Below are 228053 nucleotides of genomic sequence, written 5' to 3'. Positions count from 1 at the left end.
AGAGCGCCGCGCCCTTGCCATGCCGCTGGCGCGCCTGGGCGAGCAGCATCTGGCGCACGTCCATGAGGCTCGGTGGTGCGCCGCCCGGACCGTTGGGCTGGCGCTGCAGCGCGCCGAGGGCGCTCATGACTTCGCCGGTGTCGAGCGTCGCCTTGCCGCCGGCCGGGCGCGCGGAACGCAGCTTGCCGATCAGCGCCCTGCGCCCGGCGAGCAGCTGTTGCAGCGCGACGTAGGACGCCTCCTCGTCGCTGCCCGACAGGGCGGTCGTGGTTTCCGCCATCCAGGCGGTGTGCGGTCGACCAGCGCCTGCCGGCCCACCGGCGGGCGAACGGGCATCGCCGGCCTGGCCGCGGCCCGCGCCCTGGGTCGAGCCCTGACCGGCCACGCCTGGGCCCGCGCCGCCCTGCGCAGCGCCACCGCCGGCGACGTGGCCACCGCCCGCGCCTTCGGCCGGACGATCCCCGCGTGCCGTCGCCGCCTCCCGCGGGCGGGCCGAGGCCTGGCCCGGCGCCGAGCCCTCGGCGGCGTCCAGCGCCTCCTGGCGCGACGAGGCGCGCAGGCGGACCGGCACATAGGTCAGGCCCTTGAGGATCCCGGCCTGGTCGAGCGTCGCGTCGAGCTTTTCCAGCACCGGCGCGTAGTGCGCCATGACCACGCGGTCGAACAATCGGTAGAGGAGTTCGCGCGCCTCGGAGCCGACCTGCAGCGACCGGCAGGCCTTGCGCAGCGCGCGGCAGACGGCCTGCGGACCCAGCGGCAGGCGCTCGGCGTCCATCGCCGGGGTTCCGGCCAGCACGCCGAAGCGCTGGCCGAGCAGATGCATCGGCAGGCTGGCGCGGCCCTCCTGGCGGGTGGCGATCTCGCGCAGCAGCGTGTCCTCGTCGATCATCGAGTCGTCGACGAGGCTCAGCACCCGGCCCGCCACCGGCTTGGCGACGGCGGGCGCGGGAACCGGCATGTCCGCGGAGCGGATGTCCGCGAGGCCGGCCTCGAGCTCGAGCATGAACTGCGGCACCAGGTCCGAACGTCCGGCGCGGAAGGTGCGCAGCGCCTGGACGTAGGCCGATTCGCTGCCCGGATGGCGCGCGCGTTCGGCGAGCCGGAACAGCTCCTGCTCGTACTCGTCCAGCAGCGCCGACAGGTACGGGTCGAGTTCGGCGGACACCAGCCGGAGCGCCGCGTCCAGCGCCTTGCGGACGCGACGCGGAAGGTCGGCCGCGGCAAGGTTGCGCCGGGCGTGGCCGTCGTTTGGATGTGTCGTCAGTGACATGTTCGCGTGGCCAATTCCCCTGCCCGCTTCATATCACGCGCAGGATGTGACGGCCAGCACGGAGTCCCTGCCCCAGGCCGGCAATCCATGGCCGGCGAAGGCGTTCACGGCAGGAACAGCGAGACGACGTCGTTGCCCAGGCGTCGCCCGAGGGCGGTCGGCACCACGCGTTCGCCGTCGGTGGTGAGCCAGCCGCGACCGATCGCCTCGGCGAGTTCGCCGGCGATCGCCGCGCGCGGCAGGCCGGTGCAGGCTTCGAAGTCGGCCAGGCGGAAGCCCTCGTGGAGGCGCAGGACGTTGAGCATGTACTCGAAAGGCAGGCGGGACGGCTCGACGTCCTCGTCCCCGCCCATGGCCGCCGCGGTCCCGGCCACGCCCATCCAGGCGGTGGGGTGCTTGAGCTTCCAGCGCCGGCGGACGCTCTGCGCGGCACCCAGGCTGATCTTGCCGTGGGCGCCGGCACCGATGCCGAGGTAGTCGCCGAAGCGCCAGTAGTTGAGGTTGTGCGCGCACTGGCGCCCGGGGCGTGCGTAGGCGCTGACCTCGTAGTGGTCGAAGCCGGCCGCGGCCAGCATCGCCTGGCAGTGTTCCTGCATGTCCCAGGCCAGGTCCTCGTCCGGGATCGCCTCGGGAGGCCGCGCGGCGAACAGCGTGTTGGGCTCCAGCGTGAGCTGGTAGTGCGAGACGTGCGCCGGCTGCAGGGCGAAGGCGCGCTCCAGGTCGCGCGCGGCACCGGCCAGGTCCTGGCCGGGCAGCGCGTACATCAGGTCGATGTTGATGTTGTCGTAGCCGGCGTCCTGGGCCAGCTTCACCGCGGCATCGGCCTCGCGGCTGTCGTGGATCCGGCCCAGGCGCTGCAGGCAGCCGTCGTCGAAGCTCTGGATGCCGAAGCTGAGCCGGTTGACGCCGGCCGCCAGGTAGCCCTCGAAGCGGCCGTGCTCGGCGGTGCCGGGGTTGGTCTCCAGCGTGATCTCGCAGCCGGGCGCGAAGCGCAGGCGCGCGCTGGCCTGCTGCAGGAAGTCGTCGATCGCGTCCGCCGGGAACAGCGACGGCGTGCCGCCGCCGAAGAACACGCTGTGCACGGTGCGGCCCCAGGCCAGCGGCAGGTCGTGTTCGAGGTCGGCGACGAGCGCCTGCACATAGCCGGCGAAGGGCAGGGCGCCGCGCTGCTCGTGCGAGTTGAAGTCGCAGTACGGACACTTGCGCACGCACCAGGGCAGGTGCACGTACAGCGACAGCGGCGGCGGCACCAGCATGTCAGGCCAGTTCGTGCAGGCGCGCGCGCAGGGCGGCGAGGGCGCGGCCGCGGTGGCTGATGGCGTTCTTGCGCGCGGCCGGCAACTCGGCGGCGGTCAGGCCGCTGTCGGCGTCCAGGAACACCGGGTCGTAGCCGAAGCCGCCGTCGCCGCGCGGCGCATGCAGGATGCGTCCGCGCCAGTCGCCTTCGACCACCAGCGGCTTCGGGTCGGCGGCGTGGCGCAGGAGCACGATGCAGCAGTGGAAGCTGGCGTCGCGCGCGTCGTCGGCAACGCCGTCGAGCTCGCGCAGCAGGCGCTCGATGTTGCGGCCGGCATCGCCGCCCGGCCCGGCGTAGCGCGCGGAATACAGCCCCGGCGCACCGCCCAGTGCATCCACGCACAGGCCGGAGTCGTCGGCCAGCGCCGGCAGGCCGGTCTCCCGTGCCGCGTGGCGCGCCTTGAGCAGGGCGTTCTCGACGAAGGTGAGGCCGGTCTCCTCGACGTCTTCGACGCCGAACCCGGACTGCGCGCGCAGTGCGAAACCGTCGCCGGCCAGCAGCTCGCGCAGCTCGGCCAGCTTGCCGGCGTTGCCGCTGGCCAGCACCAGGTCCATGGCTCAGCCCGCCAGCGCGGCCTGCTGCGCGGCGAACAGTTCGCGGCAGCCCTTTTCCGCCAGGGCCAGCATCGCGTCCAGTTCGTCGCGGCGGAAGGCGTGGCCTTCGGCCGTGCCCTGGAGTTCGATGAAGCCGCCACCGTCGTTCATCACCACGTTCATGTCGGTGTCGCAGGCGCTGTCCTCGACATAGTCGAGGTCGAGCACGGGCACGCCGGAATGGATGCCGGCCGAGACCGCGGCGATGGCGCCATGGATCGGATCGCGCTTCACGTCGCCGCGCTTCTGCAGCCAGCGCACGGCGTCCACCAGCGCCACGTAGGCGCCGGTGATCGCCGCGGTGCGGGTGCCGCCGTCGGCCTGCAGCACGTCGCAGTCCAGGGTGATGGTGCGCTCGCCCAGGGCATCGCGATCCACGCAGGCGCGCAGCGAGCGGCCGATCAGGCGCTGGATCTCCAGCGTGCGCCCACCCTGCTTGCCGCGGGAGGCCTCGCGGTCGGTGCGGGTGTTGGTGGCGCGCGGCAGCATCCCGTATTCCGCCGTGACCCAGCCGCTGCCCTTGCCGCGGAGGAAGCCCGGGACCCGGTTCTCGACGCTGGCGGTGCACAGCACCCGGGTCTCGCCGAACGCCACCAGCACCGAGCCCTCGGCGTGGCGCGTGAAGCCACGCTCGATGCGGACCTCGCGCATCTGGTCCGGCGCGCGGCCGCTGGGGCGAGGGGTCTGGGACATGTCGATTACCGCTGGAATGGCGTGCGAGTTTACCATCGGCACCCCGAACCACCGGATGCCGGCATGATCCGCAGCATGACCGCCTACGCCTCCGGCGAGCGCGCCACCCCGTGGGGGACGCTCGCCTGCGAGCTCCGCGCGGTCAACCACCGCTTCCTCGAGATCGGCTTCCGCGCGCCGGATGAACTGCGCGCGCTGGAGCCGCAGCTGCGCGAGCGGATTTCGGCGCGCGTCTCCCGAGGCAAGGTCGACCTGTCGCTGCGCCTGCGGCCGGTCGAGGGCGTCGCCACCCTGCACGTGGATCAGGCGCTGCTGTCGCAGCTGTCGGATCTCGCCGTGGACGCGGCGGCGCGATTCCCCGGCCTGCACACCCAGTTCGTCGACCTGCTGCAGTTTCCAGGGGTGATGCGTTCCGCCGCGCCGGAGCCGTCGGCCCTGCAGGCCGAGGTGCTGGGCCTGCTGGAAGAGGTGCTGGAAGCCTTCGTGGCCGCGCGCGAGCGCGAGGGCTCCAAGCTGGTCGCGGCGATGCTGGAGCGGGTGGACGGCATTGAACGCGTGGCCGCCGACGTGCGCGGCCTGGTGCCCGCCATCCGCGAAGGGCAGCGGCTGAAGCTGGAGGCGCGCCTGGCCGACCTGGCGCAGGCCGCCGACCCGGGGCGCATCGAGCAGGAACTGGTGCTCTCGCTGCAGAAGCTCGACGTCGACGAGGAGCTCGACCGGCTCGGCAGCCACGTCGACGAGATCCGGCATGTCTTCGACCAGCCGGAGCCCGTTGGCCGCCGGCTGGACTTCCTGCTGCAGGAGTTCAACCGCGAGGCCAACACCCTGGGCTCGAAGTCGGTCGACCGGCGGACCACCCAGGCGGCGGTCGAGCTGAAGGTGCTGATCGACCAGATCCGCGAACAGGTGCAGAACATTGAATAGCGGCGAAGCCCCGATGCGCGGGACCCTCTTCATCGTCGCGGCGCCCTCGGGGGCCGGGAAGTCCAGCATCGTCAACGCCTGCCTGGCGCGCGACCGCAACATCAGCCTGTCCGTCTCGTTCACGTCGCGTCCGCCGCGCCCCGGCGAGCGCCATGCCGAGCACTACCACTTCGTCGACGCCGCCGGCTTCCAGCGGATGATCGATGCCGGCGACTTCTTCGAGCATGCCCGCGTGCATGGCGACTGGAAGGGCACCGCGCGGCAGTCGGTGGAGCCGCAGCTGGTCGCCGGCCGCGACGTGCTGCTCGAGATCGACTGGCAGGGTGCGCGCCAGGTGCGGACAGCGGTGCCGGACGCGGTCGGGATCTTCATCCTGCCGCCGTCGCGCGCCGCGCTCGACCAGCGCATGCGCAAGCGCGGCCAGGACAGCGAGGAGGTCATGGCGAGGCGCCTGGCCGCCGCGCGCGAGGAGATGTCGCACTACGACGAGTTCGAGTACGTCATCGTCAACGAGCAGTTCGAGACCGCGGTGGACGAGATGTGCGCCGTCTTCACCGCCAGCCGGCTGCGGCGCGAGGCCCAGGCCCGGCGCCACGCGTCGCTGATCGCCGCGCTCCTGGACGGGGAATCCACCCCGGGTTGAGTGCAAGTGGTTGATTTCCGTGCCTTTGCTTGCGGCGCGGTCGGGCTTGCCCTATCATTTCCGGTCCCTCTTACCGTATCGACGGCCTGCCGGCCGCCAGGAGATTTATGGCCCGCATCACCGTTGAGGATTGCCTCCAGGTCATCGACAACCGCTTCGAGCTGGTCATGATGGCCGCCAGGCGCGCCCGCCAGCTTGCCAACGGCGTCGAGCCGCAGCTCGACAACAGCGAGAACGACGACAAGCCGACCGTGCTTGCGCTGCGCGAGATCGCCGCGCGCCGCATCGATGCCGACTACGTCGACGCCGTCGAGAAGTCCGAGCGCGAGCGCCGCGAGCGCGAGGCGCTGGAGTGGGCCGCGGCCGAAGTGGTGGCCGACGACGACCTGTCGAAGGGCGACGACTGACTCCGCCGGCGCCTGCGCGCCGCTGCGACGGCCCCGCTCCGGCGGGGCCGTTTTCGTTGTGGGCCCTGCATGCCCACGCGACCGCGTTGCCGGCCTGCGGGCGCACGCGTAGGCTCAGCGCATGAATGCAGCCGAGCTCGCGCTGGTGAAGGTGACCGTGCCCGGGGATGCGGATGTTCCCGCGTACATGCGCGCCCTCGAGGCCTCCGCGGCCTACCTGCCCGCGGACCAGCTGCGCCTGCTGCGGCGCGCCTGGGCCGTCGGCGCCGCGGCCCACGAAGGCCAGGCGCGCAAGTCGGGCGAACCGTACATCACCCACCCGGTGGCGGTGGCGGGCGTGCTCGCCGAGCAGAAGGTCGATATCGAGACGCTGGTCGCGGCGGTCCTGCACGACACCATCGAGGACACCCCGCTGACCCGCGACGCGCTCGCGGCGGAGTTCGGCGAGCCGGTGGCCGAGCTGGTGGAGGGTGTCACCAAGCTCGACAAGCTCCAGTTCGCCAGCCGCCGCGAGGCCGACGCCGAAAGCTTCCGCAAGATGATGCTCGCGATGGCGCGCGACCTGCGCGTGATCCTGATCAAGCTCGCCGACCGCCTGCACAACATGCGCACCCTGGGCGCGCAGTCGGTCGAGGCGCGCGAGCGCATCGCGCGCGAGACGCTGGAAGTCTATGCGCCGATCGCGCAGCGGCTGGGCATGAACCTGATCAAGGCCGAGCTGCAGGACCTCGGCTTCCGTGCGCTGTATCCGATGCGCCACCGCATCCTGGAAAAGCACATCCGCGCCCAGCCGATGCTGCGCCGCGAGGCGATGGCGCGCATCGAGGCGCAATTCGCCCAGCGCATGGCCAAGGAGGGCCTCGAGTACCGCCTGGTCAGCCGGGTGAAGTCGCCCTGGAGCATCTACAACAAGATGCGCGCCGAGGCCAAGACCTTCGCCCAGGTGATCGACGTCTTCGGCTTCCGCATCATCGTCGGCACGGTGGCTGGCTGCTACCACGCACTGGGCGTCGCGCACTCGGTGTACAAGCCGGTCGACGGCCGCTTCCGCGACTTCATCGCGATCCCCAAGGCCAACGGCTACCAGTCGCTGCACACGGTGCTGTTCGGCCCCTACGGCTCGCCGATCGAGGTGCAGATCCGCACCGAGGAGATGGACCTGATCGCCGAGCGCGGCATCGCCGCGCACTGGGCCTACAAGCACGGCGGCGGCGGGCCCAACAGCGCGCAGCAGCGCGCGCACAGCTGGATCTCCGGCCTGCTCGAGTCGCAGAGCGATACCGGCTCGTCGCTGGAGTTCCTGGAGAACGTCAAGGTCGACCTGTTCCCGGACGAGGTTTATCTGTTCACGCCCAAGGGCGAGATCATGTCGCTGCCGCGCAACGCGACCGCGGTCGATTTCGCCTACGCGGTGCACACCGACATCGGCAACCGCGCGGTGGCGGCGCGCGTGGACAAGCGCCTGGTGCCGCTGCGCACCCGGCTGGCCAGCGGACAGACGGTCGAGATCGTCACGGCGAAATCCTCGCAGCCGAGGCCGCAGTGGCTGGAGTTCGTGGTCACCGGCAAGGCGCGGACCGCGATCCGCCAGCAGCTCAAGCAGCTCGAGCACGAGGACGCGGTCCAGCTGGGCCACCGCATGCTCGACAGCGCGCTGGAAGACCTCGACAGCTCGCTCGAGCGCCTGCCGGCCGCGCAGCTCGATGCCTTCCTCGCCGAATACCGCTATCCGCGGCTGGAAGCCCTGCTGTCCGACGTCGCGCTCGGCAACCGCATGCCGGCGCAGGTGGCCCAGGCGCTCACCCACAAGGCACCGCCGCCGGGTGCGCCGCGCAGCCACCGCGACGACCGCATCCTGATCACCGGTGCCGAGCGCGGCGTGCTGACCTTCGCCAACTGCTGCATGCCGATCCCCGGCGACGACATCATGGGTTACCACACCGCCGGCCGTGGCGTGATGGTGCACCGGATCGAATGCCCGAACGTGGCCGAGTACCGCAAGTCGCCCGACCGCTGGGTCGACATCGGCTGGGACCGCGAGGTCACCGGCGACTACAACGTGGCGCTGCGCTTCCAGGTCGAGAACCGGCCCGGCGTGCTGGCCCAGGTGGCGGCGGCGGTGGCCAAGGCCGAGTCGAACATCGATGCCGTCGAATACCTGGAGCGCGACACCAACGTCGCGGTGATCCAGTTCGCCATCGAGGTCCGTGACCGCTCGCACCTTGCCGACGTCATCCGCAAGGTGCGGCGGCTTGGCGTGGTGCATGGCGTGCAGCGGCTCTGAAGCAAGGCGTGGGGCGCGCTGCGGCCGCGCACGATGGCCGCGGCCACGGGGCGCGGTCATAATCCCCGGCCACGCACCACGAGGATTCCACGCATGTCCAGGCAACCCGTCCGCACCGCCGATGCCCCCGCCGCGATCGGCCCCTATTCGCAGGCCACGCGCTGCGGGAACATGGTGTTCCTGTCGGGCCAGCTGCCGATGGACGCCGCCACCGGCGAACTCGTCGACGGCGACATCGCCGCCCAGGCGCGGCGCGCGTTCGACAACCTGCGCGCGATCTGCCAGGCGGCCGGTGGCTCGCTGGACGACGTGGCGCGCGTCGGCCTGTACCTCACCGACCTCTCGCAGTTCGCGGTGGTCAATGCGGTGATGGCGGAGTATTTCAGCGAACCGTACCCCGCGCGTTCGACCATCGAGGTGTCGGCGCTGCCCAAGGCCGCGCAGTTCGAAGTCGACGCGGTGATGGTCCTCGACTGAGGCAGTGGCAGCGGCGCGACGCAGCGCGGCCACGCCTGCACCCGGACTGGCGCCGGGCGGCAAGGCCGCGCTTTCCACCCTGCCCGGCGTCGGCGCGAGGATCGCGGAGAAGCTCGCCGCGCGCGGGCTCGAATCGCTGCAGGACCTGTGGATGCAGCTGCCGCGCGGCTACGAGGACCGCACGGCGCTGGTCCCGATCCGGCTGTTGCAGCCGGGCGTCGCGGCCCAGGTGGAGGGGCGGGTCGAAGCCGTCGAGCGCGGTTTCCGCTACCGGCCGATGCTGCGCGTCGCGCTCGGCGACGACTCGCGGGCCACCCTCGTGCTGCGCTTTTTCCATTTCCGCGGCCCGCAGGCGGCGCAGTTCCAGCCCGGCGTGCGCATCCGCGCCTACGGCACGCCGCGTCCCGGCCAGCGCGGCCTGGAGATCGTGCATCCGAGCTATACCGTGCTCGACGATGACGCCGATGACGGACTCGGCGATCGCCTCGATCCGGTCTATCCGGCCGTGGAGGGCGTCGGGCCGGCGACGCTGAAGCGGCTGATCGGCCACGCGCTGGACCGCCTGCCGGGCGACGACGTGCTCGAACTGCTGCCGGCCGGCCTGCTCGACGGCCTTGGCCTGCCCGGCTTGCGCGAGGCGCTGCTCACCGTGCACCGGCCGCCGCGCGACGCGGAGGTGGCCGCCCTGCTTGCCGGGACCCATCCCGCGCAGCGCCGACTGGCGCTGGAAGAGCTGCTCGCGCACCACCTGAGCATGCGGCGACAGCGCATCGCACGCCAGGCGCACGCCGCCGCCCGGCTGGGCGTGGATGTGCTGGCGCAACAACTGCGCCAGCGCCTGCCGTTCGCGCTGACGGCCGCGCAGGAACGGGTCTTCGCCGAAGTACGCGCCGATCTCGCGCGCCCGGTTCCGATGCTGCGCCTGGTGCAGGGCGACGTCGGCTCGGGCAAGACGGTGGTGGCGGCGATGGCCGCGCTGATGGCGGTGGCGGACCGGCGCCAGGCCGCGCTGATGGCGCCGACGGAACTGCTGGCCGAGCAGCACCTGGCCAACCTGCGCGGCTGGCTCGAGCCGATGGGCATCGAAGTGGCCTGGCTGGCGGGCAAGGTCACCGGCCGCGCCCGCAGCCGTGCGTTGGCCGATGTCGCCGAGGGGCGTGCGCAGGTCGTGGTCGGCACGCACGCGCTGATGCAGCAGGGCGTCGCCTTCCACGACCTCGCGCTGGCGATCGTCGACGAACAGCACCGCTTCGGCGTGCACCAGCGCTTGGCCCTGCGCGACAAGGGTGGCGAGGGCGGACGCGTGCCGCACCAGCTGGTGATGACGGCGACCCCGATCCCGCGAACGCTGGCCATGGCCGCCTATGCCGACCTCGACGTGTCCGCGATCGACGAGCTGCCGCCCGGGCGCACGCCGGTGCAGACCGTGGTCATGGCGGAGGGCCGGCGCCCGGAGCTGATCGAGCGCATCCGCGCCGCCTGCGCCGAGGGCCGGCAGGCCTACTGGGTGTGCACGATCATCGATGAGTCCGACGAGGTGGTCGCCCAGGCGGCCCAGGCGACCTTCGAAGGTCTGTCGACCGCGCTGCCGGGGTTGCGCGTGGGCCTCGTGCACGGGCGCATGAAGGCCGCGGAGAAACAGGCCGCGATGCGCGCCTTCAAGCAGGGCGAGACCGGCCTGCTGGTCGCGACCACGGTGATCGAGGTCGGCGTGGACGTGCCCAACGCCTCGCTGATGGTGATCGAGAACGCCGAGCGCCTGGGCCTGGCGCAGCTGCACCAGCTGCGCGGACGGGTCGGGCGCGGCAGCGCGGCGTCGAGCTGCGTGCTGCTCTACCAGCCGCCGCTGTCGCGCATGGCGCGCGAGCGCCTGGAAACCATGCGCGAGACCGGCGACGGCTTCGTCATCGCCGAAAAGGACCTCGAACTGCGTGGCCCCGGAGAGCTGCTGGGCACGCGACAGACCGGGCTGGCCGCGTTCCGCGTGGCCGACCTGGCGCGCGACGCCGGCCTGCTGCCGCTGGTGCACGCGCTCGGCGAACGCCTGCTGCTGGAGCAGCCGGCGGTGGCCGAACGCCTGGTCGAGCGCTGGGTCGGCGGCGCCGCCCGGTACGCTTCCGCCTGATCGGGGATAATCCGCCGATGGACGAACGCATCCCGCTGCTGATCGATACCGACCCGGGCGTGGACGACGCCCTGGCCCTGCTCATGGCGCTGAGGGACCCGCGGCACGAGGTCGTCGGCCTCACCATCGCCGCCGGCAACGTCGGACTGGAACACACGGTCGCCAATGCGCTGCGGATCTGCGAAGTCGCGGGTCGTGCCGAGGTGCCGGTGTTCCCCGGCTGCGACCGCCCGCTGCTGCACCCTGCGCCGGACGCCGCCAACGTGCACGGCGTCGACGGGCTCGGCGACGCGGGCCTGCCGCCGGCGGCGACGCGCGCGCAGTCGCGCCACGCAGCGGAGGCGATCATCGAGCTCTCGCACCGGCACGCCGGTCGCCTGCTGCTGGTGGCCCTGGGGCCGCTCACCAACATCGCGCTGGCGCTGCGCCTGGATCCCACGCTGCCGACGCGCATCGCGCGCCTGGTGGTGATGGGCGGCGCGGTCACCGGCCACGGCAACATCACGCCCACGGCCGAGTTCAACGTCTTCTTCGATCCGGAGGCGGCGCACATCGTGTTCGACGCCTTCGTGCGCTTCGACCTCAGCGACTGGGAGGCGACGGTCGCCCATGGCTTCCTCCACGGGGACGTCGACCGCTGGCTGGCTGCGCCTGGCGCGGTCGCGGCCTTCTACGAGGCGGTGTCGCGGCATACCCGGCGCTGGTCGGAGGATGCCCGCGGCGACCGCTGGTTCTGCGCCGACGCGCTGGCGATGGCCATGGCGCTGCGACCCGAAGGCGTGGTCGAGGCCGAGGAGCGGCCGGTCGAGGTGGTGCTGGGACGCTCGGCCGCCCGGGGCGCGACCCTGGTGGACTGGCAGCGCCAGCTGGGACGCCCGGACCGCGCCCGGATCCTGCTGCGCTACGACCAGGCGGTGCTGGAGGACCAGGTCCGCGCAGCGCTTGGCTGACCGCGCTTGCAGGCGCTGGGAGCGGCCGCTATAATGCCGCTCTTTCCTCGCTGATTCTGGTGCCGTCATGAAGGCCGACATCCACCCCGCATACCGTGACGTCGTCTTCCAGGACGTGACCTCGGATTTCAAGATCCTCACCCGTTCCACGCTCTCCAGCAAGGAGACCGTGAAGTGGGAGGACGGCAACGAGTACCCGCTGATCAAGATCGAAGTCAGCTCGGCCTCGCACCCGTTCTACACCGGCCAGAACAAGCTGATGGACACCAGCGGCCGCGTGGACAAGTTCCGCAAGCGCTACGCCAAGTAAGTCCGGCGCAGGGTTCGCGTCGACGGCCGCCCCAGGGCGGCCGTTCGCGTTTCCGGGCGCGCGTCGTCGCCCTTCCGGGGGACGCAAATGTCCCGCCTCGCGACGCCGTGCATGCATACGGTGCCGAACGTCGCTATGCGATAATTGCGGCATCGCGTCAGACGCGATCCGCCTGATCCCCGTCCGCGCGCGCGCCTCGCGCCGGGCGTGACGCCAAGAAGGAGTGCGACAGTGTCCGCCATCGAGAACAAGGCCGGCGACGCGCCGACCGCCACCCTGCAGGTCGCCGGAGCTTCGGTCGAGCTGCCCGTGCTGAAGCCGACGCTCGGCAACGAGTGCATCGACATCGCGAAGCTGCCCAAGGCCACCGGCCGCTTCACCTACGATTCCGGCTTCACCGCCACCGCCAGCTGCAAGTCGGCGATCACCTATATCGACGGCGACGAGGGCGTGCTGCTGTACCGCGGCTACCCGATCGAACAGCTGGCCGAGCACTCGAACTTCCTCGAGGTCGCCTACCTGCTGATGAACGGCGAGTTGCCGAACCAGGCCGAGATGGCTTCGTTCGACCACGACGTCACGCATCACACGATGATGCACGAAGCGTTCAAGAGCTTCATCGGCGGCTTCCGCCACGACGCGCATCCGATGGCGATGCTCGTCGGCATGCTCGGCTCGATGGCGAGCTTCTACCACAACGACCTCGACTACGACGATCCGGAGCAGCGCCGCCTCGCCGGCATCCGCCTGATCGCCAAGCTTCCGACGATCGCCGCCGCCTGCTACCGCTATTCGATGGGCTGGCCGCTGAGCTACCCGCGCAACGAGCTGGGCTACGTCGAGCGCTTCCTGCACATGATGTTCGAGCTGCCGAGCGGCCCGCTCGAGCTGTCGCCGGTCGCGGCGAAGGCGATGGACCTGCTGTTCATCCTGCACGCCGACCACGAGCAGAACGCGTCGACCTCGACCGTGCGCCTGGTCGGCTCCACCGGCGCCAATCCCTATGCGTGCATCGCCGCGGGCGTGGCCGCGCTGTGGGGTCCGGCGCATGGCGGCGCCAACGAAGCGGTGCTGAAGATGCTCGGCGAGATCGGCGACGTGAAGAACGTCCAGTCGGCCGTCGACCGCGCCAAGGACAAGGAATCCGGCTTCCGCCTGATGGGCTTCGGCCACCGCGTCTACAAGAACTTCGACCCGCGCGCGAAGCTCATCCGCGAGATGACCCACCAGGTGCTGGGCGAGCTCGGCATCGACGATCCGATGCTCGAGGTCGCGATGCGCCTGGAAGAAGCGGCGCTGAAGGACGACTACTTCGTGCAGCGCAAGCTGTACCCCAACGTCGACTTCTACAGCGGCATCATCTACAAGGCGCTGAAAATCCCGACCGAGATGTTCACGGTGATGTTCGCCATCGCGCGCACCGCCGGCTGGGTCTCGCACTGGCTCGAGCAGCAGACCGACCCCGAGTTCAAGATCGGCCGCCCGCGGCAGATCTACACCGGCGCCGGCCCGCGCGACTACGTGGCGACCGACAAGCGCTGAGCCCAGGCGTTGCGCTGCTGGAAACCGACGCCCCGCACTGCGGGGCGTCTTTCTGTCCGCAGCCGGTAAAACCCGACGCTGAGCCGGGTGCGCTGAGGATGGCGCGTCGCCGTCCGTCCGGAGAGCATCGTCGGGTGACCGCGGCCACGGCGTGGCAGCAGGCGCGCGACGGGCAGGACGCCCGTCGGATCATTCCAGGGAGGACAGGCAGATGCAGGGCAGGACAGGACGTTCGGTATTGGCGGGACTGGTGGTGCTGGTGGCCGCGGCCGTGGGCCCGGCGGGGTCGTCGGAACTCGAGGTCAGGGCAGGCGTCGTGACCACGATCCAGCCGGTTGCCGCGGCAGCGGGCGCGGTCAGTGCCTCGACGAAGCGACAGCTCGGCGGCATGCTGGGTCGCGCGCTGGGCCAGGCGGTCGCCGGTCGCAGCGGCCAGTCGTACGAAGTCACGCGTGTCGCCGGCAACATCGGCGCCGACCTTGCAACCGGCGAGGGCAGCGGGCAGGTGGCGTCGCGCTACCTGCTGCTGGTGCGCTTCGATGACGCCACGGAATCCGCGTTCACCCGTTCGGGTGACCAGGTGGGGCGACTGCGTGCGGGCAGCCGGGTGAAGGTCGTGGGTGCCGGTGACGCGGCCACCCTGCTGCCGGAGTAAGCCGGCCCTTGCCTGCGGGTCGGCTGGTGCTCAGGTGCCGGCGCCCGGTCACCCGGGGCCGGCGGTCTCCTCTGCGGCAAGCAGTGTGCGCAGCTGGCTGGCCGAGGCGCGCTGCATCGGGCGCTCGTCGATGCTGGACAGCGGCGCCTGGCGCAGGGCATCCAGTGGCAGGACGACCAGTTCGAACGCCACGCCATCGGCGTGGAAGGCCCAGGCCGGCGCGTCGTGTTCGCGCGCGCGGTCCAGGCGCAGTCGCCGCGAGAGGGCTTCGGCCGGGATGCCGGCGTCGGCCAGGAACCGCGCGACCGCGTCGGCATCGTCCGCATGCAGGTGCAGCACGACCGCGGTGTGCGCGTCGGCCGTGCCGTCGAGCACGCGGCCGGCCAGTCGGGGGTGGAAGGCGTGGAAGAACTCCAGCGCGTGCAGGGCCGCCTCGCGTCGGGTGCGCAGGGCGTCGCTCTGGGCGTCGCGCTGGAACAGGCGCTGGTACTCGCGTAGTGCCTCGTCGATCTCGCGGTTGCGCGGCAGCGACGCGTCATCGCGGATGCCGAGGCGTTCGGCCGCCTTGAGCTTGGCCTGCTGGTAGTCGCGGATGCCGCCCTCGGCCATCAGTCGGGCGGCCTCGTGAGCGAGGCGGTGGCGCCGTTCGCTGGTGCGCCGCTCGGCGTGCTGTCGCGCGTGGTGCATGCGGAACCCTCCCTGCTGGCTCCGCAAGCCTAGCCGATGCCCGGATCAGAAGATGTCGAAGGCTTCCTCCGCCGGGACATCGTCGTCGTAGTCCTCGAACGTCGACTCCATGCGCTCGAGGTCCTCGGCCTTGACCCATTCGGTGATGCCGCCGTCGCCGCCAGGCAGCAGGCGGCCGCTGGCGCTGACCGACACCTTCACCATGCCGTCGGGAGGTTCGTTGGCCGCGATCGGCATGCCTTCCAGGGCGACGCGCATGTAGTCGATCCAGATCGGCAGGGCGGAGCGACCGCCGTACTCGCGGCGGCCCAGCGAGCGGTTGTCGTCACGCCCGACCCAGACCACGGTCGCCAGACTGCCGCCGAAGCCGGAGAACCAGGCATCGCGGTGGTCGTTGGTCGAGCCGGTCTTGCCGCCGACGTCCTCGCGCCCGAGGGTCTTGGCCGCGGTGCCGGTGCCGCGCTGGACCACGTCGCGCATCATCGAGACCAGCTGGTAGGCGACCCGCGGATCGATCGCACGCGGTGCGATGACCGCGTTCGGGTCCGGCGGCGGCGCCTCCACGGCGCTGACGGCGGCGGTTTCCGTCGCAGGCGCGGGGGCCGCGGCGCCGAGGTTGAAGCCGTCGACGACCGTGGCCGGCACGCCGGGACGGCCGCCTGCGCCGCAGCCGCGGCAGGCGATCGCCGGGTTCTCCTTGTGGATCACCTGGCCGTCGCGGTCGCGCACCTCGTCGATCAGCCAGGGCGTAACCCGGAAGCCGCCGTTGGCGAACACCGCATAGCCGCGGGTGATGTCGAGCGGGGCCAGCGACGGCGTGCCGAGCGAGATGGACAGGTTGGGCGGAAGCTCCGACTCGTCGAAACCCATGTGGCTGATGTAGCGGCGCGCGTAGTCCACGCCGATGGCGTCGAGCAGGCGCACCGACACCAGGTTGCGCGAGCGCACCAGCGCCTCGCGCAGGCGCATCGGGCCGACGAACCGGCCGTCGTCGTTTTGCGGACGCCAGTCCTGGCCACGGCGCATGCGGAACACCACCGGGGCGTCGAGCACGATGGAGGCGGGGTTGAAGCCGCGCTCGAACGCCGCGGCATAGATGAAGGGCTTGAAGCTCGACCCCGGCTGGCGACGCGCCTGGGTGGCGCGGTTGAACTTCTGGCCGGCGAAACTGAAGCCACCCACGAGGGCGCGCAGCGCGCCGGTGTCGTACTCCAGCGACACCAGCGTCGACTGGCCGCGTGGGAGCTGGTCGAGCTGCCAGGTGGGCTTCGCATCGGCGGCCGGGGCCGCGCCGTCCTTGCCCTTGGGCTCGACGCGGCGCACGCGGGTCAGGTCGCCGCGGGAGAGGAGCGCGGCCGGGTTCTTGCCGGTCCAGCGGCTGGAGGCGGCATCCAGGGTCACGACGGTGCCATCGGAGAGCACCACGTCGGCGGTGCCGGCGTCGGCGCGCAGCACGATCGCGGGCAGCAGTCCGCCCTGCGCCGGGATCCCGCGCAGGCGCGCGGAGGCAGCGGAGGCGTCCTCGTCGGCGGCGAGCTCGAAGCTCTGCTCGACCTTCGACCAGCCGTGGCGATGGTCATAGGCCATCAGCCCGTCGCGGACCGCCTTGTCGGCCGCCGCCTGCATCACCGGATCGATCGTGGTGGTGACGTGGTAGCCGCGCGTCAGCACGTCGCCGCCGTAGCGCTCGATCATCTCCTGGCGGACCATCTCGGCCACGTACGGCGCATAGACCTCCACCGGGCGCTCGTGCGGGCGCGCATGCATGTCCACCGCCTGCGCGGCGGTGGCCTGCGCGCGGGTGATGGAGCCGAGGTCGGCCATGCGCTCGAGCACGTAGTCGCGGCGGATCTTCGCGCGCTCGGGGTTGGAAATGGGATTGCCGCTGGAGGGGAACTTCGGAATCGCCGCCAGCGCGGCGACCTCGTCGAGATCGAGCTCGGCCAGCTGCTTGCCGTAGTAGAACTCGGCCGCCGCCGCAACGCCGTACGAGCGGTTTCCGAAGAAGCTCTTGTTGAGATACAACTCGAAGATCTCGTCCTTGGTCAGCTCGCGCTCCATCTTCATCGCGAGCAGCATCTCCTCGAACTTGCGCGTATAGCTCACTTCCGGGCTGAGGTAGAACTGGCGCGCGACCTGCTGCGTGATGGTCGAGCCGCCCGGCACGCCTTCCTTGGAGCCGGTCTTGGCGATGAGCCAGATCGCGCGCGCCACGCCCTTGTAGTCGATGCCGTCGTGCTCGTAGAAGCGGTTGTCCTCGATCGCGATGAAAGCCTGCTTGACCACGTCGGGCACCTCGGCGATGTCGACGGGGTAGCGGCGCATCTCGCCGAACAGCGCCATGAGGCGGCCGTCGCGGGCGTAGACGTACATCGGCTCCTGCAACTCGATGTTGCGCAGGCTCTCGACTTCCGGCAGGCGTGACGAGACCACGTAGTAGATGCTGCCCGCGGCCAGCGCGCCGAGGAGGATGGCGACGGCGGCGAGCAGCAGCAGCCAGCGGAACAGGCGGCGGAAACGTGACATCGATGGGTCCTGGAAGGGCAGGCCCTTGGCGGGCCGTGTCGAGTCGCGCAGTATATAGAGGAGCTGCCACCCCTCGAGAGGGCTGGCAGCGAGGGGTGACGCAGGGCGTCAGGACGTGACCAAGCGCGCAGTGCGGCACGATTTCGTGTGCCGCTTGTTGCCATCCGGTAAAAACTCCGTTATCTAATGCGTCGGGGCACGAAGCGCACGTAAGCGCCCGTGACATGGGGAGAAAAGCGTGGGGCTGATCACAAAAAGCCAGGCACCGCTCGTCGGGGTCGATATCAGTTCGACAGCTGTAAAGCTGTTGCAGCTGTCCCGGTCGGGCGACCGCTACAAGGTCGAGCACTACGCGGTCGAGCCGCTGCCGCCGAATGCCGTCGTCGAGAAGAGCATCGTCGAGGTCGAGGCCGTAGGCGAAGCCATCCGCCGCGCGATGTCGCGCTCGGGCAGCCGGGCGAAGCATGCCGCGGCGGCGGTCGCGGGCTCGGCGGTCATCATCAAGCTCATCCCGATGCCGTCCGACCTCGACGAGGACGAGATGGAATCGCAGGTCGAGCTCGAGGCCGTCAACTACATCCCGTACCCGATCGAGGAAGTGAACCTCGACTTCGAGGTGGTCGGGGCGATGCCGGGCAACCCGGAAATGGTGCAGGTGATGCTCGCGGCCTCGCGCTCGGAGAGCGTCGAGATGCGCGCGTCCGCGCTGGAGCTTGGCGGCCTCACCGCCCGCGTGATGGACGTCGAGGCCTTCGCGATCGAGAACGCGTTCGCGCTCCTCGCCGACACGCTCAACGTGCCGCGCGACGGCATCGTGGCCCTGGTCGACGTCGGCGCGACGATGACCACGCTCAGCATCCTGCGCAACGGTCGCAGCCTGTACACCCGCGAGCAGGTCTTCGGCGGCAAGCAGCTCACCGACGAGGTGATGCGCCGCTACGGGCTCTCCTACGAGGAAGCCGGCCTGGCCAAGCGCCAGGGCGGACTGCCCGAGAGCTACGAGATCGAGGTGCTGGAGCCCTTCAAGGAGGCGCTGGTCCAGCAGATCAGCCGCCTGCTGCAGTTCTTCTATGCCGGCAGCGAGTTCAACCGCGTCGACCAGGTGGTCCTGGCCGGGGGCTGCGCGTCCATCGCCGGCATCTCCGAGATGGTCGAGGAGCAGCTGGGCGTGCAGACCGTCATCGCCAATCCGCTTGCGCAGATGACGCTCGGTTCGCGCGTGCAGGCGCATGCGCTGGCACAGGACGCGCCGGCCCTCATGATCGCCTGCGGACTGGCCCTGAGGAGCTTCGACTGATGGCCCGCATCAACCTCCTCCCGTGGCGCGCCGAGCGCCGCAAGCAGCGCCAGAAGGAATTCGGCGTCATGCTGGGCTTCGCCGCGCTGGCCGGCCTGCTGCTGTGGTTCCTGGTCAACAGCTACTACAACGCGCAGATCGATGGGCAGAACACGCGCAACGCCTACCTGCAGGACCAGATCAGGCAGGTCGAGGCGAGCATCACCGAAATCGACGAACTCGATCGCCAGAAGGCACGCCTGCTGGCGCGCAAGGAAGTCATCGAGCAGCTGCAGGCCAACCGCTCGCAGATGGTCCACCTGTTCGATTCGCTGGTGCGCACCATTCCCGATGGCGTGGTACTGACCTCGATCAAGCAGGTTGGCGAGGCGCTGACGCTGGAGGGCCGCTCGCAGTCGAACGCCCGCGTCAGCACCTACATGCGCAACCTCGAGGGTTCCGGCTGGATGACCAAGCCCGACCTCTCGATCATCGAGGCGCGTGATGGCGTTGCCGGGCTGCCCTACGCCTTCACCCTTGCGGTGCAGCTGGCCAACCCGAACGCGCCGAAGGACGAGGACGGCGACGGGATCCCGGATGCGGTCCCGCCGGTCGACGCGGCACCCGCCGCGCAGGCCGCCGGCGCCGCGGACGCGACCGGCGTCCCGGAGGCAGCGCCCGCGACCGATGCCCCCGCGGCCGAGCCCGCACCGGTTGAAACAGCGCCCGTTGCCGAAGAAGGAGCCGCCTCGTGAGCAAGCGCAAGATGTCGCTCAAGGAGCTGGACTTCAACAACATCGGTTCCTGGCCGCGCGAGTACCGGATCGGCTTCTGCATCCTGGTGGGCCTGCTCATCTTCGGCCTGCTGTGGTGGGTGCTGACCCGCGACAAGGGCGAGCAGCTCAAGGGCCTGGAGCGGACCGAATCCGACCTGCGCGCGGAGTTCGAGACCAAGCAGGGCCGCGCCGCCAACCTCGAGCCGCTCAAGCTGCAGCTCGCGCAGATGGAGCAGCAGCTCCAGCAGATGCTGCGGCAGCTGCCCAGCCGCACGGAGATGCCCGACCTCATCGTCGACATCTCGCAGACGGCGCTGGCGACCGGCATCCAGAACGAGCTGTTCCAGCCCGGCCCGGAGACGCCCAAGGAGTTCTACGCCGAGAAGCCGATCGCGCTGCGGATGGTGGGGAGCTACCACCAGTTCGGTGCCTTCGTCAGCGGCGTCGCCTCGCTGCCGCGCGTGGTGATCATGACCATGCACGACATCCAGCTGAGGCCGCGGGGCGGCGACAAGGATCCGCGTGCCGGCATCCGTCCGGACTCCCCGCTCGAGCTGGCCGGCACGGTGAAGACCTATCGCTATCTCGACGAGGACGAAGCGGCCGCGCAGGAAGCTGCGGCGACCGCCGCTGCCGCCGGGGGGAGCCGCTGACATGGGCATGACATCCAATGCGCTTCGCGGCATCGCCTGCCTGGCCGCCGTCGCCGCCCTCGCGGGCTGTGGACGCGGCATCACCAGCGAGCCGGCAGGGGCGCCGAACCTCGAGGAGTGGGTCGCCAACGTGCGCGCCCGCCCCGCACCGCCGCTCGATCCGCTTCCGGTGATGCAGCAGTTCGAGACCTTCGAATACGCCGCCCAGGGCATGCGCGATCCGTTCAGTGCCGCCTTCAGCAACGAAGGCGGCGGCAGCGGCCCACGTCCGGACTCGAACCGGCGCAAGCAGACGCTTGAGCAGTTCCCGCTCGACAGCCTCGACATGGTCGGGTCGCTGGGCGGGGGCAGCAGCCTCACGGCGCTGGTAATGGCGCCGGACAAGGTCACCTACCGGGTCGGCCCCGGCGTGTACATGGGCCAGAACGACGGCCGCGTCACCAGCGTTTCGGAAGACCGTATCGAACTCGTCGAACTCGTGCCCGATGGCGCGGGTGGCTGGCTGGAAAGGCCGGCCTCGATTGCGCTCGAAGACAATTGATTAGGGGAAGCCAGATGACCTTCACCAACGCGCAACGCCGTTCGTCGACCCAGCGGGCGCTGCCCCTTCGGGCAGGCACCTGCGGACTCTTCGTCGGCCTGCTCGCCGCCCTCGGCCCGGTCAGTGCCGCGCCGGCACCGGGCGTGCCGGTGGCCAGCTTTGCCCAGGCCGCCACGGTCGCGGCCGATCCGGCCAAGCAGGTCCCGGCCGAGGTGGCCGTGGCCGCCATCGACTTCAAGCGCGGCGATGGCGGCGCCGGCAAGCTGGTGCTGCGCTTCGACGGAGAGGGCGCCGCGCCCGACCTCCGCACCGAGGGCGGCACCGTCATCGTCAACGTCGGCAACGCCTCGCTGCCTGCAGCGCTGCAGAAGCCGCTCAACGTGACCGACTTCGCAACGCCGGTGCAGCGCATCGACGCGAACCAGGGCAGCAAGGGCACGCAGATCGTGCTGAGCACCCAGGGCGCGTTCGAGCCGCTCGCCTACCAGACCGGTCGCGACTACATCGTCGAGATCGTGCCGCGTGCCGCCGCGCCGTCGCGCGCGGTCGGTGCCGCCGCGGCCAACACGGTCGCGGCCACCGGCCAGACCGCGGTCCAGGCGGCCGCCCAGGGCGACACGCGCGCCTACCGCGGCCGCCCGGTGACGTTCAACTTCCAGGACGTGCCGGTGCGCACCGTGCTGCAGCTCATCGCCGAGCTGTCGGACCTGAACATCGTCGCCAGCGACAGCGTCACCGGCAACGTCACCCTGCGCCTGATCAACGTACCGTGGGACCAGGCGCTGGACATCGTGCTGCAGGCCAAACAGCTGGACAAGCGCCGCAGCGGCAATGTGGTCTGGGTGGCCCCGCAGACCGAGATCGCGAAGTTCGAGCAGGACATCGCGAATGCACGTATCGCGCTCGAAGAGAGTGCGGAGATGATCACCGAGTACATCCCGATCTCGTACGGCAGCGCCGAGGACATTTCCAAGTTGCTGACCGACGAAAGCAAGAGCAGCCAAGGTGGTGGCGGGGGGCAGGGTGCGCAGAGCCGCGGATTCCTCTCCGCCCGGGGCAGCCTGAGCCATGACCGTCGTACCAATACCCTGCTGGTCATCGATATCCCGCAGCGCGTGGAGGAAATTAAGCGACTGGTCGCGACCCTCGACAAGCCGGTTGATCAGGTCGTGATCGAGTCGCGCATCGTGATCGCGAATGAGTCCTTTGCCCGGGACCTTGGTGCGCGCTTCGGAATTCGTGGCGTAAAGGATCGTTTGGTTACGTCCGGATCGCTTGACTCCAACAATCAGCTTATAAATTCGTCGATCGCCGCGATCAACGATCCAAATACGACGCCCACATGGGGGCCGTACGATCAGGGGCTCAACAATGACTTCAATATCAATGACCTGAACCCTGCCTCGATCGCGTTCACCATCCTGGGCAACACCATCGACTGGGACCTCGAACTGCAGGCTCTGCAGCAAGAGCAGCGCGGTGAAGTGGTTTCCAATCCGCGCGTCGTCACGAGCAACCAGCGTGAAGCGATCATTCGCCAAGGTCGCGAGGTTGGGTATATGACGGTCACTGGCGGCCAGAGCAACAGCGTTCCTACCGTTCAATTCAAGGAAGCGTTGCTCGAGCTGAAGGTAACTCCGACCATCACGGCGGATGGTCGCGTCTTCCTCAACCTCGCGGTCAAGAAGGACGAGATCCAGGACTACACGACGATCACCGGTTATGGTTCCGTCCCCAACCTGGCCAAGCGCGAAGTCACGACAGCGGTGCTCATCGAAGACGGCCAGACGGTGGTGATCGGCGGCGTGTACGAGTTCGAGGATCGCAACTCGGTGTCCAAGGTACCGTTCCTTGGCGACTTGCCGATCCTCGGCAATCTGTTCAAGACCAAAAGCCGCTCCAAAGCCAAGGCCGAGCTGCTGATCTTCGTCACCCCGCGTGTCCTGCGCGTGGCGCCTCGCAGCTACTGATCCGCTCGCACGGTAGATCCACGACGGGGCCTTCGGGCCCCGTCGTCGTTCCGGGACCTGCGGTTGAACCAATGTCGGGCGATCAGGTCAAACTGGCCCCGGCGCAGTCCGCGCCGCCATCCGGCACTCCATGGACATCTCTTCCGACGAAGGCGCCAGGCTGCATGGCCTCTTCACCGGCCTGCGCGACGCGCTGGCCACCGAGATCATCGGCCAGTCGGCCCTTGTCGAGCGCCTGCTGGTGGCGCTGCTGGCCGATGGGCACCTGCTGGTCGAAGGGGCGCCCGGCCTGGCCAAGACCAGCGCGATCCGCGCCCTGGCCGCACGCGTCGAAGCCGACTTCGCGCGCCTGCAGTTCACTCCCGACCTGCTCCCGGCCGACCTGACCGGGACCGAGGTCTGGCGGCCGCAGGATGGGCGCTTCGAGTTTCTTCCCGGTCCGGTCTTCCATTCGCTCCTGCTGGCCGACGAGATCAACCGCGCGCCGGCCAAGGTCCAGTCGGCGCTGCTGGAGGCCATGGGCGAGCGGCAGGTCACGGTCGGTCGGCAGACCTATGCGCTGCCGGCCCTGTTCCTGGTGATGGCGACGCAGAATCCGATCGAGCAGGAGGGAACCTTCCCGCTGCCCGAAGCCCAGCTCGACCGCTTCCTGATGCATGTCCGCATCGGTTATCCGGAAGCCGAGGCGGAGACGGCCATCCTGCGCCTGGCGCGCGAACGCGCCATCGCGGCGCTGGAGGCACCGTCGGTGCCGGCCGAGCGGGTGTCCCAGGCCGACGTGATGGCCGCGCGCTCGGCGGTGCTTGCGCTGCACATGGCACCGGCCGTGGAGCGCTACCTCGTCGAGATCGTGCTGGCGTCGCGCGACGCGGGGCGCTACGACGAAGCACTGGGACGCCGGATCGCCTGGGGCGCGAGCCCGCGCGGCTCGATCGCGCTGGAACGCTGCGCGCGGGCACACGCCTGGCTCGCGGGACGGGATTTCGTCACCCCCGACGACGTCCGCGCGATGGCGCCGGATGTGCTGCGCCATCGCGTGTTGCCCAGCTACGAAGCCACGGCCGAAGGCTGGGACGGCGAGCGTCTGGTGGAGGCGCTGCTGTCGCGGGTGCCGCTGCCGTGACCGGCCGGGTCGCCGCACCACAGGAGGCTGGCTGGAGAGCCCGCGCCAGCATCGCGGCGCCCAGCCCTGCCGGAGGTGCGGTGCATCGCCATGCAGGTCCCGATGCCAGCCCGGCAGCCGAGTCGGGCATCGCCCCGTCGCTCAACGAGCTCATCGCCCTGCGCAGCCTCGCGCACGCGCGTGGACCGGCACGTCGCGGGACCTCGGGACTGCGCGCGCAGGCCGCGTCGACCCTGCGCGGCCGCGGCATGGAATACGCCGAGTCGCGCGGCTACGCGATCGGCGACGACGCGCGCCACATCGACTGGCGGGTCACGGCGCGGACCGGCAGGCCCCACACCAAACTGTTCCAGGCCGAGCGCGAACGCCTCACGCTGCTGGTTGCCGACACGTCCCCGGCGCTCTATTTCGGCACGCGGGTGCGCTTCAAGTCGGTGCAGGCGGCGCGTGCGGGCGCGATCGCGGCCTGGCGTGCGGTCGCCGACGGTGACCGGATCGCGGCGCTGCGTGGCAGCCGCAGCGAGCCCCCGGTGGCGGCCGCGTCGGGCGCGCGCGGCGCGTTGCGCGTGCTCGATGCGCTGGTCCGCTGGTATACACGGCCTGCGGCCGACGATGCGGGCCTTGAGGTGTCGCTCGACCATGCCCGGCGCCTGCTGCGCCCCGGCTCCCGTCTCCTCGTCCTGGCCGATCCGGCGAGCGTTGCCGCGATTCCGGACCAGCGCTGGCCGGCGCTGGCCGCCCACCACGAGGTCGTCGTGGTCCTGTTGACCGATCCGCTGGAGATGCACCCTCCGGACGACCTGCTGGGCTTCGCGGCCGAAGCATCCGGGGGCCAGGAGCCACGCCGCGTCGAGCTCGACCTGGCCGACCCCGACCAGCGGCGGCGCTGGCAGCACGAATTCCCCGCGCAGGTCGCGTCCATCACCGGCGCGCTGGCCGCGCGGGGCGTGCGCGCGGTCGCGCTGTCCTGCGACGCCCCGAGCGATGCCTGGCTGGCGGCTGCCGGAGCGGGGCGCCGCTGATGGACGACGGGCTGGTGCTGCGCGATATCCACCTGTCCTCCGCGCCGCCCTGGTGGCCGCCGGCTCCCGGCTGGTGGTGGCTGGCGGCCGCGCTGCTGCTGCTTGTCGCCGGACTGGTCGCGTGGCGCCTGCACCGGCTGCAGCGTCGCCGGAAGCTCATGGCCTTCTTCGACGCCGAGACCGCGGCCGCGGATCCCGCGGGAACCGTCGCGGCGATCTCCTCCCTGCTGCGCCGCGCCGCCCGCCGGCGCGAACCCGACGGCGACCGCCTGGAGGGGGACGCCTGGCTGGCGTTCCTCGACCAGGGGCAGGACCCCCCGCGCTTCGACGGTGTCCGCGGAGAACTGTTGCTCGACGGCGCCTACCGCCCGCAGCCCGATCCCGGCGCCGTGGCCGACCTGCGCCTGGCCGCACGCGCGCGTTTCGTCGAATGGATGGATCGCCGCTGATGGGCACGTTTCCGGCATTCGGCGCGTTCGCGGGCTTCGCATGGCCGTGGATGCTGGCCGGCCTGCCGCTGCCCTGGCTGCTGCGCGCGCTCCTGCCGCCGGTGCGCGGCGGCGCCGGTCCTGCGCTGCGCGTCCCGTGGTCCGCCACGCGCCTGGCGAAGATCGTGGAGGGGCGGTCGATGGCACCGCGCACCCGGGGCATGCCCTGGCTGGCCTGGCTCGGCTGGGCGCTGCTCTGCCTCGCCGCGGCGAGACCGATGGCGTGGGGAGAGGTGGTGCAGCCGCCGCAGGTGGCCCGCGAACTGATGCTTGCCGTCGACCTCTCGGCCAGCATGGGCGAACGCGACATGCTGGTGGGCAACGAGGTGGTGGACCGGCTGACCGCCGCCAAGGCGGTGATCGCGGACTTCCTCGGCCGCCGCGAAGGGGACCGCGTCGGCCTGCTGGTGTTCGGTCGCGGGGCCTATGTGCTGGCGCCGGCCACGGCCGACCTGGCCACCGTGCGCGAGCAGCTGCTTGCAACCGAGGTCGCGCTGGCGGGTCGCGAGACGGCCATCGGCGATGCGATCGGCCTCGGCGTGAAGCGGCTGCAGGCGCAGCGCAGCGGCGAGCGCGTTCTCGTGCTGCTCACCGACGGCGTCAATACCGCGGGCGCACTCGATCCGGTGAAGGCGGCCGCGATCGCCCGGGACGAAGGCGTGCGCATCCACACCATTGCCTTTGGCGGGGAAGGCGAGGCGCTGTCCGTGTTCGGGTTCCGACTGCCTTCGGGTGGCAGCGAGATCGACGAGGACACGCTGGCGCAGATCGCGAGGATGACCGGAGGCCGCAGCTTCCGCGCCCGGGATACCGACGCCCTGGCCGGCATCTACGGCGAGATCGACCGCATCGAACCGGTGGAAGCGCGTGGCGAAGCGGTGCGGCCTCGCCTGGAGCGCTACCACTGGCCACTGGCGCTGGCGCTGGCCTGCGGAATGTTCGCCGCGGCCTGGTCCTTGCGCAGGCCGCGGCCATGACGCTTCCGTTCGGTGAGCTCGGATTCCTGCGCCCGGCGTGGTTGCTGGCCCTCCTGCTGCTGCCCCTGCTTGCGTGGCAATGGCGGCGCCGCGCGCGACAGCGCAGCGTGTGGCGCGCAGCGGTGGACCCGCACCTGCTGCCGCATCTGCTGGTTCCGGGCCGCGGAGCGGGGCGGGGCGCCTGGGCCGGAACCGTGGTGCTGGCCGGCCTCGGGCTCGCGATCCTGGCGCTCGCCGGGCCGAGCTGGCGCTCGGTGCCGCAGCCGTTGCAGGCAGGCGGCGGCGCACTTGTGCTGGCGCTGGACCTGTCCGGCGCCACCCTGGCCAACGACCTGCAGCCGTCCCGCCTGGCCCAGGCCCGCGCCCGCCTGGACGCGATCCTGCGCGCACACACCGGCGACGTGGCGCTCGTGGTCTATGCCGACGACGCCCACGTGGTCTCGCCAATGACCGATGACGCCGCCAACGTGTCCGTGTTCCTCGACGCCCTGGCACCCGACATCATGCCCGTCGACGGCGCGCGCCCCGGACGCGCCATCGACCTGGCCGTCGAGCTGCTGGTGGGTGCCGGCCATGCCCAAGGCGAGATCCTGCTGCTGGCGCCCGGCGCCGATACGGCCGCGGTCCGCGCCGCCGCCCGCGCCGCGGGCTCGGGCCATCGCGTCTCGGCGCTGGCGATGGGCACGGCGGAGGGCGCCGGCTATCGCGGCCGCGACGGCGGGATCCACCGCAGCGTGCTGGACCGCGGATCGCTGGAGGCGCTCGCGGCAGCCGGCGGTGGACGAGTCCATGACTGGAGCGCGTCGGTCGGCGAAGTGCTTGCCGGCCCGGGTGCCGGCGCGGGGAGGGAAGACGTTGTGGGCGTGGCAGGCAGCGCCCGGGTGCGCGAGGACGGCGGCTACTGGCTGTTGCCGGCGGCCATGGTGCTGCTGCTGGCCGTGTTCCGGCGCGGCGGCGTGCTGGCCGTCCTCGCGGTCTGCATGCTGCTTCCGGTGGCCCCGTCGTCGCTCGCTTCCACGTCCGCAGCCACGCCCGCAGCCAACGCGGCCGCCACCGTACCCCCGACCGCAGCCGCAACCACCGCGCCCGTCGCCACCGCCCGTACCGCCACTGCCCCCACCGCCACTGCCCCCACCGCCACCGCGTGGCGACGCGCCGACCAGGCCGCGCACGCGCGCAGCGTCGAGGCCGAGGCGGCCTATCGCCGGGGCGATTTCGCTGCCGCCGCCCGCGGGTTCGCCGGGCTTCCGGGCGCCGACGCCGCCTACAACCGCGGCAATGCGCTGGCACGCGCCGGCCGCTACGAGGAGGCCATTGCCGCGTACGACGACGCGCTGCGGCAGTCACCGGGGATGCCCGACGCCGCGGCCAATCGCGCCGCCGTGGAAGCCGCGATGCAGCGAGAGCCGCCGCCGGGCGCTGGCGGGGGCGGCGAGCGTCCGCCGGATGCCGGCGGGGACGGGCGCGGCGCCGGCCAGGACGAAGGCAAGCGCGGTGACGACGGGCAGGCACCGCCCGACCAGGACCCGGGCAAGGAGCCGCGTGGCGACGAACCCGGCCCGCAGCCTCCGCCGCGACCGACCGATGGCGGCGAAACCCCGCCGCCACCGGATCCAGCTTCGGAGGCCGACGCCCGGGCGCGCCAGCAGGCCGCCGACGAGGCCCAGCGCGAAGCCATGCAGCGCGCGATCGACGCCGGCGATCCGGATGGCTCGGGCACGGCTGACGATGACCCGCGCCAGCTCGCCGGCCAGAGCGAAACCACTGCCGCCCGCGAGCGCGAGGAGGCCAACGCCGCCTGGCTGCGTCGCGTGCCTGACGATCCCGGCGCGCTGCTGCGTGCGCGCTTCCGCAACGAACATCTGCGCCGCCGCGCCGGAGAGCGCTGACCCATGTCGAACCCGTCCCATTCCCGCCTGGGCTTCGCCAGGGTGCTGCTTGCACTGGTGCTGGCCCTGGCGCCCGCGCTGGCTTCGGCCGAGGTCCGCGCCTGGCTCGACCGCGACCGCATCGAGCTCGGCGAGACGGTCACGCTCAACATCGAGGTCGATACCGGCGGCCGTCCCGACTACGGACCGCTGGCGGGCGATTTCCGCATCGAACAGCGCAGCAGCCGACAGTCCTTCGAACTTCGCAACGGCCAGTCGGTTTCGCGCACGCTGCACGCGGTGGCGCTTCAGCCGCTGCGTGGAGGCGTGCTTACCGTGCCCGCGCTCGCGGTCGGCGGCGAGCGCACGGCCCCGCTCACGCTGACGGTGGCACCCGCCAGCGTCGCGCGGCCGCCCGCGCGCGGTCCCGCCTTCATCGAGGCCGAGGTCGACGATCCGTCGCCCTACGTGCAGCAAGCGGTCGGCCTACGACTGCGGCTCTACTACTCGGTGCAGCTGTTGTCGGGACAGCTCGACCAGCCCGCGGTCGATGGCCTCGGGCTCCAGCGCGCCGGCAGCGACCTGCAGTACACGCGCGAGGTCGGCGGCCGCCGCTTCCAGGTCGTCGAACGCCGCTACCTGCTGATCCCCGAGCGCAGCGGCAGGATCGAGCTGCCGGCCGCCACCTTCCGCGGGCGCGGCGTCGGCGGCTGGCTGGATGACCTCTTCGGCGACGGGCAGCGCGCCCTGTCCGCCGATGGCCCGGCGATCGCACTCGAGGTGAGGCCGGTGCCGCCCGCCGCGCCGCGTCCCTGGCTGCCGCTGCACGGCTTGCAGCTGCGCTGGCTGCAGGCGCCCGACGCCGCACGTGCCGGCGACGCGTTCACCGTCGAACTGGAGCTGGTCGCCGACGGCGCCACGGCGGCGCAGCTGGAGATGCCGATGCTGGCGGCCGATGCCGGCGCGCAGGTCTTCCCGGAGCCGGCCCAGCACGACGAGACGATCGAGGACGGGCGCCCGCGCGTGCGCATGGTGCGCCGTTACTCGGTGCTGCCCGCGCGTGACGGCCCGCTGCGGATCGAGGCGCCGGCCATGGGCTGGTGGGACGTCGGCGCGAACCGCGCGCGCGAGGCGACGCTGCCCGCGCTCGAGGTCGACGTGGCGCCCGCCGCCGGCGCGGTCGGTGCGGGCGGGACCCGCGGCACCGTCGGGACCGGTGCCGCGCGCGGCATCGGTACGCAGGCGGCGGACGACAGCGGCCCCTGGGTCCGGCTGCCGGGCGTGCAGGGACCCGTGCACCGCTGGGCGCTGGCGACGGTGGTGTTCGCGCTGCTGTGGCTGCTCACCCTGGCCTGGGGCCTGCAGTGGCGCCAGCGCGGCCAGGCTGCGGCGGGGGCCGCCCTGGACGACGGAATCGCGGGTGCGAAGGCTGTGCCCAGGGCCCGCGGTCACGGTGCGGCGCTGCGCAAGTCGCTGGACACCGGCGACCTGGGCGAGGTCTCCGTCGCCCTGTGCGCGCTCGCCTCGCCGCCGGCCGCCGACCTCGACGCGCTGTCGATGCGCCTCGTCCCGGGCCCGCAGCGCGAAGCCATCGACCAGCTGCAGCGCGCGCGCTGGGGCCAGGACGGGGACGGCGCGGCCCAGGCGCGCGCGACCGTCCGTGCCGCGTTCGCGCGCGGCGCGGACTGGATCGACGCCGACGAGGGCGGGGACGCGCTGCTCCCACCGCACTATCCCCGGTGAAGCGGCCGCTGAAGGCGGCCGCCGAGGGCGGCTGCGCGGCTTTGCTAAGCTCCGCCGTCCACACCGTTCCGGGGAAGACCGCATGACCGAGCCGACCGCGCCCGCCAGGCCGCGCATGCCGCTGCACTGGAAGATCGCCATCGGCTTCGTCGCGGGCCTCGTGCTGGGCCTGTTCGTGCACTACGGCATCGGTCGCGACACCGGCTGGGTGCAGGCCCTGACCGAGTACGTCACGCAGCCGTTCTCGACCCTGTTCCTCAGCCTGATCTTCATGATGATCGTGCCGCTGCTGTTCTCGGCGCTGGTGGTCGGCGTGTCGGAGATGGGCGACGTGAAGTCGCTCGGGCGCATCGGCTGGCGCACGCTGATCGCGACCGTGGTGCTGTCGGGCATCGCGGTGCTGCTCGGGCTGGTGATGGTCAACGTGTTCAAGCCGGGCGTCGGCGTCGATCCGGCGCTCGCGCAGCAGCTGCTGGCCGACAGCGCCGAGCGCACCGCGGCGATCGTCCGCGACAGCGGCGCGCAGCCCACCGGCGTGCAGATGCTGCTCGACATCGTGCCGCAGAACGTGATCGGCGCCGCCGCCAACAACGCCAACATCCTGGCGCTCATGTTCTTCGCGCTGATGTTCGGCGTCGGCATCGTGATGAGCCCGGACACCGCGCCGATCCGGACGCTGCGCCGCGGCATCGAGGGCATCTTCGAGATCTCGATGACCCTCATCGGCCTGATCATCCGCCTGGCGCCGGCGGCGGTGTTCTGCTTCATGTTCAACCTGGCCGTGCTGTTCGGCTGGGACCTGCTGCTGCGCCTGGGCGCCTTCGTGCTGGTGGTGGTGGGCGCGCTCGCGCTGCACATGCTGGTGACCTATTCGCTGGCGCTGAAGTTCGTCGGCGGCTATTCGCCGCTGAAGTTCTTCAAGGGGGTGCAGGAGGCGATGCTGATGGCCTTCTCCACCGCGTCCAGCAACGCCACGCTGCCCACCGCGCTCAAGGTCGCCGACCGCGACCTGCACCTGCCGACCAAGGTCTCGCGCTTCGTGCTCACCATCGGCGCCACCGCCAACCAGAACGGCACCGCGCTGTTCGAGGGCGTGACGGTGATCTTCCTCGCCCAGTTCTTCGGCGTGGACCTGACCTGGGGCCAGCAGTTCATGGTGATGCTGGTCTGCATCCTGGGCGGCATCGGCACCGCCGGGGTGCCCTCGGGCTCGCTGCCGGTGGTGGCGCTGATCTGCGCCATGGTCGGGGTGCCGCCGGAAGGCATCGGCCTGATCCTGGGCGTGAACCACTTCCTCGACATGTGCCGGACCACGGTCAACGTGACCGGCGACCTCGGGATCGCGGCGATCGTGTCCAAGGGCGAAGTGGACGCGCCGACGGACCTGATGGCGGACAGGCCCGAAGCCACGGGCTGACGCGGTCGAGCGGCCACCTTCGCTTCGTTCCAGTGCGCGCGGCCCGTCCCGCGCACAGGGGGTGTGCTCCGCCGGCCGTCTCCGCATCCTGCTCCCAGCGGCCGGGCGCCGGCCATCCATGGCCAGCTCTGCGCACACACCCTGTGCGCGGGACGGGCTCCAGCCATCTCCGGCTTCGGGAGTGAAGGCACGCCCAGCGCCCTCGCGTGCCGCAGCGCTCTTTTCAACCAGACCGCGACACGGGTTGTGCCCGCCGCGGACGCAAGGGGGGATGCCCAGAGCCGGACATGGATGGCCGGCGGCCGGAACTGGGAGCAGGACAGCGCAAATTCCGGCTGGGCATCCCCCCTTGCGTCCGTGGCGGGCGGCCTTGACCCATCCAAACCAGCGAGGTCGGAGCTCGGCTGCGGAAGACTCGCAGGGCAGGGGATGGGACAATGCGCGTTCCGCCGCCGTCCCCGCCCGCCGAGACCCATGACCAGCCCCAGCCGCCGCGACCTCGCCAATGCCATCCGCATCCTCGCCATGGACGCCGTCCAGGCGGCCAACTCCGGCCACCCCGGCATGCCCATGGGCATGGCCGACATCGCCGAGGTGCTGTGGAATGACTACCTGAACCACAACCCGGGCAACCCGAAGTGGTTCAACCGCGACCGCTTCGTGCTGTCAAACGGCCACGGCTCGATGCTGCAGTACGCGCTGCTGCACCTGGCGGGCTACGACCTGGCGATCGAGGAGCTGAAGAACTTCCGCCAGCTCGGCCACCGCACGCCGGGGCACCCGGAGAACTTCGTCACCGGCGGCGTCGAGACCACCACCGGGCCGCTGGGCCAGGGCTTCGCGAACGCGGTGGGTTTCGCGCTGGCCGAGAAGCTGCTGGCGCAGCGCTTCAACCGTCCCGAGTACGCGGTCGTCGACCATCGCACCTGGGTCTTCCTGGGCGACGGCTGCCTGATGGAGGGCATCAGCCACGAAGCCGCCTCGCTGGCCGGCACCTGGGGCCTGGGCAAGCTGGTCGCGTTCTGGGACGACAACCGCATCTCGATCGACGGCGACACCGCGGGCTGGTTCACCGACGACACCCCGGCGCGCTTCGAGGCCTACGGCTGGCGCGTGATCCGCGACATCGACGGGCATGACGCCGCCGCCATCAAGGCCGCGATCGACCAGGCGATGCAGCACGACGACCGGCCGGTGCTGCTCTGCTGCCGCACGACCATCGGCTACGGCTCGCCGGCCAAGGCGGGCAGCGAGTCCTCGCACGGGGCGCCGCTGGGCAAGGACGAGATCGTGGCCACGCGCAAGGCGCTGGGCTGGGAGCACGGCGAGTTCGAAATCCCCGAAACGATCTACGACGGCTGGCGTGCGAACAACGCCGGCACCGTGCGCGAGGAGCAGTGGAACCGGATGTTCGACGCCTACGCGCAGCGGCACCCGGAGCTGGCCGGTGAGCTGTCGCGCCGCTCGCACGGGGAATTGCCGGAAGGATTTTCCGCCGCGGCCGACGCGTACATCGCGAAGCTGCAGGCCGAGAGCCCCAAGGTCGCCTCGCGCAAGGCCTCGCAGATGGCGATCGAGGCCTTTGCGCCGCACCTGCCCGAGCTCGTCGGCGGCTCGGCCGACCTGGCCGGTTCCAACCTCACCCTGTGGAGCGGCAGCAAGTCGGTGGCCGGCGACGATCCCGACGCCAACTACGTCTATTACGGCGTGCGCGAGTTCGCGATGACCGCGATCTCCAACGGCCTGGCGCTGCATGGCGGTTTCATCCCCTATGACGCCACCTTCCTGGTGTTCAGCGATTACGCGCGCAACGCAGTGCGCATGGGCGCGCTGATGGGTGCGCACGTCATCCACGTCTACACCCACGATTCCATCGGCCTGGGCGAGGACGGCCCGACGCACCAGCCCGTCGAGCACCTGGCCAGCCTGCGTGCGATCCCCGGAAATGACGTCTGGCGCCCCTGCGACGCGGTCGAATCCGCCGTTTGCTGGAAGGCCGCGATCGAGCGCCAGGACGGGCCCGCCTGCCTGGTGTTCTCGCGCCAGAACCTTGCACCCCAGGCGCGCGACGAAGCGCAGGTCGCAGCGATCGCGCGCGGCGGTTACGTGCTGAAGGATTCCGTGGGCGCACCGGAGGTGATCCTGATCGCCACCGGCTCCGAGGTCGGCCTGGCCATGTACGCGGCCGCGCAGCTGGGTGACGCCGTGCGCGTGGTGTCGATGCCCTCGACCGATGTCTTCGACCGCCAGGACGCCAGCTATCGCGAATCGGTATTGCCGAACGCCTGCAGGAAGCGCGTGGCGATCGAGGCCGGCGTTTCCGACTTCTGGCGCAAGTACGTGGGCCTGGACGGCGCGGTGATCGGCATCGACCGCTTTGGCGCCAGTGCCCCGGCGGAGGTGCTGTTCCCGCACTTCGGCTTCACGGTCGAGGCGGTGGTCGACGCCGCGCGCGCGCTCTAGGCCGCGCGCGGGGAGGCGGCGGACATGGCGCAGCGCGAGTGGGTGGCCCGCGCCATCCACACCATCGAGGCCGACTTCAACCGCTCGGCCGACACCCACCTGATCCCGATGCCGCTGCCCGGCTATCCGGGCATCGACGTCTACCTCAAGGACGAGTCCAGCCACCCGACCGGCAGCCTCAAGCACCGGCTGGCGCGCTCGCTGTTCCTGTACGCGCTGGCCAACGGCTGGCTGCGCGAGGGCCGTCCGGTGATCGAGGCCTCGAGCGGTTCCACCGCGGTGTCCGAGGCCTATTTCGCCCGCCTGCTCGGCCTGCCCTTCATCGCGGTGATCCCGGCCTCGACCTCGCCGGAAAAGATCGCCGCGATCGAGTTCCACGGCGGCCGCTGCCACCTGGTCGACACCGCCTGCGCGCTCGATGCCGAGTCGCAGCGCGTGGCGCGCGAGAGCGGCGGCCACTTCATGGACCAGTTCACCTATGCCGAGCGCGCGACCGACTGGCGCGCCAACAACAACATCGCCGAGTCGATCTTCCGGCAGATGAGCGAGGAGCCGCATCCGATCCCGGCGTGGATCGTGTGCAGCCCGGGCACCGGCGGCACCGCGGCGACGCTGGGGCGTTATGCGCGCTACCGCCGCCATGCCACGCGGGTGCTGTGCGTGGATCCGCAGGAATCGGTGTTCCATGACGCCTACCGCGCCGCGCTCGCTGGCGAGCCGTGGCGCGGCTTCACCCATCCGCGTGGCTCGCGGGTCGAAGGCATCGGCCGCCCGCGGGTAGAGCCGAGCTTCATCCCCAGCTGCGTCGACGGCATGCTGAAGGTGCCCGACGCGCTGGCCCTGGCGGCGATGCGCCACGTCAGCGCAACGCTGGGCCGTCGCGTCGGCGGCTCGACCGGCACCAACTTCGTCGGCGTGCTGCACGCCGCGCGCCGCATGCGCGACGCCGGCCAGGACGGTTCGATCGTGACCATCCTCTGCGATGCGGGCGAGCGCTACGCCCACAGCTACTACGACCCGGCGTGGTACCGGGCGAACGGCATCGACACGGAGGGCGCCGACGCGGTGATCGCCGCCGCCGTCGCCGGTGGGACGATCGGGGGCCTGGAACCGCTCGGCGAAGCCTGACTCCGGCGACCTGCGGCGCGCTTGCGGGGCCCGCGGCGGCACTTGACACGGGCGGCCAGGGCCTGGGTGCTGACGCCGGCTCACTCCAGCCGGTGGACCGCTTCCGCCAGCCGGCGCACCTCGTCCGGGTGGTGGCTGACGTAGAGCATCGGCAGCCTGACCTCGTCGCGCACGCGCTGCAGCCAGGGAATCAGCTCCTCGCGCCGCGCGTGGTCCAGGGCCGACAGGGGCTCGTCGAACAGCAGGATGGCCGGCTGGGAGAGCAGCGCGCGGCCGATGGCCACCCGCTGCGCTTCGCCGCCGGACAGGTTGGCGGTGCGTCGGCCCAGCAGCCCGCCGATGCCGAGCAGGGCGACCACCGCATCGAGTTCGAAGCGCGGCCCCTCCGCGCTGCCGGCGTGGCGGCCGTAGAGCAGGTTGCCGCGCACGTCCAGGTGGGGGAACAGCCGCGCGTCCTGGAACACGTAGCCGACTCGGCGCCGGTGCGCCGGCAAGTCGATGCCGCGCGCGCTGTCGAACAGAACACGCCCGTCGACCTCGATGCGTCCCGCGCGCGGCTTGACCAGCCCGGCGATGGCACTGAGCACCGTGGTCTTGCCGGCACCGGACGGGCCGACCAGGGCGATCACCCGCGCGGGGTCCTCGATCGTCACGCGACGCTCGAACCGCCCGCGACGCAGCTGCACGTCGAGGCTCAGCATCGTGCGAGTCCCCCCGGCGGCGTGCGGCTCACGCGTCCTCCCCGTCATCGCGCCGGCCCTGCTGGCGTCGCACCAGCCACTCCGACGCCAGCAGCGCGAGCAGCGAGATCGCCACGGCCACCGCCGCCAGCCGCCAGATGCCGATCTCGCCGCCGGGCACCTGCATCAGCTCGTAGATCGCCGAGGACAGCGTCTGGGTCTCGCCCGGGATGTTGGAGACGAAGGTGATGGTGGCGCCGAACTCGCCCAGCGCCTTGGCGAAGGCGAGCACGCCGCCGGCGACGATGCCCGGCCAGGCCAGCGGCAGGGTGACCGTGGCGAAGACGCGCCACGGACTGGCGCCCAGGGTCGCGGCCGCCTGCTCCAGGCGCCGGTCGACGGCCTCGATCGACAGCCGGATCGCGCGCACCATCAGCGGGAAGCCCATGATCGCGCTCGCCAGCGCCGCGCCGATCCAGTGGAAAGCGAAGCGGATGCCCAGGTGCTCGGCCAGGAAGGCACCCACGGCGCCCTGGCGCCCGAAGAGCACCAGCAGGGCATAGCCGACCACCACCGGTGGCAGCACCAGCGGCAAATGGACCAGCGCGTCGAGCAGCGCCTTGCCGGGGAAGCGCCGGCGCGCGAGCAGCCAGGCCACGGCGATCCCGGGGGGCAGGCTGGCCAACGCGGCCACGCAGGCCACTTTCAGGCTGAGCGCGATGGCCGTGACTTCGGCCGGGCTGAAGGCGGGCATGCTCCCGGCCGCCTGCTCAGAGCAGCCTGAAGCCGCGGCGGGCGAAGATCGCCTGCGCCGGGGGCGTCCGCAGCCAGTCGATGAAGGCCGCGGCCCGCGCATGGCGGCTTGCGCTCACGCGCGCCGCTGGATAGACGATCCCGGGATGCGAGCCTGCCGGGAAGGTGGCCAGCACGCGCACCCGCGGCTCGGCGCGCGCGTCGCTGTCGTAGACCACGCCCAGCGGTGCTTCGCCGCGGGCCACCAGCATCAGCGCCGCGCGTACGTTCTCGACGCCGGCCACGCGCGGCGCCAGCGCGTCCCACATGCCGAGCGAGAGGAAGCCTGCCTTCGCGTAGCGGCCCGCGGGCACGCTGTCGACCATGCCCATGGCGATGCGGCCACGCTGGCCCAGGAGCGGCCGCAGGTCGACGCCTGTGCGCAGCGCCAGCGGCGCCGTCGCCGAAGTGGCCGGGGCGATCAGCACCAGGCTGTTGCCGAGCAGCGCGGTGCGGGTCTCCGCGTCCACCAGGCCACGGGCCTGCAGCTCGTCCATCCAGTCGCTGTCGGCGGGGATGAAGACGTCGGCCGGGGCGCCCTGGGCGATCTGCCGCGCCAGCGCGGAGCTGGCCGCGTAGGAGACGCGAACCCGCTGCCCGGTCGCGCGGCGATAGGCGTCGGCGGCCTCGTCCATCGATTCCTTGAGGCTGGCCGCGGCAAACACCGTCAACGGTGCGTCGTCGGCGCGTGCCGGGCCGGCGGCGACGCCCAGCAGGAGCGTGAGCGCGGCGAGTGCGGCGAGGACCAGGCGGCGGATGGGGGGCATCGATGGGCCTGCGCTGCGCCCGCAACCGGGCCCTGCGACTAGCGGGCCTGCATCGGCGGCGCCAGCGCGTGGTTCAGCAGCTGGGCCAGGCGTACGCCGGCTTCGCGCAGGCGCTGCTCGGCCACCGGCAGGCGAGCCTCGAGGAAGGCCTCGTCGATCACGTGCACGCCCTCGGCCGGATAGACCTTGCCGTCCTCGACCAGCTGGCAGGACTCCAGCGCCCAGTCGAGCACCGGGCGATCGGAGGAGAGCGTCGGATCGTGCGGGAGCGGGGTCTCGAGCAGCACGTCGGCGTATTCCTCGGCGGCGAGGTCGCGGCGCTTGATGATCGTGCCGTCCCAGATGCGGTGCAGGTTGGTGCCTTCTCCGCCCAGGTTCACCTGGTAGTCGTTGCCGCCCTTGTCGTCGCGCGGGCTGGCATGCATGGGCTGGTGCAGGTCGCCGACGAAGTGCACCACGAACTTCAGCGCCATGGCCCGGTCGGCCGGGTCGCGCGTGGGGTCGGCAAGGATCCGGTAGAGCAGGTTGGTCTGGGTGACGATGCAGTTGTTGCCCTTGCAGTCGCGCGGCGGCTCGAAGCCGCAGCGGCCGTCGAAATTGATGTAGTGCCACTTGGCCGAACGCTTGCCCAGGCCGTCGGGATCGGTGTCGCGCAGCTCGTCGGCCCAGGTGGCCACGCCGGCCAGGGTCGGATCGGCTTCGCCGGCGAGCAGGCGCTCGACCTCGGCGCGCGCGGCCGGGCTGAGGCCGGCATCGGCGATGTGCGCGACGATGCGGTGGCCTTCCGCGCTCCACGCGGAGGCGTCGCCGGCGACGAACGCGCAGGCGAGGGCGAGGACGGGGAGGAAACGGGTCATCGGGCGGTCACGGTTCGGGCGCATGCAGCGATTCTAGCCGCATGCGCCCGGGGTCGCCCGCGCGGTTCAGAAGCGCAGGACGTAGGCCGCGCCGTAGACCAGCGGGTCGATCTTGGCGCTGCCGAGCTTCGCGCCGTCGAGCTTGACGTCGCTGTCGATGTCCATCCAGCGAACGTCGACGCGGATCGCGCCCTTCTGGCCGACCTTGAAGTCGACGCCGGCGTGCAGCGCGAGGCCGAACGAGTCATCGAGCTCGAGCTTCGAGCCCTGCAGCGGGCCGCGGGTTTCTTCGCTGAAGAAGGTGGTGTAGTTCAGGCCCACGCCCAGCAGCGGCGAGACCTTGCCCTGGCTGTTGAAGTGGTACTGCAGGCTCACCGTCGGCGGCAGGTGCTTCGTGCTGCCGACGCGGCCCAGGCCCTCGATGGCGATGTCGTGCTGGAACGGCAGCGCGGCCAGCACTTCCAGGCCGAGGTTGTCGCGCACGAAGTACTCGAACGCGATCGTCGGGCGGGTGCTGGAGCCGATGTCGAGGGGCAGGGTGCCGCCGGCCAGGGCGCCGTTGTCGGAGTCCGGGTTGACCTGGTGGGCGCCGATCGCGACCGTCCAGTCGCCTGCGGACTGGGCGAGGGCGGCGGGCGCGGCGAGGACGCCGGCGATGGCCAGGGCGAGCAGGGGGAGGGTCTTGCGGAGCATGTGGGACGCCTTCTAGCGGTGGGGATGGCGCCATGGTGCGTCGAGCCATACCCAGCCGCATTGACGACGATCAAGTCCGGGCCCCGCGCGCCGGGGCCTGCTAAAATGGGCGTTCTGCGTGTTCCACCCACCCTTGCCGCGGCGCGCGGCGATACGGAGTCTGCAAAGCCATGGCGATTAAGGTAGGCATCAACGGTTTCGGCCGCATCGGGCGCAACGTCCTGCGTTCGGCGGTGGAGAATTTCGGCAACGACATCGAGATCGTCGCCATCAACGACCTGCTGGAGCCGGACTACCTGGCCTACATGCTGAAGTACGACTCGGTGCACGGCCGCTTCGACGGTGACGTCTCGATCGACAACGGAACGCTGGTGGTGAACGGCACGCGCATCCGCCTGACCCAGGAGCGTGATCCGGCCAACCTGAAGTGGGACGAGGTCGGCGCCGACGTCGTCATCGAGTCCACCGGCCTGTTCCTCGACAAGGCCACCGCGCAGAAGCATCTGGATGCCGGCGCGAAGAAGGTGATCCTGTCGGCGCCGTCGAAGGACGACACGCCGATGTTCGTCTACGGCGTGAACCACGAAAAGTATGCCGGCGAGGCGATCGTCTCCAACGCGTCGTGCACCACGAACTGCCTGGCGCCGATCGCCAAGGTGCTCAACGACAAGTGGGGCATCAAGCGCGGCCTGATGACCACCGTGCACGCCGCCACGGCCAGCCAGAAGGTGGTCGACGGCCCGTCCAACAAGGACTGGCGCGGCGGCCGCGGCATCCTCGAGAACATCATCCCGTCGTCCACCGGCGCGGCCAAGGCCGTGGGCAAGGTGATTCCGGAGCTCAACGGCAAGCTGACCGGCATGTCGTTCCGCATCCCGACCTCCGACGTCTCGGTGGTCGACCTGACGGTCGAGCTCGAGAAGGGCGCGAGCTACGCCGAGATCTGCGCCGAGATGAAGGCGCAGTCGGAAGGCGCGCTGAAGGGCATCCTCGGCTACACCGAGGACAAGGTGGTCGCCACCGACTTCCGCGGCGACGCGCGCACCTCGATCTTCGACGCCGAGGCCGGCATCCAGCTCGACGACACCTTCGTCAAGCTGGTGGCCTGGTACGACAACGAGTGGGGCTACTCCAACAAGTGCCTGGAGCTCGCCCGCGTGGTGGCCGCGAAGTAAGGCCGCAGCCACGTTGCACCTCGGAAGCCCCGCCTCGCGCGGGGCTTCCTGTTTGTGGGTGGGTGCGCCAAGGTGCCCTCTGGGCCGTGGCGACGGCAGGGGAAGGGATCGCACGGATGGAATCGATGCTGATGCTGTTGGGGCTGGCCGTGCTCTCGGTGCCGGTGCTGCTGGTGGTGGCGCTGGTGGGCCTGGGGGACCTGAAGCGGCGGGTGGCTGAACTCGAGGCGGCGCTGGCGCGCGTCCAGACGCCGTCGGTGCAGGCGCAGGCGAAGCCGGGCACCGCACCGCTGCCGGCCGCGTGGATGGACGCGGCTGCGATGTCACCGCCGTCGCCGAGGTCCGGGTCGACGCCGGAGCCGAGACCGACGCCGACGCCGACGCAGACACCAGCAACGGTTTCGGCATCACGCGCGCCTTCACCCGCACCCGCGCGCCGCGTCGAACCGATCGCGGCGGAAGCGCGACGTGCCCCCGCGTCTCCGCCTCCTTTCGACCGCCTGGCGAACGCGGTGCGCCGCTGGTTCACCGAGGGCAACGTGCCGGTCAAGGTGGGCGTGTTGGTCCTGCTGGCCGGCGTCGCCGCGCTGCTGCGATATGCCAGCAACCAGGGCTGGCTGACTTTGCCCATCGGCCTGCGCCTTGCGGCCATTGCCGCGGCGGCACTGATGGCGCTGGCCTTTGCGTGGCGCAAGCGCAGCAGCCACCGCAGCTTCGCATTGGCGGTGCAGGGCGGGGCGATCGGCGTACTGCTGCTGGTGGTGTACGCGGCCTTCAAGCTGTACGCCATGCTGCCGGCAGGCGCGGCGTTCGCGATCAGCGTGGTCCTGGTGGCGGCGCTGGGCGCGCTGGCCGTGCTGCAGGGTTCGCGCACGCTGGCGGTGCTCGGGATCCTCGCTGGCTTTATGGCGCCGATCTGGCTGTCGTCGGGCAGCGGCAACCACGTGGTGCTGTTCTCGTACTACGGGCTGCTCAACGCGGCGATCTTCGCCATCGCCTGGCTGCGGCCCTGGCGCGAACTCAACCTGCTGGGTTGGATCTTCACCTGGGGCATCGGGGTCGCCTGGGGCGTGCTGGCCTATGAGCCGTCCAAGTTCGCCACCACGCAGCCCTTCCTGCTGCTGTTCTTCGCCTTCTACCTGCTGCTGCCGATCCTCTACGCCCGACGCAGGCCGCCGGGCCGGCGCGACGTGGTCGACGGCTGCCTGCTGTTCGGCACCCCGCTGATCGCCTTCAGCCTGCAGGCGGCGCTGCTCGAAGGGGAGCGCACGCAGCTGGCACTGTGCGCCGTGGCGCTGGCCGCGATCTATGCCGCGCTGGCCTGGTGGCAGCGGCGGGGCCCGCACGCGGTGCTTGCCGAGGCCTACGTCCTGCTTGCAGGCGGCTTCGCGACGCTGGCCGTGCCGCTGGCGCTGTCGGCGCGTGCGACCGCGGCGGTGTTCGCGGTCGAGGGCGCGGCGCTGGTGTGGCTTGGGCTACGCACCGGACGGGGGCTGCCGCGCTGGATCGGCACCTGCCTGCAGCTGGCCGCGGCGTTGTCGTTCTCCATCGGCGTGGCGGGGTGTCTGCACGATGCGCCCGTGCTTGCCAACGCAAGGTTCACCGGCGCGCTGCTGCTGGCGCTGGCGGGCTTCGCCAGCGCGTGGTGGTATCGCGGGGCGGGGCGGACACCGGCTGCGCTGGCGTTCTACCTCTGGGGCCTGGCCTGGTGGCTCGGCAACGCCGTGCAGGAAGTCGACGCTCACGTCGCCAGCGGCCTCCGCGCCGACGTGCTGCTGGTCGCGGTCGCGCTCACCACCCTGCTTGCAGCGGAAGCGCATCGCTGGCGCCCGGCTCCGGCGCTGGTGCTGACGGTGCTCGGTGCCTTCGTACTGGCGGCGCCGTTGGCGATCATGCAGGTGGATGCCCATGGCCAGCCGTTCGCGGGCTGGGGCGCGGCGGCCTGGCTGGCGTTCGCTGCTTGCGGTGTGCGCAGCCTCGCCTGCCTCCGGACGGACGGCGGACAACCGGCAGCCTGGACCCAGTTCGCCTGGTGGCTGCTGTGGGCGCTGGTGGGTTCGCTGTCCGCATGGGAGCTCGCGCGCGACATGGCGCTTGGCGGAGGCTGGCGCCTGGCATTGCCCGCGCTGCCGTGGCTTGCGTTGCTGGCCCTGGGGCAGTTCCGCTGGCGCTGGTTGCGATGGCCGCTGGGCCCGGAGTTCGACGCCATGCGCCCGGCGTTCATGGCGACCTGCCTGGTCCTGGTCGGCGTCGGCTGGCTGCGCGCGCTGCGCGATGCCGGCGACAGCGCGCCCCTGCCATGGCTGCCCCTGGTCAATCCCCTGGATCTCGTCCAGCTCGCGGCGCTGGGGCTGTTCGCCCGCTGGCTGTGGTCGTCGCAGGCGCCGGCGTTCGCCCGGCGGCGGGTGGCGCTGCTGTCCTCGGCCGGATTCCTGCTGGTCACGTGCATCACCCTGCGCGCGGTGCACCACTGGGGCGGCGTGCCGTGGGGCGAGGGCCTCTGGTCGACCAGCCTGGCGCAGACCGCGCTGACCGTGGTCTGGAGCGTGCTTGGCGTGGCCGGCTGGATCGGCGGTTCACGCCGGGGGCAGCGCGTGCTGTGGCTGGCCGGCGCGGTGCTGATGGCGGTGGTGCTGGCCAAGCTCGTGCTGGTCGACCGCCAGCACCTGGGCGACCTGCTCGGCATCGGCTCGTTCATCGCCTATGGGCTGCTGTGCACGCTGGTGGGCTGGTTTGCGCCAGCGCCGCCGCGTGCGCCGGCGGGTGCGGCGGAGGGCGAGGCGGACGCCGTCCCGGGTGCCGCCGGTTCCTGAGCGCGGTGCTCCGGTCAGGCCTCGCAGCCGTCGGGGCCGCAGGCCGCACCGTCGCCCGATGCCGGCGGCGGCGCAAGTTTGCGCAGCGCCTCGGCCAGGGCCTCCGGCGGGTGCGCGCCCTGGATGCCGTGCTGGCCGTCGACGACGAAGGTCGGCACCGCGCGGATCCCCATCGCCTGCGCGCGGGCCAGCGCGGCCTGCACCTCGGCCACGCCCTCGTCGGAATCCAGCATCGCGCGCACGCGCGCTTCCGCCAGGCCGCCCGCGGCGCCGGCCGCAACCAGCACCCCGGGATCGGCCAGGCTGCGGCCCTCGGCGAAGTGCGCGCGAAACAGCGCCTCGCCCACCGCTTCGGCATCGCCCTCGCGCGCGGCCAAGGCCATGAGCCGGTGGCCGTGCAGGGTGGTCACGCGCACCTGGCCGCGGTCGAAGTCCATCGGCAGGCCTTCGGCGCGCGCGGTGGCCTGGGTCTGCGCCAGGAGCTCCGCGGCGCGCGTCTCGCCGCCGAACTTGGCGGCATAGGCCTCGCGCAGCGGGACCGGCGTGGCGTCGGCGTCCGGATCCAGCAGGAAGGGATGCCAGTGCACCTCGACGGCCGGAGCGTCGTCGCCCAGCAGTGCGAGCGCGCGCTGCAGGCGGTGCTTGCCGATCCAGCACCAGGGGCAGACCAGGTCGGACCAGATGTCGATGCGCATGGGAGTCACCTCGTCGTTTTCGGTTCGTGGACCATGTGCGTGCCCGCCGCGCGGTCGTGCCAGGTCAGGCGGTCGCGGTCGAACCACGCCCACCAGAAGCCAAGTCCGCCCGCCGCCACCGACAGCGTGGCCACCGCGTAGCGCAGCCAGGCGCCGCGCCACGAGAGCGTGGCGTCGCCGGTAGCCACCACCCGCAGGCGCCACGGACGCATGCCCAGCGTCTGGCCGCCGCGGCGCCAGCTGGCCGTCGCATAGGCCCCGGTCACCAGCCAGCAGCACAGCCACAGCAGCCACTGCAGCGGGCTCCAGGGTTCGATGTTCTCGCGCGGCGCGTGTCCGGCAAGGGTGTAGCCCACGGCGAACAGGAAGCCGAGCAGGAACCACATCGACAGCACCGGCAGCAGGTCGTAGACCATCGCGAGCACGCGCTTGCCGAGATGTGCGCCGGCACGCGCGCCGTGTCCGGCTGCTGGCTTGGGGCTGTCGAGCGAGGTGTCCGCGTCCATCGCCACAGGATAGCCGCCGCCGTCCGTGCGCCGCTAAGCTCGTGGCCATGACCGCGACCACGCCCGCCGAGCGCCGCGCCCGCGTGCTGGCCCTGCCGGCACTGCGCGACGCCGATGCGCGCGCCATCGACGGCTTCATCGATGCCTGGTGGGCCGAGTCGGGTGCCGCACGCCAGACCCTGGATGGCTATCGCCGCGACCTGCAGGGCTTCGCGCGCTGGCGCGACCGCGGCGACATCGCCGACGCTGACCGGGCCGGCCTGTTCGACTACCTCGCCTGGCGCAGCCGCGAGGGCTGGTCGCCGCGCAGCAATGCCCGCCTGCTGTCGGCGCTGCGGGCCTTCTATGGCTGGCGGCTGCGCCAGGGCCTGCGCGCCGACGATCCCACCGCGCTGCTCGAGCCGCCGCGCCTGCCGCGGCTGCTGCCCCAGGCGCTGTCGGAAAGCGACATCGGACGCCTGCTCGAGGCGCCCGACGCCGACACCGCGGACGGGCTGCGCGACCGCGCCATGCTCGAGCTGATGTATGCCTGCGGGCTGCGCGTGAGCGAGCTGGTCGACCTGCCCGCGACCGGCGTGAACCTGCGCCAGGGCGTGCTGCGCGTGGCCGGCAAGGGCGGCAAGGAGCGCCTGGTGCCGCTGGGCGAGCAGGCGCAGGACTGGCTCGAGCGCTACCTGGCGCGGTCACGGCCGGCGCTGGCCGGGCGCGCCACGCCGGCGGCGCTGTTCCTCACCACGCGCGCGGCAGGGCTCAGCCGCCAGGGCTTCTGGGCGCTGGTGAAACGCCATGCCGCGGCGGCCGGCGTCGACCCCGCGCGCGTCAGTCCGCACGGCCTGCGCCACAGCTTCGCCACCCACCTGCTCAACCATGGCGCCGACCTGCGCTCCCTGCAGATGCTGCTGGGCCACAGCTCGCTGTCGACCACCCAGATCTACACCCTGGTCGCGCGCGAGCAGCTCAAGCGCCTGCACGCCCGGCATCACCCGCGGGCCTGAAAGCCCGTGCAACGGCGGGCCGGGCAGCCGGCGCCCGCGCCCGGGCCTCGTGCGAGAATGCAGGGTATTGGCGCCGCCGCGCGGCGCTGCCCGGATCGAGACCGCGAATGAAGTCCCTGTTGCCCCTGCTGCTCTGCGCCGTCAGCCTCACCGCCTGCGCCCAGGCTCCCGACACCGCCGCGCGCGAGGGCGCCGCTGCCGTCGAACGCGCGCCTGCGCAGGGATTGGCCAGCGCCGAAGCGGGTTCGGTCGACGCGCGCGCGATCCAGGCGCTGCAGTCGATCAATCCGCGCATCGAGGTCGACCACGTGGGTCCGGCGCCGCTGCCCGGCTTCCGCGAGGCGGTGGTCGGCGGGCAGGTGGTCTACATCAGCGATGACGGCCGCTACCTGCTGCAGGGCGCGCTCTACGACGTGGTCGAGAAGACCGACCTCAGCCAGGCCGGCATGGCCGAAGTGCGGCGCCGGCTGCTGGCCACGATCCCGGCCTCCGAGCGCATCGTGTTCGCGCCCGAGAACCCCGAGTACACGGTGAGCGTGTTCACCGACGTCGAGTGCGGCTATTGCCAGAAGCTCCACCAGGACATCGCCGAGTACAACCGCCTGGGGATCGCGATCGAGTACCTGGCCTTCCCGCGCATGGGCCCGGCCAGCGAGGACTTCGCCAAGATGGTCGCGGTCTGGTGCGCGGCCGACCGTGGCGACGCGCTGACCGCCGCCAAGGAAGGGCGCAAGGTCGCCTCGCGCGACTGCACCAACCCGGTGGCGCGCCACTACGACATCGGCCGCCGCGTCGGCCTGACCGGCACGCCGATGATCGTCACCGCCTCGGGCGTGCAGATGCCGGGCTACATGCCGCCGGCCGACCTGCGCGCCGCGCTCGACGAACTGGCCGGCAAGGCCTCGCCGGCCGAAGCCGCCCCGGCGCCCGCCGCGCCCGCCGCGCCGGCCGCTCCGGCCGCCGGCGCCGCCGGCAGCCGTTGACCGCCCCCGGCCTCGCCGCGGCCGGCCACCCCTGACCGCCGGACGCCGCGCCGCGCGCGGTCGCCCGGCTTCGCTACAATGGCGGGCCCGTTTCCACGGTCGAACCCGGACATGATCGTCCTCGAGGGCCTGCCCGCCCTGTCGCCGTTCCGGCGCGAACGCCTCCAGGCCCGCCTGCAAGCCATCGATCCCTCGCTGCGCGTCACCGGCGCCTGGCACGTGTACTGGATCGCCGCCGAAGCCGGCGCCACGCCCGACCCGGCGGTGCTGCACCGCATCCTGCAGGCGTCCGCCAGCGTCGAGGCCGCGGCCCCCGGCACCACCACCCGCTTCGTCTCGCCGCGCCTGGGCACGCTGTCGCCCTGGGCCAGCAAGGCCGGCGAACTGCTGCGCGGCGCCGGCGTGCCGGTGAAGCGCGTGGAGCGCGGCACCCGCGTCGACGTCGCCGGCTGGCCGGCCGATGCCGCGGCCGCCGCGGCGGTCGAGCGCCTGCTGCACGATCCGATGACCCAGTCGCTGCTGGTCTCGCACGCGGGCGCGGAAGCGCTGTTCGGCGCGCCGGCCCGGGGCGAGGTCGAGGTGGTCCCGCTGGCGACGCTGGAAGACGCCAACCGGCGCCTCGGCCTGGCGCTGGCCGAGGACGAGATCGCCTACCTGCGCGAGCGCTACGCCGCGCTGGGCCGCGATCCCCACGACGTCGAGCTGATGATGTTCGCGCAGGCCAACTCCGAGCACTGCCGCCACAAGATCTTCAATGCGTCGTGGACCATCGACGGCGAGGACATGCGTGCGCCGTCGGGCGGGCCGCAGTCGCTGTTCCGGATGATCCGGCACACCCACGCGCAGACCCCCGCGCACACGTTGTCGGCCTACAGCGACAACGCTGCGGTGGTCGAGGGCTATCCGGCGCGGCGCTTCCGCCCGGATCCGGACACCGCCATGTACCGCGCCGAAGCGGCGATCGACAGCGCGTTCTGCATCAAGGTCGAGACCCACAACCATCCGACGGCGATCTCGCCGTTCGCCGGGGCCTCGACCGGCGCCGGCGGCGAGATCCGCGACGAGGGCGCCACCGGCCGCGGCGGCAAGCCCAAGGCGGGCCTGGTCGGCTTCAGCGTCTCGCACCTGCGCATCCCGGCGCTGCCGCAGCCCTGGGAACAGCCGCGCGCGCTGAACCCGCGCATGGCCCCGGCGCTGGAAATCATGACCGACGGCCCGTTGGGCGCGGCGGCGTTCAACAACGAATTCGGCCGCCCCAACCTCACCGGCTACTTCCGCAGCTTCGAGCTGCCGGAGGCCGACGGCCTGGTCCGCGCCTACGACAAGCCGATCATGCTCGCCGGCGGCCTGGGCGCGATCGACCGCGACCAGGTGGCCAAGCGCCGGCTGTCGCCGGGCGACGCGGTGATCGTGCTCGGCGGCCCGGCGATGCTGATCGGCCTGGGCGGCGGCGCCGCGAGCTCGGTGGCCTCGGGCGAAAGCGCCGAGGACCTCGATTTCGCCAGCGTGCAGCGCGACAACCCGGAAATGGAGCGCCGCTGCCAGGAGGTCCTCGACCGCTGCGCGGCCAGGGGCGAGGACGGCAATCCGATCAAGTGGTGCCACGACGTCGGCGCCGGCGGCCTGTCCAACGCGATCCCCGAGCTGCTGCACGATTCCGGCGTGGGCGGCGTGGTCGACCTCGGCCGGGTGCCCAGCGACGATCCGTCGCTGTCGCCGATGCAGCTGTGGTGCAACGAATCGCAGGAACGCTACGTGCTCGGCATCGCCGCCGACCGCCTCGACGACTTCGCCGCGCTGTGCCGGCGCGAACGCTGTCCGTTCGCGGTGGTGGGCGTGGCGACGGCCGAGGAGCGGCTGGTGGTCGGCTACGGCGTGCTGGCGCCGTCGGCGTCCGGGCTCGGCCTGGCGCTGCAGCCGCGCGACGCGGCCGCCGAGACGCTGCCGATCGACCTGCCGATGGACCTCATCTTCGGCAAGGCGCCGAAGATGCACCGCGACACCGCGCGCGCCACGCCCCACCGCTGGCCGCAGCTCGACGTCGTCGCGCTCGCCGCGGGCGGCGGTGCCGGCGAGGCCCTGCACGAGGCCGGCCTGCGCGTGCTGGCGCATCCGACGGTCGCCGCCAAGCAGTTCCTGGTCATCATCGGCGACCGCAGCGTCGGCGGGCTGACCGCGCGCGACCAGATGATCGGCCCCTGGCAGCTGCCGGTGGCCGACTGCGCGATCACCCTGGCCGGCTTCCACGGCCATTCCGGCGAGGCGATGGCGATCGGCGAGCGCACGCCGCTGGCGCTGATCGACGCCGCCGCCAGCGCGCGCATGGCCGTGGGCGAGGCGATCACCAACCTGTGCGCCGCGCCGGTCGAGTCGCTGGCGCGCACCAAGCTGTCGGCCAACTGGATGGCCGCCGCCGGGCATCCCGGCGAGGACGCGCGCCTCTTCGACGCCGTGCACGCGGTCGGCATGCAGCTGTGCCCGGAGATCGAGCTGTCGATCCCGGTGGGCAAGGACTCGCTGTCGATGCAGGCGCAGTGGCAGGACGCGGACGGCCAGCAGAAGTCGGTGTCGCCGGTCTCGCTGGTGGTCAGCGCCTTCGCGCCGGTGGCCGACGTGCGCGCGCAGCTGACCCCGCTGCTGGCGCGCCAGGCCGGCACCGAGCTGTGGCTCATCGGCCTGGGCGCCGGCAAGCAGCGCATGGGCGGCTCGATCCTGTCGCAGGTGCACGGCGCATTTGGTGGCGCCTGCCCGGATCTCGACGATCCGCAGCGGCTGCGGGCCTTCTTCGAACTGGTCTGCGAGGCGCGCGAGGCCGGCCTGCTGCTGGCCTACCACGACCGTTCCGACGGCGGGGTCTTCGCCAGCCTGTGCGAGATGGCGTTCTGCTCGCGCGTGGGCCTCGACATCGACCTCGATGCCTGGGGCGACGACCGCACCGAGAACGTCTTCCGGACCCTGTTCAACGAGGAGCTGGGCGCGGTGGTGCAGATCGCGGTCGACGACCGCGTGGAGTTCGCCGACCTGGTCGCGCGCCACGGCCTGGTGGAGTGCGCTCAGCGCATCGCGCGCCCGACCACGGCGTCCTCGGTGCGCGTGCTCGCCGGGGGCGAGGTCATGGCCGAGTGGGTCTGGGAAGACCTGTTCGGCGCCTGGTGGTCGGTCAGCCATGCCATGCAGCGCCAGCGCGACAATCCCGAGTGCGCCGACGCCGAGCGCGCCGCCGCGCTGCGCTTCGACGCGCCCGGCCTGCATCCGGAACTCGGCTTCAATCCCGCCGAGGACATCGCCGCGCCCTATGTCTCCACCGGCGCCGCCCCGCGCGTGGCGGTGCTGCGCGAGCAGGGCGTCAACGGCCAGGTGGAGATGGCCGCGGCGTTCACGCTCGCCGGCTTCGAGGCCGTCGACGTGCACATGAGCGACCTGGTCGAAGGCCGCGCCACGCTGGCCGACTTTGCCGGCCTCGCGGCCTGCGGCGGCTTCAGCTACGGCGACGTGCTCGGCGCGGGCCGCGGCTGGGCGACCTCGATCCTGGAGCGCGAGGCCCTGCGCGAGATGTTCGAACGCTTCTTCGCCCGCGGCGACAGCTTCGCCCTGGGCGTCTGCAACGGCTGCCAGATGCTGTCGCAGCTGAAGGACATCGTGCCGGGCGCCGCGCACTGGCCGACCTTCCTGCGCAACCGCAGCGAGCAGTTCGAAGCGCGGCTGTCGATGCTCGAAGTGCTGGACTCGCCTTCGCTGTTCCTGCGCGGCATGGCCGGCTCGCGGATCCCGGTGGTGGTCTCGCACGGCGAAGGGCGCGCGCAGTTCGCCAGCGATGCCGATCGCGCCGCCGCCCGCGTGGCGCTGCGCTACGTCGAAGGCGACGGGCGGCCCGCGACGGGCTACCCGGCCAATCCGAACGGCTCCGACGACGCCGTGGCCGGGCTGGCCAGCGATGACGGCCGCGCCACCCTGCTGATGCCGCACCCCGAGCGCACCCTGGCCACGGCCAACTTCAGCTGGGCGCCGGCCACGTGGCCCGAAGCCTCGCCGTGGCTGCGCATGTTCAGGAACGCGCGCGTGGCCGTCGGCTGACGCGCCGGCAGGAAGCCGGGGCGCGTTTGCTACAGTGCTGGCCCCCTTCCTGGCGAGCCCCCGCACCGAATGAACGCCGCCGCGGAGCAGACCACCGGAGCCGTCGGCGCCGACGAGCGCATCGTCGCCGCGCTGCTCGAAAAGGGCCGACTGAAAGAGGCCGACCTGGCCCGCGCGCGGCGACTCCAGGAGGAGACCGGGGGCAGCCTGCTCGGGCTACTGGGTCGCCTTGGCCTGGTGTCGGAACGCGACCACGCCGAGACCTGTGCCGCCGTCCTGGGCCTGCCGCTCGCCAGCGCCAAGGACATGCCGGAACTGCCGCCGGAGGGCACGCCCCTGGGCGTGCGCTTCATGACCCAGTTCCACGTGATCCCGGTGGCCGAGGGCGATGACGTCGTCGACGTGCTCGCGGCCGATCCCCAGGAGTCCTATGCGCTCGATGCCGTGCGCCTGGCGACCGGCAAGCCGGTGCGCACGCGCGTGGCCCTGCGCTCCGAGATCTCGGACCTGATCGAGCGCTGGCACGGCCAGGGCCGCAGCGCGATGGGCGCGATCGTCGAGACCGCCGAGGGCGAAGGCGGCGACATGGACGACGTCGAGCACCTGCGCGACCTGGCAAGCGAGGCGCCGGTGATCCGGCTGGTGAACCTGGTCATCCAGCGCGCGGTCGAGCTCCGCGCGTCCGACATCCACGTCGAGCCGTTCGAGAACCGGCTCAAGGTCCGCTACCGCGTCGATGGCGTACTGGAAGAAGGCGAGAGCCCGCCGACCAACCTCACCGCCGCCGTGATCAGCCGCATCAAGATCATGGCCAAGCTCAACATCGCCGAGCGCCGCCTGCCGCAGGACGGCCGCATCATGCTGCGCGTGCAGGGCAAGGAGCTCGACCTGCGCGTGTCGACCGTGCCCACCGCGCACGGCGAGAGCGTGGTCATGCGCCTGCTCGACCGCGAAACGGTGGTGTTCGACTTCCACCGTCTGGGCTTCACCGACGAGTTCCTGCCGCGCTTCAACCACGTGCTGCAGCAACCGCACGGCATCCTGCTGGTCACCGGCCCCACCGGCTCGGGCAAGACCACGACGCTGTACACGGCGCTCTCCAAGCTCAACCAGCCGACGGTCAAGATCATCACCGTCGAGGACCCGGTCGAGTACCAGATCGAGGGCATCAACCAGATCCAGGCCAAGCCGCAGATCGGCCTGGACTTCGCCAACGCCCTGCGCAGCATCGTGCGCCAGGACCCCGACATCATCATGATCGGCGAGATGCGCGACCTGGAAACCGCGCGCATCGCGATCCAGTCCGCGTTGACCGGCCACCTGGTGCTCAGCACGCTGCACACCAACAACGCCGCCGGCGGCATCACCCGCATGCTCGACATGGGCGTCGAGGACTACCTGCTCACCTCGACCATCAACGGCATCCTCGCCCAGCGCCTGGTGCGCAGGCTCGAGCCGACCCACGCCGAGCGCTATCCCGCCAGCCCGGAAGAGATCGCCAAGTTCGACCTGCGCCGCTTCCAGCCCGAAGGCGAGATTGCCCTGTACCGCCCGCGCGGTTCGGCCATCGCGCCCACCGGCTACCTCGGCCGCACCACCATCGTCGAATTCCTGGTGATGGACGACGCCCTGCGCCGCGCGGTCATGCGCCACGCCGGCATGGGCGAGCTCGAGCAACTGGCGCGCGACGCCGGCATGCAGACGATGTACGAGGACGGCATCCGCAAGGCGCTGGCCGGGCAGACCACGATCGAGGAAGTGCTGCGCGTCACCGAGGACGCCTGAGCATGGCGCTGTACCGCTACAAGGCGCTCAACAGCCGCGGCGAGACCCTGGACGGCCAGATGGAGGCGGCCAGCGACGCCGAAGTGGTGCTGCGCCTGCAGGAGCAGGGCCATCTGCCAGTGGAAGCGAAGCTGGCCAGCGAGGGCGGTGGCGGCGGCAGCCTCAAGGCACTGTTCAAGCCCAAGCCCTTTTCCGGCGAGCGCCTGGTGCAGTTCACCCAGCAGCTGGCGACCCTGCTCGGGGCGGGCCAGCCGCTCGACCGCGCGCTGACCATCCTGCTCGACCTGCCGGAGGACGAGGCCGCGCGGCGCACCATCGCCGACGTGCGCGACCAGGTGCGCGGCGGCACCTCGCTGTCGGCCGCGCTGGAGCGCCAGCACGGCACGTTCTCGCGCCTGTACATCAACATGGTCCGCGCCGGCGAGGCCGGCGGCACCCTGCAGGACACGCTGCAGCGCCTGGCCGACTACCTGGAGCGCTCGCGCGCGCTGCGCGGCCGGGTCATGAACGCGCTGATCTATCCGGTGATCCTGATCGTGATGGTGGGCCTGGCGCTGCTGTTCCTGCTCGGCTACGTCGTGCCGCAGTTCGGCGTGATGTACGAGAGCCTGGACGCGGAACTGCCGTTCTTCACGAAGATCGTGCTCGGGCTGGGCGAGCTGGTGCGCGACTGGTGGATCGTGCTGCTGGCGGTGCCGTCGCTGGCGGCGCTGTGGTTCGACCGCCGGCTGCGCGACCCGGCGTTCCGCGCCCGCTTCGATGAATGGCTGCTGGGGCGCAAGCTCGCCGGCGGCCTGGTCGCGCGCATCGAGACCGCGCGCCTGGCCCGCACCCTGGGCACGCTGCTGAAGAACGGCGTGCCGCTGATCGCCGCGCTGGCGATCGGGCGCAACGTGCTCGGGAACCGTGCGCTGGCCGCCGATGTCGAAGCCGCGGGCGAGGAGGTCAAGAACGGCGTCGCGCTCTCGACCGCGCTGGCGCGCAACAAGCGCTTCCCGCGTCTGGCGCTGCAGATGGTGCAGGTGGGCGAGGAGTCCGGCGCGCTCGACACGATGCTGCTCAAGACCGCCGACACCTTCGAAGCCGAGACCGGGCAGGCGCTGGACCGCATGCTCGCCGCGCTGGTCCCGGTGATCACCCTGCTGCTGGCGGTGGTGGTCATGGTCGTGATCCTGGCGGTGCTGGTGCCGATCTACGACCTCACCAATGTCATAGGCTAGGGGCTTGCCCGGCCCGCGGCCTCCAATCAATGTTCAGGCAGGAATCCATGCAGAAGCGTCCGCTCAACCGTTCCCCCCGTCCGTCCGCGCAGGGCGGCTTCAGCCTCATCGAGATCATCGTCGTGGTCGTGCTGATGGGCGGCATCGTCGCCTTCGCGGCCTCGCGCATCCTCGGCGGCGGCGACCGCGCCAAGGTCAACCTGGCGCGCGCGCAGGTGCAGACCCTGGCCGAGAAGGTCAGCCAGTTCGAGATGGACACCGGCACCCTGCCGGGCGCGCTGTCGGAGCTGGTGACCGCGCCCGGCGGCGCCGGCGGCTGGCTCGGGCCCTATGCGAAGGCCGCCGACCTCAACGATCCCTGGAACACGCCCTTCGAGTACCGCGTGCCGGGCGACAGCGGCCCCTACGACATCGTCAGCTACGGCGCCGACCGCAAGCCCGGCGGCGAAAGCGTCGACGCGGACATCCGCTACGAATAAGGCCGCGCCGCCATGAACGCCGGGCGCGGCGGAAGGCGCCGCTCCGGCGGCTTCTCGCTGCTGGAGCTGCTGCTGGTGATGGTGCTGATCGCCGCGACCGGCGTGCTGGCCGCGGGCATCCTTGGCGGCGGCTTCGCGCGCATGGAGCTGCGCGGCAGCGCGCGCGACATCGCCAGCCAGCTGCGCTACACCCGCGCCCGCGCGCTGGCGACCGGCGTGCCGCAGACCTTCGCGATCGATCCGGTCGGCCATGCCTGGCAGGGCGCCGACGGGCGGAGCGGCGAGGTGCCGGACGCGCTGGGCATCCACTTCACCGGCGCGCGCGAAGTCCAGCCTGCCGACGGCGTCGGCGCGATCGTGTTTTTCGGCGACGGCGCCTCCACCGGCGGCCGGGTGCAGCTCAGCCGCGGCGCGGCCGCGTTCGACATCGACGTGGCCTGGCTGACCGGCGAGGTGACCATGCATCGCACGGAGCCAGGTCGATGAAGGGCTGGTGGCCGGTGGTGTCTGCGGCGAGACCGATCGCGGCTGTAGCCGCTCCTACAGGACCAGGGCCCGCTCCTGTCGGAGCGGCTACAGCCGCGATCCCGCTCCCGGCGCGCCAGCGCGGCTACACCCTGATCGAAGTCCTGGTGGCCTTCAGCGTGCTGGCGCTGGCGCTCACCTTCCTGCTCGGCACGCTGTCGGGTTCGACCCGCCAGGTGCGCTGGTCGGCGGACGCCGGTCGTGCCTCGCTGCACGCCCAGTCGCTGCTGGCCGACGTCGGCGTGGGCGCGGCGCTGGAGCCCGGTCGCGACGAGGGCGACCTCGAGGACGGCCGCTACCGGTGGCAGCTGGAGGTCTCGCCCTGGGTGGACCCGCTGCTGCCGGCCGCCGCGCCGCAGGATCCGTTCGGGGCGCAACTGCTGCACCTGCGCCTCGAGCTGTCGTGGGGCGATGGCGGGCCGGCGCAGCGCCTGGTGGTGGAGTCGCTGCGCCTGGTCCAGCCCGATCCGGGGGCCACGCCGTGAGCCGTACCCGCGCCGTGAGCGGCGCCCACGCCATGGGCCGCGCCCGCTCCACGGGCCGCGCCCGCGCCGCCGCCGGCTTCACCCTGATCGAGGTCCTGCTGGCGACCGTGCTGCTGGCCGCGGGGCTGGCGCTGGGCTTCGGGACGCTGCGCGCCGCCACCGCGACCGTGGAGCGCGGCGAAGCCATGGCCGCGCGCACCGAACGCATGCGCGCGGTCGAAGGCTTCCTGCGCCGACGGCTCGCCGCCGCCCAGCCGATCGCCTTCGCCCCGGACGAGGACACCGGCGGCGCGCTGCGCTTCATCGGCGAGCCCGACCGCATCCGCTTCGTCGCCGACCTGCCCAGCTACCTGGGCCGCGGCGGTCCGCACCTGCACGACATCGCCGTCCATGACGATGCCGGCGGCTCGGCGCTGGCGGTCACCTTCGACATGGTGCTGGCGGGGGAAACCATCCACGAGGACCAGCCGCGGCCGCCCGAGCCGCTGGTGCAGGGGCTCACCGGCCTGCGCATCCGCTACCGGGGACTGGACGAGGAGGGGCTGACCGACTGGCTCGATGCCTGGGACTCCTACGAGCAGCTCCCGCTCCAGGTCTCGATCGAGATCGAGAGCGACCAGGGCGGCGCCTGGCCGCCGCTGGTGGTGGCCCTGCCGCAGGCCGCCAGTGCGCCGGAATTCGGCAGCGGCCGCGCCTCGCGGGTGGCTCCGGGGACGCGCCGCGGACTGGCGCCTGGCGTCCGGCCCGGCCTGGCACCCGGCGCGCGGCCGGGCCCGGGCGGCCGGCAGCGCAACCGCCTGCGCGAGCTGCGGGGCCGCCGCTGATGGCCCGCCAGCAGGGCGCGGCCCTCGTGATCGTGATGTGGCTGGTGGCGCTGCTGACCGCGCTGGTCGGCGCCTATGCGGCCACCGCGCGCATCGAATACATGCAGGGCCGCGGCCTGCACGGCGCGGTGGTCGCCGAGTCGGCCGCGCGCGCCGGGCTGGAGTACGCCCTGGTGCGGCTGCAGACCGACCAGCCGGACAGCGCCTGGCTGCCCGACGGCCGGCCCTACCGCTGGGCCTTGGGCGCGGCCGAGGTGGAGGTCCACATCGTCGACGAGTCCGGAAAGGTCGACCTCAACGCCGCCGACGCCGGCCTGCTCGGCTCGCTGTTCCGCGTGCTGGGGGCCGACGAGGAGCAGGCCGATGCGGTGGCCGGCGCGATCGTCGACTGGCGCGACGGCGACCAGTTCACCCAGCCGATGGGCGGGGCCGAGGATCCGCAGTACGAGGCGGCCGGCCTGCCCCATGGCGCGAAGGACGCGCCGTTCGAGACCGTGGCCGAGGTCGAGCAGGTGCTGGGCATGGACCGCGCCCTGTTCGAGGCGGCGGTGCGCCACCTCACCGTGTTCAGCGGCCTCCCGCAGCCCGACCAGCGCTTCGCCAGCGGCGAAGTGCTGCAGGCGCTGGGCGCCGATCCCGCCCTGATGCTGCAGCAGCGCGAGGGCGCCACCGGACCCGGGCCGGACCTCGTTGGGGCCGGCAGCGGCACGTATAGTATCGACAGCCGCGCGCGGCTCGCCGACGGCCGCCAGGCCGTGCTGCGGGCGGTGGTCCGCGCGGGTGGGGGCACCTTGCCGGGTTCGGCATACGTGCCACTGGCCTGGGAAGAAGGAGCCGCGCCGCGCTGATGGCAGCCGTAGAGCACACCGCCGGTACACCGCGTCGCCCGGGCACCGCCATGGCCGGGCTCGGCGGCTCGCTGCGCCCGCGCGCGGCCGGGTTCTGGCGCTGGTGGACCCGCGCCCTGGCCACCTGGCTGCCGCAGCGGCTGCGCGAGCTGTTCGGCCTTGCCCGTGAGCGCCTGCTGCTGCAGGTCACCGGTGACGGTCTGCTGCTGGCGATCGAGGGACCCGACCGCGTGCGCCGCCTGGCCGAGCTGCCGCCGCTGTCGACCAGCGCGGACGATCCGCTGGCACCGCTGCTCGCGCAGCGCGTGGCGAGCCTGCCGCGCTGGCTGCTGCTGCCCGCGGATGCCAGCCTGCGCCGCGCCCTGCCGCTGCCCGCCGCCGCCGCCGACCGGCTGCGCGAGGTGCTGGGCTTCGAGATCGAGCGGCAGACCCCGTTCCCGGCCGCCGACGTCGAGTACGACGCCCGCCTGCTCGGCCGACGCGGCGACGGCCAGGTCGACGCCGAGCTGGTGGTCGTCCCGCGCCAGGCGCTGGAATCGCGGCTGGTCGCGCTGGGACCGCTGGCGAACACGCTGACCGGCGTCGACGTCGAAAGCGCGGCCGGCGGTGGCCTGGGCGTGAACCTGCTGCCGGGCGCGCGCCGCCACCGGCGCGCGGACCCGTGGCTGGGCTGGAACCTCGCCCTGGGCCTGGTCGCCGTGGTCGCGATCGCGGCCGGGCTGTGGCAGGTCCTGGACAACCGGCGCGCCGCCGCCGACGTCTTCGAGGCCGAGGTCGCCCAGGCCGCGTCCCGCGCCCGCACCGCGTCCACGCAGCGCCAGGCGCTGGTCGACCTCGTGGATGGCATGGCCTTCCTGCACTCCGCGCGCGCCGCGCGCCCGACCACGGTCGAAGTGATGGACGAACTCGCCCGGCGACTGCCCGATTCCACCTATCTCGAGAAGCTGTCGATCGAGGACACCCGGATCCTGCTCATCGGCCTCAGCAGCGAGGCCCCGGCGCTGGTGCAGCGCCTCGAGGGCTCTCCGCTGTGGCGCTCGCCGGCGCTGGCCGGTGCCCTGCAGCCGGATCCGCGCAGCGGCCGCGACCGCTTCACCCTGACCGCCGAACTGGTGGTCGCGCCGGTCACCGGCGCCGCGGGACAGGCGGGACCGGGCAGGGGGGCCGCCGATGCGCGAAGCGATCCCTGAGCGCGACCGCTGGCTGGCGCTGGCGATCCTCGCCGGCGTGCTCGCGCTGGCCTACCTGGTGCTGGTCCACCCCTGGTGGACCGCGCCGATGCTGGAAACCGGTGAGCGCATCGAAAGCCTGCAGCAGCGCGACCTGCGCGTGCGCATGGAGCTCGCCCAGGCGCCGCAGGTGCAGGCGCGCCTCGAGCAGGTGCGCGAGATCGCCTCGCGCGTGCCCGGGTTCATGGACGAGCGCAGCGCCGAACTGGCCACCGCCGCCCTCAGCGCACGGCTGGAAACCGCCGTGCTCGAGGCCAGCCCGGGCAACCGCAGCTGCGCCATCCGCAACCGCTCGCCGATGACCGACACCCGCCAGCAGGGCCGCTTCCGCCGCGCCCTGGTCCAGGTGCGGCTGCACTGCGGCAACGGCGAGCTCGCGGCGGTGCTGCACTCGCTCGAGGACGGCTCGCCGCGCCTGTTCGTCGACAACCTCAACGTGCTCGCGCCGCGCCAGGCCTTCGGCCGCGGCGGCGCGGCGCAGGGCGCGGGCCTCGACGTCACCTTCGATCTCTACGGCTACCTGCAGCCGCAGCCGGCCGCGGCGGGAGCGGGCGATGCGCGCTGAGAGCGCCGGGGCGCGCACCTGGCTGCTCGGCGCGCTGGCGCTGTGGGCGCTGGCCACCTGGGTGCTGGGCCTGTTCGGGCTTGGCGGCCGGATCGAACGGCTGCCGCCGGATCCGGCCCTGGTCCAGGCCCTGCCCGCGGCCGCGCAGGAAACCGAGGACCGCCTCGGGCCGCTGGCCCAGTACGCCGAGTTCGGCGAGCGGCCGCTGTTCACCACCGATCGCCGGCCGGAACTGTTCGTCATCAATCCGGTCGACGAGGAGGCCCCGGCCGAGTTCGAGTACGTGCTGACCAGCGTGCTGATGACGACCGGCCTGCAGGTCGCGATCGTGCAACCCGCCGCGGGCGGCGAACCGGTGCGCCTGAAGGTGGGCGAGTCGCCGGCCGGCGTGCAGGGCTGGCAGCTGTCGTCGATCTCGCCGCGGGGCGCCGTGTTCGACGGCCCCGAGGGCCAGCGCACGTTGGAGCTGCGGGTGTTCGATGGCACCGGCGGCGAAGCGCCGACCGCGATCGCCAGCCAGCAGGCGCCGGGCCAGGTGCCGGGCCAGGTCCCTGGGCGTCCGGAGGCGACACCCGCGCGCCGCGCGTCCGCGTCCGCCCAGCCGGCGGCGCCGGGGGCACGCGCCGCCGATGCCGCGGGCAGCCCGGCCGATCCGGCCGGCGGCGGAATTGCCGGTGCCGGCGAGCAGCCGTCGAGCGAGACGCCACCCCCTCCGCCGTCCGCCGACGGTGGAACCCAGGCCCCCCCGCCTGCCCCCCCACCCGACACGCCCACCGCCCGCAGCTCCGACGAGCAGGTGCAGGCGATCCGCGCGCGCATCGAGGCGCGTCGCGCCCGCCTGCGCGAACAGGCCCAGCAGGGCCAGTAGCCGGACGGAACCCCTGGAATGCCCACGATGACCCTGACACGCCCCCTCAAGCCCGCGCTCGCCGCGTTCCTCGCCACGCTGCTGGCCGCCTGCGCCTCGGTGCCGGCGCCGGACGTGCGCCGCGATGCACGCATGCCGCAGCCGGTGTTCCAGGTCGACGGCGTGCCGCGCGCGGCCACCGGCCCCGCGGCCATGGCCGCCGACGGCATCGTCGAGGAGCCGCTGGCCGGCGACCCGCGCGCGATCAAGCACCGCGGCGACGGGCGGGTGATCAACGAGTCGCTGGCGGCCTCCGCGCCACCCAACCTGGCCGGCACCAGCGGCGAGGCCACCTTCAATTTCGAAGGCGAGTCGCTGCATGCCGTGGTCAAGGTGATCCTGGGCGACATGCTGGGGCAGAACTACGTGATCGCGCCGGGCGTGCAGGGCACCGTCACCCTGGCGACGCCGAAGACCGTCAGCCCGGCGCAGGCCCTGAGCCTGCTGGAAATGGTGCTGGGCTGGAACAACGCCCGGATGATCTACGCCGACGGCCGCTACAACATCGTGCCCGCCGACGCTGCCGTGGCCAGCGGCGCGGTGGCCGCGCGCACCGGCACCGCCGCCGGCGCGCGTGGCTTCGAGACCCGCGTCGTGCCGCTGCAGTACGTCTCCGCGGTGGAGATGGAGAAGGTGCTGCAGCCGTATGCGCGCCCGAACGCCATCGTCAACGTCGACGCCGGGCGCAACGTCATCACCGTGGCCGGCACCCGCCAGGAGCTCGAGAACTACCTGCGCACGATCGAGATCTTCGACGTCGACTGGCTGGCCGGCATGTCGGTGGGCGTGTTCCCGCTGGTCGCCGGCCGCGCGCCGCAGGTGGTGGCCGACCTGGAGAAGGTGTTCGGCGAGGGCAGCAACTCGCCGGTCGCCGGCATGTTCCGCTTCATGCCGCTGGACGGCGCCAACTCGGTGCTGGTGATCACCTCGCAGCCGGCCTACCTCGACCAGATCGAGCAGTGGATCGCGCGCATCGACGGCGCCGGCGGCGGCGTGCAGCTGTTCTCCTACGAGCTCAAGTACGTCACCGCCAAGGACCTGGCCGAGCGCCTGTCCGAGGTGTACGGCCGGCGCGGTGGCGGTGGCAGCAGCGGCGGGCGCCGCGGGGGGGCCTCGCTGATGCCCGGCCTGGAGTCGACCGAGATCGGCGACGGCGGCATGGACGGCACCAGCAGCGCCGGCATCGGTGACCGCGGCAGCGATGGCGGCAGCGGCGGCGGCCTGGGCAGCGGCTCGCTGTCGCTGGGCGAGCGCCAGGGCGGCGACACCTCGGTGACGCTCGAAGTCGACGGCGCCGAAGTCGGCGTGTCCGCGGTCGACGAGACCAACACCCTCCTGGTGCGCTCCACCGGCCAGGCCTGGCGCTCGATCCGCGAGGTCATCGACCGCCTGGACGTGATGCCGCTGCAGGTGCACATCGAGGCGCAGGTGGTGGAGGTCTCGCTGAGCGGCGACCTCAGCTACGGCGTGAACTGGTTCTTCGAGCGCGCGGTGACCGATGCCGGCCTGCCGAGCGCGGTCGGCCGCGACACCTGGAGCGCGATCGCCGGCAACGTGACCGGCACCAACACGGGGGCCGGTCCCGCGGGCCTGGCGTGGACCTTCCTCGGCCGCAACGCCGCGGCGATCATCAACGCGCTCGACGAGGTCAGCGACGTGCAGATGCTGCAGACGCCCTCGGTGATGGTGCGCAACAACTACGAGGCCACGCTCAACGTCGGCAGCCGGATCCCGATCTCGTCGGTGACGGTCAATCCCGGCTTCGGCGGCGACAGCTCCTACAGCCAGGTGCAGTACCTCGACACCGGCACCATCCTCAAGGTGCGTCCGCGCGTCACCCGGGACGGCACCGTGTTCCTCGACATCGTGCAGGAAGTCAGCAGTCCCGGCAGCCAGCCCGACCAGAACGGCAACGTGCGCATCGACACCCGGCGCCTGAAGACCAATGCAGTGGTCCAGAGCGGCGACACGGTGATGCTGGCCGGCCTGATCCAGGACTCGACCAGCCGCGGCTCGACGGGGTTCCCGGGCCTGAGCCGGATCCCGGTGGTGGGCGGGCTGTTCGGCCGGCAGTCGTCGAACAGCAGCCGCAGCGAGGTCATCGTGCTGCTGACCCCGACCCTGGTCCGCAACCAGCAGGACGCGCGCAACCTGACCGACGAATACGGCCGCCGCTTCCGCGCGCTGGAGCCGCTCAACCGGTCCGCCGACTGAACATGGCCGGCGGAGGGGGCGCCGGCGTGCCCGAGGTCCCGGTGGTGCTGCTTCCGGTCGCGATCGACGACGGCACGCTCGACGCCTGCCTGGCCGCGCTCGACGCCGGCACGCCCGCGGGCACGCGGGTCTGGCTGGCCGACGATGCGCAGGCGGGCCCGCGCGGACTCGCGATCATCGAGCGCTGGCTGGACCGCACGCCGCTGCGCGCCGAGTACACCCGGCGGCCGCGGCCGCTGGGCGAGGTGGCGCACCTGGACGAGGCGCTGGCGGCCTGCGGCGATGCCGACGTCATCGTGCTGGCGCCCGACGCCGTGCCCGGTCCCGGCTGGGCGCAGCAGCTGGCGGCCTGCGCCGCGCGCGACGGTGCCATCGCCACCGCCACGCCCTGGTGCAACGCCGGCGAAACCGCCGCATGGCCTGACTGCGGCGAGGTCGGCCCGCAGCCCGCCGGCGACGACCTGGCCCGGCTGGCGCGCGCCGCTGGCGGCATGTCGCCGGTGCATCCCGAGCTGCCGGCGGCGATCGACCATGCGGTGTTCATCCGCGGCCGGGCACGCGCGAGGGCCGGCGGACTGGACGCCGCCAGCTACGCGTCGCGCTACGCGGCGCTGATCGATCTCTCGCTCAGGATGGCCGGCCTGGGCTGGCGCAACGTGCTGTGCGAAACCGCCTTCGTGGCCCGCGGCGGCGAGGGCGGGCCGGCCGAGGGCGACCTGGATGCGCTCGCCGCGCGCTGGCCGGCGTGGCCGCCGCGGTTGGCGCGCTTCCTGATGCAGGATCCGGCGCGTGGGTTGCGCAGCGCCCTGGCGCGGCGCCTCGACGGCGTGGATCCACCGTCGCAGCACGAGCTCTTCGCGTCGTGAACGCGGTCGCCGCCATCGTGGTGAGCCATGAGAGTGCCGCCAGCATCGACGCCTGCCTGGTCCGCCTGCGTGCCGCCACCGGCGTCGCCGAGATCCGCGTCATCGACAACGCGTCCGGCGACGACACCCTGGCCGTGGTCCAGCGCCACGCGCTGGCCGATCCGCGCCTGCGCTTCATCGCCAATCCGGACAACCCGGGATTCGCCACCGCCTGCAACCAGGGCGCGGCGGACAGCCAGGCGCCGTGGCTGGCCTTCGTCAATCCCGACTGCCTGGTCGAAGCCGACACCTTCCCGCGGCTGCTGCGCCACGCCGGCGCCGCGGGCGGACACGTCCTGCTCGGGGCCGACCTGGTCGACGAGGACGGCGTGCGCGACGGCGCCGCCCGGCGCAACGATCCGGACTTCGCCGGCATGCTGCGCGGGCCGCTGCGCGCACGGCGCGGGCGCCCGCTGGACGTGGCGGTGGACGAGGGCGCCGCGCTGCAGCCGGTGGACGCGGTCTCGGGTGCGCTGATGCTGGTGCCACGCGCGCTGTTCGAGCGGATCGGCGGCTTCGATGCCGCATACCGGCTGCATGCCGAGGACCTGGACCTGTGCCGCCGCGCGCGGATCGCCGGCGCCACCGTCGCGGTGGCCAACGACGTGCGCGTGCTGCACCTGCGCGGCGTGTCCTCGCGCGCGCGGCCGTTCTTCGTCGAGTGGCACAAGCACCGCGGGCTGTGGCGCTACTTCCGCCGCTTCGAAGCACCGGCGCGCGGCGCGTCGGTGCGCGCCGCGGTGTGGCTGGCGATCTGGACGCACTGGCTGTCACGCCTGCCGCGGATCCTGGCGGCATCGCTCCGGGCCTCGGCGCCATGATCCGGTCGCTGCTCGATACCGACCTCTACAAGTTCACGATGATGCAGGCGGTGCTCCATCGTTATCCCGCCGCGCACGCGCGCTACCGCTTCCGCTGCCGGTCCGCCGGCGTCGACCTCGCGCGGCATATCGACGTGGTGTCGGATGCGATCGATGCCCTGTGCGAACTGCGCTTCACGGCCGACGAGCTCGATTACCTGCGCGGGCTGCGCTTCATCAAGCCGGACTTCGTCGATTTCCTCGGCCTGTTCCGGCTCGACCGTCGCTACCTGCGGCTGGAGCGCAGCGGGGACGAGCAGGGCGGGCTGTCGCTGACCGTGGAAGGACCGTGGCTGCACACGATCCTGTTCGAGGTGCCGCTGCTGGCGATCGTCAGCGAGGCCTGGTCGGTGGGCGAACACGGGCCGGCCGACGCGGCCGAAGGGCTGCGGCGCCTGCAGGCCAAGGTCGACCGCATCGACGCCGCGGTCGGCTACGAAGACTGCCGCATCACCGATTTCGGCACCCGCCGGCGCTACTCGCGCGCCTGGCAGGAGCGGCTCGTGCCGCGGGTCGCGGAGCTGCTCGGGCCGAAGTTCGCCGGCACCAGCAACGTCGACATCGCGCGGCGCCACGGCCTGGTGCCGCAGGGCACGATGGCCCACGAATGGCTGCAGGCGCACCAGGCGCTGGGTCCGCGGCTGCGCGACTCGCAGAAGGCGGCGTTCGAGGCCTGGGCGCAGGAATATCGCGGCGACCTCGGCATCGCGCTCACCGACGTGATCGGGCTCGCGGCCTTCCTGCGCGACTTCGACCTGTACTTCTGCAAGCTCTTCGACGGCATGCGCCACGACTCCGGCGATCCGCATGCCTGGGGCGAGCGCATGCTGGCGCACCTGGAATCGATGCGGATCGACCCGCGCACGCGGACCCTGGTGTTCAGCGACGGCCTGGACGTCGGGCAGGTGATGGCGCTCTACGAACGTTTCCGCGGCCGCTGCCGCACCTCGTTCGGCATCGGCACCAACCTCACCAACGACACCGGCCCGAAGGCGCTGCAGATCGTGCTGAAGATGGTGGCCTGCAACGGCCAGCCCGTCGCCAAGCTGAGCGATTCCCCGGGCAAGACCATGGTCGACGACGAGGACTACCTGCGCTACCTGCGCCAGGTGTTCGACGTCCCGCAGCCCCCGGCCAATCAGCTCCTGTAGCAGCGGCTACTCAGCCCCTGCAGCAGCCGCTACTCAGCCCCTGTAGGAGCGGCTACAGCCGCGATCGCATCATCGCATCGCGTCGGTGTCGACGATCGCAGCATTGCATCGCGGCTGTAGCCGCTCCTACAGGAGCTTTCGTTGCGCAGCGCTGGATCAGCGCGGCGGAATCTCGGCGCGGTGCGGCTCGAACAGGCTGTCGCCGTCCGGGCTGATCACCACCACGCCGGGCTCGAGCGCGCTGATGGTGGCGTTGCCGACCAGCTTGGTGCCCATCGGGAACTCGGCGACCTGCGTCCATGCGCCGTCGACCTCGCGCAGCACGTAGCCGCTGCGGTCGTAGTAGTTGCCGCCGCCGCCGCAGCCTTCCATCGTGTAGAGCAGCAGGGCCTCGTCGCCGGGACGGCCATCGAGGTCGAGCACGAACAGGCGTTCGCCTTCGGGATAGGTCCCGCATTCGCGCTCGCGTCCGGTCTCGTCGACGATGCGCCGGGCGGCGTCGCGCAGCGCCGGCGTGGCCGGGCGCGCTTCGCTGCGCATGCGCGCCAGCGCGGCGCCGCTGAAGTCGAAGTACTGGGTGTCCTCGGCGTCGCTGCCCGGCGTTGCGGCCAGTTCGTCGGTGGCGGGCTCCGCCGCGGTGGTCGGCGAACCGGTGCCGGCGATCAGGTCGGGCGCAGGCGAGGGCACGCTGTCCGCCGTCGGTATGGCGCTGGCGTCGGCAGGCGAAGCCGTGGCCGCCGGAGCGTCGGACGGGCTGCAGGCCGCGAGGGCGATCGCAAGCGCAAGCGCGGCGCACTGTGGCAGAGGGGTCATCGATTCCATCCATCGGCAGGCGGTGGCCCGGTGCCGCGAGGATATCCGGGCCGCGTGATGCCGGTGGCAATCCACGCCCTCGCGCTCAATGGCGGTGGCGGTCCAGCGTGTCGCGCAGCTCGCGCGCGGCGTGCGCAGCGGCGGCGGCGTAGTCGTCGCCCTGCGACGCGTACAGGATCGCCCGCGACGAACTCACCATCAGTCCCGTGCCATCGGCGGTGCGCGCGTTGCGCACCACGGCTTCGGCATCGCCGCCCTGGGCACCGACGCCCGGCACCAGCAGCGGCATGTCGCCGACGATCGCGCGCACGTCGCGCAGCTGCCCGGGCCAGGTTGCACCGACCACGAGCGCCACATTGCAGTTGCCGTTCCACTCCGACGCCGCCTTCGCGGCGACGTGCTGGTACAGCGGCCTGCCGTCGACCAGCAGGTCCTGCAGGTCGCCCGCGCCGGGATTGGAGGTGCGACAGAGGATGACCACGCCGCGGTCCGCGCGGTCCAGGTAGGGCTTCAGCGAATCGCCGCCGAGATAGGGATTGGCGGTGACCGCATCCGCGCGGTAGCGGTCGAAGGCCTCCGCCGCGTAGCGCTGCGCGGTGGAGCCGATGTCGCCGCGCTTGGCGTCGAGGATCACCGGGATGCCCGGGTGCCCGGCATGGATGTGCGCGATCAGCCGCTCCAGAGCGCCCTCGGCGCCCAGCGCCGCGAAGTGCGCGATCTGCGGCTTGAACGCGCAGGCGAACTCCGCGGTCGCATCGACGATGTCCCGGCAGAACCCGAACACCGCATCGCCATCACCCGCGAACCGCGCCGGAAACCGCGCCGGCTCCGGATCCAGCCCCACGCACACCAGCGACCCCGAGGTGCCCCAGCGCTGCTGCAGCTGCTTCATGAAATCCATCTGGTCTTTCCTTTTTGCCACGGATCCACGCGGATCGGGGCGGATTTGCACGGATAGAGCGGAAAGCGATTTTTTGCCACGGATGACGCGGATTGCGCGGATTTGCGCGGATCAAGCTAGTCAAGCGGATTAAGCGGACCGAGTGGATCAAGTGGATCAAGCAATTAAGGGGGGTCGCGCGGGTCGAGCCGAATCAGGTGCAGGTACTCGCAGTCCCTACCGACCCCGCCGGACGATTCTCTCTTCTGCTCTATCCGCGCAAATCCGCGCAATCCGTGGCAAACGCTTCTCCTGTTTCTCCTACTTGAGCGCCTTGAACCGAAGCCTGCGCGGACCCGCGTCGTCGCCCATCCGGCGGCGCTTGTCTTCTTCGTATTCGCGGTAGTTGCCCTGGAAGAACTCGACGTGGCTGTCGCCTTCGAACGCGAGGATGTGCGTGGCGATGCGGTCGAGGAACCAGCGGTCATGGCTGATCACGAAGGTGTTGCCGGGGAACTCGAGCAGCGCGTCTTCAAGCGCGCGCAGGGTCTCGATGTCCAGGTCGTTGGACGGTTCGTCGAGCAGCAGCACGTTGCCGCCCTGCAGCAGGGTCTTGGCCAGGTGCAGGCGGCCGCGTTCACCGCCCGACAGCGAACCGACCATCTTCTGCTGGTCCTGGCCCTTGAAGTTGAAGCGTCCGATGTAGGCCCGCGACTGGATCTCGATGCCGTTGATGTTGAGGATGTCGGCGCCGCCGGCGACTTCCTGGAAGACGTTGTGGTTGCCTTCGAGCTTGTCGCGGCTCTGGTCGACGTAGGCGATGTTGACCGTCGGGCCCATGTCGATCGAACCCGAGTCCGGCTGTTCCTGCCCCGTGATCATCTTGAACAGCGTGGACTTGCCCGCGCCGTTGGGGCCGATGATGCCGATGATCGCGCCCGGAGGCGCGATGAAGCTCAGGTTGTCGATCAGCAGGCGGTCGCCAAAGCTCTTGGAGACGTTCTTGAACTCGATCACCTTGCTGCCCAGGCGCTCGCCCGGCGGAATGAAGATCTCGTTGGTTTCCTGGCGCTTCTGGTAGTCGACCGCCTGCAGCTCCTCGATCCGGGCCAGGCGCGCCTTGCCCTTGCTGCGACCGCCCTTGGCGTTGCTGCGCGCCCACTCGAGCTCCTTGGCGATCGCCTTCTGGCGCGCCTTCTCGGTCGACTCCTCGCGCTTGAGGCGGTCTTCCTTCTGCACCAGCCAGTCGGTGTAGTTGCCCTTCCACGGAATGCCGCGGCCGCGGTCGAGCTCGAGGATCCACTCGGCGGCGTTGTCGAGGAAGTAGCGGTCATGCGTCACCGCCACCACGGTGCCGGTGTAGCGGGCGAGGAACTGCTCCAGCCATTCGACCGATTCGGCGTCGAGGTGGTTGGTGGGTTCGTCGAGGAGCAGCATGTCGGGCTTCTGCAGCAGCAGGCGGCACAGCGCCACGCGGCGCTTCTCGCCGCCCGACAGCTTGCCGATCACTGCGTCCCACGGCGGCAGGCGCAGCGCGTCGGCGGCCACTTCCAGCTGGTTTTCCAGCGTGTGCGCGTCGCCGGCGGCAAGGATCGCCTCCAGGCGTTCCTGCTCCTTGGCCAGGGCGTCGAAGTCTGCACCGTCCTCCGCGTAGGCGGCGTAGACCTCGTCCAGGCGCGCCTGCGCCTGCAGGACCTCGCCCACGCCTTCCTCGACGGCCTCGCGGACGGTCTTTTCCGGATCCAGCTGCGGCTCCTGCGCCAGGTAGCCGACCTTGATGCCGGGCTGGGGCCGCGCCTCGCCGGAGAAGTCGGTGTCGACGCCGGCCATGATCTTGAGCACCGTCGACTTGCCGGCGCCGTTCAGGCCCAGCAGGCCGATCTTCGCGCCGGGGAAGAACGACAGCGAGATGTCCTTGATGATCTGGCGCTTGGGCGGAACGGTCTTGGAGACGCCGTTCATGGTGTAGATGTATTGCGACATGGGAGCTCCGGTGCAGCGTGGCCGCCGCCCGGGCCTGGGGCCATGGGCGGAAAGCGCGGATGGGATGGCGCGATTATAGGGCTTGCAGCCGGGGCGCAAGCCGCGGCGGCGCTGGAAAATGAATGGAATCCACCGGAGTGGGGCCGGGCCTTGCCGGTAACGCGATGGTTCAGGCGCGCAACGGGATAGTCGGTTCACACCCCCTCCACCGGAGAGTCGTGATGAATCCGATCCGCACCCTTGGACTTGCCACCCTCGCGCTTGCGCTCGGAGTCGCCTTCGCGGCTCCGGCAGAGGCACGCGACAACCACCTTCGCGGCCATGACCGCGGCCATTCCAGCCAGGACTGGCGCCGCGGCGACGACCGCCGCGAGCACCGTCGCGATGATCGCCGCCGCGACTACCGCCAGGCCCGCCGCCATGACGACCGCCGGCATGACGGCTGGCATGACCGCCGCCACGACCGTCGCGACGTCCGCGTGGTCTATGCGCCACCGCCGCGCGTGGTGGTGCGCCATCGCGGCCCGCCGCCGTGGGCACGCGGCCACCACTACCGCCACGCCGGCTATGCGCCCACCTACGTGGTCCACGACTACGGTCCCTACGGCCTGCGCCAGCCGCCGCGGGGCCACCACTGGCGCCGCAGCGACACCGGCGACTTCCTGCTCGTGGCCATCGCCACCGGGATCATCGCCGACGTGATCATGGGCCGCTGAGTTCCGGGGGCGCCCGTCCGCCCGGGGGCGGGGGGCGGGCTACAATGGCCCGTCCCCACGGCCCCTGGAGCTGGCATGTTTCCGCGCGACGCACGCATCGAAGCCTATGACCCCGAACTGGCCGCGGCGATCGCCGCCGAAACCCGGCGCCAGGAAGACCACGTCGAGCTGATCGCCAGCGAGAACTACGCCAGCCCCTGCGTCATGGAGGCGCAGGGCAGCCAGCTGACCAACAAGTACGCCGAGGGCTATCCCGGAAAGCGCTATTACGGCGGATGCGAGCACGTCGACGTCGCCGAGCAGCTGGCGCTGGACCGCGTGAAGCAGCTGTTCGGTGCGGACTATGCGAACGTCCAGCCGCATTCCGGCTCGCAGGCCAACCAGGCCGTGTACCTGGCCCTGCTGCAGCCCGGCGACACGATCCTCGGCATGTCCCTGGCGCACGGCGGCCACCTGACCCACGGCGCCAAGGTCAACATCAGCGGCAAGCTGTTCAACGCCATCCAGTACGGCGTCGACGCCCAGGGCCTGATCGATTACGACGAGGTCGAACGTCTTGCCGTGGAGCACCGGCCGAAGATGCTGGTGGGCGGATTCAGCGCCTATTCGCAGGAAATCGACTGGGCGCGCTTCCGCGCCATCGCCGACAAGGTCGGCGCGATCCTGTTCGTCGACATGGCCCACGTCGCCGGCCTGGTGGCCGCGGGCGTGTACCCGAATCCGGTGCCGCATGCGCACGTGGTGACCTCGACCACCCACAAGACCCTGCGCGGGCCGCGCGGCGGCATCATCGTCGCCAGCCGCGCCGCGATGGGTGACCGCGCCGACGACATGGTCAAGAAGCTGCAGTCGATCGTCTTCCCCGGCATCCAGGGCGGCCCGCTGATGCACGTCATCGCGGCCAAGGCCGTGGCCTTCAAGGAAGCGCTGGAGCCGGAGTTCAAGGTCTACCAGCAGCAGGTGGTGAAGAACGCGCAGGCGATGGCCAGGGTGATCATCGATCGCGGCTACAAGATCGTCTCCGGCGGCACCAAGAACCACCTGATGCTGGTCGACATGATCGGCAAGGACGTCACCGGAAAGGCCGCCGAAGAGGCGCTGGGCCGCGCCAACATCACCGTGAACAAGAACGCGGTGCCCAACGACCCGCAGAAGCCCTTCGTGACCTCGGGCCTGCGCCTGGGCACGCCGGCGGTGACCACGCGTGGCTACACCGAGGCCGACTGCATCGAGCTGGCCGGCTGGATCTGCGACGTGCTGGACGCGCCGGCCGACGAGGCGGTCATCGCCGCGGTGCGCGACAAGGTCGTCGCCCAGTGTCGGCGCCTGCCGGTCTACGGCTGATGGGCCCGCGCCGGCGGTTCGCGGCGGTGGCGATGGCCGTTTCGGCGGTCCTCGTCGGCGGATGCGCGGCCGGCGGTGGCGCGACGCCCCGCGTGGTCGCCAGCGGGATGGCGCGCGCGCCGCTGGCAAGCAACGACGGTGCACGCTTCGAGGTGCGCTACCAGGCATCGACCGGCCAGTGCTCGGCGGGCGCACTCCAGCTCGTCGCGCGCGACGAACTGCGCGGCCTGGACGCGGAGTGGGACGAGACCGGCGACGGCTGCAGCCCCGCGCGCAAGCTGGAGGTGCCCGCCAGTGCGGATTACCCGGCCCTGCTCCAGGCCCGTGGCGTCAGCGGCGGCGCGCACGTGCTGGTGCGCATCGACCGCGAAGGGCGGGTGCACGACGCGCGCGCGGTCTGTGCCAGCGACGAGCGCTTCGCCGCCGCCGCCGAAGCCACCGCGCGCGCGATCGCCTACGCGCCGGCCACCTGCGCCGGCGAACCCAGGCGCGCCGCCTTCCTGCTGCCGTTCAACTACGACATCTGACGCCGCCGACGCGATGCACTGCCCCTTCTGCCAGCACGTCGACACCCGGGTCATCGATTCGCGCGTGAGCGACGACGGCGCCACCATCCGGCGCCGGCGCGAGTGCGAAGCCTGCGGGGAGCGCTTCTCGACCCTGGAAACCATCGAGCTGAAGCTGCCGGCGATCATCAAGTCGGACGGCCGCCGCGAGCACTTCGACGCCCGCAAGCTGCGCCAGAGCTTCGACCGTGCGCTGCACAAGCGTCCGGTCTCGGAGGAGCAGATCGAAGCCGCGGTGCGCGCGGTGATCCACCAGCTGCGCATGACCACCGAACGCGAGCTGGCCTCGCGGCGCGTGGGCGAGTTCGTGATGGCCGAGCTGCGCAAGCTCGACCACGTGGCCTATGTGCGCTTCGCATCGGTCTATCGCTCCTTCCAGGACGTGGCCGACTTCCGCGAGGAGCTCGACCGGCTGGAGCGCGACCTGCCCGAGGACGGCCAGCTGCCGCTGCTCGGCGTGGGTGCCGTGGTCGCCTTCGAGCCGCCTTCCGGCAAGGGCCGGAAGCGCTAGCGCGGTGCAGGGCAGGGGCGAGCCAGGGCGCGATCGCAGGCCGCAGGCGGCCGAGGTGCTGCGCCGTGCGCTGGCGCTGTTCGCCGTGGCCGCGCGGGCCGCGATGGAGGCCGACGCCGCGCGCGCCGACGCCGCCGACTGGCAGGCGCGGATGCTGGCGTGGCTGGCGCGCACCGGACTCGATGCCGAGCTCGAAAACGGTGAACGCGCCCTGCTGCAGGCGCCGCCCGGAAGCCTGGGCGAGGCCGCAGTGCTCGACGCCGGCTGGCGCGCCGAGGGCGTCTACGCGCTGGCCTGGGCACTGGGCGTCCACCCGCCGCTGCCCCACGACCGGCTCGCCGACCCCAACGACCTCGCGGGTCCGCTCGGTTTCCTGGACACGCGCGCGCTCGAGGCCCTCGAGGCGGCCAGCCTGCGCCCCGAGCACGAGATCGACAGCTTCCTGGCGCGCCAGCTCGCGGTGCACTGGCGCCTGCGCGAGTACGCGCTGCGCCCGGGCCCGATGGACTTCGCAGCCGTGGTCGCCACCGGCGGCTGGGCGCGGCTGGACATCGATGCCGCGGCGCTGATCGACCGCGACCTCGCGATCGATGGCGACCCCATCGACCGCGCTGCCTCCGACGCGATCAGCCGCTGCACCAGCATCGCCAGCGAGCGCCATCGCGCCGCCAGCTGGCTGGCGGGCGCCGACCCCCTCTACTCGAACGTGGAAACGATCACCTGATGCACGGCTACTCCGAAACCGACCACGTGATGATGGCGCGCGCACTCCGCCTGGCCGAGCGCGGCGCCTGGACGACGCGGCCCAATCCGATGGTGGGCTGCGTCCTGGCCCACGGCGACGCGGTCGTCGGCGAAGGCTGGCACGAGCGCCAGGGCGGGCCGCACGCCGAGGTGTTCGCGCTGGAGGCCGCCGGCGAACGCGCGCGCGGCGCGACCGCCTACGTCACCCTCGAGCCCTGCGCGCACACCGGGCACACCGGACCCTGCGCGGACGCGCTGGTTGCCGCGGGCGTGTCGCGGGTGGTCTCGGCCATGCGCGATCCCTTCCCGCAGGTCGACGGCAGCGGCTTCGAGCGCCTGCGCACGGCCGGTATCGAGGTCTCGCACGGGCTGATGGAAGCCGCCGCGAAGGCGCTCAATCGCGGCTACCTGTCGCGCGTGGTGCGCGGCCGGCCGTGGCTGCGGGTCAAGCTGGCGATGAGCCTCGACGGGCACACGGCGCTGGCCAGCGGCGAATCGAAATGGATCAGCGGAGAAGCCTCGCGCCGCGACGTGATGCGCTGGCGCGCCCGCGCCGGCGCGCTCCTGACCGGCTCGGGCACGGTGATGGCCGACGACCCGCAGCTGACCGTGCGCATGGACGACGACGCGGAGTTCGTGCCGCCGCTGCGGGTGGTGCTCGATCCGGGCCTGGCCACGGTGGCGCGCGGACGCGTCCGCGAGGGCGACGCCCCCACGCTCTACGTGCACGCGGCCAATGCCAAGCCGCCGCGCGATTTTTCCAGCGACCGGGTCGCCGTGCCGGCGCTCGGCAATGCGCTCGACCTCGCCGCGGTGCTGCGCGTGCTCGCCGATCGCGGCATCAACGAGGTCCAGGTGGAGGCGGGTGCCACGCTGGCCGGCGCCTTCATGCAGGCCGGGCTGGTCGACGAGGTGCTGCTGTACATGGCGCCGGTGCTGCTGGGCGCGCAGGCGCGGCCGCTGTTCGCCGGACTCGACATCCACGACATGACCCAGCGCATGGCGCTGCGGATCGAAGACATCGTCAGCGTTGGCGACGACCTGCGCCTGCGCCTGGTCCCGGCGCAGCCGGCGGGCGATGCCGGCGCGGCAGGATAGGACGCCCATGTTCACCGGAATCATCGAAGCCGTCGGCCGCCTGGCCGGCCGCGAGGCGCGCGGCGGCGACGCCCGCCTGCGCATCCACGTCGGCACGCTGCCCTTCGCGGACGCGAAGCTGGGCGAGAGCGTCGCGGTCAATGGCGTCTGCCTGACCGTGGTCGCCTTCGACGCGACGCACTTCGAGGCCGACGCCTCCAACGAGACGCTCGCGCTGACCACTCTCGGCGGACTGGCGGAGGGCGCGGCGCTCAACCTGGAGCGCGCCATGCTGCCCACCGACCGCCTCGGCGGCCACCTGGTCAGCGGCCACGTCGACGGCGTGGGTCGCGTGCTCGACGTGCGCGAGGACGCGCGCGCGCAGCGCTGGCGCTTTGCCATGCCGCCGGCGCTGGCGAAGTACGTCGCGCAGAAAGGCTCGATCTGCGTGGATGGCGTCAGCCTGACCGTCAACGCCGTGGAAGACGAGGCCTTCGAGGTCGCGCTGGTGCCGCATACGGTGGCGCACACCGCGTTCTCCGCGACGCGCGTCGGTGACCCGGTCAACCTCGAGGTCGACCTGATCGCACGCTATCTCGAACGCCTGCAAAGCGCCCCGTGAACCACCACTGCAGGAGCGGCTACAGCCGCGATCGAAACCATCATGAAGGGCGATCGCGGCTGCAGCCGCTCCTACAGGTGCCAGTCGCCGCCGGGCCTCGCCCGCAACTCCGCAATCCTCAACCCAGGTCGCAGTGACATGCCTTTCGCCCCCATCCCCGAACTGCTCGAAGAACTCCGCGCCGGCCGCATGGTCGTCATCGTCGATGACGAGGACCGCGAGAACGAAGGCGACCTGATCATGGCCGCCGAGCTCGTGCGCCCGGCCGACATCAATTTCATGGTCACCCACGCCCGTGGCCTGGTCTGCCTGTCGCTGACCCGCGAGCGCTGCGCGCAGCTGGGCCTGCCGCCGATGGTCCAGTCGAACACGTCGTCGCACCACACCAATTTCACGGTCAGCATCGAGGCCGCCGAGGGCGTCACCACCGGCATCTCGGCCTACGACCGCGCGCACACGATCCGCACCGCGGTGCGCCCGAACGCGGCGCCGTCCGACCTCGCGCAGCCTGGCCACATCTTCCCGCTGACCGCGCAGCCCGGCGGCGTGCTCGCGCGCGCGGGGCACACCGAGGCCGCGGCCGACCTGGCCCTGCTCGCGGGACTGGAGCCGGCCGGCGTGCTGGTGGAGATCCTCAACCCCGACGGCACCATGGCGCGCCGCCCGGAGCTGGAAGTGTTCGCGCGCGAGCATGGGCTCAAGATGGGCTCGATCGAGGCCCTGATCCGCCACCGCCTGGAGACCGAGCACACGGTCGAGTGCGTCGACAGCCGCGACGTCGAGACCGAGCACGGCGCCTTCCGGCTGCACACCTACCACGACCGCCTGGGCCACGCGCTGCACTTCGCCCTGGTGCGCGGCACGCCCGACGCCGACACGCCCACCCTGGTGCGCGTACAGGTGCGCAACGCGCTGGCCGACGTGCTGCGCTGGCGGCGCCCGGACTTCGGCCCGGCGGTGGGTGACGTGCTGGCGGCGATCGACGCCGAAGGGCGCGGTGCACTGGTCCTGCTCGACGGCGGGCAGACGCCTGACGCGCTGTTGCAGCGCCTGCGTGCCGGCGATGCCGGAGCCGTCTCGTCCGACGAGGCCACGACCGCGGCCACCGGGCGGGGCGGGGCGCTGGCCGAATGGCGCCGCAACGGCGCCGGCAGCCAGATCCTCGCCGACCTCGGCCTGGGCAAGCTGCGCGTGCTGGGGACCCCGCGCAAGCAGGTCGGCCTGGCCGGCTTCGGCCTCGAGGTCGTCGAGTACCTCGAGCCGGACGCCTGCTGAAACCGCGCGCTCCGGGCCGCCGCTGCCCGGCCACGGGTCTCCCGGCCGGCCCCTGCCCCGGGAATGCGCCGTGGACGGACCGGCTAGAATGCGCTCCTCCCCAAGGAACACGCCATGACCCATCACGAAGGCGACCTGCACGCGCCCGAAGGCGCGCGCTTCGCGATCATCGCCAGCCGCTGGAATCCGCGCATCGTCGATGCGCTGGTGGGCGCCGCGCGCGCGACGTTCGAGCGCAACGGCGTGCCGCCCCAGGCGGTGGACGTCGTCCGCGTGCCCGGTGCCTGGGAGATCCCCATGGTCGCCGCGCGCCTGGCCGGTGCCGGCGCGCATTCGGCGATCGTCGCCCTGGGCTGCGTGGTGCGGGGTGACACCCGCCATTTCGAGCACGTGGCCGACAGCTGCGCCGAGGGCCTGGCGCGGGTGCAGCTCGAGCGCGGCGTGCCGGTCGCCAACGGCGTGCTCGCGGTCGACGACATGGCCGACGCGGAGAACCGCGCCGGTGGCAGCCATGGCAACAAGGGCGAGGAATGCGCCCTGGTCGCGATCGAGATGTCCAACCTGCTGGTGAAGCTGCCATGAGGCCGAACAGGACCGGCGGAGGCCGCAGCGGCGGCATCGACACCGTCGCGCGCTCGCGCTCGCGCCGGCGAGCGCTGCAGGCGGTGTACGCGATGCAGCTTTCGGGCGTCGACGCGCGCAACGCGATTGCGCAGTTCGCGCACGAGCAGGCGCACGAAGTCGCCGATCTCGAATACTTCGAGGACCTGGTGCGCGGGGTGGAAACCCACCGCCGCGACATCGACGCCGCGCTCGCGCCCTTCCTCGACCGTCCCATCGGCGAGGTCGATCCCATCGAGCGCGCCATGCTGCGCATCGCCGCCTACGAGCTGCGCCACCGCATCGACGTGCCCTACCGGGTGGTCATCGACGAGGCGTTGAAGACGGTCAAGCGCTTCGGCTCCGAGCACGGGCACACCTACGTCAACGGCGTGCTCGACCACGCCGCCGTCGACTGGCGCGCGGCCGAAGTGCAGTCCGCGCGCGGCTGAGCGCGCGCCCGCCGGCATGGCCGAATTCGGGCTGATCGAACGCATCCGCGCACGCGCCGCGCACCCGCGCGACGACGTGGTGCTGGGGATCGGCGACGACGCCGCGCTGCTGCAGCCCCCGCCGGGCATGCAGCTGGTGGTGGCGATGGACACGCTCAACGACGGCGTGCACTTTCCCCATGGCACGGAGGCCGCGCGGGTCGGCTGGAAGGCGCTGGCGGTGAACCTGTCCGACCTCGCCGCGATGGGCGCCGAGCCGGCCTGGTGCACGCTGTCGCTGTCGCTGCCCGACGGCGATCCGGCCTGGGTGGACGGTTTCCTTGATGGCTTCCTGGCGCTCGCCGGCGAGCACCGCGTCGCCCTGGTCGGGGGCGACACCACGCGCGGGCCGCTGTCGATCTCGGTCACCGTGCTCGGCTTCGTCGATCCCGGCCGCGCACTGCGCCGCGATGGCGCGCGCGTGGGCGACCAAGTGTGGGTAAGCGGAAGCCTGGGGGCCGCGGCGGCGGCGCTGGAGCAGTGGCGCGCGGGTGGCGCCCGTGATGCCGCCCTGGGCGAGCGCCTCGAGCGGCCGCGCCCGCGCGTTGCGCTGGGGCGCGCGCTGGGCGGTGTGGCCAGCGCCTGCATCGACGTCTCCGACGGCCTGCTGGCCGACCTCGGGCATGTCTGTGCCGCGAGCGCGGTGGGCGTGCTGCTCGACATCGATGCCCTGCCGGGGGCCGATCGCCTGCGTCGGTGGTTCGGAGGCGAGGCGGTCCGCACGCTGCAGGTAGCGGGCGGGGACGACTACGAACTCTGCTTCACCGTGCCCGCGGGCGCCGATGCGATCGCCAGGGCCGCCGCGGGTGCGGCCGCCACGGGTGTCGAAGTCACCCGCGTGGGTACGGTGGTGGCGGGGCAGGGCGTCCAGGCGGTGGATCGGGATGGGCGGCCCTGGCGGCCCGAGCGCCCGGGGCACGAGCACTTCGCCTGAGCGTTCCGGGCCTCACGTTTCGCTCGGGTCCGAGGCCCTCCGCCCTGTAGGAGCGGCTACAGCCGCGATCGCTCCTCGCGAGGTCGGATCGCGGCTGTAGCCGCTCCTACAGGAAGAGCAGATGCGGGGCTCTGGCCCTCAGGCCTGGTCCAGGCTGAACGCATCGCGGTGCCAGGTGAACGCCGGCGCGTCCGGGTCCCCGCTCGCATCGATCACGTCGAAGCGGCAGTAGTCCTCGGCCAGCGTCGGATGCTGCAGCAGGAACAGCTGCGCGGCGCGCACGATGCGCCGGCGCTTGCCGCGGTCGACCGATTCCGCACCGCCGCCGTACTCGGCGCTGGCGCGGTAGCGGACTTCGACGAACACCAGGGTGTCGCCGTCGCGCATCACCAGATCGAGCTCACCGAGGCGGTAGCCGGCATTGGCCGCCACCTCCACGAGGCCGGCGCGCAGCAGGTGCGCGCGCGCCGCGGCTTCGACGCCGGCACCGCGCCGGCGTGCGTCGATCAACGGCCGGCGCCGGCCAGCGGCACCACGTGGCCGCCGCTGAAGGTCGACCAGGAGGGCGTGCGCAGCACGTGTCCGTCGGCCGACATGCGCAGCACGCCGCTGGCGCTCGACACCGAGGCGTCGGCACCGCTCGCCAGGTGAGCGAGATAGGCCGACAGCAGCCAGCCGTCGTAGCCGAAGGCGAACAGGCGCGCCGCCGGACCGCGGGCGGTGGGCAGGGCGTCCGCCACGCCGCGCGCCGAGGGCAGGCCCGGCACGCCGGAGACGGTCCAGGCATCGGTCGGGAAGGCGATGCCGTCCAGCGCCGCGTCCTCGCCGGGCTTGCCGGTGCCCGACAGCAGCTGCGAGGTCGCCACGCGCGGGCGGCCCGACAGCCCCGCCGCGGACACCTGGGCCGCGGCCAGGCGCGCCTGCGGCCCGCGCAGCGCGAAGAACACCGCGTCCACGCCGCCTTCGGCCTGCACGGCGGCCTGCATCGAGCCGACGAGGTCGGGCGGGCTGTCGCCCACCACCGCCAGCAACTGGGCGACGCCGCCGCCCAGCTCCTGCAGGCGCCCCGACAGTGCGTCGATGCTGCGGCGGGCGTTGTCGTCGCCTGAGCTCAGCACCAGCACCCGCTTCGCGCCGCGCGAGGCCAGGAAGTCGGCCGCGGCCTTGCCCTCGTCCTCGGGCGCAAGCGCGTAGCTGGCGCTGTTCGTCGGCGGGGTGCCGGCGCGGTTCAGCGCCAGCACCGGCACGGTGACCGTGGCCTGCTCGAACACCGCATCGACTTCGTCACGGCCCAGCGGGCCCAGCACCTGGTCGGCGCCCTCGGCGACCGCGCGCTGGTAGGCCGCGACCGCGCCATAACCCGTGCCCAGGGTGTCGTAGAACTCGAGGTCGGGACGGCGGCGCTGTTCGCCGTAGTAACCGGCCAGCAGGCCGTCGCGCACGGGGCCGGCGGCCGTTGCCAGGCTGCCGGTCAGCGGCAGCAGCACCGCCAGCTTGCGCGGCGGGCGATAGCCGTCACGCTCCGCGGGCGGGCGATCGCCGGCGTCGAACTGCCAGTGGCTGGTCGACACCGGCTCGGGCAGGCTGGCCGGCGCCTCGGCGGGACGCGAGACCTGCACGGTGGAACAGCCGGCGATGGCCAGGGCGAGGGCGGTGGCGGCGAAGGCCTGCTTCCAGGGGTGGCGCATCTGGTCGTTCCGGCTGCGAGAATGTCCCGGATTCTACCGTCAGCCCCGCAAGGACACGATGCAGCCCGCAGCCGGCACCCTCCATGTCGTCGCCACGCCGATCGGCAACCTCGCCGACCTCTCGCCGCGTGCACTGGACACGCTGCGCTCCGTGGCCGCGGTCTGCGCCGAGGACACCCGGCATACGCGCCAGCTGCTGGCGCACTTCGGCATCGAACGGCCGCTGCTGGCGCTGCACGAGCACAACGAGGCCGAGGTCGCGGACAGGCTGGTCGCCCGCCTGGCGGCCGGCGATTCGCTGGCGCTGGTGTCCGACGCGGGCACGCCGCTGGTCAGCGATCCCGGCTTCCGGCTGGTGCGCGCCGCGCGCGAGGCCGGCATCCGCGTCAGCCCGGTGCCCGGCGCGAGCGCGATCGTCGCCGCACTGAGCGTCGCCGGGCTGCCCAGCGACCGCTTCACCTTCGAAGGCTTCCTGCCGGCCAAGGCGGGCGCCCGGCGCGAGCGCCTGGCCGCGCTGGCGGGCGAGGTGCGGACGCTGGTCTTCTACGAGTCCTCGCACCGCATCGCCGACACCCTGGCCGACTGCGTCGCGGCCTTCGGCGGCGACCGCCCCGCGGTGGTGGCGCGCGAACTGACCAAGCTGTTCGAGACCGTGCTAGACGGCGACCTGGCGGCGCTGCAGGCGCAGGTCGAGGCCGATCCCAACCAGCGCCGCGGCGAGTTCGTGCTGCTGGTGCAGGGCGCGGGCGAGGATGCCGATGCGCGGATCGCCGAGGGCCGGCGCGTCTACGCCCTGCTGTCGGCGGAACTGAAGCCGTCGGTGGCAGCCCGCCTGGCCGCGGAGATCACCGGCGCGCCGAGGAAGGCGCTGTACGGCGGCTAGCCGGAGGCGCGCGTGTCGCGTCGGGGCACCGGGAGACGAAGGGCGCGGCCACCGGCGTGCGACAATGCGCGCGGCGGAGTCGGCCAGACAGTCGCGTCATCCGGAACCACTTCGGTGGGACCGGGTGCCGAGGAAAGTCCGGGCTCCACAGGGCACGGTGCCAGGTAACGCCTGGGCGGCGCGAGCCGACGGAAAGTGCAACAGAAAGATACCGCCGATGGCCGGACGCCCTTCGGGGCGAATGGATCAGGCAAGGGTGAAATGGTGCGGTAAGAGCGCACCGCGAGTCTGGCAACAGACCGGCACGGCAAACCCCACCGGGAGCAAGACCAAATAGGGACCTCATGGCGCGGCCCGCGTCGGGTCCGGGTAGGTTGCTTGAGCGTATCGGTGACGATGCGCCTAGAGGAATGACTGTCCACGACAGAACCCGGCTTATCGGCCGGCTCCGCCACTTCTTTCCTCCGACCGCCCCGGCGCGGGTGGGAGGCGCTTGTGGCGAATGTCCCCCGGCGGCATGGGTGCCGTGGCCCTTCCTGGCATCCAGGCCGCCTCCTCCTTGAATTTCCCCACAAGCGCCTCCCACCCACGCCGGGGCTGCTTCTCCCCCACCCCGAGCATTCGCACACCGCGACGACGTCGCCAGCCCGCGCTGGTGCCCCCGGCTCTCCCCACCAGCCCACCTCGGCGGTTGGAGCCGGGCGTGGTTGCCCTTGGGTGCGAAATTCAAGGAGGAGGCGGCCAAGGTGTATGAGCGAGCCCCGGCAATCGTGCCGCCGGGGGACATTCGCACCCAAGGGCAACCACGCTCAGCCTGCCCGCCGAGGACCTTCGCACCCGCGGGCGACCACGCCCGGCACCGGCAAACCCGACATGTCAAAACCATGTGAAGAAGGTCACGGTTCTCACAATCTGAGACGAATCATGAGCTTGTGGATAAAGCTTGAACAAGTCTCTCAAGTTCGCTGCAAGTCATTGACGGCACTGGCGAAAATTCCCCACAGGAGCTGTTGACAAGGGTGGGGGCCACTCCTAAGGTGGTGCCGTGTGGGGAGACCGGGAATATCGTGGTTTTCCGACGCATGAAACCCGCCGCAGAGGGGTATGGAGTGGCAGACGTGTTGCAGGGCGAGAACGCCATCACGATCGACGACAAGGGACGGCTGGCGATTCCGACCGGCTACCGGGAGATCGTCGCGTCCGATTTCGGCAACCGCCTCGTGATCACCTACAACCCCTTCGAGGTTGGCGCCCTCTGGATCTACCCCTACGCCGTCTGGGAAGGCGTGCGTGACAGCGTCAACAAGCTGTCGCGCCTGAAGGCGACCAACCGCGCCATGCAGCTGAAGCTGGTGGGCGCCGCCTCGATCGTCGAGCCGGACGGCAACGGACGCATCGCCATTCCCGCCAGCATGCGCAACGCGCTGGGCCTCGAGAAGAAGGCCGTCCTGCTGGGCATGGGCGACAGGTTTGAACTCTGGAGCGAGCAGGCACATCGCGCGCAGATCGGGACGCCGCTGGGCGACGACGATCTGGGCGACGACCTGGTCGGGTTGCAGCTGTGACCGTGGGTGCCGCGGATGCCCGCTCCGCGCACCTTCCGGTCTTGTTCAAGCAGGTCATGGAAGGGCTGCGCGTGCGTGAGGACGGGACGTACCTGGATGGCACCTTCGGCCGCGGCGGCCATGCGCGTGGCGTGCTGGAGGCGCTGGGGGGTGGAGGCCGGCTGCTGCTGATGGACAAGGATCCCGAGGCCATCGCCGTCGCCGAACGCGGGTTCGGCACGGATCCGCGCGTCTCGATCTTCCGCGGCAGCTTCGCCGAGCTGGGCCGCTGGGACGCCGCCTCTTCCGGACTCGACGGCGTGCTGTTCGACCTTGGCGTGTCCTCGCCCCAGCTCGACGTCGCCGAGCGCGGCTTCAGCTTCGGCAAGGACGGCCCGCTCGACATGCGCATGGACCCGGACTCGGGCGAAAGCGCGGCCGAGTGGCTGGCGCGCGCTTCCGCCGACGAGATCGCCGACGTGCTGTGGACCTACGGCGAGGAGCGGATGAGCCGCCGCATCGCCCGCACCATCGTCGAGCGCCGGATCGCGACGCCGCTGACCCGTACCGGGCAGCTGGCCGAGCTGATCGCCTCGGTGATGCCGCGTCCGAAGCCGGGCCGCCACGAGATCCATCCCGCCACGCGCTCGTTCCAGGCCATCCGCATCCACGTCAACCAGGAGCTGGCCGACCTGGAGACCGGCCTGGCCGCCGCGCACGACGCGCTGCGCCCGGGCGGCCGGCTGGCGGTGATCAGCTTCCACTCGCTGGAAGACCGGATCGCCAAGCGCTTCATCGCCGCGCGTGCCAAGCCACCGGCGGGCAATCGCCGCCTGCCCGAGGCTGCGCCGTTCGTGCCGACCCTGCGCGAGATCGGCGGCGCCATCCGCGCCGGTTCCGACGAGCTTGCCGACAATCCGCGCGCGCGCAGCGCCGTGCTGCGCGTGGCCGAGAAGCTTGAGGCGGTGGCATGACCCGCTTCCTGGTCATCGTGCTGCTCGCGGCGAACATCGTCGCGGGCATCGGCGTGGTCCACGCGCGCCACCAGCATCGCCAGCTCTTCGTCGAGCTGACCCGGCTGGTGGACGAGCGCGACGAGCTCAACATCGACTTCGGCCGCCTGCAGCTCGAGCAGGCGACCTGGGCCGAGGCCAACCGCGTCGACCAGGTCGCGCGCGCGCGACTGGGGATGAAGTTCCCCGAGGCCGACGAGATCGTGGTGGTGCAGCCGTGAGGTTCCGCCGCGACCGCAACGGGACCGTCAGGCCGCGGGGCCGCGCGCAGTTCGACCTGCGCGGACGGCTGAAGCTGATCGTCGGCGTGCTCGGCGCCTGCGGCGTCATCCTGGTGGCGCGCGCGGTCGACCTGCAGCTGGTCGACAACGCCTACTACCAGCAGAAGGCCGATTCGCGCTTCCTGCGCGAGATCCCGATCGCCACCTCGCGCGGCATGATCACCGACCGCAACGGCGAGCCGCTGGCCGTGTCGTCGCCGGTCGACAGCGTCTGGGGCAATCCGCAGGAGCTGCTCAAGCACCCGGACCGGCTGCCGCAGCTCGCCGAGGCCCTCGGTGTGCCGCTGGACCACCTCGAGCGCCGCCTCGCGCAGCGCGCCGACAAGGAATTCGTCTACCTCAAGCGCCGCATCAACCCGAACGAGGCCGAGGCGATCCTGGCGCACAAGGTGCCCGGGGTGTTCTCGCAGCGCGAGTTCCGCCGCTTCTATCCGCAGGGCGAGGCACTGGCCCACGTGCTCGGCTTCACCAACATCGACGACGCCGGCCAGGAAGGCGTGGAGCTCGCGTTCGACGAGTGGCTGCGCGGCACGCCGGGTGCGCAGAAGGTCATCCGCGACCGCCGCGGCCGCATCGTCGAGAACGTCGACTTGGTGCGCGCCGCGCAGCCGGGCAAGGACCTCACGCTCAGCATCGACCGCCGCGTGCAGTACCTCGCGCACCGCGAGCTGCGCGCCACGCTGGAGCGCACCGGCGCCAGCGCGGGCTCGGTGGTGGTGATGGACATCAGTACCGGCGAGATCCTCGCCATGGCCAACCTGCCGACCTACAACCCGAACTCGGTCACCGGCGAGCACCGCGATGCGCGCCGCAACCGCGCCGTGACCGACCTCATCGAGCCCGGCTCGACGATCAAGCCGATCACCGTGGCGGCAGGGCTCTCGGCCGGCGTGATCACCCCGCAGACGATCTTCGACACCAACCCCGGCTGGATCCCCAACGGCCGCTACCGCACCACCGACCACCGCAACCTGGGCGTGCTCGACACCACGGGCGTGATCACCAAGAGCTCGAACATCGGCACCTCGCGGATCGTCGCGAAGCTCGACAACGCCTACTTCCACGACTACCTCGCCAGCCTGGGCTTCGGCCGCAGCACCGGCAGCGGCTTCCCCGGCGAGGCCTCGGGCCTGCTGCCGCCGGCCGCCAACTGGAGCGGCACCAGCAAGCAGACCATGAGCTACGGCTACGGCCTGTCGGTCACGCCGCTGCAGATCGCGCGCGCCTACGCCACGCTGGCCAACCACGGGCGCGCCGTGCGCCCGACCCTGGTCAAGGGCCAGCACGAAGAGCCCGCGCAGGTGATGGATGCCGGCGTGGCCGACACCGTGCTGAAGATGATGCAGACGGTCACCGAGCCGGGCGGCACCGCGATCCAGGCCGCGATTCCCGGCTACCACGTGGCCGGCAAGACCGGTACCGCGCGCAAGGCCTCGGGCGGCGGCTACTCGCGCCGCTACGTGTCCTTCTTCGCCGGCGTGGTGCCGGTCGAGAACCCGCGCTACTCGATGGTGGTGGTGATCGACGATCCGGATCCCGCCAAGGGCATCTACGGCGGCGCCGTGGCCGGCCCGGTGTTCCAGAAGACCATGGAGGGCGCCCTGCGCCTGATGGACGTGCCACCGGATGACATCGAGACCTGGCTGGCCGAGCAGGCCAAGCAGCAGGCGAAGGAGCGCGCGCGGAGTGCGCCACGCCAGGCGCGCGCGAGTGCCGCGTTGTCCGCGGGCGCGCTGCCGGCCGGTGCCACCCCGGCCTCGTTGCCGGCAGCCGCCGCTCCGGGAGGCCGTCGGTGAGCCGCCGCATGCGCCTGGCCGAACTGCTGCCCGACGTCGACGGCGTGCCGCCGTCGCTCGAGGTGTCGGGCCTGGTGCTCGACAGCCGCAGCGTGCGCGCAGGCGACGGCTTCGTCGCCATCGGCGGCTTCGGCACCCATGGCCTGCACTTTGCCGGGCGCGCGCTGGCCGATGGTGCCGCCGCGGTGCTCTTCGAGCCGCCGGTGCCGGGCGACGTGCCTGCGCCGCCTGCCGGCGCGATCGCCGTCCCCGGCCTGCGCGCGCGCATGGGCGCGATGGCCGATGCCTTCCATGGCCGTCCTTCGGCGGCGATGTCCACGGTCGCCGTGACCGGCACCAACGGCAAGACCTCGACCGTGCAACTGCTGGCGCAGGCCTGGGAGCTGCTCGGCCGCCGCGCCGCGACGATCGGCACGCTGGGCGCGGGCCTGCACGGCGACGTGCGCCCGACCGGCTTCACCACGCCGCTGGTGCTGCAGGTGCACGCGCTGCTCGCCGAGCTGCGCGACGCCGGCGCGCAGGCGGTGGCGATGGAAACCAGTTCGCACGCGCTCGACCAGGGCCGCGTGGACGCGGTGCATTTCGAAGTCGGCGTGTTCACCAACCTCACCCGCGACCACCTCGACTACCACGGCGACATGGCCACCTACGGCGCGGCCAAGGAGCGCCTGTTCGCGGTGCCTGGGCTCGCGGCCGCGGTGGTCAACGTCGACGACGGCTTCGGCCAGGAACTGTTCGCGCGCCTGCCCCCGGGCCTGCGCCGCATCGCCACCAGCGCGCGCGACGACGCGCGGGCCGAGGTGGCGGCATCGGACGTCGTGCTCGACGCGGCGGGGATCGCCTTCGGGCTGCGCGTGGGCCAGGCGCTGCACGCCGTGCGTTCGCCGCTGCTCGGCCGCTTCAACGTCGAGAACCTGCTGGCCGTCGCCGGCGTGCTGCATGCCCAGGGCGTCGCCGCCGACGCGATCGCCGGCGTGCTGGGCCGGCTGCAGCCGATCGCCGGGCGCATGAACCGCCTCGGCGGCCACGATGGCCTGCCGCTGGTCGTGGTCGACTACGCGCACACGCCGGACGCCCTCATGCAGGCGCTGTCCAGCGTCCGCGCCCACGCCGCCGGCCGCATCACCTGCGTCTTCGGCTGCGGCGGCGAGCGCGACCGCGGCAAGCGCCCGGAGATGGCCGCCGCGGCCGAGCAGGGCGCCGACGCCGTGATCGTGACCGACGACAACCCGCGCGGCGAAGACGGCGATGCCATCGTGGCCGAAATCATGGCCGGGTTCGCCGACGCGTCGCGGGTGACGGTGCAGCGCGACCGCGCCGCCGCCATCGCGCGTGCCGTGGGCGCGGCGGGTCCCGGCGACATCGTGCTGGTCGCCGGCAAGGGCCACGAGTCCTGGCAGGAGATCGGCGGCGTCCGCCATCCCTTCGACGACCACGACGTGGCGCAGCGCGCCCTCGGAGGCCGGGCATGAAGCCGATGGCGCTCTCGCAGGTCGCGCAGGCCTGCAACGGCCGGCTCCAGGGCGAGGACCTGCTCGTCGACGCGGTCGTGAGCGACAGCCGGACCCTGGCCGCGGGCGGCGCGCCGCTGTTCGTGGCGATCGCCGGTGATCAGTTCGACGGCCATGCGCATGTCGCCGCGGCCGCCGCCAACGGCGCCGTCGCGGCCCTGGTGTCGCATCCCGTGGACGCGCCGCTGCCGCAGGTCGTGGTCGGCGACACGGTCGAGGCGCTGGGGTCGCTTGCCCGCACATTGCAGGCCGCGCGCGTCGGGCAGTCGGTGGTCGCGATCACCGGCAGCAACGGCAAGACCAGCGTCAAGGAGCTCGCCCTGTCGATCCTCGGGCGCTTCGCGACCGTGGTCGCGAGCCCGGGCAACCGCAACAACGAGATCGGCCTGCCGCTGGCGATGATCGACGCCGACGACGCGGCGCGCTTCGCGGTCTACGAGATGGGTGCCGGCAAGCCTGGCGACATCGCCTACCTCGCCGCCATCGCGGCGCCGCGCGTGGCGCTGGTGAACAACATCGCCCCCGCGCACCTCGAGCGCATGGGCACGATCGCCAACGTCGCCGACGTCAAGGGCGCGATCTACGACGCCCTTCCGGCCGATGGCACCGCGGTGGTCAACGCCGACGACGCCTTCGAGTCGTTCTTCGCCGAGCGCGCGCATGGCCGGCGGATCCTGCGCTTCGGCTTTGTCGCCCGCGCCGACGTGCGCGTGCGCGACCTGGTGCTGCGCGAGGACGGCAGCGACTTCGTGCTGGTGACGCCGCTGGGCGAGGCCGCGGTCGCGCTGGCGCTGCCGGGCCGGCACAACGTCGCCAATGCGATGGCCGCGGCGGCGCTGGCCTTGGCCTGCGACGCCCCGCTTGCTGCGATTGCCGAGGGGCTCACGCTGGCCCGGCCGGTGCAGGGCCGCCTGGTGCGCCACCGCCTGCCAGGTGCCTGGCTGGTCGACGACAGCTACAACGCCAATCCGGGTTCGCTGGCCGCGGCGATCGACACCCTGGCCACGGCCGGCGGTGGCGGCTGGCTGGTGCTCGGCGACATGCGCGAACTGGGCGAGGACGCCGAAGCGCTGCACGCGGCCGCGGGCCGCCGCGCGCGCGAGGCGGGCGTGGCGCGGCTGTTCGCGCTGGGCACGCTGGCGGCGAAGGCGGCCGAGGCGTTCGGCGAGGGCGGCGCGGTGTTCACATCCCACGCAGAGCTAGCCGCCGCGGTGAAGGACGCCCTTGTAGGAGCGGCTACAGCCGCGATCGCCGCGCCGCCGATGCCAGCTGTCGAAGACGCCCGGATCGCGGCTGTAGCCGCTCCCACAGGGGCGGGTCGTTCGCCTGCGGTGGCGGGCGATCGGCCGGTGCCCACGGTGCTGGTGAAGGGTTCGCGCGGCAGCGCGATGGATCGCGTGGTCCGCGCGTTGCTTGAAGGAGTCGACACCGATGCTGCTTGAACTCACGCGCTGGCTGCAGCAGCTCGAAGGCCTGTTCGGCCTGTTCGGCTACCTGACCTTCCGCGGCATCCTCGCGGCCCTGACCTCGCTGGCGCTGTCGCTCTGGTGGGGTCCGGCGGTGATCCGCAAGCTGGCCCAGTACAAGGGTGGGCAGCCGATCCGCCAGGACGGCCCGCAGACGCATTTCTCCAAGGCCGGCACGCCGACCATGGGCGGTGGGCTGATCCTGATCACGGTGCTGGCCTCGGTGCTGCTGTGGGGCGACCTGCGCAACAAGCACGTGTGGCTGGTGCTGGTGGTGATGGCCGGCTTCGGTGCCATCGGCTGGTGGGACGACTGGATCAAGATCGTGAAGCGCGACCCCAACGGCATGCGCTCGCGAACCAAGTACGCGCTGCAGTCGGTGATCGGCCTCGCCGCCGGCCTGTTCCTGTGGTTCAGCGCCGACACGCCCGTCGCGACCACGTTCTACATCCCGTTCTTCAAGGCGGTGGCGCTGCCGCTGGCCGGGGTGTCCTTCGTCGCCATCGCCTACTTCTGGATCGTCGGCTTCTCCAACGCGGTCAACCTGACCGACGGCCTGGACGGCCTGGCGATCATGCCGACCGTGCTGGTGGCCTGCGCGCTGGGCGTGTTCGCCTATGCCTCGGGCAACGCGGTGTTCGCCGAGTACCTGCAGATCCCGCGGGTGCCGGGGGCCGGCGAACTGGTGATCATCTGCGCCGCGATCGCGGGGTCCGGCCTCGGATTCCTCTGGTTCAACACCTATCCGGCGATGGTCTTCATGGGCGACATCGGCGCGCTGGCGCTGGGCGCCGTGCTCGGCTGCATCGCGGTGATCGTGCGCCAGGAGCTGGTGCTGGTGGTGATGGGCGGCATCTTCGTCATCGAGACGCTGTCGGTGATGATCCAGGTCGCCAGCTTCAAGCTCACCGGCAAGCGCGTGTTCCGCATGGCGCCCATCCACCATCACTTCGAGCTCAAGGGCTGGCCGGAGCCGCGCGTGATCGTGCGCTTCTGGATCATCTCGGTGATCCTCGTGCTGGTCGGCCTCGCCACCTTGAAGGTGCGCTGATGGACAGGACCCACGACCGCAGCAGCCAGGCCGTCCGCCTCGAGTCCATCGGCGGGCGCTACGACCCGTGGATGCTCGGTGCAGCACTGGCGCTGGCGTCGCTCGGCATCGTGATGGTGGGCTCGAGCTCGATCGCCATCGGCGAGGAGCTGGGCGTGGGCCCCAACCATTTCCTGGTGCGCCACGTGGTGTTCATGGGCCTGGGCGGCGTGCTCGCCTTCGTGGCGATGCGGCTGGAGCTCAAGACCGTCGAGCGCTACGACCGGCTGCTGCTGCTGGGGTGCGTGCTGGCGCTGCTGGCGGTGTTCATCCCCGGTCTTGGCTCGAGCGTCAACGGCGCGCAGCGCTGGATCAACCTCGGGGTGTCGAAGTTCCAGGCCGTCGAGGCGGTCAAGGTGATGTACATCGTCTGGCTGGCCAGCTACCTGGTGCGCTTCCGCGACGAGGTCAATGCCACCTGGGGCGCGATGCTGAAGCCGATCGGCGTGGCCGTGGTGCTGATGGTCCTGCTCGCCTTCCAGCCCGACTTCGGCTCCTTGGCGCTGATCCTGGCGATCACCGCCGGGATGCTGGTGCTGGGCGGCGTCCACCTGCCGCGGATGGCCGCGCCGGTGGTGCTGCTGCTGCCGGCGCTGGCCGCGGTGGCGATCGCCGAGCCCTACCGCATGCGCCGCCTCACCTCCTTCATGGACCCCTTCGCCGATCCGTTCAACAGCGGTTACCAGCTGGCCAACGCGCTGATGGCGGTCGGTCGCGGCGAGTTCTGGGGCGTGGGCCTGGGCGCTTCGATCCAGAAGCTCAACTACCTGCCCGAAGCGCATACCGACTTCATCCTCGCGGTGATCGCCGAGGAGCTCGGCTTCGTCGGCGTCTGCCTGGTGATCGGGCTGTACGCGCTGCTGGTCGGCCGCGCCTTCCTGATCGGGCTGCGCTGCGTCGAGAACCGCCGCCACTTCGCCGGCTACATCGCCTTCGGCATCGCGCTGTGGATGAGCCTGCAGACCCTGGTCTCGATCGGCGTGAACCTCGGCCTGCTGCCGACCAAGGGGCTGACCCTGCCGCTGGTCTCGTCGGGCGGCTCCAGCGTGATGATGACCTGCGTCGCGGTGGGCCTGCTGCTGCGCGTGTCCTACGAGCTCGACCGTACCCAGCGCCAGGTCGCGCGCCTGCGTGGCGAAGCCGCCTCGCCGGCCGCGCCGCCGGCGCCGATGCCCGCCACCACCCAGCCGGTGCCGTCGCTGGCCGCGCGCGGCACCAGCCGCCTGCGCCAGCGCATCGAGCCCCGCCTCAGCCCCGGAGCCCAGGCATGATCCGCCGCCTTCACGATACCCACGGCGTGCCGATGGCCGACTTCGCGCGGCGGCATTCGCGCGTGCATTTCATCGGCATCGGCGGCACCGGCATGAGCGGCATCGCCGAGGTGCTGTGCACGCTGGGCTACCAGGTCTCGGGTTCGGACATGGCCGACAGCGCGGTGACGCGCCGCCTCGCGGGCCTTGGCGCGACCGTGCATCGCGGCCACGGCGCGGCCAACGTGCTGGGCACCGACTGCGTGGTGGTGTCGAGCGCCATCCAGCCCGACAACCCGGAGCTGCTGGAAGCCCGCGCGCAGCGCATCCCGGTGGTGCCGCGCGCCGAGATGCTGGCCGAGCTGATGCGCTTCCGCCGCGGCGTCGCCGTCGCCGGAACCCATGGCAAGACCACCACCACCTCGTTGCTGGCGAGCGTGCTGGCCGAAGGTGGCCTCGATCCCACCTTCGTCATCGGCGGCAAGCTGCTGGCCGCCGGCGCCAACGCGCGCCTGGGCGGCGGCGACTGGCTGGTGGCCGAGGCCGACGAGAGCGACGGCAGCTTCCTGCGCCTGAATCCGCTGGTCGCCATCGTCACCAACATCGACGTCGACCACCTGGAGAACTACGGCGGCGATTTCGCGCGCGTGCAGCAGGCCTTCTCCGAGTTCCTGCACCGGCTGCCGTTCTACGGCCTCGCGGTGCTGTGCATCGACGACCCCGAAGTGGCGGCGCTGGCCGGCACGGTTTCGCGCCACGTGATGACCTACGGCTTCCATGCCGACGCCGACGTGCGCGCCGACAACGTGCGCCAGGACGGCGCGACGATGTCCTTCGATCTGGTGCTGCCCGACGGCTCGTCCACGCCGATGGAGCTGGCGATGCCGGGCCGGCACAACGTGCAGAACGCGCTCGCGGCGGCGGCGGTGGCCTGGGAGCTGGGCGTCCAGCCGGACGCGATGCGCACCGCGCTGGCGAAGTTCGCGGGCGTCGGCCGCCGCTTCAACCGCCTGGCCGAGCTCACGACCGCGCGCGGCGCGCGGGTGCAGCTGGTCGACGACTACGGGCACCATCCGCGCGAACTGGCGGCGGTGTTCGAAGCCGCGCGCGGCGGCTGGCCCGAGCGCCGCCTGGTCGTGGCCTTCCAGCCGCACCGCTACAGCCGCACGCGCGACCTGCTCGACGACTTCGCGGGCGTCCTGTCCGACGTCGACGCGCTGGTGCTGACCGAGGTCTACCCGGCCGGCGAGCAGCCGCTGCCGAATGCCGACGCGCGTGCGCTGGCGCGCGCCATCCGCGCCCGCGGCCGCATCGACCCGGTCGTGGTCAACGGACCGGGCGACCTGCGCGACGTGCTGCCCGACATCCTCGAGGACGGCGACCTGCTGCTGGTCATGGGCGCCGGCGACATCGGCCACGCCTCGCAGAGCCTGGCCGCCGACGGCTTCCCGGCCGCGGGGGAGGGCGCATGAGCCTGCACCTGCCCGCACTGCGCGTGACCGATGCCACCGCCTTCGGCCGCGTGGCCGTGCTGCTGGGCGGCGACACCAGCGAACGCGAGGTGTCGCTGGACTCCGGCGCCGGCGTGCTCGAGGCCCTGCGCTCGCGCGGCGTGGACGCGCACGCCGTCGACGGCGTCCCGACGCTGCTGGCCGAGCTGCAGGCCGGGCGCTACGCCCGCGTGTTCAACATCCTCCACGGCGGCGCCGGCGAGAACGGCACGCTCCAGGGCCTGCTCGACGCGCTTGGCGTGCCGTACACCGGCTCGCGCGTGCTCGGCAGCGCGTTGACCATGGACAAGATCCGCACCAAGCAGGTCTGGCTGTCCGAAGGCCTGCCGACCCCGCGCTACGAGCGGCTGGCGAAGGGCGCCGACCTGGCCGCCGCCGCCGCGCGCCTCGGCTATCCCGTGTTCGTCAAACCGTCGTCCGAAGGCTCCAGCGTCGGCGTGTTCCGCGTGCTGGCCGAGGCCGACCTGGCGCCGGCGATCGCGTTCGCGGCCGCGTACGACGGAGAGCTGCTGATGGAGCAGATGGTGCGCGGCGACGAGCTGACCGTCGGCATCCTCGGCGACGTCGCCCTGCCGTCGATCCGCATCGTGCCGGCCGGCGAGTGGTACGACTACCACGCCAAGTACGTCGCCGAGGACACGCAGTACCTGTGTCCGGGCCTCGACGGCGATGATGAAGCCGCGATCCGCGACCTCGCGCTGCGCGCGTTCCGCGCGGCGGCGTGCAGCGGCTGGGGCCGCGTCGACGTGATGCGCGACCGAGAGCGCGGCCTGCAGCTGATCGAGGTGAACACCGCGCCGGGCATGACCAGCCATTCGCTGGTGCCCAAGGCCGCCGCGCAGCTGGGCTGCGACTACGCCGAGCTGTGCTGGCGCGTGCTGGAGCAGACGCTGTGAGCGCACTGGCGCGCATCCTCGCCTGGACGCTCGCGGTGGCGCTGGTCGCGCTGCCGGTGGTCGCCGTGGTCCAGGGCTGGATCGGCGCCGAGCGCTGGCCGCTGCGCACGCTGCGGATCAACGACAACCTGCAGCAGGTCGATCCGGCCGTCGTCCGCGAGGCGGTGCTGCCCTTTGCGCAGCAGGGCTTCTTCGCGGTGCGCCTGGACGAGGCGCGCCACGCCGTCGCGCGCCTGCCCTGGGTGGAGCAGGCGGAGGTGTCCAAGCGCTGGCCCGACGTGCTCGAAGTGCGGGTCAGCGAACACCGTCCCTATGCGCGCTGGGGCGAGGGCCGCCTGCTGTCGCAGCAGGGCCGCGTATTCCCCGCCGCCGATGTCGACGTGCCGCAGGGCCTGCCGCTGCTGCACGGCCCCGACGGTCGCGTCGACGAGGTGGTCGAGCTGTACCAGGAAGCCAGCGGCCTGTTCGCGCCGGCTGGTTACAGCGTGCGCGCGCTGCTGCTCGACAACCGCGGCAGCTGGGCGATGGTCCTCTCCAACGGCACCGAGGTGGTCATCGGCAGCCACCAGGCGCGCATCCGCATGGCCCGTTTCGCCCGCCTCCTGCCGCAGCTGCTGCAGCAGGAACAGCTGCCGCTGTCGCGCGCAGATCTCCGATACACGAATGGCTTCGCCCTGACCTGGGCCGAGGAAAGCACTGCATGAACCGCAAAGGCGACAAAGCCCTGATCGTCGGCCTCGACATCGGCACCTCCAAGGTGGTGGCCCTGGTGGGCGAGTATTCGCCGGGCAACCCGATCGAGGTTATCGGCATCGGCAGCCACGAATCGCGCGGCCTCAAGCGCGGCGTGGTGGTCGACATCGAGTCCACCGTGCAGTCGATCCAGCGTGCGATCGAGGAGGCCGAGCTGATGGCCGGCTGCGACATCCGCTCGGTCTACGCCTCGATCTCGGGCAGCCACGTGCAGTGCAAGAACTCGCCGGGCATCGTGCCGATCCGCGACGGCGAAGTGACCTGGTCGGACCTCGACCGCGTGCTCGACGCCGCCAAGGCGGTCGCGATCCCGGCCGACCAGAAGATCCTGCACGCCATCCCGCGCGAGTACGTGCTCGATGACTCGCAGGAAGGCATCCGCAATCCCGTCGGCATGACCGGCGTGCGTCTGGAGGTGCACGCGCACCTGGTGGTCTGCGCGCAATCGGCGGCGGCCAACATCTCCAAGTGCGTGCAGCGCTGCGACCTGCAGATCGACGACCTGGTGCTGTCCTCGCTGGCGTCCAGCACCGCGGTGTTGACCAGCGACGAGCGCGAGCTGGGCGTGGTGATGGTCGACATCGGCGCCGGCACCACGGATCTGGCCGTGTTCGTGCAGGGCGCGATCTGCCACACCTCTTCTCTGCCGATCGCCGGCGACAAGGTCACCGAGGACATCGCGCACATGCTGCGCACGCCCACGCCCGAGGCCGAGCAGATCAAGGTCCGCTACGCCTGCGCGCTGGCGCAGCTGGCCACCAGCGAAGAGTCGATCCAGGTGCCGAGCGTCGGCGACCGCCCCCCGCGCCGCCTGCCGCGCCAGTCGCTGGCGCAGGCCGTGCAGGCCCGCTACGAGGAGATCTTCGAAATGGTGCAGGCCGAACTGCGCCGCTCCGGCTTCGAGCAGCACGTGCGCGCCGGCATGGTGCTCACCGGCGGCGCCGCGAAGATGGAAGGCGTGGTCGAACTGGCCGAGGAAATGCTGCAGATGCCGGTGCGCGTGGGCATCCCGCAGCACGTGACCGGCCTGGGCGAAGTCGTGAACAACCCGGTCCACGCCACCGGCGTCGGCCTGCTGCTGATGGGCAGCCAGATCGAGCACCCTCGCCGCCCCGTGCTGCCCACCGGCCGCGCCGGCAGCGTCCTGAAGAAGCTCAAGACCTGGTTCCAGGGGGAGTTCTGACCATGGCCAGACCCCGGCAGGCCGCCCTTTGTAGGAGCAGCTACAGCTGCGACCCCTCCCACCACACCCGTCGAAAACGAAAACGAAGCATCCGCACCACCCCGCGACACCCATAACAACAAAAACCAGCACCACATCACGACATCAAGAGGACTACGGACATGGCGCACTTCGAACTGGTTGAAAAGATGGCTCCCAACGCCGTCATCAAGGTCATCGGCGTGGGTGGCGGCGGTGGCAACGCCGTCAACCACATGGTCAACAGCAGCGTGGACGGCGTGGAGTTCATCACCGCCAACACCGACGCGCAGGCGATCAAGAACTGCGGCTCCAAGCTGCAGCTGCAGCTCGGCACCAGCGTCACCAAGGGCCTGGGCGCAGGTGCCAATCCGGAAGTCGGCCGCCAGGCCGCGCTCGAGGACCGCGACCAGATCATGGAAGCGCTGCAGGGCGCGGACATGGTCTTCATCACCGCCGGCATGGGCGGCGGCACCGGCACCGGTGCGGCGCCCGTCGTCGCGCAGCTGGCCAAGGAGATGGGCATCCTGACCGTCGCCGTGGTCACCAAGCCGTTTCCGTTCGAAGGCCGCCGCCGCATGCAGGTCGCGCTGAAGGGCATCGAGGAGCTGGCCGCCAGCTGCGACTCGCTGATCACCATCCCCAACGAGAAGCTGATCACCGTGCTCGGCCGCAACGCCACGATGGTGCAGGCCTTCCGCGCCGCCAACGACGTGCTGCTGGGCGCGGTGCAGGGCATCGCCGACCTGATCGTCCGCCCGGGCCTGATCAACGTCGACTTCGCCGACGTGCGCACCGTGATGGGCGAAATGGGCCTGGCGATGATGGGCACCGGCACCGCCCGCGGCGACGACCGCGCCCAGGCCGCCGCCGAGTCCGCGATCCAGAACCCGCTGCTCGACGACGTCAATCTGGCCGGCGCCAACGGCATTCTGGTCAACATCACCGCCGGCCCGGACTTCACCATGAGCGAGTTCGACGAAGTCGGCCGCACGGTGGAGAACTTCGCCAGCGAGGACGCGACCATCGTCATCGGCACCGTGCTCGACCCAGACATGCAGGACGACGTGCGGGTCACGGTCGTGGCGACCGGCCTCAACGCCAGCCGCGCGCGCAGCACCGGCCACGGCCATGGCCGCGCCGACGCCTACCAGGAGCCGCAGCGCCGGTCGCACATCCAGCTGATCAACACCGGCCGCCGCGACGGCACCACCGGCATGCTGATCGAGGACGAGGTGCAGCAGCCGGTCGCGGCCACGGGCGGCTTCGGCCTGCGCCGCGGCTCGGCCGAGCCGGCCGCCGCGCCGGTCACGCCCGCCGTTGCCGACTTCGGCGGTGGCAACGAGTCCGGCTACCTCGACATCCCGGCCTTCCTGCGCCGCCAGGCCGACTGACCGGAAGGGGCCCCGCCGATGGCGGGGCCCATTGGCAGCCGTGTGGCTCGGGGCGCTCCAGCCCCGAGCGCGCGCCCTCGCCACGCCCCGTCCGCCCCTGTAGGAGCGGCTATAGCCGCGATCGCCGCACGTCCTGGTACGCGCGGTCGTCGAGAGCCAACGCCATCGCGGCTATAGCCGCTCCTACAGGTTGCTATTGCGCTTGCCTCCGCCGCTTCAATCGCACCCATAGCCGCGCCCTGCACGCAGGACAGTGCGTCCACGGCAAAGCCCGCCAACGGCCACCCCGCACCGTTCAGGTTCAGCCTGTCGCGTGCTAAATTGCGAACCGCTTTCATTTGGCGCCCGCCCCGCGCGGCCGCTCAGGACCCAGAGCCCCCGCGAATGGCCCAGCAGCGCACCATCCGAAACGTCACCCGCGCCACCGGCGTGGGGCTGCACAGTGGCGAGAAGGTCTATATGACCCTGCGCCCGGCGCCGACCGACTCGGGCATCGTGTTCCGCCGCATCGACGTCGAGCCGGCCGTCGAGATCCCGGCCGCGGCCACCCTGGTCACCGAGACCACGCTCTGCACCGGCCTGTCCACTGACGGCGCCAACGTGCAGACCGTCGAGCACCTGATGTCGGCCCTGGCGGGGCTCGGCATCGACAACATCATGGTCGAGCTGTCCGCCGCCGAGGTGCCGATCATGGACGGCTCGTCGGGCCCGTTCGTGTTCCTGCTGCAGTCGGCGGGCGTCGTCGAGCAGGACGCGCCCAAGCGCTTCATCCGCGTGACCCGCCCGGTCGAGGTCCGCGAGGGCGACAAGATCGCCCGCTTCGAGCCCTACGACGGCTTCCGCCTCGGGTTCACCATCGACTTCAACCATCCCGCCATCCCGACCACCCGCTCGCGGGCCGAGGTGGAGTTCTCGACCGAGAACTACATCCGCGAGGTCAGCCGCGCGCGCACCTTCGGCTTCATGCGCGACCTCGAGTACATGCGCGACCGCAACCTGGGCCTGGGCGGCTCGATGGACAACGCCATCGTCCTCGACGACTTCCGGGTGCTGAACGAGGACGGCCTGCGCTACGCCGACGAGTTCGTGCGCCACAAGATCCTCGACGCGGTCGGTGACCTCTACCTGGCGGGGCGACCGATCATCGGCGCCTTCGAGGGCTTCAAGTCCGGCCATGCGCTCAACAACAAGCTGGTGCGCGCGCTGCTGGCCGAAGAGGGCGCGTGGGAAGAGGTGACCTACCCCGAGACGGATACCAGCCCGGTCGCCTACGGCGCCCTGCAGCCGGCGGCGTAGCGCGCTCCCCCGGCTCCCCCTGTAGGAGCGGCTACAGCCGCGATCGCCCTCCGCTGTATCCCGGATGCAGACCCTGCGGCGATCCACATCGGCATCCGCGCGGGGCAATGGCACCCATCAGGGTTGCTTTCATCGTTCGAGATCGATCGCGGCTATAGCCGCTCCTACAGGTTCGGTCCTCACGGACCTGTCCTCCACCTGTCCGCCTTCCGGATCATGTGCGCCAGGTGCTCTTTTTAATGAAAAATTAACGGAAATGGCGAAATAACGCCCGGTCCGGTTAACGTTTCACATGCCCGTGACCGCTAGGATGCTCCGTCGGCCCGGAAGCGGGTCGTCGAATTCAGGACCCGTCGCTGTCGTCGTCCAGGGGGACACGCAGCGACGCCAAGGCATCCCGCAGCCCTTGTGGTGCGGATGCCGACAGCGGACGTATGGCCGTTTCGACCCGCGCAGGCGGGAACAGCGGCTGGGTGGTCGTCCTGACCCTGAGCTCCCGGACATCCAGCCCGTGCGAACGGGCGGCGTCCAGAAGCGCTGGAGCGGCAAGCCTGAGGCTGGCGTTCCACAGTGGCGAATCCACCAGGTACACGAGCTTTGCGCCATCCACATTCGCAAGCCGCGCGTGCGCGGCAAGTGAAACCGGAAGATGTGGGCGCAGGGTGCGGTCGAGTGCGTCGAGCCACAACGCGCGCTTGATCGGGGAGCGGCCGCTTGCATCGGCTGCCAGCGCGTCGAGGACGGCGCGCGGACCTTTGGGGGAAGCCACTAGGCTCTACCGGAAGACATGGTGATATGACTCTACAACGTACGCTTCTTCATTCTCAGGCCTGGTGCCTGCACTACCTTCGCCGCGGTGGCAGACGCATCGCCGGCCTCGGCACCCGCCAGCCGCTGGCGCTGGTCGCGGCCACCCTGGTGGCCGGCGCGGCGCTCGGCGCCAGCATCCAGTCCAGCGAGGTCAACGCGCTGCGCACGGAGCTCGCGACCCAGGATGCCCAGCTCGAGGACACCCGCGCCGACGCCCAGCGCGAGGTCAATGCCCTGGCGGCGCGTCTGGGCGAACTGCAGGCCGAGGCCACGCGCCTCAACGCCCTCGGCGACCGCCTGACCCAGGTCGCCCAGCTCGGCGACGGCGAGTTCGATTTCAACAGCCCGGTGGGCATCGGCGGCCATGGCCCGGTGCGCGACATGCCGGCGGGCGAGCTGCGCGAAGGCATCACCGGCATCGACGCCGACTTCGCCGCCGCCGGCGGCCAGCTGTCGGTGCTCGAGATGCTGCTGTTCAACCGCGAGCTCGACAAGAACGCCGTGCCCTCGCGTTCGCCGGTGGCCTCCAGCTACATCACCTCCGGTTTCGGTCGCCGCGCCGATCCCTTCGGCGGCGGCGCCGCCTGGCACAAGGGCATCGACTTCGACGCGCGCACCGGTGATCCGGTGCTCGCGGTGGCCGACGGCGTGGTCAGCTATTCCGGCTCGCGCTCGGGCTACGGCAACGTGGTCGAGATCGACCACGGCAACGGCTACGTGACCCGCTACGCGCACAACTCGCGCAACACCGTGCAGGTCGGCGACCTGGTGCGCGTGGGCCGCGAGATCGCCAAGGCCGGCAGCACCGGCCGCAGCACCGGCGCGCACGTGCACTTCGAGGTCTGGGAGAACGGCCGCGTGATGAATCCGCGCAAGTTCCTCGGCGAGAAGCACTGACGCAATCAGCCCTGCAGGAGCGGCTGCAGCCGCGATTGCGCGAGCCTGCCCTGTAGGAGCGGCTACAGCCGCGATTGCCGCTTGGCACTGCCTGGCAGCTGGCCATCGCGGCTGTAGCCGCTCCTGCAGGAAAGCCTGCCGGGGCTTGATAGGCGGTCCCGGGACCCCCACGGTACAATCCCGTGGCCAGCTGGAAAGGGCGCCTCGCGCCCTTTTCCTGTTTCCGGGCCCATGCCAGCGCCATCCACTCCTCCCAACCGGTCACCCAATGCTCAATCGCCTGCTCACCAGCGTCTTCGGCAGCCGCAACGAACGCATCGTCGGTCAGTTCAACAAGGTCGTCGCGAAGGTCAACGCGTTCGAGCCGCAGATGCAGGCGCTTTCCGACGCCGAGCTGCAGGCCAAGACCCCCGAATTCAAGCAGCGCATCGCCAACGGCGAAGCGCTCGACAAGGTCCTGCCCGAGGCCTTCGCCGTCTGCCGCGAGGCCTCGGTCCGCACCTTGGGCATGCGCCACTACGACGTGCAGCTGGTCGGCGGCATGGTGCTGCACACCGGCAAGATCGCCGAGATGCGCACCGGCGAGGGCAAGACCCTGGTCGCGACGCTGGCGGTCTACCTCAACGCCCTGGAAGGCAAGGGCGTGCACGTGGTCACGGTGAACGACTACCTGGCGCGCCGCGACGCCGCGCAGATGGGCAAGCTCTACAACTGGCTGGGCCTGTCGGTGGGCGTGGTCTATCCGGGCATGCCGCACGGCGACAAGCACGCCGCCTATGGCGCCGACATCACCTACGGCACCAACAACGAATTCGGCTTCGACTACCTGCGCGACAACATGGCGCTGTCGAAGGAGCAGCGCTACCAGCGCGGCCTGCACTACGCGATCATCGACGAGGTCGACTCGATCCTGATCGACGAGGCGCGCACGCCGCTGATCATTTCCGGCCCCGCCGATGAAACGCCCGACCTGTACATCAAGGTCAACCGCATCGTCCCCGAGTTCACCCGCCAGGCCGACGAGCAGGCCGAAGGTGACTTCTGGGTCGACGAGAAGGGCAAGCAGGTCCACCTGTCCGAGGCCGGCCAGGAGCTGGCCGAGACCCTGCTGCGCCGCGCCGGCATCCTCGGCGAGGACGACGGCCTGTACGACCCGCACAACATCCACGTGGTGCACCACCTCAACGCCGCGATGCGCGCGCACGCGATCTACCAGCGCGACGTCGACTACATCGTGCGCGACGGCGAGGTCATCATCGTCGACGAGTTCACCGGCCGCACCCTGCCGGGACGCCGCTGGTCCGACGGCCTGCACCAGGCGGTAGAGGCCAAGGAAGGCGTGCCGGTTCAACGCGAGAACCAGACGCTGGCCAGCATCACCTTCCAGAACCTGTTCCGCATGTACGGCAAGCTGTCGGGCATGACCGGCACCGCGGACACGGAAGCCTTCGAGTTCAACAGCATCTACAGCCTGGAAGTGGTGGTGATCCCGACCCACCGCCCGATGATCCGCGTCGACCATCCCGATGCCGTATTCCTCAACCGCGCCGGCAAGTACCGCGCGGTGATCAACGAGCTGAAGGAAGCGCATGCGCGCCAGCAGCCGGTGCTGGTCGGCACGACCTCGATCGAAGTTTCGGAGATGTTGAGCCAGCAGCTGACCGAAGCCGGCATCCACCACGAAGTGCTCAACGCCAAGCAGCACGAGCGCGAGGCGATCATCATCGCCCAGGCCGGCCGTCCGGGCGCGGTCACCATCGCCACCAACATGGCCGGCCGCGGCACCGACATCGTGCTCGGTGGTTCGCTGGAGTCGGAGCTGGCCGCACTCGAGGCCGAGCAGGGCGAGATCGACGCCGGGACGCGCACCACGCTGAAGGCCGCGTGGCAGGAGCGCCATGACGCGGTGAAGGCCGCTGGCGGCCTGCACATCGTCGGCACCGAGCGCCACGAGAGCCGCCGCATCGACAACCAGCTGCGCGGTCGCTCCGGTCGCCAGGGCGATCCGGGTTCCAGCCGCTTCTACCTGTCGCTCGAAGACAACCTGATGCGCATCTTCGCCGCCGACTGGGTGCAGAAGGTCATGGCGCGCATGGGCCTGAAGGAAGACGACATCATCGAAAGCCCGCTGGTGTCGAAGCAGATCGCCAATGCCCAGCGCAAGGTCGAGGCGCACAACTTCGACATCCGCAAGAACCTGCTCGACTTCGACGACGTCAACAACGACCAGCGCAAGGTCATCTACGGCCAGCGCAACGAACTGCTCGAGGCCGAGGACATCGCCGGCAACATCGCCGGCATCCGCACCGACGTGGTCGGCGACCTGGTCGAGCGCTTCGTGCCGCCGGATTCGGTCGACGACCAGTGGGACATCGCCGGCCTGCAGGCCGCGCTCGATGCCGACTTCGGCTTGGCGATCGACGTCGCCGGCTGGGTGGCGGCGCAGAACGAGGTCGACGCCGAACGCATCCTCGAACACGTGCAGGAGGCGGTGGAGCAGTCGGTGGCCGCGAAGGAAGCCTCGACCGGCCCTGAGACCATGCGCATGCTCGAGAAGCACATCATGCTCAGCGTGCTCGACGACAACTGGAAGCAGCACCTCGCGCGCATGGACTACCTGCGCCAGGGCATCCACCTGCGCGGCTATGCCCAGAAGCAGCCGAAGCAGGAGTACAAGAAGGAAGCGTTCGAGCTGTTCTCGGAGATGCTCGACAAGGTCAAGCGCGAAGTGGTGATGATGCTGTCGCGCGTGCGCGTGCGCACCGAAGAGGAAGTGGCCGCGCTGGAAGCACAGGAGCGCGAGCAGGCCGAAGCCCAGGCGCGGCGCATGCAGTTCCAGCACGCCGACAGCGGCGGCTACGGCGCCGACGAGGAAGCCGCCGACCCGGACTACCAGTACGAGGGCGACCCCGCCGACCGCGGCCCCAAGGTGGGACGCAACGACCCGTGTCCCTGCGGCAGCGGAAAGAAGTACAAGCACTGCCATGGGCAGCTCGCCTGACGCCAAAGCACCGCCCCCTGTAGGAGCGGCTACAGCCGCGATAGATCTCGCGGCTGCCTTTGCCAATCCGGTGTTGCGACTCGATCCCGCGGCTGCCTCGGCCAATCCCGTAGTGCTAGGCGATCGCGGCTGTAGCCGCTCCTGCATTGGGGCACGCGGCTTCGGGGCCTATCGATGAAAGTCGTCGAAGTCGTCGCCGCCGTCATCACCGATCCCCGCGGTCGGATCCTGCTGACCCGCCGCACCGAAGGCCGTGACCTCGCCGGTCTCTGGGAGTTTCCCGGCGGCAAGCGCGAGGCCGGCGAGAGCCCGGAGGCCGCGCTGGCCCGCGAGCTGCAGGAAGAGCTCGGCATCGACGCCCGCGTGGGCGAGCATCTGATCACCGTGCCGCAGCGCTATCCCGACAAGCGCCTGCGACTCGATGTCCGCCATGTCGCGCGCTGGACCGGCACCCCGCGCGGCCGCGAAGGCCAGGCCCTGGCCTGGGTGCCGCCGCACAAGCTGTCGAGCTACGCGATGCCCCCGGCCGACATCCCCGTGGTGGCCGCCCTGCAACAGCCCGACCGCTACGCCATCAGCCCCGGCCTGCCGCAGCCTGACGCCTACGCCATTACCGGTCTGCGGTCGCCCGCGATCTCCTGTAGGAGCGGCTAGAGCCGCGATCGCACTTGCGGAGATGCGATCGCGGCTATAGCCGCTCCTACAGACACAGATGCCACCGCCGCCGCGGTCGACTGGCTCGCTGGCCTCGACGCCACGCTGGCCAACGGCATCTCCCGCATCCAGCTCCGCCTTCCCGGCGCCGCCCCCGACCTGTTCCGCGAACTCGCGACCGCCGCCGCTGCCCGCTGCCGCCGCGCTGGCGCGGAGCTGCTGGTCAACGCCGACGTCGCCCTGGCCTGCGAACTGGGCACTGGCGTGCACCTGCGCTCGTCGCAGCTCGCCACGATCACCCAACGCCCGATGCTGGCGGAAGGTTCGCTGCTGGCCGCGTCGTGCCATACGGCCGAAGACCTCGCCCACGCCGCGCGGCTGGGCTGCGATTTCGTGGTGCTGGGGGCGGTGAAGGCGACGGCCAGCCACCCTGGCGAGCCGGGCATCGGCTGGGAGGCATTCGCAGCGCTGCGGGAGTCTGTGAGCCTGCCCGTGTATGCGATCGGCGGGCTTGGGCCGGAGGACATGGGCGACGCCAGGCGCCGGGGCGGGCAGGGCATCGCCGGGATCCGTGCACTGTGGGGCTGTCGCGGCGCATAGCGGCTCACGGCCGCGTCGCACACCGGTGCCCGAATCAGGATTCCCCGACGGTGCGTCCGTTGCCGGGCGCGGCATGCTCGATCTCCACCCGGGATGGAGCTCGTCATGGAAGACACGAATGCAGGGGGCGCACATCGCGTGCATCCGCGCCTGCCAGCTGCACTCGCGCTCACGGTGGTCCTCGCCCTGGCGGCCGGACCCGCCGCCGCGACACGCGATGGCGCACCGGGGGCCGGTGCTCAGAGCATCTGGTTCGGGACGCTTGACTGCGGCCGCGACGCGATGCTCCAGCAGGTCCGCCATCCTGCGGAAGCCACGATCCTGGCATCAGGGCGGGTCGCCTTGCCGGGAACCGGATACAGCTTCGCCATCCCCGAACTGCCGGGAGGCGGGAAGCCGGTCGTGACGATCGTCGAGGGCGACCGGTCGCGCCGCTTCATCGATCATTCCATCCTGTTCGCGCGCGACCTCGACGCTCCGCCGATCGCGGCCGTGGTGGTGACCGAATTGCCCGAGCCACTGCAGACGGGCAGCCCCAGCGGCACGCTTGTCGCCATGATGTCCCTGCAGCTCGAGAGCGCCCGGTCCGTGCCGGGCCTGCCCGTCACCTTCGTGCATCTTTCGGAAAACCCGGTCGCGGGGCTGGAGATGCTGGTCCCCGGCCGTGCCCCGTCGGCGTGCTTCCCGACGTCCCGCTTCAACGCCCAGGAAGACCTCCTGACCACCATGGGCATCAGCCAGTTCGTCGTCGATGGCCAGTACCTGCTCGAGGTCTCGCTCATCGTGCCGCAGGTTCCCGGATCCAGCCAAGCCACGCCGGCGCAGGCGCGCGCGGAGATGGACAGGTTCGCGCAGGCCATGGCTGGTGGCCGGACGTCCGGGCTGACGCCGCCGCCGGCAGAGGCGCGCGCGCCGGGACGTCCGCACCAGCCCGGCTTGACGGTCGGGGGCGCGAGCGACTAGCGTCGAATCGAGCCCATACGGACATGGACGCATGCACACACGACGTGACTCGCGCGCGGCACGCCTCGCCCGGACCGCCGCCGTTCTGATCCTGGCTGCCGCGCTGCTGCAAGCGTGCAGCTCGAGGGCGCCTTCTTCGCCGGACAACATGAAGCCGCCGCCTGGGCATGGTCCGTATACGGGGACGGTGGCGGATTGGCCGCTGTGGTTTCCGTTTCACAGCTTCGGTGCGTACTGTTTTGGCGTGGCGTCCTGCCAGATCAGCTATGCAGGGCAAATGCATGGCAGCGACCAGCCCAGACCACCGATCACATCGCTGGAACGGCCGCTGAGGGAAGCCCTTCATGCTGGCAGGGGACCGATCAGAAACTTCCCGCCACCCGCCGAAGTGGAGTGGACAACCATCGACGGCACAAGGCTCATGGCACGCGTGGATATCGCCGACATTTTCGCCGATCGTATGGTCCGTCATACCGTGGCCAGAGAAGACATCATGGAGGACTCACTTATCCCTCGACCCGGCATCATCCTCGTTGTGAACGATCGTACGATCAATACCTACATGAGTACCTGGATCCCTTTGAAGGAACTCCAGGATCCTGCGAATCCACACAGCGACCTTCATACAGGTCTGGTGCTCGTGCATTCGAAAACACATTGATCCGGCGGCGCGATCAAGGAGGATCGCATGAACGAATACAGGCTCACGCCCGACGGCGTGCAAGCGCGCGTGCTGAGCAAGGAAGAGCATTCCATGCTCGACCTTACGCGCGCCCGGATGCAGCAGGTACGCGCGCCAAGGCTGATGACATCGCCTCACGACAGGCTGTATGTCGCTGCACTGGACGGCACCAGCAACAGCCGTCTCAAAGACGGACTTGAAGCACTGTCGGTAGTTGCCGTTATTGGTCGTGCAATCGAATCACTCGCCGATTCCTCAGTGAAAGTCGGATACCTCGAAGGTGTGGGCACGCAAGCGGGACCTGTACGGCGCATCCTGGACGGGGCACTGGCATTCACGCTTGAAGAAAGGGCTGAGCATGCGTACCTCGAGTTTTGCGTGCAGGCCAGCCAATGGTTGCGTGAAGACCCCAATGCCCGCATCCACCTCGCCGGAATCGGGTTCAGCCGCGGTGCGGAGACCGTCGCGCTGTTGGAGCGTCTTGTGCACGAGCGCGGTATCCGGGATCCGGACGGGGCCGTCGCCCGGTACGACGGCGACGGAATCCTGAAGAGCATCGCCTGGGCGGACCGGCCGCCGCTGGTGCCGCCAGGGCGGACCGCGCAGGTGGCTTTCCTCGTAGATCCCGTCGGCACCGGTGTCTATGACACCGACCGCGGCATGCCGGCATCGAACGTCAGTGCGGTGCAGATCACCAGCCGGGACGAAGGACGGAGCCATTTCACCTCGACCCAGCACCTGCCGCCGGGCCTGTCCGACCAGGGGCGGATGGCGAATCTCGAAGTGCCCGGCGCCCACTCCGACCTGGGTGGTACGTACCTGCTCGACGGCACCGGGCGCGTCGTCCACAACTTCGCGATCGACTACTTCAACACGCTGCTCGGCGGAGAACGCCTGGGCAAGGTGGCGGAGGCGCTGGATCCCAGGCTCTACGCCGTGCATCGCTCCGAACAGCATCTGTACGGCCTCTGGCCAGACCACCACTACCGCACGCATGGCGAGCGCGAGCTGCACACCCGGCTCGGCCCCGCCTGTCCCCGGATGCCCACGCCGTGCCTGCGCGACGCGGTCGATCCTCGCGTCGCCGCCACGCTGGAGTTCGAGCATGTCGGCAGGGCGCGCCTGCCCGGCGGCAGCGACCCCAAGATGGACACGGCGATGCAGGCCGTGCGCGGCATGTTCCAGCACGACAGCGGGGTCGTGGACCAGGCGGTGGCCTTCACGCGGTTTCCCCTGCGCGCGCAGGCGCTGGAACATGCCCAGGACCTGAAGGCGAGCTTTTCCCAGCTGGTCGCAGCCGCCGTCCGCAACGACCTGCCCGGAATGGACGCTGCCACGGCGATGTACAGGGCGACGCCTGCGGGCCACGCGTTCATGGCGGCATCCTTCGTCAGTGGCGTGGTGCGGGAAGGGATGGCCACGGACCGATCCTGGCAGGTCGAGCGGGAAGGTCTTCACCCGCCCGAACGGTCTTCAGCGCCGCGCAACCCGGCGGCGGCGCCAGCACAGGTATCGCCGTGAGCATTGGTCCGGAGCGCGGTGATCCGCGCGAGTTCGCCCTGCAACTCGCGATCGTCGCGGAGCGCCTGGACGAGCGCAGCGCCCGCGCCGTCCAGCGCGTGGAGGCCGTGGCTGCCGCGTTCGCCGCCGAGGTAGCACGGATGTCTGACGCCTTGGCCATCGACAACGCCCGTGCGGTCGCGGCGCAGCAGGCATCGATGCGCACCCGGATGCGGGCGTCGCGGATGGTCTCGGGCAGCCTCCTCGTCGTCGCCGTGTTGGCGGCCGCCGCCGCGGGCGTCACGGTGGCATCGGCGTACCGGGAACTCGGCTCGGTCGCGCGCGACCAGGCCTTGCTCGACGCCATCAACCGCGCCGACGTGACCTCCTGCGACGGACGGCTGTGCGCCCGGATCGACGGTGATGCGCGCGGTGTCGACGCGGACGGCTATCGCCGGATCGCACTGCGCACGGATCCAGCGGGACCATGACGGCCCTCCTCGCGCTGTTGAATGCCCGGACGCTGCTGCTGTACAGCCTGGCGGGTCCGCCGATGACCGTGCTGGCCTGGCTGTGCCTGGTTGGGCCGCCAATGCTGGGCGACACCTGGCGCCCGCCCGGCGGGTTGCTGCTGTGGCTGACCACGGTGACCTACGGGCTGATGTTCATCCCCGCGTTCATCGTCGGTGTCCTGGTGTCGCTGCTGCAGCACCTGCCGCGAGTCGCAGCGAGCCCGTGGTTGCAGGTCGCAGTCGGGATGTCGGCTGGAAGCGCGGTCGGATTCGCGTACGCATGGGACCCTCGGCCGGCACTGGATGGTTCCGCCGGACTCGGCCTTGTGGGCGCATCCGCGGCCGGCATGTGCGCGCTTGCGCAGGTTGGCTGGGACGGGGCGTGCCGCTACTCGGAGGCGTCGGCTGCAGCGCGTGAACGCTCGCGGGGGATGTAAGACCGAACCCCTTGTGAGGGGGCTGCCTCAGCGTGATGTCACCGACCCGCCAAGCGCGGCTTCCGCCAGCCGCAGGTACCGCGCGTGTAGCCGCGAGACCGTTCCGGTGAGTTCATCCAGCGGGCCTTGGTTGGCGATCACGTCATCCGCCACCGCCAGCCGCTGCTCGCGCGTGGCCTGCGCGCGGATCATCTCCCATGCCAGCGCCTCGTCGATGCCGTCGCGCCGCAGCAGGCGTTCGAGCTGCACCTCCACCGGCACGTCCACCACCAGCACGCGGTCCACCCAGGGGGCGTAGGCCTCAGCCCCGGCCTCCGCGTACAGCGGGATGGCGGCGATCGCGTAGGGCCCTGGCGCGGCTTCGCAGGCGGCGCGCAGCGCGGCGCGGACGCGCGGGTGGATGATGGCTTCGAGGCGGCGGCGCGCAACGTCGTCGGCAAATACCCGTCGCCGCATCGCGGGGCGATCCATTGCACCGTCCGGCCCAAGGACTTCGGGGCCAAAGGCTCGGACGACTTCGGCAAGGCCTGGGGTGCCGGGGGCCACAACCTCTCGCGCGGCCAGGTCGGCATCGGCGACGTGCACGCCCAGGGCGCGAAAGCGGCGTTCGACCTCGGACTTGCCTGAGGCGATGCCGCCGGTCAGCGCTACGGTGTAGTCGGCCATGCCGGAAAGTCTGGCTGGAAATGACGGCGATCGCCAGCGCGCAGGATCGCGGCTGTAGCCGCTCCTACAATCGCGCAGGGCATCGGCGCTAGAACCCGGCGATGCCCCGATACCAGTCGATCAGGCCACCGCCCCACATGAAGGTGATCCAGCCCGCGATCGCCAGGTAGGGGCCGAACGGGATCGGCGTGGCGCGGTCGCGGCCCTTGAGGAACAGCCAGGCGCTGCCGATCACCGCGCCCACCAGCGACGAGATGAGGATGATCGGCAGCACGCCCGCAAGTCCGCACCAGGCGCCCAGCGCGGCCAGCAGCTTGAAGTCGCCGTGGCCCATGCCTTCCTTGCCGGTGAGCTGCTTGAACACCCACCACACGCTCCACAGGCTCACGTAGCCCGCGATGGCGCCCAGAAGGGCGGGCTTTGGCTCGATATAAAGGTTCTCGACCGCGGCGATCAGGCCAAGCCACATCAGTGGCAAGGTGAGGGAATCGGGCAGCAGCTGGGTGCGCAGATCTATGCCCGAGAGGGCGATCAGGAAGCAGGTCAGCAAGCCGGCTCCGAAACCCTGCCAGCCGAAGCCGAAGCGCCAGACGCAGGCCACCAGCAGAAGCATGGTGAGCAGCTCGACCGCCGGGTATTGCACCGAGATCGGCGCCTTGCAACTGCGGCACTTGCCGCCCAACGCCAGCCAGCTGAGCACCGGAATGTTTTCGTACCAGCTCAGCTGGTGGCCGCAACTCGGGCAGTGCGAGCGCTCGACGACGATGCCGGGCGGGGGCGGATCGTAGAGCTCCGGCTCGCCGAGCATCTCGCGGCTGTCGCGCTTCCACTGCCACTCCATGCGCCTTGGCAGGCGCAGGATGACCACGTTGAGGAAGCTGCCGACGAGCAGGCCGAGGCCTGCGACCAGCGGATAGCCGAGTTCGGGGTTCTGGTCGAGGAAGGCCATCCGTCAGATCGTGGCGGCGAGCTTGAAGATCGGCAGGTACATGCCAATGACCATGCTGCCGACCACGACGCCGATGAAGACCATGATGAGCGGCTCGATCAGGCTCGCCAGCGCGTCGACGGCATTGTTGACCTCTTGCTCATAGAATTCCGCCACCTTGAACAGCATCGTGTCCAGCGCACCGGCTTCCTCGCCAATGGCCGTCATCTGGATGACCATATGCGGGAACAGGTTGACCTGTTTCATCGACATGTTGAGCTGGTAACCGACGGCGACGTCGCTCTGCACCTCAAGCACGGCCTTTTCGTACACCGAGTTGCCGGTGGCCCCGGCCACGATGCCCAGCGCTTCGACCAGCGGCACGCCGGCCGCGAAGGTGGTTGCCAGCGTGCGCGCATACCGGGCGATGGCGGAGTTGTGCATGATCTGGCCGATGATCGGCACCTTCAGGATCATCCGGTCGACGAAGTGCTGGAACGCCGGCGAACGCTTGAACGCGGCGATCGCCACGAATGCGGTGCCGCCCAGGATCAGCACGATGAGCCACCACCAGGCGACCATGAAGTCCGAAGCCGCCACGATCAGCTGCGTGAATGCCGGCAGCTCGGCGCCGAACCCGGCGAACACCGATTCGAACTGCGGGACCACGAACACCAGCAGGATCGAGCTCACCAGCAGCGCCACCGCGACCACCGTGGCCGGGTAGAACAGGGCCTTCTTGATCTTGCCCTTCAGCGTCTCGATGTTTTCCTTGTAGTTGGCGATGGTCTCAAGCACCGTTTCCAGCACGCCCGCGCCCTCGCCAGCCTTGACCAGGTTGCGGTACAACTCGTCGAACTGGACGGGGTGCTTGCTCATCGCCTCGTAGATCGACAGACCACCCTCGAGGTCCAGGCGCAGGCTGTCGACCATCGCCTTCATGCGGGTGTTCTTGTTGCCGTTCGCGATGATCTCCAGCGACTGCACGATCGGCACGCCGGACTTGATCATCGTGGCGAGCTGACGGCTGAACACCGCGATGTCCTTCGAGGAGATGGTTTTCCCGGCACCGCCCAGCAGCGGCTTGGACTTTGCCTTGACGACCGTGGGCGTGATGCCCTGCCGGCGGAGTTCGGCGCGCAGCAGGTTGGCATTCTTCGCCGTCTGCTCGCCCTTCATCTTCTTCCCGCGCTTGTCCGTACCTTCCCATACGAACGGTGCCATCTCGACGCCCGTGCGCGTGGGCGCAGCCGGCTTCTTCGCAGCGGAGCGCGCAGCGCCACCTGTCACAGCCATAGTCAATCCCCTAAAGGCCCGGAACCCCGGTCGGGCAGCCAACCTGCATCCTAAACCCTTGGCGCGAAAAGTGAAATTTTCGTATGTGACCGGATGCTGGATTCAGGCAACTCAGTCCACGGTCACGCGGTTGATCTCGGCCAGGCTGGTCAGCCCGCTCTTCACCTTCACCAGGGCCGACTGGCGGAGATCCTTGACGCCGGCTCCTTGCGCCGCTTCGGCGATCTGCAGGGCGTTGCCCCCCTGGAGCACGATGGTCTGGATCTCCTCGCTCATCGGCAGCACCTGATAGATGCCCAGGCGCCCCTTGTAGCCGCTGGTGCACTCGTCGCAGCCCACGGCCTCGTAAACGGTAAAACCCTCTCGGATGTCATCGGTCGCGAAGCCCTCCGCCAGCAGCGCGTTGTCCGGCAGCTCCTGGGGGCGCTTGCACTTGGGACAAAGCCGCCGGCACAGGCGCTGCGCGATGACCAGGGTCACCGAGCTGGTAATGTTGAACGGCGCAATGCCCATGTTCATCAGGCGGGCGATGGTCTGGGGGGCGTCATTGGTGTGCAGGGTGGAGAGCACCATGTGGCCGGTCTGCGCGGCCTTGATCGCGATTTCGGCGGTCTCGATGTCGCGGATTTCGCCCACCATGATGATGTCCGGATCCTGACGCAGGAAACTGCGCAGCGCCGCGGCGAAGGTCATGCCCCGCTTGACGTTCTGCTGGACCTGGTTGACGCCTGGAAGGCGGATTTCCACCGGGTCCTCCGCCGTGGAGATGTTGCGGGTCTCGTCGTTCAGGATGCCCAGGGCGGTGTACAGGCTGACCGTCTTGCCGGAGCCGGTGGGGCCGGTCACCAGGACCATGCCGTAGGGCTTGTGGATGGCGTCCAGGAACAGCTTCTGCTGCTCGGGCTCATAGCCAAGCTTGTCGATGCCGAGCTTGGCTGCGCTGCCGTCCAGGATACGCAGCACGACCTTTTCGCCGAACAGGGTCGGCAAGGTGCTGACACGGAAGTCAATCTGCTTGGTCTTGCTGATGTTGAGCTTGATGCGGCCGTCCTGGGGCACCCGCTTCTCGGCGATATCCAGCTGCGCCATGACCTTCAGGCGCGCGGTAATCCGCTGGTTCAGCTTCACCGGCATCTTGGCAACCTGCTTGAGGATGCCGTCGATGCGCAGGCGCACCCGGTAGTCGTTCTCGTAGGGCTCGAAATGGATGTCCGACGCGCCCTTCTTGATGGCATCGATCAGGACCTTGTTCACGAACTTGACTACCGGCGTGTCGTCGCCCTTGGCGTCGACGCCGCCCTCCGCGCCGTCCTCCTCCCCGCCGGTGATGTCGAGGTTGTCCAGCCCCTCGGAATCGTCCAGCGATTCGCCGAAGCTGTCGCCGGCGTCCTGCCACAGCTCCAGGCAGCGGCGCAGCTTCTCCTCGTCCACCAGGATCGGCTCCACCACCAGATTGGTGTGGAACTTCACCTCGTCCAGCGCATGCGTATTGGTCGGGTCGGGCGTCCCTACGAACAGCCGCCCGCCGCGCTTGAACAGCGGCAAGATGGGGTGCTTGGCCAGCAGCTCCTCGCTGACCAGCTTGAGGGCGCTCTGGCTGCCGTCCATCACTGACGGGTCGAAGACGGGCATCCCGAACTCGATCGAGTTGGCGGCGGCCATCTGGCCCGCGGTGGCCAGCTTGTGCTCGCGCAGGTACTGGGACACGGGCTTGCGTTCCCGGGTGGCCTTGTCCAGCGCCTCACGGGCCGTGGCATCGTCCAGGACCCCGTCGAGGACGAGGCGACGGGCGATGCCGGTGATGCCGACCAGGTTGGCCGATGGGACTGCGTTCATGGGGGTCCTCCGCAATGCGCAGACTTTAGCGCAAGCAATGCCTGTGCCACAGCCTGACGGGCGTCACGCTCCGGTCCGCCGCACTGACGTGGCCCAGGCATTCCGGCTACCCTTTCCGGCAAAGGGGAAGCCATGCACGTTTCGATCATCCTGCCCGCCAAGAACGAGGCCGAAGGCCTGCGCCGCACCTTGCCTGCGCTCAAGGCCATCCTGCCGGGGGCCGAGGTCATCGTGGTGGACGATGGGTCGGACGATGCGACCGCCGAGGTCGCCTCCGCCCATGGCGCCAAGGTGCTGTCATCGCCTTACCCGATGGGAAACGGCGCTGCCATCAAGAGAGGAGCGCGCGCCGCCACGGGTGACACCCTGGTCTTCATGGATGCAGACGGGCAGCATGATCCGGCCCACATCGCAACGCTGCTGGCCAGGTTCGAGCAGGGCTACGACATGGTGGTCGGAGCTCGCCGCTGGAGTGATCAGGCAGGCATGCACCGTGGCGCCGCCAACGCTTTCTACAACTGGCTGGCGAGCCGCATGACCGGGTTCGATGTGAAGGATCTGACATCGGGCTTCCGGGTCGTGCGCGCGGACAGGTTCCGTGAATTCCTGCACCTGCTGCCAAACGGGTTCAGCTATCCGACGACGTCCACGATGGCGTTCTTCAGAAGCGCGTATGCCGTCGCGTACGAGCCCGTTCCCGTGGCGCGGCGCATCGGCCGCAGCCATATCCGCCCGCTCCGCGACGGCGTCCGCTTTCTGCTCATCATCTTCAAGATCGCGACGCTGTATTCGCCGTTGAAGCTGTTCGTGCCGGTATCGATGGTGTTCTTTCTGACAGCTCTCGGATACTACGCGTATACATATTTTACCGAAGGCCGCTTCACCAACATGAGCGTGTTGCTGTTCAGTGCGTCGGTGATCATCTTCCTGATCGGGCTGATCTCCGAGCAGATCACGTCGCTGACTTACCGGCGCGACACGTGAACCCACCGCTCCAGCGCGTCCGCAGATGGCTGCTGCCATTGAGGCGAACGCCGCTGCACCCGCAATGGCTGTTGGGCAGCCAGGCAGGCACTGCGAGTTGGGTCGGACAGCATGCCCAGGGCCGCGTGCTCGACATCGGGTGCGCCGACCGCTGGATCGTTCCCCACCTTCGGGCCGACAGCCAGTACCTGGCACTCGACTATCCTGCTACCGGCGGCGTTCTTTACGGAGCAAAACCGGACGTGTTCGGCGACGCAGGCCGGTTGCCGTTCCCAGATGCCTCCATCGACACCGTGCTTCTGCTTGAAGTGCTCGAGCACCTTCGTCATCCGGAGGCTGCATTGCCGGAGATTGCGCGAGTGCTGAAGCCTGGAGGGGTCCTGCTGATGACGCTGCCGTTCCTGTACCCGGTGCACGACGCGCCTCACGACTACCAGCGTTACACGGCGCATGGACTGCAGCGGGAACTTCAGGCGGCGGGCCTCGCAGCCAGCGAGTGTTCGCCCACGTTGGGAAGTGTCGAAAGCGCCGGCTTGCTGTTCAGTCTTGCGCTCGGCGGGATGGCGGGAGAAGCAATCCGCCGGCGCAGCTACGCGATTCTTCTGCTGCCACTGCTGACCGCCGTGATTCCGCTGGTCAACATCGCTTCTTGGCTGCTGGGCAGGCTTCTTCCACCCTGGCCCGCCTTGACGGCGGGTTATCGAGTGCTGGCCGTGCGGCCATGAACGAGTTGCCAGCGCTTGTCCTGGTGACATCATCGTTTCCGATCACCGGTGACGGGAGCGAAGCTGCGGGCGCGTTCGTGGCCGATCTGGCCGAGGAGCTGGCGCAGCACATGCCGATCCGCGTAGTCGCGCCCGGAGGCGTGGAGGCCGTCGAGTCCTGGTCACAGAACGTCGATGTGTTCCGTTACCGTACTCCGGACCAGCCGCTCTCGACGCTCCGGCCCTGGCAGCCGTCTGATGCCCTGAAGATCGCCCGCGTGATGGTGGGCGGCGCGCGCGCAACGGAGCAAGCGGCTTCTGCGGGTCCTGTCGCGCACATCCTGGCGTTATGGGCCCTGCCGTGCGGAGAGTGGGCGCGAAGGGCGGCGCGAAAGCACGCCTGCGGGTACTCGGTATGGACGCTCGGTAGCGACATCTGGAGCCTGGGACGGATCCCGGTGGTGCGCGGCCGGCTCCGGAGAATTCTCGCTGGAGCGACGCACTGCTGGTCGGACGGATTGAAGCTCATGGAAGACACGCGTGCCATCGCAGGGCGGGAGGTGGCCTTCCTGCCCAGCACGCGCAGGATCGACCGTGTGCGCCTGGAGCCGATGCGCAGCCAGCCGCCGTACCGTTTCATGTTCGTGGGGCGCTGGCATCCCAACAAGGGGGTGGATCTTCTGCTGGAAGCGCTGGCGCAGCTGTCGGCGTCCGACTGGGCCCGCATTGAGCGGGTCTTGGTGGCTGGAGGCGGCCCCCTGGATGCCGAAGTGCGTGCCGCCGTGCGGAAACTGCAGGATGACGCCAGGCCGGTAGAGCTGCGGGGTTACCTCACTCGCGACCAAGCCACGGACGCCATGCTGGGATCCGATTACCTGCTGATTCCGTCGAGGGTTGAAAGCATTCCGGTGGTGTTCTCCGATGCGATGAAGCTTGCCTGTCCGGTTATAGCGATGCCCGTCGGTGATCTTCCTTTTCTGATGCGGTCGGGCATGTCCTGCGGGACCATGAGTGCAAGGGTGGATTCTTGGGCTTATGTTGACGCTATTCGAATAGCCATTCGGACACCTCCCTCAGAGCACGCGATTGGAACGACGGAGATGGCGACCCGATTTGACCTGTTCAGTTGCGCGCAGACACTGTTCCGGCATGTCCACCCGTGAAGATCTTGGTCGTGAGTTGTCGGCAAGTTGTCGCGGATTGGCTTCGTATGCGGATTAACTGGTGAATACCGCGTCAGACCTTATATCGAGCGATGAGTGGGCCGAAGTGCTCGCGCGTGGTTTCGGAAGTGTGCAGCTCGTGATTCGCGAAGGGGCAGGTTTCCCGCGGACCGCATGGAGTGTGTTCTCCAAGATGGGACTGCGAGCCGCTTACTCAAACTTCCCCGTAGGTTTCGAGGACGGCGTCGCCGGCAGCATGATGCCGGCAATCACAGCTGACCTGAGGGCCAGCGGTGTCGACCTGGCCAGATTCAGCTTTCCTCGAACCGTCGATGCCTTGAGCGAGCTGGAAAGATTCAGAACAATCGACCTGTTAGAGACCCGTGTGGACTCCCTGGAGGATTGGTCAGAGCAAGATCTGCCGCGTACGCTGAAGAAAAAACTTGAAAAAAGCCGGCGTGCTGGCGTTCAGATACGCGATGCTCTGCATGACGAAGGAGCGCTTCTTCATCGTATCTACTCCGAGACGGTCGTTCGTCGAAGGGGCGTAGTGAGATACACGCCTGGATACTTCGACGCTCTATGCAAGCTTTCTAGGGATGACGGACGGTTGTCGGTGGGCGTGGTGGTGAGACGTGATGGGACGCCTTGTGGCTTCATAGTTATTGCGCACTCCGAGACAAGCAGCTACTACCTGCATGGTGGCTACTATTCACATTCTGCCAATCTGAGACCAGGTTACATTGCCATGGCGTGGGGCATCGATCGAGCGAAAAATTACCATAGCCGACAGTTCAATATGCTCACGTCCCCGCTCGACCAACCTGCGCTCGTTGCCTACAAGGAAAGCTTTGGTGGCAAAAGCTACGCGCGGAGCCACTACGAGTTGCCCGTGTCCAAGATGGGCGCGTTGGTACACGCCGTTCTGTGCACTTCACGCAGGACTCGGCTCATCTTCAGGTAGTATCTGAACTCTCGCCTGCGGTCGGTTTTCCGGTGACGCTGACCAGCTTGGAGAAATTCGCCTGCCTGAGACGGGATAGAACCCTGCTGGCATCAAGCCCCAGTCCGGCTCCGCGGCGAAACCAGTATACGACCCAGTAGTCCTGTGGCTTCGCGCCGAACGAAAGTTTGAAGCGGCCGATTCCTGCGGCAGTGCCGGCGCGCCCCCCTTCCGGCGGCCCCATCAGATCAAGTCTCGTGACCCCGTGCCGCTTACACCACCGCATCCATGTCCAGAACAGCAGATGGCCCGCACCCACGCTTCGACCGGTCTGGTTGACGGCGACATCCCAGTAATAAGCGCGATCCAGATGCCTGATCGATATTAAATGGCCCAGGTTGGTGTCGTTCAATGACGCGGAGAAAAACTGGGCATGTTCGCGGAGCGATGAGCCCACGACAGCGTCATGATGGAACTTGGTGTGTGCCGGAAGCTGGCCTGAAGCTTCGTAGACCGAGCGGGCAGTTCGGCGATGCTCGGTCAATTTGACCTCGTCCGGAATCGCCACATGTACTCTTACGCCGGCTTTGAGCGCTTTGCGCACTGCCCGCCGTGGAAGTTGGGACGAAGCCGACCAGAGAAATTCACAGGTGGGGGAAAGATCGATCTCCAGATTGCGGAATGGTTCGATCCGCGACGCCCTGAGATCTGCCGGGGGTCTGGTTGACGACGTGACTTGCAGAAAGGAGAGGCCGCTTCTCCAGAACCATTCGTCGATGCCGCGAAGATCGCGGTCGTTGCAATCAGCGTCATTCATGAGTCCCGCTGAAAGCGGCGTCGCCGACTTCGGGAGAGGTAGCCCTGCCCCCGTCCAGGGTCCGAGGCGGCGTTGCAGGAGCCGCAACGATCCCATCTGCCTTACGCTGCCGCCGACGGAACTTGCGCAGGCGTCCAACCATGCGAGTTTCTGAAAGGGAGAGACGTTGGCTTCGTAAGGCGGATTCATATCAAAGTAATACTGCTGTCAATCGGGCTTGGTGAACTCGAGCAGTGCGTCCTTCCAGCGCCGAGAAGCGATCTTGCCGTGCTTGCGATTGTATTTGACTTCCCATCGAGCAAGAACTTTGGTCATCCGCTCGGGTACCAGGCCTGCCCATATCAGGTAGATCCATGGGAACCGCGGCTCACGTACGCATGTTGAAGACTCGAGAATGAGTCCCGAGCGCTCGGCCGCTTCGATCAGCTGCTTGGCCGACCTCTTTTCCAGCAAAGGTGCGTCTGGATGCACTCGAAAAGCTGGGTTGTCTGAGACCTGCTCAAGCCAGAGAAAACAGCCGCCGGGCTTCAGTACACGATGGATCTCAGTGAGTACGTCAGGAAGAGCCGGCGCTGGAACATAGCACAACGACTCCCGTGCTACGACCCAGTTGCAGGACGCATCAGGCAACGGGATAGTAACGCCATCCGCGAGAATCCAGTCGATGGACTGGTTCATGCTGTCGAGCCTTCTTCCCCACTCCAGCATCGACGGAGAGACATCTACCCCCAAGACTTTGCCAACGTACTTGGCAGCCTTGATCGAAAAAATTCCGGTACCGCAGCCATAGTCAAGGAGAACTTCATCCGCCCCAGCACGATCCTGAAGTATCGGCAGAAGCGCCTCATCGAATACTGCGGAAATGTATCGGCTCTTTCTTCCGCCAAGATTGTCGGGCGCCAGAGTTCCGTAGGGGCCATTCAATGCCAAAGAATCATAAAGGCGCGCCACGTTCTCAACGTGGCTGTCAGTGGTCACGATTTACCACTCCTCACTGTGTGGCGACGCGCAGATCGCTGATTTTTACGAATCCCGAGAAATAAAGTATGCAGCCACTTGCCAACGCCTGGGACGATGCTCCCATCCACCAGGCCGGCCAAGGAAGTAGCCACAGCAGCGCAGAAGGAGTTGACAGCAGGATTGCGCGAAACATATCGGCGCCCCAGCCCAGCTTAAGTCCGGCCGCTTTGACCCGCGACCATGAAACGCCGCACCCAAAGGCGTAGATCGCCGATGCCATCAAGGCCGCCCATGTGACACCCAGTCTCGGCGCGATGATGACGATGGCGAGAGCGGTAGCTGCGACGCAGGTGGAGTCAATTATGGCACGCTCGTGGGGCCTGTCTAGAAGGAGCAAGAAGTTGAACGATGCGGCAGCAGGGATCAAGGCGATCATGAAACAGAGTGCGCGAAGCACATTGCCCGCAGGCTGGAATGATTCTCCGCCGAGCAATTTCATCACCTCAGGTGAGTACAGCCACAATGAAGGCAGTATCACGGCCGTGACCGCACACAGTACCTTGCTGATCGATGGCCATTGCTGTGCGAGAAGTCCCGCTTCTGCTCGCGAACGATAGAGACCCGCGAACATCGCGACGAATATCACTTCTGGAACCGAGAAGACAAGAAGAATAATTTGATACGAAGCGTGATAGTACGCGGCTGATGTGCTGTCAATCGTTATTCCAATCAGTGCGACGTCAAGTTTTCCATAAGCGACTGCCGCAACTCCCATGAACAAAAAAGGCCTGGCTCTGTGCAAAGCCGCCCGGGTCGAAATCGGTGTCGAGCTTTCAGGTCGGATCTCGCTCTTGGCAGACAGGAAGAACCCAAGGAGCGCGGCCATCGATGCTCCAAGATACGCCGTAGCGCTGACAGTCATCCCGTTGTAGTACGGAAGCAGGAGAAGTAACAGCATTGCGAGTGCCGCGAATCCAGCGAGGCGCCATAATGCCAGCGACTTGAGTTTTCCCTCGACCTGTGCGGACGCCGTGGCTGTCATGAATGCCCCATCGACGAGTGGAGCGGCTGTTGCAATGGCCACAGTCACCAAGGAGAGATGACTGAAATGCACGCCGTGGCTACTGAAGATGACTATGGCAGCCACGACGGGAAGGCCCACCGCCAAACGCATCAGCAGCGCTAGCCGGCGCAGGTGCTTCGTGAGAGCTGGCTGGCGGGAGCCCTCGCGAAGGAGGAGTTGCGAGAGACCCAGGTCCGTCAGTGGCGCAATCATCCCGGCAACGGACCAAATGACAACGAGGCGCCCATAATCGGCAGGACCGAGCGCACGCATCATCAACATGAGCGACGTCGCCCACAGCAACTTTCCGAAAGCGTTGGAGGCGCCCAGAATTCCTATGTCGAGGAACAGGGTTCTGCCAGGCCCGATCGGAGTGCTTGTTTTTTTGGCGGACACTCTGATCCTATCGTTGACGAAGGGTCAGCGAGGCTTCGACGGCATCAATGACCCGCTCGACGTCCCGATCGGACATTTTCGGAGAAAGCGGCAGGCTGACAGTAGTGCGACCGGTCGTCATGGAGGCAGGCCACTGCTCCGGCTTCCAACCGAAGCGCAGTTGATAGAACGGATGCTCCGGAATCGACAGGTAGTGAACGCCGGTGCCGATCATCCGGTCGTTCATTCTGTCGATGAAGCTATCCCGCGAAGTACCGCAGCTATCCTCATCTATGCCGATCGTGTAGAGATGGTAAGCGTGCCTTTGATCAGGCGATTCCGCGGCTGGCAGGCGTATCGGCAGCCCGGCCAGAGCGTCGCTATAACGTGCCCAGATTTCCCCGCGGCGCAACCAGTTCGAGTCGACGCTCCGCAGTTGATGAATGCCGATGGCGGCCTGAAGATCCATCATGTTGTATTTGAACCCCGCTTCCACCACTTGGTAGTGCCTGTATCCTTTATCACTGAAGCGATGCCAAGCGTCCTTGCTCATGCCGTGCAGTGCCAGCACCTTCGCTCGTGAGATGTGCTTCTCATCGCGGGCAAGTATCATGCCACCTTCGCCGGTGACTATGTTCTTGGTCACATAGAAGCTGAAGCAACCGAAGTCACCAAACGTTCCGGCCTTTTGGCCCTTGAACTCCGTCTCAATGGCGTGCGCGCAGTCTTCGATAACGAGAAGATTGTGTTTCTCTGCGATCGCCATGATGCGATCCATCTCGCAGGGTCGGCCGGCGAAGTGGACGGGCAATATTGCCTGCGTGCGTGACGTGATCGCCGCTTCTATCGCCTGCGGGTCAATACACTGAGTGACCGGGTCGATGTCAGCGAAGACTGGCTTCAGCCCGGCATGGATGATTGCGTTCACGGTGGCACAGAAGGTCAGGGGAGTAGTGATGACCTCGGCCCCCGGATCGAGTCGGGCGGCAACCATGCTCACATGAAGAGCAGCGGTGCATGAATTCACAGCAGCCGCCTGGAGTGGAGCCACGCCTTTATAGGCTGCGAAGTCGTGTTCGAACTGCGCCACACGTGGGCCCGTTCCCAGCCATCCGCTGCGAAGAACCGAGTCGACCTCGGCGATTTCCTCTTCACCGATGCTGGGTGCGCCGAAGATGAGATAAGGGTCGGAAGAGACCATGCGAAGACTCCGTGGAGAGTTGTTCGAGAGGAAAATGGATCAACTACCTATTCGCTGCGTGAACTGCTTCTTTCCAACATCTCTTCGACGCCGTCACGCCATGTGGCAACCAGAGGGCGATTCAGCTCGTCTGCCATTTCAACCGCCTCGTTTGCAGCGGAAAGCGCATCCTTTAGCTGCCCTGCGTTTGACAGGGCCGTAGCAAGGTCGACCTGTGCCCAAAGTTGGCCGGGATTTAGTGCGATCCCAGAGCGGAGCAGATTGATGGCTGCGGGGTTTCTGCCTTGTACTAGTGCCAGGCGTCCTGCAGTCAGAAAGTAGTCACCACGGACCTCAAGGTTTCCGGCGGTTTCCGGAGACTGGAGGATGCGGCCGACCAGTGTCTCGGCCCGCTGCGTATTGCCTTGGCTCAACTCGGTGTTTGCTACCAAGAGATCGCAGCGGGCACACATATTTCCGCGTGCCGCAAACGCGTCGATGTGCGCGCCGGCATCCGTCAGCTTGTTGTTACGGAGCAGCGCAGCAACGGCGTTATATTGGGCGAGTTCACTGGTCGGGTTGTCTTCCAATGCCCAGAGCCAGAGCCGCTCGTCGTCGAGCCACAGGGGCAGTGTGGAGCGGATAGTCAGAACAGAACTTCCAATCCAGACGACAGCCAACGCGGACAAGAGCATGCGCGCGAGTTGCGGTGAAACGACGCTTGGGCGTGACCACGGAAGTAGCGGCAGCAGCAAGGTGCCAAAGGCCAACGCGTTGATGGCGTATCGTTCGTGGTAGAGGCTGAGCGTGAACGAGGTGGGCACGATATTCAGGACTGGCAACAAGGCGGACGCAATGACGAGAACCACGCAGGCGGCTTCTGATGCTCGCCTGTAAACGGCCACTGTCGCCCAGAGCAGGAGTGCCACAAGGCCGGCAAGAATGAGCGCGATAGCGGGTCGGAACGATGTGAAGTGAGACGGATCGAAGGAGTGGATCGGGCTCAAGCCGTTCCACGGGTAGATCAGCACCCTCAGGTAGGTGAAGTGCGTCAAGGCGATTTTCTGGAGATTATCGAGGACGGACAGGTCGCCCCCACGCATCGGCACATGCTGCAGCAGATGTCCGAGCCCGAAATTGCGGAACAGCAGGTACCCGACCGAAGCGATCAGGATGGCGATGATCACCGCGGAATTCCGGCGCAGGAAGCTGCGACGTACGGCCGCCATGTCCGTTCCTTGCGATGACTTCGCGAAGACCACCCAGTCCAGCAGCAGGAATAGCACTGGGAAGGACGCAGCTGATTCCTTCGAGCAGATGGCCAGGAAGAAGCACAGCCCGACCATGCTTGCTCGAACGATCCTCCGCCGCAGCGAAAGTGCGGCGCAGGTTCCCAACAGCATGAATCCCGTTGCGAGCTGATCGTATTGGGTGCCAACCCACGCCACGGTCTCGATCAGAACCGGATGCAGGCCATAGAACAGCATGCAGGCAGCCAGCCAAGCCAGGCGGGCGTGTTGGCCCAAGGCCTTCAGCGGGCCCATCACTCGCACTGCGAGAGCTCCAATCAGCGCGGTGTTGCACAGGTGCATGCCCAGCGAGACCAGATGCATTGGGCCTGGCTGGTTGTCGAACAAGCGGACTTGTATGGTGAACAGGCCGACACCCACGGGCCTGAAATAGTTCGTCCAGCCGTTGAAGTCACGAAGAATGTAGTGCTGCCACTGGGATCCCGCCTGGAGCCAGTCATTCTCGACGAAGTTGATGATGTCGTCCCAGACGAAGCCTCCGTGACGCACCGGCCAGTACACGACGGCAATGAGGAGCACAGTGGCTGCGGTGATCATCCACCGACGGCGGGCTTCTTCCTCGCCGCGGATGGGAAAAGGCATACCAGGGAGGCTGGATGATGCGGCCGCGGGTCGCGTATTGCGCTGGTCCATTGCTCGGTGTTGTCGACGATCGGGATCAGCGGTCGGCCTGGAGTTCCAGGAGTGCCATTGAGACCTCATGGTGACCTTCAGCTCGGAGGATCTCCGCCGTCCGTCGAGTGACGCGAGGGTCCAACCCGGACTTGCGCGCGCAGGTGAGAAACATGCGCTTGCCGAACTCGGTGTCGCCCAGCCGGTTCAGGGCATGGTCGCCGATGTTGCAATAGACATGTGCAGGAAGGTCGCCTCTTTCGACAAGCGCGCGATACGCAGTCGACAGCCGCTGGTCATCGATCTGGAATCCCTTCTGTCGCTCCGACAGCAATCCGGTAACGGCCATCTGTTCTTGGGGCGAGATCTGGCGCGCCTGCAGCTTGTGGGTCAGGCCGTCCCACCACGCGTCAGATGCAGGCAGCCCGACACTCGCATTCATCAGGATCAGGCCATGCTCTGGCAGCGGCGACGATCCTGGCAAGGCCGCGCCACGCTCGAACTCCTGCGTCGCCAACATCCACTCCCGTGAGCCGGGATCGCCTTCCGCCAGGCTGAAGTAGAGCGTTGCCAGGTCGTTGCTGGCGCGCGGCGAGCCCGGGTTAGTGGCGGTCATGTCCATCGCCAACAGAAGCGGAGACCCCCAAGTCATCGACCTGATCAGCGTGATGGCGAATAGTCCGGCGATAGCCGCTATCGGTGCCGCGCGGATGATCGGCGAGGCAGTCACCTTGCGCGCCCATTCGGAGGCCAGCACATAAATAGCAAGCAGGATCCCGAGCAGCGCGAGATAGTTGCGATGCTCGTAAACGAGTTCCAGCGGAATGATGCCGCTGGTCAGCGCGTGGGCCGCCAGGAACCAGAAGATGCCCAACGCCGCAAGCGGCAATCGTGTCCTCAGCCAGAGGGCCAGTCCTGTCATTGCCGCGAGGATTGCGACGCTGGCCGCCGTTGCCCAAGGCTGGAAAAGACCAGCTGAGTGCGGATAATTGTCGTAATAAAATGGCATCGTCGAGGGGATGGGCAGGACGATCTGCTTCAGATGCAGAACCAGCACGCGGGCCTGGGTCAGCAGGCGTTCCCACGCGGAGTATTCGCGGTATGCGTACTCCTCGGGCTTGCCGTAGTGCCAGAAGGCGACGCCGAGCAGCGCCAGGCCGAGTGCACCGCCCAGGACATACAGCGCTCGCAGCACCTGCTGCGTGCGTGCCGACTGCGCCTTCCAGTGGAACAGGCACGCCTCCAGCACCAGCGCCAGCAGCGGCGTGATGGCGGCTGATTCCTTCGCGAGCAAACCCACGACCGTGAGGGCGGCGGAGAGGGCCAGCCACCCCCAGCCATGCGAGCGGCCCTCAAGCTGGTCAAGTCGCCCTCTGCAGTAGGCCAGCAGGGCCAGCAGGATGAAGCAGGCGGACAGCGTCTCCATGCGCTGGACGACATAGAGCACCGACGAGACCTGGAGCGGATGTATGGCCCAGGCCGTCGCCAGCAACGCCGCCGCAGGCAGGATTCGCCTGGATTCGTCTGTCGATTGCAGGCCACGCGCGGACAGCAGCACGCGTGCGAGTGCAAAGACTAGGCAGGCGTTGAGGATGTGGATCAGCAGGCCGTGCAGCTTAAACGTCAAAGGATCTCCGCCGCCGAGGTAGTAATCCAGGGCGAAGCCGATGGTGGCCAAGGGGCGGCCATAGGGCCCCGGCTCATAAGCGCGTGCGGCGGCCGATAGGCTCTCCAGACTCAACTCGGTGGCATGCACGCGTGAATTGGTGACGATGTTGGGAAAGTCGTCGAACAGGAAGCTGCCGGACAGCCCCGGAAGATAGGCCAGGATCGCGATGCTAATGATCAGGCACAGCCATGCGGCGGTTCGCGACGGAGCATGAGCAGGCGAGGTCGGCTTCATGAACATCCGTCGGGTCGATGCTTGGCCAGCGAGGCGACCGGGGGTTGGCAAGTCCAAGAGCCTGATGCCACACGTGTCAGCCGGATCGTTTCGCCTTGAATAAGGGGGTGGCCGTCCAGCGTGCACGCGATGCTTCCAGTTTCACCAGGAGTGATGGAGATTGCGCTGCAGCGCGGGGTGCTGGGGGGCAGGCCCACGTCGCTGGCGGAAAAGGTAACCATGTTGTCGGCGACAATGCGTGATTCGAACAGCGCTTTCCCAGACGTGATGTCTGCTAAGCCCGAGGTCACTTGGGCCCGGACGGTGTAGTCCTGGTATGCGGGCAGGGCAATGGCCATCAGGATCGCAAGAATCGCGATCACGATCATCAGTTCGATGAGGGCGAAACCGCGCGCACGCATGCATCTATCCCCGGAGTCAGCGCATTAGAAAAAGGGGCGGCTGTAGCAGCCGCCCCCAGATCAAGCCACAGTAGGCTGCGGTTCGCAGCCTCTGCCAGCGCTCACGCTTATTAGCCGCAGTGCGCCGGACGGTGCTTTGTCTCCGTGATGTTGGTCGTGCAAGGCCACTGGCCGCTGGCCGTGCGGGTCAGCGTGATCGTGGAGCCTTGGACGCGCGGGTTGCCCACAAGTGTGCACACGATCGTACCCGTGCCCGCGTCGGCGCCCGTGGAGTTGATGGCGCTGCAGCGAGTGGTCGAGGCTGCGAGACCGATATTAGCGGGCGTGCCAACCAGAGCGCCGCTGCCACGCTGCATCAGTTCTTCTGCAGCCGTCACGCCGCCACGGATATCAGCCAGACCAGCAGTCGCCTGCGAGCGGGCCATGTAGTCCTGGTAAGCCGGCAGCGCGATCGCGGCCAGGATGGCGATGATCGCAACCACGATCATCAGTTCGATGAGGGTAAAGCCCTGCTGCTTCTTCATGTGTATCCCCTAGGAGTGGAGTGAACTTCACGTGCTGCGAAGCCGGCTTGGGTTCCGGAACCGCATTTGCCGTGCAACGTTGCACGTGCAGGGAAGTGTATGCAGAACCCGTGCCAAGTGTGGGCTTCGCGACGCGGATGAACCGTTGTGCAACGGGATTCACGGTCTTGGTTGTCGCTGATGGGAATTAGTGGACCTGGAGCGTCACTTTGCGCGCACGGAAGTGACGTGATTTGTCAGCTGTTCGATGGGCTTCGTGACGGACTTCGCGGGCGGTGATCGCGGCTGTAGCCGCTCCTACAGGGGGGGGGGCGCGAGGGTCAGTCGATGCCGAGCTTTTTCAGTTTGTAGCGCAGGGCTCGGAAGGTGATGCCGAGGGCCGCCGCGGCCTTGGTCTTGTTGTAGCGGCTCTCCTGGAGCGCCTGCTGGATCGCGGCTCGTTCGATCTCCTCGATGTACGAGGGCAGGGCGCTGGAGGCGGTCTCGCGGGGATTGAGGTTGGCGGGATTGGCTGCGCCGCCGTGCGCGGCCAGTCCGCCAGGCTGCGGCACGGCGCGCGCCGGGCTGTTGATTCCGCTCCCGCCCGGCAGGCGCAGGTCGGCGGCGGTGATGCTGTCGCTGTCGGCCATGGCCATTGCGCGCTCCAGCACGTTCTCCAGCTCGCGCACGTTCCCGGGGAACGCGTACTCGTTCAACGCCGCCAGCGCATCCGGCCCCAGCCTCGGCGCCGCGCGATGCATCGCCTGCGCCAGCCGGGCGAAGATCGCGTCCGACAGGATCGGCAGGTCGCCTTCGCGGTCGCGCAGCGCCGGCACGTGCAGCTCGATCACGTTGATCCGGTAGTAGAGGTCATGCCGGAAGCTTCCGGCGTTCACCAGCGCGCCGAGGTCCTTGTGGGTCGCCGACAGGATCCGCACGTCCACGTCCACCTCGTTCTGCGCGCCCACCGGGCGCACCTTCTTTTCCTGGATGGCGCGCAGCAGCTTGACCTGCATCGCCAGCGGCAGCTCCGCCACTTCATCGAGGAACAGGGTGCCGCCGTCGGCGCTCTGGAACAGGCCGGGCTTGTCGGCGTGGGCGCCGGTGAAGCTGCCCTTCTTGTGGCCGAAGAATTCGCTCTCCATCAGCTCGGTCGGGATGGCGCCGCAGTTGACCGGGATGAAGGGGCCGTTGGCGCGCGAGCCCTGGGCGTGGATGGTGCGGGCCACCAGCTCCTTGCCGGTGCCGGACTCCCCGCTGATGTGCACGGGGGCCTGGCTGCGGGACACCTTGGCGATGGTCTCGCGCAGGGCGACCATGGCCGGCGAGCCGCCCAGCAGGCGGCCGGCCTCTTCGGGCTGGGCCTGGCGGCGGGTGTGGAGCTCGAGCGCCTGGCGTACGAGGCCGCGCAGCACGTTGATGTCCACGGGCTTCGAGACGAAGTCGAAGGCGCCGGCCTTGAGGGCCTCGACGGCCGCTTCGACGTTGCCGTAGGCGGTGATCATCGCCACGGGGGTCTCGGGGAAGCGGGTGGTGATGTCGCTGATCAGCTCGAGGCCCGAACCGTCGGGCAGGCGCATGTCGGTCAGGCAGAGGTCGTAGCGGTTCTGCGCGAGCATCTGCCGGGCGGTGCCGAGGCTGGCGGCGGTGTCGGTGCGCAGCCCCATGCGGCCGAGGGTCAGAACCAGGAGCTCGCGGATGTCGTGCTCGTCGTCGACGATGAGGGCGCTGCGGGCTTCGGTCATGACGTTGAGGCTGGCTTCCGGTCCGGGTGACCAATTTTGGCACTTTTTTGCAGACTGTGACGAGTGTCAAAGGCTTGGGGCCAGCCTGTAGGAGCGGCTACAGCCGCGATGGCGGGGTGCTGCGGCCAGGGCGATCGCGGCTTTAGCCGCTCCTACAGGGTGGGTGGCGGCAAGGCGTCAGGCCTGCGGCCTCAGGCCAGCATCACCGAGCCGCCGCGGAGGGTGATGCGGAAGCAGGCGCCGCCGCCGGGGACGGAGACGTACTCCAGGCGGCCGTCGTTGGCGCGGCACAGTTCGTGGGCGATGTAGAGGCCGAGGCCGGTGCCCTGCTCGGAGGTGGTGAAGAACGGGCGGAACAGCTGGTGGCTCACGGCGTCCGGGATGCCGGGGCCGCGGTCGGTCACTTCGATCACCGGGCGGCCTTCGAACAGGTCGACGTGGAGGGTGATGCGCGCGGCCTCGCCGGGCTGGTGGCCGTGGCGCACGGCGTTGTTGGCCAGCGAGGTCAGGACCTGCTGCAGGTGGCGGGGGTCGACCATCGCCGGCACTTCGGGCAGCTGGCCGCCCTGGCGCAGGCTGGCGTTCTCCTCCGGGCAGGTCTGGCGGTAGTCGTCGATGAAGGCGCGCACCTGGCCGACCAGGTCGACGTTCTCCGGCTGGGCACGCTCGCGCCGGGCCAGGCCGAGCACGCTTTCGACGATCGCATTGGTGCGCAGGCACTGCTGGTGGACGATCTGCAGCAGCCGCCGGTCGCTGTCGCCGATGTCGCGCGACTCCTCCAACAGCTGGGTGGCGTAGCTGATCGCCGCCAGCGGGTTGCGGATCTCGTGGGCCAGGCTGGCGGAAAACCGGCCCATGGCGGCCAGGGTCAGCGATTCGGCGCGGCGCGAGACCAGCGCGGTGTCGTCGAGGAAGATCAGGGTGGTGTCGTCGGTGGCCAGCAGGCGCGTGAAGCGCGGCAGCACTTCGTTGCCGTCGTCGCCGATGGTCAGCGGCGTGTCGTCGGTCTGGCCGCTGCGTCGCCATTCGGCCACGCGCATCGCCAGCGCCGGGGAGATCTGCGGCAGGGTGCGCGGGTTGGCTTCGGGGTCCGGTCCGGACTCGCCCAGCAGGATGCGCGCGGCCTCGTTGGCCATGCGGATGCGCCCGGAGCCGTCGACCATCAGCACGCCCACGCGCATGCGGCGGATGATCAGTTCGTTGACCTCGGCCAGGTTGGCGGCCTCGGCGCCGCGCCGGTGGGCCAGGTCGCGGCTCTCGCGCATGTCGCGCCCGAGGAGGTTGGTGAGCGTGGCCATCGCCAGGTAGCTGACCGAGAACATCAGCACCTCGGCCAGCGGGCGTTCGCGCAGCGCGTTGCCATCGGCCAGCACCAGGACGTACTGGAGCACCAGCGCGCCCGAGGCAAGCGCGGCCGCCGCCAGACCCAGGTGCAGTGGCAGCAGCAATGCCGCGGCGCCGACGTTGAACAGCAGCATCATCGCGATGCCCGGCCCGGCGAAGGGCAGGGCGTGGGTGGCCAGCGTGGCCACGGCGATGTCGATCAGCACGCCCACGACCACGTGCGAGGCAAGCGGCACCGAGCGCCGCCCCGACAGCAGCAGCAGGATCGCCGACGCCACCAGGTAGGTCGCGGCCACGGCGACCGCCAGCGCCGGATCCCGGGCCTCGCCGCCGAAGGCGTTCTTCAGCGGTCCGAACACGGCCAGCGCGAGCAGCGCGGCTTCCAGCGTGCGGTACAGGGCCAGCAGGTAGAGCTCGCGCCGCATGGCGCGATCGGGGGCTTCAGGGGGCACGGCGGGCTCCGGGGGCGTCTGGGCACTATAATGGCTGGCGCTGTGTCCCACTTTCCCACGACGGACCCCACATGAACTTCCACGAGTACCAGGCGAAGCAGCTGTTCGCCGATTACGGCATCGCAGTCCCCGCCGGGCGTGTCGCCCGCACCCCCGAAGAAGCGGTCGACGCCGCCAAGGCCATCGGTGGCGATTTCTGGGTGGTCAAGGCCCAGATCCATGCCGGCGGCCGCGGCAAGGCCGGCGGCGTCAAGCTGTGCCGCTCGCTCGACGACGTGCGCGAGCACGCCAAGGGCATGCTCGGCAAGAAGATGGCGACCTACCAGACCGCCGGCATCGAACTGCCGATCGACTCGGTGCTGGTGACCCAGGCCACGGACATCGACAAGGAGCTCTACCTGTCGGTGCTGGTCGACCGTTCGACCCAGTCCATCACCTTCATCGCGTCGAGCGAAGGCGGCATGGACATCGAGCAGGTGGCGGCCGAAACGCCGGAGAAGATCCAGTCGCTCAACGTCAACTTCATCCAGGGCCTGCAGCCCTACCAGTGCCGCGACATGGGCTTCGGCCTGGGCCTGACCGGCAAGCAGGTCAACCAGCTCACCAAGATCATGATGGGCCTGTACAAGCTGTTCAACGAGAAGGACCTGGCGCTGGTCGAACTCAACCCGCTGGCCATCCTCACCGACGGCAACCTTGCGGTGCTCGACGGCAAGGTCGACTCCGACGACAACGCCGGCTTCCGCCACCCGGAACTGGTCGCGATGCGCGACATCCGCCAGGAAGACGAGACCGAGGTCAAGGCCAGCCAGCACGACCTGAACTACGTGACCATGGACGGCAACATCGGCTGCATGGTCAACGGAGCGGGCCTGGCGATGGCGACGATGGACGTGATCCAGCTGGAAGGCGGCTCGCCGGCCAACTTCCTCGACGTCGGCGGCGGCGCCACCAAGGAGCGCGTGACCGAGGCGTTCAAGCTGATCCTGTCGTCCGACGACGTGAAGGCGATCTTCGTCAACATCTTCGGCGGCATCGTGCGCTGCGACATGATCGCGGAGGGCATCATCGCCGCGGTCAAGGAAGTCGACGTCAAGGTGCCGGTGATCGTGCGCCTCGAGGGCACCAACGTGGACGCGGGCAAGGAGCTCCTGAAGAACTCCGGCCTGGCGATCACCGCCGCCGACAACATCAACGACGGCGCCAGGAAGGCCGTCGAAGCCGCCAAGGCCGCCTGAGGCGTCCCCGCAACCACCTATTTTCTTCCTTCCACCTGGGCCTTGACCCTGTAGGAGCGGCTACAGCCGCGATTTCCGCAGGGCCAGGGCAGCAATCGCGGCTATAGCCGCTCCTACAGGTTGGCGGAAGATGAAGAATCGAGGAAACACATGAGCGTTCTCGTCAACAAGAACACCAAGGTGATCGTGCAGGGCTTCACCGGCCAGCAGGGCACCTTCCACGCCGAGCAGATGCTCGACTACGGCACCAAGGTCGTCGGCGGCGTCACCCCGGGCAAGGGCGGCACCGAGCACCTGGGCCTGCCGGTCTTCAACACCGTGGCCGATGCCGTCACCGAGACCGGCGCCAATGCCTCGGTGATCTACGTGCCGCCGCCGTTCGCGGCCGACGCCATCCTGGAAGCGGCCGAGGCCGGCATCCAGGTGATCGTGTGCATCACCGAGGGCATCCCGGTGCTGGACATGCTGCGCGTCAAGAAGACCCTGGTCACGACCTATCCGGAGACCGTGCTGGTGGGCCCGAACTGCCCCGGCATCATCACCCCGGGCGAGTGCAAGATCGGCATCATGCCGGGCCACATCCACCAGCCGGGCAAGATCGCGATCGTGTCGCGCTCGGGCACGCTGACCTATGAAGCGGTCAAGCAGACCACCGACGCCGGCCTCGGCCAGTCGACGGTCATCGGCATCGGCGGCGACCCGATCAACGGCCTGAACTTCATCGACTGCCTGAAGCTGTTCCAGGACGACGAGCAGACCCAGGGCATCATCATGGTCGGCGAGATCGGCGGTTCGGCCGAGGAAGAAGCGGCCGAGTTCATCGCCGAGTACGTGACCAAGCCGGTGGTCGGGTTCATTGCCGGTGCCAGCGCGCCGAAGGGCAAGCGCATGGGCCACGCCGGCGCGATCGCCTCGGGCGGCTCGGGCACGGCCGAAGGCAAGTTCGCCGCGATGGAGAAGGCCGGTGTCACCACCGTGCGTTCGCCGGGCGACCTGGGTGCCGCGATCGCCAAGCGCCTCGCCGGCTGACCGCAGGAACTGTAGGGAGCGGCTATAGCCGCGATCGACGACCCGGCATGGAGCAATCCTGGCCGCGATCTGTCGGATCCGATCGCAGCTTTAGCTGCTCCTACAGAGGCAGGAGAAGAAGGCCGCCGCAAGGCGGCCTTCTTCATTCCCGGCGTTTGACAGGGGGCGGTCGAATGCGCATGATTGATGCGCATCCATTCAAGTAAGCCGCCATGCGCATCTCCGACGAATATGCCGCTTACGGCAAGCGAGCCACCAACGTCAGCATCAACGAGGGCCTGCTGGAGGCCGCGCGGGCACTCGACATCAACCTGTCCGCCACGCTGGAGAAGGCGCTCGATGCCGAGGTCCGGGCGCGTCGGCGCGAGAAGTGGCTGGAGGAGAACCGCGAGGCGATTGCCGCCTACAACGAACGCATCGCGCGGGACGGCATGTTGAGCGACCACGTGCATGCCTTCCTGTCCAGGACCGGCGAGTGACCCAGTTCGTGGTGTACGCCAACGCGGATGCCGTCTCGCGAAGGCGGATTCCGTGCTTCCTGGACGTGCAGAGCGATCTGATCGAGACCTTGGGTTCGCGCGTCGTCGTGCCGCTGGTGGCGATCGAGCACGTTGGCGGGGTGATCGAACGCCTGATGCCGCGTCTGCACGTCGATGACGGCCACCTGGTGATGGATACGGCGCAGGTCATGGGTGTGCCAGTGCGCATGCTTGGCAAGCAGGTCGCCGACCTGTCGCATGAGCGGCATGCGATCCTTGCCGCCATCGACATGCTGACGCATGGGATCTGACATGACCGAACCGCTCCGCATCGCCCTCGCCCAGTTCGATTTCCCCGTGGGCGACATCACCGGCAACACGACGCGCATCGCGGCCATGATCGGCGAGGCGCGCGACGAGTACGGCGCCGACATCGTGGTGTTCCCGGAGCTGGCCGTCAGCGGCTATCCGCCGGAGGACCTGCTGATGCGGCCGGCCTTCCTGGCCGACTGCGAGCAGGCGCTGCGGACCATCGCGGATGCGGCCACGGGCATCGTCGCCGTCGTCGGCTGGCCGGAATCGTCCGGCAGCAGCCTCTACAACTCGGCGAGCGTGCTGCGCGACGGCCGCATCGCCCACACCTACCGCAAGCGCGAGCTGCCCAACTACAACATCTTCGACGAGCGCCGCTACTTCCACGTCGATCGCCACGGCGGCTCCTGCGTGTTCGACGTCAAGGGCGTGCCGGTCGGTCTGCTCGTCTGCGAGGACCTCTGGTTCGCCGAACCCATCGCCGACACGGTGGCGCAGGGCGCGCAGCTGGTGCTGGTGCCCAACGCCTCGCCCTTCGAGCGGGGCAAGCACGCCCAGCGCGACGCGATGATCGCCGCGCACACGCGCGACACCGGCGCCGCGCTGGCCTACCTCAACGTCGTCGGCGGCCAGGACGCGCTGGTGTTCGACGGCTCGTCGGTGGTGGCCGACGGCGACGGCACGGTGCACCCGGCCGCGGCGGCCTTCACCGACCAGTGGCTGGTGGTCGACTACGCCCCGGAGCGCCGCGCGTTCACGCCAGTGGTCTGGATGGACGACGGCGACGAAAGCATGGACGCGCTGGCCTGGCGCGCGGTGGTGCGCGGGATCCGCGACTACTTCGGCAAGAACGGCTTCCGCCGCGCCTGGCTGGGGCTGTCCGGCGGGATCGATTCGTCGATCGTGCTGGCGATGGCGGTCGAGGCGCTGGGCGCCGAAAACGTCACCGCGGTGCGCATGCCGTCGCGCTACACGGCGAACCTCAGCAACGACCTGGCCGCCGAACAGTGCCGCGCGCTGGGCGTGGAGATGATGACGGTGCCGATCGAGCCGGCGTTCGACGGCCTGCTGGCCAGCCTGGGCGAGGCCTTTGAAGGCCGCGAGGTCGACGTCACCGAGGAGAACCTGCAGTCGCGCGCGCGCGGCGTGATCCTGATGGCGCTGTCGAACAAGCTCGGCGGGCTGGTGCTGACCACCGGCAACAAGAGCGAGTACGCGGTCGGCTACGCGACGATCTACGGCGACATGGCCGGCGCCTATGCGCCGATCAAGGACCTGTACAAGACGGAGGTCTACGGCCTGGCGAAGTGGCGCAACACGGTCGGCGGCGCGCCGGTGATCCCGCCCGTGGTCATCGCCCGCCCGCCTTCGGCCGAGCTGCGCGCCAACCAGCTCGACCAGGATTCACTGCCGCCCTACGACGTGCTGGACGCGATCCTGCTGCGCTTCGTCGACCAGGAGCAGTCGAGCGAGGAGGTGCGCGCGGCCGGCTTCGACGCCGCGGTCGTGGACCGGGTGGTGAAGCTGGTACGCAACAGCGAGTGGAAGCGCCAGCAGGCGGCTCCCGGCCCGAAGATCTCCCGCCGCGCGTTTGGTCGCGAGCGGCGCTACCCGATCAGCAACCGCTACCCGCATTGAGGTAGCCACCGCCCTGTAGGAGCGGCTATAGCCGCGATGGATCGTCTCGGTATCCCGGAACGTGGATCGCGGCTGTAGCCGCTCCTACAGGGGCGCGGGGGCAGCGTGGCCGTCCGGCTTACTGGATCGCGGTCTTCTCGGGCGCGAAGGGGTTGAGCTTGCGGATCGTCCACGGGTAGTCCGGCCACTTGCCCGTGAGGTACGGGTGGTCGGGCTCGTTGAGCTGCAGCACGCGGCGGGCGTCCGCCGCCAGGGTCTCGTTGCCGAGCTCGGTGTAGGCCGCGGCCAGCACGGCCACCGCGTCGTTCTGGTACTCGCTCTGCGGATAGGTCTCCAGCAGGTAGCGGGCGCGCTCGGTGGCGCCGACCCAGGCATCGCGACGCATGTAATAGAGCGCGGTCTCGATCTCGTGGCGGGCGAACATGTTGCGCAGCGCGACCATCCGGTTGGCGGCGTCGGCGGCGTAGCGGCTGTTGGGGTAGCGCTCGACCACGGTGCGCAGGTCGTTGTAGCCCTGCATCGGGGTGGCCAGGTCGCGGCGGCTGGCGTCGAGGTTCCAGGCGCGCTGCAGGAAGACGGTGTCGCGCGACGAGTTCACCAGGCCGCGCAGGTAGTACATGTAGGGCACGTGGCGATGCGTCGGATAGGTGCGGATGAAGCGGTCGATGGTCGACACCGCGTCGTCGTGGCGGCCCATCTTGTACTGCGCGTAGGCCGTCTCCATCAGCGCCTGCTCGGTCTGCGCGCCGTACGGGTACTGCGCCACCAGGCGCCGGTAGACCGTGGTCGCGCCGCTCCAGTTGCCGCGGCGCATCAGCGTGTGGCCGCGGTCGTAGAGCGTCTCGACCGCCACGCCCTCGTTGGCATCCTCGTCCTTCAGGGCGCCCTTCAGCCGCGCGCAGCCGGACGTCGCGAGCGCTGCCAGCAGCACGAGCAGCAGGGCGCGGCGGAACAGGGTGGTGCTTCGGGTCATGGTGCGTCCGGGACGGGGATGGCGTGGAGCGGGGATAATAGCAGCCAGCCCCGCGCCACCAGCGGGCCACGCCTGAACCGGACCCCGCCATGACCGACGACCACGACGCCGACGCCCCCGATGCGGCGGACGCCGCCCCCGACGCCCCCCGTACGGCCCGGGTGCCCGACGCCATGGCCGGCCGCCGGTTCGACGCCGTGCTGGCCGAGCTGTTCCCCGAGTACTCCCGCTCGCGGCTGGCGACCTGGGTGAAATCCGGGGACGTGCTGCTGGACGGTGCGACCGTGCGCCCACGCGAAGCGGTGCGCGGCGGGCAGGAGGTGATGCTGACCGCGACCCTCGAGCCCCAGGTCAGCGCCGGCCCCGAGGACATCCCGCTGTCGGTGCTCTACGAGGACGCCGAGGTCCTGGTCATCGACAAGCCCGCCGGCCTGGTGGTGCATCCCGGCGCCGGCAACCACACCGGCACCCTGGTCAACGCGCTGCTGTTCCGCGACCCGGCGCTGGCCGCGATCCCGCGCGCGGGCATCGTGCACCGGCTCGACAAGGACACCTCCGGGGTGATGGTCGTGGCTCGCACCCTGCAGGCCCAGGCCGCCCTGGTGGCCCAGCTGTCGGCGCGCGAGGTCCACCGGCAGTACCTGGCGATCGTCGTCGGCGCCCTGGTTTCCGGCGGCACCGTGGATGCGCCGATCGACCGCCACCCGCGCGACCGCCTGCGCATGGCCGTGCGCGACGACGGCCGCGAGGCCAAGACCCACTACCGCCTGCAGGAGCGTTTCCGTGCGCACACGGCGCTGGAGTGCCGGCTGGAGACCGGGCGCACGCACCAGATCCGCGTGCACATGACCCACCTGCGCTATCCGATCGTCGGCGACCCGCTGTACGGCGGCCCGGTGAAGCTGCCGCGCGGGGCCTCCGACGCGCTGGTCACCGCCCTGCGCGGCTTCAAGCGCCAGGCCCTGCACGCCCAAGTGCTCGAGTTCGTGCATCCCTCGACCGGCGAGACCGTGCGCTGCGAGGCGCCGCTGCCGGCCGACATGCAGGTGCTGATGCGCGAGCTGCGCGCCGATTCCGCGGCGCATGCCGTGACCGGTGCCGGGGTGCGGCGGTGATCACCGGGCACTCGCGCAGCGCCTGGCTGGATGCGGGCTGGCCCGCGCCGCCCGGCGTGCGCGCGCTGACCACCCTGCGCCACGGCGCCGGGGCCTCGATGGTGCCGTTCGACCGCTTCAACCTGGGCAACGCCCGGGGCGACGCCGGCGACGATCCGATCTGCGTGGCCGCCAACCGCGCGGAATTCACCCTGCGCGCCGGGCTGCCTTCGGCGCCGCACTGGCTGCGCCAGGTGCACGGCACCGGCGTGCTGCGCGTGGACGACGTGCTGCCCGAGGGCGACGCGACGGCCGAGCGCCGGCGCATGGAGGCCGAACCCGAAGCCGACGCCGCGGTGACTTCGGTCGCGGGCGCGGTGCTCGCGGTCCTGACCGCGGACTGCCTGCCGGTGGTCTTCGCCGCGCGCGATGGCCGCGAGGTCGGGGTCGCGCATGCCGGCTGGCGCGGGCTCGCCGCCGGCGTGCTGGAGGCGACGATCGATGCGATGCGTGCGCCCGCGGGCGGGCTGGTCGCGTGGCTAGGCCCGGCCGCCGGCCCCGACGCCTATGAAGTCGGCGAGGAGGTGCGCGTGGCGTTCACCGACCGCGATCCGGACGCGGCGTCCGCCTTCGTCGCGACCCGCCCCGGCCACTGGCACGTGGACCTGTACGCCCTGGCGCGGCGCAGGCTGCGCGCGGCCGGAGTCGCGGAGGGCGACATCCACGGCGGCGACCAGTGCACGATCTCGGATGGGAAGCGCTTCTTCTCGCACCGGCGCGACGCGCGCACCGGTCGCATGGCGACCGTGGCCTGGCTGTGCTGACGCGGGAGCGGCGATAGCCGCGATCTCCTGTAGGAGCGGCCATAGCCGCGATCGCATTTCCGCAAGTGCGATCGCGGCTGTAGCCGCTCCTACAGGCAGCCGACGTTTCAGCCAGCTCCCCTCTCCCCCAGCCATGAGGATCGCAACCATGACCGACACCGTTGCCACCTTGTCCAGCACCCCCGGCGTCTCCCCGCGCGACGCGGCCACGCAGGGCTTCGTCTTCAACCACACCATGCTGCGGGTCAAGGACGCGAAGGCGTCGCTGGACTTCTACACCCGCGTGCTCGGCTTCAGCCTGGTGCGGCAAGGCCACTTCGCCGAAGCGGCGTTCTCGCTGTACTTCCTTGCGCTCGTCGACCCGGCCGACATTCCCGACGATGACGCGGCGCGCAAGGCCTGGGTGGCCGGCCTGCAGGGCGTGCTGGAGCTGACCCACAACCATGGCACCGAGTCGCAGGACGGCCCGGTCTACCACGATGGCAATGCCGAGCCGCGCGGCTTCGGGCACATCTGCCTGAGCGTTCCCGACCTGCGCGCCGCCTGCGAGCGCTTCGAGGCGCTGGGCGTGACCTTCCAGAAGCGCCTGACCGACGGTCGCATGAAGGACATCGCCTTCATCAAGGACCCCGACGGCTACTGGGTCGAAGTCATCCAGCCCACCCCCATGCCCACCCTGTAGGAGCGGCTACAGCCGCGATCGCCGTCCCGTCGCACGAGGGCGGCGGATCGCGCCGGATGGGGCTGATCGCGGCTATAGCCGCTCCTACAGGTGGCACCCGCTCCTACAGGTGGCAGCGGAGCGGCCCGGGCTCGATGGTCAGACCGCGTCGGTCCAGGGCCGGGACAGGCGCATCGCGGCGATCACGATGCCGACGTGGGAATAGGTCTGGGGGAAGTTGCCCCAGGCTTCCCCGTCCTCAAAGGCCATGTCCTCCGACAGCAGGCCGAGGTGGTTGCGCCGTGCCAGCAGGCTTTCGAACTGCTGGCGGGCCTCGTCGACGCGGCCGATCGCGGCCAGGGCGTCGATGTACCAGAAGCTGCAGATGGTGAAGCTGGTTTCCGGCGAGCCGAAATCGTCCGGGGCGATGTAGCGGAACAGTCCCGTGCCGCGTCGCAGCTGGCTGCCGATCGCCTCGACCGTGGCGACGAAGCGCGGATCCGAGGCCTCGATGAAGCCGAGCTCGGCCAGCAGCAGCAGGCTGGCATCCAGGCGCCGGCCCTCGGCCGACTCGACGAAGTGTCCCAGCTCCGCGTCCCAGGCGCGCGCCAGGATCGCCTCGCGCATGGTGTCGGCGCGCCCGCGCCAGTGCGCGCCGCGCTCGGACAGCCCGAGGTGCGTCGCGATCCGTGCAAGCCGGTCGCAGGCCGCCCAGCACATCACGCTGGAATAGGTATGCACCTCGGCGCGTCCGCGGAATTCCCAGATGCCGGCGTCGGGCTGGTCGTAGAGCTCCCAGGCCTGCTCGCCGACCGGTTCCAGGCGGTGGAAGGCGTCGACGTCACCGGGGCGCGCCAGCCGCTGGTCGAAGAACAGCTGGGTCGCGGCCAGGACCACGCTGCCGTAGACGTCGTGCTGCTTCTGCACCCAGGCCAGGTTGCCGCGGCGCACCGGGCCCATGCCGCGGTAGCCGGCCAGGTCCGGCACCTCGTGTTCTTCCAGTTCCTTCTCGAACGCGATGCCGTACAGCGGCTGCAGCCCGTCCTCGCCGGTGGCGAGGTTGAGCACGTAGCGCAGGTAGCCCTCCATCGTGCGCGTGGCGCCGAGGCGGTTGAGCGCGCGCACCACGAAGGCCGAATCGCGCAGCCAGCAGTAGCGGTAGTCCCAGTTGCGCTGGCTGTGCGGCGCCTCCGGGATCGACGTGGTGATGGCGGCGACGATCGCGCCGGTTTCCTCGTACTGGCAGAGCTTGAGGGTGATCGCGCTGCGGATCACCGCGTCCTGCCATTCCAGCGGGATCGAGAGGTAGCGCACCCAGTCGCGCCAGTACTCGACGGTCTGGCGCTCGGCGTTGCGGACGAAGCGGTCGACCGGCTCGGTCAGGGTCTCGTCGGGGCCGAGCACCAGGTGGCGGTCGCCGTCGAGCTCGAAGGGCAGGGACTCGCGCAGCAGGCGCACCGGCACGTCGCCGGTCAGGCGGAGCGTGAACCCCGGCAGCAGGTAGCGCACATGGTTGCTGCCCCAGGTCTGCTCCGGCACGTCGGCGCCGTAGTTCGCCAAGGGACGCAGCACGATGCGGATACGCGGGCGCCCCGACAGGGGACGCAGCCGGCGCACCAGCATCACCGGCCGGTAGAAGCGCCCGTGCTGGCGCCAGCGCGGGGCCAGGTCGGTGATCTCCACCGCGCCGCCGTGGCGGTCGCGTAGCACGGTGCGCAGCACCGCGGTGTTCTTCACGTACTCCTGGGTCGCGCCGGCGAAGTCCTCGAGCTCGATGGCGTAGTCGCCGCCGCCGGCCTTGGGCGACAGCAGGGCGCAGAAGGTCGGGTCGCCGTCGAAAGCCGGGATGCAGCACCAGGACACGCGCGCCTGCGCGTCGATGAGCGCGGCGATGCTGCCGTTGCCGACCAGGCCGAGGTCGAGGCTGGTTCCTCCGTTCATGCCGCTTGCGCTCATGCCGCGACTCCGATCCAGGCGTGCACGTCGGCGGTGCCGGACAGCGCGAAGTGGGCGGCGCTCGCGCGCGGCGGACCCACCAGGACGCTGATGCCGTCGTGGGCATTGACCGCCGCGAAGCCGGCCTCGTCGGTCACGTCGTCGCCGGCGAACACCGGCCGGCGGCCCGCGAATGGCGCTTCCAGCATGAAAGCCAGGATGGCCGCGCCCTTGTCGGCCCGCAGGCCACGCGTGTCCGCCGGCCGCAGCTCGATCACCGCCTTGCCCGGCTGCAGCCGGTAGCCGGGCAGCCGCGGCAGCGCGGCGCGCGCGAAGGCCTGCAGTTCGGCGCCGGCATGCGGGCCGGCCGCGCGCCAGTGCAGCGCCACCGCGGAACCCTTGTCCTCGACCACGGCGCCGGGGTGGCGCGCAGCCAGGCGCACGGCTTCGCTGCGCACCAGGTCCAGCGCGGCGGGTGCGCGCGGCGCGCGCTGCAGGCGACGGCCATGCCGCCGTTCCAGGCCATGCAGGCCGGACGCGGGCAGGCGCGGCGGGGCGAGCAGGGTGTCGAGCATGGCCAGCGAGCGGCCGCTGACCAGCGCGACCGCGCCGTCGAGGCGCTGCTGCAGGGCCGCCAGGGCCTCGCGCAGGCGGTCCGGCACCTCGACGTCATCGGGCCTCGGCGCGAAGTCCAGCAGGGTGCCATCGACGTCGAGGAACAGCGCGCAGCTGTCGTCGATGGGCGGCGGTGGTGGAAGCAGGGTGGGCACGGCCATGGTCAGCGAGTCTGGCCGACCCCGTGTGAGCATTCCCTGTAGGAGCGGCCATGGCCGCGATCCGGGCCGTGTCGGAGCGGCCATGCCGCGATCAGGTCTGGCGGCGGATTCCGGCCATCGCGGCCATGGCCGCTCCTACAGGGGCGCGCGGAGCGCAGGGGGCGCGCGGCGCGGCTTGAATCGCCGGGCGGAAACCGCATCTTTGGGGTATTGCCGGCGCGGCCGGCCCCGATCCTGGAGTCACCCCATGCGGATGGACAAGCTCACCTCGCGGTTCCAGCAGGCGCTGGCCGACGCGCAGTCGCTGGCCGTGGGCCGCGACCACAACCTCATCGAGCCGGCGCACGTGCTGGCGGCCCTGCTCGACCAGCCGGGCGGCGGCAGCGGGCCGCTGCTGGCCCAGGCCGGCGTCAACGTGCCCCTGCTGCGCGAGCGGCTGGGCGAGATCCTCGAAAAGCTGCCCAAAGTCTCCGGGCAGGCCGGCCAGGTCTCGCTCGGCAACGACCTGGGGCGCCTGCTCAACCTCAGCGACAAGCTCGCCCAGCAGCGCGGCGACGGCTTCATCGCCTCCGAGCTCTTCCTGCTGGCGGCGCTCGAGGACGGTGGCGATGCCGGCCGCGCGCTGAAGGCGACCGGCGCCGACAAGTCGCGGCTGGAAGCGGCCATCAACGCCATGCGCGGCGGTGCGAAGGTCGACGACGCCAGCGCCGAAGAAGCCCGCCAGGCGCTGGAGAAGTACACCATCGACCTCACCGCGCGCGCCGAGTCGGGCAAGCTCGATCCGGTGATCGGCCGCGACGAGGAGATCCGTCGCACCATCCAGGTGCTGCAGCGGCGCACCAAGAACAACCCGGTGCTGATCGGCGAACCCGGCGTCGGCAAGACCGCGATCGCCGAGGGCCTGGCGCAGCGCATCGTCAACAACGAGGTGCCCGAGGGCCTGCGCGGCAAGCGTGTGCTCTCGCTCGACATGGGTGCGCTGATCGCCGGCGCCAAGTTCCGCGGCGAGTTCGAGGAGCGGCTGAAGGCGGTGCTCAACGACCTGGCCAAGAACGAGGGCCAGATCATCCTCTTCATCGACGAGCTGCACACCATGGTCGGCGCCGGCAAGGCGGAGGGCTCGATGGACGCCGGCAACATGCTCAAGCCCGCGCTGGCACGCGGCGAGCTGCACTGCATCGGCGCAACCACGCTCGACGAGTACCGCAAGTACGTGGAGAAGGACGCGGCGCTGGAGCGGCGCTTCCAGAAGGTGTTCGTGGGCGAACCGTCCGTGGAGGACACGATCGCGATCCTGCGCGGGCTGAAGGAAAAGTACGCCGTGCACCACGGCGTCGAGATCACCGACCCGGCGATCGTGGCCGCGGCCACGCTCTCGCACCGCTACATCGCCGACCGCAAGCTGCCCGACAAGGCCATCGACCTGATGGACGAGGCGGCCAGCCGCATCCGCATGGAGATCGACTCCAAGCCCGAGGAGCTCGACCGCAAGGAGCGCCGCCTGATCCAGCTCAAGATCCAGCGCGAGGCGCTGAAGAAGGAGAAGGACGCCGAGTCGAAGCAGCGCCTGGCAGATCTCGAGGCGGAGATCGAAGGGCTCGAGCGCGCCTACAACGACCTGGAGGAAGTGTGGAAGGCCGAGAAGGCCACTGTGCAGGGCGCGACCAGGGTCAAGGAGCAGATCGAGGCCGCCAAGCTCGAACTCGAGGCCGCCCAGCGCCGGCAGGACTTCGCGAAGATGAGCGAGATCCAGTACGGGCGGATGCCGCTGCTGGAGAAGCAGCTCAGCGCCGCCCAAGAGGCCGAAACCACCGGCTTCACCCTGCTGCAGGACAAGGTCACCGCCGAGGAGATCGCCGAGGTGGTCGCGCGCTGGACCGGCATCCCGGTCAGCAAGATGCTGGAAGGCGAACGCGACAAGCTGCTGAAGATGGAGGACGCGCTGCATGCGCGCGTGGTCGGCCAGCATGAGGCGGTGAAGGTCGTCTCCGACGCGGTGCGCCGTTCGCGCGCCGGGCTGAGCGATCCCGACCGGCCGAGCGGATCATTCCTGTTCCTGGGCCCCACCGGCGTCGGCAAGACCGAGCTGTGCAAGGCGCTCGCGGAATTCCTGTTCGACTCCAGCGACGCCATGGTGCGCATCGACATGAGCGAGTTCATGGAGAAGCACGCGGTGTCGCGGCTGGTCGGTGCGCCCCCGGGCTATGTCGGCTACGAAGAGGGCGGCTACCTGACCGAGGCCGTGCGCCGGCGTCCCTACAGCGTGATCCTGCTCGATGAGGTCGAGAAGGCGCATCCGGACGTGTTCAACATCCTGCTGCAGGTGCTCGACGATGGGCGGCTGACCGATGGCCAGGGCCGCACGGTGGACTTCCGCAACACGGTGATCGTGATGACCTCCAACCTCGGCAGCCAGATGATCCAGGAGCTGGACGGCGACGATTCGCCCGAGGCCTATACGCAGATGAAGGCGGGGGTGATGGCGGTGGTGCAGTCGCACTTCCGCCCCGAGTTCATCAACCGGCTGGACGACATCGTGGTCTTCCATGCGCTGGACAAGGCGCAGATCAGGGAGATTGCGCGGATCCAGATGCGCGGACTGGAGAAGCGGCTGGGCGAGCGCGGGATCCGCATCGAGGTCAGCGACGCGGCCTTCGAGCTGCTGGGCAACGTCGGCTTCGATCCGGTCTATGGCGCCCGCCCGCTGAAGCGGGCGATCCAGCAGCAGCTGGAGAACCCGCTGGCGCAGAAGATCCTGTCCGGCGCGTTCGGCTCCGGCGACACGGTGCGGGTGGACGCCGAGGGCGGGAAGCTCGCCTTCAGCTGAGCGCGCCGCTCTTGTAGGAGCGGCTATAGCCGCTCCTACAGAAGCTCGGCGGGCTGGCGCTGGGGGCGGTAGGGGGGAGTGGCCATGACCATCTCGGCCAGGGAGTAGGCCAGCTCGCGCTCGGCCAGCACCGCGCCGTCGGCGCCGTGCTCGAGCAGGTGCTTCACCTCGGCCTCGCTGTGCGCGCGGGCCAGCACGGTGACCGCCGGGTTGAGCGCCTTGAGCCGCGCGATGGTCTCGCCGGCCTCCAGCGCGTTGGGGATGGCGAACACCGCCATCGCCGCGCGCTGCGGCGCCGCTTCCAGCATCACCGCCTCGGCCGCCACGTTGCCGCGCACCGCGTGCAGGCCGGCGGCGCGTGCGGCGTCGACCCGGTCGGCATCGTCTTCCACCACCACCAGCGGCACGCCGCGGCCGTGCAGCAGGCTGGCCAGCTGCTGGCCCACCCGTCCGTAGCCGACCACGATGGCGTGGCCGGCCAGCGAGTCGGGCAGGTGGTGGCTGGCCGCATCCGCGGCAATCTCGCGGTCGTTGGCCGCGCTCGCCTCGGCGCTGGCCGAGGCTTCCTGCCGCGCGATCCAGCGGTCGACCACCGCGAACGAGACCGGATTGAGCATGATCGAGATCAGCGCGCCCGCCAGCACCAGGTCCTGGCCCTCTTCCGGCAGGATCCCGAGCGTCACGCCCAGCGCCGCGATGATGAAAGCGAACTCGCCGATCTGCGCCAGGCTGGCCGAGATGGTCAGCGCGGTGGACTTGGGATGGCCGAAGGCGCGCACGATCAGGTAGGCCGCCGCCGACTTGCCGAACATGATGATCAGCGTGGTCGCCAGCACCAGCAGCGGCTCGCGCACCAGGATCGCCGGGTCGAACAGCATGCCGACCGAGACGAAGAACAGCACCGCGAACGCGTCGCGCATCGGCAGCGAATCCTGCGCCGCCTTGTGGCTGAGCTCGGACTCGTTGAGCAGCATGCCGGCGAAGAACGCACCGAGCGCGAACGAGACGCCGAACAGCTCCGCCGAGCCCAGCGCGATGCCCAGGGCGATCGACAGCACCGCCAGCGTGAACAGTTCGCGCGAGCCGGTGCCCGCGGTGCGCTCGAGCATCCACGGGATGACCCGCCGCCCGACCACCAGCATCACCGCGACGAACAGCGCCACCTGCACCAGGGTCTTGCCGATCTCGAGCGTCAGCCGGGCCGCGGACACCGGCTCGCCCGCGGCGTTGCCGAACACGCTCGCCACCGCGGGCATCAGCACCAGGGCGATGACGCAGGCCAGGTCCTCGACGATCAGCCAGCCCACCGCGATCCGGCCCCGCGTGGTTTCGAGCAGGCGGCGCTGCTCCATGGCCCGCAGCAGCACCACGGTGCTGGCGGTCGCCAGCGAGAAGCCGAAGACGATGCCCTGCAGCGTCGGCCAGCCCATCAGCGCGGCCAGGCCCCAGCCGAGCAGGGTCGCCACCGAGATCTGCACCACCGCGCCCGGAATCGCGATGTGCTTCACCGCCATCAGGTCGCGGATCGAGAAGTGCAGGCCGACGCCGAACATCAGCAGGATCACGCCGATCTCGGCGAGCTGCGGCGCCAGCGCCTGGTCGCCGACGAAGCCCGGCGTGAACGGCCCGGCGATGATGCCCGCGACCAGGTAGCCGACCAGCGGCGACAGCCGCAGCCGGTGCGCCGCCAGCCCCAGGACATAGGCCAGCACGAAGCCGACCGTCAGGATCGCGATGAGTTCGGTGTGGTGCGGCATCCGCGTTTCCGCGTGGGGGAAGGACAGGATAGAGGACGCCGCGCGGGACGGCTCGCGGCCGTCGAGGAGCGGCTACGCCCGCCCCCGGCCGGCAGGTTTGTAGGAGCGGCTACAGCCGCGATGGCGGCCAGGCCGATCGCGGCTGTAGCCGCTCCTACAGGGCTGTGGTTACCACGCGTACGCGACGCGGCCGTAGACGAAGGCGCCGTTGAAGCCGAACGGCGACAGGTTGCTGTACGGGAACTGCCCGTTGGTCGAGTTGGCGAAGATGTTCTCGTCCGGGTATTCGTTGAGCACGTTGTCCGCGCCCAGGGTCAGCGTCCAGCGGTCGGCCTTCCACGACGCCGCGGCGTCGAGCAGCCATTTCGCGCCGTAGGTCTGGTCGTTCACCGGATTCGCCTGGCGCGTGGTGACGCTGCCGTAGCGGGTGCCGGTCAGGCTGAAGTTCCACGACGCCAGCGACCAGGTGCCCGAAAGCAGGAGCTTGGTGTTGGGGAAGCCGTCCTCGATGCGGCCGATCTCGGTGCGGTCGATGCGCTCGAGGTCGAGTCCGGCCGACTCGAGCTCTTCGGGATTGGGCGCGATGCGGGTGATTTCCGTGTCCGTGTAGTTCCAGCCGGCGGTCAGGTCGAGGCTGCCGCCGCCGAGGTCCAGGCCGTAGTTCGCCACCACGTCGACGCCCTGCGTGCGGGTGTCGATCGCATTGGTGAAATAGCGGCCGCCGTTGACGCCGAAGATGCCGCGCGACTCCAGCAGTGCGCGCACCGCGTTGCCGGTGAGGTTGGACGACAGCGCGATCCGGTCGTCGACCTCGATGTGGTACGCATCGACGGTGACGTAGAGCCGGTCGGCGGGTTGCAGCACCAGGCCGAGGCTGTACGACAGCGACTCCTCCGGCTGCAGCGGCTCGGCACCGAAGGCCTGCGCCACCGCGCTGGAGGCGGGGAAGGTGCGGATCTCGAACGGGTCGGGGATGCCGGCCAGGAAGACCGTGCTCACGGTCTGGAAGTACTGCTGGGCCAGCGACGGCGCGCGGAAGCCGCTGGACACCGTGCCGCGCAGGGCGACCGCATCGGTGAACGCGTACCGCGCGGAGAGCTTGCCCGAGGCCTGGCTGCCGAAGTCGTCGTAGTCCTCGTAGCGTCCGGCGATGCCGGCGGAGAACTGTTCGCTGACGTCGGCCTCGAGGCTGGCGTAGACCGCATGGCTGTCGCGCGAGTAGGCGCCCGAGACCTCCGGCGCGAAGCCGCCGAAGCCCTGCGCCCCGCCCGGCCGCGACAGGTCGGGCTGCGCGTACGAGCCGTATTCGCCCGGCGACTGGTTCCACTTCTCGTTGCGCAGCTCCACGCCCACGGCCAGCGCGGCCGGATAGGCGAGGCCCCAGTCGAGCTGCCGGCTGAGGTCGAAGTTGGCGATGTTCTGGGTGGTCTCCAGCGCGCCGTCGTAGAACGCGGTCGGCGAATCGGCGCCGATGCTGGCGTTGAGCGTGTTGCGGGTGAAGAACTCGAGGTGGTTGTAGCCGTGGTTGAAGCCGAGATCCCAGCTCCAGGCCTCGCCAAGGCCGCCCTTCAGGCCGGCGACGATGGCGCGGTCGCGCGAGACGTTGTTGATCTCCGGCAGGAAGCCGTCCGGGTAGATCGACGGGATGTTCTGCGTCGGATTGCGCGGCGCGCGGAAGAACGCGAACGAGGTGATGTCGCGGTTGCTGATCGAGCCGAAGGCGTACAGCGCAAGCGCGTCGCCGATGTCGAAGCCGGCGTTGAACGCGGCCGCGCCGGCGTCCACCTCCGGGTCGCCGATCACGAACGCCTTCTGGCCCAGCGCCGGCTGGGTCGCGGCCGGCGTTCCGGCGAACGGCCGCGCGCGGTTGGTGCGGTCCTGCTGGTCGAGCTGCGCGGAGAGGTGGAGGAAGCCGCGGTCGCCGCCCAGCGCCAGCCCGGCATCGCCGGCCAGCTGGGTCTGGGCGCCGTCGCCGGCCGAATAGCGGCCGTGGCGGACCGACACGCTGCCCGTGCCCGGCGCGCCCTTCAGCACCACGTTGACCACGCCGGCGATGGCGTCGGAACCGTACTGCGCCGACGCGCCGTCGCGCAGCACCTCGACGCGTTCGATCGCCGCCAGCGGGATGGTGTTGAGGTCCACCGGCGCCGAGCCGCGGCCGATCGTGCCGTTGAGGTTGAGCAGCGACGAGGCGTGGCGGCGCTTGCCGTTGACCAGCACCAGCACCTGGTCGGGCGCCAGCCCGCGCAGCTGGGCCGGGCGGATGGCGCTGGTCCCGTCGGTCAGCGCGGGCCGCGGGAAGTTGAGCGAGGGCAGCGCGCGCGCGAGGGCGGTGGCGAGCTCGGTGGTGCCGGTGGCCTGCAGGGCCTCGCTGGTGATGATGTCGATCGGCGACTGCGATTCGGCCACGGTGCGGTCGCTGACGCGGGTGCCGGTGACGATGACGTTGTCGAGGCTGGTGGCGGGGCGGGTGTCCTGGGCCTGGACGGCGGCGGGAAGCAGGGCGGCAAGCAGGGCGAGGCGGAGCGGATGAGGGGACATGCGGAACTCCGGTGGGGGACGGGGGAAAATCGCTCAGACGTACTCGCGCTCGCGCATCCAGCGGGTCGCGATCCACTTCTCGCCGCGGGTCACCGGGGCACCGGCGTGGTAGGACATCGGGTCGGTGCGCGACTGGGCGTCGGTATAGGCGAAGAACACCGCGCTGCCCTTGCGCGGCCCGACGGCCAGGCCGCAGCGGGGAAAGGTGGTTTCGCCGCCGGCCTCGACGTCGTTCAGGTAGACCACCAGGCTGGCGATGCGCTGGCCGCCATTGCGCAGGTTGGCGGCCTGTCCCGGCCGTCCCAGGTCGAAGTAGTCGTAGTGCGGCTGGTATTCGGCGCCGACGCCGTAGCGCATCACCTGCAGCGGCTCGCCCTGCGCCAGCGGCACGCCGGTGATGGTGGCGATGCGCGCATCGATCCGCGTCACCAGCGGCGAGGCGCCCCGCTGCACCACGGCCAGCTCGCTGGTGCGGCGCTCGTCGATCTTGCTGCCGCCGCGTTCGGAGTCGACCACGCCGGCGCGCCGCAGCCGCGGCTGGGCTTCGGCGATGAGCGCATCGCACTCGTCCGCGGTCAGCACGTTCTCGAACAGCACCACGTGCGGGCGCTGCAGTCGGAAGGCGACGTGGACCGCGCCATGGTCGCAGGCGATGGCGTGGCCGCCGGTGCGGATCAGGGCCGCCGGGACGAACGGGGGCTGGGGAGCGCCGCCGGTCGCCGGCGCCGGGGCGATCGGCGCGTGGACCTGCCCCTCGGGCAGCTTGTGGGCCACCCCGGGCTCGCCGGCGGCCACGCGCGAGAACCCGGCCTTGAACCCGTCCGGATCCGACAGCACCGCGTTGTAGATCCGCCGCACCTGCAGTTCGTCGAAGCCCTGGCGCAGCAGGGCGGGCAGCACCTGGTCCAGCGGGGCCCCGCCGGTCACCTGGGAATGGAGCCAGGCCGCCACCTGCACGTTGAGCTGCATCGCCATCGGTCCGGACCTCCGCCACGCGCCCCGGTGGCGCGCCCCCGACGTTACCGCAGGCGGGGCGGCGGCGCGCAGCCCGGTAAACTGTCGGGATGATTTCCTTCCGCAATTTCGCCCTGCGCCGCGGCGAGCGCCTCCTGCTGTCCGAAGTCGACCTGTCGCTGCACGCCGGCTGGCGGGTCGGCGTGGTCGGCCGCAATGGCACCGGCAAGTCCTCGCTGTTCGCCGCCGTGCGCGGCGAGGTCGAGCCCGACCGCGGCGACCTCGACCTTCCCTCGCGCCTGCGCATCGCCTCGATCGCGCAGGAGATGCCCTCGCTGCCCGATCCGGCCATCGACTTCGTGCTGGCCGGCGACACCGCCGTGCACGCGGCGCTGCAGGCCGAGGCCAACGCCTTCGCCGCCGAGGACTGGGAAGCGGTCGCGGAAGCGCACCAGAAGCTGGAGGAAGTCGGCGGCTATGACGGCGCGGCGCGCGCGGGCCGGCTGCTGCACGGCCTGGGCTTCCCGGGCGAGGCGCAGCAGCGCCCGGTGTCGAGCTTCTCCGGCGGCTGGCGCGTGCGTCTGAACCTGGCGCGCGCGCTGATGACCCCCTCCGACGTGCTGCTGCTCGACGAGCCCACCAACCACCTCGACCTCGACGCCGTGCTGTGGCTCGAGCAGTGGCTGATGAAGTACCAGGGCACCTTGCTGCTGATCTCGCACGACCGCGAGTTCCTGGACAACGTCAATACCCACACCCTGCACCTGCACGGCGGCAAGGCGAAGCTCTACATCGGCAACTACACCGCCTTCGAACGCCAGCGCGCCGAGCAGCTGCGCCAGCAGCAGATCACCCACGAAAAGGTGCAGGCCGAGCGCGCGCACCTGCAGAGCTTCATCGACCGCTTCAAGGCCAGCGCCGCCAAGGCCGCGCAGGCCCAGTCGCGGGTCAAGCGCCTGGCCAAGCTGGCCGACACCGAGGCGGTGCGCGCCGAACGCGAGGTGCGGATCGATTTCCCGGCGCCGGCCAGGCTGCCGCACGCCCTGCTGCGGCTGAACCACGCCGACTGCGGCTACCCCGCCCCGGCCTCGCCTACGGTCATCCTCCACGACGCCAACTTCGGCCTCGAGGCCGGCGACCGCATCGGCCTGCTCGGCCCCAACGGTGCCGGCAAGTCCACCCTGGTGAAGTCGCTGGTCGGCGACCTGCCGCTGCTCACCGGCGAGCGCTACGCGCATCCCGACCTGCGCATCGGCTACTTCGCCCAGCACACGGTCGAGGCCCTGGTCGCCGGCACTTCGCCGATCGACCACCTGCGCGAGATCTCGCCCAACGCCTCCACCCAGGACTTCCGCAATTTCCTCGGCAAGTGGAGCTTTCCCGGCGACCGCGCCTTCGAGTCCATCGACGGCTTCAGCGGCGGCGAGCGCGCGCGCCTGGCGCTGGCGCTGATCGCCTGGCGCCAGCCCAACGTGCTGCTGCTCGACGAGCCGACCAACCACCTCGACCTCGAGATGCGCGAGGCGCTGGCCGAGGCGCTGTCCGACTTCCCCGGCGCGATCGTGCTGGTCTCGCATGACCGCCATCTGATCGGCCTGGTCAGCGATACCTACTGGCGCGTGGCCGACGGCCGGGTGCAGCCCTTCGATGGCGACCTCGACGACTACGCCGCATGGCTGCGCTCGCGGCCACAGGACGCCAGGGCGGCCGAGGCGTCGGGCGGCGCCGCCGCGGCGAAGCCCGTGGAACCCGCGCTGCCGGCGCCACCGCCGGTCCCCGTGGCCAAGGTCCCCAAGGTCAACCCGCACCGCCTGTCCAAGGCCGAAGAGCGGGTTGCCCAGCTGGAAGGCGAGCTCGCCGCGCTCGAGGTCGCGCTTGCCGACCCCGCCGCCTATGCCGACGGCGGCACGCGCGGGCAGGAGCTCACGCGCCGGCAGCAGGCGGTGCGCAAGGAACTGCAGGACGCGGAAGAGGCGCTGCTCGACCTCTACGGATGAATGCGACGGCGCGCGCCCTCCGGCCTATAGTCGGGGCTCCAGCAGAGGAAGGGGCAGGGCATGGACCGATCCGCACCCTGGACCGTGGTGGCCGTCGCCGTGCTCCTGGCGATGCTCCCCACGGCCGCCACCCAGGCGGCACGCCTGCGCACCCCGCCAGCCGCGCCGGGAACGGTGCTGCTGGTGGGCGAGGTCGACGTCGGCGGCACGCATTCCGGAATGATCGAGCTGCTGCTCGATGGCGAGCTGCAGGCCCGGGTGCCGGCCGGGCAGGGCGCGTTCCAGATCGAACTGCCGGCGACGGGCGCGGCCGGCATGGTGAGCCTCGAATACCTTGCGCCGGGCGTGCGGCTCAGGTCGCTGCTGGGCGGACAGCAGCGCCTGGCCTGGCTGGCCGGCAGGGACGGCCGGCTGACCGCGCAGGACGCGGATGGGCTGCGCGTCACGCCGCTGGCGACCGCGGTCGCCGTGCTCGCAACGACCGTCGACGGCGTGCCGCCGGCCACCGACGCCGATCTCGCCGAGGCCATCCGCGCGGCCTGGGGCTCCGACCTCCAGGTCGTGGCGACCGCGCTGGAGCGCCTGACGGTCGATCCGGGCCGGCTACCGGCCGGCTTCCCCGACGGGCTGTCGCTGGTCGCCGACGTCGCCGCGTTCAACGCCGCGCTCCGTGCTGACCCGGGCCTCGCCGCATCCCCGCAACTGGTGTTCGACCCGATGCCGGTGAGCTCCGTCGGGCTCGCCGACACCCGGCCCGTGCTGGCACTGGCCGGACCGCATGGTGCTCCGGGTACGCCGCTGGAGAGCAACGGCGCACTGCTGATGGAGCCGCACGGGCAGGGCGACGTCCTGCTGCACGGCATGGACGATCGCCCGCAGCTCTACGCCCCCCGGCCCGAAATGTCCGGCACCATCCAGCTCCTGCCACTGCAGTCGGTGCCGACGTGGGTGGGCTATGCGCCCTGCCGGGGGGACGAAAAGGCCACGGGCATGCTGGTGGCGACCGTCCTCGGCCGCGACCTGCGCCGGCACTGGCGCGGACAGGGCGTGTCGCTGTGGCAGATCGGGACCGACGTCGTCTACGAGCAGCCCGACTGTCCGGACCCGCAGCCCTGGCAGGAGCGCCGGATCGAACTCTGGGCCGCGCCCGGCATCCCGCGCACGCGCTCCCATGATGCGCCGGCGATGCTGGTCGGCCGCCATGCGCTGCCCATGGTCTGCGGCGTGGACTATCCACACCACCTCGTGGTGGAAGCCTGCGGCCGCGCCGATCACGTGCTCGCGCGCGGCGGCAGCGGCACCGCCTACCCCGTCGGCGAGGCGCCGGTCGCGCTGACCTGGGGGCGGGACGCCAGCGGTGCGATCCGCTTCGCTTACGCGGACGGGCGCGTCTCCCGCCAGTGGCTGATCGATGCCGGGGACGGCGTTGTCCAGACCGTGGCCTGGGTTGCCGAGGCCGTCATCGACGGCTACACGGCGACCGGCAGCGGCCACGCCACGCGCATCCGCGGGGCCGGCATGAAGGCGGGCAGGCGCGCCGCGGCCCCGGTCCCCGCGGGCCCGCGCCATGGAGCCGGCGCGCCCTGACCTGGATCAATGTGCCCCGCGCGAAGCGGGTGCACGGTGTGCGGGAGCAGAGGAAGAATGACATGTACAGGCAGATCCTGATTCCCACCGACGGTTCCGAGCTGTCGCTGTCCGCCGTCGACCAGGGCGTCGCGTTCGCGAAGGCAACCGGAGCGGGCGTGCATTTCTTCACCGTGACCGCGCCGATCCGGGTCTACGGCGTGACCGGCGAACAGCTGGTCGGCGGCTATGACGACTACACCCGCGCGGCCCGCGAAGAGGGCGGACGCCGCCTGGCCGCGGCCGAGGCGCGCGCGACGGCGGCCGGCGTCCCCTGCAGCTCGAGCATGGTCGAGAGCGACCATGCCTGGGAGGCGATCATCAACGCCGCGGACGACGCCGGCTGCGACCTGATCGCGATGGCTTCGCACGGCCGCCGCGGCCTCAGCGGGCTGGTGCTGGGCAGCGAGACGCTCAAGGTGCTGACGCATTCGACCATTCCGGTGCTGGTGTACCGCGAGCCGAAGCCGCGCTGACAGCGGCCGCGCGTGCCGGGTTTGCCCGCCGCGCGCGCGGCGGTTAGGGTGGCCGGATGAATACGATCCGGATCTCCGTGCTTTCCGCCGCGCTGGTGGCCCTTGCCGCCTGTGCCCCTTCGACCGACCAGGCCGGCACCGCCGGCGCCGGGGCCGCGCCCGCCGAGGCCCTCGACGCCCCCGTGCCCGAAGCCGCTCCCGCGGACGCCTTCCTCGCCGCGCTGGCAAGCCACTGCGGCCAGGCGTTCGCCGGGCGCATCGTCGCCAACGAGCCGGCATCGCCCGAGCCCGACGCCTTCGAGGGCAAGGACCTGGTCATGCACGTGCGCGGCTGCGACGACCCGACCCGCGAACTGCGCGTGCCATTCCACGTCGGCGACGACCACTCGCGCACCTGGGTGCTCACCCGCACCGACGGCGGCCTGCGCCTGAAGCACGACCACCGCCACGAGGACGGCAGCCCGGACGAGCAGACCATGTACGGCGGCGAGTCCGCGACCGCCGGCACCGCGGTGCGCCAGGAGTTCCCGGTGGATGCGGAGTCGATCGAACTTTTCGGCCGCACCGGCGCCGATGTCTCGACCACCAACACCTGGGCGATGGAAATCGAGCCCGGCAGCCGCTTCCTGTACGAGCTGTCGCGTCCGGGCGGTCGCATGTTCCAGGTGGAGTTCGACCTGGCCACGCCGGTCGCGGCGCCGCCGGCGCCCTGGGGCGCGACCGACTGACCGGTCGCGGCACCCGCGCATGCGGGGCCGCGGTTGGTTTCCACCGACGCGGCCCCATCTTGCGGGGCTGTATCCCGCCCTGTCCGGTGTCTGTCCGCCATGCCGATCTACGCGTTCCGCTGCTCCGCCTGCAACCATGAGTTCGACCGCCTGCAGAAGCTGTCGGATCCCGACCCCGACACCTGCCCGGCGTGCGGCGCGGCCGGTGGCGTGGGTCGCAAGCTGACCGCCCCGTCGTTCCGTCTCGCCGGCAGCGGCTGGTACGAGACCGACTTCAAGAAGGACGGCGACAGGAAGCGCAATCTCGCCGAAGGCGGCGAAGGCGCCCGCAAGCCGGAGGGCGGCGCCGCGGCCGGCGATGCGCCGGCGAAGACGGACAGTCCCGCTGCGCCGGCGGCCCCGGCTGCCGGAAAGACCGAGGCCAAGCCGGCGGTGGCCAAGCCCGACGCCGGCTGATTCAGTGGGCCTCCTGGCCCTCCGGTTCCGCTATGTCCACCTCGGGCAGCAGCTCGATCGCGGTGGGCGTGGTGCGCAGCATCAGGTGGAAGACCGACGGCGTGTCGTTGTCGCGCGGCCGCAGCAGGCGCCGGCCACCAGCCACCAGGGCGGCGAGGAACAGCGTCGCGGCGAAGAAGGCCGGCAGCGCCTCGGGGCCGTAACGCGTCATCGCCACGCCGGCCAGCGCCGGGCCGAACGCCGAGCCGACGCCATTGAGCAGCAGCAGGCTGCTGCCCGCCGCCAGGGTCTTTTCCGGCGGCAGGTGGTCGAGCAGATGGGCCATGCAGATCGGATAGATGGCGAAGGCCAGGCCGCCGAAGCAGAACCACAGCGCATACAGCGGCAGGCCGGACTGGCCCGCGGGCAGCATCATCGCCAGGCCGATGGCCGCGGCGAGCACGCAGACCACCACCAGCGCCGTGCGGCGGTCGGTGCCGTCAGACAGGCGGCCGATGGGCCACTGCAGCGCCGCGCCACCGAGGATGGTCGCGCTGACCAGCAGCGCCACGCCGTCCACGCCCAGTCCGAGCCGGCTGGCGAACACGGCGCCCAGGCCCCAGAAGCTGCCCACCGCCATGCCCGCCAGCAGCGCCCCCAGCGCGGCGGCCGGGGCCGCGCGGAACAGCTGTTTCAGCTCCAGCCGCGGCATCGGCGGCAGTTCCGGCTGCACCATCCGGCTCGCGGTCACCGGCAGCGCCGCCAGGCAGACCAGGATGGCGACCAGGTTGAACAGGATGAAGCCGGCCGCCGGGGCCAGCCCGATCAGCCACTGGCCCGCGGCCAGGGCGAGCAGGCTCACCGCCATGTAGACCGCGAACACCTGGCTGCGCTGCTCCGGCGGCGCCTGCACGTTGAGCCAGCTCTCGATCACCGTGTACAGCCCGACCAGCGCGATGCCGGTCCCCAGCCGCAGCAGGGCCCAGGCCCAGGGCGAGACCAGCATCGGGTGCAGCAGCACGGTGGCCGCGCACAGGGCGGCGTAGAAGGCGAAGGCGCGGATGTGGCCGATCCGCTGGATCAGCCCCGGCGCGGCATAGGTGCCGAAGAAGAAACCGGCGAAATAGGCCGACATCACCAGGCCCAGGGTCTGGTCGTCGTAGCCCTCGATCCGCCCGCGCACCGCCAGCAGGGTCCCGAGCAGGCCGCTGCCCATCAGCAACAGCGCCACGCCAGCCAGCAGCGCGGCCAGCGGACGGACGGTGGCGATCATGCTGCGGGGGGGCGGGGAAGGGGGTGGGGCGTGCGGCGTATCGATGCCGTCATTCTAAACCCTGCGGCGGACCCGCTAAAATGCGCGATTTCCGCGCCCCTGCGCGGCCTCTTCCGGAGTTTGCATGCGCACCCACTTCTGCGGCCTGATCGACGAGTCCCTGCTCGGCCAGACCGTCACCCTCTGCGGCTGGGCCGACGTCGCCCGCGACCTCGGCGGCCTGTGCTTCATCGACCTGCGCGACCACCACGGCATCGTGCAGGTGGTGGCCGAGCCGTCGGACGCCGAGGGCAATGCCGGCGTGGTCGCCACGGCCGCGAAGGTGGGCTACGAGGACTGCCTGCGCGTGACCGGCACCGTGCGCCGCCGCGAATCGGTGAACGCGAAGATCGCGACCGGCCAGGTGGAAGTGGTCGCGACCGCGATCGAGGTGCTGAACAAGGCCGAGCCGCTGCCGTTCCACCACCACGAGAACCCGGGCGAGGACGTGCGGCTGAAGTACCGCTACCTCGACCTGCGCAGCCCGGAAATGCAGCGCCGCATGCGCACGCGCACGAAGCTGGTCGCGGCGCTGCGCCGCTGGCTGGACGCGCACGACTTCCAGGACATCGAAACCCCGATCCTGACCAAGGCCACGCCCGAGGGCGCGCGCGATTTCCTGGTGCCGGCGCGCATGCACGAGGGCGAGTTCTACGCCCTGCCGCAGAGCCCGCAGCTGTTCAAGCAGATCCTGATGATGGCCGGCTTCGACCGCTACTACCAGATCGCGCGCTGCTTCCGCGACGAAGCCCTGCGCGCCGACCGGCAGCTGGAGTTCACCCAGCTCGACATGGAGTTCGCGTGGGTGGACGAAGCGATCGTGCAGGACACGGTCGAGCAGATGGTGCAAGACGTGTTCCGCGAGGTGGTCGGCGCCGAGCTCGGTGCCTTCCCGCGCTTGACCTGGGCCGAGGCCATGCGCCGCTACGGCTCGGACAAGCCGGACCTGCGCATCGCGCTGGAGCTGGTGGACGTCGATGTGCAGGTTCGCGACTCGCAGTTCAAGGTGTTCACCGATGCCGCCGGCGTCGACGGCATGCGCGTGTGCGCGCTGCGCATTCCCGGCGGCGCGGCGCTGTCGCGCAAGCAGATCGACGAGTACGCGGCGCACGCCGGCAAGTACGGCGCCAAGGGCCTGGCCTACGCGAAGCTGGGCGAGGACGGCGCGGTGAACTCGCCGGTGGCGAAGTTCTTCGACGAAGCGGCGTTCGCCGCGCTGCTGGCGCACGTGGGCGCCGGCGAGGGCGACATCGTGTTCTTTGGCGCCGGCGCGTACAACACGGTCAGCGACTTCATGGGCGCGGTGCGCCTGAAGGCCGGCAGGGATTTCAACCTGGTCGAGGCCGGCTGGAAGCCGCTGTGGGTCACCGACTTCCCGATGTTCGAATGGGACGACGAGGCACAGCGCTACGTCGCCCTGCACCATCCCTTCACCGCGCCGGCGGTGGACGACATCGACGACCTGCGCGCCAACGCGCGCACGGCTACCAGCCGCGGCTACGACATGGTGCTCAACGGCAACGAGATCGGCGGCGGCTCGATCCGCATCCACCGGCCGGCGATGCAGGCGGCGGTGTTCGAGCTGCTGGGCATCGGTGCCGACGAGCAGCAGGCCAAGTTCGGCTTCCTGCTCGACGCGCTGAAGTACGGCGCCCCGCCGCACGGCGGCATCGCCTTCGGCATCGACCGCATCGCCGCGCTGATGGCGGGCACGGAGTCGATCCGCGACGTGATCGCGTTCCCGAAGACGACCACCGCCCAGTGCCTGATGACCGGCGCCCCGTCGCCCATCGAGGACGCGCAGCTGGCCGAAGTCCACGTCACTGTCCGCCCCAAGGGCCGCTGAGCGGCCTGCAGGAGCCGCTACAGCCGCGATCGCCGCCGCGGCGATGCCGCCACCACCCTGCAGGAGCGACTACAGCCGCGATCGCCCCCGCGGCGATGCCGCCACCACCCTGTAGGAGCGGCTACAGCCGCGATCGCACTTGCCGGTCGTTCCGCAATCGCGGCTGTAGCCGCTCCTACAGCCGCTCCTGCAGCCGGTCCTACAATGGCGGGCATGTCCGCGTCCTCACCGACCATCCGCCGTGCCACCGCCGACGATGCGGGGACGCTGTCGCGTCTCGCCGCGCGCACGTTCACCGAAACCTTCGGGCATCTGTATCCGCCCGACGACCTCGCCGACTTCATCGCCGAGGCCTACGCCGAGGAGCGGCAGCGGGTGATCCTGTCGCACCCGGACTACGCGATCTGGCTGCTGGAAGACGCGGGCGAAGCGGTCGGCCACGCCGCCGCCGGGCCCTGCGGCCTGCCGCATCCGGACGTGGCCTCCGGGGACGGGGAGCTCAAGCGCCTCTACCTGCTCGCCGCCTACCAGGGCGGTGGCTGGGGAGGCGCGCTGTTCGACACGGTCATGGCCTGGTTGCAGCGCAATGGTTCCTGCGGCCTCTGGATCGGCGTCTGGTCGGGCAACCATGGCGCCCAGCGCTTCTACGCACGCCGCGGCTTCGACCGGGTGGGTGAGTACCTGTTCCCCGTGGGCCGGACCCGCGACCTCGAATACATCCTGCGCCGCACCAGGCCGTACACCGCCGATGACGCCGACGCCACGCGGTCCTGAGTCCGCGGCCGATGCCGCCGGGGTGCAGGCGGTCCGCCGCGTGCTGCTGGTGCACGGTTTGTGGATGCCGCCGCTGGCGATGCGCACGCTCGCCGCGCGACTGCGCTCGGCCGGCTACGAACCCGCGATCTTCGGCTATCGCAGCATCGTCGGCAGCACCCGCGCCGCGGTCGACGCCGTGCGCGACCGGCTGCGCCACGGGCCGCCCACCCACGTCGTCGGCCACAGCCTCGGTGGCCTGATGGCGCTGGAGGCGCTCCGGGCCGAACCGACCCTGCCGGTGGTACGTGTCGCCTGCCTGGGCACGCCGCTGCGCGGCAGCGGGGTGGCGCAGGTGATGTCGCGGAACCCGCTCACCACGCTCTACCTCGGGCGCAGCGCGGCATTGCTCCGGTCGGGCTGTACGTGGCTGCCGCCCGGCGTCGAGATCGGCATGGTCGCGGGCAGCCGGCCGCGCGGACTGGGGGCACTGGTCGCGCGGTTCGATGGCGTGCACGACGGCACGGTGCAGCTCGACGAAACCCGCGTCCCGGGGCTGGCGGACCATGTGCTGATCGACGCCTCGCACAGCGGCCTGCTGGTTTCCCGCGAAGCGGTGCGGCAGGTGCTGGCGTTCCTCGAGTCTGGCGCCTTCCTGCGCTGAAGTCCCGGCCGATCCAATCGGGGTTCTGCCGGCAGGACAGGTAGAATCGACGGGTCGCAGCCGTACAGAGGATGGGTAGCACGCATGGGCAGGGGTCCCTCGATCGAGGCCCGCAAGGGCGCGGAAGACGCGCGCCGCGGGAAGATCTTCACCAAGCTGATCCGCGAGATCTCGGTCGCCGCGCGCGCCGGCGGTGGGGATCCCGGGGGCAACCCGCGCCTGCGCAGCGCCATCGACAAGGCCCTGTCGGCCAACATGACCAAGGACGTGATCGAGCGCGCGGTCAAGAAGGCCACCGGCGAGCTGGAAGGCGTGGACTACGAGGAGATCCGCTACGAGGGCTATGCCCCGGGCGGGGTCGCGGTGATCGTCGACTGCCTGACCGACAACAAGGTGCGCACCGTGGCCGACGTGCGCCATGCCTTCGGCAAGTTCGGCGGCAACCTGGGCACCGACGGCTCGGTCGCCTTCATGTTCCGCAAGCAGGGCATCCTGCGCTACGACGCCGGCGCCGACGAGGACGCGGTGACCAACGCCGCGATCGAGTCCGGTGCCGAGGACGTGGTGGTCTATCCCGAGGACGGCGCCATCGACGTGCTGACCTCGCCCGACGACTTCGCCGCGGTGCGCGACGCCATGGCCGCCGCCGGCCTGCCCGCGGCGCACGCCGAGGTCACCCTGCGCGCCGACAACGACATCGCCGTCGAAGGCGAGACCGCCCAGCAGGTGGTGAAGCTGCTGCGCTGGCTGGAAGACATCGACGACGTGCAGGCGGTCTATTCCAACGCCGGGCTCGGCGACGACGCATACGCGTAAGCTGGACAGGTGACCAGGATCCTCGGCATCGACCCCGGCTCGCAGCGCACCGGCGTCGGCATCATCGACGTCGACGCCGCGGGGCGCACCACCCACGTCTACCACGCACCGCTCGACCTGCTGGCGGGCGCCGCGGCCGTGCCCGGCGACCTTCCGCAGCGCCTGCGCCGGCTGCTCGATGGCCTGCGCGCCGTGGTCGAGGCGCATCGGCCCGACGAGGTCGCGATCGAACAGGTGTTCGTGTCGAAGAACGCCGACTCCGCGCTCAAGCTCGGCCAGGCCCGAGGCGCCGCGATCTGCGCCGTGGTCATGCACGGCCTGCCCGTGAGCGAGTACGGCGCGCGCCAGGTGAAGCTGGCCCTGGTCGGCAAGGGCGCCGCTGACAAGGCCCAGGTGCAGCACATGGTCGGGGCGATCCTTGGCCTCAAGGGCCGCCTGCAGGCCGACGCCGCCGACGCCCTGGCCATTGCCATCACCCACGCCCATACCCGCGCCAGCGCGCAGCGCATGGGCATCGACACGCGCCTGGCCTGGAGCCGCCGATGATCGGCCGCCTGAGGGGCCTGCTGGCGCACAAGTCGCCGCCGTGGCTGGTGCTGGACGTCAACGGCGTCGGCTATGAACTCGAAGCGCCGATGAGCACCTTCTACGAGCTGCCGGTGCTCGGGAAGGAGATCACCCTCTTCACGCACTACGCGCAGAAGGAGGATTCGGTCTCCCTCTACGGGTTTGCGACCGAGGCCGAGCGCCGCCTGTTCCGCGACGTCCAGCGGGTCACCGGCATCGGCGCGAAGATCGCGCTGGCGATCCTGTCGGGTGCCAGCGTCGAGGAGTTCGCGCGCCTCGTGCAGGCCGGCGACGTCACCGCGCTGACCCGCATTCCCGGCATCGGCAAGAAGACCGCCGAACGCATCGTGGTCGAACTGCGCGACCGGGCCGAGGCGATCATGGGCGGGGCCCTGGCGACGCCACTGGCCGGCGTGCCCGCCGACCCGCTGTCCGAGGCCACCGTCGCGCTGCAGCAGCTGGGCTACAAGCCGGCCGAAGCGCAGCGGATGGCACGCCAGGCGCACGTCGACGGCGACCCTGCGGAATCCATCATCCGGAAGGCGCTACAGTCCGCGCTTCGCTGAGCCGGCCTCGATCGGGAACCCCATGTCCGCAGCTGCATCCAAGCCCCACGCGGGGCCGCAGTCCGTGCCCGGCAGCGACCACGGCCAGGGCCATGCCCGTGGCCATGGCCGGATCGGGCTGTTCGGGCTGGTGGTCGGCGCCATCGGCGTGGTCTTCGGTGACATCGGAACCAGCCCGCTGTACACCCTGCGCGAGGCCTTCAACCCGCACTACGGCCTGACCGCCAACCACGACACCGTGCTGGGCATCCTGTCGCTGATCTTCTGGGCGCTGACCGTGGTGGTGACCTTCAAGTACGTGACCATCATCATGCGCGCCGACAACGAGGGCGAGGGCGGGATCATGGCGCTGATGGCGCTGGCCCAGCGCAGCCTCAAGCCGGGGTCGAAGTCCGGCTACCTGGTCGGCATCCTCGGCGTCTTCGGCGCCTCGCTGTTCTTCGGCGACGGCGTGATCACCCCGGCGATCTCGGTGCTGTCGGCGGTGGAGGGCCTGGAAGTGGTCGCGCCGCAGCTGCATGACTGGATCGTGCCGATCACGGTGGCGGTGCTGGCGGCGCTGTTCGCGACCCAGCGCTATGGCACCGAGAAGGTGGGCCGCGTCTTCGGCCCCATCACCATCCTCTGGTTCCTGTCGCTGGCGGCGCTGGGCGTGCTCAACATCGTCCACGAGCCGGAAGTGCTCAAGGCGATCAATCCGCTGTGGGCGGCACGGTTCTTCATCGAGCACAGCTGGGGCGGCGTCTTCATCCTCGGCGCGGTGGTGCTGGCGGTCACCGGCGGCGAGGCGATCTACACCGACATGGGCCATTTCGGCGCGCGGCCGATCCGCCTCGGCTGGTACTGGTTCGTGCTGCCCTCGCTGATGCTGAACTACCTGGGGCAGGGCGCGCTCGTGCTCGAGGACCCGGCGGCGATCCGCAACCCCTTCTTCATCGGCGTGCCCGAATGGGGGCGCTGGCCGATGATCGTGCTTGCGACCATGGCCACGGTGATCGCCTCGCAGGCGGTGATCACCGGCGGTTTCTCGGTGGCGCGCCAGGCGATGCAGCTGGGTTACATCCCGCGCATGCGCGTGAAGCACACCTCCAGCGAAACCATCGGCCAGATCTACATCCCGGCGATCAACTGGTCGATGGCGGTGATCGTGATCCTGCTGGTGCTGAGCTTCGGCTCTTCCTCGTCGCTGGCGGCCGCCTACGGCATCTCGGTCTCGATGACGATGCTGATCGACACGCTGCTGCTGGCGATCGTCGCGCGCGCCCTGTGGCCCAGGGCGCGGCGCTGGGTGCTGCCCTGCTGCCTGGTCTTCCTGGTGATCGACGTCGCCTTCGTGGTCGCCAACGGCGCCAAGGTGCTGCAGGGCGCGTGGTTCCCGCTGGTGCTGGGCATCGTGCTGTTCACCATGCTGCGCACCTGGCGGCGCGGGAAGCAGCTGCTGCGCGAGGGCGTCCAGGCCGGAGGCCTGCGCCTGGATACCTTCATTTCCGGGCTGATGCTGGCGCCGCCGGTGCGCGTGCCGGGCACGGCGATCTTCATGACCAGCGACCCGGGCGTGGTGCCGCACGCCTTCATGCACAACCTCAAGCACAACAAGGTGCTGCACGAGCGCAACCTGTTCCTGACCGCCGAGACGCTCGCCGTGCCCTACGCCCCGCGCGAGCGCCGGCTGGAGCTGCGCGGCATCGGCGAGGATTTCTACCGGGTGACGGTGCGCTTCGGCTTCATGGACACGCCCGACATCCCGCTGGCGCTGATGCGTGCCTGCGACATCGAGGGCCTGGACCTCGACCCCATGGACACGACCTATTTCGTCGGCCGCGAGACGGTGGTGGCGAGCCGGCGCGTCGGCATGCCGGTCTGGCGCGACAAGCTGTTCGCGCTCATGCACCGCAACGCCGCGCCCGCGAACGCCTACTTCCGCATCCCCGGCAACCGGCTGGTGGAGCTGGGCGCCCAGGTCGAGATCTGAGCCGGGCTGGCATCCGGTGCCCGGCGGCCCCATGTCGTGGGGAACCCCCGCTGCGAGCCCCGCCATGATCCCGTACTCCCTGCTCGACCTGGCCCCGGTCTTCGAAGGCGACACGCCGGCGCAGGCGTTTGCCAAGAGCCTCGACCTGGCGCGCCACGCCGAGCGCCTGGGCTACCGCCGCTTCTGGCTGGCCGAGCACCACAACATGCCGGGCATTGCCAGCGCGGCGACCGCGGTGCTGATCGGGCACATCGCCGGCGGCACCTCGACGATCCGGGTGGGCGCGGGCGGCGTGATGCTGCCCAACCACGCACCGCTGCAGGTGGCCGAACAATTCGGCACTCTGGCCTCGCTGTACCCCGATCGCATCGACCTCGGCCTGGGCCGCGCCCCGGGCACCGACCAGGCGACGGTGCGCGCCCTGCGGCGCTACTACGACGGTGCCGACGCCTTCCCGTACGACGTCGGCGAGCTGCTCGCGTATTTCGGGCCGGTGCGACCGGGCCAGAAGGTCCAGGCGGTGCCCGGCGCCGGCCTCGAGGTGCCGGTGTGGCTGCTCGGCTCCAGCCTCTTCAGTGCTCGCCTGGCCGCGGCGATGGGCCTGCCGTTCGCGTTCGCTTCGCACTTCGCGCCGGCGATGATGGAGCAGGCCGTGGCCCTCTACCGCCACGAATTCCGGCCGTCCGAACGCCTGGCGGCACCGTACGCGATGCTCGCGCTCAACGTGGTCGGCGCGGGGACGGATGCCGAAGCCCGCCGGCTGTTCACCACCATGCAGCAGACCTTCGTGCGCCTGCGCCGGGGCGAGATCGGCCTGGTGCCGCCGCCGGTGGACGACATCGACGGCTGGTGTGCGCCGGTCGAGCGCGCGACCGCCGATGCGGCCCTGGCCTGCTCGGTCGTGGGCGACGAGGCAGCGGTACGTGCGGGCATCGCGGACTTCGTCGCGCGCCATCGACCCGACGAGCTGATCCTGACCGCCAACATCTTCGACCACGACGCGCGCCTGGCCTCGTTCGCGATGGCCGCGCGTGCCTGCGCCGCACCGATGTAGACGCCTGCATCCCTGCACCCGCGACTGGCGGGGAGACGGCCGCGTGCGTGGCTGCGTGCGCAACTTGGGACTTCGCATCTGGCCTCGCCGGGTGAATGTGGCTAATCTTTCCGCATGCAGCCGCAGCGGGAGGAGCGCGATTTGGAGGCGAACACCGGCCAGTCAGGCAAGCGCAGGGAGCTGATCCTCTTCCTCTTCATCACCGTGGTGCTGTTTCCGATCCTCTCGGTGATGATCGTGGGCGGATACGGGTTCGCGGTCTGGATCTTCCAGATGTTCACCGGCCCTCCGGTGGCCTGAGGCCGTGGGCGAGGTCGCGACCGCTGCTGCCGTTCCTCCACCGGACCGCTCGCGCAGGGCGCTGCTGCGCGGTGGCCTGCACGCGGCGCCCCTGCTGCGCCCGCCGTGGGCGCTGGACGAGGGCCGCTTCGCGTCCGCCTGCACCGGCTGCGATGCCTGCATCCAGGCCTGCCCGCCGCGCGTGCTCGCGAGAGGCGAGGGCGGGCTGCCCGAATTCGATCCGGCGCGCGGCGAATGCACCTTCTGCGGCGATTGCGCCGCCGCCTGCGGCGAGCGCGCCTTTGGCCCGGTCACCGCCAGGCCCTGGGGGCTGCAGGCCCAGGTCGGCGAGGCCTGCCTGGCCGCGCGCGGCATCGTCTGCTGGAGCTGCCGCGACGCCTGTGGCGCATCCGCGATCCGCTTCGCGCCCACGCGCGCGGTGCCGCTGCCGCGGATCGAAACCGATCTGTGCACCGGCTGCGGCGCCTGCGTGGGCGCCTGCCCGACGTCGGCCATCGCGCTGGCCGCGTTCCCGTTGGAGTCCCCCGTTGAAGCCTGAAGCATCGCCCGAGTGGCACGTCGCCAGCCTGGTCGTCCGCCACCATGCGGATGCACTGCCCGCGCTGGTCGAGGCCGTCGCCGGCGCGCCCGGCCTGGACCTGGCCCTGCAGGACGGCAGCTGCAGCGTGCTGGTGCAGGAGTGCGACGGCACCCGCAGCCTGATGGCCAGCATCGACCTGCTGCAGGCGGTGCCGGGCGTGATCACCGTCAACCTTGTCTATCACCACGTCGAGCGGCAGGAGCCGCGCGGCGATGTCCCCGCATCCGATCCACAGGAGTCCCACGGATGAGCACCAGCCGCCGCGAATTCATCCGCAACAGCGCCATCGCCAGCGCCGCCGTCGCCGCCGGCATCCCGGTCCCGGGCCATGTCCAGGAGGCCGTGGTCGAGGGCGACAAGGGCCTGAAGTGGAGCAAGGCGCCGTGCCGCTATTGCGGCACCGGCTGCGGCATCAACGTCGCGGTGCGCGACGGCCGCGTGGTCGCCACGCATGGCGACGTCAAGGCCGAGGTCAACCGCGGACTCAACTGCGTCAAGGGCTACTTCCTGTCCAAGGTGATGTACGGCAGCGACCGCCTCACCACGCCGCTGCTGCGCAAGACCAACGGCGTCTACGACAAGGAGGGCGACTTCACCCCGGTGACCTGGGACGAGGCCTTCGATGTCATGGAGGAGAAGTTCCGCGCGACGCTCAAGGCCAAGGGCGGCGACGGCATCGGCATGTTCGGCTCCGGACAGTGGACGGTCTGGGAGGGCTACGCCGCCAACAAGCTGATGAAGGCCGGCTTCCGCAGCAACCACATCGATCCCAATGCGCGCCACTGCATGGCGTCGGCGGTGACCGGGTTCATGCGCACCTTCGGCATGGACGAGCCGATGGGCTGCTATGACGACATCGAGGCGGCCGATGCCTTCGTGCTCTGGGGCTCGAACATGGCCGAGATGCACCCGATCCTGTGGACCCGGGTGACCGACCGCCGGCTGTCGAACCCGCACGTCAAGGTCGCGGTGCTGTCGACCTACGAGCACCGCAGCTTCGACCTCGCGGACATCCCGATGGTGTTCACGCCGCAGACCGATCTGGTGATCCTGAACTACATCGCCAACCACATCATCCAGTCCGGCAAGGTCAACAGGGACTTCGTCGACAGACACACCACCTTCAAGCGCGGCAACGACGACATCGGCTACGGCCTGCGTCCCGAGCATCCGCTGCAGGTGGCGGCGAAGAACGCCGACGACGCCAATGGCGGCACGCCCATCGACTTCGACGAGTTCGCGCGCTTCGTCGCGCCGTACACGCTGGACAAAGCCGTGGAGATGAGCGGCGTCGAGCGCGGCTGGCTGCAGCAGCTGGCCGAGCTGTACGCCGACCCGAAGGTCAAGGTCATGTCGTTCTGGACCATGGGCTTCAACCAGCACACGCGCGGCACGTGGGCCAACAACATGGTCTACAACATCCACCTGCTGACCGGGAAGATCGCGACGCCCGGCAACAGCCCGTTCTCGCTCACCGGCCAGCCGTCCGCCTGCGGCACCGCGCGCGAGGTCGGCACCTTCAGCCACCGCCTGCCGGCGGACATGGTGGTCACCAACCCCGAGCACCGCGCGATGGCCGAGGACATCTGGAAGATCCCGCGCGGGATCATCAAGGACAAGATCGGCTACCACGCGGTCGAGCAGAACCGGGCGCTCAAGGACGGCAAGCTCAACGCCTACTGGGTGCAGGTCAACAACAACATGCAGGCCGGCGCGAACATTCTTGAAGAGGGCTATCCGGGCTATCGCAATCCGGACAACTTCATCGTGGTGTCGGACGCCTATCCCACGGTGACCTGCCAGGCGGCCGACCTGATCCTGCCCACGGCGATGTGGGTGGAGAAGGAGGGCGCCTACGGCAACGCCGAGCGCCGCACCCACTTCTGGCACCAGCTGGTGGATGCGCCGGGAGAAGCGAAGTCCGACCTCTGGCAGCTGATGGAGTTCTCCAAGCGCTTCACCACCGACGAGTGCTGGCCGGAGGAGATCCTGGCGGCCAACCCGCAGTTCCGCGGCAAGACGCTGTTCGACGTGCTCTACCGCAACGGCAAGGTCGACGCCTTTGGCGTGGACGAGATCGAGGCCGGCTATGCCAACCACGAGTCCGCGGACTTCGGCTTCTACGTGCAGAAGGGCCTGTTCGAGGAATACGCCGAGTTCGGCCGCGGCCACGCCCACGACCTCGCGCCCTTCGACACCTACCACCAGGTGCGCGGGCTGCGCTGGCCGGTGGTCGACGGCAAGGAGACGCGCTGGCGCTACCGGGAAGGAGCGGATCCCTACGTGAAGCCGGGCACCGGCTTCGAGTTCTACGGCAACCCCGACGGCCGCGCGGTGATCTGGGCGCTGCCCTACGAGCCGCCGGCCGAGTCGCCGAACGGCGAATACGACCTATGGCTGGTGACCGGGCGCGTGCTCGAGCACTGGCATTCGGGCTCGATGACCATGCGCATCCCCGAGCTGTACAAGGCGGTCCCGTCGGCGGTGGTGTACATGCACCCCGACGACGCGCGCGAGCGCGGCCTCAAGCGCGGCGACGAGGTCGAAGTCGCCTCGATCCGCGGCGCGATGCGCACCCGGGTGGAAACCCGCGGCCGCAACCGGATGCCGCGCGGCGTGGTCTTCGTGCCCTGGTTCGACGCGGCGCAGCTGATCAACAAGGTCACGCTGGACGCGACCGACCCGATCTCCAAACAGACCGACTTCAAGAAATGCGCGGCCAAGGTCGTCGCGGTGGGAGCCTGAGATGCGCCACATGCTGAAACCTTTCGCCCTGCTGCTGGCAGCCCTGGTCCTGGCGCAGCTCCTTGCCGCCTGCGGTGACCGCGAGCCGAAGCAGTACGCGGCCGCACCGGCGCCGCCGGTCAGCGCGCGCGGCAATCCCGCGCAGGACATCGACGCGCTGCGCCGCAATGTGCCGATCACCAGCGAGATCACGCCGCTGCCGATGGCCACGGTCGAGAACTTCGACATGACCCGCGCTCGTGCCTACCCGATGCAGCCGCCGACCATCCCGCACAGCATCGACGGCTACCAGGTCGACCTGAACTCGAACCGCTGCATGCTCTGCCACGCGCGCAGCACCGCGGCGCAGTTCCAGGCGCCGCCGGTGAGCGTGACCCACTACATGGATCGTGACGACCAGTTCCTGGCCGAGGTCTCGCCGCGGCGCTACTTCTGCGTGCAGTGCCACGTGACCCAGACCAATGCCAGGCCGCTGGTGGCCAACGGATTCCGCGACATCGACGAGGTGCTGCGCTCGGAGCGCGTGCAATGAGGCTGGTGCAACGCGCGCGCGACACGGTCGTCGGCTTCTGGAAGCAGTTCAGCCGCCCGGCGCGGCACCTCAGCCTGGGCTTCCTGACGCTTGGCGGCTTCATGGCCGGCGTGTTCTTCTGGGGCGGCTTCAACACCGCGCTCGAAGCCACCAACACCGAGGCCTTCTGCACCAGCTGCCACGAGATGGACGCCAACGTCTTCGAGGAGCTGAAGAGCACGATCCATTACACCAACCGCTCGGGCGTGCGCGCGACCTGTCCCGACTGCCACGTCCCGCACGACTGGACCGACAAGATGGCGCGCAAGATGCAGGCCTCGAAGGAGGTCTGGGGCAAGATCTTCGGCACCATCAACACCCGCGAGAAGTTCCTCGACAACCGGCTCAAGCTGGCCCAGCACGAATGGGACCGGCTGAAGGCGAACGATTCGCTGGAATGCCGCAACTGCCACGACTACGACTCGATGGACCTGACCCGCCAGGCCAGCCGCGCCGCCTTCATCCACCGCAGCTACCTTGCCACGGGCGAGGCGACCTGCATCGACTGCCACAAGGGCATCGCCCACAGGCTGCCCGACATGACCGGTGTCCCCCAGGGCGTCCAGGCCGCCCAGTCCCTGCCATCCCCCCACTGACCCCAAGTCCTGCAGGAGCGGCTACAGCCGCTGCTGTAGGAGCGGCTACAGCCGCGATAGGGCCCGCGGTGCAGGCGATCGCGGCGATAGCCGCTCCCGCGGGTTGTCGTGATCGCGGCTATAGCCGCTCCTACAGGGGGTGGCATGCGAACATGGGCACATGACTGAAGACCGCATCATTGGCCCCGGCGCCACGCGCGAGGACGCCGCCATCGAGGCCTCGATCCGGCCCCAGCGGCTGGCGGACTACCTGGGCCAGCAGCCGGTGCGCGAGCAGCTCGGGATCTACATCGAGGCCGCGAAACAGCGCGGCGAGGCCCTGGACCACGTGCTGATCTTCGGGCCGCCGGGCCTGGGGAAGACCACGCTCAGCCACGTCATCGCCAACGAGCTCGGCGTGAGCCTGCGCGTGACCTCCGGCCCGGTGATCGAGAAGGCGGGTGACCTGGCGGCGCTCCTGACCAACCTGCAGCCGCACGACGTGCTGTTCATCGACGAGATCCACCGTCTCTCGCCGGTGGTCGAGGAAGTGCTGTACCCGGCGATGGAGGACTTCCAGCTCGACATCATGATCGGCGAGGGCCCGGCCGCGCGTTCGATCAAGCTCGACCTGCCGCCCTTCACCCTGGTGGGCGCCACGACCCGCGCGGGCCTCCTGACCGCGCCGCTGCGCGACCGCTTCGGCATCGTGCAGCGGCTCGAGTTCTACAGCGCGGCCGAGCTGACCCGCATCGTGCGCCGCTCGGCGCAGATCCTCGGGATCGACTGCGCGCCCGAGGGCGCCGATGAGATCGCGCGCCGCTCGCGCGGGACCCCGCGCATCGCCAACCGCCTGCTGCGGCGGGTGCGCGACTTCGCCCAGGTGCGCGCCGCGGGTCGCATCGACCAGGAGGTCGCCGACGCCGCCATGAAGATGCTGCAGGTCGACCCCGAGGGCTTCGACGACCTCGACCGGCGCCTGCTCAACCTGATCATCGGGAACTTCGATGGCGGGCCGGTGGGCGTGGAGTCGCTGGCCGCCGCGCTGAGCGAGGAGCGCGGCACGCTGGAGGACGTCATCGAACCCTACCTGATCCAGCAGGGCTATCTCGTGCGCACCGCGCGCGGGCGGATGGCCACGCTCAAGGCCTGGCGCCACCTGGGCCTGCAGCCACGCGGACCGGCCACGGAGACGCTGTTTTGAACGACCTTGTACGGCCTCTGTTCAGCCTCCCGACAAGGGTCTACTGGGAAGATACCGACGCGGGTGGCGTGGTCTACCACGCGCGCTACGTCGCCTATCTGGAACGTGCCCGCAGCGAATGGATGCGCACGCTCGGGCATGGACAGCAGTCGCTGATCGACGGGCTCGACCTGGTGTTCGCCGTGCGCGACATGCAGCTCGACTTCCGTCGGCCTGCACGCCTGGACGACGCGCTGGACGTCACCGTGGCGCTCGCGCGGGTGCGCCGTGCCAGCGCCGAGTTCGCGCAGGAGGTGCGGCGCGGCGACGAGCTGCTGGTGGCGGCGCGGGTGCGGGTCGCGGCGCTGGACGCCGGCGGCTTCCGGCCCCGGGCCATCCCCGACGAGATGTACGGACTGTTCAAATCCCTGGAATCGAACGCGGAGCAACATCGATGAGTGCAACGGCCATCCTGATGCAGGTGAGCAACGTGGAACCCCTGCCCGAGGAGGCGCCGGCGGATACCGTCGCGCTGGCGGCCGACGCGGCGGGCCAGGCCGCAAGCGCGCCGGTGACCGGCGGCGAGCTCGACTTCGTCCAGCTGATCCTGCACGCCTCCCTTCCGGTGCAGCTGGTCATGCTGCTCCTGCTGTTGGCCTCGATCGCCTCGTGGGTGATCATCTTCCGCAAGAAGCGCATGCTCGACCGCGCCGAGAAGGAGGCCGACCGCTTCGAGGAGCGCTTCTGGTCCGGCGCCGACCTCGGCAAGCTGTACGCCGCGGCCAGCGAGCGCAACCGCGAGGTCGAGGGCCTGGAGTCGATCTTCGAGGCCGGCTTCCGCGAATACACCCGCAGCGGCCAGCGCCGCGGCGCCGACAGCCGGGCCAAGCTCGAAGGCGCGCAGCGCGGCATGCGCGTGGCCAGCTCGCGCGAGCTCGACGGCCTCGAGCACAACCTCGAATTCCTCGCCAACGTCGGCTCGATCGCGCCCTACGTCGGCCTGCTGGGCACGGTGTGGGGGATCATGATCGCCTTCCACAGCCTGGCCAACGTCAAGGAAGCCACCATCGCCAGCGTCGCGCCGGGCATCTCCGAGGCGCTGATCGCGACCGCCATGGGCCTGTTCGCGGCGATCCCGGCGGTCTGGGCCTACAACCGCTTTGCCACCAAGGTCGAGCGCGTGGCCGGCCGCTACGACGCCTTCTCCGAGGAGTTCTCGTCGATCCTGGAGCGCCAGTCCTCGGCCGGCGAGGCCTGATCCATGAGCGTCCGTGCCCGTCGCGGCAAGCGCCGCAAGCTCAAGAACGAGATCAACGTCGTTCCCTACATCGACGTGATGCTGGTGCTGCTGATCATCTTCATGGTGACCGCGCCGCTGATGAACCTCGGCGTGGACGTGCAGCTGCCCGAGTCCAACGCCAAGTCCATCACCGAGCAGAAGGACCCGGTGGTGGTCAGCGTCGACCGTGACGGCAACTTCTTCCTCGCCATCGAGGCCGGCAGCAACGAGGCGGTCGACAAGGAGTCGCTGCAGGCCCGGGTGCGTGCGCTGGCCGCCAACAATCCCGACCTCGCGGTCTATGTCGCCGCCGACGGTGCCGGCAGCTACCAGAACGTCATGGACGCGATGGCGCTGCTGCAGAACGCCGGCGTCGAGCGCGTCGGCCTGATGAGCCAGCCCAGGCAGGACGGCACGCCCTGATGCGAGAGCAACGCGCCGATACCACGCGCGCGGTGGTGCTGGCCCTGCTGCTGCACGTGGCGCTGTTCGCACTCATGTTCGCCGGACTGTGGTGGACGCGCACCGCCGCGCCGCCGTCGGCCGCTGGTTCGCCGGTCAGCGCCGAACTGATCGATGCCAGCGACCTGTCGCCGGCGATGCAGCGCACGCTGCAGAGGCGGCCCGAACCCGTGCCGCCGGACCCCGAGCCCGAACCGGAGCCCGAGCCCGTGGTCGAGGACGCGGCCCCCGAGCCGCAGCCGATCCCGGTGCCGCTGCCCGAGGACGCGCCGGTGGCGCCGCAGCCCACGCCCCAGGTCCAGGTGCCCGAACCGTCGCCCGTCGACCAGGAGGAGGTGCGTCGCGACGCCATCTCCCGCGAGCGGGCGGAGCGCGAGCAGGAAGAGAAGCGCCGGCAGGAGCAGATCGACCTCACCGAGCGCCAGCGCCAGGAAGAAGCCGAGCAGAAGCGCCGACTGGCCCAGCAGAAGCTGGCCGAGATCCGCCGCCAGCAGGAGCAGGTCCAGCGCGAGCAGCGCGAAGCCGAGCGGCGACTGGAGCGGATCGCCCAGAGCCGGGCTGAACAGGCTTCCGAACAGGCGCCCGCCGCAGGCACCCCGCCGCCGGGCAACGAAGGCGTGGATCCGGGCCTGTCGGCGCGCTACGCGGCGGCGATCCAGGAGGCGATCCTGCAGAACTGGACCCGCCCGGAGAACGTGCCGCTCGGCCAGCGCTGCCGGATCATCATCACCCAGGTGCGCGGCGGCACCGTGGTCCGCGCCGAGGTCGCACCCTCGTGTCCCTTCGACGAACTGGGCCGGCGCTCGGTGGAGGCCGCCGTGCTGAAGGCGCAGCCGCTGCCCTACAACGGCTTCGAAAGCGTCTTCAACCGCACCCTCAACCTCAATTTCGAGGCCCAGGATCGGTAAGCCACTTTTCGCCGCGGATCCCGCGGCCACCGCCCCGCATGGTCCGATTGTCCGGACAGGTGCGATCGCGGCTGTAGCCGCTCCTACAGGGGGCACCGTTCATCCTTGTGAGCGCCTTCACGGCCATCCTGTCAGCCTTTCGCACGTTCACCCCCCGGAGCCCGGTATGACCCGAATCCAACGCCGGCTGGCCACCACGCGCGCGTGGCTGATCGCCTGCCTTGCACTCCTCCTGCCGTTCGCCGCCAGCGCGCAGCAGGGCGGCCTCGAGATCGACATCGTCGGCGGCAACGCCCAGGCGCTGCCGATCGCGGTGGTGCCCATGCCCTACCAGGGCAGTGGCGCCGCACCCGACACCGACGTCGCGCGCGTGGTGCGCGAGGACCTGTCGCGCTCCGGCCAGTTCCGCGGCCTGCCCGAGCAGGACATGATCGAGCGGCCGACCCGCGGCGGCGAGGTCAACTACGCCACCTGGCGCACGCTGAGGCAGGACTTCCTGGTCGTGGGCCGCGTGGTCGACGCCGGCGGCGGCGCCTACCGCGTCGAGTACGAGCTGTTCGACGTGGCCAAGCAGGAGCGCCTGATCGGCATCGCCATGACCGGCCGCGCCAATGCCATGCGCGACGTCGGCCACCAGATCGCCGACGCCATCTACGAGAAGATCCTCGGCGTGCGCGGCGCGTTCTGGACCCGCATCGCCTACGTGACCTCGACCGGCACCGGGGATGCCACGCGCTACGCGCTGATGGTCGCCGACGCCGACGGGCACAACCCGCAGGTGGTGGTGCGCTCGTCCGAACCGCTGATGTCGCCCAGCTGGAGCCCCGACGGCCGCCGCCTGGCCTATGTCTCCTTCGAGCACAACAACAATTCGGCCATCTATATCCAGAACCTCGGCACCGGCGCGCGCGAGCGCGTGGCCAGCTTCCGCGGGATCAACAGCTCGCCGGCCTTCTCGCCGGACGGCAACCGGCTGGCGCTCACCCTGTCGCGCAGCGGCAATCCCGAGATCTACGTGATGGATCTCGGCAGCAAGGCGCTGACCCAGCTGACCAACCAGATCGGCATCGACACCGAACCGGTGTGGAGCGCCGATGGCCGCAGCGTGTACTTCACCTCCGACCGCGGCGGCCGGCCCCAGGTCTACCAGGTTCCGGCGGGCGGCGGCAGCGCCACGCGGGTGACGTTCCAGGGCAACTACAACGCCAGCCCCACGGTGTCCTTCGACGACAAGAAGATCGCCGTGGCGCAGGGTTCAGGAAACGTATACCGTATCGCACTGCTGGACCGCAGCCTCGGGACGCCCCGCTGGTCCACGCTGTCGCCCGGGTCGCTCGACGAATCGCCGAGCTTCGCCCCGAACGGCAGCATGGTGCTGTATGCGGGGCGGGAAGGCAGCAGGGGAGTCCTGTATGCCGTATCCGCCGATGGACGCGTGCGCCAGCGGCTGGTGCTTGCCGACGGTAACGTCCGCGAGCCGGCGTGGGGACCGTACCGCGTGCGGTGACGCCGCGTACACGGCCGATACAGCAATGTGAAGCACTGACCATCTGCAGAAGGATCGACGAGAGATGAAGACCCCAACCCGCGTACTGCTCACGGCCCTGCTCTGCACGGCCGCCGTTGCCTGCTCCAAGAAAGTGAAGGAAGAGGCCCCGGTCGACACCGGTCCGTCCACGCCCGTGACCACCCAGCCGTCCACCGCCGCCGGCGCCTATGGCCCGGAGGACCTGGACACCGACGCCTGCCTGCGCCAGCGCACCGTGTACTTCGATTTCGACCAGGAGTCCCTGCGTCCGGAGTTCCAGGCCGCGATGGCCTGCCACGCCAAGTACCTGCGTGACCGTCCGTCGGCGCGCATCACCCTGGAAGGCCACGCCGACGAGCGCGGCAGCCGTGACTACAACCTCGGCCTCGGCGAGCGCCGCGGCAACGCGGTGTCGTCGGCCCTGCAGGCGAACGGTGGTTCGGCCGGCCAGCAGACCGTGACCAGCTACGGCGAAGAGCGTGGCGCGTGCAGCGCTTCGAACGAAGACTGCTGGGCCAAGAACCGCCGCGTCGAGATCACCTACACCGCCCGCTGAACCGGCGGTACGTGGAAGCGATGCATCGGCAGCTGGCGGGAACCCCGCCAGCTGCCGATTGTCTTTGAAGAGTCCGAACAACGGTGACAGGCCCATGATCCGCAGCCATTTCCTGACCAGCATCGTCCTCGCAGCCGCGGTGACGCTGGCCGCGCCGCCGGCAGCCGCGCAGCGCGCGAGCCTCGCCGAGCGCGTCGCCTCGCTCGAATCGCAGGCCGCGAACAACCAGGGCAATATCGACCTGCTCAACCAGCTGACCGCCCTGCGCGAGGAAGTCCGCGCGCTGCGCGGCCAGGTGGAGGAGCTGCAGCAGCAGAACCAGGCGCTGGAAACCAGCGTCCGCAACCAGTATCTCGACGTTGACGACCGCCTGAACCGGCTCGAGGGCGGCGCGCCCGTCGCGGCCCCGGTCGGGGCGGCGCCTGCTCCCGCTCCCGTTGCAAAGGCCCCGGCCGCCGCGACCGAGCGCGCGCCCGCGGTGTTCGGCGATGCCGGCCTGCTGGCCAACGCCGCCGACGAGCGTGGCGCATACGAGACCGCCTTCGCCGCCCTGCGAGCCGGCGACTACGCCAAGTCCGCGACCCTGTTCAGCGAGTTCCTGAGCCTGTATCCGACCGGGTCGTATGCGCCCAACGCCACCTACTGGCTGGGCGAGAGTTATTACGTGACGCAGGACTACGGCAACGCCCAGGCGCGGTTCCGCGCGCTGCTCGAGCGCTGGCCGACGCACGACAAGGCACCGGGCGCCCTGCTCAAGGTCGGGCTCTCGCAGTACGGGCAGCGCGACCTGGTGGCCGCGGAAGCCACCCTGGTCCGCGTGACCGAGCAGTACCCCGGCACCGATGCGGCCCGCACCGCCGACGACCGCCTGCGCTCGATCCAGCTCAACAGCCTGCGCTGACCCCCGCGGGGGCCTCCGCGCGCCGGCCGGCACGCGGCCGCACGGTACAATTCCCGCCATGGATACCCCTGTCGCCGGCTCCGGCGCGGCCGCTGCCGCGGTCCCGGACCGTCTCCGCATCACCGAAATCTTCCTGTCGCTCCAGGGCGAAGCGCGCGACGCCGGTTGGCCGACGGTCTTCGTGCGCCTGACCGGCTGCCCCCTGCGCTGCCGCTACTGCGATACCGCGTACGCCTTCCACGGCGGTGAATGGCGCGATGTCGACGCCATCCTGGCCGAGGTCGCCGGGCACGGCGTGCGCCATGTCTGCGTGACCGGCGGCGAGCCGCTGGCGCAGAAGCGCTGCCTCGGCCTGCTGGCGCGCCTGTGCGACGCCGGCCACATCGTTTCGCTGGAGACTTCGGGCGCGCTCGACATCGCCGACGTCGATCCGCGCGTCTCGCGCGTGCTCGACATCAAGACCCCCGGCTCCGGCGAGGAGGCCCGCAACCTGTGGAGCAACCTCGCGCTGCTGACGCCGCACGACCAGGTCAAGTTCGTGGTCTGCAGCCGCGCCGACTACGACTGGGCCCGCGGCGTAGTGGCCACGCACGCGATCCACCAGCGCTGCGACGTGCTGTTCTCGCCCAGCAAGTCCGAGGTCGACCCGCGGGCGCTGGCCGACTGGATCGTCGCGGACCGCCTGCCGGTCCGCTTCCAGCTGCAGCTGCACAAGCTGCTCTGGGACGACGCGCCCGGGCGCTGACATGAAGAACGCAGTCGTCCTTGTCTCCGGCGGCATGGATTCCGCCGTCGTCCTCGCCATCGCCCGCGAGCAGGGCTTCGCCGTGCACGCGCTGAGCGTGGCCTATGGCCAGCGGCATACCTCGGAGCTCGAGGCCGCCGCCACGCTGGCCTCGGTGCAGGGCGCGCGCGTGCACAAGACCGTCAGCGTGGACCTGCGCGCGATCGGCGGCTCCGCGCTGACCGCCGACATCGACGTGCCCGAGCCCGGCAGCGCCGGCGTCCCGGTGACCTACGTGCCGGCACGCAACACCATCATGCTGTCGATCGCGCTGGGCTGGGCCGAAGTGCTGGACGCGGCCGACATCTTCTGCGGCGTCAACGCAGTGGACTATTCCGGCTACCCGGACTGCCGCCCGGAGTTCATCGAGGCCTTCGAGCGGCTGGCCAACCTGGCCACGCAGACCGGCGTCGAAGGCGCCGGGATCCGCATCCACGCGCCCCTGCAGCACATGTCCAAGGCCGACATCGTGCGTGAGGGCCTGCGCCTGGGCGTCGACTTCGCGCAGACCGTGTCCTGCTACAGCGCCGATGCATCGGGCCGCGCCTGCGGCCACTGCGATGCCTGCGCCCTCCGGGCCGAAGGCTTCGGCGGGGCCGGCGTTGCCGACCCGACGCGCTACGTGGGCTGAGGGTCCGGATCGGCGTCGGCCCGGCGATGCAGGCAGGCCGGCTCACCGTCTGCGCGGCGCAGCCGCCGCAGCGGATCGATCTCGAGGCCGACGCGCAGCGAGCGGCCGATGCGCGCGGCGGTATCGAAGACATGCCGGGCCTGCGCGGGCGGGAGCACGTCGCGCGCGGTGCGATCCCACAGCGCCAGCCAGCGCGCGAAGTGCTGGTCGTCCAGGCCAAGCGGCCGGTGCGCGGACATCGGATTGCCGCGGTAGCTTCCGGCGCGCAGCAGCACCGAGCACCAGAAGCGGACGAGTGTCTCCAGATGCGCGTCCCAGTCGTCGATGGCCGCCTCGAACACCGCGCCCAGCAGCCAGTCGTGCCGCGCGCGGGCATAGAACGCGTGCACCAGGCGGGTGATGCCGGCCTCGTCGGGCAGGTGGGCGTGGGGCAGCGCCGGGGATGGGTCTTGCACAACCATGGCGCCGAGTATGGGCACCCGACGCTGCACCACGCCTTGACCCGGGTCAGGCGCTGCGACTGCCCGGACGGCGTGACATAATCCGCTGTCCCGTGGGCCGTTAGCTCAGTCGGTAGAGCATCGGACTTTTAATCCGCTGGTCGATGGTTCGAATCCATCACGGCCCACCATCCTGGTCCCGCGGCGTGCATCGCGCTCGCCACGGCGTCGTCATATGACCACCTCGCCATCCTCCTTGGCGAAGGGACGGTCGACCGGCGGCAGGATGTCGAGCACGATCTCCGAGGGCCGGCACAGGCGGGTGCCCAGCGGCGTCTCGACGAAGGGCCGGTTGATCAGGACCGGGTTCGCCAGCATCGCATCGAGCAGGTGCTCGTCCGACAGGGATGCATCCTCCAGCCCGAGCTCGAGGTAGGGCGTGCCCTTCTGGCGCAGCGCGTCACGCACGTCCAGGCCAGCGGCGGCGATCAGCGCGGCCAGGCGTTCGCGCGTGGGCGGCGCCACCAGGTATTCGATGACCTCCGGTTCGATGCCGGCGTGGCGGATCAGCGCCAGGGTGTTGCGCGAAGTGCCGCAGGAGGGGTTGTGGTAGATCGTCGCCTTCATGGATGGGTCCTCGTCCGTGGTCAGGTGGCGCCGCAGGATGCGGCCAGGGCCGCGGCGGCGGCGTCACCCTTGCGTTCGCTGTAGCGGCTGGTCAGGTAGTCGCTGCGGTCGCGCACCAGGAGGGTGAACTTGACCAGCTCCTCCATGACGTCCACGACCCGGTCGTAATAGGGCGAGGGCTTCATCCGGCCCTCGCCGTCGAACTCCTGCCATGCCTTGGGCACGGAAGACTGGTTCGGGATGGTCACCATGCGCATCCATCGGCCGAGCACCCGCAGGGCATTGACCACGTTGAACGACTGCGAGCCGCCGCAGACCTGCATGACCGCCAGGGTCCGGCCCTGGGTCGGGCGCAGGCTGCCGATTTCCAGCGGCAGCCAGTCGATCTGGTTCTTGAACACGGCGGTGACGCTGCCGTGGCGTTCCGGGCTGACCCAGACCTGGCCTTCGGACCATTGCGACAGCGCGCGCAGCTCCTGCACCTTGGGGTGGTCCGCGTCGACGGTGTCGAGCAGCGGCAGGTCGCGCGGATCGAAGACCCGGACGTCGGCCCCGAAGTGGCGCAGCAGGTGCCCGGCTTCGAGCGCGAGCTTGCGGCTGTAGGACTGGGGCCGGAGCGAACCGTAGAGGATCAGGATCCGCGGCGGGTGGCTTGCGCCATCCACGCCCAGCTTGCCGGCTGTTGGAACATCGGCCAACGCGGAGGCCAGGTTGGGGAGGTCGCCCTGCGCGCCGCAGGTTGCTTCGTCGGATTTCATTCCAGTATTCTAGAAAGATGGAACTGACCAATGCAAGCACCGCGCTGGCCGCGCTCGGGCATCCCACCCGCCTGTCCGTCTTCCGCCTGCTGGTGGAGGCAGGGCTCCAGGGCACCACGCCCGGCCAGATCGCCGATGCCCTGGCGCTGCCCGGCGCCACGCTGTCCTTCCACCTCAAGGAGCTCACCTCGGCCGGGCTGATCGGCGGCGAGGCGCAGGGGCGGAGCATCATCTACCGCGCCGACTTCGACGCCATGAATGGCCTTATCGGCTTCCTGACCCGCAACTGCTGTGGCGGCGATGCGAGCCGGTGCCTGCCTGCCGCCCGACCGTCGCGCAAGCGGACCCGTACCGTGCGCGAGGCCTGAGCCGTGCTGCCTGCGCTGCTGATCTTCGTCGCCACCATCGTCCTGGTCATCTGGCAGCCGAAGGGCCTCGGGGTCGGCTGGAGTGCCTCGTTCGGCGCGGCGCTGGCCCTGCTGACCGGCGTGGTCGGCGTGTCCGACATTCCCATCGTCTGGGGTTTCGTGTGGAACGCCACCTTCACCTTCGTGGCAGTGATCCTGATCAGCCTGGTACTCGACGAGGCGGGCTTCTTCGAATGGGCGGCGCTGCACGTCGCGCGCTGGGGCGGCGGAAGCGGACGCAGGCTGTTCGTCTACCTCGTGCTGCTGGGCGCGGCCGTGTCGGCGCTGTTCGCCAACGACGGCGCAGCCCTGATCCTGACGCCGATCGTGATCGCGATGCTGCTCGCCTTGAAGTTCAGCCCCGCCGCCACCTTGGCCTTCGTGATGGGCGCGGGCTTCATCGCGGACACCGCGAGCCTGCCGCTGGTCGTCTCCAACCTGGTCAACATCGTGTCGGCGGATTATTTCGACATCGGTTTCGGCGCCTACGCCTCGGTCATGTTTCCGGTGAACCTGGTCTCGGTGGCCGCCACGCTGGCCGTGCTGCTGTGGTTCTTCCGCCGCGACATCCCGGCGACCTACGACGCCACCCAGCTGCGCGCGCCGGCCTCCGCGATCGTCGACCACGCGACCTTCAACGCCGGCTGGATCGTGCTCGCGCTGCTGCTGGTCGGATTCTTCGGCCTGGAACGGCTGGGCGTGCCGATCAGCGCGGTGGCGGGCGCCGGCGCGCTGGCGCTGCTTGCCGTGGCCGCCAGGGGGCACAGGATCTCGACCCGCAAGGTGGTGCGTGAAGCACCCTGGCAGATCGTGGTGTTCTCGCTGGGCATGTACCTCGTCGTCTACGGCCTCCGGAACGCCGGGCTGACCGGCCACCTGGCCGGCCTGCTGGACGGGTTCGCCGGACACGGCCTGTGGGCGGCGACCTTCGGCACCGGCCTGCTGACCGCGTTCCTGTCCTCGGTGATGAACAACCTGCCGACCGTGCTGGTGGGCGCGCTGTCCATCGACGCCAGCCAGGCCGAAGGCCAGATCCGCGAGGCGATGGTCTACGCCAACGTCATCGGCAGCGACCTGGGTCCGAAGTTCACCCCGATCGGCAGCCTGGCCACCCTGCTGTGGCTGCACGTGCTCGCCCGCAAGGGCATCCGGATCACCTGGGGCTACTACTTCAGGGTGGGCGTGGTCCTGACCCTGCCGGTGCTGCTGGCGACGCTGGCGGCCCTGGCGCTGCGGCTCGCCTGACCCTCGCGATCACCCCTCCCTGACGCCACCGCGCCGAGGATCGGGCGGTGCCCCCGAGGAGAACACGGATGAACGCCACCCACCGGCCGCGACTGGCCCGACTCACGCCCCTGCCCCTGGCCGTGCTGGTCCTGACCGCCTGCGCGCAAAGCGGTGATGTGCGCGAACGCGCGGGCGCCGACGCAGGCAGCGGCTCCGGCGCGGCCGCCGTCCTCAGCGACTGGTCGGATGACGCCCCCGGAGCGATGCGGCACATCCGCGCCGCCGACATTCCGGCACCGGCCATGGGCATGGATCCGGAAGGTTCGGTGGCGGGCAACGTGGAGGTGGTCGCGCCACTGGCCGGGACGCTGCCCAAGGTGCCCGCCGGCTTCAGCGCCGAGGTGTTCGCCAGCGGCTTCAAGCAGCCGCGCACCCTTCGTGCGGCGCCCAATGGCGACATCTTCCTCGCCGAGAGCGGGGCGGGGCGCGTGCTCGTGTTCCGCAAGGGGCAGGGCGGAACCGCGACGCCCGAGGTGTTTGCCACCGGCCTGGACCGGCCCTACGGCATCGCCTTCGTGCCGGCGACGAGCCCGACCCACGTCTACGTCGCCGCGGCCGACCAGGTGGTGCGCTACCCGTACCGCAGCGGCGAACCCAAGGCCGCCGGCCCGGCCGAGGTGATCATCGCCGGCATCCCGACCAAGCGGCACTGGACCCGCGACCTTGCGGTCTCCGCCGATGGCGAGCGACTGTTCCTGTCGGTCGGCTCGGCCTCCAATCTCGGCGCTGCCGGAATGCCGGCGATGACGCCGGCGCAGATCCGCGTGCATGAAGCGACCGATGGCCTCGGCGCGGCCTGGGGCGAGGAGAAGGACCGCGGCGTGGTGCGCGTCTTCGACCGCGACGGCAAGCGCGTGCAGAACTACGCCACCGGGCTGCGCAACTGCTCGGGCATGGCGGTGCAGCCGGGCACCGGCAACCTCTGGTGCGTCGTCAACGAGCGCGACCACCTGGGTCCCAATGTCACTCCGGACTTCATGGTGCGGATCGAGGAGGGCTCCTTCCACGGCTGGCCCTGGTTCTATCTCGATGGCCGCGAGGACCCGGCGCGGGCCGGGCAGCGGCCCGACCTCGCGGGCAAGGTGACGGCGCCCGACGTGCTGTTCCAGGCACATTCCTCCGCGCTCAGCGTGGCCTTCCACGACGGCCGGGGATTCCCGGCCGACTACCGGGGCGACGCCTTCGTGGCCCTGCATGGCTCGCACAGCCGGCCCGACATCACCGGCTACAAGGTGGTGCGCGTGCCCATGTCCAATGGCCGTCCGTCCGGGGCCTACGAGGACTTCATGACCGGCTTCGTGCTGGACAACGGCCGGGTCTGGGGCCGCCCGGCCGGCGTTGCGGTCGACTCGGAGGGCGCCCTGCTGGTGAGTGACGACGCCAATGGCACGATCTTCCGCGTGACGCATGGCGGGCGACCGGCGCGCTGAGGCGTTGCGGGCGGGTGTTCCGGGCCGCCGGGTGATGCGCGGGGCGGCTCAGGCCGCCTCGGCCTCCGACACCACGTCCAGGACCTCGTCGCCGTAGCGCTCGATCTTGCCGGCGCCGATGCCGCCGATCAGCGCCAGGTCGCCCGGCGTCCTCGGGCGCAGCCGGGCGATCTCGCGCAGCGTGGCGTCGTGGAAGATCACATAGGGCGGCACGCCCTGTTCGCGGGCCAGGCGCGTGCGCAGCGCGCGCAGCGATTCGAACAGCGGCTGGTCTGCGCGGGGCACCTCCACGACTGTCCGCGCCCGCGTCTCGCCGTCGCGCCCGCGCGCCCGCGCCGTGCGCGGCGCTTCCTTGCGCAGCAGGACCTCCCGACGGCCCTGCAGCACCTCGCGGCTGTCGGCGGTGAGGCGCAGGCCGCCGTAGCCTTCGGTATCCACTTCCAGGAGTCCCGCCGCGACCAGTTGCCGGAATACCCCGCGCCAGGCGCGTGCGTCGAGGTCGGTGCCGATGCCATAGGTGCTGATGCCGTCGTGGCCGAACTGGCGGATCCGCTCGGACTCCGAGCCGCGCAGCACGTCGATCAGGTGCGCGGCGCCGAAACGCTGGCCGGTGCGGTAGACACAGGACAGCGCCTTTTGCGCCGCCACCTTGGCGTCCCAGGTCTCCGGCGGATGCAGGCAGTTGTCGCAGTTGCCGCAGGGCTCGCCGGCGCCCCGGCCGGCATAGTCCTCGCCGAAGTTGGCCAGCAGCACCTGGCGCCGGCAGCGCGTGGTTTCGCAGTAGCCCACCAGGGCATCGAGCTTGCGGTGCTCCAGGCGCTTGCGGTCCTCGCCCGCCTCGGACTGGTCGATCATCTGACGCAGCAGCACCACGTCGCCCAGGCCGTGGCACATCCAGGCCTCGGCCGGATCCCCGTCGCGGCCGGCGCGGCCGGTCTCCTGGTAGTAGCCCTCGATCGACTTCGGCAGGTCCATGTGCGCCACGAAGCGCACGTCCGGCTTGTCGATGCCCATGCCGAAGGCGATCGTCGCCGCCATCACCACGCCGTCCTCGAGCAGGAAGCGGCGCTGGTTGGCGGCGCGCACCGACGCGTCCAGCCCGGCGTGGTAGGGCAGGGCGTCGACGCCGGCCTCGACCAGCAGGGCGGCGGTCTTCTCCACCTTGTTGCGCGACAGGCAGTAGACGATGCCGGCCTCACCACGGTGGCCAGCGATGAAGTCGAGCAGCTGGCGGTTGCCGCTGTCCTTGTTGACCACGGTGTAGCGGATGTTGGGGCGGTCGAACGAGCTGGTGAAGCGCTGCGCCCCTTCGAGCTGCAGGCGCTCGGCGATCTCGCGCTGGGTCGGCGGATCGGCGGTGGCGGTGAGCGCGATCCGCGGCACCTGCGGCCAGCGTTCGTGCAGCACGGTTAGCTCGCGGTACTCGCGGCGGAAATCGTGGCCCCACTGCGAGACACAGTGCGCCTCGTCGATCGCGAACAGCGCGATCCGGCTGGCATCCAGCAGCGACATGAAGCGCGCGGTCAGCAGCCGCTCGGGCGCCACGTAGAGCAGGTCGAGGGTGCCTTCGCGCAGCTCGCGCTCGACCGCCGCGGCTTCGGCGCCTTCCAGCGTGGAGTTGAGGAAGGCCGCGCGCACGCCGAGCTGGCGCAGGGCTTCGACCTGGTCCTGCATCAGCGCGATCAGCGGCGACACGACCACCGCGGTGCCCTCGCGCAGCAGGGCCGGCACCTGGTAGCACAGCGACTTGCCGCCGCCGGTGGGCATCAGCACCAGGGCGTCGCCGCCCTCGGCTACGTGCCGGATGATCGCGGACTGGTCGCCACGGAAGGTCTCGTGGCCGAAGACCTGCTGCAGGATGCGGTGTGCGGCGTCGCTCATCCTGCAAGGATACCGGGCGCGCGTCTCAGCCCCCGGAATGCGAACGCCCGACGCGTGGTCGGGCGTTGCGCGGCGGGGCTGCCGGGAAATCCCGGCCCCTGGGCCTTACTGCAGCAGCGAGCGCAGCATCCAGGCGTTCTTCTCGTGCACGTGCAGGCGCTGGGTCAGCAGGTCGACCGTCGGGTCGTCGCCGGCATCGTCGGCGTTCGACAGCGCGCGGCGCGCGGTGCGGCAGACCGCCTCGTTGCCCTCGACCAGCTGGCGGACCATGTCGCGCCAGTCCGGTGCCTCGGTCAGGCCGGGCTCCTCGGTGATCGACGACAGGCGGATGAACTCGGCGTACGAACCCGGGGCGTTGTAGCCCAGCGCGCGGATGCGCTCGGCGGTTTCGTCCAGCGCGTTCCACTGCTCGGTGTACTGCTCCATGAACATGGCATGCAGCGAGTTGAACATCGGCCCGGTCACGTTCCAGTGGAAGTTGTGGGTCTTCAGGTACAGCGTGAAGCTGTCGGAAAGGAACTGGCCAAGGTCCTGCGAGATCGCCTTGCGATCGCGGTCGCTGATCCCGATATCGACCCCGGGGGCCATCGAGGTGCGGGCGGGGGAGGCCGCGGGCATCGCTTCCTTGGGGTTGTTGGCGCTGCTCTTCTTCGGCTTCGCTGCGGTCTTCGGGTTGCTCTTGGTCTTGGCCATCACTGTGTCCTTTCTGTTTGACGCGCGACAATGGGCGCGATGGGTGAGGGAGTCTCAAGGGCCGGCTACGGCGCACGTGCATGAATGAACTGGAGTCTAGTCCCCTGAATGCAAGTCCTGCGTCAAGGCGCGAGCGCCGGCGCGCGATCGACGATGCGCTGACGCGCGACCGTGGCCGCCTGCTCGGACTGTGGCGGCGCTGGGACCAGGCGAAGGACGATGCGCTGCGCCAGGCGGCGTTCGAGGATGCCTTGTCGCGCTCGCTGGCGCAGCGCGAAGCGCGTGCGCAGCGGCTGCCGCGGGCCGAGGTGGATCCGGCGCTGCCGATCGCCACCGAAGCCGGGCGCATCGTCGAGCTGCTGCGCGCGCACCAGGTGGTCGTCGTCGCCGGCGAAACCGGCTCCGGCAAGACCACCCAGCTGCCCAAGCTCTGCCTGGCCGCCGGCCGCGGCGCGGCGGGCCTGATCGGCTGCACCCAGCCGCGGCGCATCGCCGCGCGCGCGGTCGCCCGGCGCGTGGCCGAGGAGCTGCAGGTGCCGCTCGGCGGTGCCGTCGGCTACCAGGTGCGCTTCAGCGAGAACGTCGGCGAGCAGACCGCGATCAAGTTCATGACCGACGGCATCCTGCTGGCCGAGATCCAGTCCGACCGCTGGCTGTCGCGCTACGACACCCTGATCATCGACGAGGCGCACGAGCGCAGCCTCAACATCGACTTCCTGCTCGGCTACCTGAAGCAGCTGCTGGCGCGGCGCCCCAACCTGAAGCTGGTGGTGACGTCGGCGACGATCGACACCGCGCGTTTCTCCGCGCATTTCAACGATGCGCCGGTGGTCAACGTCGAAGGCCGCGGCTATCCGGTCGAGGTGCGCTACCGTCCGCTCGACGGCAGCGCCGGTGGTGACGGCAACGGCGACGATGGCGCGCTGTCGACCACCGACGGCATCGTCGCCGCCTGCGACGAGATCATCCTGGGTAGAGGCATCCTGGGTGGAGGCAGCCTGCGCGGCGGAAGCGGCATGGGCGGCGACGTGCTGGTGTTCCTTCCGGGCGAACGCGAAATCCGCGACGCCCACCGCGCGCTCGAGGGCCGCAAGTACCGCCATACCGAGGTGCTGCCGCTGTACGCGCGCCTGTCGGTGCGCGACCAGGACCGGGTGTTCAACCCGGGGTCGCAGCGGCGCATCGTGCTCGCGACCAACGTGGCCGAAACCTCGCTGACAGTGCCGCGCATCCATTACGTGGTCGATCCGGGGCTGGCGCGGGTCAAGCGCTACAGCCCGCGGCAAAAGCTCGACCGCCTGCACATCGAGCCGATCAGCCAGGCCAGCGCCAACCAGCGCGCCGGGCGCTGCGGCCGCATTGCGCCGGGCGTCTGCTACCGGTTGTACGACGAGCCCGATTTCGCCGCGCGTCCGGAGTTCACCGATCCCGAGATCCGCCGCGCCGCGCTGGCCGGCGTGATCCTGCGCATGCTGTCGCTGGGTCTGGGGGCGATCGAGGAATTTCCGTTCCTCGAGCCGCCAGACGCGCGCGCCATTGCCGACGGCTGGCAGCAGCTGGCCGAACTGGGCGCGGTGGACGCGGCGCGCAGGCTCACCGCGCACGGCGAGGCGATGGCGAAGCTGCCGGTGGACGTGAAGCTCGCGCGCATGCTGGTCGCCGCCAGGGATCACCGCTGCCTGCGCGAGATGCTGGTGATCGCGAGCTTCCTCGGCATCCAGGATCCGCGCGAGCGCCCCGCCGACCAGCGCGGCGCCGCCGACGCCGCACACGCCGCGTTCCGGGACCCGAAATCGGAGTTCGTGGCCATCCTGCGCCTGTGGGAGGCCTATCGCGTCGCGCACCAGGACCTGACCCAGTCGCAGCTGCGCAAGTGGTGCGAGCGCAACTTCCTCGGCTTCCTGCGCATGCGCGAGTGGCGCGAGCTGCATCGCCAGCTGAAGCTGCAGTGCGAGGGGTTGGGCTGGAGCGAAGAAGATCGGGCCGGGGACGTGCTGTTTGCCGCGTCCGGTGACGATGCGCCGGCGCAGGCGGCTGTCGGAGCGCCGTCCGTGCAGGATGCGCCGGCTCCCCGACGGCGCCGGCGCGGGGGCCGCGGCCAAGGCCAGGGCCAAGGCCAAGGCCACCGCGACGGCGTGCCGGCCAGCCCGGACAAGGGCGCGGCCGCCCAGGCGCGCGATCTCTACCAGAGCGTCCATCGCGCGCTGCTGGCCGGGCTGCCGACCCAGGTCGGCCATGTGCTGCCCGAGCGCGACAAGCGCCGTCAGGCGAGCTACGAAGGCCCCCGCGGACGCCGTTTCCAGCTGTTCCCCGGCTCGACCCTGGGCTCGCGACCGCCGCCATGGCTGCTCACGGCGACGCTCCTCGACACCGAGAAGGTCTGGGCGCTGACCAATGCCGCGATCGAGCCGGAGTGGGTCGAAGCCGAGCTGCCGCACCTCCTTTCGCGGCGCCACTTCGATCCGCGCTGGTCGCGGAAGCAGGGGCGCGTGGTCGGCAGCGAGCAGGTCGGCCTGTTCGGCCTGGTGCTGGCGGCCGCGCGGCCGTTCCACTACGGCGCGCATTATCCGGAGGAGGCGCGCGAACTGTTCCTGCGCGACGGCCTGGTGGCCGGCGAGATCAACCTGCGCGCCGACGTCGTCGCCCGCAACCGCCGCACGCTGGAGTCGGCCGAAGAGGAAGAGGCCAAGCAGCGCCGCACCGGGCTGGTCGTCGATGAGGACTGGATGCTGCGCTGGTACCGCGACCGCATCCCGGCGGAGATCACCAGCGCACAGGCCCTCGACGCCTGGTACGCGGGGCTGCCGAAAGAGCAGCGCCGCGCGCTGCAGTGGACGCGCGACGACCTGCTGGTCGCCGACGGCAGCGATGCCGAACGGTTCCCGGCGTACTTCCCCCTGGGCCACGCGCGGCTGGCGCTGCACTACCGCTTCGAGCCGGGCGCGCCCGACGACGGCATGACGGTGGTGGTGCCGCTGCACCTGCTCAACGCCATGGATGGACCGCGGCTGGGCTGGCTCGCCCCCGGCTTCGTGCAGGAAAAGGCCACGGCGCTGCTGCGCGGCCTGCCCAAGGCGCTGCGCCGCAACTTCGTACCGGCACCCGACTTCGCGCGCGCGTTCGCCGAGGCACACGGCACCGCCGAGGCGGCGACCGACAGCATCACCGGCACGCTGGCGCGCTTCCTCAAGCGCATGACCGGCGTCGAGCTGGCCGCCACCGACTTCGACGAATCGACGCTGGAGCCGCACCTGGTGGCCAACCTGCGCCTCCTCGACGCCGATGGCCGCAACGTGCTCGCGGAGTCGCGTGCGCTCGACGCGCTGCGCGCGCGATTCGGCGCGCGGGCTTCCGAGGCCTTCGCCGCGCACGCCGCGGCCGGGCTCGCGCGCGAGGCGCTGACCGCCTTCCCGGGCACCGCCATCCCGGTCTCGGTTCCCGGGGCCGGCGGCGTGCCCGCGTTCCCCGCGCTGCAGGACGACGGCGGCAGCGTGTCGCTCGACGTGCATGCCGACCGCGCCGAGGCCGAGCGCCTGCATCCGGGCGGCGTGCGCCGGCTGCTCGCCATCGCGCTGTCCGACCGCATCCGCCACGCGCGCCGGCAGCTGCCGGTGCAGCCCAAGACCGCGCTGTTGTATGCCGCCATCGAGTCCACCGCGCCCCGCGAGGCCGGCGGAAGCCGCCCGGCCGACACCCTGCGCGAAGACCTGGTGGACGGGGCGTTTGCCGCGCTCACGGCCGATGGCCTCGCCGACGTGCGTGATCCCGCGGCCTTCGCGGCCCTCGTCGACGCCGTTGGCAAGGCCCTGTTCCCCGAAGCCATGCGCCGCCTGCAGCAGGCCGAGGGAATCCTGGCCCAGGTGGCCGAGGTGCGCGCCGCGCTCGAAGGCAGGCTGATGGGCTGGGCGCGCGGCAACCTCGACGACCTGCAGGCCCAGCTGGCGGCGCTGGTCCCGGCCGGATTCCTGCGCGACGTGCCGGCCGACGTCCTGGCCTCCTACCCGCGCTACCTGAAGGCGATGGCGGTGCGCGCCGGGCGCGCGCTCAACGATCCCTCGCGCGACCAGCAGCGCATGCTCGAGCTGAAGCCGTTCGCCGATGCGCTGGCCCGCGCGCGGGCAGACGGCCGCGCCGAGGAGCCCGGCTGGCAGGCGCTGCGCTGGGAGCTGGAGGAGCTGCGCGTGCAGCTCTTCGCCCAGGAGCTGGGGGCGAAGGGCGGCGTGTCGCCGAAGAAGCTGGCGGCGCGGCTGTCCGCGCTTACTTGACGCGTTCGACCTTGGCGCGGGTGTTGGAGCCCTCGACCGCCATGTACCAGGCGTTGCCGACCAGGCTCGGGGTGATCCGCACCGTGGGAGCCTCGCGGCGGACGCCGGCCAGGCTGGCGCCATCGATCTGGCGCCAGACCTGGCCGTTGTCGAGCGTGTACTCGCGGCCGCGGGCAAAGCCGCTGAAGGTGCCGGCGATGCGTCCGGTCACCGGCTCGCTGGAGCCGAAGCTCAGGAAGCCGCGGTTCTCGTCCTCGACCTTGCGCTTGGCGGTGGCGGCGGCCTTCTCCGTCTCGCCCTCGATGGTGCGGCCCAGCCAGGCGTTGAGGCGCGCGAGTTGCGCCGCGTCGAGCTGGTCAAGCCCGGTGGCCTTGAACTCCTCCGGCGTCATCCTGGATTCGATCGGCTGCTGCTGGGCAAGCGCCGGCGCGGCGGCCACGAGCAGGGCGGCAAGGAGGAGGCGGCGTACCGGCATGGCGGCTGTTCCCGATTGCGAGGTCGGGCTAGTGTAGACCGTCCCATCCCCCGTTCTGGCAGTGGCTGCACGTGGTCGACAACGTGGACATCGAGGACCTGCTGGCGCGTCCCGCGCTGCGCACCCTGCCGCCGCCGGTCGCAGCCCTGCTGCGCGTGGCCGCCGCCGACGGTCCGGCGCCGTGCATCGACCCCGCGGGCGTGCTCGAGGACACGCTGGATGCGCTGGCCCTGCTGGATGCCGACGGCGAAGTGATGGCCGCGGCCATCCTGCACGCGGTGCCCGCGTGGGGCGCACGCCATGGCGCGCCCGCGCAGGGTCCCGGAGCGGCGATCCCGGCCCTGCTCGAGGGCCAGGAGGCCGCCAACCAGGTCTGGGCGCTGCACGCGGAGCAGGCCGCCGCCCGCGGCCACGAAGGCCTGCGCAGGCTGCTGCTGGCCCTGGTGCGCGACCTGCGGGTGGTGCTGGTGCTGCTGGCGCGGCAGCTGGCGCGGATGCGCGCGGCCACCGCGCTGCCCGACGACCAGCGCAAGGCGCTGGCGCGGCTCACCCGCGACATCCATGCCCCGCTGGCCAACCGGCTCGGCATCTGGCAGCTCAAGTGGGAGCTGGAAGACCTCGCCTTCCGCCACCTCGAGCCCGACACCTACCGGCGCATCGCCAAGCTGCTCGACGACAAGCGCGCAGGGCGCGAGCGCTACATCGCCGGCGTCACCGGCCTGCTGGGCGATGCGCTGCGTGCCGCGGGCATCGGGGGCGACATCGCCGGCCGTCCCAAGCACATCCACAGCATCTGGAAGAAGATGCAGAAGAAGGACGTGCCGATCGGCGAGCTCTACGACCTGCGCGCGGTGCGCGTGCTGGTCGACGACGTCCAGGCCTGCTATGCGGCGCTGGGCGTGGTGCATGCGCTGTGGACCCCGGTGCCCGGCGAGTTCGACGACTACATCGCGCGGCCGAAGAACAACGACTACCGCTCGCTGCACACCGCCGTGGTCGGCCCGGAGGGCAAGACGCTGGAGGTGCAGATCCGCACCCGCGAGATGCACGAGCAGGCCGAGCGCGGCGTGGCCGCGCACTGGCGCTACAAGGAGTCGGGTGGTTCGCAGCGCTCCGCCGCCGGCGAGGCCGCGGTCAACCGCAAGATCGAATGGATGCGCAACCTGCTCGAGGCCACCGCCGAGGGCGCCGACAGCGGCGATGGCGCGCTGGCCGGCGCCTTCGACACCGAGCTGCTGGAAGACCGGATCTATGCGCTGACGCCCAGGGGCGAGGTGATTGACCTGCCGCGCGGTTCGACGCCGCTGGATTTCGCCTACCGCGTGCACACCGAGGTCGGCCACCGCTGCCGCGGCGCCAAGGTCGACGGCCGCATCGTGCCGCTGGACCACGTGCTGCGCTCGGGCGACCGCGTCGAGATCCTCACCGGCAAGGTTTCGGAGCCGCGCCGCGACTGGCTGATGGCGACCAGCGGCTACCTCGCCAGCCCGCGCTCGCGCGAGAAGGTGCGCGCCTGGTTCCACAAGCTCGACCGCGCGCGCAACCTGCAGGACGGCCGTGAGCTGCTCGACCGCGAGCTCAAGCGCGTGGGCCTGGGCCAGGCCGAGCTGGCGCCGGTGCTGAAGCGCTTCAACGTCGAGGCCGCCGACGACCTGCACGTGCTGGTCGCGCTGGGCGACGTCGGCCCGCACCAGGTGGCGCGCGCGCTGGCCGAACACGAACGCGCACAGCGCGACGCCGCTGCAGGTCCGGCCGGGGACGAGGTGATCGCCCTGCGTGCGCCCAGGCGCGTGCGCCGGGCCGGCAGCCAGGACTTCACCGTCGTCGGCGTCGACAACCTGCTGGTGCAGATCGCGCGCTGTTGCCAGCCGCTGCCCGGCGAGGCGATCGCCGGCTACCTGACCCGGGCGCGCGGCATCAGCGTGCATCGCGCCGACTGCGCGGCGTTCGCACGCCTGGCGGCGCGCGAGCCGCAGCGCGTGCTGCCGGTCGAGTGGGGCGCCTCCGGTGGCGGCCACGAGGCTTCGGTGGTGCTGGACGCGGTCGACCGCAAGCACCTGCTCAAGGACGTGACCAACCTGATCGCCCAGGAGGACGCCCACGTGCTGTCGATCGACGGCGGTGGCGCGGGGCGCAGCCAGGGCCGGGTGCAGCTGCGGCTGGCGCTGCGCGTGGCCGACTTCGGCCAGCTCTCGCGCCTGCTGGGGCGGCTGGAGGCGCTGCCCGGGGTGGAGCGCGCGCAACGCGCCTGAGCCACGCGTTCACCGTGGCCGCCTTATGCTGCCGCGCGTGAACTCACCCCGGCACCTCGATCCTTTCCCCGAGCCACCCAGCGCCGGCGCCATCCTGCGCTGGCTCGCGGCGCTGCCGGTGCGCCTGGGCATGGTCCGCCACTGGCGCTGGTGGCTGATCGGCTCGATGCTCGCGATCGTGCTGCTGGCGGTGCTGCGCGCGCCGATCGGGGCGCTGCTGTGGCCGCAGACGCGGGCCCAGGCCCTGCGCGCCGACGCCGGGCAGGCGCTGGCCGAGGGCCGCCTCACGGCCGCCGACGGCAGCGGTGCGCGCGAGCTGTTCGAAGCAGCGCTGGCCATGGATCCCGACCGGGCCGAAGCCCGCCAGGGGCTGGCGCAGGTGGCGCTGGCCGCGCTGGAGCAGGCGCGCATCGCCCTGGCCGGGGACCGCTTCGACGATGCCCGGCGGAACCTCGCGCTCGCCCGCGCGCTGTCGGTGCCGCGCGCGGAAGCCGATGCCCTGGCCGATGCGCTGCGCCAGCGCGAGGCCGGGCACGCCGGCGTCGACGGCCTGTTCGCGCATGCCGAGGACGCGCATGCGCAGGGCCGCCTGGACGGCGGCGTCGGCAGCGCCCTGCCGCTGTACGCGCATGTGCTCGCGCTCGAACCGGCGCATGCCGGCGCGCTGCGCGGGCGCGAGGACGCGCTGGCCGAGCTGCTGGCGCAGGCGCGCGAGGCGCTGCGTGCCGGCGATGTGGTCGACGCCGCGCGCCTGGTCGCGACGGTGCGCACCTACGACCCCGGTCACGTCGACCTGCCCGACACGCTGGCGCGCCTGATGGAGGAGGCCAGGCTCGATGACGAGGGCCTCGCGCGCCTGCTGGCCGGCGAAGGCCAGGCGGTGCGCGCCGATCCCCGCGGCGTGGCCGCGGCGGCGGGCGGCGGCGCGGGAATCGACGCCGGCGAGCGCGCGCGGCGCGTGCGCGCGCTGCTGGCCCAGGCGGACGCCGCGCTGTCCGCGGGAAACCTCGTCGATGCCACCGGCAGCGGCGCGGCGGACAGGGTCGCCGCGGCGCGGGTGCTCGATCCCGCTTCGGCGGACGTGGCCGCGGCGGCCCTGCGCCTGCTGCCGCTGGTCCGCGAGTGCCATCTGCTCGAGCTGCGCAGCAACAGCCTGCGCCGCGCCGGCATGTGCCTGGAGGCGCGCGAGGCGCTCGGCGACGACACGGGCGAGCTGTCCATGGCCCGTCGCCAGCTGGCCGAACGCTGGCTGGCGGTCGGCGACGAGCGGCTGGGCGCGGGCGAGATCGCCAACGCACGCAGCGCGCTGGCGGCCGCGCGGGTGGCCGATCCGCTGGTGCCCGGCCTGTCCGACTTCGAGCTGCGCGTGCGCGCGGCGGCGGCCGCGCACCGGATGGAGTGACCGGAACCGGTCGACGAAGGCCGGTCGAAGAGGAGCTCAGTCAAAGAACACGCGGCGCACGACCTCGCGCGCCGCGTCGGCCGAGAAGTGCCGCGCGACGTTCTCCAGGCCGTTGGCGGCCAGCTGCTCCCACAGTCCACGGTCGCCGTAGGCGCGGACGACGGCCTCGGCGAAGCCCTGCGCATCGTCGGCCACCAGGACGTCATGGCCATCGACCAGGTGCATGCCTTCGGCGGCGCAGGACGTGGCGACCACCGGCTGCCCGTGCGCCATGCTGAGGTTGACCTTGCCCTTGACCCCGGCGCCATAGCGCAGCGGCGCCACCGCGAGCCGGCAGCCATCCATGTAGGGCGTGATGTCGGGCACGTAGCCGTGCACCAGCACGCCGGGCGCGTCGGCCAGCGCCGCGACCTCCGGCGGCACGTCGGCCCCGATGCAGTGCAGGCGCACGCCGGGAAGCCGCTCGCGGATCCGCGGCAGCACGTCGCCGACGAACCAGCGCATCGCGTCGACGTTGGGCGGATGGCGGAATCCGCCGACGAAGACCAGGTCGTTGCGCGCGTCGAAGGCCAGCCCGGGCCCCGCCACCTCGTGCACGTTCGACAGCACGTCCACGCGTGCGCCGGGCGCGTCGGCCCCGAGGACGTCGCGCTCGACGCTGCTGACCACCAGGGTGGTATCGGCCGCGGCGATCACGCCGAGCTCGCGCCGCCGGGTACGCTCGGCGGCGCGGGCCATGGTGGCATCGGCGGTGACTTCGGCGGTGCGCGTCTCGCGCAGGTAGTGCAGGTCGATGCTGTCGAACACCAGCCTGGCCTGGGGCGCGTGCCGGCGCAGCAGCGGCAGGAATTCGCTGGCGACGTAGTGGCGGCAGACCATGGCGACGTCGAAGCGCGGCCCGTGTTCCGCCAGCCATGCGGGTGCGCGCGCACCGTGCGGCGCGCACCAGACTTCCACCCCGAGCTGGCGCAGGGCGTCGGTATAGCGGCCGTCGTAGTGGCGGTTGGCCGGCAGGAAGACCACGTGCGCGCCTTCGCGGCGCAGCAGCCGCATCAGGTTGCACAGCCGCACCGAGCCCGAATCGCGATCGGGCTGCGGGGTCAGCGCGTCGATCACCAGGACCTGGCGCTGCCCCGCGTGCAGGGTCGCCGGCGACGGCTCGTGCGGCGGGCGCAGGCGCGCGAGCGCCTCGCGGCGGTGCGCCAGGAAGACCTCGCGGTTGCGCAACTGGTTGGCCTTGACGCCGCTGGAGGTGTCGGTGCCGGAGCTGGTGCCTTCGTCGTGCACGACCCGCGCCGCCGGCTGGTAGAGCACGCGGAGGCCCGCCGCGCGCACGGCGAAGGCCATGTCGGTGTCTTCGTAGTAGGCCGGCGCATAGCGTGTGTCGAAGCCGCCGAGCCCGAGGAAGAGCGCGCGCGGCAGGGCGATCGCCGCGCCGCTGGCGTAGTCGACGTCGCGCAGGTAGGCGTAGCGCGGATCGGCGGGATCGCCGAAGCGGCCATAGTTCCAGGCGTTGCCGTCGCAGAACACCACGCCGCCGGCCTCCTGCAGGCGGCCGTCGGGATACAGCAGCTGGGCACCGACCAGGCCCGCATCCGGGTGCTCGCGGAAGGTGGCGACCAGCGAATCCAGCCATCCGGGCTGCGGCACGGTGTCGTTGTTGAGCAGCACCAGGAACTCGCCCCGCGCCAGCGCGGCACCGTCATTGCAGGCGGCGATGAAGCCGCCGTTGCTGGCGCGGCGGTGGTAGCGCAGGCCGTCCACCTGCGGCAGCGACTCCGGCGTCGCGTCGCTGGAACCGTCGTCCACCACGATCACCTCGAAGGCGACCTCCGGCGGATGCGCGGCCAGCGCGCGCAGGCAAGCGAGGGTGTGGTCGAACTGGCCGTAGACCGGGATCACCACGCTGGCCACCGGCTGGTCGCTGGTCGGCAGCGCGAAGGGCGCGAACGGCGTCGCGGGCGGCAGGTACAGGCCTTCGCGCAGCGCCTGCGAAGGCGGCACCAGCTGGGCACGCGCGCGCTCCCAGCTCGCGCGCATGCCGCGGGTGCGCAGGCTGAGCAGCGTGCGATGGGCCAAGCCTGCGGCGCGTGCGAGGAGGAAGCGCGCGTCGGCGAGCGTGTAGGGCATCCAGCGACAACTCCGGCTGAAGATCAGGGCGTGCGGGCTCCGGGCGGCGACGGGCGCTGGGCTAGACTCCGCACGATTCCGGGCATTCTCGCATCCCGGCACCCCGCCGGAGGCTCCGGCGCTCCCGCATCCACGGCCGCCGAGCCCACATGGCACGCATCGATTACGACGAAGACGACCACGACGACGCCACCGGCAGCCCACGCCGCGACTGGCGTCGCACGCTGCTGACCTGGGTGCTGGCCGCCGCCGGACTCGGCCTCGGTTTCCTCGTTCCCTACATGCTGTACCTGAACCACCAGGTTGGCGAACGCTTCGGCCAGCTGCAGTGGCAGGTGCCCACGCGCGTGTACGCACGGCCGCTGGAACTCGCGCCCGGCGTGGCGATGGATGCGCGCGCGCTGCGGCTCGAGCTGGAAGCCGCCGGCTATCGCGAGGGCGACGGACAGCGACCCGGTACCTGGGCCAGCGACGACGGCCGCTGGACCATCGCCAGCCGCGGCTTCACCGACGTTGGCGGCGAAGTGCCGGCCAGCCGCGTCGAGGTGCAGCTGGCCAAGGGCACGGTGGCCAGGCTGCGCGACCTGGTCGGCGGCCGCGACGCGGCGCGCGTGCGCCTGGATCCCGCGCGCATCGCCACGCTCTACGGCCGCCAGCAGGAAGAGCGCCGCCTGGTGCGCGTGCAGGAGGTCCCGCAGCAGCTCACCGACGCATTGCAGGCGGTCGAGGACCGCGACTTCGCCCATCACCACGGCATCGACGTGCGCGGCATCGCGCGTGCGGCCTGGGTCAACCTGAAGGCCGGCGAGGCCCGCCAGGGCGCCAGCACGCTGACCCAGCAGCTCGCGCGCAGCGGCCTGCTCGGCATCGGCCGCGAGCAGACCTGGACCCGCAAGGTCAACGAAGTGCTGTACGCGCTGATCATCGAGGCGCGCTACGGCAAGGGCGTGATCCTCGAGGCCTACCTCAACCAGGTCTACCTCGGGCAGCGCGGCAACCAGGCCATCCGCGGGGTGGCCGCGGGCGCCGAGTACTGGTTCGGGCGCCAGCTCGACGACCTCTCCACCGAACAGGTGGCACTGATGGTGGGCATCATCCGCGGCCCGTCGCACTACGATCCGCGCCGCCATCCGGAGCGGGCCAAGACGCGCCGCGACTTCGTGCTCGGCGAGATGCTCGAAACCGGCCTCATCGACCAGGCCACCCACGACCGCGCCGTGGCCGCGCCGCTGGGCGTGACCAGCGCACCGGGCAGCATCGCCGCCAACCGCTTCCCGGCCTATATCGACGTGGTCCGCCGCCACCTTGCCAGCGACTACTCCTCCGACGAGCTGCAGGGCGCGGGGCTGGTGGTGATGACCGCGATGGCGCCGTCGGCGCAGGCCTATGCGGAAAGCGCGGTCACCAGGACGCTCGGCGCGCTCGACAGCAGCAAGCGGCCCGCGCTCGAGGCCGGCATGGTGCTGACCGACGTGCACAGCGGCCAGGTGGTCGCGGTGGTCGGCAGCCGCGACTTCGCCATGCCCGGCTTCAACCGCGCGATCGAGGCCCACCGGCCGGTCGGCTCGCTGCTCAAGCCCTTCGTCTACCTGCTCGCGCTGGCGTTGCCCGACCGCTACTCGCTGGCGAGCTGGGTCGACGATTCGCCGGTGACCGTGACCCTGCAGAACGGCAAGCGCTGGACCCCCGGCAATTCCGACGGCAAGAGCCACGGCAGCGTGCGCCTGATCGACGCGCTGGCGCGCTCCTACAACCAGGCGACGGTGCGCGTGGGCATGGCGATGCGTCCCGAGCGGCTGGCACAGCTGATCCAGCAGCTGGCCGGGATCGAGGCGGTGGCCAACCCGGCGCTGATCCTGGGTTCGGTCGACCAGACACCGTACGCGATGGCCCAGCTGTACCAGTTCCTGGCCTCGGACGGCGAGATCCAGCCGCTGTACACCGTGCGCGGCGTGCTCGACCCGGACGGCCGCGTGCTCAACCGCTACGACAAGGCGCCCCGGCAGCCCGAGGACGGCGACCGCACCGCGGCGCGGCTGGTGACCGTGGCGCTGCAGCACGCGGTCAGCTCGGGCACCGGACGGCAGCTGGTGAACGATGGCCTCGGCCGGCTGGATTCGGCCGGCAAGACCGGCACCAGCAACGACGGCCGCGACAGCTGGTACGCCGGCTGGACCGGCGACCACCTGGCCGTGGTCTGGGTGGGCAACGACCGGAACGAGCAGACCGGGCTGTATGGCGCCACCGGTGCGATGCGCGTGTGGTCGGCGACCTTCGCGCGCCTGCCCAGCGCGCCGTTGCGCGTGGATGCCAAGGGGCTGGAGTGGACCTGGGTGGTGGCCGGCCACAGCACCGACGCCGGGTGCGCCGGCGCGCGGCGCTTCGCATTCGCCGAGGGTTTCGCGCCGCCGTGGCAGCCCTGCGTGATCGCGCCGCCGCCCGCGGAAGACGCCTCGGGTGGCGGGTGGCGCGAGTGGTTCGGCTTCGGCAGCGGCCGCGATCCGGCCACCGAGCCGCCGCCGCAGCCCGTCACCGGTGATCCGGCGAACCAGCCGCCACCGCCGCCCCAGGACATCGAGCCATGACACGCCTTGAAGCCACCCGCCGTGCGCGCATCCTGCGCGCCGCGCCCGCCGCCCTCGCGCTTGCGCTCGCGGCCTGTGCGAGCGCGTCCCTGCCTCCGGCCACGCCGCAGCTGACCACGGCCACGCCGGCGCAGATGGTCGCGTACATCCGAGCCACGGGCGGCGACGGCGAAGGCGAGCTCGACGTGCAGCCGCTGCGCGACAGCCAGGTCGAAGACCTGCGTCAGCGCGCCGATCGCCTCCAGGAGCAGGGCCACCATGCCGACGCCGCGGCGGCGCTGGACCAGGCCATTGCCCTGGTCGACGACGACCCGGCGCTGCTGCAGGAGCGCGCCGAGGTGGCGATCCTGCTGGGCGACACCGCCCGGGCGGGCGAGCTGGCGGCTCGCGCGCAGGCACTGGGCTCCGGGGTGGGGCCGCTGTGCCGTCGCCACCAGGCGACGCTGGAGCAGGCCGCCCTGGCCCGCGGCGATGCCGAGGCGGCGGCCGTCGCCAAGGCCGCGATCGAGGCCTGCCGGGTCGCGCCGCCGCCGCGCTGGTGAGGCGCGGGGCTCGCGCGGCGCCAAGGCCGACAGCCGCGCGCGTCAACCGGCGACCCCGCCGGTCGCGGTTTGCAGCGATCATGGCGGCCTGATGAGCCCTTCCGGATCCACCGCGGCCGTGCCCGCCGTTCCCGACCACCCCGCCCACGACCCGGCCACAGCGGGCTCCGGGCCTGCGCCCGCGGCCCCGCCCGCGCACGAAAGCGCGCTGGCGCGCAGCAGCCGCGCCGCGCTGTCCGACGACGGCCTGCTGGCCTCGGTGCTGCCCGGCTTCCGGCCGCGCAGTGCCCAGCAGGACCTGTCCGCGGCGGTCGCGACCGCGTTCGAGGACCGCGAGCCGCTGCTGGCCGAGGCCGGGACGGGCACCGGCAAGACCTTCGCCTACCTGGTTCCGGCCCTGCTGTCCGGGCGCAAGACGATCGTCTCCACCGGCACCCGAGCGCTGCAGGACCAGCTCTACCATCGCGACCTGCCGCGGGTGCGCGACGCGCTCGGCCGCGGGCTGCGCACGGCGCTGCTGAAGGGCCGCGCCAATTACCTCTGCCGGCACCGGCTGGAGCGCGCGCGCGGCGAGAACCGCTTCCAGACCCCGGCGCAGGCCGTGCATTTCCAGCGCATCGTGGCCTGGAGCGGGCGCACGCGCATGGGCGATCTGGCCGAGCTCGAATCGCTGCCCGAGGATTCACCGCTGCTGCCGATGGTGACCTCGACCGCCGAGAACTGCCTGGGCAGCGAATGCCCGTTCTGGGGCGAGTGCTTCGTGGTCCAGGCCCGCCAGCGCGCCCAGGAGGCCGACGTGGTGGTGGTCAACCACCACCTGCTGCTGGCCGACCTGGCGCTGAAGCAGGAGGGCTTCGGCGAGATCCTGCCCGGCGCCGAGGCCTTCGTGATCGACGAGGCCCACCAGCTGCCCGAGCTGGCGGCGCAGTTCTTCGGCGAAGGCCTTTCGGCGCGCCCGCTGGTCGAGCTGGCGCGCGACGCCATCTCCGAATGCCGCGAGGTGGCCGGCGCCCTGGCCATGCTGCAGGAGCCCGCGCGTGCGCTGGAACAGGCGACCCGCCAGCTGCGCGCGGCCATGGACGTCCTGCCGCTGCGTGGCACCCGTCCGCAGCTGCTGGCGGTGCCCGAGGTCGTCGAGGAGCTCGATGCGCTGGATGCCGCGCTGCTGGCGCTGGCCGGTGCGCTCGCGCCGCTGGCCGACGCGGCCCCCGGGCTCGAAGCCTGCCTGCTGCGCGCCCGCGACCACCATGGTCGACTGGGTCGCTGGCGCGACCTTGACGATGGTGGCCGCGACGCCGGCGAAGCGCAGGCGGCCGACGCCGGCACGGGTGAGTCGCACGACGCCGCGGGCGCTGGCGCTCCGGCTGCGCCCACCCGTGACGACGATGTCCGCTGGTACGAGCTCTCGCCGCGCGGCTTCCGCCTGCAGCGCACGCCGCTCGACGTGTCCGGTCCGCTGCGCGCCCACCGCGAGCGCTCGCGCGCGGCCTGGGTGTTCACCTCGGCGACCCTGGCGGTCGAGGGCCGCTTCGACCATCTCGCGCGCCGGCTGGGCCTGTACCAGCCGCGCACCCTGCTGGTGCCGAGCCCGTTCGACTGGTCCACCCAGGCGCTGTGCTACCTGCCGCCCGGTCTTCCGGAGCCGTCGGCGCGCGACTACACCGCCGCGATCACCGACGCGGTGCGCCCGGTGCTGGAAGCCTCCGGCGGTCGCGCCTTCCTGCTGTTCGCCTCGCACCGCGCGCTGCGCGAGGCCGCCGAGGCGCTGCGCGACGGCCCGTGGCCGCTGTTCGTGCAGGGCGAGGCGCCGCGCCACGTGCTGCTGCAGCGTTTCCGTGAATCCGGCAACGGCGTGCTGCTGGGGGCGGCCAGCTTCCGCGAGGGCGTCGACGTCGCCGGCGGCGCGCTCAGCGTGGTGGTGATCGACAAGCTGCCCTTCGCCTCGCCCGACGATCCGGTGTTCGAGGCGCGGCTGGAAGCCATCCGACGGGCGGGCGGCAACCCCTTCCGCGACGAGCAGGTGCCGCAGGCGGTGATCGCGCTCAAGCAGGGCGTGGGCCGGCTGATCCGCACCGAGACCGACCGCGGCGTGCTGGTGCTCTGCGATCCACGCCTGCTCGGCAAGGGCTATGGCAAGCGCTTCCTCGATTCGCTGCCGCCGTTCCCGCGCACCCGCGACGCCGCCGATGCGGTGGCGTTCTTCGGCGAAGCCTGATCCCGGCGCGCACGCGCTAACCTGTCGCACCCCGATTCCGGTTTTGTCGCGCATGCGCCTGCTCGCCATCGAGACCTCCACCGAAGCCTGCTCCGTCGCCGTGATGGTCGATGGCGAGGTGTGCGAGCGCTTCGCGATCGCCCCGCGCCGCCACGCCGAACTGGTGCTGCCGTGGGCCGAGGCACTGCTCGCCGAGGCCGGCACGCATCGCAGCGCACTCGATGCGGTCGCCGTGGGTCGCGGCCCGGGCGCGTTCACCGGCGTGCGGCTGGGGATTTCGATCGCCCAGGGCATCGCGCTCGCGCTCGGGCGCCCGCTGCTGCCGGTCTCGACCCTGGCCGTGCTGGCCATGGACGGGCTGCGCGACGGCGGTGACCGCGTGCTCGCCGCGATCGATGCGCGCATGGGCGAGGTCTATGCGGGTGCCTTCGCGCGCGACGGCGCCGGCCTGCGCGCGCTCGGGCCGGAGCGGGTGTCGGCTCCCGACGCCGTCGAGCCACCCGATGCGGGGCCGTGGACTGGCGTCGGTACCGGCTTCGCGGCCGCGGACGCGGCCCTGGTGCGCCATCTCGGTGACCACCTGGGTCCGGTCGACGCCGCGGCGCTCCCGCGCGCGGGCCAGCTCGTGCGCCTGGCCGCGCTGTCGATGGCGGCGGGCGGGGCGTTGGCACCCGAGCTGGTGGAGCCGGCCTATCTGCGCAACCAGGTGGCCCTGACCCTGGTCGAGCAGGCGGCCGCGCGCGCCGCCCGCGGCTGAGGCTCAGTCGTCGACCAGCTCGCCGCCGGGCAGGAAGTTCCAGGTGCGGGTGACGTGGAGGACGTCGATCTCCTCCTCGGTGCGGGGCAGCGGCGGATAGGGCTCGGCCAGGCGCGCGATGCGCAGCGCGGCGTCGTCGAGCAGGCGCACGCCGCTGGACTGGATCACCTCGGCGCGCTCGACCGAGCCGTCGCGGCGGATGGCCACGCTGATCACCAGGGTGCCCGACAACTGCCGGCGGCGGGCTTCGTCGGGATAGTTGAGGTTGCCCACGCGCTCGACCCGGTCCACCCACGCGCGCAGGTAGGTGGCATAGGCCCACTCCTGGGTCGAGGCCGAGACGAACTTGCGCTTGGGCCGCTTGGCGTAGCGTTCCGACTGCAGGTGGATCTCGGCCGCCAGCCGCGCCATGGCCAGGTCGCGCTCGATCTTCTCCGGCCCGCGTGGCAGCACCTGCTCCTCGACCTGCGGGGTGGCTTCGGGCGCCGCCACGGCGGCCTCGCCGCGGCGGCTGGCGACGACGCGCGCTTCCGGTGGCGGCGCGAGGTCGGGCGACTGCGCACGCACCGCGCGCTGCGCGACGCCGTCCTCGTCCTGCGGCAGCTGCCCGGCCTGGGCGTCGCGCGGCCGCCGGCTGGCCTCGTCCTCGCCGCCGCCCTGGTTGCTGGCCTGCGCGAGGAAGTCGGCCTGGGCCTGGGTCAGCGGACTGCTGGTGCGCGTCAGGATCACGTCGAGCGTGGGCAGCACCGGCGCCGCCTCCTCGAGCGCGAAGCCGACGCCGAGCACCACCATCGCGTGCACCAGCAGCGACAGCACCATGGTCGCGCCCAGGCGCTGCCGCTCGCCGACGCCCCCGGGGGCGACCATCGTGCTCACGTCCGCCCGGGATCCCGCGCCGCGGTCATGCCTGGACGCCCGGCGCCCCGCGCTCGATCGCATCGAACAGCAGCCCGGCGATGTTGAGCCCGAACTCCGCGTCGAGTTCGCGGATGCAGGTCGGACTGGTGACGTTGACCTCGGTCAGCCAGTCGCCGATCACGTCCAGGCCGACGAAGCGCATGCCGCGCCTGACCATCTCCGGTCCGACCTGCGCCGCGATCCAGCGGTCGCGTTCGCTCAGCGGGCGGCCTTCGCCGCGGCCACCGGCGGCGAGGTTGCCGCGGAACTCGTCGCCCTGCGGGATCCGCGCCAGGCAGTAGTCCACCGGCACGCCGTCGATCAGCAGGATGCGCTTGTCGCCTTCGCTGATCTCGGGCAGGTAGCGCTGCGCCATGGCCAGGTGGCGGCCGCCGTCGGTGAGCGTCTCGAGGATCACGTTGAGGTTCGACTCGCCGGCGGTGGCGCGGAAGATCGAACGACCTCCCATGCCGTCGAGCGGCTTCAGTACCGCCTGTCCGTGTTCGGCCACGAAGGCCTTGAGCGCCGCGGCCTCGCGGCTGACCAGGGTTGGCGGGCAGCACTGCGGGAACAGCAGCGCGGCCAGCTTCTCGTTGAGGTCGCGCAGGCCGCGCGGGTCGTTGACCACGTTGGCACCGGCCATCCGCGCGATGTCCAGGATCTGGGTGTCGTGCACGTAGTCGGCATCGACCGGTGGGTCGGTGCGCATCAGCACGACGTCGCCGGCCTGGAACTCGCGATGTGACGCAGCTCCCAGTTCGAACCAGTCGCGGGCGTCGTCGCGGACCGAGAGCGGGGCCGCGAGCGCGCGGGCGCGGCCCTGGTCCATCGACAGGCCTCCGGGCACGACATAGTGCAGGCGATGGCCGCGGCGCTGCGCCTCGAGGAGCATGGCGAAGGTGGAGTCCTTCGCGACCTTGATCGACCCGATCGGATCCATCACGACGACGACATCAAGCGGCATACGGGCCTTCCACGGCAGTTAGTGACAAATGTTATCAGCTGTCGCGGGGAGCCATGCGCCGGACGCGCGTTTGCATGCGCGAAATGCCGCACGGCGCGCTTGACACCGGTGCGGCGGACTGCAAGATAGACGCTCGCAATGGGGCCGCAGTGCAGGCGCCATGCACGGGGAGACACGATGACGCAGGACCAAAGCCGCGCCGGCAGCCTGGAAGGCCTGCGCGTGATGGTGATCGACGACTCGAAGACGATCCGCCGGACGGCGGAGACGCTGCTGCGTCGCGAGGGCGCCGAGGTTGTGACCGCGACGGACGGGTTCGAGGCGCTTGCCAAGATCGCCGACCAGCGACCGCAGATCATTTTCGTCGACATCATGATGCCGCGCCTGGATGGCTACCAGACCTGCGCGCTGATCAAGAACAACCAGCTGTTCAAGCACACGCCGGTGATCATGCTGTCGTCCAAGGACGGCCTGTTCGACAAGGCGCGCGGCCGCATCGTCGGCTCCGAGCAGTACGTCACCAAACCTTTCACGCGCGAGGAACTCCTCGACGCGATCCGAACGCACGTCAACACCTGACCGGGGGGACAGGGACACCATGGCAAAGATCCTGCTGATCGAGGATTCGCCGACCGACACCGCGGTGTTGACCCAGCTCCTCGAGCGCAACGGGCACCAGGTGATCGCGCGCACCAACGCCGAGGACGGCATCGAGGCGGCGCGTGCCGAGCTGCCCGACCTGGTCCTGATGGACGTCGTGCTGCCCGGCATGAACGGCTTCCAGGCGACCCGCGCGTTGTCGCGCGACTCCGCCACCACCGCCATCCCGGTGCTGATCGTCAGCACCAAGGGCATGGAGACCGATAAGGCCTGGGGCATGCGCCAAGGCGCGCGCGGCTACGTGGTCAAGCCTCCGGTCGAAGCCGACCTCATCGAGCGCATCAACGCGCTGCTGGGCGGCTGAAGTGGGCCGCCGCGACACCGGCCGCCGCGCGGGCGACCCCTTCGAGGTCCTCGCGGGCTTCGAGCGGCGCAGCCTGGCGCACGTCGTCGGGCTGCCCGAGCAGCTCGACGCGCCCGGCCTGTGGCGTGGCGTCGGCTACCGCGTCGGCCCGCGCCTGCTGGCGTCGGGCTTCGACGAGGTGGTGGAAATCCTGCCGCTGCCGCCGCTGACGCCGGTGCCCGGCGCGCAGTCGTGGATGCTCGGCGTGGCCAACATCCGCGGCAGCCTGCTGCCGGTGGTCGACCTGCGCCTGTTCCTCGAGGGCGAGCGCACGGTGATCCACGAAGGCCAGCGCGTGCTGGTGGTGCGCCAGCCCGGCGGCAACGTGGCGGTGACCATCGACGAACTGTTCGGCCAGCGCAGCTTCCTGGAAGAACAGCAGTCGTCGCACGAGGCCCTCGCCGAGGGGCGCTATTCCGGCTTCATCGATCGCGCCTACAAGGTGGGCGGCCACGCATGGGGCGTCTTCAGCCTGGACCGGCTGTCGCGCACTCCCGAATTCAGACAAGCAGCGGCCTGACGCCGCATCCGACAGGCCAGAGGTAATCCATGAGCAACGTCATCGACAACGAGACCGGCAAGGGTCGGACCATCGGCGCCAGGGTCTGGATCTGGCTGCTGATCGCCTCGCTCGCGATCTTCGCCGGCAACACGATCTACGCGATGACCAAGGCCTCGCGCCTGGGCGGTGCCAGCACCGCGGCCTCGAGCCTGCAGGTGAACTCGCAGCGCCTGGCCAACCAGGGCCGGGAAGCGGTGGACGGCAGCGCCGAATCCTACGCGGCGTTCAAGGCCACCAAGGCGGCGGTCGACAGCGACATCCAGCAGCTGGTCGCCAACTTCGGCGGCACGCCCGACGTCGCCGGCGAGATCCGCACCGTGGCCGCGACCTGGGAGCCGCTGTCGGCAAGCGCCGAGCAGGTGATCGCGTCCGAAGGCGCGGTCGTGGCCTTCGCCGGCAACGCCCAGCGCTTCACCCAGGCGGTTCCGCAGCTGCAGGCGCAGCTCGACGAAGTGGTGCGCGCGATGTCGGCCAGCGGTTCGCCGTCGTCGCAGATCTACATCGCGCTGCGCGAGGTGGTGCTGGCCTCGACCATGGCCCGTCGCGTGACCGAGATCCAGGCGGGCGGTGCCGCGGCATCGGTGGCCGGTGACGCGCTGGCGCGCGACGCGGGCGTCTTCGAGCAGGTGCTGACCGGCCTGCGTTCGGGCGACGAGGCCATGAACGTGCAGCCGCTGGCGAACGCCGGCGCGCTGGCCGCGCTGGCCCAGGCGACCACGCAGTGGGAGGAGATGAAGAAGGACCTGGACGCGATCCTGGCCAGCTCGCAGAACCTCTTCGGCGCGCAGACCGCGGCCGCCTCGCTGGCCACCGGTTCCAACAAGCTGCTGTCGGACAGCGAGTCGCTGTTCCAGTCGCTGACCACCTTCGGCTCGCTCAACGACACGTCGATCCTCGGCAACATCTGGATCTCGATCGTGTTCGGCGCGCTGGCGCTCTTGGCCATCGTCGGACTGCTGCGCGAACTGAGCCGCGACCAGCGGGTCCGCTACGAGACCACGATGGAGCTCAACAACCGCAACCAGGAGGCGATCATGCGCCTGCTGGACGAAATGGGCTCGCTCGCGGAAGGCGACCTCACGGTGAAGGCCACGGTGACCGAGGACATGACCGGCGCCATCGCCGACTCGATCAACTTCGCCGTCGAGCAGCTGCGCAGCCTGGTGCAGACGATCAACGACACCTCGGTGCAGGTGGCGTCCAGCGCGCAGGAAACGCAGGCCACCGCCATGCACCTGGCCGAGGCCGCCGAGCACCAGGCGCAGGAGATCAGCTCCGCGTCGGACCGCATCAACGAGATGGCGCAGTCCATCAACCAGGTGTCGCGCAACTCCGCCGAGTCCGCGGACGTGGCGCAGCGCTCGGTGCAGATCGCGACCAAGGGCGCGGGCGTGGTGCGCGAGACGATCGCCGGCATGGACACCATCCGCGGCCAGATCCAGGAGACCTCCAAGCGCATCAAGCGGCTGGGTGAAAGCTCGCAGGAAATCGGCTCGATCGTCGAACTGATCAACGACATCTCGGAGCAGACCAACATCCTGGCGCTGAACGCGGCGATCCAGGCGGCGTCGGCCGGTGAGGCGGGCCGCGGCTTCGCGGTGGTGGCCGACGAAGTGCAGCGACTCGCGGAACGCGCCTCGAACGCCACCAAGCGCATCGAGACCCTGGTCGAGACCATCCAGGCCGACACCAACGAGGCCGTCAGCTCGATGGAGCAGACGACTTCCGAGGTGGTCGCCGGTGCGCGCCTGGCCGAGGACGCCGGTACCGCGCTGGGCGAGATCGAAAACGTCTCGACCAGCCTGGCGGCGCTCATCGAAGGCATCTCGAGCGCTTCGCAGCAGCAGTCCGCCGCGGCCTCGAACATCACCGAGACGATGAACACGATCCAGTCGATCACCGCGCAGACCTCGCAGGGTGCCAACCAGACGGCGGCCTCGATCGGAAACCTCGCGCAGCTGGCGGCGGACCTCCGCCGCTCGGTTGCCGACTTCAAGCTGCCGGCCTGATTCCAGTCCGATGACCGCCCTGCGCGACGCGATCGACTACACCACGCTCGGCTGGGTCAAGCCGGAGCTCGACGAGACCCTGCGCCAGGCGCGGATCGAGATCGAGGACTTCGCCGCCGACCCGACCGACACCAGCCGCATGCGCTTTTGCGCGGGCTACCTGCACCAGGTGCAGGGCACGCTGCGCATGGTCGAGCTGTACGCGCCGGCGATGGTGGCCGAGGAAATGGAGCGCCTGGCCCAGGCGCTGCAGGACGGCGCCGTGGCCGACCGCGACAGCGCCTGCGCGATGCTGATGCGCGGCGTGGTGCTGCTGCCCGACTACCTGGAGCGCCTGCAGAGCGGCCACAAGGACATCCCGATCGTCCTGTTGCCCCTGCTCAACGACCTGCGCGCCGCGCGCGGCGAGCCGGGACTGTCGGAAAGCGTGCTGTTCGCGCCCGACCTGCAGCGTCCGCTGCCGGGCGACCTGGCGCAGGCCGTGGTCGCCAACGATCCGGTGCCGGTGCGCAACGCACGCGCCCAGCCGCTGCTGGCCGACCTGCGTGCTTCGATGGCCGATTGGCCCGAGTCGGGAACCGTCGCGGATCCGATCGCGCTGTCGTCCGCACTCGAACACCTGCTGGGTCATGTCCAGGCGGAGCCGGCACGGCGCATGCTGTGGGTGGCCGCTTCGGTGGCCAAGGCCGTCGCCGACGGCGCGCTGCCGTCGACGCCCGCGCTGCGTCAGGCCTTTGCCAGCGTCGAGCGCGAATCGCGCCGGCTGTTCGAGGACGATGGCTTCGGCGTGCCGCGCGCGGAGTCCGCGCTCGAGCCGACCCGCCAGCTGCTCTACCACGCGGCCCACGCGACCACCGACCATGCCGCGCTGCGTGCGCTGCACGAGACCTTCGAGCTGCAGCAGCAGCTCCCGACCGACTCCGAGATCAGCCACGCCCAGGGCAGCATGAGCGGGCGCAATCGCGCGCTGCTCGACACCGTGGCCGCGGCCGTCAAGGAAGACCTGCTGCGGGTCAAGGACGCGCTCGACCTCTACCTGCGCACCGCCGAAACCGACCTGTCACGCCTGGCGCCGCAGGTCGAGGCGCTGGGGCGCGTGGCCGATACGCTGGGCATGCTCGGCCTCGGCGTCGCGCGCGGCGTGGTGGAACAGCAGCGTACCGCCATGGCGCAGATCGTCGGCGGCCAGCGGGCGGCCGACGAGGGTGCGCTGCTCGACGTCGCCGGCGCGCTGCTGTACGTCGACGCCACGCTGGACGACCAGGTCGCGCGCCTCGGCGCCGGCGACCAGGGCGCGCCCGAGCAGGGCGACCTGGCCGCGGGCGAGGCCGACAAGGTGCTCGACGTGCTTGCGCGCGAGGCGATCGCGAATTTCGCCGATGCCCGACAGGCCTTCGTCGCCTTCATCGAGACCGGCTGGGACCATGCCGAGCTCGCCGAGGTGCCGCGCCTGCTCGGCGAGGTGTCCGGTGCGCTGCAGATGCTCGAGCTGCCGCAGCCGGCCGCCTACCTGACCGGCGTCCGGCGCTACATCGAGGACGAACTCATCGCCAGCCGGCGCGTGCCCAACGGCCGCCAGCTGGACACCTTCGCCGACGCGCTGGCGAGCCTGGAGTACTACCTCGAGGCGCTGCGTGAGCGGCGGTTCAACCGCGACGAGATCCTGGACGTCAGCCGGCACAGCCTGGAAAGCCTGGGCTACTGGCCGCTGCCGGCGAGCCGGGCGCACGACGCGGTGTCGTCGGACGCCGGCGAGGCTCCGGCGGTCGTGAGCAGCGCCGACATCGAGCGCACGATCGAGGCGCTCATCGATCGCGGCCCTGCCGGTGCCGCCGAGGCGACCGCGTCCGGCGCGGCGTCGGCCGACGCTGCAGCCGACGCCCGACCGGCCCCCGCGCCGGCGCCGGCATCCGGAGCCGCCGCAGGCCAGGGTGGCTTCGAGGCGACCGGAGACGAGATCGACGACGACATCCGCGAGGTCTTCCTCGAGGAGTTCGCCGAAGAGATCGACAACCTCGACCAGCTGCTGCCGCTCTGGCGCGCGCAGCCCGCGGACCTGGAGCGCCTGCGCCCGATCCGCCGCGTCTTCCACACGCTGAAGGGCAGTGGTCGGCTGGTCGGCGCACGGACGCTCGGCGAGTTCAGCTGGAAGATCGAGAACATGCTCAACCGCGTGCTGGACGGCACGCGCGTGGCGAGCCCGGCGGTGGTCGCGATGGTCGACCAGGCCTTCTACACCCTGCCGCAGCTGCAGGCCGCCCTGCGCGGCGATGGCACCGTCCAGGCCGACCTCGAGCGCATGCAGGGCTCGGCCGACCGCATCGCGGCGGGTGACGAAGGCATGCCCGAAGAGGCCAGTGCCGGCCAGGCGACGACGCCGTCGGCGCCGGTTGCGCCGGTTGCCGCGGCGGAACCTGCGGTCGTCGAGCCGCCGGTCGCGGCGGAGTCCATCGCGGTGCCGCCCGTGGACGCTCATGACGAGCCCGTCGCGTCCGTGCCGGTGGAGGCCACTGAGGCCAAGCCTGCGGCCGACGCGGCGGATTCGCTGGACATGGTGACCGCCTCGGTGGACGCCCTGCTGCTCGAGATCCTCGATGCCGAGGTCACCGGCCACCTGGTGACCGTTGACGCGTGGGTCGATCGGGCCGGTGCGGGCGACGCGCGGGCGTCGGAAGAACTGCTGCGCGCGCTGCACACCATGAACGGCGCGTTCGCGATGACCGAGCTGCCGACGGTCGCGCAGGCACTGACGCCGGCCGAAGGCTACGTCCGTCGCCTCCTGGCCGCCGGTTCGCCGGCGTCGGACGAGGGCGTGGCCGCGATCGGCCAGCTGGCCGCGGTCACGCGTGCCGCCATCGTCGGCCTGCAGGCGACGAGCCCGCAGGTGCCGGTCGCCGCCGCGCTGGCCGCGCGCCTGCTGTCGCTGCGCGACGACCTGCCCGAACCCGCGCCGCTGGATTTCGAGGCCCTTGCCGCGGCCGCGCGGGATCCGGACGACGCGATCATCGAAGGCGCCACCCCGGAGCTGGTCGACATCGACCTGAGCGAGTACGCGGGCTTCGGCTCCGACGGCGCGCCGGCGATGGGCGACGGGGCTGCGACGCTCGTTGAAGATGAGCGCGTCGAGGCCGAGCGCCTTGAAGCGGAACGCATTGAAGCGGAACGCATTGAAGCGGAACGCATTGAAGCGGAGCGGCTCGACGCTGAGCGCATCGAAAACGAGCGCGTTGAAGCAGAGCAGCTTGAAGCCGAGCGGATTGAAGCGGAACGCCTCGAAGCAGAACAGCTTGAAGCGGAACGGCTTGAAGCGGAACGGCTTGAAGCGGAACGGCTTGAAGCGGAACGGCTTGAAGCGGAACGGCTTGAGGCGGAACGGCTTGAAGGCGAGCTTCTCGAAGCCGAACGCATCGAAGCGGAGCGTCTCGAAACCGAGCGTCTCGAAAGCGTGCGCCGTGAAGCCGAGGCGCTCGAAGCCGAACGCGCCGAGGCGGCACGCCTGGCCGAGGCGATGGACGAGGCAGCAGAGCTCGAGGCGCAGCAGCTCGCGGCCGCGCGTCTGGTCGAAGAAGCGCGCGAAGCCGAGCTCGAAGCGGCGCGCATCGAGGCGGAACGGGTTGAAGCCGAGCGCCTCGAGTCCGAGCGTCTCGACGCCGAGCGTGCCGAAGCCGAACGCCTCGATGCCGAGCGCATCGAAGCCGAGCGTGCTGAATCCGAACGCCTGGAAGCGGAACGCGCCGAAGCCGAGCGCCTCGAAGCCGAACGACTTGAAGCCGAACGCCTTGAAGCCGAACGCCTCGAGCTGGCCGAGCTCGAAGCCCAGATCCTCGAGCTCGAGCGGCTCGACGCCGAACGACTCGAGGCGGAACGCGTCGAAGCCGAGCGGCTCGAAGCCGAACGCCTGGACGCCGAGCGCCGCGAACAGGAGCGCCTGGACGCCGAACGCGCCGAGGCCGAGCGCCTGGAGGCCGAACGCCTCGCCGCCGAGCAGGCCGAAGCCGATCGCCTGGAGGCCGAACGCCTCGAAGCCGAGCGCGCGGAGGCTGCGCGCATCGAGGCCGAACGCCTGGAACTGGAACGCGCCGAAGCCGAGCGCCAGGCCGCCGAGCGCATGGACGCCGATCGCGAGATCGCCGCGGCCAGCGCCGCGATGCTGGCCGCGATTCCGACCGACGAGGATCCCGACGCCAGCTTCGATTTCACCGGCCTGGATACCGAGCTGGTCGACATCTTCGTCGAGGAAGGCCGCGACCTGCTGGACCATTCCGACGGCCTGCTCGCCAGGCTGCGCGAGTCCGCGGACGACCGGGAGTCCCTGGTCGGCCTGCAGCGCGACCTGCATACCCTCAAGGGTGGCGCGCGCATGGCCGGCGTGTTCGCCATCGGCGAGCTCGGGCACTCCATGGAGTCGCTGCTCGAGGCGGTGTCCGAACAGCGCTTCGACCTGTCGCGCAGCGACGTGCCCCTGCTCGAGCGCGGCTTCGACCGGCTGCATGCCATGGTCACCCGCGTCGGCGAAGGCCGCGCGATCAACCCGTCGCAGGGCCTGATCGACGCGTTCGACGCCCGTGCCCGTGGCGAGGAGCTGTCCGCCGAGGCGCTGGCGTCGCCCGCGCCGCGCGTTCCTGCGCCGGCCGTCGCGCTGAAGCCGCTGACCGCGCCGATCAGCGATCCGCTGCAGTCGGACGAGGACGACATCACCATCCGCGCGCCGCAGGAGCAGGTGCGCATCCGCGCCGACCTGCTCGACCGCCTGGTGAACTACGCCGGCGAGGTGGCCATCTACCGCGCGCGACTCGAGCAGCAGCTCGGTGCGTTCCGCGGCGCGATGGGCGAGATGGAGCAGACCAACATGCGTCTGCGCGACCAGCTCCGCCGCCTCGACATCGAGACCGAAGCGCAGATCATCGCGCGCTACCAGCGCGAGCAGGACAGCGCCGACGCGACCTTCGACCCGCTCGAACTCGACCGTTTCTCGACCCTGCAGCAGCTTTCGCGCGCGCTGGCCGAGTCCGCGGCCGACCTGTCGAGCCTGCAGGGCACGCTCGACGACCTGACCCGCCAGTACGAGACCCTGCTGCTGCAGCAGTCGCGGGTCAGCTCCGACCTGCAGGAAGGCCTCATGCGCACGCGCATGGTGCCCTTCGACTCGCTGGTGCCGCGCCTGCGCCGCGTGGTCCGCCAGGCGGCGTCCGAAACCGGCAAGCACGCCCAGCTCAGGCTGGACGGCGCGCAGGGCGAGCTCGACCGCAACGTGCTGGAGCGGATGACCGCGCCGCTGGAGCACATGCTCCGCAACGCGGTTGCGCACGGCCTGGAGAAGCCGGGATCGCGCCGCGACGCCGGCAAGGCCGACGAGGGCACGGTGCGCGTTTCGGTGCGCCGCGAAGGCTCGGAAGTCGTGCTTGAGGTCGCGGACGACGGCAGCGGCCTGGACCGCGAGGCGATCCGTCGCCGGGGCATCGAGCGCGGACTGCTGCGCGAAGACGCGATCCTGGCCGACAGCGACCTCGACAGCCTGATCTTCCAGCCGGGCTTCTCCACCGCCGACGAGGTCAGCCGGCTGTCGGGCCGCGGCGTCGGCATGGACGTGGTGGCCAGCGAAGTCCGCCAGCTGGGCGGCGCGCTCGACATCGCCAGCCAGCGCGGCAAGGGCACCACCTTCACCATGCGCCTGCCGCAAACGCTGGCGGTGACCCAGGCGGTGTTCGTCAGGATCGGCGAGACCAGCTTCGCGGTGCCGATCGCATCGGTCCGCGGCGTCGGCCGCATCGCCCGCGAGGACTTCGAGCGCGAAGGCGCGACCTATGCCTACGGCGGCGAGGACTACGCGGTGCACGACCTCGGCGGCCTGGTCGGGCATGCCGCGGCGCGCGCCGAAGGCCACCTGCAGATGCCGCTGCTGCTGATCCGCTCCGGCGAGCTGCGCGTGGCGGTGGCGGTGGACCAGATCACCGGCAACCGCGAGATCGTGGTCAAGCCGGTCGGCCCGCAGGTCGCCTCGGTGCCGGGCATCTTCGGCGCCACGATCATGGGCGACGGCAGCGTCGTGGTGATCCTCGACGTCGCCCCGCTGGTGCGCCGCCAGCAGGTCGCCCTGCCGCGCGACGTGACCCCTGTGGAGACGCCGGAACAGCGCCGCGTGCCGCTGGTCATGGTGGTCGACGACTCGATCACCATGCGCAAGGTCACCGGTCGCGTGCTCGAACGCCACAACTACGAGGTTTCGACCGCGAAGGACGGCCTGGATGCGCTGGAGCGGATGGTCGAGCGCGTGCCCGACCTGATGCTGCTCGACATCGAGATGCCGCGGATGGACGGCTACGAGCTGGCCACGGCGATGAAGGCCGACCCGCGCCTGCGCAACGTGCCGATCATCATGATCACCTCGCGTACCGGCGAGAAGCATCGCCAGCGTGCGTTCGAGATCGGCGTCGAGCGCTACCTCGGCAAGCCGTACCAGGAGAACGAGCTGCTGCGCAACGTCAACGACCTGCTGAAGAGCGTCCGCAATGGCTGAGCCGGTCCACCAGGCCGTGCGCGTGCTGCTGCTGGCCCGCGAAGGCGAGGCGAGGCTGCGGCTCGAGGCGGCGCTGGCCGATGCCGGCGCGGAGCTGCTGGGCGCGGTCGATCCGGCCACGGGCGATCCCGATGAGGCGCGCGCGCTGCGCCCGGCGGTGGTGCTGGTGGCGCTCGAGCCCGCGATCGAGGATGCGCTGGAGCGCTACGACGCCCTGCTGTCGGATCCGGCGGTGCTGGTGATGTTCGACGAGGCCGACGTGGCCGCGCGCCGCGACGGCTGGGACGCGGCGCGCTGGGTGCGCCACCTCGCGGCCAAGCTCCACGGCCACGAGGACGTGCTGCCGCCCGGTGGCGAATCCGAGGACACGGTGCATCCGGTCCCGGGCGGGCTGCCGGAGCGTGCGTTCGATCCGCAGAGCATCGACATCGGCGCCATGGCCGATGCGGCACAGGACCTGGCCGCCGAAGTGCCGCGCGCGGACGACTTCGACGCCTCGCCCGCGGACGCGCCTGCGGGTTTCTCCGGCCTGGTGGCCGCGGAGGACATGGACTGGTCGTCGGCGGGTGGCGACGAACTCTCGCTCGCCGACGATCCGGCGCTGGCGGAGCTGATCGCCAGCGCCGCCGCATCGCGCGAAGGCATCGAGGGCGACGCCGACCGCGCGGAAGACAGCTTGGCCGGCCTCGACGGCGGATCCACCTTCGACACCGCAGGGCTTTCCTTCGCGGAAGAACCCGCTGTCCCGGCCGGCAACGAGCCGCCAGTTGATGCGCCCGCGTCCGCGCCTGCCCGCGATCCGCTGTCGCTGGGCGACGGCCTGTCGCTGGCAGACGATGACGCGCCGCTGGCCACGCGCGAGCCGGCCGGCACGATCGACCTGGACGCCCTCGAGTCGCGCCTGGAAGGGCTGTCCCTGGCCGACGACGAGTCAGGGCCGATCGCCACGCGTGATGCGGGTGCGAACGCGATCGATCTCGACGCCCTGGGTTCGCGGCTCGACGGCATCTCGCTGGCCGATCCGGACAGCTACGGCCACGGGCAGCTTCGCGGCGCCGTGGTGGTCGAGGCCGGCCTCGGCGGACCCGATGCGGTGCGCCAGCTGCTCGGCGGCCTCGGTGAGGACTTCGCCCGCACCGTGCTGGTGCGGCTGCAGCTGGATGGCGGCCGCTACGAGCGGCTGGTGCAGCAGATGCAGCGGGCCAGCGCACTGCCGGTCGCGCTGGCCGAGACCGGCCACCTCGCCGAGGCGGGCACGGTGTACTTCCTGGCGCCGGGCGTCACCATCGTCGACGATCGCGCGCGGCTGCGTTTCGCCGATGCCGGCGGCGACCAGGCGACCGGCTATGACGCACTGCCGGCGACGGACAGCGCACTGGTGTTCCTGAGCGGCGCCAGCGTCGAGCGCGTGGAGCGCGCCGCGGCGATGGCCGATGCCGGCGCCCTGGTGCTCGCGCAGGCCCCCGGGAGCTGCTACGACGGCGCGGCGGTGACGGCGCTGGTCGCACAGGGCGCGGTGTCGGCCGAACCCGGCGACCTGGCCCAGGCCCTGATCGACCGCTGGCCCTGACGAGACACGACATGACGACCACTGCCATCCAGGACATCCGCGGCGTGCTGATCCAGGTCGAGGGCGCGCGGCTGCTGCTGCCCAACGCCACGATCGCCGAGGTGCTGTCCTATGCCGATCCCGAGCCCGTGGCCGACGCGCCGGAGTGGCTGCTGGGCCGCATCCGCTGGCGCGGCTGGCAGCTTCCGCTGGCCTCGTTCGCGCGCCTGGCCGGGATCGCCGACGAAGCCGGCGGGCTGGGCAGCAAGGTGGTGGTGCTCAAGGCCCTGGGTGGCGACGCCCACGTGCCCTACGTGGCGGTGCTGACCAAGGGCTTCCCGCGACTGGTGACGGTGTCGCGCGACGCGCTGGTGGCCGATGCCGGCGAGGGGGATTCCGCACAGGCCGGGGCACTGCCGCTGGGCGTGCTGATGCGCGTGCTGCTCAACGGCGAACCGGCGCTGCTGCCCGACGTCGACGCCATCGAAGGCGCCATCCGCGAGGCGCTGGCAGCCTGAGCGACCCGGCGGGTCCGCTCAGGCGAGGTCGCCGAAGGCCGCCTGCAGCGCGCTGATCGCGGCGATGCCGGCCGTCTCGGTGCGCAGGATGCGCGGACCCAGCCGCAGTCCTTCAAAGCCCGCTTCCGCCAGCACCGTCCGGTCGCGCGGCGACCAGCCACCCTCCGGTCCGATCGCGACCACCACCGGACGACCCGAGGGATCCGCCAGTGCGCGAACCGCGGCCGTGGCCGCCGGGTCGAGGGTCAGCCGGAGCGCGTCCGCCGCCAGGGCCGCGACCGCCTCGGCGAGTGGACGGGGGGGCGCCACGTCTGGAATCACCGCGCGTCCGGCCTGCGCACAGGCCGAGGCCACCACGCCCTGCCAGTGCGCCAGCCGCTTCTCGGCGCGTGCCGCGTCCAGCCGCACTTCGCTGCGATCGCTGGCCACGGGCACGAAGCCCGCGACGCCCAGCTCGGTCGCCTTCTGCAGGATCCAGTCCATCTTCTCGCCGCGGGCCACGCCCTGCAGCAGCACGATCCTGAGCGCCGACTCGTTGCGGACCTCGTGCGCGGCCAGCACCTCGACCTCGCCCCCGCGCTTGCCGGCGGAGACGATCCGGCAGGCGTAATCGAACCCGTCGCCGTTGAACAGCACGCAGGGGTCACCCGCGCCCAGGCGCAGGGTCCGCAACAGATGCCCGACCGCGGCCTCCGGCAGGGCCAGGCGCGTGCCGACCGCGAGCGGTTCTTCGACGTGGGAACGGATGACGCGCATGGGGCTTCCTCTCCTTGCCTCGGATCTACGCGGAGCTGTCCCGCCCGGCCCGCAGCATCGCTACCCGCGTCGCGTCCGTCAGCAGCGCCAGCTGGCTGTCATCGATGCAGTACGGCGGCATCCAGTAAAGGATGTCGCCCAGCGGGCGCAGCAGGACGCCGTGGTCCAGGGCCGCGCGATAGGCGTGCAGGCCGACGCGGTCCGCGGGGTCGAACGGCGTCGACCGGTCGCCGTCGCGGGTGAGTTCGAAGGCCACGACCATGCCGGCCTGGCGCACTTCGGCCACGTGCGGCAGGTCGGCGAGCGTGGCGGCGGCGTCGGCCATCTTCGCGGCCGTCGCGCGATTGCGGGCGAGGACGTCGTCGGACTCGAAGATGTCGAGCGAGGCCAGCGCCGCGGCGCAGGCCAGGGGATTGCCGGTGTAGCTGTGCGAGTGCAGGAAGGCACGTTCGCGCGAGTCGTCGAGGAAGCCGTCGTAGATCGACTGCGTGGCCAGCACCGCGGCCAACGGCAGGAAGCCGCCGGTGAGGCCCTTGGACACGCACATCAGGTCGGGCATCACGCCGGCCTGCTCGAAGGCGAACAGGGTCCCGGTGCGGCCGAAGCCGGTCGCGATCTCGTCGGCGACCAGGAAGACGCCGTGCACGTCGCAGAGCTCGCGCGCACGCTTCAGGTAAACCGGGTGGTGCATGCGCATGCCGCCCGCGCACTGCAGGCGCGGCTCCAGGATCAGCGCGCAGATCTCGCCGGGATGTTCGTCGAACAGGCGCGCCAGCGCGTCGGCCGCCTCTTCGGCGCAGTCCTCGTCCGACTGGCCCGGCCGCGCGTTCCAGGCGTCCGGCGAGGGCGCGAACATCGCCTCCATCAGCAAGGGTGCGTAGATGCGCCGGTACAGCGGGATGTCGCCCACCGACAGCGCACCGATGGTTTCGCCGTGGTAGCCGTTGCGCAGGGCGACGAACTTCGTGCGCCGCGGTTCGTCGCCGCGGTTGCGGTACCAGTGGAAGGCCATCTTCAGCGCCACTTCGACGCCCGCCGAGCCGTTGTCGGCGTAGAACACCTTCGACAGCGGCGGCCGCCCCGGCTGGCGCGGCGCGATCGCGAGCAGGCGTTCGGCGAGCTCGATCGCGCCCTCGTGCGTGGCGCCGGCGAGAATCACGTGTTCCAGCCGCCGCGCCTGGCGCGCGATGGCCTGGGCGATGCGCGGCTCCGCATGGCCGTGGATGTTGGTCCACCAGCTGCTCACCGCATCCAGCGTGCGGCGGCCGTCGTGGCCGACCAGCCAGGCGCCTTCGCCGTGCGAGACGGTCAGCAGCGGCAGGGTGTCGGGGTGCTCGCGCATCTGCGTGCAGGGGTGCCAGAGCACCGCCAGGTCGCGGGATCGCCAGCTGTCGCCCTCGGCTAGAATGGCGGGATCGTGGGAAGACTTGTCGGACATCGCCGCATTATCGCCCCGGATGGCGCCTGGGGGCGGCCGTGAGCCGTCGGCTGCCGGTCATCCACTCGGTCACCGAGTCCGACGCCGGCCCCTACCGCCTCGAGCGTCTGGACCTGGAGTTTTCCAACGGCGAGCGCCGGCGCTATGAGCGCCTGCATGGCCGCGGCCACGGCGCGGTGGTGGTGGTGCCGATGATCGACGACGACACCGTGCTGCTGGTGCGCGAGTACGCGGCCGGCGTGCACCGCTACGAACTGGGCCTGGTCAAGGGCCGCATCGATGCCGGCGAGACGCCGCTGCAGGCGGCCGACCGCGAGCTGAAGGAGGAGGCCGGTTACGGCGCCCGCCGGCTCGAGGTGCTGCGCGCGCTGACCTTGGCGCCCACCTACATGAGCCACTCGACCCACCTCGTGGTGGCGCGCGACCTGTATCCGCAGCGCCTGCCGGGCGACGAGCCGGAAGAGCTCGAAGTGGTGCCGTGGAAGCTGGCCCGCCTGCACGAGCTGATCCTGCGCGAGGACTTCTCCGAAGGCCGCTCGATCGCCGCGCTGTTCATCGCCCGCGACTGGCTGGTACACCATGCGCGATGAGGCCCTGCGCGAGGGCGTGGTCGCGATCGCCCGTGACGCGGGCGCGGCGATCATGGCGGTGCACGACGGCGACGACTTCGGCGTGCGCGCCAAGGCCGACGCCAGCCCGGTCACCGCGGCCGACCTCGCCGCGCACCACTGCATCGTCGATGGCCTGGCGCGGCTGACGCCCGACATCCCCGTGCTGTCCGAGGAATCCGCGCATGCGGTCCCCACCGGGCGGCGCCACGCGTGGTCGCGCTTCTGGCTGGTCGATCCGCTCGACGGCACCCGCGAATTCCTCAAGCGCAACGGCGAGTTCACCGTCAACATCGCGCTGGTCGACCACGGCGTGCCGGTGTTCGGCGTGATCCAGGCGCCGGTCGGCGGTGCGGTCTGGCACGGCGCGCCGGGCGAGGGTGCCTTCCGACGCGACGGCGACGCCGAACGCCCCATCGCCACCCGCCGACCCGCAACCGCCCCGCTGCGCGTCGCCGCCAGCCGCTCCCATCTCGACCCGCGCACCGCGGCCCTGCTGCAGCGCCTCGGCGCGCACGAAACGATCGGCCTGGGCTCTTCGCTCAAGTTCTGCCTGCTGGCCGAGGGCGGCATGGACGCCTATCCGCGCATGGGCCCGACCAGCGAATGGGACACCGCCGCCGGCCAGGCCATCCTCGAAGCCGCGGGCGGCTGCGTGCTCGACCTCCAGGGCCGACCCTTCCGCTACAACCAGCGCGACACCCTGCTCAACGGCCACTTCATCGCCCTGGGGGATCCGGAGCTGCCGTGGCGGAGGTGGGTGTAGGGCTTTTTGCCACGGATCTACGCGGATCTTTCGCGGATTTCCACGGATCGAGCAGGAAGGTCGAAGCGCTCTTTTGCCACGGATGACGCGCATTGCGCGGATTTGCGCGGATCAAGCCGAATCCTTGAAGTGGCTTCCGTGCATGCCGACGGGGACGCCATTTCCCACTGACTGAAACACCGCAGGATTTCCTCGGCCAGATCCGCGCAAATCCGCGTCATCCGTGGCAAATCCTTCCTTCCAACCGCTTGATCCGTGGAAATCCGCGAAAGATCCGCGTAGATCCGTAGCAAAAAAAGGAACCCCCATGTCCACCCAGCTGCACCGCCTGCTCGAGATCATGGCGAAGCTCCGCGACCCCGAGGGCGGGTGTCCATGGGACCTCGCGCAGGATTTCTCGACGATCGCGCCCTATACGATCGAGGAGGCCTACGAAGTGGCCGATGCGATCGATCGCGGCGACATGGACGGTCTGCGCGACGAGCTCGGCGACCTGCTGCTGCAGGTGGTGTTCCATGCGCAGATGGCGCGCGAGGCCGGGCACTTCGGCTTCGAAGAGGTGGCGCAGGCGATCGCCGACAAGATGGAGCGGCGCCATCCGCACGTGTTCGGCGACGATGGGCGGCACGACGATGCCGATGCGGTGCGCGCGAGCTGGGAGGAGATCAAGCGCGCCGAGCGCAGCGCGGCCGGCGTCGACGACCGCTCGGCGCTGGCGGGCCTCTCGCGTGGCCTTCCGGAGTGGCAGCGCGCGGTGAAGCTGCAGGATCGCGCGGCCCGGGTCGGCTTCGACTGGCCCGGGCCGGCGCCGGTGCTGGACAAGCTGGCCGAGGAGCTGGAAGAGGTCCGCGCGGAATTCGAAGCGGTTGCCGCCGCGCCTGGCGACGCCGCTGCGCAGGCGCGGCTCGAGACCGAGCTCGGCGACCTGCTGTTCGTCGCCGCCAACCTCGCGCGCCACGCACAGGTCGATGTCGGCACGGCGCTGCGGCGCGCGAACCGGAAGTTCGAACGCCGCTTCCGCGCCATGGAAACACTGTCCGAGCGCGACGGCGCGCCGCTGTCAGCGCGTCCGCTCGAAGCACAGGACGCGCTCTGGACCAGGGTCAAGGACGCCGAGCGCGACGGCGACGGCTGAGGCATCATTCCAGCCGTCGGCCACACCGGGAGGCGACATGGCCCGCTACTCGAGTTTCCGCGAGTTCTACCCGTTCTACCTGTCCGAACACCGCAACGCGACCTCGCGCCGCCTGCACTTCGCGGGCAGCTGCGCGGCGCTCGCCTTCGTTTGCGTGGCGATCGCCTCCGGCAGCGCCTGGTGGCTGCTGGCGGCGCTTGGGTCCGGCTACGGTTTCGCCTGGATCGGCCACTTCTTTTTCGAGAAGAACCGGCCGGCGACCTTCAGCCACCCGCTGTACTCGTTTGCCGGTGACTGGATGATGTTCCGCGACATCCTCGCCGGTCGCATCCGGCTCTGATCTTCACGCGATCTGGACGCGTCTCCCGGCAGCCTTTCACAAAGCTGAAGACTGTCCCTTTGGAGGACTCATGCGCGGATCGCAGGAACCCGGTGGCCTTGTCCTGATCGTCGAGGACAACCGGAACATTTCGGAGATGGTGGGCGAATACCTCGAGGGCCGCGGCTTCGAGGTCGACTACGCCGCCGATGGCCTGGACGGCTATCGGCTGGCAAGCGAGAACAATTACGACGTGATCGTTCTCGACCTGATGCTGCCGCGCCTGGACGGCATCGAGGTGTGCAAGCGCCTGCGCGAGGAAGCCCGCAAGTCGACGCCGGTGCTAATGCTGACCGCGCGCGACACGCTTGACGAGAAGCTGACCGGCCTGGGCGCCGGCGCCGACGATTACCTGGTCAAGCCCTTCGCCGTGCAGGAGCTCGAGGCCCGCCTGCGCGCGCTGATCCGCCGCGAGCGCCGCCAGGTGGGCTCGGAAGTGCTCAAGGTCGCCGACCTGGTGCTCGACCCGGCCAGCCTGCGGGCGACGCGCTCCGGCACCGAGCTGCAGCTGTCGCCGATCGGCCTGAAGCTGCTGACGATCCTGATGCGCGAGTCGCCCCGGGTGGTCAACCGCCAGGAGATCGAGCGCGAGATCTGGGGCAACAGCCTGCCCGACTCCGACACCCTGCGCAGCCATCTGTACAACCTGCGCAAGACCATCGACAAGCCGTTCGACAAGCCGCTGCTGCACACCGTGCAGAGCGCAGGCTACCGGATCGCCGACATCGAACAGCCGCCCGCCTGACGGCGGCCAGGTCATTGGCAATGCCCCAGGGACTCCCGCGCAAGCTGCGGCGCTTGTTCGTGCTGCAGGCCGTGCTGGCGATCGTCGCGGTCGTCACGTGCATGTACGTGGCGACCGTGTTCGCGCGCGGGCAGATCGCGTCCGACTGGATGCGCACCGAAGCGCAGCGCTTCTGGCACGAGCGCGCCCGCGATCCCACGTATGCGCCGCCGTGGACCCAGTCGGTGAACAGCTACTTCGTCGCCGACGGCGTGGATGCCCTGGCGCTGGGCGTGCCGCGGGCCTTCGTCGAAGCCGGGCCGGGCCTGCACCGGCTCAGGGGATCGGGGCCGTCGCAGCGCCTGCTGGTCGAGGACGCCCAGGGCGGGCGGCTCTACCTGCGTGTCACCTTCATGCTGATGGATCGCGTGGGGGTCTGGTCGCTCGGAATCGCGGCGCTGCTGTCACTGCTGGCGATCGCCACGGTGAGCTGGCTCAGCTACCGCATTGCCCGCCGGCTGGTGCTGCCGTTGACGGTGATGGCCGGGGAGGTGGCGCGCTGGGATCCCCGGACGCCCGACCTCGACGCGATCGCGCCGGCGGGTCTTCCCGGCGAGGTGGGGACCGAAGTGCGGCTGCTCGGCGGCGCGATCCGCGGCCTGGCGGAGCGCACGCAGTCGTTCATCCGCCGCGAGCGCGATTTCACCCGCGAGGCCAGCCATGAGCTGCGCACCCCGCTGACCGTGGTGCGCGTCGCCACCGACATGCTGCGCCGCGACCCCGAGCTGCCGACGCGCATGCACCGGTCGCTCGACCGCGTGCACGTGGCGGCCCGTGACATGGAATCGGTCATCGACGCGCTGCTGATCCTCGCGCGCGAGGACGAGCCGGTGCAGACCGAGGAGTTCGACCTGCTGGACGTGGCGGTCGAAGCCGCGCGGGTGGGCGAGGCCATGCTCGAGGAGCTGGGCAATGCGGAGGCGGTCGACGTCCGGCTGGTCGAACAGGCCGCGCCCGTGCTCCACGGCTCCCGGCGCGCGATGACGGTCATCCTCGAGCAGCTGGTGCGCAATGCCTGCACGTTCACCGCGGCCGGCAGCATCGAGGTGCTGGTGGGTGCCGACCGCGTCGAAGTCCGTGACACCGGCGTGGGCATGGACCGCGACGTGCTGGAGCGCGTCTTCGAACCGTTCTACCGCGCCGACCAGTACGTCGGCGGCCGCGGCCTGGGGCTGGCGGTGGTGCGCCGCCTGGCCGCGCGCTTCAACTGGACGGTGGCCATCGACAGCGCCCCGGGCCGGGGCACGCTGGTGACCCTGAGGTTCGCCCGCGCGGACTGAGCGTCAACCGGGACGGCGCCGGTGCGTTAGCCTCCCCGACCCCAAGCCGGATCCCCGACTCGAATGAGCTCCCGCCCGAAGCCCGCCGCCAGGCGTTCCCGCAAGCCGCTCGCCGCCATCGTCGCCATCGTCATCGCCCTCGGCGCCGGCGGCTGGTATGTCACCCAGCGCAACGCCGACGCCCAGGCGGGCACCTGGCGCACCGTCGAGGTGGAGCAGGGCGACATCCGCGTCGCCATTTCGGCCACCGGCACGCTGAGCGCGATCTCCACCGTCGTCGTGGGCAGCCAGATCTCCGGCCAGGTCACCGAGGTGCTGGTGGACTTCAACGACAAGGTCGAGCAGGGCCAGGTGCTGGCGAAGATCGATCCCAGCAGCTACCAGGCGCAGATCGAGCAGGGCTCGGCGCAGATCGCCAGCGCCCGGGCCAGCCTGGCCCAGGCCCAGGCCAGCCTCCGGAACGCCGAGCTCGACCACCGGCGCAAGGCGGAACTCGGCACCCGCCAACTGGTGTCGCGCAGCGACATCGACCTGGCGCGCGCGGCGCTCGACCAGGCCCGCGCGCAGGTGGCGTCGGCGCAGGCCCAGATCGGGCAGCAGACCGCGGCTACCCAGACCACGCGCATCAACCTCGGGCGCACGGTGATCCGCTCGCCGGTGGACGGCATCGTGCTCACGCGCACCATCGAGCCGGGCCAGACCGTTGCGGCCAGCCTGCAGGCGCCGGAGCTGTTCACCATCGCCGAGGACCTGTCGAAGATGAAGATCGAGCTCGCGGTCGACGAGGCCGACATCGGCCAGGTCCAGGCCGGGCAGCGCGTCAGCTTCACCGCCGACGCCTTCGCCGACCGCCAGTTTTCCGGCGTGGTCGACCAGGTGCGGCTGAGCGCGACCAATACCAGCAACGTCGTCACCTATCCGGTGGTGGTGACCGTCGACAACAGCGACGGCACCCTGCTGCCCGGGCTGACGGTCAATGCCGAGATCGAAGTGAGCCGCCGCGACGGCGTGCTCAAGGTCTCCAACGCCGCGCTGCGCTACAAGCCCACCAGCTCCGACGGCGCGGCATCGGCGGCGCCGCAGCGCGGTGCGGGCGCCGGCATGGCCGACGACCTGCGCCGGGAGGCCGCGGCGCTTTCGCTGTCGGCCGCGCAGCAGTCGGCGTTCGACGAGGCCATCGCGGCGGTCCAGGCCCGCCAGCAGGCACGTGCCGCGGCGCCGCGCACCGGCGGCCCCGGAGGCGGGCCCGGCTTCGGGCCGTCGGGCGGCGGCGCGCCGTCGGCCGGGATGGCCTCGCAGCTGCGCCAGCGCATGCTGCAGCGCTATCGCGAGGACTTCTCCGCCTTCCGCGCCAGCCTCGACGACGACCAGGCGCGCCGCTGGGACGCCGCCATGGCCAACCTCGTCGGCGCCACCCGCGCCACGGTCTACCGCCTGGCCGGGGGCCAGCCCGAGGCGGTGATGGTGCGCGTGGGCGCCACCGACGGCACCACCACCGAGATCTCCGGCGGCGTCCAGGCCGGCGACGTGCTGGTGACCGGCGAGCGTGCCGCGCGATGAGCGCCGATGTCCCGATCATCGAGACCCGGGCGCTGGGCAAGGTCTACTCCGCCGGCACCGAGGCGGAAGTCGTGGCCCTGAAGGACGTCGACCTGCGCATCGAGCACGGGTCCTTCGTCGCCATCATGGGACCGTCGGGTTCGGGCAAGTCGACGCTGATGAACCTGATCGGCTGCCTGGACACGCCCAGCACCGGCAGCTACCACTGCGACGGCGTGGACGTGTCGACGCTCGACGCCGAGGCGCTGGCCGCGCTGCGCCGCGAGCGCATCGGCTTCGTCTTCCAGGGCTTCCACCTGCTGCCGCGGATGACGGCGCTGGAAAACGTCGCCATGCCGCTGTCCTACGCCCGCGTGCCGGTGGCCGAGCGGCATCGCATGGCGGCCGAGGTGCTGGAGGCCGTGGGCCTCGGCGGCCGCACGGGCCATCGCCCGAACGAGCTCTCGGGCGGCCAGCAGCAGCGCGTGGCGATCGCGCGCGCGCTGGTCAACCGGCCGCCGCTGCTGCTGGCCGACGAGCCGACCGGCGCGCTGGACTCGAAGACCGGCGAGGAGATCCTGGCGCTGTTCAAGCGCCTGCGCGACGAGGGCCATACCGTGGTCCTCATCACCCACGATGCCGAAGTCGCCGCGCATGCCGACCGCACCTACGTGATCCGCGACGGCGAGCTGCATCCGGAGCACGCGGAGGCCGCGGCATGACCTTCGGCGACGTCATCCGCACTGCGGTCCACGCCCTGCGCGGCAACTGGATGCGCAGCGTGCTCACCTCGCTCGGCGTGATCATCGGCATCGCGGCGGTGATCGTCATGGTCTCGGTGGGGCAGGGCACCCAGGCCGAGATCGACAAGATGGTCTCGGGCCTGGGCTCGCAGCGCCTCGACGTCTCGCCCGGTTCGCGTCGCGGTCCCGGCGGCGTCCGTCAGAGCGGGGCGAGCTACTACACGCTGACCGAGGGCGACGTCGAGGCGATCCGCAGCGACATCCCCGAAGTGCAGTACGTGTCCGGCTCGCTCAACGGCAGCACCCAGGTGGTCTATGCCGAGAACAACTGGTCCAGCCGCTGGCAGGGCGTGCAGCCCGACTACTTCGACATCAACGCCTGGACCCTGGTCGAGGGCGAGGCCTTCGATGCCCAGGACTACGGTGGCGCGGCGAAAGAGGTGATCGTGGGCGAGACCGTGCGCCGCGAGCTCTTCGGCGACGAGCCGGCGATCGGGCAGACCGTGCGCCTGGGCCGCGTGCCCTTCGTGGTCGTCGGGGTGCTCGCGCCCAAGGGCCAGGGTGGCTGGGGCCAGGACCAGGACGACGTGGTGATGGTGCCGATGCAGACCGCGCGGCGCCGGCTGCTCGGCTCGATGGGCCTGCCGCCCGGCGCGGTGATGCAGATCGCGCTGACCGTGGCCGATGCCGACGACCTGGGCTACGTGCAGGGCGAAGTGGAATCGCTGCTGCGCCAGCGGCACCGGATCGCGCCGGGCGGCGAGGACGACTTCAGCGTGCGCAACATCTCCGAGATCGTGGCCACGCGCACCGCCACCACGCGGCTGATGTCGCTGCTGCTGGGCGCGGTGGCGACGATCTCGCTGATCGTCGGCGGCATCGGGATCATGAACATCATGCTGGTGTCGGTCACCGAGCGCATCCGCGAGATCGGCCTGCGCATGGCGGTGGGCGCGGGACCGTCCGACGTGCGCCGGCAGTTCCTTGCCGAGGCCATGCTGCTGTCGCTGGTCGGCGGCGCGCTGGGCATCGTGATCGGGGTGGCCGGCGCGCTGCTGGTGGGCCGCTTCGGCGACCTCCCGGTGGTACTCGACGGCCAGGTGGTGGCGATGGCCGCGGGCTTCTCGGTGGCGACCGGCCTGTTCTTCGGCTACTACCCGGCGCGCAAGGCCTCGATGCTCGATCCGATCGAGGCGCTGCGCTCGCAGTAGCCCACCTCGGGTCAACCCCATCCGGGGTGGCCCCGGGTTGGCGGGTCGGCGCGCGGGCGGGAGACTGCCCGCAACGCCAGCCGCCGCGCACGCGGACGGAGACACCCGATGACCGCCATCCACAACATCGCCTGGGGCGATACCCTCTCCCAGATCGCCCAGCGCTACGGCACCTCGGTCAACGCGCTGATGGACGCCAACGCGCAGATCAAGGACGCCGACCTGATCTACGCCGGCGACGCGCTCAGCATCCCGGGAACGACCGGCAGCGCCGGCAACGCGTCGGGACCGGGTGCAAGCGGCGTCGACGGGGTCAAGGGCGGTGGCCCGGTCAGCGGCAACAACGCCGCGGCCATCGCCGAGCAGTTCATCGGCCGCAACGCGGGCGAACTCAAGTTCAGCGACGAGCTTCCGATGCAGAGCTGGGTGCCGAACAACGTCAACTGCGCCAACTTCGTCTCGGCCTGCCTGCAGAAGGCCGGCCTGATCGATGCGGGCCAGGCGAGCGCGTCGGTGGACCAGCTGGCGAACAACCTCAAGGGCGACGGCTGGCAGACGGTGTCGCTGGCCAACGCCAGCCCGGGCGACGTGGTGCTGATGCAGCGCAACGGCCAGTCACACGTGGTGCTGTTCGCCGGCTTCGAGAACGGCCAGCCGAAGTTCATCGGCTCGAACAACGTCAATGCCGACGGTTCGCAGCGCATCAGCTGGGGCGGTGCATCGGGGAACTACGAGATCATCACGCCGCCGCGCTGACCCCGGTCGCGGCACGTGGGGCAGGGAGCCGGCGGATGCCGGCTCTTTCACGTTGACGGCCCAAGGGGCCGCCTAGAAGCCGAAGAGCGCGCGCGGTGCCGCGTGTTCCTGCGGCCATCCCAGCCAGGCCACGTCGCCGGGCCCGATCGCGAAGTCGACCATGTCCCAGGCTCCGTCCGCAGCGCCCGCCGGCGCGCCGGTCGTGGCCTCGGCCGCCTGCGGCAGGGCGGCCTGGTCGCGCGCGGCGGCTTCGGCCGGCGCCGCGGGACTGGCTCCGGTGGCCGCCACGCCGTCGCCGCCAGCGGCGGCGGCGTCGTCCGCGGAGATGGCCTCGCGTCGCAGCAGTGCGGCGTAGACATCCGACATTGCGCCCTGGCCGGCGGCTTCGGCGAAGCGCGTGCCCGAGACATCCGGGCGGCCGCCGCCCGGCGAGCGCATGTTGCCGAGCACGAAGACCCAGTTGCCGAGGCGGTCCATGCGTTCGACCGCGAGCTCCACCGAGGAGCCGAATTCGTCGCGCAGCGGGGCCGTCGCGGCCTGGAGCGCGGCGTCGTAGCCGGCCTCGCCGGCGCCCATCGGCTGTGGCTGGGCCTGTGCGAACGAAGGATTCATGCTGGCTCCCATGGCGAGGACGGTGATCGTCCCGAGGATAGCAGCGGCTCGGCGCATGGCTGGTCTCCTGTCCCGGCACTGTGACAGCGGCATCATCGCAGCCGCGCGTTTGTCCCCGGGTGAAGTGCCCTGGCGCCGCGACCCGGCCCCGCGCGCCGCCTTGTGGCAAAATTGGCCGCTTACTGGTCGGACGCGGCGGCTGATTCGCATGCAGTTCCCAACCCCGCGGTGCCCCATGGGCATCCGCATCCCCGCCGCCGGTCCTGCCGGCGCCCTGCCGGTCGCGCCGCCGCCCCGCAGTGCCGCGCGCTGAGCGGGTGGAACACGATGGCGGACGAAACCGGACACCTGCCGCGCGGCCCGGCGCGCATCCTGAAGGCGGCAGGCTGGTCGCTGCAGGGCCTGCGCGCGGCCTGGCTGCACGAGTCCTCCTTCCGGCTCGAGGTCTGCCTGTTCGCAGTGCTCGCGCCGCTGGGCGCGTGGCTCGGGCAGGGCGGGGTCGAGCGTGCCCTGCTGGTCGGTTGCCTGCTGCTAGTGCTGGCGACCGAGTTGCTGAACTCCGCGGTCGAGGCCGTCATCGCCCGCTATGGCGACGAACACCACGAACTCGCGGGACGCGCCAAGGACATGGGCTCGGCCGCCGTGTTCGTGCTGATGCTCAACGTGCTGCTGGTATGGGGCGCCATCCTCCTGCCGCGACTGCCATGACCGCCGCGCCCGCCGCGGCACCCGTTTCCCTCAGGACAAGCAAGCCATGATCGAACTCATCACCGACCCGCAGGTATGGATCCTGCTGGTCACGCTGGCCACGATCGAGATCGTGCTCGGCATCGACAACCTGGTGTTCATCTCGATCGCCGTGAGCCGGCTGCCGGCCGAGCGCCGCGAGTTCGCGCGCAAGTTCGGCATCGCGGTGGCCTGCATCACGCGCCTGGGCCTGCTGCTGACGCTGGCCTGGCTGGCCGGGCTGACCAGCGACATGTTCACGCTGTTCGGGCAGGGGATCTCGGTCCGCGACCTGGTGCTGATCCTCGGCGGCCTGTTCCTGATCGTGAAGGGCGCGATGGAGATCCGCTCGATCGTGATCGGCGAGCACGAGGACGTCGACGGCACCGGCAAGGTCGCGACCTCGTTCGGCATGGTGATCGCGCAGATCGCGGTGATCGACATCGTGTTCTCGCTCGACTCGGTCATCGCGGCGGTCGGCATGGCCGGCGACTACGTGCCGGTGATGGTGGCGGCGATCCTGATCGCGGTGGGCGTGATGCTGCTGGCGGCCGAGCCGCTGGGCCGCTTCATCGACAACAACCCGACGGTCAAGATGCTGGCGCTGGCCTTCATCGTGCTGATCGGCGTCTACCTGCTGACCGAAGGCTTCGACCTGCACATCCCGCGCGGCTACATCTACGGCTCGATGGCCTTCTCGGCCTTCGTCGAGGGCCTGAACCTCTGGGCCAAGCGCCGCGCCCTGAGGGGCGTGGCCAGCGAGTGAGTCGCACGGCATGAGCCTCCTGCACCTGGTCGATCCGATCGCGGTCCAGTCGCCGGCCTTCGAGCTGTTCGGGCGCAGCTTCGAGCCGGGCATCCACTGGTACGGGCTCATGTATGCACTGGCCTTCCTCAGCGCCTGGCTGCTGGGCCGCGCGCGGATCCGCGCCGGCCGCCTGCCCGGCGTCGACGAGAACGGCTTCGGCGACCTGCTGTTCTACGGCATGCTCGGCGTGGTGCTGGGCGGCCGCATCGGCTACGTGCTGTTCTACGGCTTCGCCGATTTCCTCGCCAATCCGCTGATGCTGCTGCGGGTGTGGGAGGGCGGCATGAGCTTCCACGGCGGGCTGCTCGGCGTGCTGCTGGCCAGCTGGCTGTGGTCGCGCCAGCGCCGGCTGCATTTCATGGACACGATGGACTTCGTGGCGCCGCTGGTGCCGCTGGGCCTGGGCTTCGGCCGCATCGGCAACTGGATCGGCGGCGAGCTCTGGGGCAAGCCGAGCGACCTGCCGTGGGCGACGGTGTTCCGCAGCGCGCTGCCTCAGGACCTGGCCTGGCTCGACGCTGCGTCGCTGCGGGCGCTGCACCAGGCCAGCCAGCTCGAGCAGTATGCGCGGCACCCCTCGCAGCTCTACCAGGCCTTCCTCGAAGGCGTGGCGATGTTCGCGCTGCTGTGGTGGTTCTCGGCCCGTCCGCGGCCGCGCCATGCGGTGTCGGGCATGTTCGCGCTGCTGTACGGCGCGTTCCGCTTCCTGGTCGAGTTCGTCCGCGAGCCCGACGCCCACCTCGGCTACCTCGCCTTCGGCTGGCTGACCATGGGCCAGGTGCTGAGCACCCCGCTGATCCTGCTCGGCCTCTACTGGCTGTGGCGCTCGCACCGCAGCCCCACCCTGCAGCCCGCCCCCGCCGCCCCGGTCGCCCCTGCCGCGCCCCTGTAGGAGCGGCTACAGCCGCGATCGGCCCTCTCTTCAACGATCCCCGGAAGGACCGACCATGCGCCAGTACCTAGACCTCCTCCGCCACGTCCTCGAACACGGCAGCGAAAAGTCCGACCGCACCGGTACCGGCACGCGCAGCGTCTTCGGCTGGCAGATGCGCTTCGACCTCGCGGAAGGGTTCCCGCTGGTCACCACCAAGAAGCTCCACCTGCGCTCGATCATCCACGAGCTGCTGTGGTTCCTGAAGGGCGAGACCAACACCGCCTACCTGCGCGACAACAAGGTCACCATCTGGGACGAGTGGGCCGACGCCGACGGAGAACTCGGCCCGGTCTACGGCAAGCAGTGGCGGCGCTGGGCCGACGGCCGCGGCGGCGAGATCGACCAGATCCGCTGGGTCGTCGACGAGATCCGCCGCAATCCCGACTCGCGCCGGCTGGTGGTCAGCGCCTGGAATGTCGCCGACCTGCCGGCGATGGCGCTGCAGCCCTGCCACGCGCTGTTCCAGTTCTACGTGGTGGACGGCAGGCTCAGCTGCCAGCTCTACCAGCGCAGCGGCGACATCTTCCTCGGCGTGCCGTTCAACATCGCAAGCTATGCGCTGCTGACCCACATGGTGGCGCAGGTGACCGGCCTGGGTGTTGGCGATTTCGTGCACACGCTCGGCGACGCGCACCTGTATTCCAACCACGACGAACAGGCGCGCGAGCAGCTTGCGCGCGCGCCGCGGCCGCTGCCGAAGCTGGTGCTCAACCCCGCGATCGACGACGTCTTCGCCTTCACCGGCGACGACATCGCGATCGAAGGCTACGACCCGATGCCGGCGATCCGGGCGCCGGTGGCGGTCTGAGTGTCTCCGTGAGCGGCCCCGCGCCCGTGATCAGCCTCGTCGCCGCGGTCGACCGCAGGCTCGCCATCGGCCGCGACAACGGGCTGCCCTGGCACCTGCCCGACGACCTCGCGCGGTTCAAGGCCCTGACGCTGGGCAAGGTCCTGCTGATGGGCCGCAGGACCGCCGACTCGCTGGGCCGGGCGTTGCCCAAGCGGCGCAATCTGGTGCTGACGCGCAGCGGCCGCGCGCCCTTCGCTGGCATGCAGGCGGTCGCATCGCTGGACGAAGCGCTGGCGCTGGCGGCCGGCGACGGCGCGGGCGAGCTGGCCGTGATCGGCGGCGGCGAGATCTACGCCTTGGCGTTGCCGCGTGCCCACGTGCTGCACATGACCCACGTCGATACGGTGGTCGAGGACGCGCATGCCTTCTTCCCGGCCTTTGACGCAGGCGGCTGGCAGGCGGTGTCGCGCGAGCCGCATCCGGCCGATGGCCGCCATGCGTTCGCCTTCGAGTTCGTCGAGTACCGGCGCACCTGAGCGGGTCGC

201 protein-coding genes, 1 tRNA gene, 1 other RNA gene and 3 pseudogenes (1 of these 206 running past the window's edge) are annotated in these 228053 nt (G+C 70.7%); 154 read left to right on the top strand and 52 right to left on the bottom strand.

What is annotated here, in order from left to right:
- The 4 genes from JG616_RS13470 to rph all read right to left on the bottom strand — a co-directional run.
- On the bottom strand, positions 1-1270 hold the 5' portion of the coding sequence (locus JG616_RS13470; RefSeq protein ID WP_199392893.1) for a DUF1631 family protein. The gene continues 1175 nt to the left of window position 1, outside the view; only the first 1270 of its 2445 coding nucleotides appear in the window; it begins with the start codon at positions 1268-1270; the stop codon falls past the left edge of the window.
- Between the two features lie 104 nt (positions 1271-1374).
- Positions 1375-2526: a radical SAM family heme chaperone HemW gene (gene hemW / locus JG616_RS13465; protein WP_199392892.1), complete on the bottom strand. Its 1152-nt coding sequence runs from the start codon at positions 2524-2526 to the stop codon at positions 1375-1377.
- Position 2527: 1 nt separating this feature from the next.
- Complete coding sequence (gene rdgB, locus JG616_RS13460; protein ID WP_199392891.1) at positions 2528-3121, bottom strand: RdgB/HAM1 family non-canonical purine NTP pyrophosphatase; 594 nt, start codon at positions 3119-3121, stop codon at positions 2528-2530.
- A 3-nt stretch (positions 3122-3124) separates the two neighbouring features.
- Positions 3125-3853, bottom strand: a complete 729-nt coding sequence (gene rph / locus JG616_RS13455; RefSeq protein ID WP_199359992.1) for a ribonuclease PH — start codon at positions 3851-3853, stop codon at positions 3125-3127.
- 63 nt (positions 3854-3916) lie between these two features.
- Between rph and JG616_RS13450 the strand changes: the two genes are divergently transcribed.
- The 10 genes from JG616_RS13450 (at position 3917) to JG616_RS13405 (ending at position 14170) form a co-directional block, all read left to right on the top strand.
- Positions 3917-4777 (top strand): YicC/YloC family endoribonuclease, encoded by an 861-nt coding sequence (locus tag JG616_RS13450; RefSeq protein WP_199359993.1) that lies wholly within the window; start codon positions 3917-3919, stop codon positions 4775-4777.
- A 13-nt stretch (positions 4778-4790) separates the two neighbouring features.
- Complete coding sequence (gmk, locus tag JG616_RS13445) at positions 4791-5420, top strand: guanylate kinase (RefSeq protein ID WP_199359994.1); 630 nt, start codon at positions 4791-4793, stop codon at positions 5418-5420.
- A 107-nt stretch (positions 5421-5527) separates the two neighbouring features.
- Positions 5528-5827 carry a DNA-directed RNA polymerase subunit omega gene (gene rpoZ / locus JG616_RS13440; RefSeq protein WP_199359995.1) on the top strand — a complete coding sequence of 100 codons (300 nt, stop codon included), beginning with the start codon at positions 5528-5530 and terminating at the stop codon, positions 5825-5827.
- Positions 5828-5948: 121 nt separating this feature from the next.
- Positions 5949-8111, top strand: coding sequence for a bifunctional (p)ppGpp synthetase/guanosine-3',5'-bis(diphosphate) 3'-pyrophosphohydrolase (locus tag JG616_RS13435; protein WP_199359996.1), 2163 nt, complete (start codon positions 5949-5951; stop codon positions 8109-8111).
- A 93-nt stretch (positions 8112-8204) separates the two neighbouring features.
- Positions 8205-8588: a RidA family protein gene (locus JG616_RS13430; RefSeq protein ID WP_199359997.1), complete on the top strand. Its 384-nt coding sequence runs from the start codon at positions 8205-8207 to the stop codon at positions 8586-8588.
- A gap of 4 nt (positions 8589-8592) precedes the next feature.
- Positions 8593-10713: an ATP-dependent DNA helicase RecG gene (gene recG / locus JG616_RS13425; RefSeq protein ID WP_199392890.1), complete on the top strand. Its 2121-nt coding sequence runs from the start codon at positions 8593-8595 to the stop codon at positions 10711-10713.
- A 17-nt stretch (positions 10714-10730) separates the two neighbouring features.
- Positions 10731-11663: a nucleoside hydrolase gene (locus JG616_RS13420; RefSeq protein WP_199392889.1), complete on the top strand. Its 933-nt coding sequence runs from the start codon at positions 10731-10733 to the stop codon at positions 11661-11663.
- Between the two features lie 67 nt (positions 11664-11730).
- Complete coding sequence (locus tag JG616_RS13415) at positions 11731-11973, top strand: type B 50S ribosomal protein L31 (protein WP_199360000.1); 243 nt, start codon at positions 11731-11733, stop codon at positions 11971-11973.
- Positions 11974-12249: 276 nt separating this feature from the next.
- The gene (locus JG616_RS13410) at positions 12250-13515 is read left to right on the top strand and encodes a citrate synthase (protein ID WP_199360831.1); all 1266 of its coding nucleotides are present in this window, start codon (positions 12250-12252) and stop codon (positions 13513-13515) included.
- Between the two features lie 211 nt (positions 13516-13726).
- A complete protein-coding gene (locus tag JG616_RS13405) occupies positions 13727-14170 on the top strand; it encodes a hypothetical protein (RefSeq protein WP_199360001.1) in 444 nt (147 codons plus the stop codon).
- Between the two features lie 48 nt (positions 14171-14218).
- Here JG616_RS13405 and JG616_RS13400 read toward each other — a convergent pair whose 3' ends face one another.
- A complete protein-coding gene (locus JG616_RS13400) occupies positions 14219-14857 on the bottom strand; it encodes a hypothetical protein (protein ID WP_199392888.1) in 639 nt (212 codons plus the stop codon).
- 45 nt (positions 14858-14902) lie between these two features.
- Complete coding sequence (locus tag JG616_RS13395) at positions 14903-17383, bottom strand: penicillin-binding protein 1A (protein WP_199392887.1); 2481 nt, start codon at positions 17381-17383, stop codon at positions 14903-14905.
- Positions 17384-17621: 238 nt separating this feature from the next.
- Here JG616_RS13395 and JG616_RS13390 point away from each other — a divergent pair, with 238 nt between their 5' ends.
- The 14 genes and pseudogenes from JG616_RS13390 to JG616_RS13325 all read left to right on the top strand — a co-directional run bounded on the left by JG616_RS13390 (position 17622) and on the right by JG616_RS13325 (position 34828).
- A complete protein-coding gene (locus tag JG616_RS13390; protein ID WP_199360004.1) occupies positions 17622-18680 on the top strand; it encodes a pilus assembly protein PilM in 1059 nt (352 codons plus the stop codon).
- Positions 18680-19414: a PilN domain-containing protein gene (locus JG616_RS13385; RefSeq protein ID WP_199392886.1), complete on the top strand. Its 735-nt coding sequence runs from the start codon at positions 18680-18682 to the stop codon at positions 19412-19414. The genes JG616_RS13390 and JG616_RS13385 overlap by 1 nt, the downstream gene beginning before the upstream one ends.
- Positions 19411-20088: a type 4a pilus biogenesis protein PilO gene (gene pilO / locus JG616_RS13380; RefSeq protein ID WP_199360006.1), complete on the top strand. Its 678-nt coding sequence runs from the start codon at positions 19411-19413 to the stop codon at positions 20086-20088. Before JG616_RS13385 ends, pilO begins: the two co-directional genes overlap by 4 nt.
- A gap of 7 nt (positions 20089-20095) precedes the next feature.
- The gene (locus JG616_RS13375; protein ID WP_199360007.1) at positions 20096-20629 is read left to right on the top strand and encodes a pilus assembly protein PilP; all 534 of its coding nucleotides are present in this window, start codon (positions 20096-20098) and stop codon (positions 20627-20629) included.
- A 14-nt stretch (positions 20630-20643) separates the two neighbouring features.
- Positions 20644-22599 carry a type IV pilus secretin PilQ gene (gene pilQ, locus JG616_RS13370; protein WP_199392885.1) on the top strand — a complete coding sequence of 652 codons (1956 nt, stop codon included), beginning with the start codon at positions 20644-20646 and terminating at the stop codon, positions 22597-22599.
- 130 nt (positions 22600-22729) lie between these two features.
- Positions 22730-23722 (top strand): MoxR family ATPase, encoded by a 993-nt coding sequence (locus JG616_RS13365; RefSeq protein WP_199392884.1) that lies wholly within the window; start codon positions 22730-22732, stop codon positions 23720-23722.
- A gap of 80 nt (positions 23723-23802) precedes the next feature.
- The gene (locus tag JG616_RS13360; protein ID WP_234446509.1) at positions 23803-24744 is read left to right on the top strand and encodes a DUF58 domain-containing protein; all 942 of its coding nucleotides are present in this window, start codon (positions 23803-23805) and stop codon (positions 24742-24744) included.
- Positions 24744-25193, top strand: coding sequence for a DUF4381 family protein (locus JG616_RS13355; RefSeq protein WP_199360010.1), 450 nt, complete (start codon positions 24744-24746; stop codon positions 25191-25193). The genes JG616_RS13360 and JG616_RS13355 overlap by 1 nt, the downstream gene beginning before the upstream one ends.
- A pseudogene (locus JG616_RS13350) lies at positions 25194-26209 on the top strand (VWA domain-containing protein); the annotation flags it as partial.
- Entirely contained in the window at positions 26206-28098 is a 1893-nt protein-coding gene (locus tag JG616_RS13745; protein ID WP_199360012.1) for a VWA domain-containing protein, read from the top strand. The pseudogene JG616_RS13350 and the gene JG616_RS13745, both read left to right, overlap by 4 nt.
- 3 nt (positions 28099-28101) lie before the next feature.
- Positions 28102-29820, top strand: coding sequence for a BatD family protein (locus tag JG616_RS13340; RefSeq protein ID WP_199392883.1), 1719 nt, complete (start codon positions 28102-28104; stop codon positions 29818-29820).
- 82 nt (positions 29821-29902) lie between these two features.
- Positions 29903-31237 carry a dicarboxylate/amino acid:cation symporter gene (locus JG616_RS13335; protein WP_199360014.1) on the top strand — a complete coding sequence of 445 codons (1335 nt, stop codon included), beginning with the start codon at positions 29903-29905 and terminating at the stop codon, positions 31235-31237.
- A 474-nt stretch (positions 31238-31711) separates the two neighbouring features.
- On the top strand, positions 31712-33700 hold the full coding sequence (gene tkt / locus JG616_RS13330) for a transketolase (protein ID WP_199392882.1): 1989 nt from the start codon (positions 31712-31714) through the stop codon (positions 33698-33700).
- A 24-nt stretch (positions 33701-33724) separates the two neighbouring features.
- On the top strand, positions 33725-34828 hold the full coding sequence (locus JG616_RS13325; protein WP_199392881.1) for a PLP-dependent cysteine synthase family protein: 1104 nt from the start codon (positions 33725-33727) through the stop codon (positions 34826-34828).
- An 80-nt stretch (positions 34829-34908) separates the two neighbouring features.
- On the opposite strand, the gene JG616_RS13320 is transcribed toward JG616_RS13325, so the two are convergent.
- Genes JG616_RS13320 through JG616_RS13300 form a run of 5 tightly spaced genes read right to left on the bottom strand, consistent with a single transcriptional unit; the run spans position 34909 to position 38617 of the window.
- Complete coding sequence (locus tag JG616_RS13320; protein ID WP_199360017.1) at positions 34909-35529, bottom strand: ATP-binding cassette domain-containing protein; 621 nt, start codon at positions 35527-35529, stop codon at positions 34909-34911.
- A gap of 28 nt (positions 35530-35557) precedes the next feature.
- Positions 35558-36262, bottom strand: a complete 705-nt coding sequence (gene modB, locus JG616_RS13315; RefSeq protein WP_199360018.1) for a molybdate ABC transporter permease subunit — start codon at positions 36260-36262, stop codon at positions 35558-35560.
- A 16-nt stretch (positions 36263-36278) separates the two neighbouring features.
- On the bottom strand, positions 36279-37067 hold the full coding sequence (modA, locus tag JG616_RS13310) for a molybdate ABC transporter substrate-binding protein (protein WP_199360019.1): 789 nt from the start codon (positions 37065-37067) through the stop codon (positions 36279-36281).
- A gap of 38 nt (positions 37068-37105) precedes the next feature.
- Complete coding sequence (locus JG616_RS13305) at positions 37106-37948, bottom strand: S1/P1 nuclease (protein ID WP_199392880.1); 843 nt, start codon at positions 37946-37948, stop codon at positions 37106-37108.
- A 42-nt stretch (positions 37949-37990) separates the two neighbouring features.
- Positions 37991-38617 carry an OmpW family outer membrane protein gene (locus JG616_RS13300; protein ID WP_199392879.1) on the bottom strand — a complete coding sequence of 209 codons (627 nt, stop codon included), beginning with the start codon at positions 38615-38617 and terminating at the stop codon, positions 37991-37993.
- A gap of 170 nt (positions 38618-38787) precedes the next feature.
- On the opposite strand from JG616_RS13300, the gene gap reads away from it, so the two are divergent.
- Positions 38788-39792, top strand: a complete 1005-nt coding sequence (gap, locus tag JG616_RS13295) for a type I glyceraldehyde-3-phosphate dehydrogenase (RefSeq protein WP_199360022.1) — start codon at positions 38788-38790, stop codon at positions 39790-39792.
- A 116-nt stretch (positions 39793-39908) separates the two neighbouring features.
- Positions 39909-42605 carry a DUF2339 domain-containing protein gene (locus JG616_RS13290; protein WP_199392878.1) on the top strand — a complete coding sequence of 899 codons (2697 nt, stop codon included), beginning with the start codon at positions 39909-39911 and terminating at the stop codon, positions 42603-42605.
- Between the two features lie 14 nt (positions 42606-42619).
- On the opposite strand, the gene JG616_RS13285 is transcribed toward JG616_RS13290, so the two are convergent.
- Together JG616_RS13285 and JG616_RS13280 are read right to left on the bottom strand one after the other, a co-directional pair.
- On the bottom strand, positions 42620-43300 hold the full coding sequence (locus tag JG616_RS13285) for a DsbA family oxidoreductase (RefSeq protein WP_199392877.1): 681 nt from the start codon (positions 43298-43300) through the stop codon (positions 42620-42622).
- 5 nt (positions 43301-43305) lie between these two features.
- The gene (locus JG616_RS13280; protein ID WP_199392876.1) at positions 43306-43806 is read right to left on the bottom strand and encodes an RDD family protein; all 501 of its coding nucleotides are present in this window, start codon (positions 43804-43806) and stop codon (positions 43306-43308) included.
- A 41-nt stretch (positions 43807-43847) separates the two neighbouring features.
- Between JG616_RS13280 and xerD the strand changes: the two genes are divergently transcribed.
- The 17 genes and pseudogenes from xerD (at position 43848) to pncB (ending at position 63855) form a co-directional block, all read left to right on the top strand.
- Positions 43848-44801 carry a site-specific tyrosine recombinase XerD gene (gene xerD / locus JG616_RS13275; RefSeq protein WP_199392875.1) on the top strand — a complete coding sequence of 318 codons (954 nt, stop codon included), beginning with the start codon at positions 43848-43850 and terminating at the stop codon, positions 44799-44801.
- 107 nt (positions 44802-44908) lie between these two features.
- Positions 44909-45784: a DsbC family protein gene (locus JG616_RS13270; protein WP_199392874.1), complete on the top strand. Its 876-nt coding sequence runs from the start codon at positions 44909-44911 to the stop codon at positions 45782-45784.
- Between the two features lie 111 nt (positions 45785-45895).
- Positions 45896-49858: a phosphoribosylformylglycinamidine synthase gene (purL, locus tag JG616_RS13265; RefSeq protein ID WP_199392873.1), complete on the top strand. Its 3963-nt coding sequence runs from the start codon at positions 45896-45898 to the stop codon at positions 49856-49858.
- 69 nt (positions 49859-49927) lie between these two features.
- The gene (gene gspE, locus JG616_RS13260) at positions 49928-51643 is read left to right on the top strand and encodes a type II secretion system ATPase GspE (protein WP_199360029.1); all 1716 of its coding nucleotides are present in this window, start codon (positions 49928-49930) and stop codon (positions 51641-51643) included.
- Between the two features lie 2 nt (positions 51644-51645).
- Positions 51646-52863, top strand: coding sequence for a type II secretion system F family protein (locus JG616_RS13255; RefSeq protein WP_199360030.1), 1218 nt, complete (start codon positions 51646-51648; stop codon positions 52861-52863).
- Positions 52864-52910: 47 nt separating this feature from the next.
- On the top strand, positions 52911-53342 hold the full coding sequence (gene gspG, locus JG616_RS13250; RefSeq protein WP_199360031.1) for a type II secretion system major pseudopilin GspG: 432 nt from the start codon (positions 52911-52913) through the stop codon (positions 53340-53342).
- Positions 53343-53354: 12 nt separating this feature from the next.
- Complete coding sequence (locus JG616_RS13245) at positions 53355-53828, top strand: GspH/FimT family protein (RefSeq protein WP_199360032.1); 474 nt, start codon at positions 53355-53357, stop codon at positions 53826-53828.
- A gap of 98 nt (positions 53829-53926) precedes the next feature.
- Complete coding sequence (locus tag JG616_RS13240) at positions 53927-54352, top strand: prepilin-type N-terminal cleavage/methylation domain-containing protein (protein WP_234446651.1); 426 nt, start codon at positions 53927-53929, stop codon at positions 54350-54352.
- 32 nt (positions 54353-54384) lie between these two features.
- Positions 54385-55044, top strand: a pseudogene (locus JG616_RS13235) (prepilin-type N-terminal cleavage/methylation domain-containing protein); the annotation flags it as partial.
- A gap of 131 nt (positions 55045-55175) precedes the next feature.
- Positions 55176-56024, top strand: a complete 849-nt coding sequence (locus tag JG616_RS13230; RefSeq protein WP_199392872.1) for a type II secretion system protein GspK — start codon at positions 55176-55178, stop codon at positions 56022-56024.
- A gap of 50 nt (positions 56025-56074) precedes the next feature.
- The gene (locus tag JG616_RS13225; RefSeq protein ID WP_199392910.1) at positions 56075-57214 is read left to right on the top strand and encodes a PilN domain-containing protein; all 1140 of its coding nucleotides are present in this window, start codon (positions 56075-56077) and stop codon (positions 57212-57214) included.
- Positions 57195-57818 carry a type II secretion system protein GspM gene (gene gspM / locus JG616_RS13220; protein WP_199392871.1) on the top strand — a complete coding sequence of 208 codons (624 nt, stop codon included), beginning with the start codon at positions 57195-57197 and terminating at the stop codon, positions 57816-57818. Before JG616_RS13225 ends, gspM begins: the two co-directional genes overlap by 20 nt.
- On the top strand, positions 57808-58686 hold the full coding sequence (locus JG616_RS13215; RefSeq protein ID WP_199392870.1) for a general secretion pathway protein GspN: 879 nt from the start codon (positions 57808-57810) through the stop codon (positions 58684-58686). The genes gspM and JG616_RS13215 overlap by 11 nt, the downstream gene beginning before the upstream one ends.
- A gap of 27 nt (positions 58687-58713) precedes the next feature.
- Positions 58714-60939, top strand: coding sequence for a type II secretion system secretin GspD (gene gspD, locus JG616_RS13210; RefSeq protein ID WP_199392869.1), 2226 nt, complete (start codon positions 58714-58716; stop codon positions 60937-60939).
- Positions 60940-60941: 2 nt separating this feature from the next.
- Positions 60942-61805, top strand: coding sequence for a glycosyltransferase (locus tag JG616_RS13205; RefSeq protein ID WP_199392868.1), 864 nt, complete (start codon positions 60942-60944; stop codon positions 61803-61805).
- Positions 61802-62665, top strand: coding sequence for a glycosyltransferase family 2 protein (locus JG616_RS13200; protein ID WP_199392867.1), 864 nt, complete (start codon positions 61802-61804; stop codon positions 62663-62665). Before JG616_RS13205 ends, JG616_RS13200 begins: the two co-directional genes overlap by 4 nt.
- Positions 62662-63855, top strand: a complete 1194-nt coding sequence (pncB, locus tag JG616_RS13195) for a nicotinate phosphoribosyltransferase (RefSeq protein WP_199392866.1) — start codon at positions 62662-62664, stop codon at positions 63853-63855. The genes JG616_RS13200 and pncB overlap by 4 nt, the downstream gene beginning before the upstream one ends.
- Positions 63856-64011: 156 nt before the next feature.
- Here pncB and JG616_RS13190 read toward each other — a convergent pair whose 3' ends face one another.
- The 3 genes from JG616_RS13190 to ettA all read right to left on the bottom strand — a co-directional run bounded on the left by JG616_RS13190 (position 64012) and on the right by ettA (position 67531).
- The gene (locus tag JG616_RS13190; RefSeq protein WP_199392865.1) at positions 64012-64668 is read right to left on the bottom strand and encodes a hypothetical protein; all 657 of its coding nucleotides are present in this window, start codon (positions 64666-64668) and stop codon (positions 64012-64014) included.
- Between the two features lie 85 nt (positions 64669-64753).
- Positions 64754-65569 carry an orotidine-5'-phosphate decarboxylase gene (gene pyrF / locus JG616_RS13185; protein ID WP_199392864.1) on the bottom strand — a complete coding sequence of 272 codons (816 nt, stop codon included), beginning with the start codon at positions 65567-65569 and terminating at the stop codon, positions 64754-64756.
- 300 nt (positions 65570-65869) lie between these two features.
- Positions 65870-67531, bottom strand: a complete 1662-nt coding sequence (gene ettA, locus JG616_RS13180) for an energy-dependent translational throttle protein EttA (protein ID WP_199360043.1) — start codon at positions 67529-67531, stop codon at positions 65870-65872.
- A gap of 221 nt (positions 67532-67752) precedes the next feature.
- Between ettA and JG616_RS13175 the strand changes: the two genes are divergently transcribed.
- The 11 genes from JG616_RS13175 to thiL all read left to right on the top strand — a co-directional run bounded on the left by JG616_RS13175 (position 67753) and on the right by thiL (position 76411).
- Positions 67753-68247: an RcnB family protein gene (locus tag JG616_RS13175; protein ID WP_199392863.1), complete on the top strand. Its 495-nt coding sequence runs from the start codon at positions 67753-67755 to the stop codon at positions 68245-68247.
- 75 nt (positions 68248-68322) lie between these two features.
- Positions 68323-69591: a serine hydroxymethyltransferase gene (glyA, locus tag JG616_RS13170; protein ID WP_199392862.1), complete on the top strand. Its 1269-nt coding sequence runs from the start codon at positions 68323-68325 to the stop codon at positions 69589-69591.
- A gap of 32 nt (positions 69592-69623) precedes the next feature.
- On the top strand, positions 69624-70118 hold the full coding sequence (locus JG616_RS13165; protein ID WP_199392861.1) for a TonB family protein: 495 nt from the start codon (positions 69624-69626) through the stop codon (positions 70116-70118).
- A 13-nt stretch (positions 70119-70131) separates the two neighbouring features.
- Positions 70132-70668, top strand: coding sequence for a transcriptional regulator NrdR (nrdR, locus tag JG616_RS13160; protein WP_199360047.1), 537 nt, complete (start codon positions 70132-70134; stop codon positions 70666-70668).
- The gene (locus JG616_RS13155) at positions 70619-71392 is read left to right on the top strand and encodes a DUF4272 domain-containing protein (RefSeq protein ID WP_255531848.1); all 774 of its coding nucleotides are present in this window, start codon (positions 70619-70621) and stop codon (positions 71390-71392) included. The genes nrdR and JG616_RS13155 overlap by 50 nt, the downstream gene beginning before the upstream one ends.
- Complete coding sequence (gene ribD, locus JG616_RS13150; RefSeq protein ID WP_199392860.1) at positions 71392-72510, top strand: bifunctional diaminohydroxyphosphoribosylaminopyrimidine deaminase/5-amino-6-(5-phosphoribosylamino)uracil reductase RibD; 1119 nt, start codon at positions 71392-71394, stop codon at positions 72508-72510. The genes JG616_RS13155 and ribD overlap by 1 nt, the downstream gene beginning before the upstream one ends.
- 7 nt (positions 72511-72517) lie before the next feature.
- Positions 72518-73111 carry a riboflavin synthase gene (locus tag JG616_RS13145; protein ID WP_199392859.1) on the top strand — a complete coding sequence of 198 codons (594 nt, stop codon included), beginning with the start codon at positions 72518-72520 and terminating at the stop codon, positions 73109-73111.
- A gap of 138 nt (positions 73112-73249) precedes the next feature.
- Positions 73250-74386, top strand: a complete 1137-nt coding sequence (gene ribB, locus JG616_RS13140; RefSeq protein ID WP_199360051.1) for a 3,4-dihydroxy-2-butanone-4-phosphate synthase — start codon at positions 73250-73252, stop codon at positions 74384-74386.
- Between the two features lie 114 nt (positions 74387-74500).
- Positions 74501-74968, top strand: coding sequence for a 6,7-dimethyl-8-ribityllumazine synthase (gene ribH / locus JG616_RS13135; protein ID WP_199360052.1), 468 nt, complete (start codon positions 74501-74503; stop codon positions 74966-74968).
- Positions 74965-75438, top strand: a complete 474-nt coding sequence (gene nusB / locus JG616_RS13130; RefSeq protein ID WP_199360053.1) for a transcription antitermination factor NusB — start codon at positions 74965-74967, stop codon at positions 75436-75438. The genes ribH and nusB overlap by 4 nt, the downstream gene beginning before the upstream one ends.
- 16 nt (positions 75439-75454) lie before the next feature.
- Positions 75455-76411, top strand: a complete 957-nt coding sequence (thiL, locus tag JG616_RS13125; protein WP_199392858.1) for a thiamine-phosphate kinase — start codon at positions 75455-75457, stop codon at positions 76409-76411.
- A 138-nt stretch (positions 76412-76549) separates the two neighbouring features.
- Here the strand turns inward: thiL and JG616_RS13120 are convergent, their stop codons facing one another.
- Both JG616_RS13120 and JG616_RS13115 read right to left on the bottom strand, forming a co-directional pair.
- Complete coding sequence (locus tag JG616_RS13120) at positions 76550-76921, bottom strand: YraN family protein (RefSeq protein WP_199362685.1); 372 nt, start codon at positions 76919-76921, stop codon at positions 76550-76552.
- Positions 76918-78099 carry a penicillin-binding protein activator gene (locus JG616_RS13115; protein WP_199392857.1) on the bottom strand — a complete coding sequence of 394 codons (1182 nt, stop codon included), beginning with the start codon at positions 78097-78099 and terminating at the stop codon, positions 76918-76920. The genes JG616_RS13120 and JG616_RS13115 overlap by 4 nt, the downstream gene beginning before the upstream one ends.
- A 58-nt stretch (positions 78100-78157) precedes the next feature.
- On the opposite strand from JG616_RS13115, the gene rsmI reads away from it, so the two are divergent.
- The 16 genes from rsmI (at position 78158) to lpxC (ending at position 95984) form a co-directional block, all read left to right on the top strand.
- Entirely contained in the window at positions 78158-78982 is an 825-nt protein-coding gene (rsmI, locus tag JG616_RS13110; RefSeq protein ID WP_199392856.1) for a 16S rRNA (cytidine(1402)-2'-O)-methyltransferase, read from the top strand.
- A gap of 75 nt (positions 78983-79057) precedes the next feature.
- Positions 79058-79436, top strand: an RNA gene (gene rnpB / locus JG616_RS13105) — RNase P RNA component class A.
- Between the two features lie 655 nt (positions 79437-80091).
- On the top strand, positions 80092-80547 hold the full coding sequence (locus JG616_RS13100; RefSeq protein WP_199362688.1) for a division/cell wall cluster transcriptional repressor MraZ: 456 nt from the start codon (positions 80092-80094) through the stop codon (positions 80545-80547).
- Entirely contained in the window at positions 80544-81500 is a 957-nt protein-coding gene (gene rsmH, locus JG616_RS13095) for a 16S rRNA (cytosine(1402)-N(4))-methyltransferase RsmH (RefSeq protein ID WP_343225027.1), read from the top strand. Before JG616_RS13100 ends, rsmH begins: the two co-directional genes overlap by 4 nt.
- Positions 81497-81760, top strand: coding sequence for a cell division protein FtsL (ftsL, locus tag JG616_RS13090; protein WP_199362689.1), 264 nt, complete (start codon positions 81497-81499; stop codon positions 81758-81760). The genes rsmH and ftsL overlap by 4 nt, the downstream gene beginning before the upstream one ends.
- Positions 81757-83616 carry a penicillin-binding protein 2 gene (locus tag JG616_RS13085; protein WP_199392855.1) on the top strand — a complete coding sequence of 620 codons (1860 nt, stop codon included), beginning with the start codon at positions 81757-81759 and terminating at the stop codon, positions 83614-83616. The genes ftsL and JG616_RS13085 overlap by 4 nt, the downstream gene beginning before the upstream one ends.
- Positions 83613-85088, top strand: a complete 1476-nt coding sequence (locus JG616_RS13080; RefSeq protein WP_199392854.1) for a UDP-N-acetylmuramoyl-L-alanyl-D-glutamate--2,6-diaminopimelate ligase — start codon at positions 83613-83615, stop codon at positions 85086-85088. The genes JG616_RS13085 and JG616_RS13080 overlap by 4 nt, the downstream gene beginning before the upstream one ends.
- Positions 85085-86569 carry a UDP-N-acetylmuramoyl-tripeptide--D-alanyl-D-alanine ligase gene (murF, locus tag JG616_RS13075; protein WP_199392853.1) on the top strand — a complete coding sequence of 495 codons (1485 nt, stop codon included), beginning with the start codon at positions 85085-85087 and terminating at the stop codon, positions 86567-86569. The genes JG616_RS13080 and murF overlap by 4 nt, the downstream gene beginning before the upstream one ends.
- The gene (mraY, locus tag JG616_RS13070) at positions 86559-87644 is read left to right on the top strand and encodes a phospho-N-acetylmuramoyl-pentapeptide-transferase (protein ID WP_199362693.1); all 1086 of its coding nucleotides are present in this window, start codon (positions 86559-86561) and stop codon (positions 87642-87644) included. The genes murF and mraY overlap by 11 nt, the downstream gene beginning before the upstream one ends.
- On the top strand, positions 87644-88954 hold the full coding sequence (gene ftsW, locus JG616_RS13065) for a putative lipid II flippase FtsW (protein WP_199392852.1): 1311 nt from the start codon (positions 87644-87646) through the stop codon (positions 88952-88954). Before mraY ends, ftsW begins: the two co-directional genes overlap by 1 nt.
- Positions 88951-90405, top strand: a complete 1455-nt coding sequence (murC, locus tag JG616_RS13060; protein WP_199392851.1) for a UDP-N-acetylmuramate--L-alanine ligase — start codon at positions 88951-88953, stop codon at positions 90403-90405. Before ftsW ends, murC begins: the two co-directional genes overlap by 4 nt.
- Complete coding sequence (locus JG616_RS13055) at positions 90402-91340, top strand: D-alanine--D-alanine ligase (RefSeq protein ID WP_199392850.1); 939 nt, start codon at positions 90402-90404, stop codon at positions 91338-91340. Before murC ends, JG616_RS13055 begins: the two co-directional genes overlap by 4 nt.
- Positions 91337-92044, top strand: coding sequence for a cell division protein FtsQ/DivIB (locus JG616_RS13050; protein WP_199392849.1), 708 nt, complete (start codon positions 91337-91339; stop codon positions 92042-92044). The genes JG616_RS13055 and JG616_RS13050 overlap by 4 nt, the downstream gene beginning before the upstream one ends.
- Entirely contained in the window at positions 92041-93276 is a 1236-nt protein-coding gene (gene ftsA / locus JG616_RS13045) for a cell division protein FtsA (protein ID WP_189498659.1), read from the top strand. The genes JG616_RS13050 and ftsA overlap by 4 nt, the downstream gene beginning before the upstream one ends.
- A gap of 161 nt (positions 93277-93437) precedes the next feature.
- On the top strand, positions 93438-94688 hold the full coding sequence (gene ftsZ, locus JG616_RS13040) for a cell division protein FtsZ (protein WP_199362698.1): 1251 nt from the start codon (positions 93438-93440) through the stop codon (positions 94686-94688).
- Positions 94689-95072: 384 nt separating this feature from the next.
- Entirely contained in the window at positions 95073-95984 is a 912-nt protein-coding gene (gene lpxC, locus JG616_RS13035; protein ID WP_199362699.1) for a UDP-3-O-acyl-N-acetylglucosamine deacetylase, read from the top strand.
- A gap of 343 nt (positions 95985-96327) precedes the next feature.
- Here lpxC and JG616_RS13030 read toward each other — a convergent pair whose 3' ends face one another.
- The gene (locus JG616_RS13030) at positions 96328-96753 is read right to left on the bottom strand and encodes a DciA family protein (protein ID WP_199362700.1); all 426 of its coding nucleotides are present in this window, start codon (positions 96751-96753) and stop codon (positions 96328-96330) included.
- A gap of 26 nt (positions 96754-96779) precedes the next feature.
- Here JG616_RS13030 and JG616_RS13025 point away from each other — a divergent pair, with 26 nt between their 5' ends.
- From JG616_RS13025 to JG616_RS12985, 9 genes and pseudogenes are all read left to right on the top strand, one after another.
- Positions 96780-97691 (top strand): M23 family metallopeptidase, encoded by a 912-nt coding sequence (locus JG616_RS13025; protein WP_199392848.1) that lies wholly within the window; start codon positions 96780-96782, stop codon positions 97689-97691.
- 268 nt (positions 97692-97959) lie between these two features.
- A complete protein-coding gene (gene secA, locus JG616_RS13020; RefSeq protein WP_199392847.1) occupies positions 97960-100692 on the top strand; it encodes a preprotein translocase subunit SecA in 2733 nt (910 codons plus the stop codon).
- Positions 100693-100866: 174 nt separating this feature from the next.
- Positions 100867-101295, top strand: a pseudogene (gene mutT / locus JG616_RS13805) (8-oxo-dGTP diphosphatase MutT); the annotation flags it as partial.
- A gap of 78 nt (positions 101296-101373) precedes the next feature.
- Positions 101374-101946 carry a thiamine phosphate synthase gene (locus tag JG616_RS13800; protein ID WP_199392908.1) on the top strand — a complete coding sequence of 191 codons (573 nt, stop codon included), beginning with the start codon at positions 101374-101376 and terminating at the stop codon, positions 101944-101946.
- Positions 101947-102039: 93 nt separating this feature from the next.
- The gene (locus JG616_RS13005) at positions 102040-102909 is read left to right on the top strand and encodes a hypothetical protein (protein WP_199392845.1); all 870 of its coding nucleotides are present in this window, start codon (positions 102040-102042) and stop codon (positions 102907-102909) included.
- 31 nt (positions 102910-102940) lie between these two features.
- Positions 102941-103570, top strand: a complete 630-nt coding sequence (locus JG616_RS13000; RefSeq protein WP_199362706.1) for a hypothetical protein — start codon at positions 102941-102943, stop codon at positions 103568-103570.
- A 27-nt stretch (positions 103571-103597) separates the two neighbouring features.
- The gene (locus JG616_RS12995) at positions 103598-105112 is read left to right on the top strand and encodes a DUF2235 domain-containing protein (RefSeq protein ID WP_199362707.1); all 1515 of its coding nucleotides are present in this window, start codon (positions 103598-103600) and stop codon (positions 105110-105112) included.
- Complete coding sequence (locus tag JG616_RS12990) at positions 105109-105582, top strand: hypothetical protein (RefSeq protein WP_199362708.1); 474 nt, start codon at positions 105109-105111, stop codon at positions 105580-105582. Before JG616_RS12995 ends, JG616_RS12990 begins: the two co-directional genes overlap by 4 nt.
- Positions 105579-106040 carry a hypothetical protein gene (locus tag JG616_RS12985; protein WP_199392844.1) on the top strand — a complete coding sequence of 154 codons (462 nt, stop codon included), beginning with the start codon at positions 105579-105581 and terminating at the stop codon, positions 106038-106040. The genes JG616_RS12990 and JG616_RS12985 overlap by 4 nt, the downstream gene beginning before the upstream one ends.
- A gap of 27 nt (positions 106041-106067) precedes the next feature.
- Here the strand turns inward: JG616_RS12985 and coaE are convergent, their stop codons facing one another.
- The 4 genes from coaE to pilB form a co-directional block, all read right to left on the bottom strand.
- Positions 106068-106706, bottom strand: a complete 639-nt coding sequence (gene coaE / locus JG616_RS12980) for a dephospho-CoA kinase (protein ID WP_199362710.1) — start codon at positions 106704-106706, stop codon at positions 106068-106070.
- An 88-nt stretch (positions 106707-106794) separates the two neighbouring features.
- Complete coding sequence (locus JG616_RS12975; protein WP_199392843.1) at positions 106795-107655, bottom strand: A24 family peptidase; 861 nt, start codon at positions 107653-107655, stop codon at positions 106795-106797.
- Positions 107656-107658: 3 nt separating this feature from the next.
- Positions 107659-108858 carry a type II secretion system F family protein gene (locus JG616_RS12970; protein WP_199362712.1) on the bottom strand — a complete coding sequence of 400 codons (1200 nt, stop codon included), beginning with the start codon at positions 108856-108858 and terminating at the stop codon, positions 107659-107661.
- 183 nt (positions 108859-109041) lie between these two features.
- Complete coding sequence (gene pilB / locus JG616_RS12965) at positions 109042-110766, bottom strand: type IV-A pilus assembly ATPase PilB (RefSeq protein ID WP_199392842.1); 1725 nt, start codon at positions 110764-110766, stop codon at positions 109042-109044.
- A 132-nt stretch (positions 110767-110898) separates the two neighbouring features.
- Here pilB and JG616_RS12960 point away from each other — a divergent pair, with 132 nt between their 5' ends.
- The 4 genes from JG616_RS12960 to JG616_RS12945 all read left to right on the top strand — a co-directional run bounded on the left by JG616_RS12960 (position 110899) and on the right by JG616_RS12945 (position 114581).
- The gene (locus JG616_RS12960; RefSeq protein ID WP_199392841.1) at positions 110899-111750 is read left to right on the top strand and encodes a glycosyltransferase family 2 protein; all 852 of its coding nucleotides are present in this window, start codon (positions 110899-110901) and stop codon (positions 111748-111750) included.
- Complete coding sequence (locus tag JG616_RS12955) at positions 111747-112475, top strand: methyltransferase domain-containing protein (RefSeq protein ID WP_199392840.1); 729 nt, start codon at positions 111747-111749, stop codon at positions 112473-112475. Before JG616_RS12960 ends, JG616_RS12955 begins: the two co-directional genes overlap by 4 nt.
- The gene (locus tag JG616_RS12950; protein WP_199392839.1) at positions 112472-113617 is read left to right on the top strand and encodes a glycosyltransferase; all 1146 of its coding nucleotides are present in this window, start codon (positions 112472-112474) and stop codon (positions 113615-113617) included. Before JG616_RS12955 ends, JG616_RS12950 begins: the two co-directional genes overlap by 4 nt.
- 61 nt (positions 113618-113678) lie before the next feature.
- Positions 113679-114581, top strand: a complete 903-nt coding sequence (locus tag JG616_RS12945; RefSeq protein ID WP_199392838.1) for a GNAT family N-acetyltransferase — start codon at positions 113679-113681, stop codon at positions 114579-114581.
- On the opposite strand, the gene JG616_RS12940 is transcribed toward JG616_RS12945, so the two are convergent.
- The 10 genes from JG616_RS12940 to JG616_RS12895 all read right to left on the bottom strand — a co-directional run bounded on the left by JG616_RS12940 (position 114574) and on the right by JG616_RS12895 (position 127198).
- Positions 114574-115566 carry a GNAT family N-acetyltransferase gene (locus JG616_RS12940; protein ID WP_199392837.1) on the bottom strand — a complete coding sequence of 331 codons (993 nt, stop codon included), beginning with the start codon at positions 115564-115566 and terminating at the stop codon, positions 114574-114576. The two genes, JG616_RS12945 and JG616_RS12940, sit on opposite strands and share 8 nt — an antisense overlap.
- Before the next feature lie 18 nt (positions 115567-115584).
- On the bottom strand, positions 115585-116355 hold the full coding sequence (locus tag JG616_RS12935; RefSeq protein WP_199392836.1) for a class I SAM-dependent methyltransferase: 771 nt from the start codon (positions 116353-116355) through the stop codon (positions 115585-115587).
- A 13-nt stretch (positions 116356-116368) separates the two neighbouring features.
- Positions 116369-117796 (bottom strand): oligosaccharide flippase family protein, encoded by a 1428-nt coding sequence (locus JG616_RS12930; RefSeq protein WP_199392835.1) that lies wholly within the window; start codon positions 117794-117796, stop codon positions 116369-116371.
- A 7-nt stretch (positions 117797-117803) separates the two neighbouring features.
- Entirely contained in the window at positions 117804-118976 is a 1173-nt protein-coding gene (locus JG616_RS12925; protein ID WP_199392834.1) for a DegT/DnrJ/EryC1/StrS family aminotransferase, read from the bottom strand.
- 47 nt (positions 118977-119023) lie between these two features.
- Positions 119024-120898, bottom strand: coding sequence for a tetratricopeptide repeat protein (locus JG616_RS12920; RefSeq protein ID WP_199392833.1), 1875 nt, complete (start codon positions 120896-120898; stop codon positions 119024-119026).
- 25 nt (positions 120899-120923) lie between these two features.
- Positions 120924-122780 (bottom strand): hypothetical protein, encoded by a 1857-nt coding sequence (locus tag JG616_RS12915; RefSeq protein ID WP_199392832.1) that lies wholly within the window; start codon positions 122778-122780, stop codon positions 120924-120926.
- Entirely contained in the window at positions 122777-123181 is a 405-nt protein-coding gene (locus tag JG616_RS12910) for a pilin (protein ID WP_199392831.1), read from the bottom strand. The genes JG616_RS12915 and JG616_RS12910 overlap by 4 nt, the downstream gene beginning before the upstream one ends.
- A gap of 110 nt (positions 123182-123291) precedes the next feature.
- Complete coding sequence (locus JG616_RS12905) at positions 123292-123705, bottom strand: pilin (protein WP_199392830.1); 414 nt, start codon at positions 123703-123705, stop codon at positions 123292-123294.
- Between the two features lie 320 nt (positions 123706-124025).
- On the bottom strand, positions 124026-125429 hold the full coding sequence (locus JG616_RS12900) for a sigma-54 dependent transcriptional regulator (RefSeq protein ID WP_199392829.1): 1404 nt from the start codon (positions 125427-125429) through the stop codon (positions 124026-124028).
- 191 nt (positions 125430-125620) lie between these two features.
- Positions 125621-127198, bottom strand: coding sequence for an ATP-binding protein (locus JG616_RS12895; RefSeq protein WP_199392907.1), 1578 nt, complete (start codon positions 127196-127198; stop codon positions 125621-125623).
- A 98-nt stretch (positions 127199-127296) separates the two neighbouring features.
- Between JG616_RS12895 and sucC the strand changes: the two genes are divergently transcribed.
- The 5 genes from sucC to JG616_RS12870 all read left to right on the top strand — a co-directional run bounded on the left by sucC (position 127297) and on the right by JG616_RS12870 (position 131921).
- On the top strand, positions 127297-128463 hold the full coding sequence (gene sucC / locus JG616_RS12890; protein ID WP_199392828.1) for an ADP-forming succinate--CoA ligase subunit beta: 1167 nt from the start codon (positions 127297-127299) through the stop codon (positions 128461-128463).
- A 150-nt stretch (positions 128464-128613) separates the two neighbouring features.
- The gene (sucD, locus tag JG616_RS12885) at positions 128614-129492 is read left to right on the top strand and encodes a succinate--CoA ligase subunit alpha (RefSeq protein ID WP_199362727.1); all 879 of its coding nucleotides are present in this window, start codon (positions 128614-128616) and stop codon (positions 129490-129492) included.
- 212 nt (positions 129493-129704) lie between these two features.
- Positions 129705-129971, top strand: a complete 267-nt coding sequence (locus JG616_RS12880; protein WP_199362728.1) for a type II toxin-antitoxin system CcdA family antitoxin — start codon at positions 129705-129707, stop codon at positions 129969-129971.
- Entirely contained in the window at positions 129968-130282 is a 315-nt protein-coding gene (locus tag JG616_RS12875) for a CcdB family protein (RefSeq protein WP_199392827.1), read from the top strand. Before JG616_RS12880 ends, JG616_RS12875 begins: the two co-directional genes overlap by 4 nt.
- Position 130283: 1 nt before the next feature.
- Positions 130284-131921 carry an NAD+ synthase gene (locus JG616_RS12870; RefSeq protein ID WP_199392826.1) on the top strand — a complete coding sequence of 546 codons (1638 nt, stop codon included), beginning with the start codon at positions 130284-130286 and terminating at the stop codon, positions 131919-131921.
- A gap of 118 nt (positions 131922-132039) precedes the next feature.
- On the opposite strand, the gene JG616_RS12865 is transcribed toward JG616_RS12870, so the two are convergent.
- Positions 132040-132894 carry an outer membrane protein assembly factor BamD gene (locus JG616_RS12865; RefSeq protein WP_199362731.1) on the bottom strand — a complete coding sequence of 285 codons (855 nt, stop codon included), beginning with the start codon at positions 132892-132894 and terminating at the stop codon, positions 132040-132042.
- A gap of 89 nt (positions 132895-132983) precedes the next feature.
- Between JG616_RS12865 and rluD the strand changes: the two genes are divergently transcribed.
- From rluD to gloA, 3 genes are all read left to right on the top strand, one after another.
- Positions 132984-134009, top strand: coding sequence for a 23S rRNA pseudouridine(1911/1915/1917) synthase RluD (rluD, locus tag JG616_RS12860; protein WP_199362732.1), 1026 nt, complete (start codon positions 132984-132986; stop codon positions 134007-134009).
- Entirely contained in the window at positions 134006-134812 is an 807-nt protein-coding gene (pgeF, locus tag JG616_RS12855; protein WP_343225026.1) for a peptidoglycan editing factor PgeF, read from the top strand. The genes rluD and pgeF overlap by 4 nt, the downstream gene beginning before the upstream one ends.
- Positions 134813-134960: 148 nt before the next feature.
- Positions 134961-135494: a lactoylglutathione lyase gene (gloA, locus tag JG616_RS12850; RefSeq protein WP_199362733.1), complete on the top strand. Its 534-nt coding sequence runs from the start codon at positions 134961-134963 to the stop codon at positions 135492-135494.
- Between the two features lie 138 nt (positions 135495-135632).
- Here the strand turns inward: gloA and JG616_RS12845 are convergent, their stop codons facing one another.
- Entirely contained in the window at positions 135633-137414 is a 1782-nt protein-coding gene (locus JG616_RS12845) for a glycoside hydrolase family 15 protein (protein WP_199392905.1), read from the bottom strand.
- An 11-nt stretch (positions 137415-137425) separates the two neighbouring features.
- Positions 137426-138184, bottom strand: a complete 759-nt coding sequence (gene otsB / locus JG616_RS12840) for a trehalose-phosphatase (RefSeq protein WP_199392825.1) — start codon at positions 138182-138184, stop codon at positions 137426-137428.
- Between the two features lie 247 nt (positions 138185-138431).
- Between otsB and clpB the strand changes: the two genes are divergently transcribed.
- Entirely contained in the window at positions 138432-141011 is a 2580-nt protein-coding gene (clpB, locus tag JG616_RS12835; protein WP_199392824.1) for an ATP-dependent chaperone ClpB, read from the top strand.
- A 35-nt stretch (positions 141012-141046) separates the two neighbouring features.
- On the opposite strand, the gene ybaL is transcribed toward clpB, so the two are convergent.
- The 3 genes from ybaL to JG616_RS12820 form a co-directional block, all read right to left on the bottom strand.
- Positions 141047-142768, bottom strand: coding sequence for a YbaL family putative K(+) efflux transporter (gene ybaL / locus JG616_RS12830; RefSeq protein WP_199392823.1), 1722 nt, complete (start codon positions 142766-142768; stop codon positions 141047-141049).
- A 168-nt stretch (positions 142769-142936) separates the two neighbouring features.
- Complete coding sequence (locus tag JG616_RS12825; protein WP_199392822.1) at positions 142937-145309, bottom strand: TonB-dependent receptor; 2373 nt, start codon at positions 145307-145309, stop codon at positions 142937-142939.
- Positions 145310-145342: 33 nt separating this feature from the next.
- Complete coding sequence (locus JG616_RS12820) at positions 145343-146284, bottom strand: 2OG-Fe(II) oxygenase (protein WP_199362738.1); 942 nt, start codon at positions 146282-146284, stop codon at positions 145343-145345.
- Between the two features lie 89 nt (positions 146285-146373).
- Between JG616_RS12820 and JG616_RS12815 the strand changes: the two genes are divergently transcribed.
- The 5 genes from JG616_RS12815 to JG616_RS12795 all read left to right on the top strand — a co-directional run bounded on the left by JG616_RS12815 (position 146374) and on the right by JG616_RS12795 (position 151546).
- Positions 146374-148260 carry an ABC-F family ATP-binding cassette domain-containing protein gene (locus tag JG616_RS12815; protein WP_199392821.1) on the top strand — a complete coding sequence of 629 codons (1887 nt, stop codon included), beginning with the start codon at positions 146374-146376 and terminating at the stop codon, positions 148258-148260.
- A gap of 60 nt (positions 148261-148320) precedes the next feature.
- Entirely contained in the window at positions 148321-149847 is a 1527-nt protein-coding gene (locus JG616_RS12810; protein WP_199392820.1) for a hypothetical protein, read from the top strand.
- A 62-nt stretch (positions 149848-149909) separates the two neighbouring features.
- A complete protein-coding gene (locus JG616_RS12805) occupies positions 149910-150362 on the top strand; it encodes a universal stress protein (RefSeq protein ID WP_199362741.1) in 453 nt (150 codons plus the stop codon).
- A 56-nt stretch (positions 150363-150418) separates the two neighbouring features.
- Positions 150419-151090: a hypothetical protein gene (locus JG616_RS12800; protein WP_199362742.1), complete on the top strand. Its 672-nt coding sequence runs from the start codon at positions 150419-150421 to the stop codon at positions 151088-151090.
- Positions 151091-151189: 99 nt separating this feature from the next.
- Positions 151190-151546: a zinc ribbon domain-containing protein gene (locus JG616_RS12795; RefSeq protein ID WP_199362743.1), complete on the top strand. Its 357-nt coding sequence runs from the start codon at positions 151190-151192 to the stop codon at positions 151544-151546.
- A 1-nt stretch (position 151547) separates the two neighbouring features.
- Here the strand turns inward: JG616_RS12795 and JG616_RS12790 are convergent, their stop codons facing one another.
- Positions 151548-152798 (bottom strand): MFS transporter, encoded by a 1251-nt coding sequence (locus JG616_RS12790; protein ID WP_199392819.1) that lies wholly within the window; start codon positions 152796-152798, stop codon positions 151548-151550.
- A gap of 124 nt (positions 152799-152922) precedes the next feature.
- On the opposite strand from JG616_RS12790, the gene aspS reads away from it, so the two are divergent.
- The 24 genes from aspS to queC all read left to right on the top strand — a co-directional run bounded on the left by aspS (position 152923) and on the right by queC (position 174078).
- Complete coding sequence (gene aspS / locus JG616_RS12785; protein ID WP_199392818.1) at positions 152923-154683, top strand: aspartate--tRNA ligase; 1761 nt, start codon at positions 152923-152925, stop codon at positions 154681-154683.
- A gap of 213 nt (positions 154684-154896) precedes the next feature.
- Positions 154897-155457 carry a GNAT family N-acetyltransferase gene (locus tag JG616_RS12780; protein ID WP_199392817.1) on the top strand — a complete coding sequence of 187 codons (561 nt, stop codon included), beginning with the start codon at positions 154897-154899 and terminating at the stop codon, positions 155455-155457.
- A 43-nt stretch (positions 155458-155500) separates the two neighbouring features.
- Positions 155501-156100 (top strand): alpha/beta fold hydrolase, encoded by a 600-nt coding sequence (locus JG616_RS12775; RefSeq protein ID WP_255529248.1) that lies wholly within the window; start codon positions 155501-155503, stop codon positions 156098-156100.
- Between the two features lie 84 nt (positions 156101-156184).
- Positions 156185-156916, top strand: a complete 732-nt coding sequence (locus tag JG616_RS12770; RefSeq protein ID WP_199362748.1) for a YebC/PmpR family DNA-binding transcriptional regulator — start codon at positions 156185-156187, stop codon at positions 156914-156916.
- A gap of 9 nt (positions 156917-156925) precedes the next feature.
- Complete coding sequence (gene ruvC / locus JG616_RS12765; RefSeq protein ID WP_199362749.1) at positions 156926-157462, top strand: crossover junction endodeoxyribonuclease RuvC; 537 nt, start codon at positions 156926-156928, stop codon at positions 157460-157462.
- Positions 157459-158049, top strand: coding sequence for a Holliday junction branch migration protein RuvA (ruvA, locus tag JG616_RS12760; protein ID WP_199362750.1), 591 nt, complete (start codon positions 157459-157461; stop codon positions 158047-158049). Before ruvC ends, ruvA begins: the two co-directional genes overlap by 4 nt.
- Positions 158050-158071: 22 nt before the next feature.
- On the top strand, positions 158072-160021 hold the full coding sequence (locus JG616_RS12755; RefSeq protein ID WP_199362751.1) for a potassium transporter Kup: 1950 nt from the start codon (positions 158072-158074) through the stop codon (positions 160019-160021).
- A 64-nt stretch (positions 160022-160085) separates the two neighbouring features.
- The gene (locus tag JG616_RS12750; protein WP_199362752.1) at positions 160086-161075 is read left to right on the top strand and encodes an LLM class flavin-dependent oxidoreductase; all 990 of its coding nucleotides are present in this window, start codon (positions 160086-160088) and stop codon (positions 161073-161075) included.
- Between the two features lie 141 nt (positions 161076-161216).
- Positions 161217-161375, top strand: coding sequence for a periplasmic nitrate reductase, NapE protein (gene napE / locus JG616_RS12745; RefSeq protein WP_235973136.1), 159 nt, complete (start codon positions 161217-161219; stop codon positions 161373-161375).
- 4 nt (positions 161376-161379) lie between these two features.
- Positions 161380-161913 carry a ferredoxin-type protein NapF gene (napF, locus tag JG616_RS12740; RefSeq protein ID WP_199362754.1) on the top strand — a complete coding sequence of 178 codons (534 nt, stop codon included), beginning with the start codon at positions 161380-161382 and terminating at the stop codon, positions 161911-161913.
- Positions 161903-162205 carry a chaperone NapD gene (locus tag JG616_RS12735; RefSeq protein WP_199362755.1) on the top strand — a complete coding sequence of 101 codons (303 nt, stop codon included), beginning with the start codon at positions 161903-161905 and terminating at the stop codon, positions 162203-162205. Before napF ends, JG616_RS12735 begins: the two co-directional genes overlap by 11 nt.
- Complete coding sequence (gene napA / locus JG616_RS12730; RefSeq protein WP_199392815.1) at positions 162202-164700, top strand: periplasmic nitrate reductase subunit alpha; 2499 nt, start codon at positions 162202-162204, stop codon at positions 164698-164700. Before JG616_RS12735 ends, napA begins: the two co-directional genes overlap by 4 nt.
- Before the next feature lies 1 nt (position 164701).
- Entirely contained in the window at positions 164702-165232 is a 531-nt protein-coding gene (locus tag JG616_RS12725; protein WP_199392814.1) for a nitrate reductase cytochrome c-type subunit, read from the top strand.
- The gene (locus tag JG616_RS12720; RefSeq protein WP_199362758.1) at positions 165229-165867 is read left to right on the top strand and encodes a cytochrome c3 family protein; all 639 of its coding nucleotides are present in this window, start codon (positions 165229-165231) and stop codon (positions 165865-165867) included. Before JG616_RS12725 ends, JG616_RS12720 begins: the two co-directional genes overlap by 4 nt.
- Positions 165868-166027: 160 nt before the next feature.
- A complete protein-coding gene (ruvB, locus tag JG616_RS12715; protein ID WP_199362759.1) occupies positions 166028-167050 on the top strand; it encodes a Holliday junction branch migration DNA helicase RuvB in 1023 nt (340 codons plus the stop codon).
- Positions 167047-167487, top strand: a complete 441-nt coding sequence (ybgC, locus tag JG616_RS12710) for a tol-pal system-associated acyl-CoA thioesterase (protein WP_234446505.1) — start codon at positions 167047-167049, stop codon at positions 167485-167487. The genes ruvB and ybgC overlap by 4 nt, the downstream gene beginning before the upstream one ends.
- Positions 167484-168287: a protein TolQ gene (gene tolQ, locus JG616_RS12705; RefSeq protein ID WP_199362760.1), complete on the top strand. Its 804-nt coding sequence runs from the start codon at positions 167484-167486 to the stop codon at positions 168285-168287. Before ybgC ends, tolQ begins: the two co-directional genes overlap by 4 nt.
- A 3-nt stretch (positions 168288-168290) precedes the next feature.
- Positions 168291-168731 (top strand): protein TolR, encoded by a 441-nt coding sequence (tolR, locus tag JG616_RS12700; protein WP_199362761.1) that lies wholly within the window; start codon positions 168291-168293, stop codon positions 168729-168731.
- Positions 168731-169678, top strand: coding sequence for a TonB C-terminal domain-containing protein (locus JG616_RS12695; protein WP_199362762.1), 948 nt, complete (start codon positions 168731-168733; stop codon positions 169676-169678). The genes tolR and JG616_RS12695 overlap by 1 nt, the downstream gene beginning before the upstream one ends.
- A 166-nt stretch (positions 169679-169844) precedes the next feature.
- Positions 169845-171185: a Tol-Pal system beta propeller repeat protein TolB gene (gene tolB, locus JG616_RS12690; RefSeq protein ID WP_199392813.1), complete on the top strand. Its 1341-nt coding sequence runs from the start codon at positions 169845-169847 to the stop codon at positions 171183-171185.
- A gap of 64 nt (positions 171186-171249) precedes the next feature.
- Complete coding sequence (gene pal / locus JG616_RS12685; RefSeq protein WP_199362764.1) at positions 171250-171762, top strand: peptidoglycan-associated lipoprotein Pal; 513 nt, start codon at positions 171250-171252, stop codon at positions 171760-171762.
- A 94-nt stretch (positions 171763-171856) separates the two neighbouring features.
- Positions 171857-172663, top strand: a complete 807-nt coding sequence (gene ybgF / locus JG616_RS12680; RefSeq protein ID WP_199362765.1) for a tol-pal system protein YbgF — start codon at positions 171857-171859, stop codon at positions 172661-172663.
- Between the two features lie 58 nt (positions 172664-172721).
- The gene (queE, locus tag JG616_RS12675; RefSeq protein WP_199392812.1) at positions 172722-173408 is read left to right on the top strand and encodes a 7-carboxy-7-deazaguanine synthase QueE; all 687 of its coding nucleotides are present in this window, start codon (positions 172722-172724) and stop codon (positions 173406-173408) included.
- Between the two features lies 1 nt (position 173409).
- On the top strand, positions 173410-174078 hold the full coding sequence (queC, locus tag JG616_RS12670; RefSeq protein ID WP_199392811.1) for a 7-cyano-7-deazaguanine synthase QueC: 669 nt from the start codon (positions 173410-173412) through the stop codon (positions 174076-174078).
- Here queC and JG616_RS12665 read toward each other — a convergent pair.
- A complete protein-coding gene (locus tag JG616_RS12665) occupies positions 174066-174539 on the bottom strand; it encodes a group III truncated hemoglobin (RefSeq protein ID WP_199392810.1) in 474 nt (157 codons plus the stop codon). The genes queC and JG616_RS12665 overlap by 13 nt on opposite strands.
- Positions 174540-174633: 94 nt before the next feature.
- On the opposite strand from JG616_RS12665, the gene JG616_RS12660 reads away from it, so the two are divergent.
- Positions 174634-174709 (top strand) — tRNA-Lys (locus tag JG616_RS12660).
- 40 nt (positions 174710-174749) lie between these two features.
- Here the strand turns inward: JG616_RS12660 and arsC are convergent.
- Together arsC and arsH are read right to left on the bottom strand one after the other, a co-directional pair.
- Complete coding sequence (gene arsC, locus JG616_RS12655) at positions 174750-175145, bottom strand: arsenate reductase (glutaredoxin) (protein ID WP_199362769.1); 396 nt, start codon at positions 175143-175145, stop codon at positions 174750-174752.
- A 20-nt stretch (positions 175146-175165) separates the two neighbouring features.
- Positions 175166-175903 (bottom strand): arsenical resistance protein ArsH, encoded by a 738-nt coding sequence (gene arsH, locus JG616_RS12650; protein WP_199362770.1) that lies wholly within the window; start codon positions 175901-175903, stop codon positions 175166-175168.
- A gap of 17 nt (positions 175904-175920) precedes the next feature.
- Here arsH and JG616_RS12645 point away from each other — a divergent pair, with 17 nt between their 5' ends.
- From JG616_RS12645 to JG616_RS12635, 3 genes are all read left to right on the top strand, one after another.
- Positions 175921-176271 carry a metalloregulator ArsR/SmtB family transcription factor gene (locus JG616_RS12645; RefSeq protein WP_199392809.1) on the top strand — a complete coding sequence of 117 codons (351 nt, stop codon included), beginning with the start codon at positions 175921-175923 and terminating at the stop codon, positions 176269-176271.
- A gap of 3 nt (positions 176272-176274) precedes the next feature.
- Complete coding sequence (locus JG616_RS12640) at positions 176275-177555, top strand: arsenic transporter (protein WP_199392808.1); 1281 nt, start codon at positions 176275-176277, stop codon at positions 177553-177555.
- A gap of 68 nt (positions 177556-177623) precedes the next feature.
- Positions 177624-179027 carry a PQQ-dependent sugar dehydrogenase gene (locus tag JG616_RS12635; protein WP_199392807.1) on the top strand — a complete coding sequence of 468 codons (1404 nt, stop codon included), beginning with the start codon at positions 177624-177626 and terminating at the stop codon, positions 179025-179027.
- A 48-nt stretch (positions 179028-179075) separates the two neighbouring features.
- Here JG616_RS12635 and recQ read toward each other — a convergent pair whose 3' ends face one another.
- Together recQ and JG616_RS12625 are read right to left on the bottom strand one after the other, a co-directional pair.
- On the bottom strand, positions 179076-180908 hold the full coding sequence (recQ, locus tag JG616_RS12630; protein ID WP_199392806.1) for a DNA helicase RecQ: 1833 nt from the start codon (positions 180906-180908) through the stop codon (positions 179076-179078).
- 105 nt (positions 180909-181013) lie between these two features.
- Positions 181014-181526, bottom strand: a complete 513-nt coding sequence (locus JG616_RS12625) for a Dps family protein (protein ID WP_234446649.1) — start codon at positions 181524-181526, stop codon at positions 181014-181016.
- 155 nt (positions 181527-181681) lie between these two features.
- On the opposite strand from JG616_RS12625, the gene hrpA reads away from it, so the two are divergent.
- Positions 181682-185866 carry an ATP-dependent RNA helicase HrpA gene (hrpA, locus tag JG616_RS12620; RefSeq protein ID WP_199392804.1) on the top strand — a complete coding sequence of 1395 codons (4185 nt, stop codon included), beginning with the start codon at positions 181682-181684 and terminating at the stop codon, positions 185864-185866.
- Here hrpA and JG616_RS12615 read toward each other — a convergent pair.
- Positions 185859-186341, bottom strand: coding sequence for a hypothetical protein (locus tag JG616_RS12615; RefSeq protein WP_199362779.1), 483 nt, complete (start codon positions 186339-186341; stop codon positions 185859-185861). The genes hrpA and JG616_RS12615 overlap by 8 nt on opposite strands.
- A 71-nt stretch (positions 186342-186412) precedes the next feature.
- Here JG616_RS12615 and JG616_RS12610 point away from each other — a divergent pair, with 71 nt between their 5' ends.
- Together JG616_RS12610 and JG616_RS12605 are read left to right on the top strand one after the other, a co-directional pair.
- Positions 186413-188593 carry a RelA/SpoT family protein gene (locus JG616_RS12610; protein WP_343225025.1) on the top strand — a complete coding sequence of 727 codons (2181 nt, stop codon included), beginning with the start codon at positions 186413-186415 and terminating at the stop codon, positions 188591-188593.
- 37 nt (positions 188594-188630) lie between these two features.
- Entirely contained in the window at positions 188631-189995 is a 1365-nt protein-coding gene (locus JG616_RS12605) for a hypothetical protein (protein ID WP_199362781.1), read from the top strand.
- A gap of 36 nt (positions 189996-190031) precedes the next feature.
- On the opposite strand, the gene JG616_RS12600 is transcribed toward JG616_RS12605, so the two are convergent.
- On the bottom strand, positions 190032-192125 hold the full coding sequence (locus tag JG616_RS12600) for a glycosyltransferase (RefSeq protein ID WP_199392803.1): 2094 nt from the start codon (positions 192123-192125) through the stop codon (positions 190032-190034).
- Between the two features lie 149 nt (positions 192126-192274).
- On the opposite strand from JG616_RS12600, the gene mrcB reads away from it, so the two are divergent.
- From mrcB to tsaB, 4 genes are all read left to right on the top strand, one after another.
- Positions 192275-194710: a penicillin-binding protein 1B gene (gene mrcB, locus JG616_RS12595; protein WP_199392802.1), complete on the top strand. Its 2436-nt coding sequence runs from the start codon at positions 192275-192277 to the stop codon at positions 194708-194710.
- On the top strand, positions 194707-195252 hold the full coding sequence (locus tag JG616_RS12590) for a hypothetical protein (protein ID WP_199392801.1): 546 nt from the start codon (positions 194707-194709) through the stop codon (positions 195250-195252). The genes mrcB and JG616_RS12590 overlap by 4 nt, the downstream gene beginning before the upstream one ends.
- A gap of 208 nt (positions 195253-195460) precedes the next feature.
- Positions 195461-197467: an ATP-dependent DNA helicase gene (locus tag JG616_RS12585; RefSeq protein WP_235973145.1), complete on the top strand. Its 2007-nt coding sequence runs from the start codon at positions 195461-195463 to the stop codon at positions 197465-197467.
- Between the two features lie 52 nt (positions 197468-197519).
- Positions 197520-198224, top strand: coding sequence for a tRNA (adenosine(37)-N6)-threonylcarbamoyltransferase complex dimerization subunit type 1 TsaB (tsaB, locus tag JG616_RS12580; protein ID WP_199392799.1), 705 nt, complete (start codon positions 197520-197522; stop codon positions 198222-198224).
- A 3-nt stretch (positions 198225-198227) separates the two neighbouring features.
- Here the strand turns inward: tsaB and JG616_RS12575 are convergent, their stop codons facing one another.
- Both JG616_RS12575 and gshB read right to left on the bottom strand, forming a co-directional pair.
- Entirely contained in the window at positions 198228-199100 is an 873-nt protein-coding gene (locus tag JG616_RS12575) for an energy transducer TonB (protein WP_199392798.1), read from the bottom strand.
- Between the two features lie 25 nt (positions 199101-199125).
- Positions 199126-200085: a glutathione synthase gene (gene gshB, locus JG616_RS12570; RefSeq protein WP_199392797.1), complete on the bottom strand. Its 960-nt coding sequence runs from the start codon at positions 200083-200085 to the stop codon at positions 199126-199128.
- Between the two features lie 177 nt (positions 200086-200262).
- On the opposite strand from gshB, the gene pilG reads away from it, so the two are divergent.
- The 7 genes from pilG to JG616_RS12530 are packed head-to-tail and all read left to right on the top strand — an operon-like array spanning position 200263 to position 212243.
- A complete protein-coding gene (pilG, locus tag JG616_RS12565; protein WP_199362798.1) occupies positions 200263-200664 on the top strand; it encodes a twitching motility response regulator PilG in 402 nt (133 codons plus the stop codon).
- A 19-nt stretch (positions 200665-200683) separates the two neighbouring features.
- Complete coding sequence (locus tag JG616_RS12560; RefSeq protein WP_199362801.1) at positions 200684-201049, top strand: response regulator; 366 nt, start codon at positions 200684-200686, stop codon at positions 201047-201049.
- 1 nt (position 201050) lies between these two features.
- Positions 201051-201608 carry a chemotaxis protein CheW gene (locus JG616_RS12555; protein ID WP_199362803.1) on the top strand — a complete coding sequence of 186 codons (558 nt, stop codon included), beginning with the start codon at positions 201051-201053 and terminating at the stop codon, positions 201606-201608.
- A 29-nt stretch (positions 201609-201637) separates the two neighbouring features.
- Positions 201638-203659 (top strand): methyl-accepting chemotaxis protein, encoded by a 2022-nt coding sequence (locus JG616_RS12550; RefSeq protein WP_199362805.1) that lies wholly within the window; start codon positions 201638-201640, stop codon positions 203657-203659.
- A gap of 10 nt (positions 203660-203669) precedes the next feature.
- Positions 203670-210176 (top strand): Hpt domain-containing protein, encoded by a 6507-nt coding sequence (locus tag JG616_RS13690; protein WP_235973135.1) that lies wholly within the window; start codon positions 203670-203672, stop codon positions 210174-210176.
- Positions 210169-211746, top strand: a complete 1578-nt coding sequence (locus tag JG616_RS12535) for a chemotaxis protein CheB (protein ID WP_199392796.1) — start codon at positions 210169-210171, stop codon at positions 211744-211746. Before JG616_RS13690 ends, JG616_RS12535 begins: the two co-directional genes overlap by 8 nt.
- Before the next feature lie 11 nt (positions 211747-211757).
- The gene (locus tag JG616_RS12530) at positions 211758-212243 is read left to right on the top strand and encodes a chemotaxis protein CheW (protein WP_199362812.1); all 486 of its coding nucleotides are present in this window, start codon (positions 211758-211760) and stop codon (positions 212241-212243) included.
- Positions 212244-212261: 18 nt separating this feature from the next.
- On the opposite strand, the gene JG616_RS12525 is transcribed toward JG616_RS12530, so the two are convergent.
- Positions 212262-212999: a 16S rRNA (uracil(1498)-N(3))-methyltransferase gene (locus JG616_RS12525; RefSeq protein ID WP_199392795.1), complete on the bottom strand. Its 738-nt coding sequence runs from the start codon at positions 212997-212999 to the stop codon at positions 212262-212264.
- 25 nt (positions 213000-213024) lie between these two features.
- Complete coding sequence (gene bioA / locus JG616_RS12520) at positions 213025-214437, bottom strand: adenosylmethionine--8-amino-7-oxononanoate transaminase (protein WP_199392794.1); 1413 nt, start codon at positions 214435-214437, stop codon at positions 213025-213027.
- 38 nt (positions 214438-214475) lie between these two features.
- Between bioA and nudE the strand changes: the two genes are divergently transcribed.
- From nudE to JG616_RS12470, 10 genes are all read left to right on the top strand, one after another.
- A complete protein-coding gene (nudE, locus tag JG616_RS12515) occupies positions 214476-215027 on the top strand; it encodes an ADP compounds hydrolase NudE (RefSeq protein ID WP_199392793.1) in 552 nt (183 codons plus the stop codon).
- On the top strand, positions 215017-215811 hold the full coding sequence (gene cysQ / locus JG616_RS12510) for a 3'(2'),5'-bisphosphate nucleotidase CysQ (protein WP_199392792.1): 795 nt from the start codon (positions 215017-215019) through the stop codon (positions 215809-215811). Before nudE ends, cysQ begins: the two co-directional genes overlap by 11 nt.
- Positions 215812-216118: 307 nt before the next feature.
- Positions 216119-216946, top strand: coding sequence for a nucleoside triphosphate pyrophosphohydrolase (mazG, locus tag JG616_RS12505; RefSeq protein ID WP_199392791.1), 828 nt, complete (start codon positions 216119-216121; stop codon positions 216944-216946).
- A gap of 37 nt (positions 216947-216983) precedes the next feature.
- Positions 216984-217286 carry a DUF962 domain-containing protein gene (locus tag JG616_RS12500; RefSeq protein WP_199392790.1) on the top strand — a complete coding sequence of 101 codons (303 nt, stop codon included), beginning with the start codon at positions 216984-216986 and terminating at the stop codon, positions 217284-217286.
- Positions 217287-217356: 70 nt separating this feature from the next.
- Positions 217357-218070: a response regulator transcription factor gene (locus JG616_RS12495; protein ID WP_199362827.1), complete on the top strand. Its 714-nt coding sequence runs from the start codon at positions 217357-217359 to the stop codon at positions 218068-218070.
- Between the two features lie 20 nt (positions 218071-218090).
- Positions 218091-219389 carry a HAMP domain-containing sensor histidine kinase gene (locus JG616_RS12490; protein ID WP_199362829.1) on the top strand — a complete coding sequence of 433 codons (1299 nt, stop codon included), beginning with the start codon at positions 218091-218093 and terminating at the stop codon, positions 219387-219389.
- 63 nt (positions 219390-219452) lie between these two features.
- Entirely contained in the window at positions 219453-220949 is a 1497-nt protein-coding gene (locus JG616_RS12485) for an efflux RND transporter periplasmic adaptor subunit (protein WP_199392789.1), read from the top strand.
- A complete protein-coding gene (locus JG616_RS12480; RefSeq protein WP_199362835.1) occupies positions 220946-221650 on the top strand; it encodes an ABC transporter ATP-binding protein in 705 nt (234 codons plus the stop codon). The genes JG616_RS12485 and JG616_RS12480 overlap by 4 nt, the downstream gene beginning before the upstream one ends.
- A complete protein-coding gene (locus JG616_RS12475) occupies positions 221647-222882 on the top strand; it encodes an ABC transporter permease (protein WP_199392788.1) in 1236 nt (411 codons plus the stop codon). Before JG616_RS12480 ends, JG616_RS12475 begins: the two co-directional genes overlap by 4 nt.
- Before the next feature lie 108 nt (positions 222883-222990).
- Positions 222991-223638, top strand: a complete 648-nt coding sequence (locus tag JG616_RS12470) for a LysM domain-containing protein (protein WP_199362841.1) — start codon at positions 222991-222993, stop codon at positions 223636-223638.
- Between the two features lie 72 nt (positions 223639-223710).
- Here the strand turns inward: JG616_RS12470 and JG616_RS12465 are convergent, their stop codons facing one another.
- Positions 223711-224250: a hypothetical protein gene (locus JG616_RS12465; RefSeq protein ID WP_199362843.1), complete on the bottom strand. Its 540-nt coding sequence runs from the start codon at positions 224248-224250 to the stop codon at positions 223711-223713.
- A gap of 327 nt (positions 224251-224577) precedes the next feature.
- On the opposite strand from JG616_RS12465, the gene JG616_RS12460 reads away from it, so the two are divergent.
- Genes JG616_RS12460 through JG616_RS12440 form a run of 5 tightly spaced genes read left to right on the top strand, consistent with a single transcriptional unit; the run spans position 224578 to position 228044 of the window.
- A complete protein-coding gene (locus JG616_RS12460; protein ID WP_199362846.1) occupies positions 224578-224958 on the top strand; it encodes a diacylglycerol kinase in 381 nt (126 codons plus the stop codon).
- 46 nt (positions 224959-225004) lie between these two features.
- Complete coding sequence (locus JG616_RS12455) at positions 225005-225742, top strand: TerC family protein (protein ID WP_199362848.1); 738 nt, start codon at positions 225005-225007, stop codon at positions 225740-225742.
- Positions 225743-225752: 10 nt separating this feature from the next.
- Complete coding sequence (gene lgt, locus JG616_RS12450) at positions 225753-226676, top strand: prolipoprotein diacylglyceryl transferase (protein WP_199392787.1); 924 nt, start codon at positions 225753-225755, stop codon at positions 226674-226676.
- Between the two features lie 55 nt (positions 226677-226731).
- Positions 226732-227526, top strand: a complete 795-nt coding sequence (locus tag JG616_RS12445; protein ID WP_199392786.1) for a thymidylate synthase — start codon at positions 226732-226734, stop codon at positions 227524-227526.
- A 29-nt stretch (positions 227527-227555) separates the two neighbouring features.
- Positions 227556-228044: a dihydrofolate reductase gene (locus JG616_RS12440; protein ID WP_199392902.1), complete on the top strand. Its 489-nt coding sequence runs from the start codon at positions 227556-227558 to the stop codon at positions 228042-228044.
- Positions 228045-228053 lie beyond the last annotated feature (9 nt).

It is taken from the genome of Luteimonas sp. MC1895 (genome assembly GCF_016457215.1).
Lineage (GTDB): Bacteria > Pseudomonadota > Gammaproteobacteria > Xanthomonadales > Xanthomonadaceae > Luteimonas.
The sequence above is the reverse complement of the archived record's forward strand: the minus strand, read 5'-3'. Positions and strand labels throughout refer to the sequence as shown.

What these genes read in the sequence shown, in the direction of transcription:
- ftsA (WP_189498659.1), top strand. Translation starts at nt 92,041, where the DNA reads ATGAACCGCAAAGGCGACAAAGCCCTGATCGTCGGCCTCGACATCGGC.
- gspG (WP_199360031.1), top strand. Translation starts at nt 52,911, where the DNA reads ATGCAGAAGCGTCCGCTCAACCGTTCCCCCCGTCCGTCCGCGCAGGGC.
- gshB (WP_199392797.1), bottom strand. Translation starts at nt 200,085, where the DNA reads ATGCCGCTTGATGTCGTCGTCGTGATGGATCCGATCGGGTCGATCAAG.
- JG616_RS13175 (WP_199392863.1), top strand. Translation starts at nt 67,753, where the DNA reads ATGAATCCGATCCGCACCCTTGGACTTGCCACCCTCGCGCTTGCGCTC.
- ruvB (WP_199362759.1), top strand. Translation starts at nt 166,028, where the DNA reads ATGACTGAAGACCGCATCATTGGCCCCGGCGCCACGCGCGAGGACGCC.
- JG616_RS12950 (WP_199392839.1), top strand. Translation starts at nt 112,472, where the DNA reads ATGAACGAGTTGCCAGCGCTTGTCCTGGTGACATCATCGTTTCCGATC.
- JG616_RS12895 (WP_199392907.1), bottom strand. Translation starts at nt 127,198, where the DNA reads ATGCGGCGCGAGCTCTACCTGCTGGCCCTGTACCGCACGCTGGAAGCC.
- JG616_RS13690 (WP_235973135.1), top strand. Translation starts at nt 203,670, where the DNA reads ATGACCGCCCTGCGCGACGCGATCGACTACACCACGCTCGGCTGGGTC.
- JG616_RS12755 (WP_199362751.1), top strand. Translation starts at nt 158,072, where the DNA reads ATGTCCGCAGCTGCATCCAAGCCCCACGCGGGGCCGCAGTCCGTGCCC.
- pilB (WP_199392842.1), bottom strand. Translation starts at nt 110,766, where the DNA reads ATGAACGCAGTCCCATCGGCCAACCTGGTCGGCATCACCGGCATCGCC.
- ftsL (WP_199362689.1), top strand. Translation starts at nt 81,497, where the DNA reads ATGACCCGCTTCCTGGTCATCGTGCTGCTCGCGGCGAACATCGTCGCG.
- JG616_RS12940 (WP_199392837.1), bottom strand. Translation starts at nt 115,566, where the DNA reads ATGAATCCGCCTTACGAAGCCAACGTCTCTCCCTTTCAGAAACTCGCA.
- JG616_RS13000 (WP_199362706.1), top strand. Translation starts at nt 102,941, where the DNA reads ATGCACACACGACGTGACTCGCGCGCGGCACGCCTCGCCCGGACCGCC.
- JG616_RS12985 (WP_199392844.1), top strand. Translation starts at nt 105,579, where the DNA reads ATGACGGCCCTCCTCGCGCTGTTGAATGCCCGGACGCTGCTGCTGTAC.
- modB (WP_199360018.1), bottom strand. Translation starts at nt 36,262, where the DNA reads ATGCCCGCCTTCAGCCCGGCCGAAGTCACGGCCATCGCGCTCAGCCTG.
- JG616_RS13405 (WP_199360001.1), top strand. Translation starts at nt 13,727, where the DNA reads ATGCAGGGCAGGACAGGACGTTCGGTATTGGCGGGACTGGTGGTGCTG.
- gspE (WP_199360029.1), top strand. Translation starts at nt 49,928, where the DNA reads ATGAACGCCGCCGCGGAGCAGACCACCGGAGCCGTCGGCGCCGACGAG.
- JG616_RS12695 (WP_199362762.1), top strand. Translation starts at nt 168,731, where the DNA reads ATGCGAGAGCAACGCGCCGATACCACGCGCGCGGTGGTGCTGGCCCTG.
- JG616_RS12905 (WP_199392830.1), bottom strand. Translation starts at nt 123,705, where the DNA reads ATGAAGAAGCAGCAGGGCTTTACCCTCATCGAACTGATGATCGTGGTT.
- JG616_RS13300 (WP_199392879.1), bottom strand. Translation starts at nt 38,617, where the DNA reads ATGCTCCGCAAGACCCTCCCCCTGCTCGCCCTGGCCATCGCCGGCGTC.
- JG616_RS13115 (WP_199392857.1), bottom strand. Translation starts at nt 78,099, where the DNA reads ATGCGCCACCCCTGGAAGCAGGCCTTCGCCGCCACCGCCCTCGCCCTG.
- JG616_RS13255 (WP_199360030.1), top strand. Translation starts at nt 51,646, where the DNA reads ATGGCGCTGTACCGCTACAAGGCGCTCAACAGCCGCGGCGAGACCCTG.
- cysQ (WP_199392792.1), top strand. Translation starts at nt 215,017, where the DNA reads ATGCGCGATGAGGCCCTGCGCGAGGGCGTGGTCGCGATCGCCCGTGAC.
- JG616_RS12480 (WP_199362835.1), top strand. Translation starts at nt 220,946, where the DNA reads ATGAGCGCCGATGTCCCGATCATCGAGACCCGGGCGCTGGGCAAGGTC.
- queC (WP_199392811.1), top strand. Translation starts at nt 173,410, where the DNA reads ATGAAGAACGCAGTCGTCCTTGTCTCCGGCGGCATGGATTCCGCCGTC.
- arsH (WP_199362770.1), bottom strand. Translation starts at nt 175,903, where the DNA reads ATGAAATCCGACGAAGCAACCTGCGGCGCGCAGGGCGACCTCCCCAAC.
- napA (WP_199392815.1), top strand. Translation starts at nt 162,202, where the DNA reads ATGAGCACCAGCCGCCGCGAATTCATCCGCAACAGCGCCATCGCCAGC.
- JG616_RS13340 (WP_199392883.1), top strand. Translation starts at nt 28,102, where the DNA reads ATGTCGAACCCGTCCCATTCCCGCCTGGGCTTCGCCAGGGTGCTGCTT.
- JG616_RS13365 (WP_199392884.1), top strand. Translation starts at nt 22,730, where the DNA reads ATGGACATCTCTTCCGACGAAGGCGCCAGGCTGCATGGCCTCTTCACC.
- JG616_RS12815 (WP_199392821.1), top strand. Translation starts at nt 146,374, where the DNA reads ATGATTTCCTTCCGCAATTTCGCCCTGCGCCGCGGCGAGCGCCTCCTG.
- JG616_RS12970 (WP_199362712.1), bottom strand. Translation starts at nt 108,858, where the DNA reads ATGGCACCGTTCGTATGGGAAGGTACGGACAAGCGCGGGAAGAAGATG.
- queE (WP_199392812.1), top strand. Translation starts at nt 172,722, where the DNA reads ATGGATACCCCTGTCGCCGGCTCCGGCGCGGCCGCTGCCGCGGTCCCG.
- recQ (WP_199392806.1), bottom strand. Translation starts at nt 180,908, where the DNA reads ATGAGCGACGCCGCACACCGCATCCTGCAGCAGGTCTTCGGCCACGAG.
- ettA (WP_199360043.1), bottom strand. Translation starts at nt 67,531, where the DNA reads ATGTCGCAATACATCTACACCATGAACGGCGTCTCCAAGACCGTTCCG.
- JG616_RS13395 (WP_199392887.1), bottom strand. Translation starts at nt 17,383, where the DNA reads ATGTCACGTTTCCGCCGCCTGTTCCGCTGGCTGCTGCTGCTCGCCGCC.
- coaE (WP_199362710.1), bottom strand. Translation starts at nt 106,706, where the DNA reads ATGGCCGACTACACCGTAGCGCTGACCGGCGGCATCGCCTCAGGCAAG.
- aspS (WP_199392818.1), top strand. Translation starts at nt 152,923, where the DNA reads ATGCGCACCCACTTCTGCGGCCTGATCGACGAGTCCCTGCTCGGCCAG.
- JG616_RS12925 (WP_199392834.1), bottom strand. Translation starts at nt 118,976, where the DNA reads ATGGTCTCTTCCGACCCTTATCTCATCTTCGGCGCACCCAGCATCGGT.
- sucD (WP_199362727.1), top strand. Translation starts at nt 128,614, where the DNA reads ATGAGCGTTCTCGTCAACAAGAACACCAAGGTGATCGTGCAGGGCTTC.
- rpoZ (WP_199359995.1), top strand. Translation starts at nt 5,528, where the DNA reads ATGGCCCGCATCACCGTTGAGGATTGCCTCCAGGTCATCGACAACCGC.
- pncB (WP_199392866.1), top strand. Translation starts at nt 62,662, where the DNA reads ATGATCCGGTCGCTGCTCGATACCGACCTCTACAAGTTCACGATGATG.
- JG616_RS12465 (WP_199362843.1), bottom strand. Translation starts at nt 224,250, where the DNA reads ATGAATCCTTCGTTCGCACAGGCCCAGCCACAGCCGATGGGCGCCGGC.
- JG616_RS12625 (WP_234446649.1), bottom strand. Translation starts at nt 181,526, where the DNA reads ATGCCCGCGGCCTCCCCCGCCCGCACCTCGATGGCCCCCGGGGTCGAT.
- pilG (WP_199362798.1), top strand. Translation starts at nt 200,263, where the DNA reads ATGACGCAGGACCAAAGCCGCGCCGGCAGCCTGGAAGGCCTGCGCGTG.
- JG616_RS12500 (WP_199392790.1), top strand. Translation starts at nt 216,984, where the DNA reads ATGGCCCGCTACTCGAGTTTCCGCGAGTTCTACCCGTTCTACCTGTCC.
- JG616_RS12880 (WP_199362728.1), top strand. Translation starts at nt 129,705, where the DNA reads ATGCGCATCTCCGACGAATATGCCGCTTACGGCAAGCGAGCCACCAAC.
- clpB (WP_199392824.1), top strand. Translation starts at nt 138,432, where the DNA reads ATGCGGATGGACAAGCTCACCTCGCGGTTCCAGCAGGCGCTGGCCGAC.
- rdgB (WP_199392891.1), bottom strand. Translation starts at nt 3,121, where the DNA reads ATGGACCTGGTGCTGGCCAGCGGCAACGCCGGCAAGCTGGCCGAGCTG.
- JG616_RS13055 (WP_199392850.1), top strand. Translation starts at nt 90,402, where the DNA reads ATGAGCCTGCACCTGCCCGCACTGCGCGTGACCGATGCCACCGCCTTC.
- nrdR (WP_199360047.1), top strand. Translation starts at nt 70,132, where the DNA reads ATGCACTGCCCCTTCTGCCAGCACGTCGACACCCGGGTCATCGATTCG.
- JG616_RS13745 (WP_199360012.1), top strand. Translation starts at nt 26,206, where the DNA reads ATGACGCTTCCGTTCGGTGAGCTCGGATTCCTGCGCCCGGCGTGGTTG.
- JG616_RS12795 (WP_199362743.1), top strand. Translation starts at nt 151,190, where the DNA reads ATGCCGATCTACGCGTTCCGCTGCTCCGCCTGCAACCATGAGTTCGAC.
- JG616_RS13385 (WP_199392886.1), top strand. Translation starts at nt 18,680, where the DNA reads ATGGCCCGCATCAACCTCCTCCCGTGGCGCGCCGAGCGCCGCAAGCAG.
- gspM (WP_199392871.1), top strand. Translation starts at nt 57,195, where the DNA reads ATGCGCGAAGCGATCCCTGAGCGCGACCGCTGGCTGGCGCTGGCGATC.
- JG616_RS13430 (WP_199359997.1), top strand. Translation starts at nt 8,205, where the DNA reads ATGTCCAGGCAACCCGTCCGCACCGCCGATGCCCCCGCCGCGATCGGC.
- ftsW (WP_199392852.1), top strand. Translation starts at nt 87,644, where the DNA reads ATGGACAGGACCCACGACCGCAGCAGCCAGGCCGTCCGCCTCGAGTCC.
- JG616_RS12535 (WP_199392796.1), top strand. Translation starts at nt 210,169, where the DNA reads ATGGCTGAGCCGGTCCACCAGGCCGTGCGCGTGCTGCTGCTGGCCCGC.
- tolQ (WP_199362760.1), top strand. Translation starts at nt 167,484, where the DNA reads ATGAGTGCAACGGCCATCCTGATGCAGGTGAGCAACGTGGAACCCCTG.
- JG616_RS13225 (WP_199392910.1), top strand. Translation starts at nt 56,075, where the DNA reads ATGGCCGGGCTCGGCGGCTCGCTGCGCCCGCGCGCGGCCGGGTTCTGG.
- rsmI (WP_199392856.1), top strand. Translation starts at nt 78,158, where the DNA reads ATGCAGCCCGCAGCCGGCACCCTCCATGTCGTCGCCACGCCGATCGGC.
- gloA (WP_199362733.1), top strand. Translation starts at nt 134,961, where the DNA reads ATGACCGACACCGTTGCCACCTTGTCCAGCACCCCCGGCGTCTCCCCG.
- JG616_RS13270 (WP_199392874.1), top strand. Translation starts at nt 44,909, where the DNA reads ATGAAGTCCCTGTTGCCCCTGCTGCTCTGCGCCGTCAGCCTCACCGCC.
- arsC (WP_199362769.1), bottom strand. Translation starts at nt 175,145, where the DNA reads ATGAAGGCGACGATCTACCACAACCCCTCCTGCGGCACTTCGCGCAAC.
- mraY (WP_199362693.1), top strand. Translation starts at nt 86,559, where the DNA reads ATGCTGCTTGAACTCACGCGCTGGCTGCAGCAGCTCGAAGGCCTGTTC.
- JG616_RS13325 (WP_199392881.1), top strand. Translation starts at nt 33,725, where the DNA reads ATGGCGCAGCGCGAGTGGGTGGCCCGCGCCATCCACACCATCGAGGCC.
- JG616_RS12780 (WP_199392817.1), top strand. Translation starts at nt 154,897, where the DNA reads ATGTCCGCGTCCTCACCGACCATCCGCCGTGCCACCGCCGACGATGCG.
- JG616_RS13415 (WP_199360000.1), top strand. Translation starts at nt 11,731, where the DNA reads ATGAAGGCCGACATCCACCCCGCATACCGTGACGTCGTCTTCCAGGAC.
- JG616_RS12915 (WP_199392832.1), bottom strand. Translation starts at nt 122,780, where the DNA reads ATGAAGCCGACCTCGCCTGCTCATGCTCCGTCGCGAACCGCCGCATGG.
- mazG (WP_199392791.1), top strand. Translation starts at nt 216,119, where the DNA reads ATGTCCACCCAGCTGCACCGCCTGCTCGAGATCATGGCGAAGCTCCGC.
- modA (WP_199360019.1), bottom strand. Translation starts at nt 37,067, where the DNA reads ATGCCCCCCATCCGCCGCCTGGTCCTCGCCGCACTCGCCGCGCTCACG.
- JG616_RS12460 (WP_199362846.1), top strand. Translation starts at nt 224,578, where the DNA reads ATGGCGGACGAAACCGGACACCTGCCGCGCGGCCCGGCGCGCATCCTG.
- glyA (WP_199392862.1), top strand. Translation starts at nt 68,323, where the DNA reads ATGTTTCCGCGCGACGCACGCATCGAAGCCTATGACCCCGAACTGGCC.
- JG616_RS12550 (WP_199362805.1), top strand. Translation starts at nt 201,638, where the DNA reads ATGAGCAACGTCATCGACAACGAGACCGGCAAGGGTCGGACCATCGGC.
- JG616_RS13375 (WP_199360007.1), top strand. Translation starts at nt 20,096, where the DNA reads ATGACATCCAATGCGCTTCGCGGCATCGCCTGCCTGGCCGCCGTCGCC.
- lpxC (WP_199362699.1), top strand. Translation starts at nt 95,073, where the DNA reads ATGGCCCAGCAGCGCACCATCCGAAACGTCACCCGCGCCACCGGCGTG.
- otsB (WP_199392825.1), bottom strand. Translation starts at nt 138,184, where the DNA reads ATGGCCGTGCCCACCCTGCTTCCACCACCGCCGCCCATCGACGACAGC.
- bioA (WP_199392794.1), bottom strand. Translation starts at nt 214,437, where the DNA reads ATGTCCGACAAGTCTTCCCACGATCCCGCCATTCTAGCCGAGGGCGAC.
- sucC (WP_199392828.1), top strand. Translation starts at nt 127,297, where the DNA reads ATGAACTTCCACGAGTACCAGGCGAAGCAGCTGTTCGCCGATTACGGC.
- JG616_RS12600 (WP_199392803.1), bottom strand. Translation starts at nt 192,125, where the DNA reads ATGCCCTACACGCTCGCCGACGCGCGCTTCCTCCTCGCACGCGCCGCA.
- tolB (WP_199392813.1), top strand. Translation starts at nt 169,845, where the DNA reads ATGACCCGAATCCAACGCCGGCTGGCCACCACGCGCGCGTGGCTGATC.
- pyrF (WP_199392864.1), bottom strand. Translation starts at nt 65,569, where the DNA reads ATGGATTTCATGAAGCAGCTGCAGCAGCGCTGGGGCACCTCGGGGTCG.
- JG616_RS12495 (WP_199362827.1), top strand. Translation starts at nt 217,357, where the DNA reads ATGCGCGGATCGCAGGAACCCGGTGGCCTTGTCCTGATCGTCGAGGAC.
- mrcB (WP_199392802.1), top strand. Translation starts at nt 192,275, where the DNA reads ATGGCACGCATCGATTACGACGAAGACGACCACGACGACGCCACCGGC.
- JG616_RS12590 (WP_199392801.1), top strand. Translation starts at nt 194,707, where the DNA reads ATGACACGCCTTGAAGCCACCCGCCGTGCGCGCATCCTGCGCGCCGCG.
- JG616_RS12645 (WP_199392809.1), top strand. Translation starts at nt 175,921, where the DNA reads ATGGAACTGACCAATGCAAGCACCGCGCTGGCCGCGCTCGGGCATCCC.
- JG616_RS13025 (WP_199392848.1), top strand. Translation starts at nt 96,780, where the DNA reads ATGACTCTACAACGTACGCTTCTTCATTCTCAGGCCTGGTGCCTGCAC.
- JG616_RS12810 (WP_199392820.1), top strand. Translation starts at nt 148,321, where the DNA reads ATGGACCGATCCGCACCCTGGACCGTGGTGGCCGTCGCCGTGCTCCTG.
- JG616_RS13420 (WP_199392889.1), top strand. Translation starts at nt 10,731, where the DNA reads ATGGACGAACGCATCCCGCTGCTGATCGATACCGACCCGGGCGTGGAC.
- ribB (WP_199360051.1), top strand. Translation starts at nt 73,250, where the DNA reads ATGCCTTTCGCCCCCATCCCCGAACTGCTCGAAGAACTCCGCGCCGGC.
- JG616_RS13005 (WP_199392845.1), top strand. Translation starts at nt 102,040, where the DNA reads ATGGAGCTCGTCATGGAAGACACGAATGCAGGGGGCGCACATCGCGTG.
- JG616_RS13230 (WP_199392872.1), top strand. Translation starts at nt 55,176, where the DNA reads ATGGCCCGCCAGCAGGGCGCGGCCCTCGTGATCGTGATGTGGCTGGTG.
- ribH (WP_199360052.1), top strand. Translation starts at nt 74,501, where the DNA reads ATGACCCATCACGAAGGCGACCTGCACGCGCCCGAAGGCGCGCGCTTC.
- JG616_RS13205 (WP_199392868.1), top strand. Translation starts at nt 60,942, where the DNA reads ATGGCCGGCGGAGGGGGCGCCGGCGTGCCCGAGGTCCCGGTGGTGCTG.
- JG616_RS13215 (WP_199392870.1), top strand. Translation starts at nt 57,808, where the DNA reads ATGCGCGCTGAGAGCGCCGGGGCGCGCACCTGGCTGCTCGGCGCGCTG.
- JG616_RS12615 (WP_199362779.1), bottom strand. Translation starts at nt 186,341, where the DNA reads ATGCCGGTACGCCGCCTCCTCCTTGCCGCCCTGCTCGTGGCCGCCGCG.
- gap (WP_199360022.1), top strand. Translation starts at nt 38,788, where the DNA reads ATGGCGATTAAGGTAGGCATCAACGGTTTCGGCCGCATCGGGCGCAAC.
- secA (WP_199392847.1), top strand. Translation starts at nt 97,960, where the DNA reads ATGCTCAATCGCCTGCTCACCAGCGTCTTCGGCAGCCGCAACGAACGC.
- JG616_RS12820 (WP_199362738.1), bottom strand. Translation starts at nt 146,284, where the DNA reads ATGGCGATGCAGCTCAACGTGCAGGTGGCGGCCTGGCTCCATTCCCAG.
- JG616_RS12455 (WP_199362848.1), top strand. Translation starts at nt 225,005, where the DNA reads ATGATCGAACTCATCACCGACCCGCAGGTATGGATCCTGCTGGTCACG.
- JG616_RS12720 (WP_199362758.1), top strand. Translation starts at nt 165,229, where the DNA reads ATGAGGCTGGTGCAACGCGCGCGCGACACGGTCGTCGGCTTCTGGAAG.
- JG616_RS13450 (WP_199359993.1), top strand. Translation starts at nt 3,917, where the DNA reads ATGATCCGCAGCATGACCGCCTACGCCTCCGGCGAGCGCGCCACCCCG.
- JG616_RS13305 (WP_199392880.1), bottom strand. Translation starts at nt 37,948, where the DNA reads ATGCGCCCGAACCGTGACCGCCCGATGACCCGTTTCCTCCCCGTCCTC.
- JG616_RS13165 (WP_199392861.1), top strand. Translation starts at nt 69,624, where the DNA reads ATGGCCGTTTCGGCGGTCCTCGTCGGCGGATGCGCGGCCGGCGGTGGC.
- ribD (WP_199392860.1), top strand. Translation starts at nt 71,392, where the DNA reads ATGCACGGCTACTCCGAAACCGACCACGTGATGATGGCGCGCGCACTC.
- JG616_RS12560 (WP_199362801.1), top strand. Translation starts at nt 200,684, where the DNA reads ATGGCAAAGATCCTGCTGATCGAGGATTCGCCGACCGACACCGCGGTG.
- JG616_RS13190 (WP_199392865.1), bottom strand. Translation starts at nt 64,668, where the DNA reads ATGACCCCTCTGCCACAGTGCGCCGCGCTTGCGCTTGCGATCGCCCTC.
- JG616_RS12725 (WP_199392814.1), top strand. Translation starts at nt 164,702, where the DNA reads ATGCGCCACATGCTGAAACCTTTCGCCCTGCTGCTGGCAGCCCTGGTC.
- JG616_RS12790 (WP_199392819.1), bottom strand. Translation starts at nt 152,798, where the DNA reads ATGATCGCCACCGTCCGTCCGCTGGCCGCGCTGCTGGCTGGCGTGGCG.
- JG616_RS13290 (WP_199392878.1), top strand. Translation starts at nt 39,909, where the DNA reads ATGGAATCGATGCTGATGCTGTTGGGGCTGGCCGTGCTCTCGGTGCCG.
- rluD (WP_199362732.1), top strand. Translation starts at nt 132,984, where the DNA reads ATGACCGACGACCACGACGCCGACGCCCCCGATGCGGCGGACGCCGCC.
- hemW (WP_199392892.1), bottom strand. Translation starts at nt 2,526, where the DNA reads ATGCTGGTGCCGCCGCCGCTGTCGCTGTACGTGCACCTGCCCTGGTGC.
- JG616_RS12525 (WP_199392795.1), bottom strand. Translation starts at nt 212,999, where the DNA reads ATGCGCGTCATCCGTTCCCACGTCGAAGAACCGCTCGCGGTCGGCACG.
- murF (WP_199392853.1), top strand. Translation starts at nt 85,085, where the DNA reads ATGAAGCCGATGGCGCTCTCGCAGGTCGCGCAGGCCTGCAACGGCCGG.
- JG616_RS12865 (WP_199362731.1), bottom strand. Translation starts at nt 132,894, where the DNA reads ATGACCCGAAGCACCACCCTGTTCCGCCGCGCCCTGCTGCTCGTGCTG.
- JG616_RS12490 (WP_199362829.1), top strand. Translation starts at nt 218,091, where the DNA reads ATGCCCCAGGGACTCCCGCGCAAGCTGCGGCGCTTGTTCGTGCTGCAG.
- ybgF (WP_199362765.1), top strand. Translation starts at nt 171,857, where the DNA reads ATGATCCGCAGCCATTTCCTGACCAGCATCGTCCTCGCAGCCGCGGTG.
- ruvA (WP_199362750.1), top strand. Translation starts at nt 157,459, where the DNA reads ATGATCGGCCGCCTGAGGGGCCTGCTGGCGCACAAGTCGCCGCCGTGG.
- JG616_RS13285 (WP_199392877.1), bottom strand. Translation starts at nt 43,300, where the DNA reads ATGCGCATCGACATCTGGTCCGACCTGGTCTGCCCCTGGTGCTGGATC.
- JG616_RS13145 (WP_199392859.1), top strand. Translation starts at nt 72,518, where the DNA reads ATGTTCACCGGAATCATCGAAGCCGTCGGCCGCCTGGCCGGCCGCGAG.
- JG616_RS12805 (WP_199362741.1), top strand. Translation starts at nt 149,910, where the DNA reads ATGTACAGGCAGATCCTGATTCCCACCGACGGTTCCGAGCTGTCGCTG.
- JG616_RS12665 (WP_199392810.1), bottom strand. Translation starts at nt 174,539, where the DNA reads ATGGTTGTGCAAGACCCATCCCCGGCGCTGCCCCACGCCCACCTGCCC.
- JG616_RS12475 (WP_199392788.1), top strand. Translation starts at nt 221,647, where the DNA reads ATGACCTTCGGCGACGTCATCCGCACTGCGGTCCACGCCCTGCGCGGC.
- ybaL (WP_199392823.1), bottom strand. Translation starts at nt 142,768, where the DNA reads ATGCCGCACCACACCGAACTCATCGCGATCCTGACGGTCGGCTTCGTG.
- gmk (WP_199359994.1), top strand. Translation starts at nt 4,791, where the DNA reads ATGCGCGGGACCCTCTTCATCGTCGCGGCGCCCTCGGGGGCCGGGAAG.
- ftsZ (WP_199362698.1), top strand. Translation starts at nt 93,438, where the DNA reads ATGGCGCACTTCGAACTGGTTGAAAAGATGGCTCCCAACGCCGTCATC.
- JG616_RS12445 (WP_199392786.1), top strand. Translation starts at nt 226,732, where the DNA reads ATGCGCCAGTACCTAGACCTCCTCCGCCACGTCCTCGAACACGGCAGC.
- nusB (WP_199360053.1), top strand. Translation starts at nt 74,965, where the DNA reads ATGAGGCCGAACAGGACCGGCGGAGGCCGCAGCGGCGGCATCGACACC.
- rph (WP_199359992.1), bottom strand. Translation starts at nt 3,853, where the DNA reads ATGTCCCAGACCCCTCGCCCCAGCGGCCGCGCGCCGGACCAGATGCGC.
- JG616_RS12485 (WP_199392789.1), top strand. Translation starts at nt 219,453, where the DNA reads ATGAGCTCCCGCCCGAAGCCCGCCGCCAGGCGTTCCCGCAAGCCGCTC.
- JG616_RS12910 (WP_199392831.1), bottom strand. Translation starts at nt 123,181, where the DNA reads ATGCGTGCGCGCGGTTTCGCCCTCATCGAACTGATGATCGTGATCGCG.
- gspD (WP_199392869.1), top strand. Translation starts at nt 58,714, where the DNA reads ATGACCCTGACACGCCCCCTCAAGCCCGCGCTCGCCGCGTTCCTCGCC.
- JG616_RS13320 (WP_199360017.1), bottom strand. Translation starts at nt 35,529, where the DNA reads ATGCTGAGCCTCGACGTGCAGCTGCGTCGCGGGCGGTTCGAGCGTCGC.
- JG616_RS13335 (WP_199360014.1), top strand. Translation starts at nt 29,903, where the DNA reads ATGACCGAGCCGACCGCGCCCGCCAGGCCGCGCATGCCGCTGCACTGG.
- JG616_RS12770 (WP_199362748.1), top strand. Translation starts at nt 156,185, where the DNA reads ATGGGCAGGGGTCCCTCGATCGAGGCCCGCAAGGGCGCGGAAGACGCG.
- JG616_RS13280 (WP_199392876.1), bottom strand. Translation starts at nt 43,806, where the DNA reads ATGGACGCGGACACCTCGCTCGACAGCCCCAAGCCAGCAGCCGGACAC.
- JG616_RS12800 (WP_199362742.1), top strand. Translation starts at nt 150,419, where the DNA reads ATGAATACGATCCGGATCTCCGTGCTTTCCGCCGCGCTGGTGGCCCTT.
- JG616_RS12750 (WP_199362752.1), top strand. Translation starts at nt 160,086, where the DNA reads ATGATCCCGTACTCCCTGCTCGACCTGGCCCCGGTCTTCGAAGGCGAC.
- JG616_RS12825 (WP_199392822.1), bottom strand. Translation starts at nt 145,309, where the DNA reads ATGTCCCCTCATCCGCTCCGCCTCGCCCTGCTTGCCGCCCTGCTTCCC.
- JG616_RS13355 (WP_199360010.1), top strand. Translation starts at nt 24,744, where the DNA reads ATGGACGACGGGCTGGTGCTGCGCGATATCCACCTGTCCTCCGCGCCG.
- JG616_RS12635 (WP_199392807.1), top strand. Translation starts at nt 177,624, where the DNA reads ATGAACGCCACCCACCGGCCGCGACTGGCCCGACTCACGCCCCTGCCC.
- thiL (WP_199392858.1), top strand. Translation starts at nt 75,455, where the DNA reads ATGGCCGAATTCGGGCTGATCGAACGCATCCGCGCACGCGCCGCGCAC.
- JG616_RS12920 (WP_199392833.1), bottom strand. Translation starts at nt 120,898, where the DNA reads ATGGACCAGCGCAATACGCGACCCGCGGCCGCATCATCCAGCCTCCCT.
- tolR (WP_199362761.1), top strand. Translation starts at nt 168,291, where the DNA reads ATGAGCGTCCGTGCCCGTCGCGGCAAGCGCCGCAAGCTCAAGAACGAG.
- JG616_RS13245 (WP_199360032.1), top strand. Translation starts at nt 53,355, where the DNA reads ATGAACGCCGGGCGCGGCGGAAGGCGCCGCTCCGGCGGCTTCTCGCTG.
- pal (WP_199362764.1), top strand. Translation starts at nt 171,250, where the DNA reads ATGAAGACCCCAACCCGCGTACTGCTCACGGCCCTGCTCTGCACGGCC.
- JG616_RS13400 (WP_199392888.1), bottom strand. Translation starts at nt 14,857, where the DNA reads ATGCACCACGCGCGACAGCACGCCGAGCGGCGCACCAGCGAACGGCGC.
- JG616_RS12975 (WP_199392843.1), bottom strand. Translation starts at nt 107,655, where the DNA reads ATGGCCTTCCTCGACCAGAACCCCGAACTCGGCTATCCGCTGGTCGCA.
- JG616_RS12470 (WP_199362841.1), top strand. Translation starts at nt 222,991, where the DNA reads ATGACCGCCATCCACAACATCGCCTGGGGCGATACCCTCTCCCAGATC.
- tkt (WP_199392882.1), top strand. Translation starts at nt 31,712, where the DNA reads ATGACCAGCCCCAGCCGCCGCGACCTCGCCAATGCCATCCGCATCCTC.
- JG616_RS12960 (WP_199392841.1), top strand. Translation starts at nt 110,899, where the DNA reads ATGCACGTTTCGATCATCCTGCCCGCCAAGAACGAGGCCGAAGGCCTG.
- hrpA (WP_199392804.1), top strand. Translation starts at nt 181,682, where the DNA reads ATGAATGAACTGGAGTCTAGTCCCCTGAATGCAAGTCCTGCGTCAAGG.
- purL (WP_199392873.1), top strand. Translation starts at nt 45,896, where the DNA reads ATGATCGTCCTCGAGGGCCTGCCCGCCCTGTCGCCGTTCCGGCGCGAA.
- tsaB (WP_199392799.1), top strand. Translation starts at nt 197,520, where the DNA reads ATGCGCCTGCTCGCCATCGAGACCTCCACCGAAGCCTGCTCCGTCGCC.
- JG616_RS12995 (WP_199362707.1), top strand. Translation starts at nt 103,598, where the DNA reads ATGAACGAATACAGGCTCACGCCCGACGGCGTGCAAGCGCGCGTGCTG.
- JG616_RS13435 (WP_199359996.1), top strand. Translation starts at nt 5,949, where the DNA reads ATGAATGCAGCCGAGCTCGCGCTGGTGAAGGTGACCGTGCCCGGGGAT.
- JG616_RS12845 (WP_199392905.1), bottom strand. Translation starts at nt 137,414, where the DNA reads ATGAACGGAGGAACCAGCCTCGACCTCGGCCTGGTCGGCAACGGCAGC.
- murC (WP_199392851.1), top strand. Translation starts at nt 88,951, where the DNA reads ATGATCCGCCGCCTTCACGATACCCACGGCGTGCCGATGGCCGACTTC.
- pilQ (WP_199392885.1), top strand. Translation starts at nt 20,644, where the DNA reads ATGACCTTCACCAACGCGCAACGCCGTTCGTCGACCCAGCGGGCGCTG.
- JG616_RS12870 (WP_199392826.1), top strand. Translation starts at nt 130,284, where the DNA reads ATGACCGAACCGCTCCGCATCGCCCTCGCCCAGTTCGATTTCCCCGTG.
- JG616_RS12900 (WP_199392829.1), bottom strand. Translation starts at nt 125,429, where the DNA reads ATGACCGAAGCCCGCAGCGCCCTCATCGTCGACGACGAGCACGACATC.
- lgt (WP_199392787.1), top strand. Translation starts at nt 225,753, where the DNA reads ATGAGCCTCCTGCACCTGGTCGATCCGATCGCGGTCCAGTCGCCGGCC.
- JG616_RS12530 (WP_199362812.1), top strand. Translation starts at nt 211,758, where the DNA reads ATGACGACCACTGCCATCCAGGACATCCGCGGCGTGCTGATCCAGGTC.